212 protein-coding genes, 1 tRNA gene and 1 riboswitch (1 of these 214 only partly in view) are annotated in these 225,726 nt (G+C 59.6%); of the genes, 121 read left to right on the top strand and 92 right to left on the bottom strand.

Annotated elements, in window-relative coordinates:
• Positions 1-135: 135 nt before the first annotated feature.
• A complete protein-coding gene (locus ACQZ6F_RS07830) occupies positions 136-1,023 on the bottom strand; it encodes an SDR family oxidoreductase (protein WP_449092205.1) in 888 nt (295 codons plus the stop codon).
• Positions 1,024-1,160: 137 nt separating this feature from the next.
• Here ACQZ6F_RS07830 and ACQZ6F_RS07825 point away from each other — a divergent pair, with 137 nt between their 5' ends.
• Together ACQZ6F_RS07825 and ACQZ6F_RS07820 are read left to right on the top strand one after the other, a co-directional pair.
• Positions 1,161-1,577 carry a winged helix-turn-helix transcriptional regulator gene (locus ACQZ6F_RS07825; protein WP_077468933.1) on the top strand — a complete coding sequence of 139 codons (417 nt, stop codon included), beginning with the start codon at positions 1,161-1,163 and terminating at the stop codon, positions 1,575-1,577.
• A gap of 8 nt (positions 1,578-1,585) precedes the next feature.
• Complete coding sequence (locus ACQZ6F_RS07820; protein WP_449092206.1) at positions 1,586-2,833, top strand: FAD-dependent oxidoreductase; 1,248 nt, start codon at positions 1,586-1,588, stop codon at positions 2,831-2,833.
• Here ACQZ6F_RS07820 and ACQZ6F_RS07815 read toward each other — a convergent pair whose 3' ends face one another.
• From ACQZ6F_RS07815 to ACQZ6F_RS07795, 5 genes are all read right to left on the bottom strand, one after another.
• Positions 2,834-4,048: an MFS transporter gene (locus ACQZ6F_RS07815; RefSeq protein ID WP_449092207.1), complete on the bottom strand. Its 1,215-nt coding sequence runs from the start codon at positions 4,046-4,048 to the stop codon at positions 2,834-2,836.
• Between the two features lie 54 nt (positions 4,049-4,102).
• Positions 4,103-4,720, bottom strand: coding sequence for a TetR/AcrR family transcriptional regulator (locus ACQZ6F_RS07810; RefSeq protein WP_449092208.1), 618 nt, complete (start codon positions 4,718-4,720; stop codon positions 4,103-4,105).
• A gap of 113 nt (positions 4,721-4,833) precedes the next feature.
• Positions 4,834-5,340, bottom strand: a complete 507-nt coding sequence (locus ACQZ6F_RS07805) for an N-acetyltransferase family protein (RefSeq protein WP_449092209.1) — start codon at positions 5,338-5,340, stop codon at positions 4,834-4,836.
• Positions 5,341-5,424: 84 nt separating this feature from the next.
• Positions 5,425-6,354, bottom strand: coding sequence for a bifunctional helix-turn-helix transcriptional regulator/GNAT family N-acetyltransferase (locus ACQZ6F_RS07800; RefSeq protein ID WP_449092210.1), 930 nt, complete (start codon positions 6,352-6,354; stop codon positions 5,425-5,427).
• A 72-nt stretch (positions 6,355-6,426) separates the two neighbouring features.
• A complete protein-coding gene (locus ACQZ6F_RS07795) occupies positions 6,427-7,146 on the bottom strand; it encodes an aspartate/glutamate racemase family protein (protein ID WP_449092211.1) in 720 nt (239 codons plus the stop codon).
• 160 nt (positions 7,147-7,306) lie between these two features.
• Between ACQZ6F_RS07795 and ACQZ6F_RS07790 the strand changes: the two genes are divergently transcribed.
• Together ACQZ6F_RS07790 and ACQZ6F_RS07785 are read left to right on the top strand one after the other, a co-directional pair.
• A complete protein-coding gene (locus ACQZ6F_RS07790) occupies positions 7,307-7,771 on the top strand; it encodes an Lrp/AsnC family transcriptional regulator (RefSeq protein WP_449092212.1) in 465 nt (154 codons plus the stop codon).
• A gap of 106 nt (positions 7,772-7,877) precedes the next feature.
• Positions 7,878-9,140: an NAD(P)/FAD-dependent oxidoreductase gene (locus ACQZ6F_RS07785; protein ID WP_449092213.1), complete on the top strand. Its 1,263-nt coding sequence runs from the start codon at positions 7,878-7,880 to the stop codon at positions 9,138-9,140.
• Between the two features lie 54 nt (positions 9,141-9,194).
• On the opposite strand, the gene ACQZ6F_RS07780 is transcribed toward ACQZ6F_RS07785, so the two are convergent.
• Positions 9,195-10,238, bottom strand: coding sequence for an NAD(P)-dependent alcohol dehydrogenase (locus ACQZ6F_RS07780; protein ID WP_449092214.1), 1,044 nt, complete (start codon positions 10,236-10,238; stop codon positions 9,195-9,197).
• Between the two features lie 200 nt (positions 10,239-10,438).
• Between ACQZ6F_RS07780 and ACQZ6F_RS07775 the strand changes: the two genes are divergently transcribed.
• Positions 10,439-11,350 carry an AraC family transcriptional regulator gene (locus ACQZ6F_RS07775; RefSeq protein ID WP_077468918.1) on the top strand — a complete coding sequence of 304 codons (912 nt, stop codon included), beginning with the start codon at positions 10,439-10,441 and terminating at the stop codon, positions 11,348-11,350.
• A gap of 2 nt (positions 11,351-11,352) precedes the next feature.
• Here ACQZ6F_RS07775 and ACQZ6F_RS07770 read toward each other — a convergent pair whose 3' ends face one another.
• Positions 11,353-11,844: a hypothetical protein gene (locus ACQZ6F_RS07770; protein ID WP_449092215.1), complete on the bottom strand. Its 492-nt coding sequence runs from the start codon at positions 11,842-11,844 to the stop codon at positions 11,353-11,355.
• Positions 11,845-12,027: 183 nt separating this feature from the next.
• Between ACQZ6F_RS07770 and ACQZ6F_RS07765 the strand changes: the two genes are divergently transcribed.
• The 3 genes from ACQZ6F_RS07765 to ACQZ6F_RS07755 all read left to right on the top strand — a co-directional run bounded on the left by ACQZ6F_RS07765 (position 12,028) and on the right by ACQZ6F_RS07755 (position 14,615).
• Positions 12,028-12,678, top strand: a complete 651-nt coding sequence (locus ACQZ6F_RS07765) for a TetR/AcrR family transcriptional regulator C-terminal domain-containing protein (RefSeq protein ID WP_077469369.1) — start codon at positions 12,028-12,030, stop codon at positions 12,676-12,678.
• A gap of 43 nt (positions 12,679-12,721) precedes the next feature.
• Entirely contained in the window at positions 12,722-13,741 is a 1,020-nt protein-coding gene (gene ilvC, locus ACQZ6F_RS07760) for a ketol-acid reductoisomerase (RefSeq protein ID WP_068398665.1), read from the top strand.
• A 118-nt stretch (positions 13,742-13,859) separates the two neighbouring features.
• Positions 13,860-14,615 (top strand): hypothetical protein, encoded by a 756-nt coding sequence (locus ACQZ6F_RS07755; RefSeq protein ID WP_449092216.1) that lies wholly within the window; start codon positions 13,860-13,862, stop codon positions 14,613-14,615.
• A gap of 103 nt (positions 14,616-14,718) precedes the next feature.
• Here ACQZ6F_RS07755 and ACQZ6F_RS07750 read toward each other — a convergent pair whose 3' ends face one another.
• Positions 14,719-15,306 (bottom strand): class I SAM-dependent methyltransferase, encoded by a 588-nt coding sequence (locus ACQZ6F_RS07750; protein ID WP_449092217.1) that lies wholly within the window; start codon positions 15,304-15,306, stop codon positions 14,719-14,721.
• Between the two features lie 158 nt (positions 15,307-15,464).
• Between ACQZ6F_RS07750 and ACQZ6F_RS07745 the strand changes: the two genes are divergently transcribed.
• Positions 15,465-16,694 (top strand): aminotransferase-like domain-containing protein, encoded by a 1,230-nt coding sequence (locus ACQZ6F_RS07745; protein WP_449092218.1) that lies wholly within the window; start codon positions 15,465-15,467, stop codon positions 16,692-16,694.
• Between the two features lie 20 nt (positions 16,695-16,714).
• Here ACQZ6F_RS07745 and ACQZ6F_RS07740 read toward each other — a convergent pair whose 3' ends face one another.
• Positions 16,715-17,773: an aldo/keto reductase gene (locus ACQZ6F_RS07740; protein WP_449092219.1), complete on the bottom strand. Its 1,059-nt coding sequence runs from the start codon at positions 17,771-17,773 to the stop codon at positions 16,715-16,717.
• A 173-nt stretch (positions 17,774-17,946) separates the two neighbouring features.
• On the opposite strand from ACQZ6F_RS07740, the gene ACQZ6F_RS07735 reads away from it, so the two are divergent.
• The 10 genes from ACQZ6F_RS07735 to ACQZ6F_RS07690 all read left to right on the top strand — a co-directional run bounded on the left by ACQZ6F_RS07735 (position 17,947) and on the right by ACQZ6F_RS07690 (position 29,085).
• The gene (locus ACQZ6F_RS07735) at positions 17,947-18,927 is read left to right on the top strand and encodes an ABC transporter substrate-binding protein (RefSeq protein ID WP_068398683.1); all 981 of its coding nucleotides are present in this window, start codon (positions 17,947-17,949) and stop codon (positions 18,925-18,927) included.
• Positions 18,928-18,944: 17 nt separating this feature from the next.
• On the top strand, positions 18,945-20,639 hold the full coding sequence (locus ACQZ6F_RS07730) for an ABC transporter permease (protein WP_449092220.1): 1,695 nt from the start codon (positions 18,945-18,947) through the stop codon (positions 20,637-20,639).
• Positions 20,627-21,658, top strand: coding sequence for an ABC transporter ATP-binding protein (locus tag ACQZ6F_RS07725; protein ID WP_449092221.1), 1,032 nt, complete (start codon positions 20,627-20,629; stop codon positions 21,656-21,658). The genes ACQZ6F_RS07730 and ACQZ6F_RS07725 overlap by 13 nt, the downstream gene beginning before the upstream one ends.
• 76 nt (positions 21,659-21,734) lie before the next feature.
• Positions 21,735-22,730: an isopenicillin N synthase family dioxygenase gene (locus tag ACQZ6F_RS07720; RefSeq protein ID WP_449092222.1), complete on the top strand. Its 996-nt coding sequence runs from the start codon at positions 21,735-21,737 to the stop codon at positions 22,728-22,730.
• Positions 22,731-22,781: 51 nt separating this feature from the next.
• Positions 22,782-23,897: an endonuclease/exonuclease/phosphatase family protein gene (locus ACQZ6F_RS07715; RefSeq protein ID WP_449092223.1), complete on the top strand. Its 1,116-nt coding sequence runs from the start codon at positions 22,782-22,784 to the stop codon at positions 23,895-23,897.
• Positions 23,894-24,634 carry an NUDIX hydrolase gene (locus ACQZ6F_RS07710; RefSeq protein ID WP_449092224.1) on the top strand — a complete coding sequence of 247 codons (741 nt, stop codon included), beginning with the start codon at positions 23,894-23,896 and terminating at the stop codon, positions 24,632-24,634. The genes ACQZ6F_RS07715 and ACQZ6F_RS07710 overlap by 4 nt, the downstream gene beginning before the upstream one ends.
• A 68-nt stretch (positions 24,635-24,702) precedes the next feature.
• Positions 24,703-25,620: a PhzF family phenazine biosynthesis protein gene (locus ACQZ6F_RS07705; RefSeq protein WP_068398949.1), complete on the top strand. Its 918-nt coding sequence runs from the start codon at positions 24,703-24,705 to the stop codon at positions 25,618-25,620.
• Between the two features lie 124 nt (positions 25,621-25,744).
• Positions 25,745-25,820: transfer RNA gene (locus ACQZ6F_RS07700), tRNA-Lys, on the top strand.
• Between the two features lie 1,126 nt (positions 25,821-26,946).
• Entirely contained in the window at positions 26,947-28,407 is a 1,461-nt protein-coding gene (locus ACQZ6F_RS07695) for an FAD/NAD(P)-binding protein (RefSeq protein ID WP_449092225.1), read from the top strand.
• Positions 28,408-28,614: 207 nt separating this feature from the next.
• The gene (locus ACQZ6F_RS07690; protein ID WP_068398702.1) at positions 28,615-29,085 is read left to right on the top strand and encodes an RrF2 family transcriptional regulator; all 471 of its coding nucleotides are present in this window, start codon (positions 28,615-28,617) and stop codon (positions 29,083-29,085) included.
• A 17-nt stretch (positions 29,086-29,102) separates the two neighbouring features.
• Here ACQZ6F_RS07690 and ACQZ6F_RS07685 read toward each other — a convergent pair whose 3' ends face one another.
• Together ACQZ6F_RS07685 and ACQZ6F_RS07680 are read right to left on the bottom strand one after the other, a co-directional pair.
• The gene (locus ACQZ6F_RS07685; protein WP_449092226.1) at positions 29,103-30,320 is read right to left on the bottom strand and encodes an SfnB family sulfur acquisition oxidoreductase; all 1,218 of its coding nucleotides are present in this window, start codon (positions 30,318-30,320) and stop codon (positions 29,103-29,105) included.
• A gap of 288 nt (positions 30,321-30,608) precedes the next feature.
• Positions 30,609-30,893, bottom strand: a complete 285-nt coding sequence (locus ACQZ6F_RS07680) for a hypothetical protein (RefSeq protein WP_449092227.1) — start codon at positions 30,891-30,893, stop codon at positions 30,609-30,611.
• Positions 30,894-30,913: 20 nt separating this feature from the next.
• Between ACQZ6F_RS07680 and ACQZ6F_RS07675 the strand changes: the two genes are divergently transcribed.
• The 8 genes from ACQZ6F_RS07675 to ACQZ6F_RS07640 all read left to right on the top strand — a co-directional run bounded on the left by ACQZ6F_RS07675 (position 30,914) and on the right by ACQZ6F_RS07640 (position 41,474).
• Positions 30,914-32,329 carry an FAD/NAD(P)-binding protein gene (locus ACQZ6F_RS07675; RefSeq protein ID WP_449092228.1) on the top strand — a complete coding sequence of 472 codons (1,416 nt, stop codon included), beginning with the start codon at positions 30,914-30,916 and terminating at the stop codon, positions 32,327-32,329.
• A 169-nt stretch (positions 32,330-32,498) separates the two neighbouring features.
• Positions 32,499-32,715, top strand: a riboswitch (cobalamin riboswitch).
• Positions 32,716-32,823: 108 nt separating this feature from the next.
• Positions 32,824-33,237 carry a DUF1636 family protein gene (locus tag ACQZ6F_RS07670; RefSeq protein ID WP_449092229.1) on the top strand — a complete coding sequence of 138 codons (414 nt, stop codon included), beginning with the start codon at positions 32,824-32,826 and terminating at the stop codon, positions 33,235-33,237.
• Between the two features lie 9 nt (positions 33,238-33,246).
• Positions 33,247-34,029, top strand: a complete 783-nt coding sequence (locus ACQZ6F_RS07665) for an ABC transporter ATP-binding protein (RefSeq protein WP_449092230.1) — start codon at positions 33,247-33,249, stop codon at positions 34,027-34,029.
• A gap of 20 nt (positions 34,030-34,049) precedes the next feature.
• Positions 34,050-35,009: an ABC transporter substrate-binding protein gene (locus ACQZ6F_RS07660; RefSeq protein WP_449092231.1), complete on the top strand. Its 960-nt coding sequence runs from the start codon at positions 34,050-34,052 to the stop codon at positions 35,007-35,009.
• A 62-nt stretch (positions 35,010-35,071) separates the two neighbouring features.
• Positions 35,072-36,088: a FecCD family ABC transporter permease gene (locus ACQZ6F_RS07655; RefSeq protein ID WP_449092232.1), complete on the top strand. Its 1,017-nt coding sequence runs from the start codon at positions 35,072-35,074 to the stop codon at positions 36,086-36,088.
• A gap of 290 nt (positions 36,089-36,378) precedes the next feature.
• On the top strand, positions 36,379-38,964 hold the full coding sequence (locus tag ACQZ6F_RS07650; RefSeq protein WP_449092405.1) for a mechanosensitive ion channel domain-containing protein: 2,586 nt from the start codon (positions 36,379-36,381) through the stop codon (positions 38,962-38,964).
• A 160-nt stretch (positions 38,965-39,124) separates the two neighbouring features.
• Entirely contained in the window at positions 39,125-39,955 is an 831-nt protein-coding gene (locus tag ACQZ6F_RS07645; RefSeq protein ID WP_449092233.1) for a response regulator, read from the top strand.
• Between the two features lie 187 nt (positions 39,956-40,142).
• Complete coding sequence (locus tag ACQZ6F_RS07640; protein WP_449092234.1) at positions 40,143-41,474, top strand: diguanylate cyclase; 1,332 nt, start codon at positions 40,143-40,145, stop codon at positions 41,472-41,474.
• Positions 41,475-41,512: 38 nt separating this feature from the next.
• Here the strand turns inward: ACQZ6F_RS07640 and ACQZ6F_RS07635 are convergent, their stop codons facing one another.
• The 3 genes from ACQZ6F_RS07635 to ACQZ6F_RS07625 form a co-directional block, all read right to left on the bottom strand.
• On the bottom strand, positions 41,513-42,532 hold the full coding sequence (locus tag ACQZ6F_RS07635; RefSeq protein ID WP_348641761.1) for a GlxA family transcriptional regulator: 1,020 nt from the start codon (positions 42,530-42,532) through the stop codon (positions 41,513-41,515).
• A 302-nt stretch (positions 42,533-42,834) separates the two neighbouring features.
• Positions 42,835-43,038, bottom strand: coding sequence for a DUF1127 domain-containing protein (locus tag ACQZ6F_RS07630; RefSeq protein WP_077468888.1), 204 nt, complete (start codon positions 43,036-43,038; stop codon positions 42,835-42,837).
• Between the two features lie 68 nt (positions 43,039-43,106).
• On the bottom strand, positions 43,107-43,352 hold the full coding sequence (locus ACQZ6F_RS07625) for a hypothetical protein (RefSeq protein WP_449092235.1): 246 nt from the start codon (positions 43,350-43,352) through the stop codon (positions 43,107-43,109).
• A gap of 122 nt (positions 43,353-43,474) precedes the next feature.
• Here ACQZ6F_RS07625 and ACQZ6F_RS07620 point away from each other — a divergent pair, with 122 nt between their 5' ends.
• The gene (locus ACQZ6F_RS07620) at positions 43,475-44,374 is read left to right on the top strand and encodes a LysR family transcriptional regulator (protein ID WP_449092406.1); all 900 of its coding nucleotides are present in this window, start codon (positions 43,475-43,477) and stop codon (positions 44,372-44,374) included.
• A gap of 18 nt (positions 44,375-44,392) precedes the next feature.
• On the opposite strand, the gene ACQZ6F_RS07615 is transcribed toward ACQZ6F_RS07620, so the two are convergent.
• The 7 genes from ACQZ6F_RS07615 to ACQZ6F_RS07585 form a co-directional block, all read right to left on the bottom strand.
• Positions 44,393-46,393 (bottom strand): ASKHA domain-containing protein, encoded by a 2,001-nt coding sequence (locus ACQZ6F_RS07615; RefSeq protein WP_068398959.1) that lies wholly within the window; start codon positions 46,391-46,393, stop codon positions 44,393-44,395.
• A 46-nt stretch (positions 46,394-46,439) separates the two neighbouring features.
• Complete coding sequence (locus tag ACQZ6F_RS07610) at positions 46,440-46,793, bottom strand: hypothetical protein (protein WP_077468883.1); 354 nt, start codon at positions 46,791-46,793, stop codon at positions 46,440-46,442.
• A gap of 2 nt (positions 46,794-46,795) precedes the next feature.
• Positions 46,796-47,761 (bottom strand): methyltetrahydrofolate cobalamin methyltransferase, encoded by a 966-nt coding sequence (locus tag ACQZ6F_RS07605; RefSeq protein WP_077468882.1) that lies wholly within the window; start codon positions 47,759-47,761, stop codon positions 46,796-46,798.
• 96 nt (positions 47,762-47,857) lie between these two features.
• Entirely contained in the window at positions 47,858-48,964 is a 1,107-nt protein-coding gene (locus tag ACQZ6F_RS07600) for a methylenetetrahydrofolate reductase (protein ID WP_077468881.1), read from the bottom strand.
• Between the two features lie 3 nt (positions 48,965-48,967).
• Positions 48,968-49,546 (bottom strand): methylenetetrahydrofolate reductase C-terminal domain-containing protein, encoded by a 579-nt coding sequence (locus ACQZ6F_RS07595; RefSeq protein ID WP_068398747.1) that lies wholly within the window; start codon positions 49,544-49,546, stop codon positions 48,968-48,970.
• Positions 49,539-49,841 (bottom strand): virulence factor, encoded by a 303-nt coding sequence (locus ACQZ6F_RS07590; protein ID WP_077468878.1) that lies wholly within the window; start codon positions 49,839-49,841, stop codon positions 49,539-49,541. The genes ACQZ6F_RS07595 and ACQZ6F_RS07590 overlap by 8 nt, the downstream gene beginning before the upstream one ends.
• 237 nt (positions 49,842-50,078) lie before the next feature.
• Entirely contained in the window at positions 50,079-50,666 is a 588-nt protein-coding gene (locus ACQZ6F_RS07585; protein WP_449092236.1) for a DUF1638 domain-containing protein, read from the bottom strand.
• Between the two features lie 70 nt (positions 50,667-50,736).
• Here ACQZ6F_RS07585 and ACQZ6F_RS07580 point away from each other — a divergent pair, with 70 nt between their 5' ends.
• The gene (locus ACQZ6F_RS07580; protein WP_077468875.1) at positions 50,737-50,898 is read left to right on the top strand and encodes an entericidin domain-containing protein; all 162 of its coding nucleotides are present in this window, start codon (positions 50,737-50,739) and stop codon (positions 50,896-50,898) included.
• A 63-nt stretch (positions 50,899-50,961) separates the two neighbouring features.
• Here ACQZ6F_RS07580 and ACQZ6F_RS07575 read toward each other — a convergent pair whose 3' ends face one another.
• The gene (locus ACQZ6F_RS07575; protein ID WP_068398962.1) at positions 50,962-51,663 is read right to left on the bottom strand and encodes a corrinoid protein; all 702 of its coding nucleotides are present in this window, start codon (positions 51,661-51,663) and stop codon (positions 50,962-50,964) included.
• A gap of 258 nt (positions 51,664-51,921) precedes the next feature.
• On the opposite strand from ACQZ6F_RS07575, the gene ACQZ6F_RS07570 reads away from it, so the two are divergent.
• From ACQZ6F_RS07570 to ACQZ6F_RS07550, 5 genes are all read left to right on the top strand, one after another.
• Positions 51,922-53,502 carry a trimethylamine methyltransferase family protein gene (locus ACQZ6F_RS07570; RefSeq protein WP_449092237.1) on the top strand — a complete coding sequence of 527 codons (1,581 nt, stop codon included), beginning with the start codon at positions 51,922-51,924 and terminating at the stop codon, positions 53,500-53,502.
• 101 nt (positions 53,503-53,603) lie between these two features.
• Positions 53,604-54,296, top strand: coding sequence for a ferredoxin (locus ACQZ6F_RS07565; protein WP_449092238.1), 693 nt, complete (start codon positions 53,604-53,606; stop codon positions 54,294-54,296).
• A gap of 36 nt (positions 54,297-54,332) precedes the next feature.
• A complete protein-coding gene (locus ACQZ6F_RS07560) occupies positions 54,333-55,061 on the top strand; it encodes a phosphodiester glycosidase family protein (RefSeq protein WP_449092407.1) in 729 nt (242 codons plus the stop codon).
• A 106-nt stretch (positions 55,062-55,167) separates the two neighbouring features.
• A complete protein-coding gene (locus ACQZ6F_RS07555; protein WP_449092239.1) occupies positions 55,168-56,649 on the top strand; it encodes a glycosyltransferase family 2 protein in 1,482 nt (493 codons plus the stop codon).
• A gap of 75 nt (positions 56,650-56,724) precedes the next feature.
• Positions 56,725-59,247: a class I SAM-dependent methyltransferase gene (locus ACQZ6F_RS07550; RefSeq protein ID WP_449092240.1), complete on the top strand. Its 2,523-nt coding sequence runs from the start codon at positions 56,725-56,727 to the stop codon at positions 59,245-59,247.
• Between the two features lie 81 nt (positions 59,248-59,328).
• Here the strand turns inward: ACQZ6F_RS07550 and bmt are convergent, their stop codons facing one another.
• From bmt to ACQZ6F_RS07525, 5 genes are all read right to left on the bottom strand, one after another.
• Positions 59,329-60,342 carry a betaine--homocysteine S-methyltransferase gene (gene bmt, locus ACQZ6F_RS07545; protein ID WP_068398771.1) on the bottom strand — a complete coding sequence of 338 codons (1,014 nt, stop codon included), beginning with the start codon at positions 60,340-60,342 and terminating at the stop codon, positions 59,329-59,331.
• A gap of 155 nt (positions 60,343-60,497) precedes the next feature.
• Complete coding sequence (locus ACQZ6F_RS07540; protein WP_449092241.1) at positions 60,498-61,550, bottom strand: quaternary amine ABC transporter ATP-binding protein; 1,053 nt, start codon at positions 61,548-61,550, stop codon at positions 60,498-60,500.
• The gene (locus ACQZ6F_RS07535) at positions 61,543-62,454 is read right to left on the bottom strand and encodes an ABC transporter permease (RefSeq protein WP_077468863.1); all 912 of its coding nucleotides are present in this window, start codon (positions 62,452-62,454) and stop codon (positions 61,543-61,545) included. Before ACQZ6F_RS07535 ends, ACQZ6F_RS07540 begins: the two co-directional genes overlap by 8 nt.
• Before the next feature lie 243 nt (positions 62,455-62,697).
• Positions 62,698-63,696 (bottom strand): ABC transporter substrate-binding protein, encoded by a 999-nt coding sequence (locus ACQZ6F_RS07530; RefSeq protein WP_068398780.1) that lies wholly within the window; start codon positions 63,694-63,696, stop codon positions 62,698-62,700.
• A gap of 829 nt (positions 63,697-64,525) precedes the next feature.
• The gene (locus ACQZ6F_RS07525) at positions 64,526-64,669 is read right to left on the bottom strand and encodes a hypothetical protein (protein WP_168806842.1); all 144 of its coding nucleotides are present in this window, start codon (positions 64,667-64,669) and stop codon (positions 64,526-64,528) included.
• Positions 64,670-64,904: 235 nt separating this feature from the next.
• Here ACQZ6F_RS07525 and ACQZ6F_RS07520 point away from each other — a divergent pair, with 235 nt between their 5' ends.
• A complete protein-coding gene (locus ACQZ6F_RS07520; protein WP_449092242.1) occupies positions 64,905-66,359 on the top strand; it encodes a cobyric acid synthase in 1,455 nt (484 codons plus the stop codon).
• Here ACQZ6F_RS07520 and ACQZ6F_RS07515 read toward each other — a convergent pair.
• Positions 66,356-68,152: a chloride channel protein gene (locus tag ACQZ6F_RS07515; RefSeq protein ID WP_068398786.1), complete on the bottom strand. Its 1,797-nt coding sequence runs from the start codon at positions 68,150-68,152 to the stop codon at positions 66,356-66,358. The genes ACQZ6F_RS07520 and ACQZ6F_RS07515 overlap by 4 nt on opposite strands.
• 713 nt (positions 68,153-68,865) lie before the next feature.
• Between ACQZ6F_RS07515 and cobU the strand changes: the two genes are divergently transcribed.
• The 5 genes from cobU to cobO are packed head-to-tail and all read left to right on the top strand — an operon-like array spanning position 68,866 to position 75,678.
• On the top strand, positions 68,866-69,390 hold the full coding sequence (cobU, locus tag ACQZ6F_RS07510) for a bifunctional adenosylcobinamide kinase/adenosylcobinamide-phosphate guanylyltransferase (protein ID WP_449092243.1): 525 nt from the start codon (positions 68,866-68,868) through the stop codon (positions 69,388-69,390).
• 5 nt (positions 69,391-69,395) lie between these two features.
• Positions 69,396-70,445 (top strand): cobalamin biosynthesis protein CobW, encoded by a 1,050-nt coding sequence (gene cobW / locus ACQZ6F_RS07505; RefSeq protein ID WP_449092244.1) that lies wholly within the window; start codon positions 69,396-69,398, stop codon positions 70,443-70,445.
• Between the two features lie 9 nt (positions 70,446-70,454).
• Positions 70,455-74,441, top strand: coding sequence for a cobaltochelatase subunit CobN (gene cobN / locus ACQZ6F_RS07500; protein ID WP_449092245.1), 3,987 nt, complete (start codon positions 70,455-70,457; stop codon positions 74,439-74,441).
• Positions 74,438-75,037: a dimethylsulfonioproprionate lyase family protein gene (locus ACQZ6F_RS07495; RefSeq protein WP_449092246.1), complete on the top strand. Its 600-nt coding sequence runs from the start codon at positions 74,438-74,440 to the stop codon at positions 75,035-75,037. Before cobN ends, ACQZ6F_RS07495 begins: the two co-directional genes overlap by 4 nt.
• Positions 75,034-75,678 (top strand): cob(I)yrinic acid a,c-diamide adenosyltransferase, encoded by a 645-nt coding sequence (cobO, locus tag ACQZ6F_RS07490; protein WP_449092247.1) that lies wholly within the window; start codon positions 75,034-75,036, stop codon positions 75,676-75,678. Before ACQZ6F_RS07495 ends, cobO begins: the two co-directional genes overlap by 4 nt.
• 17 nt (positions 75,679-75,695) lie before the next feature.
• Here the strand turns inward: cobO and ACQZ6F_RS07485 are convergent, their stop codons facing one another.
• The 3 genes from ACQZ6F_RS07485 to ACQZ6F_RS07475 all read right to left on the bottom strand — a co-directional run bounded on the left by ACQZ6F_RS07485 (position 75,696) and on the right by ACQZ6F_RS07475 (position 77,748).
• Positions 75,696-76,499 (bottom strand): helix-turn-helix domain-containing protein, encoded by an 804-nt coding sequence (locus tag ACQZ6F_RS07485; RefSeq protein WP_449092248.1) that lies wholly within the window; start codon positions 76,497-76,499, stop codon positions 75,696-75,698.
• Positions 76,496-76,861, bottom strand: coding sequence for a nuclear transport factor 2 family protein (locus tag ACQZ6F_RS07480; protein WP_077468851.1), 366 nt, complete (start codon positions 76,859-76,861; stop codon positions 76,496-76,498). The genes ACQZ6F_RS07485 and ACQZ6F_RS07480 overlap by 4 nt, the downstream gene beginning before the upstream one ends.
• A 101-nt stretch (positions 76,862-76,962) precedes the next feature.
• Entirely contained in the window at positions 76,963-77,748 is a 786-nt protein-coding gene (locus tag ACQZ6F_RS07475; protein WP_449092249.1) for a TSUP family transporter, read from the bottom strand.
• Positions 77,749-77,896: 148 nt separating this feature from the next.
• Here ACQZ6F_RS07475 and ACQZ6F_RS07470 point away from each other — a divergent pair, with 148 nt between their 5' ends.
• From ACQZ6F_RS07470 to ACQZ6F_RS07405, 14 genes are all read left to right on the top strand, one after another.
• On the top strand, positions 77,897-78,301 hold the full coding sequence (locus tag ACQZ6F_RS07470) for a cobalamin biosynthesis protein (protein ID WP_449092250.1): 405 nt from the start codon (positions 77,897-77,899) through the stop codon (positions 78,299-78,301).
• Between the two features lie 162 nt (positions 78,302-78,463).
• A complete protein-coding gene (locus ACQZ6F_RS07465) occupies positions 78,464-79,423 on the top strand; it encodes a nucleoside hydrolase (protein ID WP_449092251.1) in 960 nt (319 codons plus the stop codon).
• Between the two features lie 299 nt (positions 79,424-79,722).
• A complete protein-coding gene (cobA, locus tag ACQZ6F_RS07460) occupies positions 79,723-80,571 on the top strand; it encodes a uroporphyrinogen-III C-methyltransferase (protein WP_449092252.1) in 849 nt (282 codons plus the stop codon).
• Entirely contained in the window at positions 80,568-81,875 is a 1,308-nt protein-coding gene (locus tag ACQZ6F_RS07455; protein ID WP_449092253.1) for a cobyrinate a,c-diamide synthase, read from the top strand. Before cobA ends, ACQZ6F_RS07455 begins: the two co-directional genes overlap by 4 nt.
• A complete protein-coding gene (cobD, locus tag ACQZ6F_RS07450; protein WP_449092254.1) occupies positions 81,872-82,891 on the top strand; it encodes a threonine-phosphate decarboxylase CobD in 1,020 nt (339 codons plus the stop codon). The genes ACQZ6F_RS07455 and cobD overlap by 4 nt, the downstream gene beginning before the upstream one ends.
• An 88-nt stretch (positions 82,892-82,979) precedes the next feature.
• A complete protein-coding gene (gene cbiB / locus ACQZ6F_RS07445; protein ID WP_449092255.1) occupies positions 82,980-83,960 on the top strand; it encodes an adenosylcobinamide-phosphate synthase CbiB in 981 nt (326 codons plus the stop codon).
• A 121-nt stretch (positions 83,961-84,081) separates the two neighbouring features.
• Positions 84,082-84,510 carry a L,D-transpeptidase gene (locus ACQZ6F_RS07440; RefSeq protein ID WP_449092256.1) on the top strand — a complete coding sequence of 143 codons (429 nt, stop codon included), beginning with the start codon at positions 84,082-84,084 and terminating at the stop codon, positions 84,508-84,510.
• A gap of 225 nt (positions 84,511-84,735) precedes the next feature.
• A complete protein-coding gene (locus ACQZ6F_RS07435; protein ID WP_034477251.1) occupies positions 84,736-85,014 on the top strand; it encodes an acyl carrier protein in 279 nt (92 codons plus the stop codon).
• 124 nt (positions 85,015-85,138) lie between these two features.
• Positions 85,139-85,612 carry a 3-hydroxyacyl-ACP dehydratase FabZ family protein gene (locus ACQZ6F_RS07430; RefSeq protein WP_077468840.1) on the top strand — a complete coding sequence of 158 codons (474 nt, stop codon included), beginning with the start codon at positions 85,139-85,141 and terminating at the stop codon, positions 85,610-85,612.
• 42 nt (positions 85,613-85,654) lie between these two features.
• Positions 85,655-86,860, top strand: a complete 1,206-nt coding sequence (locus ACQZ6F_RS07425; protein ID WP_449092257.1) for a beta-ketoacyl-ACP synthase — start codon at positions 85,655-85,657, stop codon at positions 86,858-86,860.
• Between the two features lie 14 nt (positions 86,861-86,874).
• On the top strand, positions 86,875-88,161 hold the full coding sequence (locus tag ACQZ6F_RS07420; RefSeq protein WP_077468837.1) for a beta-ketoacyl-ACP synthase: 1,287 nt from the start codon (positions 86,875-86,877) through the stop codon (positions 88,159-88,161).
• 53 nt (positions 88,162-88,214) lie between these two features.
• Complete coding sequence (locus ACQZ6F_RS07415; protein WP_077468835.1) at positions 88,215-89,243, top strand: zinc-binding dehydrogenase; 1,029 nt, start codon at positions 88,215-88,217, stop codon at positions 89,241-89,243.
• A gap of 5 nt (positions 89,244-89,248) precedes the next feature.
• Entirely contained in the window at positions 89,249-90,181 is a 933-nt protein-coding gene (locus tag ACQZ6F_RS07410) for a lipid A biosynthesis lauroyl acyltransferase (RefSeq protein ID WP_077469366.1), read from the top strand.
• 271 nt (positions 90,182-90,452) lie between these two features.
• Positions 90,453-91,175 (top strand): PAS domain-containing protein, encoded by a 723-nt coding sequence (locus tag ACQZ6F_RS07405; protein WP_077469365.1) that lies wholly within the window; start codon positions 90,453-90,455, stop codon positions 91,173-91,175.
• Between the two features lie 8 nt (positions 91,176-91,183).
• On the opposite strand, the gene ACQZ6F_RS07400 is transcribed toward ACQZ6F_RS07405, so the two are convergent.
• The 3 genes from ACQZ6F_RS07400 to znuA all read right to left on the bottom strand — a co-directional run bounded on the left by ACQZ6F_RS07400 (position 91,184) and on the right by znuA (position 93,633).
• Positions 91,184-91,366, bottom strand: a complete 183-nt coding sequence (locus tag ACQZ6F_RS07400) for a hypothetical protein (RefSeq protein WP_449092258.1) — start codon at positions 91,364-91,366, stop codon at positions 91,184-91,186.
• Positions 91,363-92,568, bottom strand: a complete 1,206-nt coding sequence (locus ACQZ6F_RS07395) for a GTP-binding protein (RefSeq protein WP_449092259.1) — start codon at positions 92,566-92,568, stop codon at positions 91,363-91,365. The genes ACQZ6F_RS07400 and ACQZ6F_RS07395 overlap by 4 nt, the downstream gene beginning before the upstream one ends.
• Positions 92,569-92,649: 81 nt before the next feature.
• Positions 92,650-93,633 carry a zinc ABC transporter substrate-binding protein ZnuA gene (gene znuA / locus ACQZ6F_RS07390; RefSeq protein WP_449092260.1) on the bottom strand — a complete coding sequence of 328 codons (984 nt, stop codon included), beginning with the start codon at positions 93,631-93,633 and terminating at the stop codon, positions 92,650-92,652.
• A 100-nt stretch (positions 93,634-93,733) separates the two neighbouring features.
• On the opposite strand from znuA, the gene ACQZ6F_RS07385 reads away from it, so the two are divergent.
• From ACQZ6F_RS07385 to ACQZ6F_RS07375, 3 genes are read left to right on the top strand one after another with little or no spacing between them, the layout of a single operon-like run.
• Positions 93,734-94,615 carry an ATP-binding cassette domain-containing protein gene (locus ACQZ6F_RS07385; RefSeq protein ID WP_449092261.1) on the top strand — a complete coding sequence of 294 codons (882 nt, stop codon included), beginning with the start codon at positions 93,734-93,736 and terminating at the stop codon, positions 94,613-94,615.
• Positions 94,608-95,435: a zinc ABC transporter permease subunit ZnuB gene (gene znuB / locus ACQZ6F_RS07380; RefSeq protein WP_449092408.1), complete on the top strand. Its 828-nt coding sequence runs from the start codon at positions 94,608-94,610 to the stop codon at positions 95,433-95,435. Before ACQZ6F_RS07385 ends, znuB begins: the two co-directional genes overlap by 8 nt.
• Positions 95,432-95,830, top strand: coding sequence for a Fur family transcriptional regulator (locus ACQZ6F_RS07375; protein ID WP_077468825.1), 399 nt, complete (start codon positions 95,432-95,434; stop codon positions 95,828-95,830). The genes znuB and ACQZ6F_RS07375 overlap by 4 nt, the downstream gene beginning before the upstream one ends.
• A gap of 43 nt (positions 95,831-95,873) precedes the next feature.
• On the opposite strand, the gene ACQZ6F_RS07370 is transcribed toward ACQZ6F_RS07375, so the two are convergent.
• Together ACQZ6F_RS07370 and ACQZ6F_RS07365 are read right to left on the bottom strand one after the other, a co-directional pair.
• The gene (locus ACQZ6F_RS07370) at positions 95,874-96,404 is read right to left on the bottom strand and encodes a gamma carbonic anhydrase family protein (protein ID WP_449092262.1); all 531 of its coding nucleotides are present in this window, start codon (positions 96,402-96,404) and stop codon (positions 95,874-95,876) included.
• 16 nt (positions 96,405-96,420) lie between these two features.
• Positions 96,421-97,116, bottom strand: coding sequence for a fumarylacetoacetate hydrolase family protein (locus tag ACQZ6F_RS07365; RefSeq protein ID WP_449092263.1), 696 nt, complete (start codon positions 97,114-97,116; stop codon positions 96,421-96,423).
• A gap of 143 nt (positions 97,117-97,259) precedes the next feature.
• Here ACQZ6F_RS07365 and dusA point away from each other — a divergent pair, with 143 nt between their 5' ends.
• Positions 97,260-98,273, top strand: coding sequence for a tRNA dihydrouridine(20/20a) synthase DusA (gene dusA / locus ACQZ6F_RS07360; protein WP_449092264.1), 1,014 nt, complete (start codon positions 97,260-97,262; stop codon positions 98,271-98,273).
• 276 nt (positions 98,274-98,549) lie between these two features.
• Here dusA and ACQZ6F_RS07355 read toward each other — a convergent pair whose 3' ends face one another.
• From ACQZ6F_RS07355 to uvrB, 6 genes are all read right to left on the bottom strand, one after another.
• A complete protein-coding gene (locus ACQZ6F_RS07355) occupies positions 98,550-98,762 on the bottom strand; it encodes a cold-shock protein (protein ID WP_004109325.1) in 213 nt (70 codons plus the stop codon).
• 422 nt (positions 98,763-99,184) lie between these two features.
• A complete protein-coding gene (locus tag ACQZ6F_RS07350; RefSeq protein ID WP_449092265.1) occupies positions 99,185-99,631 on the bottom strand; it encodes a hypothetical protein in 447 nt (148 codons plus the stop codon).
• 26 nt (positions 99,632-99,657) lie between these two features.
• Entirely contained in the window at positions 99,658-100,404 is a 747-nt protein-coding gene (locus tag ACQZ6F_RS07345; RefSeq protein WP_449092266.1) for a hypothetical protein, read from the bottom strand.
• Between the two features lie 185 nt (positions 100,405-100,589).
• Positions 100,590-101,648: an adenylate/guanylate cyclase domain-containing protein gene (locus ACQZ6F_RS07340; RefSeq protein ID WP_449092267.1), complete on the bottom strand. Its 1,059-nt coding sequence runs from the start codon at positions 101,646-101,648 to the stop codon at positions 100,590-100,592.
• A 142-nt stretch (positions 101,649-101,790) separates the two neighbouring features.
• Positions 101,791-102,264: an SRPBCC family protein gene (locus tag ACQZ6F_RS07335; protein WP_449092268.1), complete on the bottom strand. Its 474-nt coding sequence runs from the start codon at positions 102,262-102,264 to the stop codon at positions 101,791-101,793.
• A gap of 197 nt (positions 102,265-102,461) precedes the next feature.
• On the bottom strand, positions 102,462-105,275 hold the full coding sequence (uvrB, locus tag ACQZ6F_RS07330; protein ID WP_449092269.1) for an excinuclease ABC subunit UvrB: 2,814 nt from the start codon (positions 105,273-105,275) through the stop codon (positions 102,462-102,464).
• 285 nt (positions 105,276-105,560) lie between these two features.
• On the opposite strand from uvrB, the gene ACQZ6F_RS07325 reads away from it, so the two are divergent.
• Positions 105,561-106,811 (top strand): MFS transporter, encoded by a 1,251-nt coding sequence (locus ACQZ6F_RS07325; RefSeq protein ID WP_068388044.1) that lies wholly within the window; start codon positions 105,561-105,563, stop codon positions 106,809-106,811.
• A 51-nt stretch (positions 106,812-106,862) separates the two neighbouring features.
• Here ACQZ6F_RS07325 and ACQZ6F_RS07320 read toward each other — a convergent pair whose 3' ends face one another.
• The 6 genes from ACQZ6F_RS07320 to ACQZ6F_RS07295 all read right to left on the bottom strand — a co-directional run bounded on the left by ACQZ6F_RS07320 (position 106,863) and on the right by ACQZ6F_RS07295 (position 112,406).
• Positions 106,863-107,378 carry a hypothetical protein gene (locus ACQZ6F_RS07320; protein ID WP_136687124.1) on the bottom strand — a complete coding sequence of 172 codons (516 nt, stop codon included), beginning with the start codon at positions 107,376-107,378 and terminating at the stop codon, positions 106,863-106,865.
• 113 nt (positions 107,379-107,491) lie between these two features.
• A complete protein-coding gene (locus tag ACQZ6F_RS07315) occupies positions 107,492-108,328 on the bottom strand; it encodes an RDD family protein (RefSeq protein ID WP_449092270.1) in 837 nt (278 codons plus the stop codon).
• Positions 108,329-108,585: 257 nt separating this feature from the next.
• Positions 108,586-109,656 carry an SEL1-like repeat protein gene (locus ACQZ6F_RS07310; RefSeq protein WP_449092271.1) on the bottom strand — a complete coding sequence of 357 codons (1,071 nt, stop codon included), beginning with the start codon at positions 109,654-109,656 and terminating at the stop codon, positions 108,586-108,588.
• A 54-nt stretch (positions 109,657-109,710) separates the two neighbouring features.
• Complete coding sequence (locus tag ACQZ6F_RS07305) at positions 109,711-111,303, bottom strand: SEL1-like repeat protein (RefSeq protein ID WP_449092272.1); 1,593 nt, start codon at positions 111,301-111,303, stop codon at positions 109,711-109,713.
• A gap of 118 nt (positions 111,304-111,421) precedes the next feature.
• Positions 111,422-112,015 carry a hypothetical protein gene (locus ACQZ6F_RS07300; RefSeq protein WP_068387531.1) on the bottom strand — a complete coding sequence of 198 codons (594 nt, stop codon included), beginning with the start codon at positions 112,013-112,015 and terminating at the stop codon, positions 111,422-111,424.
• A 1-nt stretch (position 112,016) separates the two neighbouring features.
• Positions 112,017-112,406, bottom strand: a complete 390-nt coding sequence (locus ACQZ6F_RS07295) for an acyl-CoA thioesterase (RefSeq protein ID WP_077468814.1) — start codon at positions 112,404-112,406, stop codon at positions 112,017-112,019.
• 228 nt (positions 112,407-112,634) lie between these two features.
• Here ACQZ6F_RS07295 and ACQZ6F_RS07290 point away from each other — a divergent pair, with 228 nt between their 5' ends.
• From ACQZ6F_RS07290 to ACQZ6F_RS07275, 4 genes are all read left to right on the top strand, one after another.
• Positions 112,635-113,828: an extensin-like domain-containing protein gene (locus ACQZ6F_RS07290; RefSeq protein ID WP_449092273.1), complete on the top strand. Its 1,194-nt coding sequence runs from the start codon at positions 112,635-112,637 to the stop codon at positions 113,826-113,828.
• A gap of 106 nt (positions 113,829-113,934) precedes the next feature.
• Positions 113,935-114,189, top strand: coding sequence for a hypothetical protein (locus ACQZ6F_RS07285; RefSeq protein WP_068387524.1), 255 nt, complete (start codon positions 113,935-113,937; stop codon positions 114,187-114,189).
• 386 nt (positions 114,190-114,575) lie between these two features.
• Entirely contained in the window at positions 114,576-115,502 is a 927-nt protein-coding gene (locus tag ACQZ6F_RS07280; RefSeq protein WP_449092274.1) for an ABC transporter ATP-binding protein, read from the top strand.
• Positions 115,499-116,260 carry an ABC transporter permease gene (locus tag ACQZ6F_RS07275; protein ID WP_449092275.1) on the top strand — a complete coding sequence of 254 codons (762 nt, stop codon included), beginning with the start codon at positions 115,499-115,501 and terminating at the stop codon, positions 116,258-116,260. Before ACQZ6F_RS07280 ends, ACQZ6F_RS07275 begins: the two co-directional genes overlap by 4 nt.
• Before the next feature lie 68 nt (positions 116,261-116,328).
• Here the strand turns inward: ACQZ6F_RS07275 and ACQZ6F_RS07270 are convergent, their stop codons facing one another.
• Positions 116,329-116,679 (bottom strand): winged helix-turn-helix transcriptional regulator, encoded by a 351-nt coding sequence (locus ACQZ6F_RS07270; RefSeq protein ID WP_449092276.1) that lies wholly within the window; start codon positions 116,677-116,679, stop codon positions 116,329-116,331.
• A gap of 184 nt (positions 116,680-116,863) precedes the next feature.
• On the opposite strand from ACQZ6F_RS07270, the gene ACQZ6F_RS07265 reads away from it, so the two are divergent.
• From ACQZ6F_RS07265 to ACQZ6F_RS07255, 3 genes are all read left to right on the top strand, one after another.
• A complete protein-coding gene (locus tag ACQZ6F_RS07265; RefSeq protein WP_449092277.1) occupies positions 116,864-117,853 on the top strand; it encodes a zinc-dependent alcohol dehydrogenase family protein in 990 nt (329 codons plus the stop codon).
• Positions 117,854-118,100: 247 nt separating this feature from the next.
• Positions 118,101-119,432: a bifunctional folylpolyglutamate synthase/dihydrofolate synthase gene (locus ACQZ6F_RS07260; RefSeq protein ID WP_449092278.1), complete on the top strand. Its 1,332-nt coding sequence runs from the start codon at positions 118,101-118,103 to the stop codon at positions 119,430-119,432.
• Positions 119,429-119,959, top strand: coding sequence for an N-acetyltransferase family protein (locus ACQZ6F_RS07255; protein ID WP_449092279.1), 531 nt, complete (start codon positions 119,429-119,431; stop codon positions 119,957-119,959). Before ACQZ6F_RS07260 ends, ACQZ6F_RS07255 begins: the two co-directional genes overlap by 4 nt.
• A 26-nt stretch (positions 119,960-119,985) precedes the next feature.
• On the opposite strand, the gene ACQZ6F_RS07250 is transcribed toward ACQZ6F_RS07255, so the two are convergent.
• From ACQZ6F_RS07250 to ACQZ6F_RS07235, 4 genes are all read right to left on the bottom strand, one after another.
• Positions 119,986-120,891, bottom strand: a complete 906-nt coding sequence (locus ACQZ6F_RS07250) for a DMT family transporter (RefSeq protein ID WP_449092280.1) — start codon at positions 120,889-120,891, stop codon at positions 119,986-119,988.
• A gap of 106 nt (positions 120,892-120,997) precedes the next feature.
• Positions 120,998-121,699, bottom strand: a complete 702-nt coding sequence (locus tag ACQZ6F_RS07245) for a TIGR02281 family clan AA aspartic protease (RefSeq protein ID WP_449092281.1) — start codon at positions 121,697-121,699, stop codon at positions 120,998-121,000.
• On the bottom strand, positions 121,696-121,917 hold the full coding sequence (locus ACQZ6F_RS07240; protein WP_077468804.1) for a DUF1289 domain-containing protein: 222 nt from the start codon (positions 121,915-121,917) through the stop codon (positions 121,696-121,698). Before ACQZ6F_RS07240 ends, ACQZ6F_RS07245 begins: the two co-directional genes overlap by 4 nt.
• A gap of 19 nt (positions 121,918-121,936) precedes the next feature.
• Positions 121,937-122,713 carry an adenosylcobinamide-GDP ribazoletransferase gene (locus ACQZ6F_RS07235; RefSeq protein ID WP_449092282.1) on the bottom strand — a complete coding sequence of 259 codons (777 nt, stop codon included), beginning with the start codon at positions 122,711-122,713 and terminating at the stop codon, positions 121,937-121,939.
• 128 nt (positions 122,714-122,841) lie between these two features.
• Between ACQZ6F_RS07235 and cobT the strand changes: the two genes are divergently transcribed.
• Together cobT and ACQZ6F_RS07225 are read left to right on the top strand one after the other, a co-directional pair.
• Complete coding sequence (gene cobT / locus ACQZ6F_RS07230) at positions 122,842-123,858, top strand: nicotinate-nucleotide--dimethylbenzimidazole phosphoribosyltransferase (RefSeq protein ID WP_068387503.1); 1,017 nt, start codon at positions 122,842-122,844, stop codon at positions 123,856-123,858.
• 185 nt (positions 123,859-124,043) lie between these two features.
• Positions 124,044-124,436 carry a diacylglycerol kinase gene (locus ACQZ6F_RS07225; protein WP_077468802.1) on the top strand — a complete coding sequence of 131 codons (393 nt, stop codon included), beginning with the start codon at positions 124,044-124,046 and terminating at the stop codon, positions 124,434-124,436.
• 17 nt (positions 124,437-124,453) lie between these two features.
• Here the strand turns inward: ACQZ6F_RS07225 and ACQZ6F_RS07220 are convergent, their stop codons facing one another.
• Positions 124,454-125,983, bottom strand: coding sequence for a sensor histidine kinase (locus ACQZ6F_RS07220; RefSeq protein ID WP_077468801.1), 1,530 nt, complete (start codon positions 125,981-125,983; stop codon positions 124,454-124,456).
• A 126-nt stretch (positions 125,984-126,109) separates the two neighbouring features.
• Between ACQZ6F_RS07220 and ACQZ6F_RS07215 the strand changes: the two genes are divergently transcribed.
• The 3 genes from ACQZ6F_RS07215 (at position 126,110) to ACQZ6F_RS07205 (ending at position 127,866) form a co-directional block, all read left to right on the top strand.
• On the top strand, positions 126,110-126,682 hold the full coding sequence (locus ACQZ6F_RS07215) for a thermonuclease family protein (protein WP_449092409.1): 573 nt from the start codon (positions 126,110-126,112) through the stop codon (positions 126,680-126,682).
• Positions 126,679-127,311 (top strand): uracil-DNA glycosylase family protein, encoded by a 633-nt coding sequence (locus ACQZ6F_RS07210; RefSeq protein WP_449092283.1) that lies wholly within the window; start codon positions 126,679-126,681, stop codon positions 127,309-127,311. The genes ACQZ6F_RS07215 and ACQZ6F_RS07210 overlap by 4 nt, the downstream gene beginning before the upstream one ends.
• Before the next feature lie 66 nt (positions 127,312-127,377).
• Entirely contained in the window at positions 127,378-127,866 is a 489-nt protein-coding gene (locus tag ACQZ6F_RS07205; protein ID WP_068388031.1) for an Lrp/AsnC family transcriptional regulator, read from the top strand.
• A gap of 54 nt (positions 127,867-127,920) precedes the next feature.
• On the opposite strand, the gene ACQZ6F_RS07200 is transcribed toward ACQZ6F_RS07205, so the two are convergent.
• Positions 127,921-128,793 (bottom strand): NAD(P)-dependent oxidoreductase, encoded by an 873-nt coding sequence (locus ACQZ6F_RS07200; protein ID WP_449092284.1) that lies wholly within the window; start codon positions 128,791-128,793, stop codon positions 127,921-127,923.
• A 269-nt stretch (positions 128,794-129,062) separates the two neighbouring features.
• On the opposite strand from ACQZ6F_RS07200, the gene ACQZ6F_RS07195 reads away from it, so the two are divergent.
• The 4 genes from ACQZ6F_RS07195 to ACQZ6F_RS07180 all read left to right on the top strand — a co-directional run bounded on the left by ACQZ6F_RS07195 (position 129,063) and on the right by ACQZ6F_RS07180 (position 133,082).
• Entirely contained in the window at positions 129,063-130,031 is a 969-nt protein-coding gene (locus ACQZ6F_RS07195) for an aliphatic sulfonate ABC transporter substrate-binding protein (RefSeq protein WP_449092285.1), read from the top strand.
• A gap of 204 nt (positions 130,032-130,235) precedes the next feature.
• A complete protein-coding gene (gene ssuD, locus ACQZ6F_RS07190) occupies positions 130,236-131,411 on the top strand; it encodes an FMNH2-dependent alkanesulfonate monooxygenase (RefSeq protein WP_449092286.1) in 1,176 nt (391 codons plus the stop codon).
• Positions 131,412-131,434: 23 nt separating this feature from the next.
• Positions 131,435-132,271 carry an aliphatic sulfonate ABC transporter permease SsuC gene (ssuC, locus tag ACQZ6F_RS07185; RefSeq protein WP_449092287.1) on the top strand — a complete coding sequence of 279 codons (837 nt, stop codon included), beginning with the start codon at positions 131,435-131,437 and terminating at the stop codon, positions 132,269-132,271.
• Positions 132,272-132,281: 10 nt separating this feature from the next.
• Positions 132,282-133,082, top strand: a complete 801-nt coding sequence (locus ACQZ6F_RS07180; protein WP_449092288.1) for an ABC transporter ATP-binding protein — start codon at positions 132,282-132,284, stop codon at positions 133,080-133,082.
• 17 nt (positions 133,083-133,099) lie between these two features.
• On the opposite strand, the gene ACQZ6F_RS07175 is transcribed toward ACQZ6F_RS07180, so the two are convergent.
• The 8 genes from ACQZ6F_RS07175 to ACQZ6F_RS07140 form a co-directional block, all read right to left on the bottom strand.
• On the bottom strand, positions 133,100-133,576 hold the full coding sequence (locus tag ACQZ6F_RS07175; RefSeq protein ID WP_449092289.1) for an SRPBCC family protein: 477 nt from the start codon (positions 133,574-133,576) through the stop codon (positions 133,100-133,102).
• Positions 133,573-133,917, bottom strand: coding sequence for an ArsR/SmtB family transcription factor (locus tag ACQZ6F_RS07170; RefSeq protein ID WP_068387482.1), 345 nt, complete (start codon positions 133,915-133,917; stop codon positions 133,573-133,575). The genes ACQZ6F_RS07175 and ACQZ6F_RS07170 overlap by 4 nt, the downstream gene beginning before the upstream one ends.
• Positions 133,910-134,602, bottom strand: coding sequence for a glutathione S-transferase family protein (locus ACQZ6F_RS07165; RefSeq protein WP_449092290.1), 693 nt, complete (start codon positions 134,600-134,602; stop codon positions 133,910-133,912). Before ACQZ6F_RS07165 ends, ACQZ6F_RS07170 begins: the two co-directional genes overlap by 8 nt.
• A gap of 128 nt (positions 134,603-134,730) precedes the next feature.
• Positions 134,731-135,555: a methyltransferase domain-containing protein gene (locus ACQZ6F_RS07160; RefSeq protein ID WP_449092291.1), complete on the bottom strand. Its 825-nt coding sequence runs from the start codon at positions 135,553-135,555 to the stop codon at positions 134,731-134,733.
• Positions 135,556-135,705: 150 nt separating this feature from the next.
• The gene (locus tag ACQZ6F_RS07155) at positions 135,706-135,972 is read right to left on the bottom strand and encodes an usg protein (RefSeq protein ID WP_068387476.1); all 267 of its coding nucleotides are present in this window, start codon (positions 135,970-135,972) and stop codon (positions 135,706-135,708) included.
• 185 nt (positions 135,973-136,157) lie between these two features.
• Complete coding sequence (locus ACQZ6F_RS07150) at positions 136,158-136,988, bottom strand: ABC transporter permease (RefSeq protein WP_449092292.1); 831 nt, start codon at positions 136,986-136,988, stop codon at positions 136,158-136,160.
• Positions 136,985-137,788 carry an ABC transporter permease gene (locus tag ACQZ6F_RS07145; RefSeq protein WP_449092293.1) on the bottom strand — a complete coding sequence of 268 codons (804 nt, stop codon included), beginning with the start codon at positions 137,786-137,788 and terminating at the stop codon, positions 136,985-136,987. Before ACQZ6F_RS07145 ends, ACQZ6F_RS07150 begins: the two co-directional genes overlap by 4 nt.
• A gap of 118 nt (positions 137,789-137,906) precedes the next feature.
• Positions 137,907-138,689 carry a transporter substrate-binding domain-containing protein gene (locus ACQZ6F_RS07140; RefSeq protein ID WP_449092294.1) on the bottom strand — a complete coding sequence of 261 codons (783 nt, stop codon included), beginning with the start codon at positions 138,687-138,689 and terminating at the stop codon, positions 137,907-137,909.
• Between the two features lie 369 nt (positions 138,690-139,058).
• Between ACQZ6F_RS07140 and ACQZ6F_RS07135 the strand changes: the two genes are divergently transcribed.
• Complete coding sequence (locus ACQZ6F_RS07135) at positions 139,059-141,518, top strand: OmpA family protein (RefSeq protein WP_449092295.1); 2,460 nt, start codon at positions 139,059-139,061, stop codon at positions 141,516-141,518.
• Positions 141,519-141,566: 48 nt separating this feature from the next.
• On the opposite strand, the gene mobB is transcribed toward ACQZ6F_RS07135, so the two are convergent.
• The 3 genes from mobB to ACQZ6F_RS07120 are packed head-to-tail and all read right to left on the bottom strand — an operon-like array spanning position 141,567 to position 143,666.
• Complete coding sequence (mobB, locus tag ACQZ6F_RS07130; RefSeq protein WP_449092296.1) at positions 141,567-142,097, bottom strand: molybdopterin-guanine dinucleotide biosynthesis protein B; 531 nt, start codon at positions 142,095-142,097, stop codon at positions 141,567-141,569.
• Complete coding sequence (gene mobA / locus ACQZ6F_RS07125) at positions 142,094-142,744, bottom strand: molybdenum cofactor guanylyltransferase MobA (RefSeq protein ID WP_449092297.1); 651 nt, start codon at positions 142,742-142,744, stop codon at positions 142,094-142,096. The genes mobB and mobA overlap by 4 nt, the downstream gene beginning before the upstream one ends.
• A gap of 10 nt (positions 142,745-142,754) precedes the next feature.
• Positions 142,755-143,666, bottom strand: a complete 912-nt coding sequence (locus ACQZ6F_RS07120) for a DMT family transporter (RefSeq protein ID WP_449092298.1) — start codon at positions 143,664-143,666, stop codon at positions 142,755-142,757.
• A 332-nt stretch (positions 143,667-143,998) separates the two neighbouring features.
• Here ACQZ6F_RS07120 and ACQZ6F_RS07115 point away from each other — a divergent pair, with 332 nt between their 5' ends.
• Positions 143,999-146,548 (top strand): methyl-accepting chemotaxis protein, encoded by a 2,550-nt coding sequence (locus ACQZ6F_RS07115; RefSeq protein ID WP_077468784.1) that lies wholly within the window; start codon positions 143,999-144,001, stop codon positions 146,546-146,548.
• A 123-nt stretch (positions 146,549-146,671) separates the two neighbouring features.
• Here ACQZ6F_RS07115 and ACQZ6F_RS07110 read toward each other — a convergent pair whose 3' ends face one another.
• Positions 146,672-147,379, bottom strand: coding sequence for a helix-turn-helix transcriptional regulator (locus tag ACQZ6F_RS07110; protein WP_449092299.1), 708 nt, complete (start codon positions 147,377-147,379; stop codon positions 146,672-146,674).
• Between the two features lie 101 nt (positions 147,380-147,480).
• Here ACQZ6F_RS07110 and ACQZ6F_RS07105 point away from each other — a divergent pair, with 101 nt between their 5' ends.
• Positions 147,481-147,879, top strand: a complete 399-nt coding sequence (locus ACQZ6F_RS07105) for a VOC family protein (protein ID WP_449092300.1) — start codon at positions 147,481-147,483, stop codon at positions 147,877-147,879.
• A gap of 127 nt (positions 147,880-148,006) precedes the next feature.
• On the opposite strand, the gene ACQZ6F_RS07100 is transcribed toward ACQZ6F_RS07105, so the two are convergent.
• Positions 148,007-148,759, bottom strand: coding sequence for an MBL fold metallo-hydrolase (locus ACQZ6F_RS07100; protein ID WP_449092301.1), 753 nt, complete (start codon positions 148,757-148,759; stop codon positions 148,007-148,009).
• 19 nt (positions 148,760-148,778) lie between these two features.
• Complete coding sequence (moaA, locus tag ACQZ6F_RS07095; RefSeq protein WP_449092302.1) at positions 148,779-149,828, bottom strand: GTP 3',8-cyclase MoaA; 1,050 nt, start codon at positions 149,826-149,828, stop codon at positions 148,779-148,781.
• A 134-nt stretch (positions 149,829-149,962) separates the two neighbouring features.
• Here moaA and ACQZ6F_RS07090 point away from each other — a divergent pair, with 134 nt between their 5' ends.
• Together ACQZ6F_RS07090 and ACQZ6F_RS07085 are read left to right on the top strand one after the other, a co-directional pair.
• On the top strand, positions 149,963-150,337 hold the full coding sequence (locus tag ACQZ6F_RS07090) for a gamma-butyrobetaine hydroxylase family protein (RefSeq protein ID WP_068388023.1): 375 nt from the start codon (positions 149,963-149,965) through the stop codon (positions 150,335-150,337).
• A 34-nt stretch (positions 150,338-150,371) separates the two neighbouring features.
• On the top strand, positions 150,372-151,571 hold the full coding sequence (locus tag ACQZ6F_RS07085) for a low temperature requirement protein A (protein ID WP_449092303.1): 1,200 nt from the start codon (positions 150,372-150,374) through the stop codon (positions 151,569-151,571).
• On the opposite strand, the gene ACQZ6F_RS07080 is transcribed toward ACQZ6F_RS07085, so the two are convergent.
• Positions 151,565-152,050, bottom strand: coding sequence for a MarR family winged helix-turn-helix transcriptional regulator (locus tag ACQZ6F_RS07080; protein WP_068387442.1), 486 nt, complete (start codon positions 152,048-152,050; stop codon positions 151,565-151,567). The two genes, ACQZ6F_RS07085 and ACQZ6F_RS07080, sit on opposite strands and share 7 nt — an antisense overlap.
• A gap of 45 nt (positions 152,051-152,095) precedes the next feature.
• Here ACQZ6F_RS07080 and ACQZ6F_RS07075 point away from each other — a divergent pair, with 45 nt between their 5' ends.
• Complete coding sequence (locus tag ACQZ6F_RS07075; RefSeq protein WP_449092304.1) at positions 152,096-153,061, top strand: alpha/beta fold hydrolase; 966 nt, start codon at positions 152,096-152,098, stop codon at positions 153,059-153,061.
• A 58-nt stretch (positions 153,062-153,119) separates the two neighbouring features.
• Positions 153,120-153,728: a pyridoxamine 5'-phosphate oxidase family protein gene (locus ACQZ6F_RS07070; RefSeq protein ID WP_449092305.1), complete on the top strand. Its 609-nt coding sequence runs from the start codon at positions 153,120-153,122 to the stop codon at positions 153,726-153,728.
• Between the two features lie 71 nt (positions 153,729-153,799).
• On the opposite strand, the gene ACQZ6F_RS07065 is transcribed toward ACQZ6F_RS07070, so the two are convergent.
• Both ACQZ6F_RS07065 and ACQZ6F_RS07060 read right to left on the bottom strand, forming a co-directional pair.
• Positions 153,800-154,867: a GGDEF domain-containing protein gene (locus ACQZ6F_RS07065; protein WP_449092306.1), complete on the bottom strand. Its 1,068-nt coding sequence runs from the start codon at positions 154,865-154,867 to the stop codon at positions 153,800-153,802.
• 193 nt (positions 154,868-155,060) lie between these two features.
• Positions 155,061-156,668 (bottom strand): fumarate hydratase, encoded by a 1,608-nt coding sequence (locus ACQZ6F_RS07060; protein WP_449092307.1) that lies wholly within the window; start codon positions 156,666-156,668, stop codon positions 155,061-155,063.
• 239 nt (positions 156,669-156,907) lie between these two features.
• Here ACQZ6F_RS07060 and ACQZ6F_RS07055 point away from each other — a divergent pair, with 239 nt between their 5' ends.
• Positions 156,908-157,150 carry a hypothetical protein gene (locus ACQZ6F_RS07055; RefSeq protein WP_449092308.1) on the top strand — a complete coding sequence of 81 codons (243 nt, stop codon included), beginning with the start codon at positions 156,908-156,910 and terminating at the stop codon, positions 157,148-157,150.
• A 63-nt stretch (positions 157,151-157,213) separates the two neighbouring features.
• Here ACQZ6F_RS07055 and fumC read toward each other — a convergent pair whose 3' ends face one another.
• Positions 157,214-158,605, bottom strand: a complete 1,392-nt coding sequence (gene fumC, locus ACQZ6F_RS07050) for a class II fumarate hydratase (protein WP_449092309.1) — start codon at positions 158,603-158,605, stop codon at positions 157,214-157,216.
• On the opposite strand from fumC, the gene ACQZ6F_RS07045 reads away from it, so the two are divergent.
• Both ACQZ6F_RS07045 and ACQZ6F_RS07040 read left to right on the top strand, forming a co-directional pair.
• Positions 158,604-158,783 (top strand): hypothetical protein, encoded by a 180-nt coding sequence (locus tag ACQZ6F_RS07045; protein WP_449092310.1) that lies wholly within the window; start codon positions 158,604-158,606, stop codon positions 158,781-158,783. The two genes, fumC and ACQZ6F_RS07045, sit on opposite strands and share 2 nt — an antisense overlap.
• Positions 158,784-159,010: 227 nt before the next feature.
• Positions 159,011-160,909: a L,D-transpeptidase family protein gene (locus ACQZ6F_RS07040; RefSeq protein WP_449092311.1), complete on the top strand. Its 1,899-nt coding sequence runs from the start codon at positions 159,011-159,013 to the stop codon at positions 160,907-160,909.
• Between the two features lie 90 nt (positions 160,910-160,999).
• Here ACQZ6F_RS07040 and ACQZ6F_RS07035 read toward each other — a convergent pair whose 3' ends face one another.
• Positions 161,000-162,169: a TIGR02281 family clan AA aspartic protease gene (locus ACQZ6F_RS07035; RefSeq protein WP_449092312.1), complete on the bottom strand. Its 1,170-nt coding sequence runs from the start codon at positions 162,167-162,169 to the stop codon at positions 161,000-161,002.
• Positions 162,170-162,344: 175 nt separating this feature from the next.
• Entirely contained in the window at positions 162,345-163,019 is a 675-nt protein-coding gene (locus tag ACQZ6F_RS07030; RefSeq protein WP_449092313.1) for an HAD family hydrolase, read from the bottom strand.
• 197 nt (positions 163,020-163,216) lie between these two features.
• Here ACQZ6F_RS07030 and rpiA point away from each other — a divergent pair, with 197 nt between their 5' ends.
• From rpiA to ACQZ6F_RS07005, 5 genes are all read left to right on the top strand, one after another.
• Positions 163,217-163,918, top strand: a complete 702-nt coding sequence (rpiA, locus tag ACQZ6F_RS07025; RefSeq protein ID WP_449092314.1) for a ribose-5-phosphate isomerase RpiA — start codon at positions 163,217-163,219, stop codon at positions 163,916-163,918.
• 13 nt (positions 163,919-163,931) lie between these two features.
• On the top strand, positions 163,932-164,486 hold the full coding sequence (locus ACQZ6F_RS07020) for a DUF2059 domain-containing protein (RefSeq protein ID WP_449092315.1): 555 nt from the start codon (positions 163,932-163,934) through the stop codon (positions 164,484-164,486).
• Positions 164,487-164,667: 181 nt separating this feature from the next.
• Positions 164,668-166,053, top strand: a complete 1,386-nt coding sequence (gene gor / locus ACQZ6F_RS07015; RefSeq protein ID WP_449092316.1) for a glutathione-disulfide reductase — start codon at positions 164,668-164,670, stop codon at positions 166,051-166,053.
• A gap of 153 nt (positions 166,054-166,206) precedes the next feature.
• Positions 166,207-167,580: a class II 3-deoxy-7-phosphoheptulonate synthase gene (locus ACQZ6F_RS07010; protein ID WP_449092317.1), complete on the top strand. Its 1,374-nt coding sequence runs from the start codon at positions 166,207-166,209 to the stop codon at positions 167,578-167,580.
• A gap of 157 nt (positions 167,581-167,737) precedes the next feature.
• Positions 167,738-168,163 (top strand): GFA family protein, encoded by a 426-nt coding sequence (locus ACQZ6F_RS07005; protein ID WP_449092318.1) that lies wholly within the window; start codon positions 167,738-167,740, stop codon positions 168,161-168,163.
• Positions 168,164-168,166: 3 nt separating this feature from the next.
• Here ACQZ6F_RS07005 and ACQZ6F_RS07000 read toward each other — a convergent pair whose 3' ends face one another.
• Positions 168,167-168,703 (bottom strand): DUF1003 domain-containing protein, encoded by a 537-nt coding sequence (locus tag ACQZ6F_RS07000; protein ID WP_077468766.1) that lies wholly within the window; start codon positions 168,701-168,703, stop codon positions 168,167-168,169.
• 300 nt (positions 168,704-169,003) lie between these two features.
• On the opposite strand from ACQZ6F_RS07000, the gene ACQZ6F_RS06995 reads away from it, so the two are divergent.
• Complete coding sequence (locus ACQZ6F_RS06995; protein ID WP_077468765.1) at positions 169,004-169,699, top strand: alpha/beta hydrolase; 696 nt, start codon at positions 169,004-169,006, stop codon at positions 169,697-169,699.
• A 93-nt stretch (positions 169,700-169,792) separates the two neighbouring features.
• Here ACQZ6F_RS06995 and ACQZ6F_RS06990 read toward each other — a convergent pair whose 3' ends face one another.
• A complete protein-coding gene (locus ACQZ6F_RS06990; protein ID WP_449092410.1) occupies positions 169,793-171,664 on the bottom strand; it encodes an LTA synthase family protein in 1,872 nt (623 codons plus the stop codon).
• Between the two features lie 244 nt (positions 171,665-171,908).
• On the opposite strand from ACQZ6F_RS06990, the gene ACQZ6F_RS06985 reads away from it, so the two are divergent.
• The 3 genes from ACQZ6F_RS06985 to ACQZ6F_RS06975 all read left to right on the top strand — a co-directional run bounded on the left by ACQZ6F_RS06985 (position 171,909) and on the right by ACQZ6F_RS06975 (position 176,357).
• A complete protein-coding gene (locus ACQZ6F_RS06985; RefSeq protein WP_449092319.1) occupies positions 171,909-173,588 on the top strand; it encodes an NAD+ synthase in 1,680 nt (559 codons plus the stop codon).
• 30 nt (positions 173,589-173,618) lie between these two features.
• The gene (locus ACQZ6F_RS06980; RefSeq protein WP_449092320.1) at positions 173,619-174,446 is read left to right on the top strand and encodes a TolB family protein; all 828 of its coding nucleotides are present in this window, start codon (positions 173,619-173,621) and stop codon (positions 174,444-174,446) included.
• Positions 174,447-174,611: 165 nt separating this feature from the next.
• Positions 174,612-176,357, top strand: a complete 1,746-nt coding sequence (locus ACQZ6F_RS06975) for an ankyrin repeat domain-containing protein (protein ID WP_449092321.1) — start codon at positions 174,612-174,614, stop codon at positions 176,355-176,357.
• Here ACQZ6F_RS06975 and ACQZ6F_RS06970 read toward each other — a convergent pair.
• Together ACQZ6F_RS06970 and ACQZ6F_RS06965 are read right to left on the bottom strand one after the other, a co-directional pair.
• Positions 176,347-177,099, bottom strand: a complete 753-nt coding sequence (locus tag ACQZ6F_RS06970; protein WP_077468761.1) for a hypothetical protein — start codon at positions 177,097-177,099, stop codon at positions 176,347-176,349. The two genes, ACQZ6F_RS06975 and ACQZ6F_RS06970, sit on opposite strands and share 11 nt — an antisense overlap.
• Positions 177,100-177,248: 149 nt before the next feature.
• The gene (locus tag ACQZ6F_RS06965) at positions 177,249-179,561 is read right to left on the bottom strand and encodes an NADP-dependent malic enzyme (protein WP_174071480.1); all 2,313 of its coding nucleotides are present in this window, start codon (positions 179,559-179,561) and stop codon (positions 177,249-177,251) included.
• A 226-nt stretch (positions 179,562-179,787) separates the two neighbouring features.
• On the opposite strand from ACQZ6F_RS06965, the gene ACQZ6F_RS06960 reads away from it, so the two are divergent.
• The 7 genes from ACQZ6F_RS06960 to ACQZ6F_RS06930 all read left to right on the top strand — a co-directional run bounded on the left by ACQZ6F_RS06960 (position 179,788) and on the right by ACQZ6F_RS06930 (position 187,071).
• Positions 179,788-180,543, top strand: a complete 756-nt coding sequence (locus ACQZ6F_RS06960) for a glycerophosphodiester phosphodiesterase (RefSeq protein WP_449092322.1) — start codon at positions 179,788-179,790, stop codon at positions 180,541-180,543.
• A 112-nt stretch (positions 180,544-180,655) separates the two neighbouring features.
• Positions 180,656-181,462, top strand: coding sequence for a UDP-2,3-diacylglucosamine diphosphatase (locus ACQZ6F_RS06955; protein ID WP_068387377.1), 807 nt, complete (start codon positions 180,656-180,658; stop codon positions 181,460-181,462).
• Positions 181,463-181,629: 167 nt separating this feature from the next.
• A complete protein-coding gene (locus ACQZ6F_RS06950) occupies positions 181,630-182,847 on the top strand; it encodes an MFS transporter (RefSeq protein WP_449092323.1) in 1,218 nt (405 codons plus the stop codon).
• Positions 182,848-183,008: 161 nt separating this feature from the next.
• Positions 183,009-184,163, top strand: a complete 1,155-nt coding sequence (locus ACQZ6F_RS06945) for an ABC transporter permease (RefSeq protein WP_449092324.1) — start codon at positions 183,009-183,011, stop codon at positions 184,161-184,163.
• 11 nt (positions 184,164-184,174) lie between these two features.
• A complete protein-coding gene (locus ACQZ6F_RS06940; protein WP_077468758.1) occupies positions 184,175-185,038 on the top strand; it encodes an ABC transporter ATP-binding protein in 864 nt (287 codons plus the stop codon).
• Positions 185,039-185,047: 9 nt separating this feature from the next.
• On the top strand, positions 185,048-186,418 hold the full coding sequence (locus ACQZ6F_RS06935) for an MlaD family protein (RefSeq protein ID WP_449092325.1): 1,371 nt from the start codon (positions 185,048-185,050) through the stop codon (positions 186,416-186,418).
• A gap of 38 nt (positions 186,419-186,456) precedes the next feature.
• Positions 186,457-187,071, top strand: coding sequence for an ABC-type transport auxiliary lipoprotein family protein (locus ACQZ6F_RS06930; protein ID WP_077468756.1), 615 nt, complete (start codon positions 186,457-186,459; stop codon positions 187,069-187,071).
• Positions 187,072-187,075: 4 nt separating this feature from the next.
• On the opposite strand, the gene ACQZ6F_RS06925 is transcribed toward ACQZ6F_RS06930, so the two are convergent.
• Positions 187,076-187,474: an SRPBCC family protein gene (locus tag ACQZ6F_RS06925; protein WP_449092326.1), complete on the bottom strand. Its 399-nt coding sequence runs from the start codon at positions 187,472-187,474 to the stop codon at positions 187,076-187,078.
• Between the two features lie 263 nt (positions 187,475-187,737).
• Between ACQZ6F_RS06925 and gndA the strand changes: the two genes are divergently transcribed.
• Positions 187,738-189,165 (top strand): NADP-dependent phosphogluconate dehydrogenase, encoded by a 1,428-nt coding sequence (gndA, locus tag ACQZ6F_RS06920; protein WP_449092327.1) that lies wholly within the window; start codon positions 187,738-187,740, stop codon positions 189,163-189,165.
• A gap of 65 nt (positions 189,166-189,230) precedes the next feature.
• Here the strand turns inward: gndA and ACQZ6F_RS06915 are convergent, their stop codons facing one another.
• Together ACQZ6F_RS06915 and ACQZ6F_RS06910 are read right to left on the bottom strand one after the other, a co-directional pair.
• Positions 189,231-190,262 carry a LacI family transcriptional regulator gene (locus ACQZ6F_RS06915; RefSeq protein WP_449092328.1) on the bottom strand — a complete coding sequence of 344 codons (1,032 nt, stop codon included), beginning with the start codon at positions 190,260-190,262 and terminating at the stop codon, positions 189,231-189,233.
• A 185-nt stretch (positions 190,263-190,447) separates the two neighbouring features.
• A complete protein-coding gene (locus tag ACQZ6F_RS06910) occupies positions 190,448-190,726 on the bottom strand; it encodes a hypothetical protein (RefSeq protein WP_449092329.1) in 279 nt (92 codons plus the stop codon).
• On the opposite strand from ACQZ6F_RS06910, the gene ACQZ6F_RS06905 reads away from it, so the two are divergent.
• The 9 genes from ACQZ6F_RS06905 (at position 190,725) to ACQZ6F_RS06865 (ending at position 201,212) form a co-directional block, all read left to right on the top strand.
• The gene (locus tag ACQZ6F_RS06905) at positions 190,725-191,963 is read left to right on the top strand and encodes an ABC transporter substrate-binding protein (protein ID WP_174071471.1); all 1,239 of its coding nucleotides are present in this window, start codon (positions 190,725-190,727) and stop codon (positions 191,961-191,963) included. The two genes, ACQZ6F_RS06910 and ACQZ6F_RS06905, sit on opposite strands and share 2 nt — an antisense overlap.
• A gap of 90 nt (positions 191,964-192,053) precedes the next feature.
• Entirely contained in the window at positions 192,054-192,944 is an 891-nt protein-coding gene (locus ACQZ6F_RS06900) for a carbohydrate ABC transporter permease (RefSeq protein ID WP_199149320.1), read from the top strand.
• A gap of 12 nt (positions 192,945-192,956) precedes the next feature.
• Positions 192,957-193,853 (top strand): carbohydrate ABC transporter permease, encoded by an 897-nt coding sequence (locus ACQZ6F_RS06895; protein WP_449092330.1) that lies wholly within the window; start codon positions 192,957-192,959, stop codon positions 193,851-193,853.
• Between the two features lie 3 nt (positions 193,854-193,856).
• Positions 193,857-194,948 carry an ABC transporter ATP-binding protein gene (locus tag ACQZ6F_RS06890; protein ID WP_449092331.1) on the top strand — a complete coding sequence of 364 codons (1,092 nt, stop codon included), beginning with the start codon at positions 193,857-193,859 and terminating at the stop codon, positions 194,946-194,948.
• Positions 194,949-195,006: 58 nt separating this feature from the next.
• Entirely contained in the window at positions 195,007-197,469 is a 2,463-nt protein-coding gene (locus ACQZ6F_RS06885) for a beta-mannosidase (protein ID WP_449092332.1), read from the top strand.
• Between the two features lie 78 nt (positions 197,470-197,547).
• Positions 197,548-198,309, top strand: a complete 762-nt coding sequence (locus ACQZ6F_RS06880; RefSeq protein ID WP_449092333.1) for a sugar phosphate isomerase/epimerase family protein — start codon at positions 197,548-197,550, stop codon at positions 198,307-198,309.
• A gap of 11 nt (positions 198,310-198,320) precedes the next feature.
• The gene (locus tag ACQZ6F_RS06875; RefSeq protein ID WP_449092334.1) at positions 198,321-199,454 is read left to right on the top strand and encodes a Gfo/Idh/MocA family protein; all 1,134 of its coding nucleotides are present in this window, start codon (positions 198,321-198,323) and stop codon (positions 199,452-199,454) included.
• Positions 199,455-199,524: 70 nt separating this feature from the next.
• Positions 199,525-200,556 (top strand): L-glyceraldehyde 3-phosphate reductase, encoded by a 1,032-nt coding sequence (mgrA, locus tag ACQZ6F_RS06870; RefSeq protein ID WP_449092335.1) that lies wholly within the window; start codon positions 199,525-199,527, stop codon positions 200,554-200,556.
• 326 nt (positions 200,557-200,882) lie between these two features.
• On the top strand, positions 200,883-201,212 hold the full coding sequence (locus tag ACQZ6F_RS06865) for an RcnB family protein (protein WP_068387336.1): 330 nt from the start codon (positions 200,883-200,885) through the stop codon (positions 201,210-201,212).
• A 129-nt stretch (positions 201,213-201,341) separates the two neighbouring features.
• Here the strand turns inward: ACQZ6F_RS06865 and ACQZ6F_RS06860 are convergent, their stop codons facing one another.
• Positions 201,342-208,037 carry an apolipoprotein A-IV repeat region-like domain-containing protein gene (locus ACQZ6F_RS06860; protein ID WP_449092336.1) on the bottom strand — a complete coding sequence of 2,232 codons (6,696 nt, stop codon included), beginning with the start codon at positions 208,035-208,037 and terminating at the stop codon, positions 201,342-201,344.
• Between the two features lie 493 nt (positions 208,038-208,530).
• On the opposite strand from ACQZ6F_RS06860, the gene ACQZ6F_RS06855 reads away from it, so the two are divergent.
• Positions 208,531-208,899 carry an Hpt domain-containing protein gene (locus ACQZ6F_RS06855; protein ID WP_068387331.1) on the top strand — a complete coding sequence of 123 codons (369 nt, stop codon included), beginning with the start codon at positions 208,531-208,533 and terminating at the stop codon, positions 208,897-208,899.
• Between the two features lie 147 nt (positions 208,900-209,046).
• Positions 209,047-209,367, top strand: coding sequence for a 2Fe-2S iron-sulfur cluster-binding protein (locus ACQZ6F_RS06850; RefSeq protein ID WP_068388012.1), 321 nt, complete (start codon positions 209,047-209,049; stop codon positions 209,365-209,367).
• Positions 209,368-209,820: 453 nt separating this feature from the next.
• On the opposite strand, the gene ACQZ6F_RS06845 is transcribed toward ACQZ6F_RS06850, so the two are convergent.
• Positions 209,821-210,444, bottom strand: coding sequence for a DUF922 domain-containing protein (locus ACQZ6F_RS06845; protein WP_077472734.1), 624 nt, complete (start codon positions 210,442-210,444; stop codon positions 209,821-209,823).
• 92 nt (positions 210,445-210,536) lie between these two features.
• On the opposite strand from ACQZ6F_RS06845, the gene folP reads away from it, so the two are divergent.
• The 3 genes from folP to folK all read left to right on the top strand — a co-directional run bounded on the left by folP (position 210,537) and on the right by folK (position 212,350).
• Entirely contained in the window at positions 210,537-211,406 is an 870-nt protein-coding gene (gene folP, locus ACQZ6F_RS06840; RefSeq protein WP_449092337.1) for a dihydropteroate synthase, read from the top strand.
• Between the two features lie 61 nt (positions 211,407-211,467).
• Positions 211,468-211,839 (top strand): dihydroneopterin aldolase, encoded by a 372-nt coding sequence (folB, locus tag ACQZ6F_RS06835; protein WP_068387327.1) that lies wholly within the window; start codon positions 211,468-211,470, stop codon positions 211,837-211,839.
• Positions 211,832-212,350, top strand: a complete 519-nt coding sequence (gene folK / locus ACQZ6F_RS06830) for a 2-amino-4-hydroxy-6-hydroxymethyldihydropteridine diphosphokinase (protein WP_449092411.1) — start codon at positions 211,832-211,834, stop codon at positions 212,348-212,350. The genes folB and folK overlap by 8 nt, the downstream gene beginning before the upstream one ends.
• 61 nt (positions 212,351-212,411) lie before the next feature.
• Here folK and ACQZ6F_RS06825 read toward each other — a convergent pair whose 3' ends face one another.
• The 4 genes from ACQZ6F_RS06825 to ACQZ6F_RS06810 form a co-directional block, all read right to left on the bottom strand.
• Entirely contained in the window at positions 212,412-212,963 is a 552-nt protein-coding gene (locus ACQZ6F_RS06825) for a hypothetical protein (RefSeq protein ID WP_077472686.1), read from the bottom strand.
• Positions 212,964-213,067: 104 nt separating this feature from the next.
• Positions 213,068-214,150 (bottom strand): YcjF family protein, encoded by a 1,083-nt coding sequence (locus tag ACQZ6F_RS06820; RefSeq protein ID WP_449092338.1) that lies wholly within the window; start codon positions 214,148-214,150, stop codon positions 213,068-213,070.
• Positions 214,147-215,622: a YcjX family protein gene (locus ACQZ6F_RS06815; RefSeq protein ID WP_449092339.1), complete on the bottom strand. Its 1,476-nt coding sequence runs from the start codon at positions 215,620-215,622 to the stop codon at positions 214,147-214,149. The genes ACQZ6F_RS06820 and ACQZ6F_RS06815 overlap by 4 nt, the downstream gene beginning before the upstream one ends.
• Positions 215,623-215,748: 126 nt before the next feature.
• Entirely contained in the window at positions 215,749-216,240 is a 492-nt protein-coding gene (locus ACQZ6F_RS06810; protein ID WP_449092340.1) for a SixA phosphatase family protein, read from the bottom strand.
• 280 nt (positions 216,241-216,520) lie between these two features.
• Between ACQZ6F_RS06810 and dksA the strand changes: the two genes are divergently transcribed.
• The gene (dksA, locus tag ACQZ6F_RS06805; protein WP_034477403.1) at positions 216,521-216,940 is read left to right on the top strand and encodes an RNA polymerase-binding protein DksA; all 420 of its coding nucleotides are present in this window, start codon (positions 216,521-216,523) and stop codon (positions 216,938-216,940) included.
• A gap of 88 nt (positions 216,941-217,028) precedes the next feature.
• On the opposite strand, the gene ACQZ6F_RS06800 is transcribed toward dksA, so the two are convergent.
• Positions 217,029-217,943, bottom strand: a complete 915-nt coding sequence (locus ACQZ6F_RS06800) for a flagellar biosynthetic protein FliO (RefSeq protein WP_449092341.1) — start codon at positions 217,941-217,943, stop codon at positions 217,029-217,031.
• Positions 217,944-218,233: 290 nt separating this feature from the next.
• On the opposite strand from ACQZ6F_RS06800, the gene cckA reads away from it, so the two are divergent.
• Positions 218,234-220,849, top strand: a complete 2,616-nt coding sequence (gene cckA / locus ACQZ6F_RS06795) for a cell cycle histidine kinase CckA (protein ID WP_077472690.1) — start codon at positions 218,234-218,236, stop codon at positions 220,847-220,849.
• 215 nt (positions 220,850-221,064) lie between these two features.
• Entirely contained in the window at positions 221,065-222,084 is a 1,020-nt protein-coding gene (gene trpS, locus ACQZ6F_RS06790; protein ID WP_449092342.1) for a tryptophan--tRNA ligase, read from the top strand.
• A gap of 17 nt (positions 222,085-222,101) precedes the next feature.
• Here trpS and ACQZ6F_RS06785 read toward each other — a convergent pair whose 3' ends face one another.
• Complete coding sequence (locus ACQZ6F_RS06785; protein WP_449092343.1) at positions 222,102-223,028, bottom strand: pseudouridine-5'-phosphate glycosidase; 927 nt, start codon at positions 223,026-223,028, stop codon at positions 222,102-222,104.
• 46 nt (positions 223,029-223,074) lie between these two features.
• On the bottom strand, positions 223,075-224,019 hold the full coding sequence (locus ACQZ6F_RS06780; RefSeq protein ID WP_449092344.1) for a carbohydrate kinase family protein: 945 nt from the start codon (positions 224,017-224,019) through the stop codon (positions 223,075-223,077).
• 239 nt (positions 224,020-224,258) lie between these two features.
• Between ACQZ6F_RS06780 and recA the strand changes: the two genes are divergently transcribed.
• On the top strand, positions 224,259-225,344 hold the full coding sequence (recA, locus tag ACQZ6F_RS06775) for a recombinase RecA (RefSeq protein ID WP_077472692.1): 1,086 nt from the start codon (positions 224,259-224,261) through the stop codon (positions 225,342-225,344).
• Between the two features lie 172 nt (positions 225,345-225,516).
• Positions 225,517-225,726: the start of an alanine--tRNA ligase gene (gene alaS, locus ACQZ6F_RS06770; RefSeq protein WP_449092345.1), read on the top strand. It continues 2,451 nt past the right edge of the window; the window shows 210 of its 2,661 coding nt (coding positions 1-210); it begins with the start codon at positions 225,517-225,519; its stop codon lies beyond the right edge, outside the window.

Genomic DNA, 225,726 nt, shown 5'->3' with positions numbered 1-225,726 from the left:
TTTGTCGATGCGGTGCGTTTGGAAGTTGTGTACAAAGCGTGAAACTTCCCCCGCCCCGCATGGCGGGGAGAGGGTTGGGGCGAGGGCCAGGCAAAGGCTTGCAGCAATGTCAGACCAGCCTGACGAGCCGAACAATCAGCCGAGCAAAGCGGCTTTGTGTTCTTCGACGAAGCTGCGCAGCGTCTGCGGCTCCTTGCCGGTCAGCTTGTTGAAATCATTTGTCAGGATGTCGAATTTGCCGGCGCGGGTGTTGGCGTCGGCGGAGACGAGCATGTCGACCACGAATTTCGGCAAGCCGGCGCCAGTCAGGCCGCCAGCAAACTGCTCGTCATTGACCGCAACGACTTCCAGCGGGCGGCCGGTGATCTTGCTGACAACGGATGCTACGTCTTCGATCGTCAACGATGTGGAGCCGGTCAGAGTGTAGGTCGCATTTTCGGTGGTGTCGGAAGCGAGTGCCGCTGCAATGGCGAGTGCGCAATCTTCGCGGCTGATATTGCTGGTACGGCCGCCGGCAGTGGCGGTGTACCACTTGCCGACTTCAAGGCTATGCGGCAGGCCCAAGAGATAATTGTCGAAATACCAGGCATCGCGCAGGATCGTATAGCCGATGCCGCTGGCCTTGATGGCGTTTTCCGTGCCGAGATGGTCGGGTGCGAAGGTGACGAGCGAACCTTCCGGCGCCGGCATGGAGGTGTAGAGGATGTGCTTCACGCCGGCCTTCTTCGCAGCTTCGACGGCAGCCGTGTGCTGTTTCAGGCGCAGGCCGGGAACGGCAAGCGCGTCGGTGCTGATGATCAGCAGCCGATCGACGCCGGCAAAGGCGGTGGCAAGCGTGGCAGCATCGTCGAAATCGGCCTTGCGGGTGACGACGCCCTTGGCGGCGAGATCGGCAAGCTTCTCCGGGCTGCGGGTGGCGGCAATGATACGACCGGGTGCTACCTTGTATGTCTCCAGTAGGTGATGAATGACACGCTGGCCGAGCTGGCCGGCGGCACCGGTGACGAGAAGAGTGCTGCTCATGACTTTATCCTTGTTTGACCGCCGCGGACTTGCAGAGGTTGGTTGCTCTCAAAAAGAGACTAGCACTACATTGGTGTTTGACTTCGACCTGTAAAGGAGGCAGTTTTTTAGCTCAACGTTACCAAAAGGGAACCGGCATGAGCGCCAGCACCGTCGTCAATTTGCGCAGCATAGATCCGCCGCTGCGCGACGTCGACCTTAGCAATCTCGATTTCTCCAATTGTCCGGTGCGAGACCTGATCTCGCAGATCGGCGGCAAATGGTCGGTGCTGCTTCTCGAAACATTGGCGAAGCGGCCTTACCGCTTCGGCGAGTTGCGCCGCCTCGTGCCTGATATTTCCCAGCGCATGCTGACACAGACATTGCGTGACCTGCAGCGCGATGGCTATGTCGACCGCGAGGTTTTCCCAACCAAGCCGCCAAGCGTCGAATACAGCATGACCAATCTCGGCCGTTCGCTGTACGAGCCGCTGGCCATGCTCTTGAACTGGGCGGAGGCCAATCATGAGGCCGTGCGTGCAGCACGCGTCCGTTTCGATCAATCGCCGGACTGAGCCTTGCCGTGAAGCCTTTGAAGATCGCCATCGTCGGTGCCGGACCTGCCGGTCTCGCCGCCTCTCTCTTTCTCACGCGCGCCGGTCATACGACCGATATCATAGAACGTTTCGACAGCCCTGCGGCGGTCGGCTCGGCGCTGATGCTGCAGCCGACGGGATTGACCGTGCTCGAGACGCTCGGGCTTGGTCCGGCTATCCACGCGGCAGGCAATCGTATCGATCGCTTGTTCGGCACGGAAACCACCCGTGGCCGCACCGTTCTCGACGTGCGCTACAACGCGCTGCCGGGCGGCCGTTATGGGCTTGGCGTCCATCGCGCGGCGCTCTTCGATACGCTCTATGATGAAGTCTCCGCCCGAAGACATCCGATCTTCACCGGGCAGAAAGTTGCCGCCGTGATCGAAGAAGGCGATCACAGCTATATTTGCGTCGAAGGCGGTGAGCGGCTTGGCCCCTATGATCTTGTGATCGATGCCAGTGGTGCGCGATCCGAACTGGTAGCGGCTTCGCCCGCGGCACCACGTGTGCGAAATCTCACCTATGGCGCCTTCTGGGCGACGCTCGACTGTCCGGATGGTCTGGTGGATCAGGCGGCATTGACGCAACGCTACGACAAGGCGAGCGTCATGATCGGTGTTTTGCCAGTCGGCAACCGAAAGCCTGATCTGCCGAAACAGGCCGCCTTGTTCTGGAGCCTGAAGGTCGCTGATGCCGATGAGGTCCGCAGGCGCGGGCTTGACGGCTGGAAGCAAACCCTCCGTGGTTACTGGCCGGAGTGCGAGCCATTGCTCGCGCAGATCACGGATTGGGATCAGCTGACGCTGGCGCGCTATGCCCATCGAACTGTGAAGCTACCCTATAGCGGGCGAACGGTTTTTGTCGGCGATGCGGCGCATTCTACAAGCCCGCAGCTCGGGCAGGGTGCAAATATGGCACTGCTTGATGTCGCTGCGCTGGCGCATGCGCTTGCGAGCCACGAGACTGTTGAAGCGGCATTCTCCGCCTATGCGAGAGCGCGGCGAATGCATGTGCGGCTGTTCCAGCTGCTGTCGCTGGCGTTCACGCCATTCTATCAGTCGGATTCGGCTGCCTTGGCCTGGATCCGCGACCGGCTGGTCGCGACTATCGCCAAGGTGCCGCCGGCACCGCAGATCCTGGCAGCAATCGTTTCAGGCACGCTGGTCGATCCATTCGCGGCTGCCGGCCTCAGTGAATGTGACTGGCTGCGGAGTGTTGCTCCGCAGCCGTCCTGATCAGTTCTTGCGCTCGGTCAGGAAAGCCAGCAGCGCAATCACCGGGAAGGCGATGCCGAACCAGGAGGCGAGGTTCCAGCCGCCCGATGCATAGGCCCAGCCGCCGAGTGCCGAACCGATGGCGCCGCCGCCAAAGAAGGTTGCCATATAGAGGCCGTTCAGGCGGCTGCGATGCTCGGCGCTGAGCGCGAAGATGGCGCGCTGGCCGAGCACGAGATTGGTCTGCACGCCGAAATCGAGCATGATGCCGGAGAGCGTCAGCGTGATCAGCGCCAGCAGCGAACCGCCGCCCGAGACATGGCCGATAAAGAAGGCGACGATGGCGAGCACCATGGCGAAGGCGGTGGCGAGTTTCGTCCAGCCGCGATCGGCAACCCGGCCCGCGATAGGTGAGGCGACTGCGCCGGCGGCACCTGCCAATGCAAAGAGCGCGATGCCGTTCTGGGTCAAGCCGAAGGCGGGGCTTGCCAGCAGGAGCGGCGTCGTCGTCCAGAACAGGCTGAAGGCGGCGAACATGCAGGCCTGATAGAGTGCGCGCCGCTGCAGCACTGGCGTATTCAGGGCGAGATGGCCCATGGAAGACAGCAGCTGGCCGTAATGCAGCTTGGTGTGCGGCACACGTGTTGGCAGCACGACGCGCAGGAGGATGGCGAGGCCGATCATGATGGCGGCGGAGATGATGTAGACCGCGTGCCATGAAAGAAGCTCGGAGAGGAAGCTTGCTGCCGGGCGGGCCAGCATGATGCCGCAGAGAAGGCCGCTCATGACATTGCCGACGACGGCGCCGCGGCTGGCGTCGGGCGCCATGTGGGCCGCGAAGGGCACCAGGACCTGGACGGAGACGGATGCCAGGCCGATGCAGAGCGATGCCAGCAGGAACAGCGACGGGGACGAGGCGAAGGCGGCGGCGATAAGGGCGAGGGCGGCAAGCGCCACCAGCATCAGCACCAGCTTCCGGTTCTCGAGCAGGTCGCCAAGCGGCACGATCAGGAGCAGACCGAGGCCGTAGCCGATCTGTGTCAGGGTCACGATCAGGCCGGTCGCGGCTGGGGAGAAGCCAAGCGATTGGCTGATGGGGCCAGCGAGTGGTTGACCATAGTAGATATTGGCAGCCACCAGCCCGCAGGCGGCGGCGAACATGAAGGTCATTAGTGGCGAAATAGTCTTCTCCGGGAGCGGCATGCTCTCCCGTCTGGCGGCAGCAGTTGCAGGCATGTCTTGTCCTCGATGGGGGCTTGGGAGCATGCTCCCGGATATTTCAATGAAAAATCAGTTCAGTAGTTTCATGGCCGCTTCGGCGGCGGCAAACATGTGTTCTTGTGTGCGGCCGGTCTTTCCGACCACCCGCATGCCCTTCGTGAGGGAGAGGATCGCGCAAGCCGTGCTCTCGGCGTCGACATGCTTCGGGATGGAGCCATCCTCCTGTCCGAGGCGGATCAGATCGAGAATACGCCGTTCGTCAAAATCGAAGGCCACGCCGATGCGCTTGGCGACGTCATCGTCAAAAAGGGCAAGCTCGGTGGCGCTGCCAACGGCAAGGCAACCCCGGCGGCCAATGTCGCCCCATGATGATCCGGCGAAGAATGTCATCAGCGCGCGCAGCTTTTCGTAGCCGTTGGGTGCTGCGGCAATGCAGTCGTCGAGCAGGTGCTGGCGCACATGGCGGTAGCGATCGAAGGCGGCGAGGAAGACGCCGCGCTTGTCACCGAAGGCCTTGTAGACGCTGCCTGCGGTCAGGCCCATGGCCTCGGTCAATTCGCTGATCGAGGCGGCGTAATAGCCGCGCTCGGAAAAGACCCGCAGTGCCTCGTCAAGCGCTGCGTCCATGTCGAATTCCCTAGGGCGGCCGCGCAGTTTGGGCGCGATATCGATGGTGTCCGTCGTCATGCGACTCTTTTAGGAAATGATCGTTTCCAAATCAAGCGAATTTTGCACTGCAACAGAACTATTACCGGCCGCCACTATCAGGTGTCGGTGTTAAGTTGATTGTTTTATTGCCGTTATTGGAAAATGATGGCCATGTGGATCGCGTCCTTGTAACGCCCATCTATGCGCACGGATCTACGCGCGAGACCCTCCCGGACAAAGCCGACCTTCTCATAAAGCGCTATCGCTCTGATATTGTCGGCATGAACGCTGAGTTCCACGCGCTCCATGCCGGCGTTGCGTGCGGCTTGCAGCGTCGTCTCGATCAGCCTGCGGCTCAGGCCCTTGCCGCGATAGGCAGGGATGATACCCATTCCAAGGTGACCTGCGTGAGCATGGGAAGGGAAGGTGTGGCGGCTGATATCGCACCAGCCGACAACATCGCTGCCTGCCAAAGCAACGAATTGCGGATTGCCTTTCGCGATCATGCCGAACACGAAAGCGCGCGTGTCCTCCAGCGGGAATGCTTCAAGCATCGTCAGATATTCACGCTCGCGCGCGACAATATCGAGCGCCTTGTGGAAGCCTTCGATATGCTCGCTGGCGATGGGCAGGATAGTGATACCGGCGCTGGCGGTCATGGGGCAATATCTCGATGCAAATCAGGGATGTATTGAGGATAGGGATCAACCCTCGCCCTGTCTATCGCCGCATACAACCGTCGCTCACAGATCGAGTTCCCATGTCTGGCCGTTCAATTCCGGGCCGAACATGCGGTGTTTTTCTTCCGCAACGAGCCTGAAGCCGGCCTTGATGTAGATGGCCCGCGCCGCGTCTAGAATGTCGTTGGTCCAGAGCGAAAGCTTGGTATAGCCGGCGTCGCGCGAGAAGCGGATGCATTCGTCGACCAGCAGCTTGCCGAGGCCGAGGCCGCGTGCCGTCTTGTCGACATAGAGCAACCGGAGTTTCGCGACACCATCGCCGCCGTCTGCGATCATGGCGGAACCGACGTTCAGGCCGTTCCGCTCGGCGATCCAGCATCGTTCCTTGTCCGGATTGAAGCTGGACAGGAACTTGCCGGCGACTTCGGCGACAAGTGCCTCGAAGCGATGATCCCAGCCGAACTCCTCGGTATAGAAACGCGCCTGGCTCTGCACGATCCAGCCGATATCACCGGGCCGGGGAGAGCGGATGATTGCGGGAGAAGTGGCACTTCGGTCCGCACCGAGTGTGTCTTGTATCGTCCGCATTGCTTCGACGATGCGCTCGGGCTCGCCAATGGCCAGCCGGTCGAAATATCCGGCAATCTGGGCGCGGGAGCGGCGGACAAATTCCTGGAATTGCGCCTGTCCCTTGTCGGTGACTTTTATGACCTGGCTGCGCGCATCTTCGGGGTCGGGCGTCGTCTCTATCAGGCCGTCCGCGCGGAAGCGCTTGACGATGCGGCTGAGATAGGCGGGGTCGAGATGCAGATCGCGGGTCAATGCCGAGGCGGCAACGCCGCCGCGAAACCCGACTTCGAACAGCACGCGCACATCCGTCAACGTATAGGGGCTGTCGAGATAGGCCTTGTTCAGGACGCCGAGAAAATTGGTGTAGAAGCGATTGAAGTTACGGACGGCATCAATGGTCGTGAATTCGTCGGCAATGGTCATGGACATCGTCTCCTCGGTATAAGAGACGATGTCCATTATTTATTGGACTGAGTCAAGTAACTTGGTCTTGATTTATGCGGCGCAACTGCTGCGGACACCTTCATCGGCGAGAGCAAAATCGACGGCTGCCTGGGCATGGATGGTCGTCGTGTCGAAGCCGGGGAGAATCAATGCATTCGGATCGAGAATGAGGCAGATTTCGGTGCAGCCAAGAATGACGCTATCGGCGCCATCAGCCTTGGCACGCTCGATGATGGCATTCAGCTTCCGACGCGACTCGTCCTTGATGATGCCGGCGCAGAGTTCGTTGAAGATGATGTCGTGCGTCACGGTCCGGTCTTCGGGACCGGGCACCATGACGGAGACACCGCTCTCAGCCATGCGTTCGGCATAAAAGCCGTGTTCCATGGTGTAGCGCGTGGCGAGCAGCAGCGGCTTTACGCTTCCGGCGGCCTTCAACGCCGCGGCAGTTTCGTCGATGATGTGGATGAGCGGCACGGAGATGCGGGCGGCAACTTCCGGCGCGATCAGGTGCATGGTGTTGGTGCAGATGAGCACGCATTCGGCGCCGGCTACCTGCAGGCGGTGTGCCGCATCGCCGAGGCGGGCGGCGGCGTCATCCCAACGACCGGCCTTCTGCAAGGCGACGATCTCGGCGAAATTGACGGAGTACATCAGCACTTCGGCGGACGAGAGGCCACCCAGCTGGTCGCGAACCATTTCGTTGATCTGGCGATAATAGACCGCCGAACTTTCGAAACTCATACCGCCGATCAGGCCAATGGTGCGCATAATGGTGTTCTCCGCTCTTGAATGTGAATGCAGGAATAGTGCTGCGATTCACGCGCCGTGTGTTTGCAATCTTTGTGATTTTGACAATTCAATCCGCAACGATTTGCGTATTTCCGGAATTTTGTGCAAAATTACGGCGCTCTTATGGGGATTGTTGCACATGCTGGACGAACGTGACCGAAAGATTCTCGAATTTTTGCAGGCCGATGCCGGCATTTCGGTGACTGAGCTTGCCGATCGCGTCGCCCTGTCGGTCTCCGCATGCTCGCGCCGCATCCAGCGGCTGGAGGAGAGCGGCCATATTGCCAGGCGCATCGTCGTGCTTGACCGGGAGAAGATGGGGGTGCCGACCACGGTCTACGCGCTGATCAAGACGGCGCACCATGCCGACGAGTGGATCGAGGCCTTCCGCAAGGCGATCGGTGACATCCCAGAAATCGTCGAGGCGCATCGGCTCACCGGAAATCACGACTATATTCTGAAGATCGTCTTGCCCCGCGTCGAACACTATGACGTCATCTACAAGCAGCTCGTGCGCCGGGTCGAATTGTTCGACGTATCGGCGTCGATCTCGATGGAGGAGCTGAAAAGCGGTGCATCCATTCCTGTCGGCTACGCGCGGTAGGCATTTGAGAGCGTGGCAGCCGCAGGGGTGCCATGCATAAAAGACGATTGCCGCCCATCCTCCGCAACTCTACGTTTTGCGGTAACCGTAGATATGAGGTGTCGCCATGCAGGATCATCATGTTGTCGTTGTCGGAGGCGGTTTTGGCGGGTTGCAGCTCGCCAATGATCTGAAGGGCGCACCTGTCCGCATCACGCTGATCGACCGGCGCAATCACCATCTTTTCCAGCCGCTTCTCTATCAGGTCGCGACCACTCTGCTTGCCACATCCGAAATCGCCTGGCCGATCCGCAGCTTCTTCAGGGATCGGCCCGAAGTCACGACCCTGCTGGCCGAGGTCGTTGGCGTCGACAGCGAGGCGCATCAGGTGCTTCTGAAGGATGGCCAGAAGATCGGCTACGATACACTGGTGCTGGCGACGGGCGCGACACACGCCTATTTCGGCCATGACGAATGGGAGCCCGTAGCACCTGGCCTGAAGACGCTGGAAGATGCCACGACCATTCGCCGGCGCGTCCTTCTGGCCTTCGAACAGGCGGAGCTGGAAACCGACCCGGCTGTCCGTGAAGCGCTACTGACTTTCGTAATCGTCGGCGCGGGTCCTACGGGGGTGGAGCTTGCCGGTATCATCTCGGAACTGGCAAGGACGACGCTGCCGAAGGAATTCCGCAATATAGACACACGCAAGGCCAGGATCATTCTCGTTGAGGCCGGGCCGCGGGTGCTGGCTGCTTTCGCCGAGGAACTGTCCGACTATGCGCGCAAGGAGCTGGAGGTCCTCGGCGTCGAGCTCCATTTCGGCAAGCCGGTCACTTCATGCAGCGCGGAGGGGGTCGTGATCGGCGATAGCTTCGTGCCATGCCGCACCATCGTCTGGGCGGCGGGTGTGGAGGCATCGCCGGCGGCGAAATGGCTTGACATACCCGCCGATCGCGCTGGTCGCGCCGTTGTCGACAAGGAACTGCGGGCGCCGGGCAAGGACGATATTTTTATCATCGGCGACACGGCATTGGTTCTGCGCGAGGATGGCAGTCCGGTGCCGGGGATCGCTCCGGCCGCCAAGCAGCAGGGAGATTATGTCGCCAGGGTGATCAGGGCGAAGCTGGCCGGCAAGCCGGCGCCGGCGCCGTTTCGCTACAAGCATCAGGGCAGCCTCGCGACCATCGGCAAGAGTGCCGCGATCATCGATTTCGGCTGGATCAAATTAAAGGGCTGGCTTGCCTGGTGGGTCTGGGGTCTCGCCCACATCTATTTCCTGATCGGCACCCGCTGGCGCATCGCCGTCGCCTGGAGCTGGCTGTGGATCTATATCAGCCGGCAGCACAGCGCCCGGCTGATCACGCAAAGGGAAACCATGCGCGAGGATTGAAAAAGGGCAGCCATTATGGCTGCCCTTTCCTTATGAGTCACAATGCGGTGATGCTTACGCCAGCGATGCGATGTCGATGACGAAGCGGTAACGAACGTCGCTCTTCAGTACACGCTCATAGGCTTCGTTGACCTGATCGATATTGATCACCTCGATCTCCGAGGCAATGTTGTGCTTGCCGCAGAAATCCAGCATTTCCTGGGTTTCCTTGATCGAGCCGATCATCGAGCCCGAGAGGCTGCGACGGCCGGGGATCAGCGAGAAGGCATGGACCGGGACCGGATGCTCAGGCGCACCGACCACGACCATGCTGCCGTCGACCTTCAAGAGGCCAAGATAGGCATTCCAGTCGAGCGCAATGCCGACCGTCATGATGAGCAGGTCGAAGGTGCCGGCGAGCGTCGTGAAGGTCTCGGCGTCGCTGGTGGCATAATAGTGGTCAGCGCCGAGACGCAGACCGTCTTCCTTCTTGGAAAGCGACTGGCTGAGAACGGTGACTTCGGCACCCATCGCATGAGCGATCTTGACGCCCATATGGCCGAGGCCGCCCATGCCGACGATCGCGACCTTCTTGCCTGGACCGGCCTTCCAGTGGTGCAGCGGCGAGTAGAGCGTAATGCCGGCGCAGAGCAGCGGAGCCGCAGCGTCGAGCGGAATATTTTCGGGGATCGAGAGGACGTAGCCTTCCTTGACGACGATCGAATCCGAGTAGCCGCCATAGGTTGGCGTCGCGCCATCGGCTTCGAAGTCGTTGTAGGTCTGGACGACGCCCGGCATGTAGTGTTCCAGGTCGAGGTCGCGGGTGGCGCAGGTCGTGCAGGAATTGACGAAGCAGCCGACGCCGACGCGGTCGCCGACCTTGAACTTGCTCACCTTCGAGCCGACGGCGCTGACGATGCCGGCGATCTCATGACCCGGTACCATGGGATATTTTGCATTGCCCCATTCGTTGCGGGCCTGGTGAATGTCGGAATGGCAGATGCCGGAGAACTTGATCTCGATGACGACGTCGTCCTCATTCGGCTCGCGGCGTTCGAAGGTGAACGGCGTGAGCGGCTTGGACGCGTCGGTGGCGGCATAACCCTTTGCGATAGGCATGGGAGACTTCCTTGTTTTTCGGAGGAGGTGGGAGTGGAATTGGGATGGCCGACTATGCATCGGGAAGGGGCCGCAGCGTTAGAGCGATCCTGCAAGCTTTATGTACGATCCTGCGAATCTAAATGCGCGGCCGCTCTTTCACAGCGGACTTCCGTTACCTAGATAGGCCTTGATATCTACTCGAAAACAGTTGGTTGCGAATGACACTGCCTTTCAATCCAAATCAGGAACTCGCATCCATCATTGCCCGTTTCGCCACAGGAGAGGGGGAACATCGTACGCCGATCGATGGTCTCAACCTGTATCGGCAATCGGCTGCGACGGTTTGGCAGCACGGGGCTTATCGGCCCTGCTACGCGATTGTCGTTCAGGGGCGGAAGACCCTGACTGTTGGCACCGATACCTACCACTATGGTGTCGGCGAGTATATTTTGACTGCCCTCGATCTGCCCGTATCGACTCAGGTGACCAATGTCGGCAGTGACACGCCGTATCTCTGTTTCGGCATGGCGCTGGACAGCGAGCGCCTGAAGGAACTTCTGTCACGCGTCAACATTCCAAGCCAGGCGGTGACGGCCGAGCCTTTGCGTGGCCTCGCGATCAATACGGCTTCGCCGGAATTGCTCGATGCGTCGTTGCGGCTTCTCAGATTGCTCGATCGGCCCGAGGATATTCCGGCCATGGCGCCACTGATCGAGCAGGAAATCCTTTATCGCCTGTTGACCGGCCCGAACGGTCCGCGGCTGCTGCAGGTCGCCATGGCGGAAAGCCAGAGCAACCGGGTGGCGCGCGCCATTGCCTGGCTTCGCGGCAATTTCGAACAGCCTCTGCGCATCGACGAACTGGCCGAGCGCATCGGCATGAGCGTTTCCTCCCTGCATCATCATTTCAAGGCCGTCACGGCCATGTCGCCAATGCAGTATCAGAAGCAGCTCCGGCTGCATGAGGCGCGGCGCCTGATGATCGTCGAGCAGCTCGATGTGGGTTCGGCCGGCCATCGTGTCGGCTATCAGAGCCCTTCGCAATTCAGCCGTGAATATAGCCGCCTCTACGGACTGCCGCCGCTCAGGGATGTCGAGGCGATGCGCAACAATGCTGTCGCTGCCGAATAGACTTAACTGATGGGCGCGTGGCAATCGCCGCCGTTCCAGGTGAAGCTCGGAACGGCGTCTTGCGGCCCCCACAGGCCTTCGAAACGATCATATTCGGCATCGAACCTTATCGTCAGCGAGCCCATCCCATATTTGTCGAACCAGCGCAGGGTTCGCTTCCTGCCGTGCGCCGTTCCGATTTCGGAGAGAGCGCCGATCGTCGTATTGCCATCGTCTTGGAAACGATAGGTGCCGGCGATATGGCCCTGCGTGTCAACCTGCAATGATGTTTCGACATCCACGAGCGATCCGGCGGAGAGGAGCTTGCCGCAATAGTGCCCAGCCGGACCGGCAGCAGGTTTTGCCGCCGAGGCCTCTGCCGTTGGCAGCGCAAGCGCGGTCGTCGCGAACCATATGCCTATGACACGGGCAAGCATTCCTCGTTTGCCCTTGCCGAGATGAACCGGTGCGGGGGCAAGAGGTATGGTGGAAATGTGCGTCAATGCTGCGTTCATCACCCAAGTCCTGATGAAGAGATATCTATGCCGGCAAGCTCTAGCCGTCGTGTGCCTGCCATGACAAGCGCGCTCCGATTTTTTGGCGCAGTGCAGCAACGAATTTCGCTTGACGCCTGCTTCGGGGTGCTGCATAACGCGCCACGAACCGTACCGTACGGTACGCATTTGGGAGTGGCCATCGTGCTGAGCGAAGTAGGACAGTCGAGCGAGTTTTCGCCGCGCCAGAACGCCGTCCTGGAGCAGGCGTTGCGTCTGCTCGTCGACGGCGGCGAAAAGGCGCTGACGACCTCGGGCGTCGCGCGCGCTGCCAATTGCTCCAAGGAAAGCCTCTATAAGTGGTTCGGCGATCGCGACGGTCTGCTGTCGGCAATGATCGCCTATCAGGCCAGCAAGGTTCGCACCTTCGAGCGTAATGGCGAGCGCCTGAATACGGCCAGCTTACACGACCATCTCGTTATTTTCGCTCGCGACCTGCTGGAAGTTTTGGCGGGCGATGTTTCGCTCGCGCTGAACCGTCTGGCAATCGGCCAGTCGAACCGCGATGGCTCGAAGCTCGGCAAGCTTTTGCTGGAGCGCGGCCGCCGGCAGATCGACCGGCGCGCCAGCGGCCTGATCGATGCCGGCAAGCGGGCAGGGCTGCTGCGCTTTGCGGATGCCGACGAGGCATATCACACGCTTTACGGGCTCATCGTCTCCGATCTGCATGTCCGCATGCTGCTCGGCGAGCCCGGTTTGAAGGATTCCAGCCGTCAGGCTGAGAAGGCTGTTACGGCCTTCCTCAGGCTTTACGGTACGGAAAAGGTTTTGGCGGAAGCAGCGGCGACCGTCTGAGACATCTAACTTATACCCAGACAAGCAAAGGGAAGGACAAACAATGCGCGTCTATTACGATCGTGATGCCGATCTCAACCTCATCAAGTCGAAGAAGGTCGCCGTCATCGGCTACGGTTCTCAGGGCCGTGCTCACGCGCTGAACCTGAAGGACAGCGGCGCACAGAACGTTGCGATCGCGCTCAAGGCCGGTTCGCCGACCGTGAAGAAGGCCGAAGCCGATGGCTTCAAGGTCATGACGGTTGCTGAAGCAGCTGCCTGGGCCGACCTGATGATGATGGCGACCCCGGACGAACTCCAGGCCGACATCTACAAGGCCGATATCGCTCCGAACATCCGCGACGGCGCTGCTATCGCCTTTGCTCACGGCCTCAACGTTCACTTCGGCCTCATCGAGCCGAAGGCTTCGGTCGACGTCGTCATGATCGCTCCGAAGGGCCCGGGCCACACGGTTCGCGGCGAATACCAGAAGGGCGGCGGCGTTCCCTGCCTCGTTGCCGTTCACCAGAACGCTTCGGGCAACGCCCTTGAACTCGCTCTCTCCTACGCTTGCGGCGTTGGTGGCGGCCGTTCGGGCATCATCGAAACCAACTTCCGCGAAGAGTGCGAAACCGACCTCTTCGGCGAACAGGTCGTTCTGTGCGGCGGTCTCGTCGAGCTGATCCGCGCTGGTTTCGAAACGCTGGTCGAAGCCGGTTACGCACCGGAAATGGCCTATTTCGAGTGCCTGCACGAAGTAAAGCTCATCGTCGACCTGATCTATGAAGGCGGCATCGCCAACATGAACTACTCGATCTCCAACACCGCTGAATGGGGCGAATACGTCTCCGGCCCGCGCATCATCACTGCCGAAACCAAGGCTGAAATGAAGCGAGTCCTCAAGGACATTCAGACCGGCAAGTTCACCTCGGACTGGATGCAGGAATACCGTTCGGGCGCTGCCCGCTTCAAGGGTATCCGCCGCCTGAACGACAGCCACCAGATCGAAGAAGTCGGCGCCAAGCTGCGCGGCATGATGCCCTGGATCGGCAAGAACAAGCTGGTCGACAAGGCTGTCAACTAAGCTTTCTATACGGTGAACTATTGAGTACGGGCCGAGGAGGGAAACTTCCTCGGCCTTTGAATTTCTGCTGCCTAATCCGAGCTGGCGAGCTATTCGTGAATTCGCTATAGAGTTGTATATGAGAGCGGATGAAACTAATTTGGCCGGGGCGGCGACCAGGCTGCAGGGGTGCTGGCAGGTAGCCTATGCAGCGTTTGCTGGATATCCATCCCCTGAAAATCTGGATGCATCGCCACTAGGTGATGCAGAGAAGATCTTTCGCGACTTGCGTTCGGCACCGCTGGCGAACTTGAGTGGGAAAGCGCTCGGCGGCTATGCCATGAGTGCAATGACCACCGTTGGGGGTGCCGACGACTACAGGCATTATCTGCCGCGCATTTTGCAGCACGCTCTTGCGACACCAGGTGAACCCGGTTTTGATCCGCTGATGATCCTCCCGAAGCTGGAATATGCTGACTGGCGCCAATGGCCGGCAGCAGAGCGCCTCGCAATCGGGAACGTTTTTCACGCGTCGTGGGTTTATGCGCGGTTGCAACATCCCGATGAACTCGACGCGATGAATTGGTTCATATCCGCAATTCGCCTCGAAGAGGATGTCAGATCCGTTCTGGACGCGTGGCTGTCCAATCTGACGCCGAATTCCGCCCTACAACTCGCCGATGTCATCGGTCGGTCGGGCGATCTGCCTTATGGCCGCACTTTCTGGGAAGATCTTGATTTGGCGACCAGGCGCACGATTGTCGACTGGCTTTGCGGTGATGCATTGCAAGCTGCCATGATGGCCGTGGTCGGCGAGGTAGCCGAGAGAGATATGTGGCGCATCGATTCCATCAAGGCTGCCCTGGTCTTTTTGCGCAGCACGCCCTGCCGCTAATTCGGGTTTGGAGCGGCTGGCAGGGTAAGTTTCGCCTGGGCCAGCGGAGCCGGCTCCAGGCGACTTTGGGTGATGAGAGCAACAATTAAGGTCGCGCCACCCTCTATTTTTGTGCGGAGACATAGAGCCATTTCGTCGGCTTGCCGTCGAAGCCGCCGCCATCTGCTTCGGTCATCACTATGTCTCGCCAGCCGCCTTTGCTGAGGAGAGCCGTCAGCCATTCGGCCGAGGGATAGTTGTAGTAGCGGCCGAGCGTGTCGTGCCCTTCTGCATCGCCGGCCTTGAAACTGCTGTGGAAGATGCCGCCGTCCTTCAGGGCACGTAGAATCCGGTCGATGATGTTTGCGAGATCGGATCGCGGTACGTGAAGGAGACTGGCCTCCGCCCATATGCCGTCAAAGGCAGCACGGGCGTCGAGCGTCTCGAACCGCATGATCCGCACTGGCCTGCCGATCAGCTTCTCGGCTTCACTGGCAAGCTCCGCCGAACCGTCTGTCGGGGTGATGTCGAAGCCACGCGACAGCATGTAGGCCGCATCCTGACCGGCTCCGCAGCCCAGTTCCAGGATGGATGCGCCAGCGGGCAGGGCGGCAAGAAAGGCATCGAGCCGGCTTGTCGGGAGGTTGCGTTCGCGTGCCGCATAGATGCTGGCATTGTCGGCGTAGAACGATGACGTCGGGTCGGTGCTCATAATTTCTTTATGTCTCGGCTACTGGGTTCAGAGGCCCATTCCTATCAGGAAAAATTGCGATTCTCAGAGGCAATGAAAACAAATTAGGTCAGCATTGTTGACTTATCTTTTATTGCGTGATCTTGTGCTGGAAAGACCAAAAATTACGAGGAAGCCCCATGTTGAATTGGGAAAATATCTTTGCGACGCGTTCGAGCCGTATGCGCGCCTCCGAAATCCGCGAGTTGCTGAAGCTGCTGGAGCGGCCGGATATCATCTCTTTTGCCGGTGGCATTCCCGACCCTGCATTGTTTCCGGATGCGGAGTTCAAGCAGGCCTATGCCGATATCTTTTCCGGCCCGACCGTCAACGCGGCGCTGCAATATTCGGTCAGCGAAGGCTACAAGCCGCTGCGCGAATGGCTCGTTGGACAGATGGCGGCGCTTGGCGTCCCCTGCGAACTTGAGAACGTCTTTATCGTCTCCGGCTCGCAGCAGGGTCTCGATTATCTCGGCAAGCTCTTCCTGTCGCCGAACGATACGGCGCTGGTGACGGCGCCGACCTATCTCGGCGCGCTGCAGGCATTCAACGCCTATGAGCCGAGCTATGACCAGCTGACGCCGAACGGCAACCGGACGCCGGACTCCTACAGCGCCGCCGCGACCAAGGCCGGCGGCAGGGTCAAGTTTGCCTATCTCTCAGCCGATTTTGCCAATCCGACGGGTGAAACGGTCGATCTGGCTGCCCGCGAGAAACTCATCGATCTCGGCGACGAACTCGACATCGCCATCATCGAGGATGCCGCCTATCAATCGCTGCGTTATGACGGCGAGGCGATCCCACCGATCCTGGCGCTGGAAATCGCCCGCAAGGGCAATATCAACGATACGCGCACGATCTATTGCGGCAGCTTTTCCAAGACCTTGGCGCCGGGCCTTCGCGTCGGCTTCGTCGTCGCCAATGCGCCTGTTATCCGCAAGCTTGTGCTGATGAAGCAGGCCGCCGACCTGCATTCCTCGACCATCAACCAGATCGCCATCCATCAGGTTGCCGAACGTGGTTTCGATGCGCAGGTTGCCAAGGTCCGCAAGACCTATAGCCACCGTCGCGACTGTATGCTGGCGGCGCTCGCCAAATACATGCCGGACGGGGTCAGCTGGACGAAACCGCAGGGCGGCATGTTCGTATGGATCACCCTGCCGAAGGGCATGGACGGCGCGAAGCTGCTGGCAAGATCGCTTGAGACTGCCAAGGTTGCCTTCGTTCCCGGTCAAGCCTTCTTCGCCGATGGCACCGGCGCCAATACATTCCGCGTCAGCTTCTCCTGTGCCAATGATGAGATGATCGAAGAGGGCATCTCACGGCTCGGCAAACTGATTGCCGGAGAAATCGGGGCGTTGGCGGCCTGAGCCGCCGCGCCGTTTTCGATCTACTTCACCAGATGCGGGCCGATCAGCGACAAGTCGGCCTCATTTAGCCGATCGCTGGCGGTGTTGCGCTGGTGCCAATAGGGATACATCAGCGGCGGCAGGCTGACATCGTCAAGACGCTTGCGTTCCTCGTCGGTCAGCTTCAGCTCGGCGCTGGCGAGATTATCCTTGAACTGGGCTTTGGTGCGCCCGCCGATGATGACCGAGGTCACGCCCTTGCGGCCGATCAGCCAGGCAAGCGCGACTTGCGCTGCCGAGACGCCGCGGCCATCGGCAATTTCCACCAAAGTGTCGACGATGTTCCAGAGACGGTTCTCGTCGCGGATCGGCGGTTCCGTCCAGCCGGCGAACTGGCGCGTGCCTTCCGGCGTCGCCTGGTTGCGGCGGTGCTTGCCTGACAGCAGGCCGCCGGCGATCGGGCTCCAGACAAGGATGCCGAGGCCCTGGTCGATGCTGATTGGCACCAGCTCGTTTTCCGCGTCGCGGGCTTCCAAAGTGTAGTGGATTTGCTGGCTGACGAAGCGTTCGCGCTTGTCGTGCTCGCTGACGCCGAGCGCCTTCATGATGTGCCAGCCGGAAAAATTCGAGCAACCGATGTAGCGAACCTTGCCCTGGCGGACCAGCGTATCGAGCGCTTCCATCGTCTCTTCCAAGGGAGTCTGGCCGTCCCATTCATGTAGCTGGTAAAGGTCGATGACATCGGTCTTCAGGCGCTTCAGGCTTGCCTCGCAAGCCTGGATCAGATGCTGGCGGGAGGAGCCCGCATCGTTGACGCCGGGACCCATCGGGAAGCGGGCCTTGGTGGCGATAAGCACACCGTTCTTGCGCGGGCCGCCGATGATCTCGCCGAGGATTTCTTCGGAGGCGCCCTGAGAGTAGACGTCTGCCGTGTCGAGCAGGTTGACGCCGGCATCGACGCACATGTCGAGAAGCTTCTTGGCGTCCTTGACGCCGAGATCGCCGACAGTCTTGGCCCAGCCAACGCCGCCGAAGGTCATGGTGCCCATGGTGATGGTGGAAACTTTGAGGCCGGAGCGGCCAAGCAGGCGATATTCCATTGATTTCTCCTCCTGGATCCCATCTTGAAATTCGGGTGTCAGGAAATAGCGCTGGGGACGGACGGTCAAGGTCTAATCATCATACCAACGATATCTTCTTCAAATTCAACTGTCACAATCATGTTAAGCCGCGCGTCTAGACAACCCTCCTACAACCCAGCCGAGGACATTTCATGAAGACCTTTGTTTCCGCCTTTACCGGCCTTCTGGCCGTTGCGCTTTTCTCCGGTGCTGCCAACGCCGCCGATCTCGTCCTCTACACCAGCCAGCCAAATGCCGATGCGCAGGCCACCGTCGATGGCTTCATGGCCGCCAATCCCGGTATCAAGGTCGATTGGGTTCGTGACGGCACGCCGCAGATCATCGCCAAGCTGCAAGCGGAAATGCAGGCCGGCGCTCCCGCTGCCGACGTTCTCTTGATCGCCGACACGGTAACGCTGGAGCGCCTGAAGGAAGCCGGCAAGCTCTTGGCCTACAAGTCGCCGGAAGCCGCCAACTACGACGCCTCGCTCTATGATGCCGATGGCTATTACTATTCCACCAAGCTGATCACGACCGGCATCGTCTACAACACCGCCGCATCGCTGAAGCCGGCAAGCTGGCAGGATCTGGTCAAGCCGGAAGCCAAGGGCCTCGTCGCCATGCCGAGCCCGCTTGCCTCGGGTGCTGCTCTCATTCACGCGCAGACGCTTGCCGGCGTCAGCAGCCTGGGCTGGGACTACTACAAGAACCTCGCCGACAACGGCGCTATCGCCTCTGGCGGCAACGGCGCTGTGCTCAAGGCCGTCGCCTCCGGCGAGAAGGCCTATGGCATGATCGTCGACTACATGCCGATCCGCGAAAAGGCCAAGGGCGCACCGCTGGAATTCGTCTTCCCGACCGAAGGCGTTTCGGCCGTGACGGAACCGGTTGGCATTCTCGCCAGCACGCAACATGCCGACGCCGCCAAGAAGTTCGTCGATTACGTCCTGTCCGAAAAGGGCCAAGAAGGCTTCCTGAAGCTCGGCTACATCCCGGCCCGCAACGGTACGCCGCTGCCGGAAGGTTTTCCGGCGCGTGACAGCATCAAGCTTTTGCCGTTGAATGCCGCCGCTGCTCTCAAGAATACGGATCAGGACCTGAAGACCTTCTCCACCTACTTCAAGTCGAAGTAATCCGGCCCGGAATTTAAATGTACGGATATGTGCGTAAGGGAAACAGCCAGCCGGCCTGGCTGTTTCCTTTTGTTGTTGCCGTCGTGCTGCTGCTCAGCGTCCTGCCGCTGGCGCGGCTGGCGATGGTTGGTATCGAGGCGCTGCTGCGAGGCGGCACCTATGAACTCATCACCGATCCCGCCCTTTGGCGCTCGACCTGGTACACGATCGAAACGGCCGTGCTGGGCACGATCATTTCCGTGGCTCTCGGTTGCCTCTTCGCATTTCTGCTGACCTTGACGGACATGCCGGGCAGGGGGCCGCTCGGCTTTCTCTTCATGCTGCCGATGATGATCCCGCCGCAGGTGACGGCGCTTGCCTGGGTGCAGATGTCCGGCCCATCGAGCCCGCTTTTGAAGGCGCTGCACATCGCGCCGCCGCTTGGCTCGCCGCAGCCGCTCTACTCCATCGGCGGCATCGCGCTTCTTTATGGCGTGCAGCATGCGCCGCTGGTCTATCTGGCGCTTCGGGCCGGATTGATGGCCTTGCCGCGCGATGGCGTCGAGGCGGCAAGGTTGTCCGGTGCTTCGGGCCTGCGCGTCTTTCGAGACATCATCCTGCCTTTGTCGCTGCCCGGCGTCATTGCCGGTGCGGCCATCGCCTTCGTTTCCTCGATCGGCAATTTCGGCATTCCGGCAATCCTCGGCATTCCCGCCTCGATCTATACGCTCTCGACCCTGATCTTCACGAAATTCTCCAATTTCGGCCCGCGGACCTTCGGCGATATCGCCGTGCTCTCGACCATGATCGCCGTCATCGCTGTTGCCGGCCTCGCGGTGCAGGCAAGAGCGCTCAAAGGGCGGGACTATCGCGTCATCGGCCTTTCCGGTGCGTCAGCCGCCTTTTCGCTCGGCCGGTGGCGCTATCTTGCCGTTCCGGGGCTTTGCCTGATCCTGTTCTTCATGCTGGTCGCACCCTTCCTGGCGCTGGTCGCCGGCGCGCTGGTGCCGACCTATGGCGTGCCGCTTACCTTCAAGACCGCATCGCTGAACGCATTTACGGAGATCCTGTTTCGGCAGACGGTGACGCGCACTGCCTTTTCCAATTCGCTGTTCCTGGCGGGCATGACAGCGCTTGGTCTCTTATTGGTGACAGTTCTGACCGCCTATGCGCTGACGCGGCGCAAGGATACGCTGAGCCGTATCGTCGGCGGCCTGATCGAGATACCCTATGCGCTCCCCGGCATCATCATCGCCGTCTGCTTCATCCTGGTGTTTGCCGCACCCCTGCCGATCCTCAACGTCACGCTTTACGGCACGATCTGGATCATTCTGCTGGCCTATTTCTCCGCCTACTTCGCCGTCAGCCTGAAGCCGGTCATGAGTGCCTTCCTGCAGCTCGATCCGGCGCTGGAGGAAGCGGCGCGTCTTTCCGGCGCCAGTTTCTTTCGCCGGCTTGCCGATATCATCGTGCCGCTGATTGCGCCGGCGGCGGGTGCATCGGTGATCCTCGTCTTCCTCATCGCCTGCAACGAGCTGACGGTTTCGGCGCTGCTCTGGTCGGCCGGCACGCAGACACTCGGCGTCGTCATCTACAATCTCGACGATGGCGGCAGCGCCGATCTTGCCTCCGCCATGTCCGTTATCGTCATTGCGATGGTCGTTACCATGATGCTGCTGCTCGAAATCATGGCCAAGCGCCTGCCGAAGGGAGTGGTGCCATGGCGAAGCTGATCCTCAACCACCTCTGCAAGGATTTCGGCACGGGCGGTCGCGCCGCCGTCAATGCGCTGTCGCTCGACGTGAGCGAGGGCGGCTTCCTGGCGCTGCTCGGGCCATCCGGTTGCGGCAAGACGACGGTTCTCAGGATGATAGCCGGCTTCGAACAGCCGACGGATGGGTCCATCCATCTCGGCGAGCGGTTACTGGCCGATGCCGCGAACATGCTGCCGCCGGAGCGGCGCAACATGGCGATGGTGTTCCAGTCCTATGCGCTCTGGCCGCACATGAACGTCGCAGACAATGTCGGCTATCCGCTGAAGGTGCGCGGCATCTCCGGTGAGCGCTATCGCGAAAAGGTGCGCGACGCCTTGGCGACGGTGCGTTTGGCTGATTACGCCGAGCGGCGGCCCGCCGATCTCTCCGGCGGCCAGCGCCAGCGGGTGGCGCTTGCTCGCTGCCTGGTGACATCGCCTGATGTCGTGCTGCTCGACGAGCCGCTTGCCAATCTCGACCGCCATCTCAAGAAGGAGATGGAGGAGACTTTCCGCGAATTCCATCAGCGCTCGGGCGCCACGATGATCTACGTGACGCACGACCAGAGCGAGGCCATGGCGCTCGCGACCGACGTTGCCGTCATGTCCGAGGGGCGGCTGTTGCAGGTGGCGCCGCCGGCCGAGATCTATGCGCGGCCCGAGGGCCGCATGGTCGGCGGCCTGGTGGGGCAGGGTGCCATCCTGTCGCTTACCCTTCCGAATGGCCGGCCGCGCCTCCTCGATTGGTCCTTGTTCAAGAAGCTGTGGTGTGAACCGACCGAAGGCTCGGCGCATGCGGATATCCTCGTGCGACCGGAGAATGTGATCGGCGACGCCGAGGGCATTTCCTGCCGGGTCGATTCCGTTCTCTACGAGGGCGAGCGTTATGCGATACGCCTGTCGCTGCCGGACGGGCAGGTGCTCAGGGCCTATAGCCGCGAGGCTGTGAAGGCGGGCGATCTCTATCCCGTCGCCATCCGCTCGGCCTGGCGACTTTGATTGATCGAGGGATAGACGGTTGTTCGCAGCCGCCTCCTATGCTTGATTTGCTCGACGTCACGAATGGGAGTCGCGTATGTCCGATCAAAGCTTCCCGATTTTCGATCTCGGAGCCTTCGAGGCCGCCGATTCTGCCGAGAAGACGCGGCTTGGCGCGGAGGTGGATCGGATATGCCGCTTGACCGGCTTTCTGGCGATAGCCAATCACGGCGTTGCTGACGGAGTCATTGGCGACGTCTGGAAAAATACGCGGGCATTCTTCGATCTGCCTGCCGAGGTGAAGCAGCGCGCCAAGACGCTCTATCCCGGCTATCCCTATGGTTACCTTGGGCCCGGCACGGAAGCCCTGGCGAAATCCCGCAACGTCGACACGCCGCCCGATCTCAAGGAGAGTTTCAATGGCGGTCCGCTCGCCGTGCCTGCCGATATGAGCGATCCCGACGCGCTCGGCTTCTGCTACGCCGCTACGATCTGGCCGGAGGGGCCTGAAGGCTTCGTAGAGGCATGGAAGGCCTATTACGGGGCGATGGAGGATCTGGCGGCGCGGATCATGCGCGTGTTTGCGACGGCGCTCGGTCTCGACGAGCATTTCTTCGATTCCTATGTGGACGCGCCGATCAGTGCTTTGCGGGCCTTGAATTACCCCGAGCAGCATGTGCCTCCGCAGCCGGGGCAGCTTCGCGCCGGAGCGCACACCGATTACGGGAGCCTGACCATCTTGTTGCCGCAACCGGGCTCGAAAGGGCTTGAGATTATCGCGCCTGATGGCAACTGGACGCCGGTGCCGCCGGTTGAGGGCGCCTTCGTCATCAACATTGGCGACCTGATGGCGCTTTGGACCAATGATCGCTGGGTTTCCACCGTGCATCGCGTCGTCAATCCGCCACCGGAAGAAGGCGGCATGCAGCGGCGGCAGTCGCTCGCCTTCTTCCATCAGCCAAACTGGTTTGCCGAGATCGCCTGCCTGCCTTCCTGTGTAGAGCCGGGAGAGCAACCGAAATATGCGCCTGTTCTTTCCGGCCCCTATCTCATGGGTAAATTCAAATCGACGGTCACTGCCAAGGCCGGATAATGCGAGCGGGATAGGCCCGCTTACAGTCTTCTTCGTAAATTGGAATGCTTCATGTCCCTGCGCCTTGCGACCTTCAACGTCGAAAACCTGCTGACCCGCTTCGATTACACCGGTTTTCGCAACCAACTGCGCCAGGATCGCGTGCTGCAGCTCTTCGATGTCCGCAACGAGAATGTCTATCAGCAGCTGGAAGCGGCCCGTGTGGTTGCTGCCGCCGACGACACAAGGCAGATGACGGCGCTTGCCATCGCCGATGCTGATGCAGACATCATCTGCCTGCAGGAGGTCGACAACATGGCGGCGTTGCAGGCGTTCGAATACGGCTATCTCTACCGCATGGTCGGCAACGGCTATCGGCAGAAGTTTCTGATTGAGGGCAATGACAGCCGTGGCATCGATGTCGCCGTAATGATGCGCGAGGAAACACGTGACGGGCAGCCGATCGTCCTTGATGATATCAAGAGTCACGCCATGGTGACTTATGGCGATTTCGGTCTTTTCAACGACGAGCTGGCAGCGCTCGGCCATCACGCGGAAGACAAGATCTTTAAGCGCGATTGCCTGGAACTGCATCTCCATATCGGCGGCGTGCCGTTCTCGCTCTATGTCGTGCATCTGAAATCGATGGGACCGGCGCGCGAGGGTGTCGATGGCCGCCAGGCGACCATGCCGGTGCGTCGCGCCGAGACGATGGCCGTTCGCCGCATCATCGAAGACCGCTTCGGCGCCGGCCATACGGCAACGAAGAACTTCGCCATCTGCGGCGATATGAACGACTATCAGGAGTGGATCGATGTCATCGGCACGCGCCACACCGGCTATCGTTTCGAGCCGCGGGTGGAGGAAAATGAGAGCGCGCTCGATGTCTTCAGCCAGGACGGCTTCGCCGAAAACATCATGCATCGCCGGGACGAGCTCGACCGCTGGACGCTTTACCATGCGCGCGGGCCGCAGGAGCAGCGGCTCTGCCAGCTCGACTACATCTGGCTGTCTCCGGCTCTGGCCCGCGCTAATGCGACACGCATTCCCGATATCGTCCGCTCCGGCCAACCTTTCCGAACCATATTTCCGCCGGGGCAGGAGGTGGAGCGCTATCCGCGCGTCGGCTGGGACAGGCCGAAAGCCTCCGACCATTGCCCCGTTGTCATGACATTGGATTTGAAATGAGTATTTCAGAATTGCAGAATGATATGGCCGGCTGGCCGCCGGAAAATAGCGTATTTCCCGTCTCTCATATCGATCTTGCCGTGCTGCCCGGCGAGCACCCGTTTCATCTCAGTGAATTGGATGCCGCGCGTGAGAACTGGGCAAGGGAGATCGCCGCCAACCCCGCACTCTTCGACGGCCGCATGATCTTCCAGCACCGGCTTTCGCTTGCCGATGGTGTGGTGAAGGGCGAAGCCTATGTGACGCCGTTTTCTACCTTCCTCTGGTGGCGCAAGCAGAGAGAACCGGGCGGCTTTCACCTGTTTGCCTTTGCGGTGACGGTTTCGTCCGACGGCGCGATCATCGCGATCCGCATGGCACCGCATACGGCCAATCCTGGCCAGATCTATTGCGCTGCCGGGTCGATGGATGAGCACGATATTGTCGATGGGCACTGCGATGTCGAGGGCAATATGCGGCGCGAGGTGCTGGAGGAAACCGGCCTCGATCTCAACGATGCGGTCGCCGACCCTGCCTATTATGGTACGCATATGAACCGTTCGGTCACCGTTTTCCGCGTTTTCCGCTTTCCCTGGACGGCTGAGGATATGCTGAGCCGGATCGAGGCGCATATGCTGGTTTCGGAAGAGGACGAGGTCGATGGAGTTGTCGCCATTCGATCGGCCGATCCGACAGCGCATCACTATAGCGTGGCGATGCTGCCCATTCTCGCCTGGTTCTTCGGCACGGGAAAATAGCTTGGGCTTGCGCTGGAGTCGCTTGCCGTTATGAATAATTAGGTCTGGAAGCATAGATGGAGGCCGGATTGGCGCGCAGTTACAGTGTCTATGATGTGTTCACCGACAGCAAACTGGCGGGCAATCCGCTCGCAATCATCTTCGATGCCGAGGGTTTGAGCGACGAGGCGATGCAGGCGATCGCCAGGGAAATGAACCTTTCCGAGACAGTGTTCGTGCTGCCGCCGCAGAACCCGGCGCATACCGCCAATCTTAGAATATTCACGCCCGGCCGCGAGTTGCCTTTCGCGGGCCATCCCACCGTCGGAACGGCGATCGCGCTTGCAGAGAAGACCCATGCCAGCCATGGCGGCGATCTCGATCTTGTTTCCGTGCTGGATGAACGCGTCGGACCGGTGCGCTGTGCGATCAGACTGCGCCAGAACAGGGCGAGCTTCGCCGAATTCGATCTGCCGAAGAAATCGCAGCAGATCCTCTTGCCGCTCGACAGGGCAGGTATCGCCAACGCGCTCAGCCTGAAGATCACCGAGATCGGCTTTGAGAATCACGTGCCGTCGATCTGGACCGCCGGCGTGCCCTTCCTCCTGGTGCCTGTGCATGATGTCGGGGCCGCCGAACGGCTGGAATTCGATCTTCAGCTCTGGGAGAAAACGGTTCCCTTTGTCGACGGCGCGCTTGCCTCGGCCTTCGTCTATTGTCGTGGTGGGGTCAATCACGCCGCCAAGTTTCATGCGCGTATGTTCCCTGTCGGAATGGGCATTGTCGAGGACCCGGCGACGGGTGCGGCTGTGGCGGCGCTATCCGGCGCGATCAATCAGTTCGACGGATTGCCCGACGGGCATCATCCCATGATCATCGAGCAGGGCATAGAGATGGGGCGGCCCTCGATGATTCACCTTCACCTTGATGTCGATGGCGGCCAGATCGCAAATGCCAGGATCGGTGGACAAGCGGTGCGTATCGCGTCAGGAATTCTTGAGCTTTGATTTTGCAGGGTTTTCGGCGCTCTGTGAAATTTTTTTGAGAAATAATCAAAGAAAATTCGCTTGGCCGCTGGACAATCAAAGCGATCCTATTTATATGCCCGATCACGCCGCCAGCAAGCGGTACGGGTGATTAGCTCAGTTGGTAGAGCAGCTGACTCTTAATCAGCGGGTCGTAGGTTCGAGCCCTACATCACCCACCAAATTCAACTACTTAGCGCTGATTTGTAAGCCGTCATTTTAAGAGAGTGGCGGCTTTTGAATTTCAGATTTCCTTCTCGGAAGCGGACAAGCTCGGCTGCTTCCTGCCCGGCTAGGTAGTGCTCGGGGATGATCGACCTCACGTCGTCTCATGCATGAACGGCCATGAACGGCGAGGCGTGCCTCAGGTCGGCACGCGTTATTCAACGAGAAATAATTTGGAACGGAGCAGCGTTGTCTATCCGTGCCGATGTCAGTGAAAGAACCCTACGACGATAAGGGTGAGCGCAATCGCGCCGCTGCATGCTGTCAAAACAGTCAAGACCGAAGTTCTCATCAATTCGCTCCCAAAAAGACATGCCTTCAGAGTGGCTGGGAGCCATGTAGAGTAGAGCAAGCTAATTGTCGCGTGACACGCGGCGTGACACGGGTTTCGGCGGCCGGGGGGAGTGGCGGTGTGCGACCGGTGCTCATCATGAGCTCGCACCTCCACAATATGCCGCAAGCCTGGATACGGTTCGCGCTATGATGGGTTGAAGAAATGCGGGGAAGCTGGACCAGCCGCCAGCGGACGATTTAGCGATCAACTGCTTACCGTGATGTCGCCACTCTATGTTCTGTGTGCCAACAGCCGGCTTGTCTATCTCGCCAACCAATTGAACGCAGCTATTTATGAGGCCGTTAATCCCCGGCAGGCCTGGCCTTCAGCGGCACAAGTTCAATGCTTTTTGTGCCCACCTTCCATCAGACTGAATACAAAGATAACCACCAAAAGCAGCATCAGCGTATAATCGAAGGCGGTGAGTAGACGAAGCAGTTCCATGATGTTTCTCCTCCCGAGAGAAAACGGATCAGAACAATTATTAGTATGTTCTTTTGTTCGTTGTATGCCAAGTTTTTTACATCCTGCGGTGCAAAAACAATGTTGTGCGGGGCACAATTAAATACTTGTTTGCAAAGCCTTATCGCCGCCGCCCGGTGAGGTCTGGTTGCAAGGCAAGCGCTTGTTCGCCCCTGGATCTTATTGTCAATAAAATTTATAGAGTATATTTCTTGCGGCTATGGAAATTGCTGTTGTTCGGCGGGCGATAAGCTCATAATGCCGATCAATTTGGAAGGAGTTGGCGATTGACTATTGGCTCTGACCATGAGGCCCGGGAACTGCCTGTTATCGCCATCGTCGGCGGTGGAGTATCCGGCGCGGCAGTCGCCTTCCATCTGCTGCAGCACCGGTCTTTACAGCCTGGCCAGTTGTTCATATTCGAGCCGCGGGAGCGTCTGGGGACCGGGCTTGCCTACGACACGCAAGATCCCGCCCATCGCATCAACGTGCCGGCGGCCAAGATGAGTCTTCTGCCTGACGACCTTGAGCATTTTCAACGCTGGCTCTTGGAGCGGGACGCATTGGCAGGTGACGAAGTGGCGGTCGCAGCCAATGGCGGGCTCTTTCCGCGCCGCGCTCTTTTCGGCAATTATATCAATAGCATGATACGCCCTTTCGTCGAGGATGGGCGCCTGGTCCATGTCCAGCAGGGTGTCGAGCGCATCCGCCGGTGGGGTCATCGCTGGGTGGTTACCGGCGATGCAGGGCAGGAGGTGGACGCGGATATTCTCGTCATTGCCACCAGCCATCCATCGCCCCTGCCACCGCGCTTGCTGCAGGATGCGCTTGCCGATCATCCGCGTTTCGTCGCGGACCCAACTAAGCGGGATGTGCTTGCGGCCATCCGCGCCGATGATCGCGTGCTGGTGGTCGGCAACGGATTGACGTCGGCCGATGTCATCGCCTCTCTTGAATTGCGGGGCCACAAAGGCCCCATCACAGCCATATCCCGCAGGGGCTTGCGTTCGCGCGGCCATGCGCCTGTAAAGCAGGAGCTGTTCGGCGATTTCGCCAGTCATCCTTCGCGAACGGCAGTCTCGCTTCTAAGATGCGTGCGTGCTGCCATCCGGGAAGCGGAAGGCGAGGGGCGCAGCTGGCATGGTGTTATCGATCACGTGCGCGGGCAGGGGCGGCATTTGTGGAATGCCTTGCCGATCGAAGAGCGACGCCGCGTCGTCAGGCACTTGCGGCCTTTCTGGGATGTACATCGTTTTCGCGTGGCACCGCAGGTGGAGGCAGTCAGCGAGCGGGCGATCGGTACCGGCCGGCTGGAGGTACTGGCCGCCTCGGTGGCTTCCGTTAAGGCGGCTGAAGGCATCATCGATTGCAGGCTTCGCCTCAGTCGCTCCGACCGGACTATCGAGAGGCAATTCGATGCCGTTGTCGTCACCACCGGCCCCGGTCATCGCGGAATTCTGCAATCGCAGGGTTGGATCGGCGAGTTGGCGGGAGACGGTTGTCTTGCCATGGATCAAGCCGGCTTGGGGCTCGCCTGCGATATGCAATCGCGGGCGCTCGATGCGGATGGCGAGATCGTGCCGTCCTTGTTCATCTCGGGACCCCTGGCGCGCGGAACCTTCGGCGAGCTGATGGGGCTGCCAGAGGTGATCGAGCATGCAGTTCTCGTTGCCGAACAGCTGGCGGGCGCAATTGACGAACACGCGGATAAGCCACACAAGGCATATTTGGACAGTAGCGCCGCCTAAATCCAAGAAAAGCCGCAAAATCGTTGCTTGGGCGATACATTTGCCTAAATTTACTCATATAAACTATACAATTTGTGAGTTATTGTCTTGTTCGTCGGAGATGGCAGGGTTACTTCGGCAATCCATGATGACAAGATCGGCTGGGTGAGTCTCACTTGAACCCAGGCCGGGTTTCCAACAATTGACTTTGCAGTAAAGCGGATAGCGATGCTTACGAAAAAAGGAAAATACGGATTGAAGGCGCTGGTGGATCTGGCTCGCCTCGCGCCGGGCGAAACCGCGTTCATCAATGATATTGCCCAGCGCAATAACATTCCGAAGAAATTCCTCGATACCATCCTGCTCGAGTTGCGCAATGCCGGCGTGCTTCGCTCCAAGAAGGGGCCAGGCGGTGGCTATTCCCTGTCCCGCCCCTCGTCGGACATCCGCATCGGTCATGTCATTCGCACGCTGGACGGCCCATTGGCGCCGATCCGCTGCGCCAGCCGCACGGCCTATGAAGCCTGCGACGACTGTTCGGATCCGGAGCGCTGTCAGGTGCGGCGCTCCATGACGGAGGTCCGCGATGCCATTGCCGAGATTCTCGACAACATGACGCTGGAACAGTTCGTTGCCGGTGGCGGCTCCGGGATCGAGATCGAAGAGCGGGAAGACTACCGCGCCTCAAACATCGGCTGACCTACCCCGACGATCGTTCAGGGCGATGAACTCTTCGATGGCTTTATGCCGTTGAGATGATAATTGCCGACGACGCTGTATTTCCGACGCGCTGGGTCGTGCAGCGTGTGAATTCGGGCGTTGCGCCAATGGCGGTCGAGATTGAGGCCGATGCGGGCCGCCGATGTGCCGGCCAGATCAAACAGCGTGTTGGCCGTTTCCATGGCGATCTCCGCCGTCATCGTCTGGGCCGCCGCGACGCAAAGCACGGCGTCGATCACATGATCCTCGGTGAGATTGATCTGGGCGGCATCGATCTTGCTGCCGGCGCGCTCCACGATCGCTGTCGCCACTTCGATACGGACGGCGATTTCTCCTATCCTGGTGATGATGAGGGGATCGTCCGCGGCGCGCTTGCTCTCGCCGTCGGCCCATGCATGCGGATGCGTGCGGACAAAGTCGATGGTCGCCGCAAGCGCGGATCGGGCTATGCCGAGATTGATGCCTGCATGGGTGAGCTGGCTCACCGACTCGGTGACTGTGGGATGCCCGGGCTTCTCGCGCTGTGACAGAACGGAATCGGCACCAAGATAGACGTTGTGAAGGATGGTCGTACCGTTTCCGGAGGTGCGTTGGCCAAAGCCATCCCAGTCATCGATGATCTGGGTGCCCTCGGTGTTCCGCGGAATGATGGCAACGGTGACCTCGCCACTTTCTTCGGTTACGAAAACGGCAATCCAGTCGGAAAACAACACGCTGGCGGAACGCAGGCTCCGGCCACTGAGGCGATAGCCCGGGCCGTCCGATGTGAGATGCAGATCGTCCTGACCCGTTGCGCCCGCATCGTTTTCCGGGAATACGCCGCCAAAACGGTCGCCAATGATGGCTCTCGCGAAGAGCGAAGCCTTCTGCTCCTCGCTGCCGCCGACGCGCACCGCTTCCAGCACATGGAAATGCGTTTGCGGAATCTGCGCGATAGAAGGGTCGGCCTCGGCGAGAATGGCGACGACTTCAGTCAGCACCGAATTGGAAATGTCGATGCCGCCATGTTCCGAGGGCACGGATATTCCGAGCAGGCCGGATTGGGATAGAGCCTCGATTTCGTCATAGGGCAGAACGCGGTTGACGTCGCGATCGCTCGCCTGCTGGGCGAAGTTTGCGGCCAGGGACCGCGCGATATCGAGCGCTTCCTCTTCGCTTTGAATGCGATGCGCGGGCGGCCTGACGCATTCGTGCAACTGCGAAACAGTCCCCATTCGTCACTCCATCGGCCGATGCTTCTGGCAAGGCAAATCGGTGCCATCTTAATTTCCATGGGTGTCGTGTACAACGGATTTTCTGCGCTTACGCGCACCGCGCCGTTGGCCATGATAGGCATTGAACGAACAAATTGTGAGCACTCGGCGGGATATTGCGCAGTGGTCGGCAAGAGATCCATAGCCACTGGGTGTTTGGCATCATGGCGTGGCCATCTGAGCGGCTGCTATCGTCCGGCTGAAAAGAAAGCACTTGCTAGCGGCGCGTTTTCGCGCTTTCATATACGACTAAATAAGTAGACTATAGCAATAATCCTGTTGCCCTTTTTTACAGGCGTCATGTGGGCAGCCGATTGCGGGCATCTGGTTTCGGACCAGAGTTGGACCCGCGTTAGCATCCTTCAGCAGCGGAATAGAAACCCGATTGAAGAGGATGCGCCGAATTTTGAGAACCGCTGTGGCTTCCGTGCGTTTCATGAACCGCAGCTTGGTGGCTGTCAGGTGCTGAACATCGGAGTTCAGGGTTTCGCAGGCAGTGCAGTGAAAAAGCCCAAGAAAGGCATGATCGACCACCTCTCGCTCCAGGAGTTGATATGACGGTTCAGGGATTATTTTCCGCGAAGGCGGATGCGGCAGGCAGGGGCTATGCGATGCCCCGCATTGCCGTTGTCGGGCGTGGTTTCTCCGGAATGATGATGGCGATCGCGCTGATGAAGACGGTGCGCTTTCCCTTTCATCTGCAGCTGTTCGATCCTAATTCCAGCGTTAGCGGCGGTCAGGCGCTGGCGTCCGGCCATAGTAGCGAAATCCTGAACAGCCGCGTGCGCGATCTTTCCGTCTCAGCCGGCGATCCCGACGACTTCAATCAATGGCTCAGTGCCAATGCGCCCTTCCGCAGCGCGGTTCCGGCCGCAATACCGGGCTTTCTGCAGATCTTCGTTCCGAAGAGCATTTTCAGCGATTATGTCTATCAGCGCTTTTCTGAGGCCTTCTCATCGCGACGGGATGTCACGGTGCAGGTCAGCAGCGAGATGGTCTTCGGGGTTCGCCGTATTCGCGGCAATCGTTTCGTGGTGGACAGCGACGGGGCCGCGAATGCGCCGTTCGACATGGTCGTACTCGCTACCGGCTACGGCATGATCGACCAGCAATCACCGGCCAGCGACCTGGCGAACATTCCGACGACAGTGCGGGCGCGCCGCCTGGTGTCGCGGCCGCACACGATCCTGCTCGGCAGCGGCCTGCGCGTCGTCGACCGGCTTCTGCAGATGCGCGACAATGGCTATACCGGCCAGATCTCCATCGTTTCGCGACGCGGTTTCCTGCCGCAGAGCCATACGCGCAACAATGCCGATCCGGTCTTTCCCGCCGACGAGATGCCCAATCAGCTGAGCGAGATCGTCCGTTTCATTCGCAAGGCTTGCGATGGTGCGGAGGCTAACGGTCAGAGCTGGCAATCGATCATGAACGGTCTGCGCAAGCATGCGCGCTCGCTCTGGCGCTCGCTGCCCGCAGGCCAGAAGCGGCAGTTCAATCGCCATCTTCGCGCGCTCTACGACAGCCATCGCAATAGGCTGCCCGAGGCGCTGCATGTTCGCCTGCAACAGGAGCTGGCCGAAGGCAACACCTTGCTCAGGCGTGGCCACCTGATCCGCCGCACGCCGACCGGCTTGGTGCTGAGGCCGGCAGGACGACAGGACACCGAGCAGCTCTATGCCGATGACGTGATCGACTGTCGCTGCCAGTCAGCCGATCTGAGCGTTCCGCTATTGCGGAACCTGATCGAGGCCGGTCTTGCCGTGCCGGACGAACTCGGGCTCGGTCTTGCCGTCGAGGCGACGGGTGCGCTTGAGGTGGACGGCCGCACGACGGAAGGGCTTTTTGCCATCGGTCCGCTCGGGCTCGGCAGTCTTCCGGATATCGACCTAGTGCCGGAGATCGTGACGCAGGCCTATGCGGCCGCCGAAAGCATGGCGGAGCGTTTTCATCCGCAATGCAAGGCGGTGTAGCTGTTTCTTGAATGTTCAGATGAGGTCTCGTCATTTCCAAAAGAGATGACGTTTCGGAAGAAAGCGACTTGCGATAAGTTATGTAATAACGTAACAAGAATGCTATTACTGTCGCCCAGGACAAACGAAGATACATATGACATCGCCGTTGCCCGCTTCCGCTTTCTATGAGATGAATGCCGCAGATGGTGCTGCCGCCGGAGCAATCCGGCTGGTGGCTGAAAAGGGAACACGGTGCGGATTACCCATCAGGGGCCAAAACCGTGGCTGCCCCCGCAACTGTAAGCGGAGAGCGCGTTCGCAGCATGCCACTGGCGTCAAGCCGGGAAGGCGCGAACGAGCTATGACCCGCGAGCCAGGAGACCTGCCATCGACGATATCAACCGCAACGGACGGGGTGTTCCGATGGAAATTCAGTGGTTGGGCGAGGACGTTTTTGCGTCCGCTGGCCCTATATTGACTTTGCCTCCGGCGAGATCTCCGGGAGGCACTCCATGGACAATACAAGAGAAACGACGCACCGGATCACCGTGTGCACCAGCTGCCGTCATGTCGGCAAGCCGTGCCGGCCGGGTCTCGATCTTTTAAAACATCTGCAGGCGGCCATGGCCCAGGCGGGCGCCGCTCTTTCCGATGATTTCAGTCTCGAGGGCAGCATCTGCATGGCTGGCTGTGAACGGCCCTGCACAGTGTCCTTTCAGGCAACGGCGAAAGCAACGTACCTCTTCGGTGACATCGAGGACGGTGCGGATATCGGTGCGCTCGTCTCCTTCGCGCAGCTCTATCGCGACCGGCCCGACGGGCTGACGCGTGAGAGCGAACGTCCGAGGACGCTTGGGGGCAAGACTTTGGCGCGCATTCCCGCCGCCATCGTCTCGGCCGAGCGTCAGTCGGTATCGCTGCAGTAGGAGGTGACCATGCCGGAAGGAAGCGCAAGACTCGACGCTGAGGGCGTCACCTGGGGTGTCCAAAAAGGCATGCCCATCATCAGCGGTATCACTTTGTCCGTCGAAGCCGGCGGTCGATTGGCCATCATCGGGCCAAACGGTGCAGGCAAGTCGACGCTGCTGCGTTGCCTTTATCGTGGTCTCAAACCGCATCGCGGCACGGTTCGCCTTGATGGCATCGATCTCTGGTCCCTCGGTCCGCGACAGGCGGCACAGCGCATCGCCGTCGTGCCGCAGGAGACGCCGAGCGATTTTCCCTTCAGCGTGCGGGACGTGGTGCTGATGGGCCGCATTCCGCACCGCAAGGGCATGGCGCGCTGGAGCGAGCGAGATCATGAAGTGACAACGGATGCGCTGGCGCGGCTGGAGCTCGAGCCGTTGGCGCTAAGACAGTTCGTTTCGCTTTCCGGCGGTGAAAAGCAGCGGGCGCTGATCGCCCGCGCTCTCGCACAGGAGCCGGACCTGATCATTCTCGACGAGCCGACCAACCATCTCGATATCCGCCACCAGCTGGAGATACTCGAGCTGCTGAAAGGCCTTGGCCGGACGATCATCACCACGCTTCACGATATCAATCTGGCCGCTGATTTCGCCACGCATGTCGCAGTGCTCGATTGCGGGCGGCTTACGGGGCATGGCCAGCCTGACGATGTCCTCACCGTGGAACATATTTCTTCCGCGTTCCGTGTCGGTGCCAGCCTGCATCAGGCTGATCGCGGCGACAGCAGGCGCTTCTCCTTTTCCCTCAGATAGTTCGATCATTGGAGTCATTGATGTTTTCTCGCTTTTCCCTATCCGCCGCCGCCTTGCTGGTGGGCACATTTGTCGCGGGCGCAGCAATGGCCGAACCGGTCACCGTGCGCAGCTGCAATCGCGATGTCACCTTCGACAAGGCCCCGGAGCGGGCGGTTTCGAATGACGTCAACCTGACGGAAATGATGCTGGCCCTGAAGCTTCAGGACCGCATGGTCGGCTATACCGGCATTTCCGGCTGGAAGACCCTGGATGAGAAGCTGCGCGACGGCGTCAAGGAACTCCCTGAATTGTCGCCGAAATATCCGAGCAAGGAAGTGCTGCTCGGCGCCAATGCGGACTTCTATTTCGCCGGCTGGAACTACGGCATGAAGGTCGGTGGCGAGGTCACGCCGGAAACGCTGGCGCCCTTCGGCATCAAGGTCTACGAGCTGACGGAATCCTGCATCTTCGTCATGCAGAAGAACAAGCCGACCATGGACGACATGTTCGTGGATCTGCTCAATCTCGGCAAGATCTTTCGTGTCGAGGATAGGGCGGAAGCACTGGTGGCGGGCTATCGCAAGCAGCTCGCCGAGATCCAGGCAAAGATCGGCCATGTCGACAAGCCGACCCGCGTTTTCGTCTATGACTCCGGCGAGGAAAAGCCGTTCACCTCGGGTCGCTACGGAATTCCGACCGCGCTGATCGAAGCCGCAGGCGGGATCAACGTCATGGAGGACGTCGAGAAGAGCTGGACGGAGGTTTCCTGGGAGCCCGTCATCGAGAAGAACCCGGAGGCCATCGTCATCGTCGATTATGGTCAGGTGACTGCGGCGCAGAAGATCGCGTTCCTCAAGGGTAATCCGGCTTTCAAGAATATCGATGCCGTCAAGAACGACCGCTTCGTCGTGTTGCCCTATGTCGAGGCGACGCCGGGGCCGCGCAATATCGAGGCCATTGCGACCCTGGCAAAGGCGTTTCATCCGAACGCGATGTGATTGTCGCCAATGCAGGTCCGTCCAGTCCATCAGTGGGCGGATCTCTTTTTACAGATTTGAATATGCGCCTCAGCCTCTCCATTCTCATTCCATTGCTCGCTATCGGCCTTGTCCTGTCGATCACCGCCGGGGTCTCGCTCGGGGCCGCGCCCATTCCATTTTCGACCGTGTGGTCGATCGTCGGCAATAAACTGCATGCAGGCATGTTTATTGTCGGATGGTCGGAGGGCCAGGAGAGTATCGTCTGGGATGTGCGCTTTCCGCGCGTCATACTGGCGGCGCTGGTCGGGGCGGGGCTTGCCGTCACCGGCGCCGTGCTTCAGGCCCTGACGCGCAATCCGCTGGCGGACCCGCATCTTCTCGGCGTTTCCTCAGGGGCAGCATTCGGTGCCATTCTGGCATTGCTGCATACCGGGCTGATCCTCGGCCTGTTGACGGTGCCGTTGTTTTCTTTCGCGGGCGCGCTGCTCGCGACTGGGGCAGTCGGCCTCACCACGCATCTGACGCGATCCCAATCGGCAGACAGGTTGGTCCTTTCAGGGGTGGCTGTCGCTTTCGTCTTTACCGCGCTCGGCAATCTGCTGATTTTCCTGGGCGATCCGCGGGCGACTAACACTGTGGTCTTCTGGATGCTCGGCGGATTGGGGTTGGCGCAATGGCAGCACCTCGTCTATCCGGCCGGCATATTGTTCTTCTGCCTCGTGTTGCTTATTCCAAAGGCGAGGGAGCTGAATGCGCTCGCCATGGGCGATGAGACGGCAACGACGCTGGGCATAGCAGTCAAGCAGTTCCGGCTGCTATTGTTTGTGACCACGGCCTTGCTGACGGGCGTAATGGTCGCGTTTTCCGGCGCTATCGGTTTCATCGGGCTCATGGTGCCGCATTTCGTGCGTCTGATTGCTGGTGGCGACAATGTTCGTGTTGTGCCGCTGAGTGCTATGTTCGGTGCGTTGATCTTGATCTGGGCGGATATCGTCGCGCGCTTGATCATGGCGCCGGAAGACATGCCGATCGGCATTGTCACCGGGTTGGTCGGCGGCATGGCCTTCATCCTGATCCTGCGAAAGGGGCAGAGCTAAGGGAGGCCATTGCCAAGATCCTTCGCCGGCCTATTTCCGGCAGGCGATGCACGGTGCAATACGGCGTCGGCGAGGTGAAATGGACGATGTACGGCCTTGGACGGGGCGATAGAGCCTGATAAGGCGGGAAATGCCTTTGTGTCGCCTTTCTTTGTCTTACAAGGCGTACGCGTAAAGACTATGAAGTTCGCAATCACAATCAGGACGACTCGGGTCTTCATTCTGCGTGGCGGTTCTGGTCATCCATTGCTCATGATTTTATGTGCGACGAGGAGCTTTGCTTGCGCCTGTTGAATTTCCGCCTCCTTCTCTTGCCCGTGTTTCTGTTGGGACTGAGCGCCATCATGGCCGCCGTTCCGCTGGCGGGCCAGGATGCCTTCGCGCAAGATCAGCAGACGGCGCAACCGCCACAGCAGACAGAGCAACAGCCCCAGCCGCTTGCCAATGGATTGCTGGAAGCCGCGGTCACCGACCTCAACAAGGCGAAGAAGGAATATGCATCCCTTCAGGACAGCGCAAAGCAACCGGGTGGCGACGATGAGACGCTCGTCGCGCTCTCGGGTCGGGCAGACGATCTCAATCGCTCCGTTGCAGCAATTTCGACGCGGCTGAAGCCCCGTAACACGGAGATCGATGCGCGCCTGACTCAGCTCGGGGCTGCCCCCAAGGAAGGGCAGCCGCCGGAAGCCGCGATCGTCACGCAGGAGCGCGAGCGCCTGAATGCCGAGCGTTCGCAGATCAGCGCCCTGATACTCGATGCCGACAATCTGACTGCGGAAGCCAATCGGCTTTCGATCCAGCTGACGGAGAAGCGCCGCAAGCTCTTCACCGAGACATTGCTGAAGCGCACGGAAATTTCCTCGGGGACATTCGAGGATGCCGGATCGGCGCTGGTCGACGAGAGCATATCGTTCAGGGATGCGGTGACCAGCTGGATCGGCTTCGTGCTGAAAGCCAAGCTCGGCTCGCTGCTTGCCGCCGTCTTCCTGTCCATCGCCGCTGCCCTGATCATCTTTTCCGGCGGCTATCGGTTGTTCCATCGCTACTACGTTCAGGACGAAGCCGTCGAGAACCCGCCCTACATCAGCCGGCTTTCGGTTGCGTTCTGGTCGACCTTGATCCGCACGTTGTCGCTCGCGGCATTTCTGGTCACGTCCTTTTTCTTCCTTTCGAATTTCAACGTGCTCAGGCCGGATATTGCGCCGATCCTGGCGGCACTCTTCGGTTTCATCGGTCTCGTCTATTTCGTCGGCCGTCTCAGCAATGCCGTCTTCGCGCCGTTCCGGCCGCATTGGCGTCTGGTCAAATTGTCGAACAAGGGCGCGCATTCGCTGACCTGGTGCCTGCAGGCCATGGCAGTGGTCAATGGGCTGGACTACGTGTTCGATCGTATCAGCGAGTCTATGGGATCGCCTGTCGTCGTCACGGTTGCCAAAAGCTTCCTTGCTGCCCTGCTGATCGGCCTGATCCTGATTGCGGCCTCGTTCGGTTCACCGATGTTGGCCAAGAACGGCGATCCCGATGCTCCAGGTCGCCGCTGGCCGCATGGCATGGCGCTCATCCTTCGTATTCTCGGCGCATTGGTCATCTTTATCTCGTTCATCGGCTATGTCGGCCTTGCCCGCTTCATGGCAACGCAGATGATCGTGACGAGTGCCGTCATCGCGACCATGTATCTTGGCTTTCAGCTCGGCAAGGCGGTCTCGAAGCAGGGTGTCTTTGCCGAGACGATCATCGGGCGCTTTCTGGAAAACCGTCTCAAGCTCGGTGACGTCGCGCTTGACCAGGGCGGGCTCATTGCCGGGCTTGCGACTTATGCCGTGGCGCTGCTCACCGGCATTCCCTTGATCCTGCTGTCCTGGGGCTTCCACATCCAGGACCTCGAACTCATCGCCTACCGGCTATTCACAGAGATCCGCATCGGCAACATATCGATCTCTCTGCTCGGCATTTGCGCCGGCATCCTGTTGTTCGCCGGAGGCTATCTGGTGACGCGCTGGTTCCAGCGCTGGCTCGACAGCAACGTCATGGCGCGCGGCCAGGTGGATCTGGGTGTCCGCAATTCGGTAAAGACAGGTATCGGCTATCTCGGCATCGCAGTCGCGGCGATCATTTCCATTTCGGCCGCGGGCATAGACCTCTCCAGCCTGGCGCTCGTCGCCAGCGCCCTTTCCGTCGGTATCGGTTTCGGCCTGCAGAATATCGTGTCTAACTTCGTGTCAGGTCTGATCCTTCTGGTCGAGAGGCCGTTCAAGGTCGGCGACTGGATCGTGTCGGGCACATCGGAAGGCATCGTCAAGCGCATCTCGGTGCGCGCCACCGAGATCGAGACCTTCCGCAAGCAATCGATCATCGTGCCGAATTCCGAGCTCATCAACGCCTCGGTCGGCAACTGGACCCATCGCAACAGGTTGGCGCGCTCGGAGATCCCGGTATCCGTCAGTTTCGAATCCGATCCGCAGAAGGTCATGGAGATCCTGCTGGAACTGGTGCGCGGCGTCCCGAAGGTGTTGAGAAATCCGGAGCCGCATGTCGAGTTCCTGCGCTTCGGCCCTTCATCGCTCGATTTCGAGATGCGTTTCTACCTCTCAGATCTTTCCGACGGTATGGAAATCCGCAACAATCTGCGCATCCAGATCCTCAAGCGCTTCCGCGAGGAGGGAATATCCATTCCCTATCCGCATCAGGAACTGCACATTGTTCGCGACGGCAGGCGCGGCCAGCGTATGGATGCCGCGGGCAGCAAGCTGACGGATTCGGCCGATGGTCCCGAGACAGAGGACATCATGGCTGAAAGCATCGCGTCCCCGGCCGAAAACAATGCGCCGGACACAAAGAGCGCAGGCCGCCGCCGCGGAAGAACGGCAGCCGAATAAGACGACGATACCGAAGAAGCTGCAGCCGGGCGTGCTTGCCAACAAGCGCGCCGTAGCCGGCTATTTTCTTCATCTTCGGGAAACCAGTCGATTTAACAAATACTCAAAGGCTTTGTTCTAGAAAAACTATAGAGGGGTAATTTCAAAACAGGTTTTTATTATGCCATTTCTAGGTGTTTCTGGAATGCAGTATTCCGGCGCGTCGCTTGCCGGCTCGCGCATTCTTCTGGTGGAAGATTCCAATCTCTTTACCTCGATGATCCGTTCCAAGCTCAAGGAGCTTCTGGATATCGACGTCGAAACCTGCCGCAATTTCGAGGAGCTGCAGCTCGCCTACGACAAGTCGTCTGAGCCGATCAAGCTGGCAATTTCGAACATGAACCTGCCAGGAGCCGAAAAAGGCGAGGCACTGACATATCTGGTTGATCTCAGCATTCCGACGATCGCCTTCACCGGCACCTTTCTCGAAGGAATGCGCGATGAGCTGATCGCCAAGGATGTCGTCGATTACATTCTCAAGGACAATATATTCGCTGTGGACATGCTGGCGGAATCGATCTGCCGCTTTCTCACCAACCACCGCCATCACGTCCTCATCGTCGATGACAGCCCAACGGCGCGGGCTTTGCTCTCCAGCCGGCTGAAGCGTTACAACTTCCGTGTCAGTGTCGCGGAAAGTGGTGCCAAGGCGCTCGAGCTCTTGAAGGCCAATCCGGATATCGGCCTCATGGTCACCGACTATAACATGCCCGACATGGATGGTTTCGACCTGACGCGGCGTATCCGCGCGACGACCGGCTCGCATGAGCTGCGCATCATCGGTGTATCGTCATCCACCAACCGGCTTCTTTCCGCGCGTTTCCTCAAGGCCGGTGGCAATGATTTCATCCTGCGGCCGTTCATCGACGAAGAGTTCTACTGCCGCGTGAATCAAAACCTCGACACGCTGCTGCAGATCCAGTCGGCGCGAAAGGTCAGCGAAATCGCGTAGAACAGTGCCGCCAGTAAAGGGCAGTGCTTGCAAAATGTGAGGATGAGTCATTTTTTAAGTAAATACCTGCAATCTGCGGTTCCAATTTTTCACGAATCCTGTTCAGGATAATGGGAAAGACGGTTTGGAAGAGCTGCGATTGACTGAATGTTCATATGCCGGAAGGCATGGGGGGAATTGAAGGGAAATGGTACTGCATGTGGGATCCCTCAGCGATAGCGGCAGCTATCGCAACAGCAGCCAGAAGATACTTCTGGTCGAGGATTCACGCATGTTTTCCGCCGTGCTGTCGCACCGATTTGAGACCGAACTCGGCTTTTCCGTCACGCATTGCTCCTCGCTGAAAATGCTGAACGAAGCATTGGCGGATGCGAGCCATAGCTTCACCATGGCGGTGATCGATCTCAATCTGCCGGATGCCGCGCATGGGGAGGCACTTGATGTTGCGGTCGCGCATCGTATCCCGACGATCGTTTTCACGGCGTCCTTCGACATGGCGACGCGCAATCGCATCATGGAACGCAATGTCGTCGATTATGTGCTGAAAGACAGTGAGTTCGCGCTGGATAACCTCGTCTCGGCGGTGCGACGTGCCATTGCCAATCGTTCGACGCGGGTGCTGGTCGTGGATGATGTGCCGTCGGCACGCAAGATGCTGACGGATCTCCTGGAAGCTCAGCAGTTCAAGGTCACCGAAGCCGGTACCGGCATCGAGGCGCTGGCTGCGCTTGAGGAGTTCGAGGATATCGAAATCGTCGTCACCGACTACAACATGCCTGACATGAACGGCCATGAACTGACCCGCCGCATACGCCATCGCTACGGATCGGATTGGATGCGGATCATCGGCATCTCGTCTTCGACCGACCGGCTGTTGTCAGCGACCTTTCTGAAGGCCGGCGCGAGCGACTTCATCTATCGGCCCTTCGTTCCAGAGGAGTTGCAATGCCGCATTGCGCTGAATGTCGAGACGCTGACACAGCTGAAGAAGTTGCGCGCGGCGGCGGCGAGCGACTATCTGACCGGCCTCTATAACCGACGCTATTTCTATGATCACGGGCCGAGGCTTGTGAATGAGTGTCTGCGCCGGCAGCGGCCGAGCTCGGTCGCTATCCTCGATATCGATCATTTCAAGAAATTGAACGACACCTATGGTCACGAGATTGGCGATCAGGTGCTGAAGGCCGTTGCCGGCCGGCTTCACTCCCTCTTCGAGGGCAGCGACAACCTGTTGTCACGGCTCGGCGGCGAAGAGTTCGCAATCCTCTTCACGGAGATGAATTCGCGGGCTGCGACCGCATTGTGTGACGAGGTTCGGCTCAGCCTTGCGAACCTGAAGGTCCATGCCGATGACGAGGAACTGTCGGTGACGGTGTCCATCGGCGTGGCCGAGATTGTCGGCTACGAATCCTTTGAGAACTATCTCAACGCCGCCGATCAATTTCTCTATATGGCCAAGCATAATGGCCGTAATCAAGTCTATTCCGACTTCAGGATGACGGAAGAGGCGGCCGAGTAGGCCGCCCATATTGTTCCATTAATTTGGCTCAGGGCCTATCAGACGACGATGCCTGTGCGGTTCGTCGACATGGTCAGCTTGCGCTCGGCGCGCTCCTGCTGCGGCGAGCGGTTGTAGAGTTCGCGATAACACTTGGAAAAGTGCGAGGCGGAGACGAAGCCGCAGGCGACGGCCACTTCCACGACAGGCATGGAGGACTGCACGAGCAGGTGCCGGGCGCGATCCAGACGTATTTCCAGATAGTAGCGAGCCGGCGAACGGCCCATTTCCTGGCGGAACAGGCGCTCGATCTGACGGCGCGACAGGCCCGCGTCATCGGCGATTTCCAGCAGCGACAGGGGTTCTGCGAGGTTGCTTTCCATCAGCTCGATGATCGACAGCACCTTGGCGTTCTGCACGCCGAGGCGCGCGCGCAGCGGCAGGCGCTGGCGGTCGTGCGGGCTGCGGACGCGATCGGTGAGCTGCTGTTCGCAAACGCGGTTGACGAGGTTTTCGCCGAAATCCTGGCCGATCAGGTTCAGCATCATGTCGAGCGAAGCCGTGCCGCCGGCGCAGGTATAGAGATTGCTGTCGACCTCGTAGAGATCGGCATAGACTTCCGCCTGTGGGAAGGTCTCGGAGAAACCGGGAAGATTTTCCCAGTGGATCGCACAGCGCTTGCCATTGAGCAGACCCGCTTGGGCAAGCACATGCGCGCCCGTACAGAGGCTGCCGACGGCGACGCCGCGATTATAGGTCTCACGCAGCCAGGCATTGACAGACTTGTTGTTGAACTCCTCGACGTAAATGCCGGAGCAGACCAGTACCATGTTCGGCCGGTTTTCGCCGCCGAGATAACGACGCTCGTCGGCCAGCGCCGAATTGACCTCGAGGCCGATGCCGCTGGAGGAATAGACCTTCTGGCCGTCGGTGGAGGCAAGCCGCCACGTATAAGCGGGATAGCCCAGCATGCGATTGGCGATACGCAACGTCTCCACCGCGGCGGAAAACGGCAGCATGGTGAAGTGCGGAACGAGGAAGAAAACCAGGGAACGCGTCTTAATCGGAGTCTTGCTCATATCGTGAAAATCCATGCTCCAGGACCATTACGTATTCCTTGCGTCAAATACGTCGGCTCGATGGTCTAATAGCGACATTGGCATGGATAATCGCGGCCGCAAAGGGATATTTGCGTATACTATGAAAAATGCTGTGCTGATAAGGGAGGCAGAGGGAAGGCAGGCAATCTGCCTGAATAGCCAAATATATATGCGGGTAATTCTCAGGTTTAATCCGGCATGCGTATTCAGAGGCACAAATGTTCAAAAGGCGACACCCGCTGAGGTTGAGCGTCGCCTTTAGTTTCTACGTTTCCGTCCGATCATCGCGTGGCCTTCGGATTTTTGGTTTCAATCGCCGCCGGCCAACCCATGTCCTTGCGAACGTCGTCGGACAGGGACTCAAGCTCGCGGAGCGAACGCCACTGCTGCCAGCGATTGGCGATGCGAGAGAGGAAGGGCGTGTAGCCGCCAGACGGAAACGAGTTCCGTGAACCGCTGGCCTGTCTATAAGTTATCGTGGTCATTTCCAGGCTCCTTTCAGCCTCAAACAGTCACCCGACCGTCGAATGGTAATATGGATGCAGCATACTCATCAATCAAACGAATAGATTTTATAGCTGACATCAGTATTCTTGAACGAACGCGCTTTGGCGGACTTTCGTTCGAGAGCGGATAGCGTCCGATCCGGCGGCAGCCCGCGTGCGTTGACGTCGTCGATCAAGTGGGCGGGAAAGCGTGCTGCGATCTCGTCCAGCGTATGCTGTGCCGTCCGCTGAATTTTCCGGACATTGAAGAGTGTAAGAAGGCGAGAGGTGTCGCCGAATACCGTGCCAGCCATGGTGTTTTCTCCTTTGCGGCTGTCTGCGTTAATTTCCATTACATCTAATATGGTGCTTCGTTGACAATCAGACAAATGAAATGATATGGTGCTAAGGATCAGAAAAATTGAAAGTCACCGATATGACCGTACCGTTTCGCCGGCCTATACCGTTGCTTGATAATGAAGTTCTGCGCACCTTTGTCGCCATCGCCGAAACCGGGAATTTCTCGACCGCTGCCGATGCGGTCTTTCGCACGCCGTCCGCTGTGTCGATGCAGATCAAGAAGCTGGAAGAGCAGCTCGGCGTCACGCTGTTCCTGCGCGATGCGCGCTCGGTGAGCCTGACGCAGCATGGAGAGATGCTGCTTTCCTATGCGCGGAACATTCTGGCGCTTTCCAACGAAGCGGTATCGCGCTTCATCATGCCCGAACTCAGCGGCGTGGTGCGGCTTGGCGCTCCCGATGATATCGGCGAGCGCTTGCTGCCGACCATTCTGAAGAGTTTTTCGGAGAGTTATCCGGGCATCATGGTCGATGTTACCGTCGACATGAGTATTCAGCTAAAGAAACGCCTCGAGGAGCAGCGGCTGGATCTGGCGTTGATCAACTGCGCGACGCGGCCATTTCCGACCGAAGGCGAGGTCATCTACACCGAACGCCTCGTCTGGGCGGGCGCAAAATGCGGCACTGCCTATCGCCGCGATCCGTTGCCGATTTCGATCTGGGAGGAGGGCTGCATTTGGCGTTCTGAAGCCATGGCGCAGCTGGAGCAGCAGAAGAGAGCCTATCGCGTCTCCTATCTCAGCGCTCATACGATGGCGCAGCGCGCCGCCATTGTCTCCGATCTTGCGGTCGCGCCGTTCCCACGCTCCTATATTACGGAGGATATGGAGATCCTTGGTCCGAATGAGGGGCTGCCGGAACTCACCTCCTTCGACATTCGTCTGCTGACGGCATCGCAGATGACCGGGCCGATGAAGGCCGTGGCGGATAGCATCCGCCAGGCATTTGTCGAGATCGGCCGGAAAATGGCGGCTTAAGCCACGGCCGAATGCGCCTTACTCGCGGCTGCGGCGACGTCTGCGGCCGCCGCCATCTCCGCCATCGTCGGAAATCTGCTTGCGTTCAGGCAGGGTCACGACCTTGGACAGTTCCGGGAAGGCATCGACCTTGTTCGGCAATGCCATGGCGTAGACGAAATGCTCTTGAAACTTTGATTCAAGCGCCGTCTCTATCTTCTCGATCTTGCTGACAGTTTCCTCGATCTCACGGCGGTAGCCGCGATTGAGCAATGACATGCGCGCGCCGGTGCCGGCGGCATTGCCGACGGCCTTGACCTTGTCGAGTGTGCAATCCGGTATCAGCCCAAGCACCATCGCATATTTCGGGTCGATGAAGGTGCCAAAAGCGCCTGCCAGACCGATGCGATCGACGTGAGCAATGCCCTGCTTGTCCATCAATAGTTTGACGCCGGCATAGAGTGCCGCCTTGGCGAGCTGGATGGCGCGGATATCGTTCTGCGTGACTGTGATCCGCTGCTCGCCATCGCGCAGCAGGTAGGAATAGGTGCGGCCGTTCTGCAAAATGCGCGGCGAACGCGCCATCATGCCGCCGTCGACGACGCCGTCCTCCGAGATGATGCCGCTCAGGAACATCTCCGCGACCACCTCGATGATGGCCGATCCGCAGATACCCGTCACACCGACAGCTGCGGCGCCTTCGTCAAAACCGGGCTCGTCCGACCAGGGTTCGATGCCGATGACGCGATAGCGCGGCTCCAGCGTGACAGGGTCGATGCGGACGCGTTCGATCGCGCCCGGCGCCGCGCGCTGGCCGCTGGAGATTTCAGCGCCTTCGAAAGCGGGGCCGGTCGGCGAGGAGGCTGCAACGACGCGATGGCGGTTGCCGAGCACGATTTCGGCATTCGTGCCGATATCGACGAGCAGCATCATCTCGTCCTGACGATGTGGTCCCTCTGCCAGCGTGGCAGCAGCAGCATCGGCGCCGACGTGACCGGCAATGCAAGGCAGCATGTAGACGCGGGTGCCGGCATTCATCGGCAAGCCGATCTCGGCCGATTTCAGATGCACGGCACCGGACACGGCAAGCGCGAACGGCGCGCCGCCAAGTTCTGTCGGGTCGATGCCGAGGAAGAGGTGATGCATGATCGGGTTGCCGACGAAGACGGCATCGAGAATGTCCTGACGCGATACGCCGCCATCGGCGCAGACCTTGTCGATCAACCCATTCAGCGCTTCGCGGACGGCGTTCGTCATCGCCTCGCGGCCATCCGGATTCATCATGACGTAGGAGACGCGGCTCATCAGATCCTCGCCGAAGCGGATCTGCGGGTTTGATGTGCCCGCAGACGCCACCGTGCGGCCCGACAGCAGCGAGGAAAGGTGCATGGCGATCGTGGTGGAGCCGATATCGCAGGCGATGCCATAGGCTTCGTTCTTGAGGCCAGGATAAAGGGCGATCAGCCGAGGGGGATCGCTTTCGTGATCCCTGTGGATCGCTGCGGTGACCTTCCATTCGCCCTTGCGGAGGATCGACTGCACCTGTGGGATGATGTGGAAGTCGACTTCGAGATTGTCGTATTTCCAATCGGCCGCGAGTGCAGCCTTCAACCGGTCGAGATCGCCTGAGGGCTTGTGCATGTCCGGCTCTTCGACCTCGACATAGCACATGTGTACGGCCGTATCGCGGATGATCACCCGCTCGTCGGCTGCCTTTCGGACCACCTGCGCATTGATCACCGTGTCTTGTGGCACGTCGATGACCAGATCTCCCTGGATCAGCGCAGAACAGGAGAGGCGGCGGCCTTCGGGAAGATCGCGGACCTCTGCGTAACGCCGCTCCTTCGGGCCGATCGGTGACAGATGGTCGTTGGCAGAGACTATCTTGTGCTTGGCGAAGTTGCCTTCCTGCACCGAAACCTGGCAACGGCCGCATGTCGCACGGCCACCGCAGACGCTTTCGACATAGACGCCGAGCTGTCGTGCGGCTTCGAGCACCGGTGTGCCCACCGCAAAGTGGCCACGCTTGCCGGAAGGCATGAAAAGGACAAGGGGATTCGCGCTGTCGCCGGCTTGGGCCACGGATTTAGTCTTTCTGTTTGCTAAGGCGGCGCACGTTCGAGCGGACGCGCTTGGTATATGGCTTGATCGCTGCCTCGGCGATCGCATTTGCCGCCTTGTGCGACGAGGCGTTGCGCCCCATCGCGATTGCTGTCATTGCCGCGATATTCTGTTCAGCCATCGCCGTGTTGGCGGCGATGACGCTTTCTCCGGCCGCAGCCATCTTCTCGTTGATCATCCGGTTGAATTCGACCGTATCGACGCGACCGCCCATCATGGCCGTCATCCACATTTGCGAGAGGCGCATCCCGATCACCATGGGGGCCTGGATCCACAAGGTGGCAAGGTCGTCGGAAAGCTTGCGGCTGGGATAGGTCATCGCTATTCCCTCGCAGCTCCCGCGCCGGTTCGCGCTGCGCGTCCACCACGCCGGCCGCCGCCAGCTGATGGAGCCGCAGAGGCCGGGGCACTCGCTCCACCTTCCGCCGGCTTGTAATCGCGATAGGTCATAATCCAATTGGTGCAATTGGCGTCGGTGCCGTTCAGCACGTTGGCCGCGCGCACGGCTTCCATTTCCTGCGGGCGGCAGGGATTCATGATCGCCGAGGTCATGCCAGCGCCGATGACCATCGGGATGAACCCGGCATTGATGCCGTGGCGGTGCGGCAGGCCAAAGGAAATATTCGAAAGGCCGCAGGTGGTGTTGACCTTCAGCTCGTTGCGCAGGCGGTGCAGTAGCGCGAAGACCTGGCGGCCGGCATCGCCCAGCGCGCCGATTGGCATGACGAGCGGGTCTACGACGATGTCATGCGGCTTGATGCCATGATCCATCGCGCGTTCGACGATCTTCTTGGCGACGGCGAAACGGACGTCCGGATCCATGGAGATGCCGGTCTCATCGTTGGAAATCGCGACCACGGGCACATCATATTTCTTGATGAGCGGCAGGATGGCCTCGAGCTTTTCCTCCTCGCCGGTTACGGAATTGACCAGCGGTCGGCCCTTGGCGACCTTGAGAGCGGCTTCAATAGCTGCTGTCACCGAGCTGTCGATCGAGAGCGGTACGTCGACGAGGCCCTGGACGATTTCAAGCGTCTGCACCAGCAGGCCCGGTTCCGTCTCGTTCGGGTTTACCGAGGTGACGCCGGCATTGACGTCGAGCATGGTCGCGCCGGCGGCTACCTGTTCAAGCGCGTCCTTGATGACGGTATCGAAATTGCCCTCGATCATCTCGGCGGCAAGCTTCTTGCGCCCCGTCGGATTGATGCGTTCGCCGATCACGCAAAAGGGCTGGTCGAAGCCGATGATGATTTCGCGAGTGGCGGAGGCAACGATGGTGCGCGTCATGTTTGATCCTCTGGTCGGTCTGCCCGATAGAGCTGGTCTATCGTGCCGGGATGGGGGTTACAAGCGGGGCCGGGCTCCTCCGCCCGCCACTCGATCTCAATGCGTCTTGTGTAAGGGATGATGAGCGGCGGCCTCGGCCATTTCCTGCTGATTTTCCTCTTTGCCGCCACGGATGTGCTCCAGCCGTTCGGCGACGAGAGCGTCCGTTTGGTTGGCTTCATGCTTCCAAGGCTGGCGGCCCTTCAGTACGCCGGATTCATGCACCATCTCTGCGACATATTCTTCCTGGCGATAGGCCATGACATGAACGCCGGAAACGCCTGCGATCTCCTTCACCTCGTTGATGATGTCGATGCAGAGCTGCTTGCCTTCTTTCTTCTGATCCTGCGCGCCTTCGAGGCGCTTGATGATGGCATCGGGAATATGCACGCCCGGCACGTTGGAGCGCATCCAGCGGGCGGTTTTCGCAGAGGCGAGGGGCCCGACGCCGACCAGAATGAAGCATTTCTCGTCCAGGCCGAGATCGCGCACCTTGTTCATGTAATCGCGGAACATCGGCACGTCATAGCAGTATTGGCTCTGCACGAACTGCGCGCCGGCCTCGATCTTCTTCGCCAGCCGATAGGGCCGGAAGTCATGCGGTGGCGCAAAGGGGTTGATGGCGGCGCCGAGAAAGACTTTTGGCGGCGATGTCAGCTTGCGCCCCGAGAGGAATTTGGCGTTGTCGCGCATGATGCGCACGGTTTCGAGCAGCGACATGCAGTCGAGGTCGAAAACCGGCTTGGCGCCTGGCTGGTCGCCTGCCTGTACGCCGTCGCCGGTCAGGCACATGATGTTGCACACACCCATGGCGGCGGCACCCAGCACGTCGCCCTGGATGGCGATGCGGTTCTTGTCGCGGCAGGCGATCTGCATGATCGGCGCATAGCCCATGCGCGTCAGCAGCGCGCAGATGCCAACCGACGACATGTGGCAGTTGGCGCCCGAGGCGTCGACGGCGTTGATGCCGTCGACCCAGCCCGAGAAGATCGCGGCGCGCTCATAGACATCTTCGGGATTGGCGCTGTCAGGTGGGTTCAATTCGGCTGTCACGGCGAATTCGCCGCGACGGAGGACGCGCTCAAGGCGCCCGAGCGACGAATGGCCCGGCAGCGGGTCCAGCGGCAGATGCACACCGAGCGGATTTTCGTCGATATGTGCCATCTATCACGCTTCCCTTTTTGCAGCTTCGCGGGCAGCTGCGGCTTCCGCCGTGACCCGCAGCCAGGAAGACGTTTCACGCAACGATTGGTTCACCGGCTTCTGCACATTGAGGATCAAATCGCCATGGGTCATATTCCGCGACCCGTTCCACGCCTGTACCCAGACGCAGGGCATATCGGGTTCGACCTCGCAGTTGCCGTTGGCGCGCACGCCGCCGCAAGGGCCGTTGCGCAGCTGCTTCGGACAGTTCATCGAACAGGACATGCCGGTCGATGACAGCGCGCACTGGCCGCACATGCGGCAGTCGAACAGAAAACCCTTTACATTGCGCTCGATGAAGGTGATCGGCCGCTCCACGCGTTCGTAGCCGATCGATTTCCAGAGGGGATGCAGCAGAAGAAAGACGTCGGCGAAGCGATGGTAAAACCATTCCAAGAAGCGGGAATGACGGACCGCCCAGAGCCGCACGGTATATTTGCGCCGGGCGCGGCGATTGGGCGAGACACCGGCCGGCGTATAGGCGCCGCTGGCGGCTTTTGCCGCGGGTGCGGCGTTGCCAGGCTTCTGGATGGCATCAGCCATTGTCGCGACCTCCGGCCTTCACCAGCGCCACCAGCCGTTCGCGATCATAGGCGGCTTCCAGCTCGCCGGCCGCTTTATCCGCTTCCGCCTCGAGGTCATCAGAAACGGGCGTGGGATCAGCCTTGCGCCATTCGGCGAGATAGTCGTCTGTTTCGGCGGCGCCGGTGCGCATGGCGCACATATCGATCGCCTCGGTAAAACGCAGCGAAAGCTCCCGTTTTGCCGTCTGTCTGCCCTTCTTGATGATGACCTGGGCTGGAATATCCCGCCAGTAGACGACAATACGATCGGCCATGCGTAAAAATCTCCTCTTCACTCCAGAATGCACGGCGACCGACCTTGGGACTGCGCTCGCCACGACGCGATATATGTCAAAAAACGACGCGGTGAGGAAAGCGTATCAGCAAGCGGCGGAAAAGCGCATTTGTCCTCTCAAATTGCCGAGTTTAAAATGTTTTTCAATATCTACGCTCTCGCCGATATGTCGGTACTGGCAAAGCCGCGCAAGCAGGAAGCGACGAATATGTCGCAATCAGACGGCCAGCAGTTCGCGGCCAAGATCGCCATAGCCGGTAAAGCGATATTCGTAGTCGAGTCCGAGATAGGCCGCGGCATCCCTGGCCTTTGCCTGCAGCACCGGGTCTTCCTCCTGCGAGAGATAGACCACCTTGCGGTAGTTGCCGAAATACATGTCGCGCAGTTGCGGATGGCGGTCCAGGCCAAGCGGGACGATGACGAAGGCTTCGAACTGGCGGGCCAGAAAATCGGTGAGGAAAAACGACGTGATGTCATCGTCCCCAGCGGCGAAAGCCTCGTTGCCGGTGAAAAAGGAATAACAGTGTGGTCCGGAGAGGCGTTCGATGCCCTCGCGCTCGCAAATGCGGTCGATCAGACCGCCGGTGCCGCAATCGGCATAGCCGATGAAGATCTTCTCGAAGCCGCGCGATCGCGCATCGACAATCGCCTCTTCCAGCGCCGGCGCGATTTTTTGCGGGTACGAATGATAGATCGCCGGAAGACAGTGCAGGTCGATATGGTCGAGCCCGTTTATTCGGGTGACCGCCAATATCTCGCGCGCGATTGCCCCGCACGCGATCACATGAACCTTTTGCGTGTTCATGCGTTCATTCTGCGGAGAATTTGTCTCCGCTTGTTTTTGATCGATATCCACTCAGAGGGGGTTCCCAATCATGACCGCACCTTCACTCACCAAAATTGCCGCCGCATGCGCAGTCCTTATGGTACTCGCTTCATGCGCCAATACAATTCGTGGCGTTGGCAGGGATACGGCCAATGCCGTTAACGCCACTGAAGACGCTGGTCATACCGTCAAGAGAGCTGCCAACAATTAATTTGGGGTATCGATAGGCCGGCGGCAACCCCGAGGGTTGTCGCCGGCTCCGCGTTCTTTATGGTCAGGCTCTCGCCGCCAGGCTATTGTGCTTGCGCTTCATGAAATCCTTGGCGGTCTCGACCGCGACAGCAGCGTCGCGGCAATAGGCGTCAGCGCCGACGGCCTTGCCGAACTCCTCGTTCAGCGGTGCGCCGCCGACCAGCACGACGTAGTCGTCGCGCATGCCTTTTTCCTTCAGAGTGTCGATGACGACCTTCATGTAGGGCATGGTGGTCGTCAGCAGAGCCGACATGCCGAGAATGTCGGGCTGTTCGCGCTCGATGGCGTCGAGATAGTTTTCGACGGGATTGTTGATCCCGAGGTCGACGACGTCGAAGCCCGCGCCTTCCATCATCATGCCGACAAGGTTCTTGCCGATGTCGTGAATGTCACCCTTGACGGTGCCGATCACCAGTTTGCCGAGCTTTGGTGCACCGGTCTGCGCCAAAAGCGGACGCAGGATGGCCATGCCGGCCTTCATCGCATTGGCCGAAAGCAGAACTTCGGGTACGAAAAGGATGCCGTCGCGGAAGTCGATGCCGACGATGCGCATGCCTTCGACGAGCGCCTGCGTCAGCACGTCATACGGCGTCCAGCCGCGTTCGAGGAGGATATTGGTCGCTTCCTCGATTTCCTCCTTCAAGCCGTCATAGAGGTCGTCATGCATCTGCTGCACGAGTTCTTCGTCCGAAAGTTCCGAGAGAATGATTTCGTCGTCAGCCATGCGCTCCATCCCGTTTCGTGCAATGCATCAAGGGCCCGTATAAAATACTGCCTGAATAAGCGATAAACCTCAACGATGACAAAACTCTTTTCGAAAGCGACGTCGCACGGATAATTCGCGACGGATATAGATCAGGCGATATCGCAGCCGCCATGTCTGTCCTATGCTAGTCGCTGGCGCATTAAGAAACGTCCGGTTGGCGGAATCGGGTAGCATAGGGTCAGATAGACGCATTATGCGCAGGAGTGAGGAAGCATCATGGACGATATGATCGAGCAGCCGGTTGCGGGTAGCGATGGCGGTGGGCGGCGTTCGCGCGGTGAGGGAAGAGGCGCGGCGGCAAGGCGAGCGTCGCGCAGTGGCGGCGGTCCGGGCCCGTCGCTTCCCTATATCGTCCGAAAGATCGGCGTCTACGAAGTGCTTGACGAAGAAGGCCTGCAGCTCATCGAGCGCAATGCCGATACGGTTCTTGAGGAAATCGGCATCGAGTTTCGCGACGATGCCGAAGCTCTGGCACTCTGGAAGGAAGCCGGCGCCGATGTGCGTGGGCAGCGCGTGCATTTCCCGAAGGGGCTTTGCCGCGAACTCCTGAAGACTGCGCCGAAGGAATTCACCTGGCACGCGCGCAACAGCGAGCGCAACGCCCATGTCGGCGGCAAGGCAACGATCTTCGCGCCGGTCTATGGTCCGCCCTTCGTACGTGATCTCGAAGGCAACCGCCGTTATGCGACGATCGAGGATTTCCGTAATTTCGTGAAGCTCGCCTATATGGCGCCGTCGATGCATTCGTCGGGCGGCACGGTCTGCGAGCCGGTGGACATCCCGGTCAACAAGCGCCATCTCGATATGGTCTACAGCCATATCAAATATTCCGACAAGCCGTTCATGGGCTCGGTGACGGCGCCGGAGCGTGCCGAGGATACTGTCGCCATGGCAAAGATCGTTTTCGGCGATGAATTCGTCGAGAACAATTGCGTCACGTTGAACCTCATCAATGCCAATTCGCCGATGGTCTTCGACGAGACCATGCTCGGCGCATTGAAGGTCTATGCGCGGCATAACCAGGCTTCGGTTGTTTCTCCGTTCATCCTGTCGGGCGCCATGAGCCCGGTGACGGTGGCGGGTACGCTGACGCAGATCCTGGCGGAAGTGCTGGCCGGCGCCTCGTTCACGCAGTTGATCCGCAAGGGCTCGCCGGTGCTTTACGGCACTTTCGCTGCCTCGATCTCCATGCAATCCGGTGCTCCGACTTTCGGCACGCCGGAGCCTTCGCTGGTCTCTTACGGCTCCGCGCAGCTCGCGCGCCGTCTCGGACTGCCGTTCCGTACCGGCGGTTCGCTCTGCGCATCGAAGGTTCCGGATGCGCAGGCCGCGCATGAATCGGCCAGCACCTTGAACATGACGCTGCTGGCCGGCACCAACTTCGTGCTGCATGCGGCCGGCTGGCTGGAAGGTGGTCTCGTTTCGTCCTACGAGAAATTCATGATCGACCAGGACCAGCTCGGCATGATGCAGAAGATGGCCGAGGGCGTCGATCTCTCGGAGAATGGACAGGCGCTGGACGCCATCCGCGAAGTCGGCCCCGGCAGCCACTATCTCGGTTGCGCTCATACGCAGGCCAACTTCCAGTCCGCCTTCTATCGCTCCGCGCTCGCCGACAACAACTCCTTCGAACAGTGGGAGATCGAGGGCCAGAAGCGTATCGAGGATCGCGCCAACGCGCTTTGCCGGTCGTGGCTCGACCACTATGAAGCGCCGCCGCTCGACCCGGCGATTGATGAGGCTCTGCTGGCCTATATCAAGATGCGCAAGGATTCGATGCCTGACGCTTTCACTTGAAGAGAGCCCGAAGCCGCCAGGGAGCAAGGCGGAGCGATACGCGTTGCCGATCTCATCCAGAAGGAGGTCTGGCGGCCGCACTATCAGTATAAGGGGCCACGGTGAACGGCGGCCCTGCCATCTTCGAACAGCTCCGTGCGGCGCTCGGCGTCCACGGAGTTTTCGTTCGCGGTAGCCTGTCCTTCGATCGGGGCGAGGGGCCACTATTGGCAGACGGCACAGCTGCCGGCAGTGTCATCCTGCTCGGCAATATCGGCGGTTCGATCTGGCCGCCCTTCTCGCATTGGCGACAATCGCCGGACAACGTTCTGCGCCAGGATCCGCTCGACGACTGGTCGAAGGTGATCATTCGGCCGATTGCGGCCGAGTTGGGCGCAACGGCCTATTTTCCCTCGGACCCGCCGTGGCAGCCGTTTCAGCAATGGGCCATGCGGGCGGAAGGGCTGAAGGCTTCGCCGCTCGGTATCTTGATTCATCCGGAATATGGTATCTGGCACGGCTATCGCGGCGCCCTGGGTTTTGCCGATAATCTGATGGACGATGCCGCGCCGGCGAAGGGCGAGCATCCTTGCGATCATTGTGCGGCCAAGCCTTGCCTCAATGCCTGTCCCGCCGGCGCTGTGGCGCCCGCCCGCTTCGACGTTCCGCGCTGCCGATCGCATCTGCGGACGAGGGAAGGGCAGGCGGGCTGCATGGTTGCCGGTTGTCTTGCGCGCAATGCCTGTCCCGTTGGGGCGAGCTATCGTTATCCCGCGGCGCAGCTTGCCTTTCACATGGCGGCGCTTCAGTTGTGATGGATAGGCATTTGGAGTCATGCGTTGATTCGATTGATGATCATCCTCACCATTCTTGCTTTTGCTGCGACGGCGTCGGCTGGCGAAGCCTGCCGCAAGGTCCAGCATCTCGGTGACGGCTATACGGTCTGCATCTTCGACCCGACCGCCGACGATATCCAGCTTTTCCAGAATGATCGCAGCGGCAAGCCCTATGGTTCGTTCCGAGCACTGGAGAACGATCTGCGCTTAGATCGCACCTATGTGCGCTTTGCCATGAACGGCGGCATGTATCTGGACGATCAGTCCCCTGTCGGTCTGTTCATCCAGAACGGTCGGGAGCTGAAAGCAATCAATACCAACAAGGGCTGGGGCAATTTTCATTTGTTGCCGAATGGCGTGTTCTATCTTCTGCCGGGCCGGGCCGGCGTGATGGAAAGCAGGGCTTTCGTTGCCTCCGGTATCAAGCCTTTCTATGCGACCCAATCCGGTCCCATGCTCGTCATTGACGGCACGCTCCATCCGTCATTTCTGGCCGACAGCAACAGCTTGAAGTCGCGAAATGGTGTCGGCGTTACCGGTGACGGCAAGGTCGTGTTCGCGGTTTCGGACAGCCCGGTGCGTTTCCATGACTTCGCGACGCTTTTCCGTGACGATCTTGGCTGCGCCAACGCGCTGTTTCTCGATGGCAGTATTTCCAGCCTCGACATTCCGGAATGGCAAAGACGCGATGGCCTGTTTCCGCTCGGTCCGATCATCGCCGTGACCGAGCTATTGCCGGGCTAGGCATCGCGATGCGCAAGGTTGGAGCCAGCCACATTCGCTAATCGACGTAGCAGGGGATTTTACGTCCTCTGCACGGACATTGTCGGATTGAGGCTTCGAGACATCGATGACAGAGATTGCAAATGGGGCAAAGGCGCTGATTTTCATGACGGCGCGCGATTGCGAAATGTATGTCCGGCAATCGCTGGCAAGCCTTTCGCGGCAGACGCTTGACGATCTGCACGTTCTTTTTGTGGACGATTGCTCGAAGGATGACACAGGCATCATCGCCGCAGCGCTTCTGAGCGATCTCTTTCCCGGCCGGCACACTTTCATCCGCAACGAGGTGCAGCTCGGAAAGTCGCGCAACGTCTGGGAGCATTTGCGGCCGCGCACCGGCATGGCGGAGTTCATCGCCATTCTTGACGGTGACGACCAGCTGATCATCCCCACCATCCTTGAGCGGATGTCCGGAAGCTATGCAAGCGGGCAGGACGTTGTCTGGACCAACTTCGTCACCGATGGTGGCGGGGTCGGAGGCAATGCTGCGCTTGATCCCAATCTTTCTCCGCGACAGCAGGGTTGGAAGACCAGCCATCTCTTCAGCTTCCGCTCATCCTTGCTGGACAATATTCCAGAGGGCTACTTCCAGGATAATGCCGGACACTGGTTTATGGCTGCCTGCGACATTGCGCTTGCGCTGCCGATCCTCGATCAGACACGGCGCTATGAATTCATGCCGGTCAATGCCCATCGCTATACGGCGACCAATCCATATTCGCATCACAATCTCGACCCCAATTCGAACGGCTTGAATTCCACCGCGCAGCAGCGCTCCGCGCAGGATGCCTTCAACAAGCCGCCCCTGCCGTTGACCAGGCCGGCAAAGACCGTCGCTCCAAAAGCTGCCGCACCGGCCGTTGTGGCAAGCTATCTGTCTGATCTTCCTGCTGCCACTAGCGTGGCACCCGTTGCCGCCTCAGATGCCTGGCAGACGACGGCGAGCGAAATCCTCGTTGCGGGTTATCCGACCCTGCTCGATGCCCAATCCGCCGCCGGCCGCAACCCACTGACGCCGATGCAGATCTGGGCGCTTCGACGCGCCGCGCTTGGAAGAAGCGATGCGCCGAATATTCTGCATATCGGTGCGCCGCGCTCTGGCCTGGTGCTGGCCTCGCTTTTGGCGGGCAGCAATGCCGGGCTGAACTGCCTGTGCGTGACGCCGGAGCAAGCTGGAGATCTCGAAGCGCGTTTCATCGCAAGCGGCCTGACGGAAGGTGTCTCCATCATCGAGGCTGAAGCTGCGACAATCGGCTTCGAGGACATTTCGGCCTATTTCCCTGACACGCGGCGCATTGCCGAGGATGTCAAATTCGATCTGGTCGTCGTCGATCTACAGAATACGTCCTATCCGGTGGAGAGTGCCCTGGTTGCCCTTCCAGCACTGGCAAATAATCTATCGCCTGCCGGCTTCAACCTTTGCCTTTTCGCCAAGGACCGAGCGACCGAAGTGCTGGCCGCCAAGCGCTGGGCCAGCGTCAGCGCCGGTTTGAAATTCAGCCTCGATGCCATAGGCGGCAGCGGATTGATGGTCGTCGGCGGTCGCTGACGATGCTTTCGGCCGCGCCGACATACTCCCGATAGCCTTTGCCCCACAAACCTTTGCCTGTTGGAAAGAACTGCGATGACGCTTCAAGCCACGATCGCCTGCGAAGTGAACAGCTACCGGACTTCGGTCCGGTTCCACCTTCCCAATCCGAACGACCACATCCAGAGGATCATTCTGCAGAACAACGCCTTCTATGAGCGGGCGATGCTGGAAGATGTCGGTTCGTCCCTGCCGGAAGATGCGCTCGCGGTCGATGTCGGCGCCTATATCGGCAATCACACGCTCTTCTTCAGCTCCGTCCTCGGGGTCAGGACGATTGCCTTCGAACCCAATCCGCTCGCTTTCGTCGCTCTGCAGACCAATGTCGAACTCAACGGCATCAACGGGCTGGTCGAGCTTCATCCGCTGGCACTTGGCGCCGGTCCGACAACGGGCGAAATTGGCAACGTGGATGCCGCCAATCTCGGCGATGCGCAATTCCAGCCGACCGGCGAGGGCAGCATCCAGATGGTGAGGCTCGATGATGTCATCGGCGAGCGGCGGGTGCATCTCATCAAGATCGATGTGAGCGGTGCGGAAGCCGACGTGCTCCGGGGCGCGCATGAAACCATTGCCCGCTCACGGCCGAAGCTTCTGGTCAGCGCCAGGAGCCGCGAAGTCCTGACCGAGGTCGAGGCCATTCTCCGGCCGCTGGGTTACCGCAAGATACAGTTCTACAATGACACCCCGACCTATCTCTTTGAACCGGCATATTCCGAGGCTGCCGCGCCGACAAGGGCGATAGATCTGGTCGATCCGCGTCATCTCGCCATGCTGCCGCCAACCCGGCAGATCGTTGCGGGAATGGCGACGGTCGCAGGAAACGAGATTGCGCTTCGCGCAACTGTCATGTCTCTGCTGCCGCAGATCGATTGCCTCTTTGTCTATCTCAACGGGTTTACGCAGGCGCCGCGCTTCATAGCCGAGCATCCGAAGATCCGGCACTTTATCGATACCGACGGCAGCCGCTACGGCGATGCCGGCAAGTTCTGGGGGCTGGAACAGGTCGAGGACGCGATCTACATCACCTGCGACGACGACATCATCTATCCCGACGATTTTGTCGCACGCACGGTCGGCGAACTCGCGCAGTTGGGTGGGCAGGCTGTCGTGGGCGTGCATGGGGCGATCATCCTGCAGCCGAGCCTCGGCTACTATAAGGATCGCGGACGGGCGGTTCTTCATTTCGAACGCGCTTTCATGCGCCGCCGTCGCGTCCACGTGGTGGCAACCAATGCCTGTGCCTTCCACTCGAGCACAGTGAAGATGACGCTTGCCGATTTCCGCCATCGCAACATGGCCGATACCTGGCTTGCGCAATATCTTCATCGCGAGGGTATTCCGTCCTACATCGTGCCTCGCAAGGAAGGCTGGCTGCTGCCGATAGAGGTGCAACGCCCGACGATCTACGAACAGTCGTCTGCCGGTACCGGAACGGCCTATGACAGTTCGAAGAAGCAAGACGAAATCCTGTCATCCATGTACCCGATCTCGTTGTTGCGATCGGATGCCGCAGATGCCTCGTCGATCATTTACCTGGTCGATGCAGACCGCGCCGACGGGCTGGTGGAGTTCATCCTGGCGGTGGCCGCGCGCGAGCGCGATCCGATCGTCTTCGTCACTTGCGATCATGAAACCCAGGAGATGCGCGATACGGTGCTGCATCCCGATTTCCTCTGCGAAGTTCACCTTGTCGCGCGCAGCGGCGGGCATGCTTCCGGCTATAAGGACCTGTTGTCGACATATGCGGGACGTGTCAGGGCGTGGACCCTTCGCAACGGCAACGAGCTGAAGCTGGTTGGCGGCGATGACTGGAAAAAATGGTTCGAGCCGATTGCGCCACTCGCCAATGTCCTGCCGGTCGCACCAGCGCCGACAAGATCCTTCGCGGACGAACAGCCGGGCTTCGATTCGTCGAAATACTGGGAGCAGCGTTATATGTCCGGCGGCAATTCCGGCGCCGGTTCATACAATAAATCAGCCGAGTACAAGGCCCTCATCCTCAACTCTTTCGCAGCGGAAAAGCAGCTGAGGCATGTGGGCGAACTTGGCAGCGGCGACGGCAACCAGCTTCGTTATCTGGGCTTCGAGCACTATACCGGTTTCGATGTTTCTCAGACGGCGATCCATCTTTGCCGTGACATGCACAGAGACCGCCCTGGTAGCGACTTCGTCTGGCTTGGCGAACCGCAACTGGACATGAGCCAATATGACGGTGCATTCGAGCTGACCTTGTCGCTCGACGTCATCTTCCATCTGATCGAGCAAGACGTCTATCGCACCTACATGGAGCGGCTGTTTGCCATGTCGAAGCGCTATGTGATCGTTTATGCCTCGAACCATGACGGCCCTGATCGTCATGGCGCCGTGCATGTGAGAAATCGACGCTTCACCGATGACGTGGCGCGTTGGCTACCGGAATGGACGTTGCTTAAGCACGTCGACAATCCCTACAAGCATCCATTGATTTCGGAAGCGGATTTCTTTGTCTTCGGCAAGAATGGCGCCGAGGATCTGTCTTTCCTGGATGCGATCAATCGGACGCCGCTTCGACAGTAGCGGCGCGATTTGGCGCTGGAATAGAGAGTTAAACGCAAGCCGGCGGCAATGTTCTTGCCGCCGGCTTTAATTTTGCTGATATCAGCCGCGGCGGCGGCGTTCGCGGGTCGGCGCCGTGCCGCCTTCATTGGCGGTCTTGTTGCGCAATGGCCCGATCCGCTCGATGATCACTTCCAGTGTCGGGCGAGGGCCGGGCACGTAGCTGTCCAGCGCCTGCCGCATGGCAGCTAGGTGATCGCAAGAGGTGCCGCAGCAGCCGCCGATGATCTTGGCGCCGGCATCGCGTGCAAGGCGCGCATAATCGGCCATGAGTGGCGGCGTGCCGGAATAATGGATCTCGGCGCCGCGATATTCGGGAATGCCGCAATTGCCCTTGACGACGACGATGGCGTCAGGATCTGCCTCCGTCATGTCGAGAAGGCTCGAGAGGATATCCGATGCGCCGACGCCGCAATTGGCACCCACGGCAAGCGGCCCTTCGCCGATATCGACGGCAACGCCGTGAATGTTTTTCGGATGCAGGCCCATCATGGTCTTTCCCGCCGTATCGAACGAGCCCGTATAAGTGTAGGGCATGCCGACCTTGACGGCGGCTTCGGCTGCAGCACGGATCTCTTCGGGCGACGACATGGTCTCGATCCAGGCGACATCGGCGCCGCCGGCCTGCAGACCTTCGATCTGCTCAACGAATGCGGAAACGGCATCTTCGTAGGTCATTGCGCCGAGCGGCACCAACAGCTCTCCCGTCGGGCCAACCGAGCCGGCGACGATCACCTTGCGGTCAGTATTATCGGCCACTTTGCGAGCAATCTCGGCTGCTACCTTGTTCAGGCTATGCACCCGATCCTGTGCGTGGTGAAGCTTCAGGCGATGGCGCGTGCCGCCGAACGTGTTGGTCAGGATGATGTCGGCACCGGCATCGACGAAATCCTGATGCAGCTTTGTGATCCGTTCGGGATGCTGCTCGTTCCAGAGTTCCGGCGCTTCACCGGCCTCCAGGCCCATGGCGAAGAGATTGGTGCCTGTCGCGCCATCGGCGAGCAGGACGCCCTTTTCAGCAAGAAGATCGGTCAGGGGATTGGATGCGACTGTCATGGCGTCTCCTTGAGTATTCGCTATTATATGTAGATATAAACATTTCTTTATGTGCGCACAACGGCAATGTCGCCTACCATATATTGATCGGGCGCCCGCGGAAGAAAAAAGCGCCCCTTGCAGGGCGCTCCTTCATAAATCCAATGGCGATGTTGCTAAGCCGCTGCCATTTGCGTTGTCTCGTGGCTTGTCGGCGTGACCATCGCTGCGATGATGCTTTGCAGGTCGATGGCACCGACGGGCTTGCCGCCGGCATCGGTAACGATGGCGCCCGTCTGGCCCGCTTCCGTTATCTGCTTTGCGGCAATTTCAAGCGTCATCTCGGCAGGCACGCGCGTGCCGCCGGGCTCTCCGGAAAGCGGCTTCATGATAGTCTGTGCCTGGATGATACGACCACGGTTCACCTCCTTGACGAAAGCGGTAATGTAGTCGTCTGCGGGCCGCAGCACGATCTCTTGACCTGTTCCCTGCTGCACGACCTTGCCGTCGCGCAGGATCGCGATCTTGTCGCCAAGGCGAAGCGCCTCGTCGAGATCATGGGTGATGAAGACGACGGTCTTCTTCAATTCCTTTTGCAGATCGAGCAGTACGCTCTGCATGTCGACGCGGATCAGCGGATCGAGTGCCGAATAGGCTTCGTCCATCAGCAGGATGTCGGCGTCATTGGTCAGAGCGCGGGCAAGGCCAACGCGCTGCTGCATGCCGCCGGAGAGCTGGTTGGGAAAGTGCCTTTCAAAGCCTTTGAGGCCGACGCGTTCGATCCAGTACTGACCTTTCTTCTCGCCCTCGGCGCGCGGCACGCCCTGAATGTCCAGACCGTAAATGGTGTTCTCAAGGACTGTGCGATGCGGCAGCAAGGCGAATTTCTGGAACACCATCGCCGTCTTGTGGCGGCGGAATTCGCGAAGGGCATTTTCATTCATCTTGCAGACGTCGACACCGTCATAGAGCACTTCGCCGACGGTCGGCTCGATCAGCCTGTTGATGTGGCGGATCAGCGTCGATTTGCCGGAGCCGGAAAGGCCCATCACGACGGTGATCGCACCGGCCGGCATGTCGATGCTGATGTCCTGTAGGCCGAGCACATGGCCGTGTGCCTCGTTGAGCTCCGCCTTGCCCATGCCGTTCTTCACTCGATCCACGTAGTCATGTCCGCGACGGCCGAAAATCTTGTACAGGTTTTTGATCTGGATCGCGTGACTAGCCATGAATGACCTCCGAGTGCTTCTGGAGCCGTCTGCCATAGGCCTGGCTCGTACGGTCGAAAATGATGGCGATCGCCACCAGCGCAAAGCCGTTGAGGAAGCCGACGGTGAAGAACTGGTTGTTGATTGCCTGCAGCGTGTTCTTGCCGAGGCCGCCGACACCGACCATGGAAGCGACCACGACCATGGCAAGCGACATCATGATGGTCTGATTGATACCGGCCATGATGGTGGGCAGCGCCAGCGGGATCTGCACGTTGAACAGTTTCTGCCGGTTGGACGAGCCGAAGGCATCGGCCGCTTCGAGCACTTCCCGATCAACGAGGCGGATACCGAGATTGGTCAGTCGGATCATCGGTGGGACGGCGTAGATGACGACGGCGATCAGGCCCGGAACCTTGCCGATGCCGAAGATGACGACGACGGGAATGAGATAGACGAAGCTCGGCATCGTCTGCATCACGTCGAGGATCGGATTGACGATCGATTGCAGTCGGTCGGAGCGAGCCATCAATATGCCGATCGGCAGGCCGATGACGATCGCGATGAGCGTACAGACCGTCACCATCGCAAGCGTGATCATGGTGTCGCCCCAAAGGCCGCAGACGCCGATGAGAGTCATGGATATCGCCGTGCCGATGACGATCTTGAGATTGCGGCTGGCGGCATAGACGACGAGCATCATGACGATGAGCACGATGAACCACGGCGTGTTGGTGAACAGCCATTCCAGATAGTTCAGGAACCATTGGAGCGGCTGGACGATGGAATCGATGAGGTTGCCGTAGGCTCGCACGGATGCCCTGAACCCATCATCAATATTCTTGCGCGCGGCGCGTATGATCGACTCGTCTATTGCCGGAAAATTGCAAAGCACGTCCGGCAGGATCGTACACTGGATAGCCATGTATTTCCCCTTCTTGATCCGGTTCTATCCCTGTCCGCGCATGTGGCCTTCATGCACGAAAGGTATTGCAGCGCTGCGACCGGTTCTTCAGGCTGCTTTTCAATTCTTACTACATTTGCCGGCTTCAATCTGCACTCGTTGCGACCTGCAGCCATGTCGCTGTGTCGATATGAGTGTCGGCCTCGTCCAGAAAATATCAGAACGGCGACAGGCATATGCCTGTCGCCGATTCTTTCATGCAGATCAGAGCGACGCCTTGATCTTGGTGGCGACGTCGGCCGAAACCCACTTCGTCCACATATCGGGGTAGGTCTTGAGGAAGTACTTGGCGCCGTCCTCGTTGGTACCCTGATTGTCGGTCATCCAGGCCAGAACCTTGCCGACGGTGGCGTTATCCCACTTGCGGGTCTTGACGTAGTCCATGGCAACGCCGGCCTTCGCGGCAAAACCCTTGGTCACGACGGTATAGACGTCGGAAACCGGATAGGAGTTCACCTTCGGGTTGGCGCAATCCTGGATCGCCGTGCAAGCGTCCCATTCCTTCTTGTCGTGCGGGACGTTGAAGCTCAGGCGCACCATGTCGTACTTGCCGAGGATGGCGGTCGGAGCCCAGTAGTAGCCGAGCCAGCCGCTCTTCTTTTCGAAAGCGTTGGCAATCGAGCCGTCGAGGCCAGCTGCCGAACCGGTGTCTACAAGCGTAAATCCGAGCTTGTCGGCGCCGAGTGCCTTGTAGAGGTTGGTGGTCGAGATCTGGCAGTTCCAGCCTGCCGGGCAGTCATAAACTGCACCCTTGGACGGATCTTCCGGGGCAGGGAAAAGTTCTGGATGCTTCAATGCGTCCTGAACGGTCTTGATATCCGGATGCGCGTCGGCAAGGAACTTCGGAATCCACCATCCCTCGACGCCGCCATCGCTCAGCAGCGGTGCTGCTTCTATCAGGCGGCCTTCCGACACGGCCTTGTCGAGTGCGGTGCGCACGGCATTGACCCAAAGCTCCGGTGCGACGTCCGGTTGGCCCTTTTCGTCCATCGAGGTAAAGGTCGGCTGCGTGTCGCCGGTTACCAGCGTCACGTTACAGCCATAGCCGTTCTGCAGGATGATCTTGTCGACCTGAGCGGCAACGCCGGCGGAGGCCCAGTTCATTTCGGCGATCGATACGTCGCCACATTCCGCAGCATGCGCCGAGCCAGCCAAAGCATAGGCGCCGAATGCAAAAATAGCGGAAGCGAGAAGCTTCTTCATTTGATGATGTCTCCCAATTTTTCGTTGCGTTGCGGAAATCGACTTCACGCACGTACGATGTCTGTCGATCCCCTGTCAGCGTGGTTCAACCACAACCGTTCATACGCCGCTGACGACGCCCGCACGGTCCCCTTTGCTGCCGTCGTGCATCTGGTCTTTTTGCGACCGCGGAACCCTGTCGCGGTCGGGCATTCTTTGCATCGACGACCGGCAGCCTAAGGATTTGAGGGAAGAAATCAACAGCCTGCCAGCCAAATGGACTTATCGCGCCTCTTGGAGAAGACGATATAAGCGTCTGAATTAGCCTATTTTCTACTATTCACGGCTGCAAAATGGGCATCAGGACGGTCCGGCGAGGCATTCCAGCGCCGGTGGAGATAAGTATGATTAAAATATCGCGCCCCTGAAAGACGTTTTTTATTCCATTTGCGTCGTTTGCGATTTCGCAGCGCGAATGAGAAAATTTTCAAAAAAGTTTTCGAATTCATTCTTAGTTAAGCACTTAATAACCCTCCAGTAACGATGTCGGGTTATCAATCAATGCGTGGCGGGGGACACCGCTGCTTCTCCGGATCAGGTAATGCGTACCGGGGAAAGCGAACCTTGCGGCGTATGTGCAGGGAAGCCGGCGTTTTTTGGCAAACCGCGTCGATCTCCGGATCGCGCGGTTTTCGCGTTTCTGGTGCCTGCATTTTCCATGGGTCCAGGCCGGCCTGTCCGAGAGCCGATGTTCATCCGTCATGGAGAGCAAAAGTAAAGCCGCCGATGCGGTCGCATGGCGGCTTGTCGTGCGTGGTTTGTCGCGCAGGGCTTGCGGCTTGACTGGATATCAGCCGACGCTGTAGGTGCGGATGAAGCCGACCGTACCAAAACGCGTGTCGAGCTGCTGCAGGCGGCTTTCAGGGCGACGGACCGGCAGCTTGCCATTCCAGGCGATCTGGATGGAATTCTGTCTGTTGAAGATGAAGAGCATTGGGGTATCCTCTAAGCCGGATCGGCCGGTTCCGTTGTTTGTTTTCGCGGTGGAGATAATCCTCTTCCTCATAACTAACAATGGATGAAATCGTCATCCGGTGTCGCAAACAGAGCATGATTGAGAATGATGCATTTTTGTATCGTACCGGCGGCTTCCAGCCGTTAGAGATCGCGGCAAAATCAAGGCGAAATGCCGGATTTTCAAGGGCTACACCATCTTGGAGCGACGAGGAATGACAAAGGCGATCATGCTGCAGGGGACCGGCTCCGATGTCGGAAAAACGGTATTGGTCGCCGGACTATGCCGCCTGTTCGCCAACAGGGGCGTCAGGGTCCGTCCGTTCAAGCCTCAGAACATGTCCAACAATGCGGCCGTTGCCGAGGACGGTGGCGAGATCGGCCGTGCCCAGTGGCTGCAGTCGCTGGCGGCACGCGTTCCTTCATCCGTACACATGAACCCGGTGCTGCTGAAGCCGCAGTCGGATGTCGGCAGCCAGATCATCGTGCAGGGAAAGGTGTGGGGCCACGCCAAGGGCAGGGATTATCAGGCGCTCAAGCCGCAATTGCTCGGAGCGGTATTGGAAAGCTTTGCCGCGATCCGCGCGGGGACCGACCTCGTCATCGTCGAGGGGGCGGGTTCACCGGCCGAGATCAACTTGCGACGAGGCGACATTGCCAATATGGGCTTTGCGACACGCGCCAACGTTCCGGTCGTGCTGGTCGGCGATATCGACCGCGGCGGTGTGATCGCGTCGCTGGTTGGCACCTATCATATCTTGCCGGAAGAAGACCGGCGGATGATCCGTGGCTACATCATCAACAAGTTTCGCGGCGACGTCTCGCTGTTTGCAGAGGGCATAGACGTGATCGGCGGCTTTACTGGCTGGCAGTGCCATGGCGTCGTGCCATGGCTGAAGGCAGCCGCCCGGCTCCCGGCCGAGGATTCCGTCGTGCTGGAACGGCTGGCGCGCGGTTCGTCCGGCGCCTTGAAGATTGCCGTGCCGATGCTCTCGCGTATCGCCAATTTCGATGACCTTGATCCGCTGCGGGCCGAGCCCGACGTCGATCTCGTTTTCGTCCGTCCCGGTGAACGTCTGCCTGTCGATGCGGGGCTCGTGGTTCTGCCGGGATCGAAGTCAACCATCGGTGACCTTCTTGATCTGCGCGAGCGGGGATGGGATCGCGACATCACCGCGCATGTGCGTCGTGGCGGCCGCGTCATCGGCATCTGCGGCGGCTATCAGATGCTTGGCCGCATGGTCTACGATCCGCATGGTATCGAAGGCTCTGTGACCGAAACGCCTGGTCTGGGCCTGCTCGATATCGAGACGGAAATGGCGCCGGAGAAAACTGTCCGCAACAGCCTAGCCCTCTCCAGGGAATACGACGTGCCTCTATCCGGTTATGAGATCCATCTGGGCGTGACCAGCGGCGCGGACTGCGAGCGGCCCTCGACCGTCATCGATGGGCGGCCGGATGGTGCGCTGTCACCAGATGGGCGCATCATGGGGACTTACCTGCACGGGCTCTTCGGCAGCGATGCGTATCGTGCAAAGTTGCTCGAAAGCTTCGGTCTCAGCGGCGAGCGGACCGACTATCGCGCCGGCGTCGACGCAGCACTCGACGAGATCGCGATCGAGCTCGAGAGCGTGCTTGATCCCGCCTGGCTCGATAGTCTCGTCAATTAAAGCTCGCCGGAGACTTCGCGGCGCCGCCGGTCGAGTTCTTCGCTGTAGCGGCGCAACGTATAGCTTTCGGTCAGCAATCCCACGACCTTGCGTTCGATCAGATCGTTGACGACCACGAGCGCTTCGCTCTTGGTTTGCTCAAACATGGCGGCGGCCTGCTTGGCGTTCATCTGCGGCTGCAGGAATTCGGCGCGCAGGCGGATGAAGTCTGAAAGGCCATGTTCCTCGTCATCCTTCTCGACCGGGCTCGCATAGACGTCCGGCACCAGCACCATGCCGGAGTATTTCTCCTTCTCGTCGATCAGGATGACGCGCTGCGCCGAGCCGATCGGGAAGGTCTTCCGGAACTCCTCGATACTCATACCGACGTCAGCCGTATGCACATCGGGGCGCATCATGCGGGCCACGGTGAGGTTGCGGATCCAGCCGACGTCGTGGGCGCTGCGGATGCTTTCGCCGCGCAGATGGAAGCGCCATGTGGCGAAAGAGTAGCCGAAGGTCGTGCGCACCACGAGAGAAGAGGTGATGACGGCAGCCAGCACCAGCGCGGTGATCGGGAAGTCGCCGGTTATTTCCAGCGCCAGGAAGGTCATCGTCAAGGGGCCGCCGATGATCGAGACGGCAAGCGCACTCATGCCGACCACGGCATAGACGACCGGCGTCAGCGTGGCGTGATCGAAATAGGGGGCGCAATAGGCAAAGATTTTGCCCAGCAGCGCGCCCATGAACAGCGACGCGAAGAACAGACCACCTCTGAAGCCGGAACCGATCGACACTGCCGAGGCGAGGGATTTCAAGACGAAAAGACTGACCAGCGCCCAGAGGGTGACGTCGCTGGAGAGATTGAGATGCAAGGCGCCATGGCCGGCTGACAGAACCTGAGGCGATATCAAGGCGAGCAAGCCGACGAACAGGCCGCCAAGCGCCGGGCGGAAGGGCGGCGCGATGGAACTCTTGCGCGCCAGTTCCTCGACCCAGGCAACGCCCTGCATGATCAGGATGCCGATGCCGGCGCAGAAGGCGCCGAGTAAGACAGCAGGCAGGTAATCCGCCGGCACGATTGCGCCGAAATGGCCGATATCGATGGCAAAATCGTCGCCGGCGAGCAGCCTTGCGATCATCGTCGATATCAGGGCGGAGACAACGACAGGCGTCAGGGTCAGGATGGAATAGGTGCCGATGATCAGCTCGAAGGCATAGAAGGCGCCGGTCAAGGGCGCGTTGAAGGCGGCGGCGATGGCGCCGGCCGCACCGCAGCCAACAAGCATGCGCAGGTCCGCACGGCGCATCTGCATCTTGTAGCCGAACTTCGAGGCGATGCCGGCGGCAAGCTGCGTATAGCCGGCCTCAAGCCCGACGGAGGCGCCGAAGCCATTCGAGATGAGGTTCTGCACGGCGACAATGATGCTATCGGTGAGCGACATGCGCCCGCCATGCAGCGCATTGGCTTCGATCGGGTCGACCATCGGTTTTTTGCGGGTGCGGGACAGAATATAGAGCAGGATGCCGAGAATGATGCCGCCTGCCACCGGTGCTATCAGCAACACCGACTTGTCGGGAATGGCCACTGCCGCCGAGCTTAGGCGTTCATAATCCGTAATCCCGTAGATGAGGCTGTGCAGCTTGCGGGAGACGAAGCTCATGGCCGTCACGGCGCAGCCGGATACGACGCCTACGAGCGCGCCAGCGAAAACGAGTCCTAACTCACCACGACGCAGTAATGCTCTAAATCGACCAAGATCGAATAGGGCCGAGAACACGCCGAGGCGACGGGGTTGGAATTTCTGCAACATTGGGAGCGGACGACACGTTTCTTCTAGAAGATGAGGGCTTAACCTCTATAAACTCCTAACATCAAAGAAATGCGGCAAAAAGACCGGCGTTTTCAGTGATTATGCGGCAAGTTCGCGGCTGGAACATGCAATGTCGCATCCATGTCGTTGATTGACTTGAACTAAGTGAAAGCCTAATCATTGCCGGCATAACGAATGGTTCCTGAGCGGCGATCTGCCGCATGGGATGAAAAGGGAATGTGACGGGACGGACCCAAGCCGGGCGTTCTCATCACAGCCGACCCCGCGACTGTAGAGCGGTCAGGGTCTTTCGTCCGGTTTGATGGCCATCCCGCCGATGGTTCGCATGGTGCGAACAGGCGGAGCAACGTCAAGCCGGAAAAGCCACTGGTGTGGCATCATGATCTACCGAGGTTGGACGCCTCTATTGTCTACGAATCGTCCGCCTTTTCATGATGTCTTGCCGGGAAGGCGAGAAAGATCCGCTGGTGTACGATCGGGGGCGACCGGTTTCGGTCTGCCCCCGTCGCGCCACTATCCGCGAGCCAGGAGACCTGCCATACGTGCCGGGCGCAGAGCCTTTCCAGGGACATTGGTTCCGCTGCCAGCACGGAGGTTGTCATGGCGAGAAACGAGTTTTGGGCGTGCAGTCGCCCCTTTTTCGGATTTGGCCGGATTCCGCCTTTGCCCGCTGCTGCGAGCGAGAACAACCCATGTCCGCTTTGAGTTCCCAAGCCATGTTCGTCCTCGGCGGCGCGCGCTCCGGCAAATCGCGATTCGCTGAAGCGCTGGTTTCGGACACCGGGTTAGAGCGCCACTATGTGGCGACAGGGCAGGCTTGGGATGACGAGATGCGCGATCGGATCGCGCAACACCGTGCCGACCGCGGCGATCTCTGGCAGACGCATGAGGAGCCGATTAATCTCGTCGCGCGGCTGGCCGCGATCGACGCCGACGGTCGCGCCGTGCTGGTGGATTGCCTGACGCTCTGGGTCACCAATTTGATGATGGCCGAGCGGGATATGGCAACCGAGTTTGCCGCTCTTACCGAATTTTTGCCGAAGGCACGATCGCGGCTCGTTCTCGTCTCCAACGAGGTCGGGCTCGGAATCGTGCCCGAAAATCGCATGGCGCGCGAATTTCGCGATCATGCCGGCCGACTGCACCAGATGGTCGCGGCGGCGAGTGCCGAAGTTTATTTTATCGCAGCGGGATTGCCGCTGAAAATGAAGGGTTGATGCATATGAACCAGGAAAAGATTCCCGCAACCGTCATCACCGGCTTTCTGGGAGCCGGCAAGACGACGATGATCCGCAATCTCTTGCAGAATGCAGGCGGCAAGAAGATCGCCCTCATCATCAACGAATTCGGCGATCTCGGCGTCGATGGCGATGTGCTCAAGGGCTGCGGCGCGGAGAACTGTACGGAAGACGATATTATCGAGCTGACCAATGGCTGCATCTGCTGCACCGTCGCCGACGATTTCATCCCGACCATGACGAAGCTGCTCGAGCGCGAATCCCGCCCAGACCATATCGTCATCGAGACGTCGGGTCTGGCACTGCCGCAGCCGCTGGTCGCCGCTTTCAACTGGCCTGATATCCGCACCCACGTCACCGTCGATGGCGTCATCACCGTGGTCGATAGCGCCGCCGTTGCAGCCGGCCGTTTTGCCGATGATCACGATGCTGTCGAGGCCCGCCGCGTCGAAGACGATTCGCTCGATCACGAAAGCCCGATCGAGGAACTGTTCGAGGATCAGCTGACCTGCGCCGATCTGATCGTTCTCAACAAGACCGACCTGATCGATGTCGCCGGCCTCGGCCGCGTTCGCGCCGAAGTCGCGTCACGCACGGTGCGCAAGCCGACGATCATCGAGGCGAAGAATGGCGATGTGCCAGCTGCAATCCTGCTCGGCCTTGGCATCGGCACCGAAGGCGATATTGCCAACCGCAAATCGCACCATGAGCTGGAGCATGAAGACGGAACGCCGCACGATCACGACGAGTTCGACAGCTTCGTCGTCGAGCTCGGTCCCATTGCTGATCCGGCCGCTTTCACCGAAGCGCTGAAGGGCGTGATCTCGGAACATGACGTACTGCGTCTAAAGGGCTTCGTTGACGTGCCCGGCAAGCCGATGCGCCTGCAGTTACAGGCCGTCGGCAGCCGCATCGATACCTATTTCGATCGTGCCTGGGCGCCCGGCGAGGCTCGCGCCACGCGCCTAGTCGTCATCGGCCTGCATGAGATGGACGAGCGGATCGTGCGCAAGGCGATCGAAGCGCTGGTCTAAGGCAGAGCCATGCATCTCCTGCTAGCCCAGAAGGGAACGATCAGCGACGGCGAAGAGGCGATCGATCTTGGCCAAACGCCAGGTGATATCCTTTTCCTGTCGGCCGCCGATACCGAGCTCGCGGCGATCGCCGCGGCGCACGGGCAGGGTGGCCGTTCCCTGAGGCTTGCGAGCCTGATGAGCCTCAAGCATCCAATGTCGGTCGATACCTATGTCGACCGGACAGCGCGGCATGCGAAGCTGATCATCGTGCGGGCTTTGGGAGGTGCAAGCTATTTCCATTATGCGCTGGAGGCACTGCATGCCTGCGCCGCGCGCTACGGCGCGGCGATTGCCGTGCTGCCGGGCGATTCAAAGCCCGATCCGGGGCTGACGCCATTTTCCAATGTCGCGCTCGATGATCTCAATGCGCTCTGGTCCTATCTGATCGAGGGTGGGGAGGCGAACTCCAGGGCGTTTCTGGCCTATGCCGAGGCGATGCTCTCGGGCGCCGAGAAGCCGATGCCCGCAGCCCCCTTGATGAAGGCTGGCATCTGGTGGCCGGGCAGAGGCGCGATCGGGATCGACGAGTGGAAGAGCCTTTCCAAGGTGGGGATGGTTGTCCCTGCAGAATTCGAACCTCCGACCGTTGCTATTTCTTTCTATCGTGCGCTGGTCCAGAGCGGTGAAACCAGGCCCGTCGAAGCGATGATCGAAGCGCTTATCGGCGAAGGTATGCGGCCGTTGCCTGTGTTCGCCTATAGCCTGAAGGATGCGGTTTCAGTCGGCATTCTGGAGAGCGTTTTTGCCGAGTTGAAGCCGGATGTTGTCGTCAATACGACGGGCTTTGCGGTGTCCGCACCGGGAGCGGATCGCCAACCGACAGTCTTGGAGTCGGGCGAGGCGATCGTCCTGCAGGCAATCTTCTCCGCTTCGTCAAAAGAGGCCTGGGAGGCATCGTCGCAGGGACTTTCCGCGCGCGATCTCGGCATGAATGTCGCGCTGCCAGAGGTCGATGGGCGCGTGCTTGCCCGTGCCGTATCGTTCAAGGCGGCGGCGCGTTACGACGAGCGGGTCGAGGCAAACATCGTTGCCAGCGAACCGCTTGATGATCGCATGCGCTATACGGCGCGGCTGGCCGCAAACTGGGCTCGATTGCGCAATGCGCAGCCGCGAGATCGTCGTGTCGCGCTTGTCATGGCGAACTATCCGAACCGGGACGGGCGACTAGGTAACGGCGTCGGGCTCGATACCCCCGCCGGCACGATCGAAGTTCTGAAGGCGATGCAGGCGGCAGGCTATCCTGTAACCGACGTGCCGGAAGATGGTGACGCGCTGATGCGGCATTTGGCGGATGGCCCTACAAATTCAGGGCATGACGGCCGTGTCGTTCGCGAAAGGCTTTGCTTCAGCGAATACAGGGGTTTCTTCTCATCGCTTCCGAAGCAGATTCAAGAGGAAATTACGGATCGTTGGGGCGATCTTGAGGCAGACCCTTATGCCTTGGATGGTTCCTTTGCCCTGCCATTTACTCGCTTCGGCAATGTGCTCGTCGGCATTCAGCCGGCGCGCGGCTACAATATCGATCCAAAGGAGAGTTACCATTCTCCGGATCTGGTTCCGCCGCACGGCTATCTCGCATTCTATGCTTTTCTGCGCCGATCCTTCGATGCCCATGCCGTTATCCACATGGGCAAGCATGGCAATCTCGAATGGCTGCCGGGCAAGGCGCTGGCGCTCTCCGAAACCTGCTATCCCGAGGCGATCCTCGGGCCGCTGCCCAATCTTTACCCGTTCATCGTCAATGACCCCGGCGAGGGCACGCAGGCCAAGCGTCGCACCAGCGCTGTGATCATCGACCATTTGACGCCGCCGTTGACGCGTGCCGAAAGCTATGGCCCGCTGAAGGATCTGGAGGCACTGGTCGACGAATATTACGAGGCGTCCGGTGGCGATCCACGCCGCATTCGTCTGCTGCGCAAGCAGATTTTGCACCTCGTCGCCGATATCGGTCTCGATCAGGATGCCGGCATTGCCAAGGACGAAGGCGAGGATGAGGCGTTGAAGAAACTCGACGCCTATCTCTGCGACCTCAAGGAAATGCAGATCCGCGACGGCCTGCACATTTTCGGTGTTTCGCCATCCGGGCGGTTGCTGACGGATTTGACGGTGGCTTTGGCGCGCGTGCCGCGTGGCTTGGGCGAGGGCGGCGACCAGAGCCTGCAGCGTGCGATTGCGCGGGATGCGTTGGGGTATGGAAGTGCGGAGGGCGCGGTACCCCCCTCTGTCGCGGTCGCGACATCTCCCCCACAAGGGGGGAGATCGTTAGCTCGCGGTGCTTCCTCGGACCAAACTGAGGTCGAGGCTGCTGATACTATTGGTGATAGATCAGGAGAGTGGAGCGGCATACTCCCTCTGATCTCCCCCCTTGTGGGGGAGATGTCAGCAAAGCTGACAGAGGGGGGTATCCCTCCACGAACACCATTCGATCCATTGGATTGCGATATGGCGGCGGACTGGACTGGCCAGCGTCCAGATATCCTCGCCAATATTTCCGACGCCCCCTGGCGTACCCAGGGCGATACTGTCGAGCGTGTCGAACTTCTGGCTGCTCAATTCGTGTCAGGCGAAATCGCCTGCCCGGTGAACTGGCCCCACGCAAGCGCTGTTCTCGCCGAGATCGAAACCCGCCTGAAGCCATCCATCCTTGCCTGCGGTGAAGCGGAGATCGCCGCGCTGATGAAGGGCCTTGACGGCCGTTTCGTCCCCCCCGGCCCGTCAGGCGCACCGACGCGAGGCAGGCCGGATGTGTTGCCGACCGGGCGGAATTTCTATTCGGTGGACAGTCGCGCCGTTCCGACGCCGGCGGCCTATGAGCTCGGCAAGAAATCCGCCGAACTGCTGATACGCCGCTATGTTCAGGACCATGGCGAGTGGCCCGTTTCGTTTGGCCTCACCGCCTGGGGCACATCGAACATGCGCACGGGCGGCGACGATATCGCGCAGGCGCTGGCGCTGATCGGTGTCAAGCCGGTCTGGGACATGAGCTCGCGGCGCGTCACCGGCTACGAGATCATCCCGCCGGCAATGCTTAGGCGGCCGCGCGTCGACGTCACGCTGCGCATCTCCGGCTTCTTTCGCGATGCCTTTCCCGAACAGATCGCTTTGTTCGACAAGGCGATCCGGGCTGTCGGGGCGCTCGAGGAGGGTGCGACTGATAATCCGATCGCAGCGCGCATGCGCGGCGAGATCGCGAGGCTGGAAGCGGCGGGTCTAGATGTGGTCTCCGCCAGTCGTCGCGCCGGCTACCGCATCTTCGGGTCCAAGCCCGGCGCTTACGGCGCTGGCCTGCAGGCGTTGATCGACGAGAAGGGCTGGGAGCGGCGCGCGGATCTGGCCGAAGCCTATCTGGTCTGGGGCAGCTATGCCTATGGCGCCGGCGAGGAAGGAAGGGCGGAGCGCGGGGTGTTCGAGGAGCGATTGCGCTCGATCCAGGCTGTCGTGCAGAACCAGGATAATCGCGAGCACGACCTGCTCGACAGCGACGACTATTATCAATTCGAGGGCGGTATGGCCGCCGCTGCCGAACAGCTGGCAGGCACGCGACCGTCGATCTATCACAATGACCATTCACGCCCGGAAAAGCCTGTCATTCGCTCGCTGGAAGAGGAGATCGGCCGGGTGGTGCGCGGACGCGTCGTCAATCCGAAATGGATCGATGGCGTCATGCGGCATGGCTATAAGGGCGCGTTCGAGATTGCGGCGACTGTGGACTATCTGTTCGCTTTCGCTGCGACGACAGGAGCGGTTCGCAACCATCATTTCGAGGCAGTCTATCAGGCCTTCGTCGTCGATCAGCGGGTGCGCGATTTCATGGCGGAGAAAAATCCGGCGGCGCTGCGCGACTTGAAGGAACGTCTGCTGGAGGCAATCGATCGCAATCTCTGGACGCCGAGAAGCAACTCGGCGCATTTTGATCTGGAGAGCCTGAAACCGGGCAAGGAGGTTGCGGCTTGAGCGCGGTCAACGACCTTTTGACTGTATTCCGCGACTATCTCCTGTTGCGCAGCGATCCGATGCTCGGGCATTTCATCGAAGGCTTTCAATGGTCGATGGAGGAGCGGCCTATTGTGCCGCGCGATCTGCCTGTTGTCAGTTATCTTCGCGAGCCTCATCGGCCGAGCAAGGAGCCGGAGTCAACTTTGTTTGCCAGGCTTCGCAACACCGCCAGCAGTTTGCATTGGGCCCAGACCTACAGCATCACCGATTTCGGTGGCGACTTTCTGCAGAAATATGGCTGGGTCGAGCTCTTCGGCACGCGCGGGCATTTCGCGAGCGATGACATGGCCGGCGGCTTTCTGCTGCTTGGGCCTGATGTGCATTATCCGGATCACCATCATCAGGCCGAGGAAATCTATATCCCGCTGACGGATGGTTCGCAGTGGAGCAAGGATGGGCAGCCTTTCCTGCCGCGCTGGTCTGGCGAGGTGATCCATCATCCCTCGAACATCCCCCATGCCATGCAGACGGAAGCGACACCGCTGGTGGCACTCTACCTCTGGCGTGGCGGGCCGCTGGCACAAAAATCTATTATATCAGGGAGAACGCAATGAGTGACGAATTGGCCGAAACCGGCACTGAGGCACCCAAGAACGACGACGCTCGCCATGCCGACAAGATGGCCAAGAAGAAGGCCGCGCGCGACAAGATCATGGCGTCGAAGACGGACGAGAAGGGTCTGATCATCGTCCATACGGGCAAGGGCAAGGGTAAATCTTCCGCCGCCTTCGGCATGATCTTCCGGCATATCGCCCATGGCAAACCCTGCGCCGTCGTACAGTTCATCAAGGGCGCCATGTGGACCGGTGAGCGCGACCTGATCGAGAAGCATTTCTCCGATGTCTGCCAATTCCATACGATGGGCGAGGGCTTCACCTGGGAGACGCAGGATCGCGCCCGCGACGTGGCGGCGGCAGGAGCCGCCTGGGAGAAGGCCAAGGAACTGATCCGGGACGAGCGCAACTCCATGGTGCTGCTGGATGAGATCAACATCGCGCTTCGCTACGATTATCTCGACCTCAACGAGGTGATCGAATTCCTGAAGGCCGAAAAGCCTTACATGACGCATGTGGTATTGACGGGCCGTAATGCCAAGGAAGAGCTGTTCGAGATCGCCGATCTCGTCACCGAGATGGAGCTGATCAAGCATCCGTTCCGCTCCGGCATCAAGGGGCAGCCGGGCGTCGAATTCTGATTGACTGCGAGGCTCCCCTAGCTGCCAGGGATCATCGTCTTCAGCAGTTCGGCGGTCTCAGTGTCCGCAGGGTAGAAGGACTCGATCGCCAGCTCCGATAGTGTCACATCGACCGGTGTCCCGAAGATGGTGGTTGTCGAGATGAAGGAGAGGCGGCCCGCTTCTGTGAGGAGTTCGAGCGGCACCGCGATACCGGCGAAATCCCGGTCGATGGAGCCTGTTTTCTGCATGGGTGGTGCTGGATAGGCGGAAAGCTCTTTCAGCAACGTCACTAGCACGGGGTCGCCCGTCGCTGATATCTGCTGGCGCAGGCGCTCCAGCAGATGGTTGCGCCATTCCGCCAGATTGATGATCTGGGGCGCCAACCCATCCGGATGCAGGCTGAGCCGCAGGACATTTATCGGCGCGGTGGTCAGCGAGATATCGGCGACACCGGCAAGCAGCGGCGCAACTGCTGCATTGGCGGCAACCAACGTCCAGTGCCGATCGATTGCCAGAGCCGGGAAGGGTTCATGGCCCTTCAGGACCATATCAATGGCGCGGCGTGCCGGCGCAAGGGCAGGATCATCCAGCTTACGTTCGGGAAAGACCGGAGCAAATCCTGCCGCCAGAAGCATGGGATTGCGCTCGCGCAAGGGAACGCCGAGCCGCTCTGCGAGATGCATCAGCATCTCGCGGCTGGGAAGCGAGCGCCCGCTCTCGATGAAGCTGAGATGTCGTTGCGATATATCGGCTTCAAGGGCGAATTCCAGCTGGCTCAAACGACGGCGTTGCCGCCATTCGCGCAGATGGTCGCCGAGAGAGCGGGCTGTCGCCATCATGCAGCTACCGGCAGCTGGTCGATGAAGCCGTGTACGGACTTCAGGCGATCTCCCTCGAGAATGGCGAAATCCGTACCCTTGATCAGCGGCTCGGCATCAACAGGGCCAAATCCCCAGGAAAAGCGCAGGTTGTCGCCATGCCGGTCGCCCTCGGTGATCAGCGTGAAGCGGAAGCCGGGGAAGCGTTCATGCGCTGCCGTGACCAGGGCATGGATCTGCTCGCGATCGTCGGCCCGCATCATCGGATCGATATAGCTGCAGTTTTCGGTCCATGCTTCGGCGATGAGGGCGCGTCGGCGGTCCGTGTCCGCCTCGTTCCAGATGGCGATATAGCGGTCGGCAATGGTGGTGGCATCGGTCATCGGTCAACTCCTTTGGCTCGCCTGAACCGTTCAGGCAGGGCGATCATCGGCGCGTACCGAAGCACTATCAATTACGTCGGAGGTAATCAAAGGCTCTGATCTTACAGTCCGAGCCAGATCCTGACGGGATGCGATGGGTCGGCTAGCAGCTTCACGGCGAAGGCGATGCAGACGACGACCAGCAACGGTTTGATCAATTTCGCGCCGATGCGCATGGCGAGCCGCGAGCCGAGCTGGGCACCGAGGAACTGGCCGAGCCCCATCGTCAGCCCGACTTTCCAAAGAATGGCGCCGGAGAAGATGAAGACGATAAGGCTGCCCAGATTCGAGCCGAAATTGAGCAGCTTCGTATGTGCCGTCGCTTTCAGCAGGCCGAAGCCGGCGAGCGTGACGAAGGCCAGCATGAGGAACGAACCGGTGCCTGGTCCGAAGGCACCGTCGTAAAAGCCGATCAGCGGCACGAGGGTCACGCCGAAAAGCCCCGCACTCATGCGCCGATGCTTTTCGATATCGCCGAGATTGGGCTTGATGGCGAAGTAGAGCGCAATGGCGATCAGCAGGAAAGGCAGGATGACGCGCAGAACATAGCTCGGCATGATCGTTGCCAGCATCGCGCCAAGCATGCCGCCGATCACGGCCATCAGCGCCATCGGCAGTTGTTCGCGGAGCTGCACATGCCCCTGCCGGGCATAGGCGATAGTTGCAGAGGCGGCGCCGCAGATCGACTGCACCTTGTTGGTGCCGAGCGTCTGCAGCGGCGGAATGCCAGCCAACAGCATGGCAGGCACCGTGACCAGCCCGCCGCCACCTGCGATGGAATCGACAAAACCGGCAAAGAAGGCAGCGGCAAAGAGCAGGAGCAGGATCTGGAGGGTAATGTCTTGCAAGGCGGGAACTCTAAGGCGGGAGATTAGCGCGCCTTCTTGCACTTCGATGGCTTAAAGGCAATTGCCTGTAGGACACATCGGGCGAAATTGACGGCTCGGGAAAGGGTGGCTACACCTGCGATATCGGTTGTCGCAGCTGGGAGCGAACATGACCACATATGCCAATTCCGCCCGCCGCTATATCCTTGGCCTTGGTTGCGAAAGCGGCACGGACTGGAACCATGTGCGCCTGTTGGCGGAGCGAGCCATGCAGGAGGTCGGAATCGGGCGCGAGGAGCTGCTAGCCGTCGTGTCCATCGATACACGCATGGACGAGCCTGCCATCCTGGAGGTCGCGACGCATTTTCGCCTGCCGGTGCGCTTTTTCAAGGCAGCCGCGCTGGAGCGGGAGACGCCACGCCTGAGGAACCCGTCCGATGTCGTCTTCACCCATGTCGGCTGCCATGGCGTCGCTGAAGCCGCCGCATTGGCGGCTGCCGGTGCCGATGCGGAGCTTGTCCTGCCCAAGATAAAATCGGATTTCGCCACCGCCGCGATCGCCAGGATCGGGTGACGACTGAAATCACTGTTGCCATCACACAAATGGCTCATGCGACATCGTGGCGGCATTTCGCCGGCCGTGGTTCTCGTGTATTCCGGTAGTTCGAGCATGATCAGAAACGGGAGGAGATTTCCGGAAGATCAAGCTTAATCAGTATATTGGTAAGGAAAAATCATGCATAAGGTCATTTACGATACGGATCCGGGCGTTGACGACGCCATGGCGCTTCTCTTTCTTCATCGCCACCCGGATATCGACCTTCTCGGTGTAACGACGGTTTTCGGCAACGCCTCGGTGGATACGACGACCCGCAACGCGCTATTCCTCAAGCGCGAGTGGAATATTCCGTGTCCGGTCGCCCGCGGTGCCAGCGTCACCTTCGATCCCTCGCGGCACGAACGGGCATGGCCGACGATGGTTCATGGCCACAACGGTCTCGGTGACATCGAGGTGCCTGACACGATCGATCTGCCGGCCGATCCGCGACCTGCCTATCAGTTCATTATCGATACTGTCCGCGCCAACCCAGGTGAGGTGACGCTGGTCGCCGTTGGTCGCATGACCAATCTTGCCTTGGCCCTGAAGCACGATCCCGAAATCGCCTCGCTTGTAAAAGATGTCGTCATCATGGGCGGCAACTTCTATGTGCCGGGCAATGTCAGCCCAGTGGCCGAGGCGAATATCCATGGCGATCCGGAAGCTGCCGATTTCGTCATGACGGCACCGTGGAAGGTGGTCGTTGTCGGTCTCGACGTCACGTCGATCACGACCATGAGCCGCAGCTATCTGGCCGATATGGCAAAGGCCGGTGGCCCGTCCGTGCAATTGCTGTCGGATCTGTCGCAATCCTACATCGATTTCTACAAGCATGCGGTCGAAGACGGCATGATGGTTCACGACAGCTGCGCCTGCGTCTATGTCGTGGCGCCGGAGTTGTTCGACACGATCAACGGTTCGATCCGTGTCGTCTGCGGCGGTATCGCCGATGGTCAGACGATCATCAAGCAGGACGGCCGCCACTTTCCGCCGGGTGATTGGGACAATCTGCCGAGCCAGATCGCCTGCACGGGCATCCGCTCGCAGCAGGTCATCGACCTTATCCGTGATGTGATTCTGGGCAAGGTAAAGCACTAAGGCAGATAAGGAGGGGGCGATCGCGTCCCCTCCGCCATCCCTGGCTCCATTGAACAGCCATTCCGGCGAGTTATCATATGGTTATTTGAGTTTTCGGACATATTGAGTCCGCAAAGCCGCTCGCTTGATTGGCATAGGTTTCCATGTCCTGTCGCCGTTGGAAAAGCCCATAGCGTGCTATCGCTCATGCCGAAGGTTTCTATTGCGTAGTGTTGGCGAGGGAACGGATGCCAGGTTCGCGTCGTCTTATCCCGTTCTCAACGTTGCAATTTCAGCCATGCGGGCATAGGACAAATGAGATGAATGACACTGCATTTTCCAATCTGCCGGTGCTTGAGCCGGGCTCCGTCTGGCTGGTCGGTGCCGGGCCTGGAGATGCAGGCCTGTTGACTCTGCTGGCGGCCAAGGGACTGGCCGAGGCGGATATCATCGTACACGACGCATTGGTGAACGAGGATTGCCTCAAGCTCGCGCGGCCGGGCGCCGTGCTGGAATATGCGGGCAAACGCGGCGGCAAGCCTTCAGCCAAGCAGCGGGATATTTCGCTGCGGCTGGTGGAGCTGGCGCGCGCCGGCAAACGCGTTCTGCGCCTGAAGGGAGGAGACCCCTTTGTTTTCGGGCGGGGCGGCGAGGAAGCGCTGATGCTCGTGGAGCACGGTATTCCCTTCCGTATCGTACCCGGCATCACGGCCGGCATCGGCGGGCTTGCCTATGCCGGCATTCCGGTCACCCATCGCGACGTCAATCATGCTGTTACGTTCCTGACTGGCCATGATTCGTCCGGCGTCGTGCCTGACGCCATCGACTGGGAGGCGATCGGCAAGGGATCGCCTGTCATCGTCATGTATATGGCGATGAAACATATCGCCCAGATCACCGCCAATCTCATTGCTGCTGGCCGTTCTGCGGATGAGCCTGTCGCTTTCGTCTGCAATGCCGCCACCTCTTCGCAGCAGGTGCTGGAAACGACGCTTGGGCGCGCAACGGCTGATATCGAGGCCTCCGGCCTGGAGCCGCCTGCCATCGTGGTCGTCGGTGACGTCGTAAAGCTGCGCCCGTCGCTCGATTGGCTCGGCGCTCTTTCCGGGCGCAAGCTTCTGCCGGCAACGGAGGGGCGGGCTGGAGCCGGGCGCAAGGAGTCGGCATGAGTGGCCTCTTGATTGCCGCACCGGCATCGGGCTCCGGCAAGACAACGTTTACGCTTGGCCTCTTGAGGGCGTTGCGGCAGAGGGGCATTGCCGTTGCATCCGGTAAGGCCGGTCCCGATTATATCGATCCGGCCTTTCACGCGGCAGCGGCGGGCTCGCCCTGTCTCAATTTCGATCCCTGGGCCATGCGTCCCGAACTTATATCCGCCAACTCGGCGCTTCATCGCGCCGGTGGCCGGATGCTTGTCATCGAGGGCATGATGGGCCTGTTCGATGGCGCCGCTGACGGTTCCGGCACGCCGGCCGATCTTGCGGCCTTACTGAGCCTTCCCGTCGTGCTGGTTATCGATGTCTCGCGCATGTCACATTCGGTGGCGGCTGTCGTCAGCGGTTTTGCCAACTTCCGCGCCGATATTCGTATCGCCGGCGTCGTGCTCAATCGGGTCGCAAGTGAGCGGCACGAGGCAATGCTGCGCCGTGCGCTCGACGCCGTGCGAATGCCCATTTTCGCCGTCATGGGCAGTGACAAGAACCTGACGCTGCCTGAAAGGCATCTCGGGCTTGTGCAGGCCGGAGAGCACGCCGCGCTGGAGCAATTTATCGAGTCCGCGGCCGGCATCGTGTCGAAGGCATGCAATTTCGAGCTGTTGCTGCGGGCGGCCCAGCAGAATGTCGTGCACCCGTCGGCCGCCAATATCGCGCGGCTGATGCCACTCGGGCAGCGTATCGCGGTGGCGCGCGATATCGCATTCGCGTTTTGCTACGAGCATATGCTGCTCGGCTGGCGGCGGCGCGGCGCGGAGATTTCCTTCTTTTCCCCTTTGGCAGACGAAGCGCCGGCAGCAGATGCGGATGCCGTCTATCTGCCTGGCGGTTATCCCGAACTGCATGCAGGCAAACTTGCGAGCGCCCATAATTTTCTTGCGGGAGTGAGAGACGCGGCAGCGCGCGGGGCGCGCATCTATGGCGAATGCGGCGGCTATATGGTGCTTGGCGACGGCTTGGTGGATGCCGCAGGCGCACGCCACGCGATGCTCGGTCTCCTGCCAGTTGTGACGAGCTACGAGAAGCGGCAGCGCCATCTGGGCTACCGGCGCTTGACGCCTCTTGTGGGCTCGTTCTTCGACCAACCAATGACGGCGCATGAGTTTCACTATTCGACGATCGTTTCGGAAGGCGAGGCGGACCGCCTGTTTGCGGTCAAGGATGCACTCGGTGCGGATCTCGGCGCTGCAGGCCTGCAGCGCGCCAATGTCGCGGGTTCCTATATGCATCTGATCGATCTTGCCGGGGAGCCTGCATGACCAACAGGATCGTCCACGGCGGCGGCATCACCGCGGCGGCGCGTCAATATGGTGGGCGGCCGGAAGATTGGCTGGATTTGTCGACCGGCATCAATCCCAATCCCGTTTCCTTGCCGGAGGTGCCTGTCTCGGCCTGGCATCGGCTGCCAGACCAGCATCTGCAGGAGCGGGCGCGCGAGGCGGCGAGGGGATATTACCGCAGCGGTGACATCCTGCCCTTGCCGGTTCCGGGCACGCAATCGGTCATCCAATTGCTTCCAAGGCTAGTTCCTGGCGGAAGCATCGCCGTTCTATCGCCGACCTATGGTGAATATGCCCGGGCTTTCACACTCGCGGGCCTTAAGGTGCGTCAGGTTTCCGGAATTGCCGATCTGACCGCGGATGATGGGCTTGTGGTCGTCGTCAATCCCAACAATCCGGACGGGCGGATGTTGTCGCTCGATCAATTGCGGGATCTGCATGACAGGCAACACAGGCAAGGCGGCATTCTGCTTGTTGATGAGGCCTTCGGCGATGTCGAGCCGGCGGCGAGCATCGCACCTTATGCCGGCTCCATGCCGGGCCTCATCGTCTTCCGCTCCTTCGGCAAGTTCTTCGGTCTGGCCGGCCTGCGGCTCGGCTTTGTGATTGCTGAACCCTCTATCATGGCTCGTTTCGAGGACTGGCTCGGCCCCTGGGCGGTGTCAGGCCCGGCGCTGTCGATCGCGGCATCGCTGATGGAGCGTGACACCAGCGGCATCCGCGACCGCATTCTGCAACGACATCGCGGGCTGGAGACGGTTCTCCGTCAATCACATCTGCATGTTGCCGGAGGCACGGCTTTGTTCACGCTTGTTGCGGACGACCGTGCCGAGAGGATATATACGCATCTCTGCCGCCACCATATTCTGGTCCGCAAGCTCGATTATGCGCCTCATTGGCTGCGCTTCGGTCTTGCTCCGGATGAACAGGCGGATCGCAGACTCGCCGGGGCACTGGAGTCGGATGATTTTAGGTCTGTTCGACCTAAAATCTGAATCCGCTCCAGAAACAAATAAGTAGAGCATGATGTCGTCCGAAAACTGCTCACACTTTTCGGCATCATGCTCTTGAGGATTATTCGACATGAGCGCCGACGAACATTTGCTTATTCTTGTCCTAGCCCTGCTGCTGGATCGCATCGTCGGCGATCCCGACTGGCTGTGGCAGCGCTTCCCGCATCCCGTGGTGCTGTTCGGCAAGGCGATTTCTTCCTTCGATCGACGGTTCAACGGAAAGGACCTGTCCGGCGTGCTTCGCCGTCGCAACGGTATCATGTCGATCGTTGCCTTGCTGATGGGAGCTGTTATTGCCGGCTGGGCGGTGCATGGGCTGCTCGCCTTTTTCGGCTGGCTTGGTATTTTGGTCGAAGCGGCGCTTGTCGCGGTGTTCCTGGCGCAGAAGAGCCTGGCCGATCACGTCGGCGAGGTGTCGCAGGCATTGCGGACCAATGGCCTGGAAGGTGGCCGTCTTGCCGTGTCGCGCATCGTCGGTCGCGATCCCGAAACCCTGGATGAACCTGGCGTCTGCCGCGCGGCGATCGAAAGTCTTGCCGAAAACTTTTCCGATGGAGTCGTGGCGCCGGCGCTCTGGTACGGCATTTTCGGCCTTCCGGGCCTGTTTTTCTACAAGATGCTCAATACGGCTGATTCGATGATCGGCCATAAATCCGAAACCTATATCGACTTCGGGCGCGCTGCCGCCCGGCTGGACGATCTCGCAAACTGGCCGGCCGCGCGGCTGTCGATCCTGCTGATCGCCGTCGGTGCGCTCGCCAAGCGCGGGATTTCGGCGCTTGGAAATGCCATCCGCGTCGCGGTGAGGGATGGCGGGCTGCATCGGTCCCCGAATTCCGGCCGACCGGAAGCGGCGATGGCGGGTGCGCTGGACATCCAGCTCGCGGGGCCGCGGATCTATGGCGGCGAACTCGTGCGCGAACCGATGATCAATGGCGCTGGTCGCGACACCGCCACCGTCAGCGATATAGAGGCGGGGATTTCGATCTTCTATTCGGCATGCTCGATGCTGACGTTTCTCGCCTTTTTGGGCTTTCTGCTGATGCTATGAGCGGCTGCCACCATTAACAGATTTATCACTATATGTATTAATGTGGTATAATTCACATTGTGATAAGGTCTCCCATCGTCTGAATTGCTTCAAGAAGAAGCAAACGGTCGGAGGGGATAAGATGAAATATGTAATGATGGCTGCCATTGCATGTCTGCCTACACTATTGCACGCTGGATCGGCTAGCGGAGGAACGGTTCTTGCGACTGTCGATCTTCGCTCGCAAACAATGACAGTCTCGGAAGACGGTGTTTTCAAGTATCGTTGGAAAGTGTCGACGGCGCGCAGAGGTTATGTGACGCCGGTCGGCGCTTACACGGCCAAATGGCTTTCGAAGGATCATCGTTCGAAGAAATACGACGATGCGCCCATGCCCTATGCGGTATTCTTCAATGGCGGCTACGCAGTCCACGGCACTTACGAGGTCAGGCAGCTGGGCAGGCCTGCATCACATGGCTGTGTACGGCTTGAGACACGCAATGCCGCGACCTTTTTCTCGATGGCATCGGATGTGGGACTTCACAATACGCGCATTGTCATAAGCGAGTAACGGGCTAGATCGGGCAAGTTTCGCAGCAAATGCCGGCATGCCACAATGCCGCCGCAGCTTGCACGCATGTCGGCTGCGATCTCCTTAATTGTGATGTGAGCGCGGTTTTGCTGTTTGCGCAACAGTCACCTGCCAAATTGCCGGGGTTTCTGGTGGAAACCATTGGCTTTTGGAATGGATTTCCCTATGAGGGGGATTGAATTATTATTTCAAGAGGTATGGGCAGTGACTGCTACATTTGACAAAGTTGCCGACATCATCGCTGAGACCAGCGAAATCGACCGGGCTACGATCACTCCGGAAAGCCACACGATTGACGATCTCGGCATCGACAGCCTCGACTTCCTGGACATCGTGTTCGCCATCGACAAGGAATTCGGCATCAAGATCCCGCTCGAGCAGTGGACGCAGGAAGTCAACGAAGGCAAGGTTTCGACCGAAGAGTACTTCGTGCTGAAGAATCTCTGCGCCAAGATCGATGAATTGCGCGCCGCCAAGGGCTGAGCAACATCCTTGCATTTTTTTTGTCGCCCAGCCGCCCCTGAATATGGCGGCCGGGCGGTTTCATTCTTAAATAGCGTATCCCGCCCGTAGCATTGTGCGCCGTCGGGTCGGAGCGGAGGCGTTGATGCTGCTGGAATATTTCCAGATGATCGACAAGGTCGAGTCGGTCGATCTGTCCAAGGGTCTGTTGAAGGCGCATTCCGTCGTTCCGGCGAAAAGCCCGGTTTTCGAAGGCCATTTTCCCGGCATGCCACTGGTTCCCGGTGTTCTCCTCATCGAAACCATGGCGCAGGCCTCGGGCATGCTGGTGCTTGCCGCCACGAAGTTTACCTATATGCCGTTCCTGATGTCGGTCGATGGCGCCAAGATGCGGACATTCGTCGAGCCGGAGGCGGAGCTGGATATCGAAGCCGAGCTGGAGCACGATGGTTCCGGTTTCGCGGTGACCAAGGCGCGTATCACCATTGCCGGAAAGAAGATCTGCGATGCGCAGTTGAAGCTGCGCACCATGCCGTTTAATGAGGTGCCGCTCGCCGATATCGTGCGCAAGCGGGCGAGTGAGGTCGGGCTTCTCGACGCCATCGCCGCCAACGGTTGACGCTACCGGCTTGCGGGTGCCGCATTCGAAGAGGATTGATGAATGAGCAAGGCTCAGAATGATGTGGTGATCACAGGTGTCGGCATCGTCACCTGCCAGGGTGTCGGCAAGGATGCGCATGTCGCACTGCTGACCGCGGACAAGGCGCCACCGACCATCGTCGAGACCGAAAAGTTCAAGCCATATCCGGTCCACCCGCTGCCTGAGATCGACTGGTCGCAGCAAATCCCCAAGCGTGGCGACCAGCGCCAGATGGAAAACTGGCAGCGCATCGGCGTCTTCACCGCCGGCCTGGCGCTCGATGATGCCGGTTTCAAGGATGATCTGGAAGCCTGCGGCAGCATGGACATGATTGTCGCGGCCGGCGGCGGTGAGCGTGATACGAATGTCGACACGTTGATCGTCAACGAAGGGTTGAAGCGCAACGATCGCGAATTGCTGCTGAACGAGAAGCTGACGACCGAGCTGCGGCCGACGCTGTTTCTGGCGCAGCTTTCGAACCTTTTGGCCGGCAATATCTCGATCGTCCACAAGGTCACGGGTTCGTCACGCACTTTCATGGGTGAGGAAGCCTCCGGCGTTTCCGCCATCGAGACGGCCTTCCACCGCATCAAGTCGGGTGAATCGACCCATGCGCTGGTCGGCGGCGCGTTTTCGGCCGAACGTCTGGACATGATCCTCTTGATCGAGTCGATCAATGCGCACGCCATCGGCGACTGGCATCCGCTCTGGTCGCGCAAGCCGGAAGACGGCGGCGGCATAATCATGGGCTCGCTGAGCGCTTTCATCGTGCTTGAATCGCGCGCCCATGCGGAAGGCCGCGGAGCACGGATCTATGCGACCATCGATTCGGTCGAAGGTGATCGCGGCCGGCGCGACGATGGTAAACTCGAAGCGCGGCTCGAGCGCATGCTTGCACCCGCCAAGCAGGTTCCGGACGCAACGACCGTCGTCTTTTCCGGCACGACGGCAATCCATGATCTTGCAGAACGCGAAAAGGCGGTGCTGGAAGCCCAGCTTCCAGCCGCGGCTATTCGTGCCTATTCCGGCATTTCCGGCCACGGGCTGGAAAGCCAGTTTCCGCTCGGGATCGCTTTTGCAGCACTTGCCCTGGCCAATGGGGCCAAGGTGCCCCCCTTCGATGCCTCCTATGAAAAGCCGATGGCCGCAGGCGCGCGTAATGCCGTCGTAACGACTGTCGGCCATGTGCGCGGCGAAGGCATCGCCGTACTTTCCGCTGAAGCGTAGTAGGGATTAGGATCATGACCGCATCCGCCTATAAGGATCACCTTGGACGCCCGATCGTTGCCGTCACCGGCATGGGTATAATCACCTCGCTCGGCCAGGGCTTGCAGGACAATTGGAACGCGCTTTCATCCGGCACGTCCGGCATCCACAATATCACGCGCTTTCCGACTGATGGGCTTTCCACACGCATCGCCGGCACAGTGGATTTCATCGATATTCCCTCACCGAATGCCGTCGAACGCTCTTTTGCTTTCGCACGCGAGACAACCATAGAGGCCTTGGCTCAGGCTGGCATCTCGGGTGATTTCGATGCGCCGCTGTTTCTTGCCGCGCCGCCGATCGAGCCGGAGTGGAATGCCCGCTTCGAGCTTGCCGATCGTTCGCCGCCGGCGGATCATGAGGGCGATGCCTATGAGCGTTTCCTGGCCGCCATGCGCCAGCGTCCGGACCCCGTTTTCCATGAGGCGGCGCTGTTCGGGGCTATTTCGGAGCGGCTTGCCGATCGTTTCGGCACGCGCGGCCTGCCTGTGACTTTGTCGACCGCCTGTGCATCGGGCGTGACAGCCATCCAGCTCGGCATCGAAGCCATCCGCCAGGGCCGTACGGCGCGGGCGCTGGTGGTGGCGACCGATGGTTCGCTCAGCGCCGAGGCGCTGATCCGCTTCTCGCTGCTGTCGGCGCTCTCGACCCAGAATGACCCGCCGACCAAGGCCTCCAAGCCGTTCAGCAAGGACCGCGACGGCTTCGTCATCGCCGAAGGGGCGGCTACGCTGGTGCTGGAATCGCTGGAGGCGGCGATCGCACGCGGCGCCAAGATCCTCGGCATCATGAAGGGCGCCGGCGACAAGGCCGATTCCTTCCATCGCACCCGTTCTTCGCCCGATGGTGGCCCGGCGATCGCCACCATTCGTGCAGCGCTGGCGGATGCCGGTATGGATGAAAGTGATATCGGCTACATCAACGCTCACGGCACGTCGACGCCTGAGAATGACAAGATGGAATATGGCGCCATGTCCGCCGTCTTCGGCGAGCGGCTTCCGACCATCCCGGTCTCGTCGAACAAGTCGATGATCGGCCATACGCTGACGGCGGCAGGCGCGGTCGAGGCTGTGTTCTCGCTGCAGACGATGCTGACCGGTACGTTGCCGCCGACGATCAACTACAACAACCCCGATCCGTCGATCGTTCTTGACGTGGTGCCGAACAAGAAGCGTGAAAAGCAGGTGAATGCCGTTCTTTCGAACTCCTTCGGGTTCGGCGGTCAGAACGCCAGCCTTGTCATGGCGCTTGAACCGGCTTAATCGGACGTTCGAAGAATAAATAATAATGCGCCCGAGAGGCGAAGGACTTTGCCATGCGTGCTTTGCAACTGATCGACGACCGCAAACTTGAGATCACCGATCTGCCGGAGCCTGAAGCGCCTGGCGCGGGTGAGGTGACGCTGCGCGTCAAGGCCGTCGCGCTCAACCATATCGATGTCTGGGGCTGGCGCGGCATGGCCTTTGCCAAGCGCAAGATGCCGCTGGTTATCGGCGCGGAGGCCTCTGGCGTAGTCGAAGCGATCGGACCGGGTGTTGCCAACGTCCTGCCGGGGCAGCTGGTGTCGATCTATGGCGCGCAGACCTGCGGCCTTTGCCGCCATTGCCGCGAGGGTCGCGACAATCTCTGTGAACATGTCAGCGGTGTGCATGGCTTCCATCTCGATGGCTTTGCGCAGGAGAAGGTCAATCTGCCGGCTCGCTTGCTCGTTCCGGCGCCTCCCGGCGTCGATGCGATCGGTGCAGCGCTTGCGCCTGTCACCTTCGGTACCGTCGAGCACATGTTGTTCGACAACGCCAAGCTTGAGCCCGGCGAAACGATCCTCGTTCATGCCGGCGGCTCGGGCATCGGCACGGCGGCCATCCAGCTCGCCAAGAAAATCGGCTGTACGGTCATCACCACGGTCGGCTCGGACGACAAGATCGAGAAGGCCAAGGCTCTCGGCGCCGATCATGTCATCAATTATCGCACCGACCGCTTTGAAGGCGTTGTGCGTAAGCTGACGAAGAAAAAGGGCGTCGATGTCGTCTTCGAACATGTCGGCAAGGATACCTGGGCCGGTTCGATGCTCTGCATGAAGCGCGGCGGCCGTCTGGTCACCTGCGGTTCGACATCGGGCGTCTCGACCGAAATGAACCTGATGATGCTGTTCCAGCAGCAGCTGAAGCTGTTCGGTTCCTTCGGCTGCCGCATGGAGAACATGGCGAATGCCATGCAGAAGATGGCACGTGGCCTCGTTCATCCTGTGATCGACACGGAAGTGAGCTTCGGCGATATCGACCGGGCACTGGAGCGCATGGAATCGCGCCAGATCTTCGGCAAGATCATCCTGAAGATGGATTGAGCCGCGTGAAGCTCTTCATCACCCGGATCGTTCTTGGGCTTAGGAATTTCCGGCAGTGGCTGGTGGCGCAGGTCATCTTCGGCTTTCTCAACTTTCTGAAATTGTTTCCCGCTGATGGCGGCATCAATTTTGCCGACTGGCTGACCCGCAGGATCGGTCCGCGCATGCGGCGGCACCAGCTGATGCTGACCAATCTGCGCAACGCCTTTCCCGAGAAGAGCGAGGACGAGATCGAGGAGATCGCGCTTGCAAGCTGGGGAAATATGGGGCGGCTGGCGGCGGAGTACGTCTTTCTCGACCGGCTCTTCGATTTCGATCCCCATAGCGACAAGCCCGGTCGCGTCGAGGTTTCGGGCATTCCGATCTTTCTCGATCTGAGAGACAACCCGCGGCCGTTCATCGTCTTTACCGGCCATACCGGCAATTTCGAGCTGCTGCCTGTGGCGGGCGCGGCCTTCGGTCTGACGGTGACGGTGCTCTTTCGCCCGCCGAACAATCCCTATGTTGCCAAGAAGGTTTTCGATTTCCGCGCAAAGCGCATGGGCAATCTCGTGCCGTCGCATGCGGGGTCGTCTTTCGCGCTGGCCAGAGAGCTCGAGGCAGGTCGTGGCGTCGGCGTACTGGTCGACCAGAAGTTCCGCAAGGGATTGAAAACCCTGTTCTTCGGTCGGGAGGTCAAGACCAATCCGCTCCTGCCGAAGCTCGTGCGCCAGTTTAACTGCGAGGTCTATCCGGCTCGTTGCATTCGCTTGCCCGGCAATCGCTACAGGCTCGAGATCGAACCGAAGCTGGAAATGCCCCGCAACGAGCTGGGCGGTCTGGATTTGACCGCGACCGCCCAAATGTTGAACGACAAGGTCGAAAGCTGGGTCAGAGAGCATCCCGAGCAGTGGCTCTGGTATCATGATCGCTGGAATATCAAGAAGACCGTTTTCTAGGTCTTGCTACCAATCGGCGATTTGAGGGTAGGAAAACCTCCTTCGATCCGGTCTCCATGCAGTCATTGTTGCCGGTAAGCCTTTCATTTCAGAAAGTTCTCCTTTCCAGGGAACTTCCACTCAACCGGATTGAAACAGGTTATAAGTCATGTTAATTCACATGATAGAAAGTCTGGTGAGAATGCGGACACCAGACTGATTATCCTTGGGCATGGTAACGCCGGGAATCGAGGCCTCGGTGTTTGACTATGGTCAGGGACAGGAGGGCAATTTGCTGGCACTCTTTCATGCCTTCTCCATGAAATGTAATCAGATTCAGCGTGCGATAAAACTTGGTGACGACGAGCTTGTAGCTTCACTCGACAGCGAATTAGAGCCACTTATCGCGGCTATTTTGGCTTATAAGGCCATGAGTCTGCTTGAAATTTACATGCAGCTACAATTCCTGAACAATCTCATCCGGGAAGAATCGGATGACCGTTCGCGCGTCATGCGCAATTCGGCATCGCTGTCGGTGCTGATCGATCGCTATTTCGGCGGCGCGAGCGAGTCGGCGACCGATGTTCTGGTGGCATTTTCGGCCAATAGAGAAGACCGTGACGATCTTTTCGGCTTCGACGAGGGCAGCGTCTTGAACGACGTCATCCTCAACAGTCTGCCGGATCGGGTCGCCGTTGTTACGCGCGATTATCGTTATCTCTACAGCAATGCGGCGAATTCGGAGTTTCTGAAATCGAAGCCGATAGAGCTGGTTGGACGACATATATCGGAATTTGTGGGTTCCGAACAATTCGAAGACAGTGTGAAGAAGAAGCTTGATGCCTGCTTTGCCGGCGAAAAGGTCGAATGCCTCTATCCGTCCTATCGTCAGGTCGAGCCCGGCAAGGTCTTCCATTGCAGCATGACGCCGCTACGCGCCAAGGCAGAAATCATCGGCGCATTGCTAGTCGTGCATGAGGTTAGCGTCGTTCCAGCCAATATGCTGGTGGCCTGAACTCGCGTTCAGGCCCCAAACAGCACTTTTTCGATCGAATCCGCCGTTAAGTGCGGATTCGTTTGCTCTTTGTCGATTTGGTCTCGATCAGGCTCCACAACGTTAGCTTGCGGAGCACGCTCCATTGCCGAGCCGTCGTCGCTGCATTCGATGCAATAGCAGCGAAATCTGATCACTTTCGGCGTTTTCATGCCGTTGGCCCGTTCCAGCTCACGAAGGGATCCGGCAGATTGCGCCAACGTTCGGGTGTAAAACGATCCGCCTTGACGAGGCAGGCGTCTAGTTCCGCGACGATCTGCTGCTCGTTCATTGGATCGGCACCGATAAATACCAATTCCTGACGTCGATCACCCCAGATCGAATCGAGATACGGCGCGAGCGCGCGCTTGAATGAGGGATCACGCGGCCATTGGTCCTGCGGCACGGCAGCCCACCACAGGCCCATCTTGCCCGTGCGAACAAGCGCGCCCGCCTGGCTCATTTCGCCGACATGATAAGGACGCGTGGCGAGCCAGAAGAAACCCTTGGCGCGAACGACACCCGGCCAGGGGCGATTGAGAAAGGCTTGAAATTTCGTAGGATCGAACGGTTTCTTCGCGCGATAGACGAAGGAGCGTATGCCATATTCTTCGGTTTCGGGAACGTGATCCTTGAAGCCGTGCAATTCCTTGTACCAGAGCGGATGCGTTTCGGCGCGATCGATATCGAAACGGCCCGTGCCGAGAAGCTCGACCGGCTCCACCGCACCGAAATCGGCTTCGAGCAGACGTGCATCTGGATTGAGGCCGACAATGATCTTGCGAGCGGCATCTCGCTGTTCGGCGGTGGCGGAGCCGATCTTGTTGAGGATGACGACATCGGCGAATTCGATCTGCTCGACCAGAAGGTCGACGATGGTCCTGTTGTCTCCATCGCCGGCGGTTTCGCCACGGTCGGCGAGGAAATCGGTCGAGCCATAGTCCGCCAGAAGGTTGGCGGCGTCGACCACGGTGACCATGGTGTCGAGCCGGGCAATATCGGAGAGACTGCTTCCATCCTCGTCGCGGAACTCGAAGGTTGTGGCGACGGGCAGGGGCTCGGCGATCCCAGTCGATTCGATCAGCAGATAATCGAAGCGATCCTGCTCGGCGAGTTGGCGCACCTCTTTCAACAGGTCGTCACGCAGCGTGCAACAGATGCAGCCATTGGTCATCTCGACGAGCTGTTCTTCGGTGCGCGAGAGATTGGCGCCGCCATCGCGCACCAGGGCGGCGTCAATATTCACCTCGCTCATGTCGTTGACAATGACGGCAACGCGCAGGCCCTGGCGATTGTTGAGGATGTGATTGAGCAGCGTCGTCTTGCCGGCGCCGAGGAAACCGGAGAGGACGGTGACCGGGAGCTTCTTGTTCATGGCAACCTCATTGTAATGTAATATCATTACATCTAGTGTTTTGAAAAAAGCGAGCATCTGGCTCGCTTCTTCCGGCGATAATCAGCCCTGCGCAGAGAGGCAGGACTTCAAGGAGCTTGCGATGCCGCGCATCAGATCGAAATAGAGATCCGGCCCTTGCGGCAGTGTCGCGGCCTCGGGATCGAGAACGCCCGATTTCGCGGATGTACCTTCCAGCACCACATTGACGAGCTTCGGCTCGAATTGCGGCTCGGCGAAAACGCAGGTGGCGCCGAGATCGGCAACCTTGTTGTGAATTTCCGATACGCGCTGCGCGCCGGGAATGCTTTCCGGGCTTACCGTGATGGAGCCTGAAACACGCACGCCATAGCGATGCTCGAAATACTGATAGGCATCGTGGAAGACGATAAAGGGCTTGTCCTTCACCGGCGCGACCGTCGAGGCGATTTCCGCGTCCAGCGCATCCAGCCTGTCGTTCAGCGACTTCTGGTTTGATTCATAGGTCAACGCATTGGCGGGATCGGCGGCGACCAGCGACGTAGTAATCTCGGCCACCATCGCTTTGGCATTGCGCGGATCGAGCCAGAGATGGGTGTCGAATTCACCATGATCGTGGTCGTGATCACCATGGGCGTGCGCGTGATTTTCACCGCCGGCCGGCTCGTCGCCGTCGTCATGCGGCTCGAAGGCGCCGCCTTCGCGGAACTTGAGCTTGGTGATGCCGGGCGCCTGATCGAGTTCAACGACGTCGGCATTGGAGCTAAGAGAGGCGAGTGGCTTCTGCAGAAAGGCTTCCATGCCCGGACCGACCCAAAAGATCACCTGCGCCTGCTGGAGGCTGCGGGCATTGGAAGGCTTTAGCGCATAGGTATGCGGCGAGGCAGCACCGTCGACAATCAGATCCGGTGTGCCAACGCCTTGCATGATGGCGGCGACAAGCGAGTGGATCGGCTTGATGGAAACGACAACCCTTGGTGCATCCGCTGCGGTCGCGGCGGTGCAGGCAAGCAGGCCGGAAAACAGTGCGGAGACAGCCAGAGGGAGGAAAGCTTTTGCTGCGTTCATGCGAGAAATGCCCTTGAATGGGTCTGTTATGTTATTACATCAATTGCGTTATGCTATAACGTGTGCGATAGCAGGGCGCAATAGCGCAGTTGGAAATTTCATGCTCTCTTCCATCGATAGCAAGAGCCGGCCGTTGGTGTCGCTCCACGATGTCGGCGTCCGCCGCGCTGGTCGCTGGCTGGTGCGCGGCGTCGATTTTTCCGTCAGTCGCGGCGAAATCGTCACGCTCATCGGGCCGAACGGTTCCGGCAAATCCACGAGTGCCAAGGCGGCGATCGGCGTGCTGAAGCCGGACGAAGGCCGGGTTGATCGGATCGCCGGCTTGAAGGTCGGTTATGTCCCGCAGAAGCTTGCCATCGATTGGACCTTGCCGCTCAGCGTGCAGCGCCTGATGACGTTGACGGGACCATTGCCCGACAGCGAGTTGCGCGCGGCACTGGAGGCAGTGGGCATTGCGCATCTGGCCAAGGCCGAGGTGCAGCATCTGTCCGGCGGTGAATTCCAGCGGGCTCTCCTGGCACGCGCCATCGCCCGCAAGCCCGATCTTCTCGTCCTCGATGAACCGGTGCAGGGGGTCGATTTCAATGGCGAGATCGCGCTGTACGACCTTATCAAGTCAATCCGCAATTCCGAGGGGTGCGGCATCCTGCTGATTTCGCATGACCTGCATGTCGTCATGGCCGAGACAGACACCGTCGTCTGCCTCAATGGCCATGTTTGCTGCCGCGGCACGCCGCAGGCGGTCAGCCAGAGCCCGGAATATGTCAAGCTGTTCGGCACAAGGGCAGCTCAATCGCTGGCGATCTACAGCCACCATCACGACCATACGCATTTGCCCGACGGTCGCGTGCAGCACGCCGATGGCTCGATCACCGATCATTGCCATGCCGGCGACGGCCATCATCACGATGATCACGGCGACCATCACCATGACCACGGTGATCATCATCATGATCATACCGGGGGAGAACGCCATGTTTGACGATTTCTTCCTGCGTGCCATTCTCGCCGGCGTCGGGCTGGCTTTGACCACCGGGCCACTCGGCTGCTTCATCATCTGGCGGCGCATGGCCTATTTCGGCGATACGATCTCGCATTCGGCGCTGCTCGGCGTGGCGCTGTCGCTGCTTTTACAGCTCAATCTCACGCTGTCCGTCTTTGCAGTCGCAGCGCTCGTTTCGATCCTGCTGCTGTTCCTGCAGCGGCGGCAGGCATTGTCGGCGGATGCGCTGCTCGGCATCCTCTCGCATGCGACCCTGGCGATCGGCCTCGTTATCGTTGCCTTCATGAGCTGGGTTAGGATCGATCTTATCGCTTTCCTGTTCGGCGATATTCTCGCTGTCAGCCAGTCCGATATTCTGGTGATCTGGGGCGGCGGCATCTTCGTGCTTGCGGCAATCGCCTGGCTGTGGCGGCCGCTGCTGGCTTCGACCGTCAATCCGGAGCTGGCCGAGGCCGAGGGATTGCGGCCGGAGCGCGCAAAGCTGATCTTCATGCTGCTGATGGCCGTCGTCATCGCCATCGCCATGAAGATTGTTGGCATCCTGCTCATCACGGCGCTGCTCATCATCCCGGCGGCCACCGCGCGCCGCTTCGCTTCGACGCCGGAAATGATGGCGATTTTCGCTTCGTTGCTTGGCGCCATCGCCGTTGTCGGCGGCCTCTTCGGCTCGCTGCGCTACGACACGCCGTCCGGTCCGTCGATCGTGGTTGCGGCGCTCATTCTGTTTATCTTCAGTTTACTGCCCCTGGTTCGCAGGGGCGTTGCGCCGGCGGCACAACAGAGAGGACAGTCATCATGACCACTCCGATGCTTACCAAGAACCAGTCGCTCGTCTTCGATGTTCTGACCAAGGCGGAAGCGCCGCTCAGCGCCTATACCATTCTTGACAAGCTGCGCGATCAGGGGTTTCGCGCGCCGCTGCAGGTCTATCGCGCGCTGGACAAGCTGCTGGAATACGGCGTTGTGCACCGTCTTGAGAGCATCAACTCCTTCGTCGCCTGCGCCCATCCGCATGAGGATTGCCATAGCCACGGCCTCGTCGCCTTCGCCATCTGCGAGAGCTGCGGCCAGGTAATGGAATTCCACGACCATGAGGTGGATCATCGCCTGATGGACTGGCTGAAGTCGCAGAAATTTAAAGCGGAGAAGTCAACCATCGAAATTCGCGGTCATTGCGCGAAGTGCGCGGCCTGAACTTGTGGCGGCGGCCGGTTCGTCAGCTCTTTATAAGATTTTCCTAATCCAATCTCTTAAGGTCGCGAGCAAAGCGCTGCCAGTTGGCGACGTAGTTGCGGGCGGAACGGCGCAGGCCCTCGATCGCCGCCTCGTCCAGCGTGCGGATCGCTCTCGCCGGCGCGCCGACGATCAATGATCCGTCTGGAAATTCCTTGCCTTCGGTGACAAGCGCATTGGCGCCGACGAGGCAATTATTGCCGATCTTCGCGCCGTTCAGGATCGTCGCACCCATACCAACAAGCGAATTGTTGCCGATGGTGCAGCCATGGATGATGGCGTGGTGGCCGATGGTGCAGCCTTCGCCGATGATCGTCGGGAAGGCAGGGTCGGTGTGCACCATCGTGCCTTCCTGGATATTCGTCTCCCTGCCGACGACGATCGGCTCGTTGTCGCCGCGCAGCACTGCGCCGAACCAGATGCCGACATCTTCGCCGATCTCGACCTTGCCGATCACGCTTGCATCCGGCGCGATCCAGTATAGGCCCGGACCGGGTGTTATCGGCGCATGGCCTGCAAGAGCGTAGAGTGGCATGGTCGATCCTCCTCGATCAGACGACGTTCAGTACCAGCGTCGCGACGCCATCGACGGCGCAGCTGATCTTGTCGCCGCGCGCAACGGGACCGACGCCGGCGGGCGTTCCGGTCATGATGACATCGCCCGGCGCCAGCGTGAACAGCTTGGACAGTTCGGCGATGATTTCCGGCACCTTCCAGATCATCTGCGAGAGATCGCCTCTCTGGGCCGTTTCGCCATTGCGCATCAGCCAGATGCCGCCCTTGTCGGGATGGCCGACGCGGGTGGCCGGTACCAGTGCAGAAACGGGTGCGGAATGTTCGAAAGCCTTGCCGATCTCCCAGGGGCGGCCGAGCTTCTTGGCTTCGCCCTGCAGGTCGCGGCGAGTGAAATCGATGCCGACGCCGTAGCCATAGACGCAGTCGAGCGCCTGCTCGACCGGGATATCGGAGCCGCCGTTGCGCAGCGCGACCACAAGCTCCACCTCGTGATGCACGTCCGACGACAGCGAGGGGTAGGGGAAGTCGCCCGATGTATCGAGATTGTCCGGGTTCTTCTGGAAGAAGAAGGGCGGTTCGCGGCTGGGGTCATGCCCCATTTCGATGGCGTGGTCGGCATAGTTGCGGCCGACGCAATAGACACGGCGGACCGGAAAGAGGCTAGTTTCACCCTCGATCGGCAGCAGGACAGGGGCAGGTACTGGAATGACTGTGGTGAGCGGGGCGTTCATGGCGGCTTTTCGAAACTCTCAATCTATCTCGGAAAGGCGTACTGCCTCCCGACTCCGTTAGCGAACCTAGCATCATTGTCGCTGCCGGGAAAACTGGCCTTTCGAAAGGTTTTGGTGTAGAGCGCGGGGCAGAAAGGTATCCCATGTATAGTGACGCGCAGAAAAACGGCCGCAAGATCTTTGCGGTAGCCCCGATGATCGATTGGACTGATCGCCATTGCAGATATCTGCATCGGCAGATCAGCCGGCATGCGCTGCTCTATACGGAAATGGTGGTGGCCGATGCGATCATCCATGGTCCGCGCGACAGGCTGCTGGGGCATGATGTGAGCGAGCATCCCGTCGCGCTGCAGCTCGGCGGTTCCGATCCGGCGAAGCTTTCCGAGGCGCTGCGGATCGCCGACGCCTATCATTATGATGAAATCAACCTCAATGTCGGCTGCCCGTCGGACCGCGTACAGTCGGGCACGTTTGGCGCTTGCCTGATGCTGACGCCGGAGACGGTGGCATCCTGCATTGCGGCCATGAAGGCGATATCGAAGGCACCGGTCACGGTGAAATGCCGTATCGGCGTCGACGAGCAGGAGCCGGAAGAGGTATTGCCGCAATTGATCACACGCGTGCTCGATGCCGGCGCCGATGCGATCTGGGTTCATGCGCGCAAGGCCTGGCTGAAGGGCCTGTCGCCGAAGGAAAACCGCGAGATCCCGCCGCTGGATTATGAGATCGTCTACCGCATGAAGCAGCGTTGGCCTGATGTGTTTATCGGCATCAATGGCGGCATTCAGACGCTGGACCAGGCCGAAGCCCATCTTGCCCATGTCGACGGTGTCATGCTCGGCCGCGCTGCCTATCAGAATGCTGCGGTTCTCGCCGACGTCGACCACCGCTTCTACGGCGATCCCGCCATTGTGGCCGACTGGAACGATTTGCGCGACCGGATGATGGCTTATGCCGAGCGTCACATCGCCAATGGCGGCCGCCTGCACCATGTCGCTCGCCATATGGTCGGCCTGTTCACCGGCCTGGCCGGCGCGCGCCGCTACCGGCAGATCCTGTCCACCGACGCCAACAAGCCGGGGGCAGGTCCGGAGGTGATCGCGGCTGCATTTGCTGCGGTGGATTTTGCCGGCGAGGGCGAACGCGTAAGTGCGTGAGGGGAGTGATCCCAAGCCGCCCTCGTGGTTCGAGACGGCCTTTTAGGCCTCCTCACCATGAGGACTGATCGATCTCGACCGGGTTTGACCAGAAAGTGACCTTTAACAGCGGGGCAAGGTTGACTCCAACCTCACCCTGAGGTGCGGAGGCTGGAAGCCGGAGCCTCGAAGGGCGAGGGTGGCCCCGAAGCTGCTGCAGGCCTGGTTTCGGTAAACGAAAAACGGCGCGGTTTGCACCGCGCCGTCGAAAACCTTGATCAGGCAATCACCAGAGGCTTAGTTAGCCTGGATGTTGACAGCCTTCGGGCCCTTGCCCATACGATCCGGCTCGGTGTCGAAGGTGACCTGCTGGCCTTCGCGCAGCGACTGGATGCCAGAAGCCTGAAGAGCGGAGATGTGGACGAAAACGTCCTTCGCGCCGCCGTCAGGAGTGATGAAACCAAAACCCTTGTCCTGGTTGAAGAATTTTACGGTGCCCTTGGTGGCCATGGGGGATAGTCCTTTACCCATCAGTCTTAGTTTATCCGGTAACCCGGACGGCTTTGCTCCCGCGACATGCGAAAGCCAGTCGAGAAGTCACGTACGGGGAAAGAACGTCTGCGCGGGCCAGAGACCCAACCGCTGCCTGCCGCAAGCGGATCACCAAATCAGTCCAGTCACCGGCATGTAAATGCCCGAGCATGCACATGGTTGACAGGATTTTGTGAAAAAGGCAAGGGGCAATATTAGGGTAGGGTGGGAGATGGGTGGGAAACGGGTGGGGATTTCAAGGGGTTGAAAAAACCGCTGCTTCGGCTGGCTGAGTGGCACAATGGCAAGCCGCCGATACACTTTCCGAGAAAATGATGGTTATCAATCAGCTCTTTCGGTCGAAAGCACGATACTTTTCGTCGGGTGGAGCGCTTGAGCCCTTATAGCCCTAAGGCTGCAATCATATCATTTTCTTCCAGATTTTCGATGCACTCGTTAATTTGGAGTAGCTTCCGCGATATATCTTTAAGAGTTTGTTTGGCTAGCCATTCATTACAGAGAGACTCAGAAACATAGATAACTATAATGACAGCACAAAGATATGTACCTAGTACCTCGTCATCGTCGGCCTCCGCGGAAAGTCGTCGTAAGTCGGAGTTTGAAAATGACCTCATAATAGCTTCAGAGGCATCGCGATGCACAAAATTGGAGAGGAATTTGTAAATATAATCATAAATGAATATATCTTCATCCTGTCCGGTGTTCTTTGCTAATTCACTATATGAGTATCCTATATTTACAGAATTTCCAGATTCATCAATTGCTTTCTTGAAATCTATCTTGCCATTCTGACGTTTTGCATAAGGAACAGCTCCGGCTGAAGCCATAATCCCATAGAATATCGATTTTATATCTATTTTTTTATTCTTATATTTTTTATTTTAAGATAATGTTCGATTAAAGCTCTTGCGACGATTAAACATTCATCATTGTATTCGTCGTTTATTGTTCGTGCAATGAATTCCATGGAGCGAGAAACAGATTTAAAGCTTGCGATTATGTATATTTTTTCATCTAAGTGTGAGTTTATTTTTATTCTATTTAATGTATACTCAAGCGATATGTCGCAAACAATCGCAAGCTCTTTTATCAATATTCTAAGCCTTTTGAAGCTTTCGTACTCTGTCGCTGATAAATATGTGAATTGATAGAACGGATCAACGCCCTCCTCTGAGAGTTTGAGGAATTCTTCTGCTGCATCACTAAATTCTTGCTTCTCAATATTGGAATAGACGCCTGCCTTTTCCATCACCATCTGACCGGTCTTCTGATAAGCAAATATAAGCTCTTCCGGAATTCCAGATTCACGCATACTTTTTGCCATTAAGCGAACAGTGTTATGCTCGTTGAGATAAATTCTTTCCCAAAAAACTGGATCTTTGCTTGTCGGTGATCGACCAAATACATCTTTGAAGCGCCGCCTACTGTCTTCAATACTGTCGACTAGTTCCTTTGGCATGGGAACCTTCCAGATGATGTCCCCACCACCCGCCCTGAAGAACCGTTTCTTTGTCTTTTTGTGACAGTCTTTGTAAAGTAAACCGGATCCGCATCCACACAGATCACGGGGTTTTAATTCGATTTCTTCGTCACTGCGCATATAGTCTCACTGCGATAAATTGCGTTAATATCTGTTTTGCGGGTTGGATCTGAGTCTTAAGCTCCGGGTCGACGACGGAATCCCTTGTAGGAGGTTACGCGCGGCTACTTGTTGAGGCTGCATTTACCTTCCCGAGTGTGCTCTTACATCAGCGACATTCCCTCCGTTTAGTACACCTGCAGATCTCATCGTTCCACCAAAGTAAACACCGCGCAAGGCTCCACAATTCCCCGCAATTGATGCTCTCCCAAAGGAATCAGCGCCACACTCGTCTCCGCCGCAACCGCGCCCGAGATGAGCACGCTGCGGCCAAGCAGTTTGCACAGGCCTTCGAGCCGGCTGACGAGATTGACGGTGGGGCCGATGGCGGTGAAGTCCAGGCGGTCGGCGGCGCCGATATTGCCCCAGAGCATATCGCCGAAATGCAGGGCAGCGCCGAAGGGGAGCGGTGGCAGGCCCTGCGTCAGGCGGGTTGCGTCGAGATGGGCCATGCCGGCGCGAATGGCGGTGGCGGCGCGCAAGGCCGCATCGCAGGCCTCTATCGGGGTGCCGGTGACCGGGAAGATTGCCAGTACGCCGTCGCCCATGAATTTCAGCACTTCGCCGCCGAACGCGTGCACGGCGCCGGCGACGCGGTCGAACCAGGCGTCGAGGGCAGCGATCATCACGGCCGGTTCCGTTGCCTCGGAAAGGGCGGTGAAATCCCTGAGGTCGGCGCAGAGCAGGGCGGCGCGGATGGTTTCGCCCGTGCCTCGACGCAGCGCGCCGGCCTGTACGCGGGCGGCACTCCTCCGTCCGAGATAGGCCTCGAGCAAGGCCGAGAGCGTCGCGCGGGCGGCAAGGCTTGCAAGGGGAGCGGCCGCAAAACGTGCGACCTGGTGTAGGCTGTCTGTCACCGAGGGATCGAAAGCTCCCGTCCCCGCCCAGCCGAGCATGGGACTGTCGGACGCAAGGCCAATCGCCTCTTCCCAGGTCGGGCCAAGCTCGGCCAGCCAATCACGCCCGGCCTGGCCAAGCGAAGCGCCGGCAAAGCCTAGGGCCTCGATGACGATGCCTGTCTCGGCTCGCCACAGCCAGGTGCGTTCCGTGATGATCGGATGCGGCACGGCCAGTGTCAGCGCGCCGCCGGCAAGCGGCAGCCCGGCGGTCAGCAATTGGCGACCGAGATCGGCCAGAAAGCGTTCGGGGCTGGGCGAGGAGCCGGCTTCATCGATCAGCCAGGCAAGGGGGGCGGGCAAATCCATATTGTGATCATGCCATGGCGGTTGCAGGCTGTCATCTGGTGCCTCTAAACCGGGATCGCTTTGTGAGGGTGCGATATGCGAGCGACAATGGTTCGAAGATCAGACCTCAACCCTCATCGGCTTGTCCGATAGTTTCCGCACCTTATTTCGCCGGCTGCCCGCGCTGTCCGTCTTCCCCGTGCCAGTGGTCCGGGCCGGGGTCCCGTCCGGCCGCGACTGCGGCAAGGCGATCGATGTAATGCGCCCAACCCCTGGCGTGGCCTTCACATTGCTCGACCGAGGGCAGGCCGGTATGGGTGAGGCGCAGCAGCGTTCCGTTCGGCGGCTCCTCGAGCAGATCGATCTCGACCAGGCTGGATTCGGGCGGAACCACTTCGCTGCCATCCCAGCCGAAACTATAGGCAAGGCGATGAACGGGTACGACTTCGCGAAACGAGCCGCGCGCGAAGCGGGCACCGGTGACGTTGACGAGATAGAGGCCGCCGGGCTTCGGCTCGACCTGCGCTTCCGTGCCCATCCAGCGGAGAATCTTTTCCGGGTCGGTCAGCAGTGCGAATACGGCAGCGGGCGGCGCCGAGACATGGGTCTCACGGCGGACGACGAAAGGCTCTGACATCGGTCTCTCCCCTGGTTGCTGTGACTTGCCCAAAGAGAGGCGATGCGGCAGCGCGCCTGTCATCCTCTCGTTGGTACCTCCTCAGATAACGGCATGTAGAAGCGAAATTAGCGTCCGCAAGGCATGGACGGATACTTCGGCCTCTTGTCACCTCCCATGAGACGGCAACGGAGCCAGGGGCTTCCGCTGGAGCTGGCTTATCGTCCTGGCCGTCCGGTCTTGCCCTTCGTGCGTCCCTTGCGTTGCTTCTCGTCCACCGGATCTTCATAGGAACCAACGCCGGGTTTCGCACGGATGACCGGCTTGTCCGGCACCTTGCCGATGACCGGCTTTTCGGTGCGGCCAACGGTCATCTCGTCGAGCGTGTTCTTTCGGAAGAGTGGAGTGCCGGCATCACTGCCTGGCCCCATTTCATCAAGGCTCGGCTTGGCGAAATAGCTGCTCGAGGCTGAGCCTTCATCCTGAGATGCGCCGTTTGAGGCGCTGGCTTTCGAAGGCTTGGGGCGGCCACTCTTGCCACCCTCGATGCTCTTCGCCTCTTCTCGCGCCATCGGATCGTCCATGACGGCCAGTTCCGCGGCCTTGAGGCGCTTGATCTCGTCGCGCAGACGCGCGGCCTTTTCGAAGTCCAGGTCTGCCGCGGCATCGCGCATGGCTTTTTCCAGCGCGTTGAGATGGGCCTGCAGATTGTTGCCGACGAGATGGCCACCATCCGCAAAGCCCTTGCCCGAGACGCCGCCGATATCGGCGCGCACATGATCCCGCTCGTAGACGCTGTCGAGAATGTCGGAAATCTTCGCCTTCACCGATTCCGGCGTAATGCCGTGTTCAAGATTGTAGGCCATCTGCTTCTCGCGGCGGCGGCTAGTCTCGTCCATCGCGCGCTGCATCGAGCCGGTGATGGTGTCGGCATAGAGGATGACCTTGCCGTCGACGTTACGAGCGGCACGGCCGATGGTTTGGACGAGCGAGGTTTCCGAACGCAGGAAGCCTTCCTTGTCGGCATCGAGAATGGCGACGAAGGCGCATTCGGGAATGTCGAGACCTTCGCGCAGCAGGTTGATACCGACGAGCACGTCGAAGGCGCCGAGGCGCAGGTCGCGGATGATCTCAATACGCTCCAGCGTGTCGATGTCGGAGTGCATGTAGCGCACGCGCACGCCCTGTTCGTGCAGATATTCCGTCAGGTCCTCGGCCATGCGCTTGGTCAGCACGGTGCAAAGGGTGCGGTAGCCCTTGGCGGCGGTCTCGCGAATCTCGCCGAGCACGTCGTCGACCTGGCTGCGGGCCGAGCGGACCTCGACCGGCGGGTCGATCAAGCCCGTGGGGCGAATGACCTGTTCGGCGAAAACGCCGCCGGATTGCTCCATTTCCCAGCTGCCTGGCGTTGCCGAAACCGCGATCGTGTCCGGGCGCATGGCGTCCCATTCCTCGAAGCGCAGCGGCCGGTTGTCCATGCAGGAGGGCAGGCGGAAGCCGTATTCGGCCAGCGTTGCCTTGCGCCTGAAGTCGCCACGATACATGCCGCCGATCTGGCTGACGGAAACGTGGCTTTCGTCGATGAAGAGCAGGGCGTTGTCGGGAATATATTCGAACAGGGTCGGCGGTGGTTCGCCGGGATTGCGGCCGGTGAGGTAACGCGAATAGTTCTCGATGCCGGCGCAGGAGCCGGTAGCCTCGAGCATTTCGACGTCATAGCGCGTACGTTGCTCAAGCCGTTGTGCCTCAAGCAGGCGTCCAGCCTTCTCCAGCTCCGCGAGCCGGATTCGCAGCTCTTCCTTGATCGCCTTGATGGCGCCGTTCAGCGTCGGGCGCGGCGTGACATAGTGCGAGTTGGCGTAGATCTTCACCGATTTCAGGTCGCCGGTCTTCTGGCCGGTCAGCGGATCGAATTCGGTGATGGCGTCGATCTCGTCGCCGAACATGGAGATGCGCCAGGCGGCATCTTCCAGGTGGGCCGGGAAGATTTCGATCGTGTCGCCACGGACGCGGAAGGAGCCACGGATGAAATCCATGTCGCGGCGCTTGTATTGCTGCGCCACGAGGTCGGCGAGGAGTTGGCGCTGGTCCAGCCGGTCGCCGACATTCATCTGGAAAGTCATCGCCGTGTAGGTTTCGACCGAGCCGATACCGTAGATGCAGGAGACCGAGGCGACGATGATGCAGTCGTCACGTTCCAGCAGCGAGCGCGTCGCCGAATGGCGCATGCGGTCGATCTGCTCGTTGATCGAGCTTTCCTTCTCGATGAAGGTGTCCGAGCGCGGCACATAGGCTTCCGGTTGGTAGTAGTCGTAATAGGAGACGAAATACTCGACCGCGTTATCCGGGAAGAAGTTCTTGAACTCGGAATAGAGCTGGGCTGCCAAGGTCTTGTTCGGGGCGAGGATGACGGCGGGGCGTTGTGTCGCCTCGATCACCTTCGCCATGGTGAAAGTCTTGCCGGAGCCGGTGACGCCGAGCAGCACCTGGCTGCGGTCACCATTGTCCAGACCTTCGACGAGATCACGGATGGCGGTCGGCTGGTCGCCGGCGGGCTCATAGTCCGAGGCCATGCGAATCTGGATGCCGCCTTCGGATTTTGCCGGGCGGGCGGGGCGGTGCGGCGTCCAGAGCTTACCGTCCTTGAAGAGCGGATTGCCGCTTTCGATCAGTGCCGACAGCGCCTCGACCGTCGCCGTCACGGCCGTGCCGGCATTGGCGGCGTTTTCCAGCGATGTGTCCATGCCGGACACCGGGTTGAGGCCGGCGGCGGCGCGGGTTTTCGGGTCGGTCGATCCGCCCATCGAGGTGCCGCGCCCTGATTTGGAGGCGGCGATTTCCACTTTCTTGCGGTGCTTGCCGGCCTTCGAGGCAATCTCGCGCTGCGTCTCGATGCCAGACATTTCGGCATCGGCCTCGAGCTGCTTTACCCAATCAGCAACGCCGCCGCTCAGCGGCGCGCCTTCAAACGGAGCCTGTGGCGCCTCTTCGAAACCGGACGAGGCGGGGGATTTTTTCGGTGCTTTAGCCATGGGGCGAATATGGCGAGAGAATGCGCGGATGTGAAGAGGCAAAGGGTACAAAAGGGAAACAAACTAAAGGAATTTTCCATTATTCGAAGATGTCAAATGTGTTACAACTCAAAGGCGGCTGGTGCGTTATCGCTGACCCCAAAATCCGCGCAGCGCAATCCTCACTGGCGCCAAAGGAGGAACCAAACCGCAACGTCGACATGCCCGGCCAGTGCCGGGTTCCCCCAGCTTCGACGGCATCCGGAATTACCCGCCTCGCCGCCGCCATCCGGTCGGAGGATCATGATGACCGCATTGGATAGCTTACGTTCCTTGTCCCCCCAGCAACGAAACACCGTCATCGCGGCCTATCTGGGCTGGACGCTGGATGCTTTCGATTTCTTCATATTGGTTTTCGTTCTCAAGCATATAGCCGAGGAGTTTCATACGGATGTCCCGGCGGTTGCCGTCGCCATCTTCCTCACGCTGGCCATGCGGCCGCTCGGTGCATTGATCTTCGGCCTTGCAGCGGATCGCTACGGCAGGCGCACCACGCTCATGGTGGATGTGCTGCTCTACTCGGTGTTCGAATTCCTGACCGGGTTTTCGACCGGGTTGACGATGTTCCTCGTCCTGCGTGCTCTCTTCGGCATCGCCATGGGCGGCGAATGGGGGGTCGGCGCATCGCTGGTCATGGAGACCATACCGGAGGACTCGCGCGGTCTCGTTTCGGGTATCCTGCAGGCGGGCTATCCCTCCGGCTACCTGATTGCCTCCATCGTCTTCTTCCTGCTGTTCCCGGTCATTGGCTGGCGCGGCATGTTCATCGTCGGTGCGGTGCCGGCGCTGCTGGTGCTCTACATCAGGCGGAACGTTCAGGAATCGCCGGCCTTCGTGGAGCGGCAGTCGAAACCGCAGCGAGCATTCCTCACCGTGTTGCGAGAGAATATTCCTCTCTTCATATGGGCGGTGCTTCTCATGACTGCGTTCAATTTCTTCAGTCACGGAACGCAGGATCTCTATCCGACTTTCCTGGAAACCCAGAAGCAATATGATTCCTATACGGTTGGCGCCATCGCCATCGTCTACAATATCGGTGCGATCGTCGGCGGTTTGACTTTTGGCGTGTTGTCGCAGCGTTGGGGCAGGCGGCGAACCATCGTCATCGCCGCGCTTCTGGCCATTCCTGTCGCACCGCTCTGGGTTTACGGACAGGGACCTGTGATGCTGGCGATCGGCGCTTTCCTGATGCAGCTCTTCGTTCAGGGCGCATGGGGTATCGTGCCAGTGCATCTCAACGAATTGTCGCCGGACGAGGTGCGCGGCACATTCCCCGGCTTCGCTTACCAGCTCGGCAATCTCCTGGCTTCGGGCAATGCCTCGATCCAGGCCGGGTTGGCAAAGCAATGGAACGGCGATTACGCCACTGCGCTGCTGATCGTCGCCTGCATCGTTGCCGTCGTCGTGGCTCTATTCGCCGGCTTCGGTTTCGAGAAGAAGGGGGTCCGTTTCGGCAGCAAGAGTGCCGGTGAGGCCGATGCTGCCGTGCGAAGCTGAGCCGGCTCGGCATCCAATTTAAGTGGGGCCGGCGTTTTGCCGGCCCCGGCTCTACTTGCCGCAGATCTCGGAAATCTTAGCCTGCGCAAAACCGCGGGCAAGGTCCTGCAATCCCCCGACAGAGGATATCAGCTCGCCGATCGGCCCGTTGATGCCGAGACGCAGATCGGTGATGTGGCAGGCGCCGACATCGACCGTCATGGACGCGTCGAGTTGACCCTTGAGCGTCGTCTTCAGCAGGCCATGCGACTTGCATTCCATTTCGGCATGCGCGTTGATCTGCACGTTGCCAGTCGGGCCATCGCAGACATCGAGCGACTTGACCTCGAATTTTTCCTTGTGATCGATACCCGGAAGCTTCTTGCAGGGATCGGCTTCATTCACCGATTTCTCGATCTGCGGACCGAATTTGCTCTGCAGCAGCGACCAGCAGGTACCCGGCGCAGCTACGGCCGGCGTCGCGGTCATCGGCAGTGGGCATAGTGGCAAGACGATAGCTCCGGCCAGCAATACCGTGCGAATGGACGGTAGAAGCGAGGCGGAATGTAAGGCATGTCTCAGTTTCACGGCGATCTAACCTCTCGACAGAAGAAGAAGCAAAGCAGGTCCCGGCCGGCCGCAGTCTTTCATGTCTTCCGCCGGCATGGCAACCCCGTCTGCTCGCGAGCCAGCCGTGATCGCTAGTCCTTGACGACCTTGGTGTCGCAGAAGCGGTCGTAGAAGGTCTGGCCGCGCCAGATGAGCAACGGAAAGAGCCACCAGATGAGCGTGAACACAAGCAGCATCGGCGCCAAGGCGCCCGTCAGGGCGAGGAAACCGTCGGCGGTGAGGATACTGGCGTCACGGGCCTGCTGGATCAACTGGTCGATCGGAGGCTGGAACGGCCGCAAGATAAACAGGCTGACCAGATTGAAGACCGCAACCAGCACAAAGGGCAGAAACTTGAATATTTCCCGCTTTGCCGCCAATCCCAGGGTCATCGGGCCGTCTTCAATCGTCGTCACGCGCAGGGACAGCAATCGCTTGCCCGGTGTTCGTCTTGCGCGGGCTGAGCAATAGGCGAAAGCAAGGGGCAGGATGAGCAGGACGACGCTGGATGTCGGCCTCGCCGTTACGTTTGGATCAACCGGATTTCCATTGTTGTCGACCGGCGTGGAGAAGGCACGTATGGAGGTCGTCGCGCCCTGTTCCAAAACGACTTTCGAAACGAAGACGACGTACCCCTTGCTGCCGAGCCAGGATATGCGGCACAGCTGGTTGCTTCTCACTTCACCCTTCTGCAGCGGCCATTCGGCCTCTATCTTCGGAACAAGCGGCCCCGTTGTTGTTTCGCTGCACTGCTGATTCTGGAGAAACGGCAGCGTCAGATCCCAGGGCGTCACCATCGACAAAGCGAGGAACAGCAGCGTGAACACGATCTGGAAAAGGATGATATCGATCGCATAGGCGGCAAGCCGACGCCAGAAGTGGCGCGGCGGCAGTGAGGCCAGTTGGTAATCCGAGGCAGCAAAACTCATATTTCCCCCACTTTCAGCGCCCATTGCCGCCCCCAGGCGCAGCACAATATACTTGAAGTTGCATCAGATAGCATGGTTCGCTGTGATTCGCCGAAGAGCTGACAATAAGCTAGAGCGGTTCAGCTTTTCACGGAATCTCTGAACCGCTCCATCTCTTTGTTTCTACGCAATTCCGGCTGGAAAGCCGCTGCGCACTTTTCCTGGAATTGCTTTGGTGACAAAACGACAGTGCCTATTGATCGATCCGCATGGCCATCTCAGATCGGGATGCTTTTGGCATCCGACGGCTCGTCCTGTCCGTCATCGGTATCGCCCTGATAGCCCAGGCTCTTCGCTTTGCGAAACCATTCAAGCGCCTTGGTCGAATTGGCCGGAACGCCGTCGCCATCACGATACATGATGCCGAGATTATAGGCGGCGTCGGCATAGCTGTGCCCGGCCGCCCGCTCGAACCAATAAACGGCCTGAACGGCATTCTTGGCGACACCTTCTCCATCGCGGAACATGACGCCGAGATTGTACTCGGCTTCGACGTCATTCTGCCCGGCGGCTTTCAGGAACCAGATGATCGCCTCTGCATCGTCCTGCTTTATTCCGTCGCCATCGGCATACATGGCACCGATATTGTATTCGGCATCCGCATCCCCCTGATCGGCCGCCTTGCGGAACCAGGAGAGGGCCTGTGGGCCATCCTTGCCGACACCTTCGCCATCGCGATACATGATGCCGAGATTGTATTGTGCCTCGACCTTGCCCTGGCCGGCAGCCTTCAAATACCAGATGACGGCCTGGCTCTTGTCCTTGCCGGTGCCGTCGCCCTGGTCGAACATGACACCGACATTGTATTGGGCGTCCGCATCGCCCTGTTCGGCGGCCTTGCGGTACCAGATGAAGGCCTGTGCCTTGTCCGAGGCAACGCCTTCGCCTGTGTCATACATCACGCCGAGATTGTATTGTGCGTTTGCGTGCCCCTGCGCTGCGGCCTTCTTGTACCATTGGATGGCCGCGCCCTTGTCGATGGCGATGCCTTCGCCCTGGTCGTACATGGTGCCGAGGTTAAACTGTGCTTCTGCGCTGCCTTGCTCGGCGGCTTTCCGATACCAGCGGAGTGCCTGCTCGAGGTTCTTCTCGACACCGTCACCCTGCTCGTACATCTGGCCGAGCTTCAGCTGCGCCTCGACATCACCCTTGTTTGCCAAGGGGCGCAAATAGTCGGGTGCCGATTTGAAATCTCCGCGATCATAGCTGTTGCGTCCGACATCGGCGTGTGCCGCGCCTGCGGATGCCAGCGCGAAGAGCAATCCCACGGCCCCCTTCTTCCAATTCACGATCTACCCCTCAGTCGGTGTCCGTTAGGTTATCAATATATAATTTCGCAGTCGTCACGGCAGAAGCGCCATCAGTAGACGAAGGGCGATCCAGCCCGGCGTCGAGCCGGTGTCCTTGCCAGCGGCACGTCCTTCGCCCAAAGGCCCGAGATCCCTGATCGGACCGTCCCCATTGGCTTCCATATAGCTGAGGCCGTGTTGGGCCTCCGGCAGTCCCTTTGCTGCAGCCTTGTTGAACCAGTCGGCTGCGATTGCTGCGTCCTTGGGCACTCCGTAGCCGTTATAATACAGATATCCAAGACTATATTCGGCGCGGGCATCACCTTGTTCCGCCGCCTTGCGAAACAGATCGGCCGCCTGGCCATAATCTTTGGCGACGCCATCGCCGTGATAGTAGAGCGAAGCGAGCGCGTATTGCCCCTGCGAGTTGTCCTGGTCGGCGGCCTTGCGATACCAGCTGGCGGCGGCAGCCTTGTCCGGCGCGGTGCCCTGGCCATTTTCATAGACATAGCCAAGGGCGTATTGTGCATCCGCGTGGCCTTGCGCTGCCGATTTCTCATAGAATTCGAAGGCCTTGCGGTAATCCCTCGCGACGCCGCGGCCGCTGGCATACATGTAGGCGAGGGCGTATTCGCCTTGCGCATCGCCCTGATCGGCCGACTTGCGATACCATTTCACGGCGCTGGGCTCATCGACCTTGACGCCCTGGCCGTTGGCATAGAGATAGCCGAGCGCATATTGCGCATCAGATCGTCCCTGGTCGGCTGATTTGCGATACCATTCCAACGCCTGCCGGTAATCCCTTGCGACGCCTAGTCCGTTCGCAAGGCTGTAGCCAATGGCATATTGCGCGTCGGGGCGGCCCTTTTCGGCAGCTTTCCGATACCAGGAATAGGCCTCAGCCTCGCTCCTTTCGACGCCCCTGCCATTGGCATAGGCGTAGCCCAGCGCATATTGGCCCTGCGCGTATCCCTGAGCGGCGGCTTTTCTGTACCAGTCAACAGCAGCGGCCTGATCTTCCGCCACGCCCTGGCCGGTATCGTACATATAGCCGAGCGCATATTGAGCATCAGTGCGGCCCTGGTCGGCTGATTTGCGATACCAACCAAGGGCGATGGCGTAATCCTGACGAACGCCGATACCGTTGGCATACATGTAGCCGAGGGCATATTCCGCCTGTGCGTGGCCCTGGGCTGCAGCTTTCTGATACCAATTGACGGCCTGTATTTTGTCGAAATCCATGCCGCGGCCATTCGCGAGGGAGTAGCCCAGGGCATATTGGGCATCGGCGTTGCCGTGTTGCGCGGCTTTCAGATACCAGTCGTTGGCCTGTTTCTGGTCGGGGTCTATGCCGCGGCCGTTCGAATACATGTAGGCGAGGGCGTATTGGGCCTGAGCATTGCCCTGGGCGGCTGCCTTCTCATACCATTCCACCGCCTGAGCATCGTCGCGCTCCACGCCCTGGCCGTTGGCGTAGCGATAGCCGAGACCGTATTGCGCCGCGGCGTTACCCTGATTTGCGAATTCCACCCAGTATTTCAGATCAATGGTGGTGTTGGCCGGACCCGGTGTCGGATCTTCCGCATGAGCGAGCCAAGGCAATGAAAGAGCAAGCGCCAATCCCAATGCATAGCTCTTTAATTTCAAGGCTGCGTCTCCCCTGCGTCTCCGACGGCAATCGATCTGAACAATATGGCGATGTCTTGGTCAAGGATTGTAGAGTATCGAAATGGCAGCCGTTTTAAGGTCGGACAGTATTTGATCATTATCCGGGAAGTACATCGTAAAGGCGGAAGATCCACGTGATCTGGTAGATCAGCCCGACGATGACGAATGCCGCCTGGAACCGTCGGTTGGCTGTGATCGCGGCGATGATGCAGAGGATGATGTAGACGACGTTGCGCGTCGGATATTCCCAGCCGAGAGAATAGAAATATGCCTCGCCTTTCAGCCAGGTGTCCATCAGATCGACGGCATAAGTGACGGCCAGGAGACCGAAGAACCAGCCGCGGCGAGAAATGAAATACTCCTCGAAGCCGCCATAGTCCTCGACGGATGGCGGATTTAGCAGAACGCAGAGGAAATAGAAAAGACAGCAGAAGCAGATCAGGAAAAGGTAGACGCCGAAATTGATCTGCGCGACGGACTGCAGCCGATACTCCCACCACCAGAAATGGATGATGAACAGGAACATCGACAGCACCCAGCCGATGTGGACGAAGTAGATCTTGTTCTTGCCAGGGGCCTGCACGAAGCCGGCGAGCCGCGTCAGGAGCTGGGCGAGCGAAAGGCCGATCACCATGCTCATGACCGTCCTGATATAGACGTAGACCTCCGGTGCGTGCGCCGCGCCCAACATCTCAGCTCTCCGCCGGCACCGCCTTGGGTGCGCCATTCTCGTCAAGGGCGACCATGATGAAGGTCGCGGCCGTGACTTTTTCCAGCGTGTTGAAGCGCGCGCGGTGTGCCCATGCCTCGACATTCAGGGTGATCGAGGTGCGGCCGACACGTTCGATATCGGTGAAGACGCTCAGCGTATCGCCGATCTTGACCGGCAGTTCGAACGCCATTTCCTTGACGGCTGCTGTGACGACACGGCCGCGGGCTCGCTCCGCGGCGCGAATGCCGCTTGCCAAGTCCATCTGTGCCATGACCCAGCCGCCGAAGATGTCACCGGCGGGATTGGCATCAGCAGGCATAGCCAGCGTGCGCAATGTCAGCTCGCCTCTCGGTTTGACGCTGCCATTCATTCCTTCGCTCCTATCGCCGGGCACCGATTCATCTTGCCAACCTATGCAATCCCACTGCGATGGGAAAGACCGTGTCGGCGTTTACCACCAGGGGTTTTGAAGGTGTCCGCGCGCTTCCTAAGCGTGGCAACGGAACAGCCCGGTTCGTGGCGGTAAGTATTCATTCACCGTTCCCGTTTAGGATTTGTCATCGTTACCGACCCGTGGCTGGGGCAACGGATCAGGATTATGGCCTATTTACCCATTCTACGGCGGGCTCTGCTGCCACTGCTGCTGTCGTCGGCGCTGGTCGCCTGTACGGCAGATAGTCTCGTGCCGCCCTCGAGTGTCGACAGCAACACGCGCGTCGGCTCGATCAAGCCACATCGCAGCGTGCAGCAAAGGCAATTCGCCTATCCTGGCACGCAGGATCCCGTCGTTTCAGCCTCTAGCAACTACAACGGCAATGGTTACAAGCGTACGACCGGAATGGGCGAGGCTGTGACCACCACGGATGTCCAGACGGGCCTGGCTCAACAGGCCGATGTTCCCTCCCAGGGTGTCAATATGGATGCGGAGCTGGGGGTCGGCCCGGCCGAGGAGGCGCGATCCGGATCAGTGGTCGGATTGGCGCAGGAAGAAGATCAGAATATTGCCGAGGGCGAAACCGACCAGCCCGTCGTAGATGGCATTGGTTCGGACGCGCCGGTGCAAACCAACCGTTCGACCCTTCAGCGGTCGGCCGCACAGGCCGAACTCAATCAATCGCCGATACCGCGACAACAGGCGGGCACACAAGTCGCGATGCTGCCGCGCGTAGGTAATCCGATGCCACGCATCGGCCAGCAGTTCGAAGCGCCGCAATCGACGCCGGGCATGATGCCGCCTTCGGAAGTCGCCTGCCGCCAGGAACTGCAGCGCATGGGCGTCGTCTATACCGACAAGCCGGCAATTTCGAATGGTCCCGCATGCCAGGTTCCCTATCCGGTTTCTTTGAGCGGTCTGTCAGGCAATATCGCGGTCAGGCCGGCGGTCACTTTGAATTGCCAGGTGACACTTGCCTTTGCGAAATGGGTCAAGAACGAATTGGCGCCAGCGGCACGCACACGTTACTGGTCCGGTATCGGCACGATCGTTCCGCTTGGCGGATATTCCTGCCGGCGGATGAACAATAGCCGGCAACGTTATAATCCGATGTCGGAACACGCCCATGGCAATGCCATCGATGTCGGCACCTTCGTGCTGAAGAATGGCCATGTGATCGACGTTCGCAAGAAGGGCCTATTCTCCTTCCGCGAGGGAGGATTGCTCAAGGCCGTTCGTACCGATAGCTGCCGGTATTTCGATACCGTTCTCGGGCCGGGAAGCAATGCAGAGCATTGGAATCATTTCCATTTCGACCTCAGGGATCGCAAGGGCGGCCGGCGCTATTGCAGCCTTTGATTAGTGCTTGGACGCAGATGCATCCATGCTTGCCGAAAGCGAAAGCTGATTTACCTATTTGGGGAATTGCGGTTAAGTGTGGCCACGGAAGGCAAGCGAGGGTTCGATGGAGCAGGTGCCGAGACGACAAAGAAGCCTGGGAAGAGCGCTCATTGCCGCGTTGATTGCCATCATTGTCGTGATCGGCGGGCGCTGGTACGCCTATGTCGCCTACGCCGACGATCCTTTCGATGAAGTCGGCATCGGCCTCAATTCGATGATGCCAGGGCCCATTCGCGACAAGGGCTGCGAAATGTTGAAGGCACGCTTCGAACATAAGACCCTGCCACCGGCCGGCTGCGGCCTGAACGGCAGTTGGTAGACGTCATCCCACTGATCGTAAGCTGGCGAAAAAGAAAAAAGCCGGCGATGGCCGGCTTGAACGGAGCATGACAACGACGGGGGATCCTTGCCTGCTCCAGAAAAAAACTTCATGTGGCAATGAGGCACGCAGTATCAATGCGAGGGCAATAAATCGTCGAGTAAAACAGGCGCTAACGCTGTCACCAAGAGGCGTTGGGCGGAGTTGCGACAAACGTTGCTCACCTAAGGATGTATATGCCCGACGAAGGTCACGATTTGATGACACGTTATTTGGCTTAAGCGAACGCTGTGTTTCAACTCGGTGGGGTGGTAAAAGCACAATTCGGGCTATATAGCGGGCAACCGCTGCAAAATTAATCAGATAGCCCGGACTTTACCCGCATCATGGCTCCGATCATTTCCATCCGCAGTCTTACCAAAACATACGGTAATGGCTTCCAGGCGCTGAAAGGTGTCGATCTCGATATCCAGCAAGGGGAAATCCTTGCCTTGCTGGGGCCGAATGGCGCGGGCAAGACCACATTGATCTCGATCGTCTGCGGAATCGCCAATCCGAGCAGCGGCTCGGTGACGGTTGGTGGACATGATGTCGTGCGCGATTTTCGCGCCACGCGCAGCATGATCGGCCTCGTGCCGCAGGAACTGACCACGGATCAGTTCGAAACCGTCTGGAATACCGTCAGCTTTTCCCGTGGCCTGCATGGCAAGAAGGCGAACCCTGCGCACATAGAAAAGGTGCTGCGCGATCTGTCGCTGTGGGACAAGAAGGACAATATGCTTCGCCAGCTTTCAGGCGGCATGAAGCGGCGCGTTCTGATTGCCAAGGCACTCTCGCACGAGCCGGAGATCCTGTTTCTCGACGAGCCGACGGCAGGCGTGGATGTCACGCTGCGCAAGGACATGTGGCATGTGGTCGAGCGCCTGCGTGCCTCCGGCGTCACCATCATCCTGACGACACATTATATAGAAGAAGCCGAAGAAATCGCCGATCGCGTCGGCGTCATCAATGGCGGGCAATTGCTGCTTGTCGAGGAAAAGAAGGTCCTGATGGCCAAGCTCGGCCGCAAGCAGCTGATCCTCGATCTGAACGAGCCATTGGACGCCGTACCGGCGCGTCTCGACGGCAACGGACTTTCACTCGGTCCGAATGGCCTGACATTGATCTACGATTTCGATGCCCAGAATGAACAGTCGAGCATCGCGGTTCTCCTGTCGCGTCTGGCGGCCGAGGGGATCCATTTCAAAGACCTTTCGACGCGTCAGAGTTCGCTCGAGGACATTTTCGTATCGCTGGTAGGGGAAGCCAAATGAACTTCGAAGCGATCAAATCCATCTATGGCTTTGAAATGGCCCGCACGCGCCGCACCTTGCTGCAGAGCGTGGTCTCGCCTGTTATTTCCACCTCGCTCTATTTCATCGTTTTCGGCGCCGCGATCGGATCGCGCATCAATCTCGTCGAAGGTGTGTCCTACGGGGCGTTTATCACGCCGGGCCTGATCATGCTGACCCTGCTTGGGCAATGCATCAGCAACGGCTCCTTCGGCATCTACTTCCCGAAGTTCACGGGTACGATCTACGAGGTGCTGTCGGCACCCGTTGCCATGAGCGAGATCGTCCTCGGTTATGTCGGCGCGGCGGCGACCAAAGGCATGCTGATCGGGCTGATCATCCTGATGACGGCGAGCTTCTTCGTCGATATCAGGATCGAGCATCCGTTCATGATGATCCTGTTCTTCGTGCTGACGGCTGTAACGTTCAGCCTGTTCGGCTTCATGATCGGCATATGGGCTGGAAATTTCGAGCAGCTGAACCTCATTCCGATGCTGGTCGTGCCGCCGCTGACCTTCCTCGGCGGCAGCTTCTATTCGATCAACATGCTGCCGCCCTTCTGGCAGGCCGTCAGCCATCTTAATCCGGTTCTTTATCTCGTCAGCGGTTTCCGCTGGAGCTTCTATGGCATCGCCGACGTCAATCCGGTGCTGAGCCTTGCGATGATCACTCTCTTTCTGTTCATCTGTCTTGCCGTTCTTGGATGGATCTTCAAGACGGGCTATCGGCTGAGAAACTGACGGCGTCGTTCACGGCAAGGTGGCGCTGCGGGCGGATATTTGCCGTAGCGGTCAACCCGGAACACCAGTCACGCGGCAGATGAAACTTCAGCCTGCGCCGCCGATGGAGGATCGTCGCGGGCAACAAGGTTGCGGCGGGTCAGCCATCCATGTCCCCAATCTCTGAGGCTCAGCAGTATTGGTGTCAGCGTCCTGCCTTCCTCGGTGAGTGAATACTCCACCTTTGGCGGGATGACGGCGAACACCTTGCGTTCGATAAGGCCGTCTTCTTCCAGCTCCCTGAGCTGCTTGATCAGAAGTCGCTGGGAACAATCCCCCAGCTCTCTCTTGAGGGCATTGAAGCGAAGAGTGCCGTTGAGCAAGCGGTAGAGGATCATGCCTTTCCATTTGCCGCTGATGAGGTTGAGCGTCGCATACATCGTGCAGCCTGGCACTTCGTAATAGTCCCTATCCTTATTCATCCTGCGGCCTCGTAACGGTATACTTTTGAGCACTATATGCTTTTTATTACCGTATTTTCATTTCGATAGCTACGAGCCAATTGCATGCGGTCTGTCGCGCCGGCTGTCAGCGCGTGACGAAAACATGCAAGGAGAATGACGCATGGCCAGAGTTGTACGTTTTCACGAATATGGTGAGCCCGAGGTGCTGCAGATCGATGATATCGAGGTCGCGGCGCCAGCGGCCGAGGAGGTGCAGATCGTGGTGCGGGCTATCGGCCTCAACCGCGCCGAAGTCATGTTCAGGCGACACGCCTATCTTCAGGAAGCCGAATTTCCTTCAAGGCTTGGCTATGAAGCGGCCGGCACCATCAAGGCTCTTGGCAGCGGCGTGAACGGATTGGCGACGGGCGATGCGGTCAGCGTCATCCCGACGCTGGATATGGCCCGCTGGGGCACCTATGGTGAAGTCGTGAACGTGCCCGCCCGCCACGTCGTCAAGCACCCGGCGAACCTTTCCTTCGAACGGGCGGCGGCTTCGTGGATGCAGTATATTACAGCCTGGGGCGCGTTGATCGAGCAGGCGAAGCTTTCAAGCAATGACTTCGTCATCGTCTCAGCAGCGTCGAGCAGCGTTGGCATTGCCGCGTTTCAGGTCGCACGCAGCGTTGGCGCGACCGTGATTGCCACCACGCGCACCGGTGCCAAGGTCGAAGCCTTGCGCAAAGCCGGCGCACACCATGTTATCGCCACGGCGGAAGAAGACGTCACTGCGCGGGTGAGGGATATCACCGATGGCAAAGGTGCGCGTGTCGTATTCGACCCGATTGGCGGACCAGCCGTCGCACAGCTGGCGGAGTGCATGGCGGTCGGCGGCATTCTTCTGGAATATGGCGCGCTAAGCCCGGACGAGGGGTCTTTCCCGCAGTTTGCCGTTCTGGGGAAAAGCCTGACGCTGAAGGGCTATCTCTATACGGAAATCGTGTCCGACGAGGCCATTCTCGAGCGGGCAAAGACATTCATCAATAAGGGCCTGGAGTCGGGGGTACTCGATCCGTTCATTTCCCGGACCTTTGCTTTCGATCAAATTCAGGAGGCGACACGCTTCCTTGAAAGCAATGAGCAGATCGGAAAGATTGTCGTTGTCGTCTAAATAGTGCCTGGCCCTCGCCAATCTTTGCTTGGAGAGGGCCTTCCGGCTTGATTGGGATAAGCCTGAGGCGGCTCTCGGGGATATTGGCCGGATGGGAGGGACCGCAAATTTAGGGTCTTGCGGCGTTCGCTGTGGCATGGAACTCATTGGTTTGAAGTTGTCGTGCGAGGTCGTCGGGCATGCGAAGTCATGATAGACCGTCCTGCCAATTAACAGCTTCAATCCGAAATCCTGCCGAAGGTATATCATGCCGCAATCCCATCCCAGCCGGGCGCTATCCGACGCCCTCAGCCGCCTCGACCAACTGACCAATTGGGAGCGCAAGCCGCGTGGGGAGATGCGTGTCGGCCTCGAGCCGATGCTGGACCTCATGCAGCGCCTGGGTAACCCATATCAGAGTTTTCGCGCCATCCACGTCGCCGGCACCAAGGGCAAGGGGTCCGTTTGCGCGCTCGTCGAGGCCAGCCTGCTGCAAGCAGGGTGGCGCGTGGGTCGCTATGCCTCACCGCATGTCGACCGCGTGAACGAACGGGTCAGCATCCTCGGTCAGGCGGTTGAGGATGACAAGCTCGCGCGGGCCGTGATGCAGGTGCTGGATTGCTACGAGGTGGCAAAGCGAGAAGCAACGGCAGGTGAAGACGCCACCTGGTTCGATGTGATAACGGCTGCCGCTTTCGTCGCCTTCAGGGATGCGGGTTTGAATTGGGCTGTGGTCGAGGTTGGGCTCGGAGGACGGTTGGATTCCACCAACGTCGTCTTCGGCGAGATCGCCGTCGTCACCAATATCGAGCTCGAGCACACGGAAATTCTCGGGAATACGCGCGAAGCGATTGCGGGCGAGAAGGTCGGCATTTTGAAGCCCGGTGCAACGCTCGCCACTACACTTCCTGCCGCAGACGCGGCGGGGCGGGTTCTTCAGCAACGGGCCGATGAACTTGGCTGCCGTGTCTTGCGCACGGATGTCCCGGATGATGCGACGATAGCGGAAAAGAACGCCGCGCTGGTCAGTCTGGTGCTCGATGAACTAGGGCGGCAGGGCGAACGCGCAACCGCGGTTGCTCAGGTAGGCAGGCCGATCGGTGCGTGGCTGCTTGACGAGACCGTCAGGGACAGAGCGCGTTTGCTGGGCCGGATGGAGCGGTTCAACGTCAAGCTTTCGGCCAATTCCCAGGCCACGCAGCGGCGGGTGACTGTCGTGATGGATGGCGCGCATGTGCCGTTCAATATTGAAGCGGTCTTGCGGGATATCGCGCGTTCTTCCGACACCAGCGGCGAATGCGTGGCGATTGTTGCGCTGGCGTCGGACAAGGATGCTCAAGGCTTTCTCACGGTTCTGTCGCGCCATGTAGCCTATGCAGTCTTCACTGAAGCGTCCGGATCCGGACGCGCTCATCCTGCTAGCGAGTTGGAGATGCTGGCAAAATCCATGGGAATGGATTGTGAGTCCGAACCGGACGCGCAAAAGGCATTCGATCGGGCTGCTGCCAGAGTTTTGCAAGGTGAAAGCTGGATGCTTGTTACCGGTTCGCTCTATCTGGTTGGCGCGCTGCGCGGTGCGCTAATGGAGGGCGCGGGTTGACGGCCGAGATCAGAATTCGGCCAGCTGTTGTCGATGATGCGGCTGCTATCGCCCGGCTGCATCGTGCGGTCTGGTGCGATACTTATCGCGATCTTGCGCCGGCCGAGGTCTATCGTTTGCTCGATGAAGATTTCCGCCTGATGCGGTGGAACGAGATGCTCGCCAATCCGCGTCAGCATCAATGCGTGCTGTTGGCGGAGCAGGACAACCGGCTCGTCGGCATTGGCGCCATTGGTGCGCCATCGGAAGCAGCCTTTGATGGGCGAGGGGAAATACGCTCGCTTTACATCGATCCCACGGTCAAGCGACAGGGACTTGGGCGCCGCCTGATGCGTGAGTTGGCATTGCAGCTTGCAGCCATGGGCTATGCCGGCGCTGGGCTTGGCGTTGTCGTCGGCAATCATCCGGCGATCGCATTCTACCGCTCGCTCGGAGGCCGTATGATCGGGCGATACACTGATCCTGGGCCGATCTGGCGTTCGGACAACCTGATTTTCGTCTGGGACGATCTGTCAGCTCTACGCTGATTTTTCGAGCCGTCTTCCTACGAATGTCACCCAGCGGCGACTTTCTTGCGCGGGGTGATCGTCATGGCCATGACCCCAGCGACGACGCAGACAAGACCGATCGCCGCCGTCGAGGATAGAGGCTCGCCGAGGAAGATCACGCCGATGCCGACGCCAATGGGAACGCGCAGATAGGCCTGCGCCGTGGTGCTGACGGAACCCAATGTCTGGATAAGCCGGAAATAGATGCTGAAGGCGAGGGCGGTGGAGACGATCGACAGGCCGAGAAGGCAGAGGATCGAGGCGGAGGATGGAGCGAGTTGCCAGGGGTGATCAACGACCAGGCTGGCGGGAATAAGGAGAGCTGCGCCGCATAACAGCGAGCCGGCTGCCGGCATCATCGGGTCCAGCCCCTTGAAGTTGCGCCCAAACAGCGCGGCGCTCGCATAGCAGATGGATGCCACGATGACGGCGAGCTGTGCGGGCAATTGCTGACCAACGCCATTCAGAGCATCGACACCGATGATCAGGCAGATCCCCGCCATGCCAGCGAGCACGCCGAAGAGCTTGCGCCCGGTCAGCCGCTCGCTGCGAAATAGTCCTGCCGCAAGTAGGAAGGCAAAAATTGGCGTGGTCGAATTCAGGATCGTGGCCAGGCCGGCGTCGAGGGTTTGCTCAGCCCAGGCGATGAGGGTGAAGGGGATCGCGCTGTTGAGGCAGGATTGGATGAGAAAGCGCCGCCATGTCGCAGCATCTCTTGGTAGGCTCAAGCCGCGCCAGCGAATGATGACAAGCAGAACGAGACCGGCGATCAAGGTGCGGGCGGCGATCAGCGTGATCGGCGGAATGGTCTCGACGCCAACACGGATAAAGCTGTAGGAGGCCCCCCAGCAGGTCGCCAGGAGGATGAGAAGCAGCAGCTCTGTCGTTACGGTAGTTTTTGCGGGCGCCATGGGTGTTTCACTTTTCAAGCGGTTCGGTTCTGCCGCTATCTAAGATGACTACACCGCCAAATGCTTCGATCGCAACCGAACTATCGATATCTGTCTTTGGCTTGGCTCAGTCCCGCAGCCGTAGCTCATCGGTCTGCATCTGCATCGACCCCAAAGTCTCGAGGAAGCTCATGCCGAGCAGGCTCTGGTCGAGCTTGCCCGCTTCGGCGACGCTCGCCTTGACGTCTCGACGTTTGATCGGGCCGATTGCCACCGAGCCGAGTTCGACGGGAGCGGCGCTGGCACGACCGTTCGCGGTCAGCACCGTCATGGAATAGGTTAGGTTTTCGGGGATGATGCCGACGCGTTCGGCGTCTTCCTGTGAAAGTGCGATCGTGCTGGCACCGGTGTCGATGAGCATATCTATCGGCTGCCCGTTGATGATCACCCGCGCCTCGAAATGCCCGTTCGAGCGCTTGTGGAGGATCACTTCCTGGCCGCCCTCGCTTGTGGTGACGACGACGGCATGGCCGGGCACCAGGCCGGCGAACAGGCGATTGCCGACCTGCTCGGCATCGCCGCGATAGATATAGGCTGTTGCCAGCGCCATGATGATGACGAACCAGATGAGAAGGTTGCGTATCGACTGGCTGACGGTGTGTCGGCTTGCCCAGACAGCGGCGCTCATCATCAAGGCGATCGGCAAGAGGTAGATGACCCGGGCAAAGTCATCATTGTGCATGCCGAAGGTCGTGCCGGTGTTGTTGTTGAAGATGAGCAGTGCGAGGCCGATGCCGAGAATGGCGAGAACGATGTTCAGGCGGTTCATACGGCGTTGCGCTCCTTTGCCAGTCGCTGTCGACGGGTTTCCCTGCGCGGCTTGCGCTCGACCTTCGTCAGGCGTTCAGGGAGGATCTCCATGAGCTGGCGGCGTTCATCATCGCTATAGTTCATCCACGCGCCGATTTCGGTCGCGGTGCGACCGCAACCGAAGCAATAGCCGGTAATGTCGTCGATCGAGCAGATAAGGATGCATGGTGTTAGCATAGGATCATATATCGAGGCTTCAAATGCACATGGCAAGGGTACAGAGCGACGCGATCTCGCAAATCTGCTGCGTCGCGCCAATGGTGTCGCCAGTATGGCCGGATAGCCTTCGGCGCACATGTCGGGTTACGAAAAATGTGGCGATGGCCACGACGAGAAGGCAAGAGACAAGCGCCGAGATACCCAGGCTCGGCCAGATGAACAAGGTTGCCAAGGCAAGAGCCGTGATCAGCGCCAGTTGCATGGCGTTGCCATCCGGCTGGCCGGCGGAAGCCGCAACCCCATCCGGTTTGGCGGGGGGGAGCACATGCCAGTGCCAGACCATCGCACCGCGGCTAAGCGCGGCCGTCGCGAGAAGCGCCAGCGCAGCGTCAAACGGCATGAGGTGGCGGGCGATCGCAGCGAGTGCCGCGGCACGCAATCCGAACGACAGGATCAAAGCGGCCGCGCCATAGGTGCCGATGCGGCTGTCTTTCATGATGGCGAGAGCACGCTCGCGATCCTTGCCGCCACCCAACCCATCGGCGGTGTCGCTGAGACCGTCTTCGTGCAGGGCGCCCGTTGCAACCGTTAGGACGGTGAGAGCCAAGAGCGCAGCCATCAGCGGATCGGCATGCAGGGCAAGCAGTAAACCGAAGACAATGGAGCCAGGCAGGGCGATCAGCAGGCCGGCAAAGGGGAAGGCACGGGAAACCGGCGCCAGCTTGCCATCATAGCCTGCAAAGAAGGATGTCGGCACGGGAATACGACTTAAAAAGGCGACAGCGCGCGCGGTGTCGCGCATGTATTCCCGCATTTCTTTCTCTCCCCGCTATCCGCGCGACGGCATCGGGCGCTTTTGGAGTTGTTCGCGCCGATTCCGAAGACTAATAGAGTCGCACGCAAAGAACCTGATTTGAGACCAAAAAACAAGGAACGGCATTCATGAGCGTAACCGGCTTGCCATTCGATGATTTCCGCACGCTGCTGCGCGACCTTCCGGGCCCGGATGCCCGAGCACTGGTAGCGGCACGAGAGCGCGACGCGCAGCTCACCAAACCACCGGGCGCGCTTGGCCGTCTTGAGGAGATCGCTTTCTGGCTGGCCGCATGGACCGGCCGAGCACCGGCCGTCACCCGGCCGCTGGTTGCGATTTTCGCCGGCAATCATGGTGTCACGAAGCAGGGCATCACCCCGTTCCCGCCTTCCGTCACGCAGCAGATGGTGGAGAATTTCGCCGCTGGCGGTGCAGCCATCAACCAGATCTGCGTCGCCTATGATCTCGGCCTCAAGGTCTTCGATCTGGCGCTCGATTTCCCCACCGCCGACATTACCGAGGAGCCGGCGCTCAGCGAGCGCGACTGTGCCGCGACCATGGCTTTCGGCATGGAGGCGATTGCGGGCGGCACGGACCTGCTCTGCATCGGTGAAATGGGTATCGGCAACACCACGATTGCGGCCGCCATCCACTACGCGCTTTACGGCGGCAAGGCAGAGGATTGGGTCGGCCCCGGCACCGGTTCCGAAGGCGAGATGCTGAGACGCAAGATCGCTGCCGTCGAGAAGGCGGTGGCATTGCATCGTGATCACCTGTCCGATCCGCTGGAAATACTGCGCCGTCTCGGCGGTCGCGAGATTGCTGCCATGGCTGGCGCTATTCTTGCGGCGCGCATGGAGCGCATTCCCGTGATCATCGACGGTTACGTCGCGACGGCTGCAGCCTCCATCCTCAAGGCGGCCAATCCGTCGGCGCTGGATCATTGCCTGATCGGCCATGTCTCGGCGGAGCCCGGGCACCTGAGATCGATCGAGAAGCTTGGTAAGACGCCGCTTCTGGCGCTCGGCATGCGGCTCGGCGAAGGCACCGGAGCTGCGCTTGCGGCCGGGATCGTCAAGGCGGCGGCTGCCTGCCATTCGGGCATGGCGACCTTCGAAAGCGCTGGTGTCACCAACAAGCATTGATGGACCAATGCAACGGGATGCTGGACAGCATCCCGTTGCCGATTTTTCTGTGGAACTGTTGGTTCGCGTCATAAATCTGCAATGAATTCCTGAAGCGGTCGAAACTGTCAGCTTGCGTCATGGGGAGCAAGGCGGTATTCGCAAAGCGTCTAAATTGCAGTTGGGGCGTTACGGGCGGAACGAGAATGACCGAATTTTCGAAATCAGCAGTCACCAAGGAAACGGGGATCCGGCATTTCTTTGCCGCTGCCGGTTATTCGTGGGGTGGTTTTCAACGACTGCTTCAGGAGGCTGCATTCCGCCAGGAACTGCTCTTCGCGGCGGTTTCGCTGATCCTGCTGATTGTCGTCGGCGCGAGCTTCGGTGAAATCGTCATAGGCATGGTGATTTTCCTCGGCGTCTTTGCTGTGGAGGCAATGAACACGGCCGTTGAAGAGGTCATCGACCGGATTTCGCCGGAGATTTCCAATGTCGGCAAATATGCCAAGGATCTCGGCTCATTTGCAGTGTTTTGCATGCTGGTCGCGGCTGGCCTCTATATGCTCTACATCATCGGCAGCCATCTGTTTTTCCGGTAACTGTCGGAAGCTGAGCCTCAGGCGAAGCTCTTCTTGCGCCGTCCGATGAGCGGGGCATCTTCGACAGCCGGCAGGCTTTGCAGCACACGCTTGGCCGGCAGTATGGCGATGACCTCTGTACCCTCGCGCAATTTGGATTTCAGCACGAACTGACCATCATGCTTGGCAAGGATGGCTTGAACGATCGGCAGGCCGAGGCCAGTGCCTTGCTCTGCGCTCTTGATGGCGATCGAGCCCTGGCCGAAGGCCGAGAGCACCACCGGAATCTCCTCCTCGGGAATACCGGGTCCATTGTCCTTGATCGCCACATACTCGCCGCCTCCGGCCGTCCAGCCGACCTTGACGGTGATTTCGCCATTCTGCGGCGTGAATTTCACGGCGTTCGACAGGAGATTCAGGATCACCTGACGCAGCGATTTTTCATCGGCCCAGACGGAGGGAAGCTGCGGTTCGATTTGCGATGAAATGGAAATGTTCTTGCCGCGCGCGCGCAACTGCACCATGCCGATGCAGTCTTCGGCAATGTCGAGCAGCGAGATGGCTTCCTCGTTCAATTCGTATTTGCCGGCCTCGATGCGCGACAGATCGAGGATTTCGTTGATCAGGTTGAGCAGGTGCTGTCCGGAGCGATGGATATCGGTGGTGTATTCCCGGTAGGTGGCGTTGTTCAACGGCCCCATGACCTCGGCGGACATGACTTCCGAGAAACCGAGAATGGCGTTCAGCGGCGTTCTGAGCTCATGCGACATCGAGGCGAGGAAGCGCGATTTGGCGAGGTTCGCCTCTTCAGCGCGCCTGCGCGCCTCGTCGGACATGGATTTCGCGACTTCCAATTCCGCGATCAGATCATCCTTTTCCGATTGGAAGGAGAGGATCTTCAGATTGGACTGGAACATGCGATTGGTGATGAAGGTAAAGAAGATCACCGCGACAGAGACGACCGCTGTCAAGGCGATATCCGAGGGCCTGCGGGTCAATATCGCCGTGACGACCAGCGCCACCGTTGCCGGCGCAAAGCAGAAGGGCACGGCACGCGGCAGCATGAAGCTGGACATTGCCGTGATACAGATCGCCACCAGCAGGACGGCGCCCTTGTAGAGGCTGAAACTGTCGCCGCCGCAGGTCGAGCAGCTCTGCATCGCGAAGACTGCCCAGCAGAGCCCGGTCAGCAATTGCCCCAGCAACAGGATCTGCCGCCATCTCCTGGCGCTTTCGACACTCATCTCCTGCTTTTTCGCCCGCCTGCCGAGGATCATATTGATGGCATGCGCAGTCAGGATCGGAATAGCCCAGAAGAAAATCAGCGCGTCGCGGGTCAGATAGACCCCGATCGATGCCACGACGATTGCGAAGATCGGCACGACGGCAGCACCCTGCAGCATCGTATCAATGTGCATGAGCATGAGCTCGCGGTCGAAATTGCTGCTGTGGCCAATTTGCAAGCGTTCGCGGGTCTGCCGCACGGCCTTCGACACAGCCCGGTTTCGGTGACTGCGCGATCGGTCGACGATGTTTTTATCTGTCGATGTGCTGACGCCGATTTTCATGGTTTCGTTGAAAATTAGTCTTCCTGAGGTTACAGACTAGCGGCCAAACATTAAGAAGATACTGCGGCGAAATGGTTTGTTTGCCATCTTCGCCAAGGATTTGTTGTGAAAGGAGGCAAGAAAGTGATGCGGTCAAGCCGCCTGTTTCGCGACGGCGCGGTCACATTTGCCCTGCTCGCCATTCTTGCTTTTCTCGCGTTGAAGTTGAACAATCGGCCAGAACTTGTTCAAACGGGACGATTTTACGCGATCGACGGCGATACGCTTTCTGCCAATGGCGAGCGTTTGAGGCTGAAGGGCATCGATGCGCCGGAATATCGGCAGCGGTGCCGGCGTGATGGCACGGACTGGGCATGCGGAGAAGAGGCGCGCAAGGCGCTTGTCACAATCATTAAGATCGGTGCGCTGGAATGCCGCGGAAGAGACAGGGATCGCTATGGTCGCCTGCTGGTGACTTGTGGGGTTGGCGACCTCGATATCAACGCCGCAATGGTGCGCAATGGCATGGCATTATCCTATGGAGGTTATGCCGCTGAGGAACGAATGGCGCGGCAGGCGAAAGCTGGAGTTTGGGCCGGCGATTTCGAACGGCCGAGCGATTACCGGCGGGAAGAGCGTCTGGAGCATTCGTCGGGAGGCGATCCGATGACGGGCCTGATTGAATATCTGCGAGGGATTGTCGGATGGAGCGCGCAATGATTGGAGCGGGCGAGTTGCAGGCTCTGCATTCGGCCATCGCCGCCTGCCGTCTCTGTCGTGACGCCCCGGCGAAGGGCGAGGCGGATCGGCTGCCGCATGAGCCGCGGCCGGTCGCCACGCTTTCCTCGACAGCACGCATCCTGATTGCGGGGCAGGCGCCTGGCCTGCGCGTTCATGAAAGCGGCCTGCCGTTCAACGATGCTTCCGGTGACCGTCTGCGGCAGTGGCTGAATGTCGATCGCGATAGTTTCTACAACCCCGACCATTTTGCCATGCTGCCGATGGGCTTTTGTTTTCCCGGTTACGATGCCGCTGGCAGCGATCTGCCGCCACGTAGGGAATGCGCGCCTCTGTGGCGTCAGAAGGCGATGGATGCGATGCCGCAGGTAGAGCTGATCCTGACAATCGGGCAATATGCCCAGGCATGGCATCTCGGCAAGGAACGCATGGCGTCGATGACTGAGACGGTCGCCGAATGGCGGCGTTATCTCCTGACCAATCACTCGCCGGCCATCTTGCCGTTGCCGCATCCGAGCTGGCGCAACAGCGGCTGGCTGAAACGTCATCCCTGGTTCGAGGCGGAGTTGCTTCCGGTATTGCAAGAACGTGTGAGAATCCTAGTTTCTTGAAAAATGGTTCTTTTCTCGTCCTGAAAATAGGCTATAGAGAGAATATAATTCGAAGGGATGCTGAAAATGGACCGTCTTGACCGCAAAATCCTGCGCCTCCTCCAGGAGGATTCCACTCTGGCCGTGGCCGATCTTGCCAAGAAGGTTGGATTGTCGACGACACCGTGCTGGCGCCGTATCCAGAAGATGGAAGAAGACGGCGTCATTCGCCGCCGCGTCGCGCTGCTCGATCCGGAAAAGGTCAACACGAAGGTTACCGTTTTCGTGTCCATCCGCACCAATAGCCACTCCATCGAATGGCTGAAGCGTTTTTCCGAAGTGATTGCCGATTTCCCGGAAGTGGTGGAATTCTACCGCATGAGCGGCGATGTCGACTATCTGTTGCGCGTCGTCGTTCCGGATATCGCTGCTTATGACGCCTTCTACAAGCGTATGATCGCCAAGATCGAAATCCGTGACGTCTCCTCGGCTTTTGCGATGGAGCAGATCAAGTATTCGACGGAACTGCCGCTGGATTACATGCTGATCGAGAATGCAAAGTCGAACGAAGACTAAGCGCAATTCTGGCAGAGGCGCTCAGCCGAAACTATTCCGGCTGAGCGCCTTTTATTATTTCTTGTCCAGCCGTGCGAGCAGGGACGACGTGTCCCAACGGTTGCCGCCCATAGCCTGAACATCACCGTAGAATTGGTCGACGAGCGCCGTTAGCGGCAGCTTGGCCTGGTTCTGACGCGCTTCGGCAAGCACGATGCCGAGATCCTTGCGCATCCAGTCGACGGCAAAGCCGAAATCATATTTGCCGGCATTCATGGTCTTGTGGCGGTTTTCCATCTGCCATGAGCCGGCAGCGCCCTTGGAAATGACCTCCACCACCTTTTCGATATCGAGTCCGGCCTGTTTGCCGAAGTGGATACCTTCGGCAAGGCCCTGAACGATGCCGGCGATGCAGATCTGGTTGATCATCTTGGTCAACTGACCGGCGCCGACAGAACCCATCAGGCCGACCATGCGGGCGTAGGCGTCGATGACGGGACGTGCCTTTTCGAATACGGCTTCGTCACCGCCGCACATGACGGTCAATACGCCGTTTTCAGCGCCGGCCTGGCCGCCGGAGACGGGGGCGTCGATAAAGTCCGCGCCTTTTTCCTTAGCGGCAGCGTAGAGCTCGCGCGCCACTTCGGCGCTGGCGGTCGTATTGTCGATCAGTATGGCGCCCGCCTTCATGGTCGAAAGAACGCCATTCTCGCCCGTGGTCACCGAGCGCAGGTCGTCATCATTGCCGACGCAGGTGAAAACGAAGTCCGCGTCTTTTGCCGCTGCCGCCGGAGTGGGGGCGAACTTGCCGTCGAACTGCTTGGCCCATGCCTCCGCCTTGGCAACGGTGCGGTTATAGACGGTGACGTCGTGCCCACCCTTGACCTTGAGATGCCCTGCCATGGGATAGCCCATGACGCCCATGCCGATGAACGCGACCTTTGCCATTTTTCTTGCTCCATGATCGATTTTGACTCGAAGGCTTAGCGGAAAGGCCAGAGGGACGGAAGGCCGATTTATCGACCAACTTGTCACCATGTCACTTGGCTTGGAATTTCATTTCTGGAATTAGGCATTTGTCGAAATCAAATTTCGACGTTCGCAGAAAACTTCATAATATCCTTTGTCGATATAATCTGTGGATTTGCGATCCTTAGCTACCGACAATGAGCCGGCGTTCACGGGAAGCGCCAGGACGACAGGGAAAAGGATCTTCGATGATTTCGCGCAGACAGACACTCGGCCTCCTCGGCGCCACGGCAGCTGCCTTCGCGTTGCCTTGCATCCGGCCGGCCGGCGCCGCTGCTGCGACCACTCTTCGCATCGGCTGGCAGAAGAACGGCGTGCTGGCGCTTGCCAAGCGCAAGGGAGCGCTGGAGAAGCGGCTTTCCGATCGCGGGATTTCTGTCGAGTGGTCGGAGTTCACCTCTGGACCGCCGCTCCTTGAAGCGCTCGGGGCAGGTGCACTCGATTTCGGTGCCACCGGCGACGTACCGCCACTCTTTGCGCAGGCAGCCAATGGCAATCTGCTCTATGTCGGCCTTTACACGGGCAGCCCGGAAAGCTCCGCCATTCTCGTTCGCAAGGATTCGCCCATCCAGACGCTTGCCGATCTCAAGGGAAAGAAAGTCGCCTTCAAGCGTGGCTCCAGCGCCCATAACGTCACCGTCAAGGCCTTGCGCAAGGGCGGACTGACGGTCAACGACGTCCAGGCGCTCGATCTCGCTCCGCCGGATGCTTCGGCCGCTTTCAAGACCGGTGCCATCGATGCCTGGTCGATCTGGGATCCTTACCTGGCCATTGCCGAAGCTGATCCGGATACGCGTATCCTTGCGACGGCGCGGGGGATCGTCGACTCCTTCAGCTATTTCCTGGCAAACGGCGATTTCACCAAGGATAATCCGCAAGTCATCACCGATGTCATCGACGAGCTCGCCAAGGTCGGTGCAGCGGCGCAGTCCAATCTCGACGACACCGTTGCGGCCCTTGCCGAGATCACCGGTGTACCGGCCGACGTGACGCGGGTGACATTGACCCGCCCCGGCTCGAACCTCGGCGGCGTTTCCACAATCACGGATGCCGCGATCGCTTATCAGCAGGGACTAGCCGATGAATTCTACAATCTCGGCATCGTTCCGAAGAAGCTGACCGTTACCGATATCGTCTGGCGACCGAAGGCGAGCTGAGCACAGTTGGCCTGTCGAGAACTCCCCATGCCTCCAACGTCTGAAAAGATCTTGGATGGGGTCGCATGCGGAAAAATATTCCGCCAGACCTCAGGCAATAGAAAATCTGCATTGTCGATATAATCCATAGTCTATGCCACTATCCCGTTCGAGGCATCGGGAAGTGGCTCCCGACCACGCGCATCCAGAAGGCAGGAACACCTCATGACCGCGACCGCAAAACCCATCGATTTCCTGTGGTTCATTCCGACCTCCGGCGACGGTACCTATCTCGGTTCGACCGATCTCAATCGTGGGCCGGATATCGGTTATCTCCAGCAGATCGCGCAGGCGGTCGATAGGCTCGGCTATACCGGCGTACTCTTGCCGACGGGCGTCTCCTGCGAAGAATCCTTCGTCACTGCCGCCGCGCTTTCGGCCCATACGCAGAAGCTGAAGTTCCTGGTCGCCATCCGTCCCGGCACGGCATCACCAGCCTACTATGCCCGTCTTGCCTCAACGCTCGATCGCGTATCGAACGGCCGCGTGCTGCTCAACATCGTCGTTGGTGGCAGCCCGGCGGAATTGGCGGGCGACGGCATTCATCTGGAGCATGACGAACGTTATGCCCACGCCGATGAATTCTTCCATGTCTGGGAAGAGTTGCTGGAGAAGGGGTCCTCGACATTCGAAGGCAAGTATATCAAGGCCACCAAAGCAAGGCTCGGCCTGCCGCCGGTGCAGGCACCACGTCCGCCGCTTTATTTCGGCGGCTCCTCGGATGCCGGCATCGAATTCTCGGTCGGCCGCGTCGACAAGTACCTGACCTGGGGCGAGCCTCCGGCACAGGTGGCTGAAAAGGTCGAGAAGGTCCGGGCGGCAGCCGCCAAGCGCGGCCGCGAAGTCAGCTTCGGCATCCGCCTGCATTTCATCGTCCGTGAGACGGATGAGGAAGCATGGGCCGCCGCCGATCACCTGATTTCCAAGCTTGATGACGAGACAATCCGCGAAGCGCAGGAGCAGTTCGTCAATCAGTCCGACTCGGTTGGGCAGAAGCGCATGGCCGCGCTCCACGGTGGCCGTCGCGACAAGCTCGAAGTATCGCCGAACCTCTGGGCCGGCGTCGGCCTGGTGCGCGCCGGTGCCGGTACAGCGCTTGTGGGGTCGCCAAAGACGGTGGCGGCAAGACTGCGCGAATATCAGGACATCGGCATCGAAACGGTGATCGGTTCGGGCTATCCGCATCTGGAAGAGGCCTACCGTGTCGCGGAACTTCTGTTCCCCGAACTTGGACTGGACCGCAAAGAGCAGCGCGCCGGCTTCCGCAATGAGTTCGGCGCCAAGCAGATTTTTGCCGGCGGCAGCCATGGCGGCAATCTGAAAGTCGTTTCCGGCTCGTGAGCCATCCTACCAAGGAGATCCCCATGTCGGCATTCGATACATCCTTCATCCGCATCGGCGCCGAAAGCCGGGCTCGCCCGGCCAAGGCTGCAAGGCAGGGGATCTCCTTCGAACGGTTTCTGCCCTTCCTGCTGCCCATCGTCGTCATAGCGGCGTGGCAGCTCGGCTCGTCGGTCGGATGGATCTCCACGCGCATCATGCCGTCACCCGCGGCCGTCGTGGTCGCCTTCTGGCAGACCACGATATCAGGCCAGCTGCCGAACAATATCCTCGTCAGCGCCGGCCGCGCTTTTGCCGGCTTGTTGGTGGGCGGCTCGATCGGCTTTCTGCTCGGCATCGCCAACGGCGTCTCACGGCTCTCGGAACAGCTGACCGACACGACGCTGCAGATGTTGCGCACCATTCCGCATCTGGCCATGGTGCCGCTCGTCATCCTCTGGTTCGGGATCGGCGAGGAATCAAAGCTGTTCCTGACGGCACTCGGCGTGCTTTTCCCGATCTATCTCAACACCTATCACGGCGTTCGCAATGTCGATCGCGGGCTGATCGAGATGGGCAGGGTCTATGGCATGAGCAACTGGACGCTGTTCCGGAAGGTGATCTTTCCAGGCGCGCTTCCATCCATACTCGTCGGGCTGCGCTTTGCGCTCGGCATCATGTGGCTGACGCTCATCGTTGCTGAATCGATCGCAGCATCGTCCGGTATCGGCTACATGGCCAACAATGCCCGCGAGTTCGGCATGACAGATGTCGTGGTGCTGACGCTGGTGATCTACGCCATTCTCGGCAAGCTCGCCGATGTCGTTGCGCGGGCCATTGAGCGCCGGGCGCTCCGCTGGAACCCGGCCTATCAGAATTGAGGAGCATGCCATGAGCGTGATCGCACCGGATCGCCTTCGCCATCAAGCCGCAAGCACAGCTCTGTCATCCACGGGTGCGGCTGCAATCCATATCAGAGGCCTGGAAAAGAGCTTCGGCAACAATCGGGTCCTGCGCGGCATCGATCTCGATATCCCGGCCGGACAGTTCGTCGCCGTGATCGGCAAGAGCGGCTGCGGCAAGAGCACGCTGCTGCGCATCTTGATGGGCCTAGACGAGCCGAATGCGGGACACCTGCGCTTCGAGGCTGCGGATGGTAGCGAAACGGAACCGAATACCCGCATCGTCTTTCAGGAGCCGCGCCTGTTGCCCTGGCTTTCGGTCGCCGATAATGTAGCCGTCGGGCTGGGCGAGGGCGAGCCCCGGGATGTCTCCCGAAGCGCAACGGCTTCGGTTCTCTCCGAAGTGCAGCTTGCCGAGAAATATGGCGAATGGCCGTCCAGTCTTTCCGGCGGCCAAAAGCAGCGTGTGGCGCTTGCCCGTGCGCTTGTCAGCAAGCCCGGCGTGCTTGCTCTCGACGAGCCGCTTGGTGCGCTGGATGCATTGACCCGTATCAGCATGCAGGAATTGCTGAACCGCGTCTGGCGCGAGCTTCGCTTTACCGCAGTGCTCGTCACGCATGATGTCAGCGAAGCCGTCCATCTGGCGGATCGGGTCGTCGTACTGGACGAAGGGCGGATCGTGCTCGATCTCGCCGTTCCTTATCCGCATCCGCGTCGTCACGGCAATCCGGCGCTGGCGGAACTCGAAGGGAAGCTGCTGGCCGCAATTCTTGGCGAGGCGCGCGGCTAGGTCGCTCGCCAAATGGTCTAGTTCGGCCTGCTTTCGTCTCCCTCGACATAGAGCCGGAGATTATCGAAGCCGATCTCCGTGCCCATCAGTCGCGAGCCGTTGTCGCCATAGCCGTCGAGAAACACGACCTGCTCGACGAAGGTCATCTTCGTGCCGCTGGGCTCCTGAGCAAAGCTGACGGTTGCCAGCGACACGGAAATTCTGACGTCGTCCAGCATCATGTCGAAGGCATAGATGAAGCGATCGTTCGGGACGACGTCGATATAGCGCGCCTGATAGGCATGCACGACACCGTCCGTCGAGGCGACGCGGTTGCTTTCGCTGCCGCCGGTGCGGAAATCCAACTGGAAATCCAAAGGCGTCCAATCGCCATGGCAGGCAAACCATTGCCGCTTCTGCTCAGGAATCGCCCAGGCGCTGAAAACGCGCGGCAGAGGCGCCTTGAAATGGCGCTCTATGGTGATGGTCGTATGTTCGGTCGATCGTTCGCTCATTCGCCTGCGGTCTCCGTCGGTGTCTCTGCGAGGAAGAGGTCGAGCCGGTCGAATGCTCTGTTCCACGAGGCCTTGCGTTCGGCGATCCAGCGTTCGACCGACGCCAGTGCCTCCTTGCGAAGGTGGTAGGTCCGCACCCTGCCGGCTTTTTCCGAGAGAACCAGCCCACTGGTCTCAAGCACCTGCAGGTGTTTCATCACGGTCGGCAGCGCCATATCCAGGGGCTGCGCCAGTTCGGTAACCGAGGCGGGGCCGCGTCCGAGCCGGTCGATCATGCCGCGCCGGCTCTGATCTGACAAAGCTTGAAACATCCGGTCGAGCGACTGGGCTTCTTCAAGCATGAGGCTGCTCCGGACGGAATTGGGCTGGCAGGTTCTCTTGATAGGGATAGAAATGGAAATAGGGCATGGCTTCCTTGAGAACGCGGGCAAAGGACGGCCGGTCGAGGAGGCGTTGGTAGTATGCCTTCAGCCGTGGTTGGCTTCCATCGAAGGGAACGAGCGTTTCGGCGTAGAACAAAGCGGGTGCCGCGGCGCAATCGGCCATCGTCAGGTTTTCGCCGGTGATCCAGGTCTTCTCGCCGAGCTGCTTTTCGATCATTCCATAGGCGGTGCGCAACAGCGCCTGTGCTTCAGCGACGCTTTGCGGGTCGTGAGCATCCTCAGGCCGGCGTCTGTCCGCGACGATCTTCTGCATCGGTTCCTGCACATAGAGATCGAAGAAACGATCCCATAGCCGGACGTCCAGGGCATCTGTGGGATCTGCTGGTAAAAGCGCTGTGGCTCCAGGGTAATGCCGATCGAGATATTCGATGATGATGCTGGTTTCGGGAACTGTGCTGTCGAGCGTTTCGTCGCGCAGCACCGGAAACTTGGCGAGAGGCCAGAGACGCGCCAAGGAGGCCCGCGATTCCTCGTTGCCGAGATCGATAACCCGATTTTCGAACGGCGTGCCATTCTCATAAAGCGCCATCAGCACCTTGTGGCAGAAGGAGGCAAGGGGATGGTTGTAGAGAATAAGGGACATGCGACGACCTCTCTTATAAAGGTTTCAACTGTTACTTATCTAAACGGCTAAGTAACAGTTCGCGCGCAGCGAGGCAAGGAAATAGTTATCCATTAGGATAACTATTTCTGCCGTTCTTATCGGTCGTATCAGTCGGCAAGCAGGCGCGCGATGACCAGATGGCCCGGCGTCGGCTGGCCTTCCTGCATTCGGACATTGATATCGGTGATCTCGACCAGCTCGAAGCCGGTCGCAGTCAGCCGCTCGCGCACATAGGCGTCCGCATGGGCAAAGCGCTGGTGCGGACCGACCATATAGGGACGGTCGGCCAAGGTCGCCTCCGGCAGGGTCTCTGAAGAGAAGATGAAAAGGCCACCGGGCGTCATGTTCTCCGCGGCGCCGAAGAACAACGGTTCCAGCGCGCCAAGATAGGGCAGGACATCGGTGGCGGTAATCAGGTCGAAGGATTCTTCGTCATTGTCCTCGAGGAAGTCTTCGACCTCGGCCACGAAGAGAGTTTCGTAAACATCCTTCTCGTGGGCGATTTCGACCATGTTTTCGGAAATGTCGATACCGGTGATTTCCTCGACGATGTCGCGCAAGGTGCTGCCAGTCAGCCCCGTGCCGCAGCCGAGGTCGAGCATGCGCTTGAAGGGGCCGAGGCCGAGCGCCTGCAGTCGCTGGCGCACGAGGACCGGCACATGATAGCCGAGTTGCTCGACCAGAACGTCTTCGAAAACTTCGGCATGCTGGTCGAACAAGGTCTCGACGTAGGCATCCGGCGCCTTTGCCGGCGTTTCGCCACGTCCCATCGAAGCGATACGGACGGCAGCGCCGCCGTGATCTTCCGGATCGAGAGCGAGAACCTCTTCATAGGCCTTGACGGCGGCATCGATATCGCCGGATTTTTCCAGTGCCAAGGCACGGTTGTAAGCTTCCGCCAGCGCGTCTTCGTCGATCTTCTTCTTTGCCATGATCAGCAGCCCTTCTTTTGTCCCGCTGGCATTAAGGCGCTTGACCGGCTTTTGCAATGCTTGCGTCGAGATCAGGGCTTCTGAGGGCGGATATAGCCGTTATCCGCCCGATTGGTGGTTCGTTCAGGAGGCAGCGTCCCCGAGACAAAACTAATGCAGGATGAACTCGCCCTTCAATGCTCGCCATTCGGTCGCCGATATAAGCTTGCGATGGACATAGCGCACCGAATGCAGCGGGCCGTCGAGCGTTTCCTCCCAGAATTTCAGGAAGCCGCGCATTTCGGGGAAATTCGGGGCGAGATCATAATCCTGCCAGATGTAGGTCTGCAGAAACTGAGGGTGATCGGGCAGCCGGTACAGGATCTGCGCCGTCGTCAACCCATAGCCTTGCAACTGCTTTTGCATGTCGTCGTGCATGAGCTTTCTCTTTCCGTTCCCATTCTTGGTCGTGACTCACCGTCACACACATATGGAAACAGCTCATGGTAAACCCAAGCTTTACAAAAGTGTCGCAAAAGAAATTTTCTTCACAAAAATCAATGTGTTAGCAGCGTCAACAGATGAGTGCTGCCAGCAAGGGAGGCATGCGCCCGTCCTTGCCGTCAGCGCTTGAGGTGGCGTGTCAGCTGACCTTCCATCCGCGCCCAGCCGTTTCGCATGAGTTCGACGATGATAAGGTAGAAGATCGCTGCCCACAAATAGATCTGATAGTCATAGGTTCGCGAAAATGCGTAGCGCGTCTCGCCCATGAGATCATAGACCGTGATAATCGACACAGTCGCCGAACTCTTGATCAGCAGGATGATCTCGTTGCCGTAAGGGCGCAGGGCTACGATGAGCGCCTGAGGGATGATGATCTTGCGGAAGGTGATCCATGTATGGATGCCGAGAGAGCTGGCGGCCTCGCTTTGACCTCTCGGCACGCTTTGGATGGCACCACGGACGATTTCCGTCTGATAGGCGGCCGTATTCAAGGTCATGGCGAAGACGCCGCAATAGAATGGATCCTTGAAGAACCACCACATGCCGATATCCTCGAAGAACCAACGGAAGCTCGGGAAACCGTAGTAGACCATGAATATCTGCGCCAGCAGCGGCGTGCCGCGGAACAGATAGACATAGCAGTAGGTCAGCGTGCTCAGGATCTTGTTGCTCGACATGCGGGTGTAGGCGAGCGGCAGCGACAGGATCGCACCAAGAATAAAGGACACAGCGACCAGTTTGACGGTGATCCAGAGACCATGAACGAGTCTCGGCCCGTAGGTCTGAAGCTTATCGACATCCCAACCGGTCACGATCATCGCCAATAGCGCGATGCCGAGAACGGACCAGAGGGTCAGAAAGAAATAGCCGGCGATGCGGGACTTGGAGATTTTCCTGGCTGTCTTGGGCGGCGCCGGTTGCGCCGCAATCAGGACTTCGGCATGGCTCATCGACGAACCTCCGCGCGTTTGGCCCATCGATCGAGATAGAAGAGGCCGATCGAGGAGATGACGGCCAATGTCAGATAGAAGAGGCAAGCGATTGAGTAAAAGGTGAAGGGCAACTTTGTGGAACGCACGGCGATACCCGTCTGTCTGATGATATCGGCGAGGCCGATGATCGAGACGTAGGATGTATCCTTCAAGAGGTTCATCCAGAGATTTCCGAGGTTCGGCAGGGAGATGCGAACAAGCTGGGGCAGGATGATCAGTCGCATCGTGCGCACGCGGTGGAAGCCGAGCGCGTCGCCTGCTTCGTACTGGCCCTTTGGAATTGCCTTGAAGGCGGACAGCAGCACTTCCGAGCAGTAGGCCGAGAAGACGATCGCCAAGGCGACCATGCCGGCGGCAAAGGCGTTGATCTCGATCGGACCATCGTAGCCGAATTTGGCAAGAAAGGATTGCAGCAGGATCTGCAGGCCGTAGTAAATGATAAAGAGCGTCAGCAGCTCGGGCAGGCCGCGGAAAATGGTGGTGAAGACACCGGCGGCGAGCCGCAGCGACTTTTCTTCCGATTGCTGCGCGAGGGCGACAAAGAAGCCGATGATCAAACCGAGCGGTAGCGTCAGCACTGCGACGGCGATTGTGACCTTCAGGCCGCCGGCCAGTTCATCGCCCCAGCCCGCATCGCCACAGGCGAGCACCGTATTCTGGCCGAACACTGTGAACAATCCGGCCGGACCACACAACGGGTCGAAAATTGTACTCAACCAGGTCCACAAGGAACCAAGGGCGGAAAACAGTCCGCTCATGCTGTATTTCCCCTAGCGGCTTTTGCCGCGTTTCTGCTTATATTCTTTTCGTTGTCAAACAAAAACGGCGGAAGAGCAAGCTTCCGCCGTCGTCTTTTCCCAAGGAATCGACGGGCGATCAGTCGCCGTAAACGTCGAAATCGAAGTATTTGTCCTGGATCTTCTTGTAGGTGCCGTCGGCACGGATCGCTGCGATTGCGGCGTTCAGCTTGTCTTTGAGCGCTGCATCGCCCTTGCGGATAGCGATACCTGCGCCGGCGCCGTTGACGACCGGGTCGATTTTCAGCGTGCCGAGCATCTTGCAGCAGCTGCCGGCGTCAGACTTCACCCATTCCGACAACACGACAACGTCGTCGATCGCAGCATCGATGCGGCCATTGCCGAGGTCGAGCTTGTATTCGTCAGCCGACGGATAGAGCTTCAGTTCGGCGTCCTTCAGGTGGACAGTCGCATAGTTGGCGTGCGTCGTGGAGGACTGGGCGCCGATGGACTTGCCCTTCAGGGCTTCGTCGGTGGCTTCCTTAATGGTGGAGTCCTTCGGAACGGCGATTGCCGGCGGCGTGTTGTAGATCTTGTTGGTGAAGTCGACGATCTTCTCGCGTTCCGGCGTGATCGACATGGAGGAGATGACCGCGTCGAACTTCTTGGCCTGCAGGGCCGGAATGATGCCGTCGAAATCCTGATTCACGAAGCTGCACTTGACCTTCATATTGTCGCAAAGCGCATTGGCTATATCGATATCGAAGCCAACGAATTTGCCGCCCGCTTCAAGTGATTCGAAGGGCGGATAGGTCGCGTCCGTGCCGAACACGATCGTGTCGCCATCGGCAAGAGCCGCGCCGGCGAGGAGCGACATCGCGGCGAAGGATGCAGCGGCAAAAAGACGAGTGGAGATGCGCATATTGATCCTCTCTGTTGGTGGCCGGCAGCTCATTATTGTTGATTGGCGTCCGGCTCGAGTGGAGCGGGTCGGTGACCCGCCTTGCGGCGATATTCGTACTTTTTTTTCGCAAATTGCAACTGGAATTACGAAGGCTATCGTTGCCCCGCGATCGGGCAGCAACCCGAACGGGTGGCGGGGGAATCTGAACGGAAGCAGTCCGGTGTATTCAGCCAGGGTTAATTGCAGCTGCCTAATAGTTTGGGAACATATAGCGGCCTGCCGCGATTCAGCCTCACGAGAACCGAAAAATGGCCCGGATCGTGAGGCATCGCCTTGACCGCTGAGATTCGCAATTCGGCAGACAAAGATCATAAGAGGAGACCCCATATGGGTAAGCGATCCAGACTATTTGCCAGCGCCGCATTTCCGCTGCTTTCATTTTCGCTCGTATTCGAGCCGGCGGCTGCTGCGGCACTGCGCGAGCAGCCCATCGCGCCGCTGAACAACGGAATCACCGGAGCGACGGCTGCCACCGCAAGTTTCGAAGTGGCCCAGCAGGAAGCTCCGGCGGCCCAACCGGAAGAAGAGCAACTCAAGCACAAGAAGCCTGGCGAGGGCGAGCAGGGCCAGAAGCCCGAAGGTCAGAAGCCCGAAGAGCCGAAGCATCAGATGAAGCAGGCCGAGCCTGAAGGCGAGCAGCAGCAGAAGCCGCCAAAGGAACAGCCGGAAGCTCAGCCTCCGAAGGCGCAGCGAGAGCAGCCTGCCCAGGAGCAGCCGAAGCCGCAAGCCAAGGAGCCGGCTGCCGAAGCGCCCGCGCCTAAGAAGCAACAGCAGCCGGCGGAAGAACAGCAGCCGAAGGCCCAGCCCGAAGCAAAGCCGCAGCCAAAGGCGACGGCTCCCGAGGCAGAGCCCGAAGCACCGCAGCCGAAGCAGAAGGGCAAGCAGCCCGAGGCAAAGCAGCCCGCCGAGGCGCCGCAGCCGAAGGTAGAGCAGCAGCCTGCCGCTGAGGCGCAACCGGAAGCAAAGCCTGAGCCAAAGGCCAAGCCGGCACCGAAGGCTCAGCAGCCCGCGCCCGCTCAGAAGGAAGCCCCTGCTACCGCCGAACCGCAAACTCAGCAGGAACCGGCAAAGCAGGCTCAGCCTGAACAGAATGCTCATCCGAAGAAGCAGGGCCAGCCCGAGACGCCGGCGCAGCAGCCGGCCGAACAGCCGCAGACGCCTGCCGGCCAGCCATCGAAGGGCCAAAAGGCCCAGCCGGAAACGCAGGCTCAGCCGGAAACCCAGCCGGGTACCCCGGCAACGCCCGGCACGGAGCAGGGGCAGAAGCCGGGCGACAAGACGCATGGCAAGCAGCCGCAGAATCAGCAGCAGGGCGAACAGCCTTCAGCCAATCCGCAGCAGCCGGCCACAAAGGGCGAGCCGCAGGGTCAGCCGGCTCAACCTGAAAATCAGGCAACGCCGCAACCCGGCAAGCAGCAGCCAACCAACGGCGCCGAGACCGCCGCTCCGGGTACGGTAACACCGGCACCGGCAAATGGTACCGGCCAGCACGCAGGCGAGATTCAGGTGCCGCCGGCCGAGCAGGTTTCGCCACAGGAACTGGAACGGCGCAAGAAGATCGCCGAGAATCCGGGTTCTGCCAGCGGCCCGGTCATCCTTCCCGTCGAAAACGGCAGCGCCGTTCTGGACAGCCAGAAGGATGCGGTTCGTCGCGGAGAGCATCTGAACGGCGGACAGAATCCGGCCGCTCCTGGTGCCCAGGGTGACCATGGGAAGGCAGGTCAGGGCCAGAATGGCCAGGCGCAGAACAACCCGGCTCAGCAACCGCCGCCCGCCTATACGAAGCCGCCGACCTCCGACGCGGACGCGCAGCGCGTACCAGCCGGTGGCCAGCCGCAACCGCCCGTCAAAATTGAGGCGGTAACGAGCGAGCAGGGCCGCCGGATCGATCGTCGGCCGGATTTCGTGCCACCGCAGGGAAACACGATCCAGACCATCATCAATCAGGACAATCGTACCGTCATCAACGTCGACAACACCTATGTCGTGCGCCACGATGACAGTGATCGCTTCGTTCGCGATGGTGAGCGTCCGAGCTACGAGCAACTGCCGCGGGATCGCTATCGCGAAACGATCGATCGGCCCGACGGCGATCGCATTGTCACCATTCGCAACCGCTATGGCGACATCATCCAGCGCTCGCGCATCGATGCCCGTGGCCGCGAATATGTGCTCTTCTACTCTCCGGAACTGGAAGATCAGCCGGATCATGACGACTATTTCCGCGATCCGGGCGACCGCCTGCCGCCGATGCGCCTGCTCATTCCTCTGAGCCAGTACATCATCGACACGGCATCCAACCGTAACACTGATTATTACGACTTCCTGCGCGAGCCGCCCGTCGAACCGGTCGAGCGGATCTACTCGGTCAACGAAGTCCGTTACTCGGCTCGTATCCGTGACAAGATCCGTCGTATCGACCTTGATACGATCACCTTTGCGACGGGCAGCGCCGATATTCCGATGTCGCAGGCCAGCACTTTGCGTGGTGTTGCCGACGGCATATCGAAAATCGTCAAGCGTGATCCGACCGAAACCTTCCTCATCGAAGGTCACACGGATGCCGTGGGCTCAGCCCAGAGCAACCTGATCCTGTCGGACCAGCGTGCGGAATCGGTCGCCAATGTCCTTAGCGATGTCTATGGTATCCCGGCTGAAAACCTGGTCACCCAGGGCTATGGCGAGCAATATCTGAAGGTGAATACGACTGGTCCGTCGCAGGAAAACCGCCGTGTCACCATCCGGCGCATCACGCCGCTGGTGCGCCCGGTTGCCTCCAACCGGTAAGCATTCGCCGACACAGGAATGGAGGCCGCCGGGAAGCCGGCGGCCTTTTTATTTTGCCGGCTTATGAAGACCGACAGTAGCCGCAATGAAATCCGCGATCGCCAGCGTGTCGTTGAGATCGAAGACGGGAAGCGAGCCGGCATCTTCCACGGCGTGATCGGCAGCGATGGCAACGATATGCTGGTCTTGCGGGGCAAGTGGCTCGCGTTTGGCGGCTTCTAGTCGCCGCGCCTCGACCTTGGGGATCGGTTCCCGCTTGTAGCCCTCGATCAGCACGAGGTCGCAGGGGGCGAGGCGCGCCAGTATTTCCTCAAAACTAGGCTCCGGCGCACCGCGCAATTCGTGCATGATGGCGTAACGTGTGCCCGAGACGATGGTGACCTCGTGTGCTCCGGCTTCGCGATGACGGAAGCTGTCGGCACCGACCTTGTCGATGTCGAAATCATGGTGTGCGTGCTTGATCGTGGAGATCCGGTAGCCGCGCCGGGTAAATTCGGTGACCAGGCGGACAGCAAGACCGGTCTTGCCGGAGTTCTTCCAGCCAGCAATACCGAAGATTTTCGGGCGGGATTTTGTCATGCCTTGGTTTCCAGCGCTGCCAGCCATTTTTCCGCGTCGGCCAGATCATCAGGCGTATTGACGTTGAAAAACGGATCAAGAGGACCGATTGACGTTTCAATCGCGGTAAAATTCACTCGGCGGACCTCGTAGCGGGCGAGAAAATCGCTGACCCGCCGTTTCCTGTCGGTCACGATCCAGCTTTCAAGATCGGTGGCGGCCGATACGGGCCAAAGACTGAAAACGGGGTGATCGCGGCCGAGCGATGTGGCGACTGCAATTTCATCGCGGTCTTGGATGGCATCCGCCAGCCGCTCGATCAGATCGAGCGGGAAGAAAGGGCTGTCTATCGGCACGGTCGCGACGTGCGAGGGCTCCGGATAGTGCAGAACCGTATCCTGCATGGCCGCGAGCACACCTGCGAGAGGACCGAGTTTTCCAGGAATTCTGTCGGGAACCAGCCTCAAGCCCAAAGCGTCAGGCCAATCGGCATCCGCATTGAGTGCGACAGGATGATTCCCTTGCTCAGAGAACCGTCCGGCGACACGTGACAGAAGGCTTGCGCCGCCGAGCGAAGCAAAAGCCTTGTTCGAGCCCATGCGGCTCGATCTGCCCCCGGCGAGCAGGACAACGGGTACAATTTCGGTATTGGCAATGAAGCCGGACATGGCAACGACCTCAAGCGGGAATGCGCGGTTCTGCTTCCTGCGCAACGCGCTCGGCAGCTCGCCGTTTGTTTTCCCGGTAGAATGTATAGATGCCGGAAGCAATGACAATTGCGGCGCCGATGATGGCCCAGCTATCTGGCATCTCGCCGAAGACGATCAAGCCGAGCAGGGAGGACCAGATAAGGCTCAGATAGCGAAACGGCGCGACGAAGGAAATCTCGCCGGTGCGCATGGCGAGGATAACAGCCTGATAGCCGATGAGCACGAGAACGGATGCCAGCAAGATCTGCAGGAGCGACGTCATGCCTACTGGCTGCCAGCCGCCGAGTGGAACGATGCACAGCGCACCAAAGACGGAAATCGAAATCGCGGTGCACACCGTCACCATCAGCGAGGGGACATTCTTGTCGATGCAGCGTGTCGCCAGATCGCGGGCGGCGGTGGCAAACATGCAGGCCGTCACCAGCAGTGCAGCTAGGGTAAAGCCGTCTGGTCCAGGGCGGATGATGATCAGCACGCCGATGAAGCCAACCAAAATCGCCGACCAACGCCGCCAGCCCACAGGTTCCTTCAGAAATATCATTGCCCCGAGTGTCACTGCCAGCGGCACGGCCTGCTGAATGGCGGAAGCATTGGCGATCGGCATCATGCCAAGAGCAGTTATGTACGTGGCGGCCGCTATTGCCTCGCACGCGATGCGCAAGGCGATCATCGGTTGCAGTATGACCTTCCAGGATCGCAGCGCTCCCATCCTGCGCGCCAGCAGATAGACAATGAATGCTGTGAACAGGCCGCGGATGAAGATGATCTGCCCGGCATTCATGGAAGCGACGATCGCTTTCGACAGCGCATCGCTGCAGGAGAAGCCGGCCATGGATGCGGCCATCAAAAGCGCACCCTGCGTGTTCTTGGTCAATTGCATTGATATAGATGAGTCCCCGGATATACAGTTCTGGAGTAGCGCCGTTTCAAGCAAATTGGAATCGCTTGTCATCCGCCGTCGAGCGAATTCGATTGTGCAACGCAGCAGAGTTGTTGCGGGTGAGCATTTTTCGCGTTTTGGTGGTGATATAAAGCACCGGTTGTAGATTTTTGCCTGTCCGGCCGGCTTTTGCTGCCCCGATTAATGCTTATTCAATCTTATTTCTGGAGGGTCGCGGAGGTTTTGCATGAGGCAGAAGCATCTACGGTAGCGCAGCAGGAATGACCGTCCCGCCATCGCCGGATACTTATTAGATCCATTTGGGGCGCCGCATGTTTTTCATTGATCGTCTTTTGCAAAGCCGCCGGATTGTCACCAAGGTTCTCATCTTTGTGGTGCCCTTGGTGGTTCTTATCGCCGGTGTCGGCCTGGTCGGCTATCACACGGCCAATATTTTGAACGGTCACATGACCGTGACGCGCGCGACGATCGAAAACATCAGCGATTTTGAAAATCTGCAGGCTGCCCTTCAGGAATTCACAGCTGGGCCGTCGGAGGAAACGCGCCAGGCGCTCGCAGACAAGATCGATGCGCAGGAGCAGGGCGTACACCGCCTGAGCGGGCTGCTGAGCGATGACCAGCGCGACAAGATCACTACCGTCGCCGAACTCGCCGCCAAGATGCGCACGCAAGAAGCGACGCTATGGTCCATCCGGCAGAAGCAGGACAGCGACGTCGAGACAATCCGCAAGGCTGTGCAGAACATCGAAGCCACGGGCAAGGCCGCCGGCAAGCAGATCGATATCATCCGCAAGGATTTCAGCGACAAGGAAACCTTCGCCAAGGAGCTGCTCTACGACGCAGCGGCCTATAAGGGCCTGTCGGAAAAGATGAGCAATCTGCGCATCCAGGTGCAGATGGCAGCCGACTCGACTGAAGAGATTTCCGATGCGCGGACCTATGCCGACGCTATCTTGAAGCAGGTGACGGTATCGAAGGCTCTGGTCTCCAAGCGCGGCGCGGCGCTCGTCAGCAATGCCTCCGATGCCGCCGACAAGCTCGATGCCGTCCTGAAAAGCTCCGGTACGCCCGACCAGAAGGTCGAGGCGATGGGGCCGATCCTGCAGAGCTTCGTGAAGATCGAAGGCGAGATGACGCTGCAATCGGCCAAGAACAGCGATACTGCCGCCGATCGTTTCGTCAGCCTGGATAAGATCATCGACGGTCAGAAAGAGCTTCTCGACCATGTCGACGAGGCTCTGGGCATCGTTGATCGCCTGACACTGCATGCCTCGCGCATGGAGAATGTTCGTGATGCTGCTTCGCGCGAACCCGTGATGGCTGATCTCAAGGATCTGCAGGTCGCAGCCGCGAAGATCTCCGCGCTCGGGCAAACCAATGCCACCATGCGTGATTTTGCCGCTCATGTGCAGCCGCTGATCGATGGCCTTACCAACGGTTCGGCCGACTTGTTGCAGACGGCAGCCGATTGGAAAACGACGCGCGTCCAGTCCAACGCCCTGCTGGCCGATGCTATGACGTCGCTTCGCAGCTTTGTCGCCCAGGCACAGGAAATCGGCAAGGAAGACAGCGAGCGCTCGGCCAATGTCTCCGTGATCGCGATGATCCTCGGCACGCTGCTCGCCATCGTCGGCGGCCTGATGCTGGTGGAAACCCTGCGCGGACCGCTGAAGCGGGTGTCAGAGGTCATGACGCGGCTTGCGAGCGGCGATCTGGACGTGGCGATCGATGGACGCAATCGCGGCGACGAGATCGGCGACATGGTGCGCTCAGTCAGCGTCTTCCGCGATGCTGCGCTGGAAAACGTTCGGCTGGAACGCGAAGCGGAGAGCGCCCGTGCTCTGTCAGCGGAAGAGGCCTCGCGCCGCGCCGCCGAGCGTGCCCGTATCGAGGCCGAGCAGAAGCAGGCCCTGAATGCGCTGGCCGATGTTCTCTCGAAGCTTGCCGACGGCAATCTGGAAGAAAGCATGCGGGAAGACCTTTCGGCCGACTTCGTTGAAATGGCCTTCACCTACAATCACGCCATCGAGGCGCTGCGCGAGACGCTGACGGATGTTCGCTATACCGCTGAGGAGATCAAGGGCGGCACCGGCAACCTCGCCATGTCGGCTGATGATCTGGCGCGGCGCACGGAGCAACAGGCGGCCGCTCTCGAGGAAAGCTCGCGGGCGCTGCATCGTCTGAGCGACGTTGTCCGCTCGACGGCAGACCGCGCACGGCAGACGGCGACTTCGGTCAACGAGACGCAGGCCTATGCGACCCAGTCCGGCGAAGTGGTTGCCAAGGCTGTCGGTGCCATGAGCGAGATCAATCGCTCGTCCGAAAAGATCGCCACCATTATCGGCGTCATCGACGAGATCGCTTTCCAGACCAATCTTCTTGCATTGAACGCAGGCGTCGAGGCGGCGCGTGCCGGCGAGGCGGGTCGCGGCTTTGCCGTCGTGGCACAGGAAGTGCGCGAGCTGGCGCAGCGCTGTGCCAATGCGGCAAAGGAAATCAAGGGGTTGATCTCGGCAAGCTCCACCCAGGTGCAGAACGGTGTCCGACTGGTAGAGCAGACCGGCGCCGCGCTGGCGGAGATCATCAGCCACGTTACCGGCGTTCAGAGGCTCGTCTCGGACATTTCTTCTGCGACATCGGAACAGTCGACCGGCATCGAGGAAGTGACCCGTGCCGTCGCCGAAGTGGAATTGATTACACAGCGAAACGCAGCAATGGTCGAGGAGAACAACGCCGAGATCCATGGTCTGCGTCAGCGCGTCGATACGCTTTCCGAGAAGATTGATCGGTTCCGCACAGGCGAGGGCGATGTGGGGTACGAAGATTACAATGCCACCGAGGCTCGCTATCGCGCCGCCTAAAGCAAAATATTAGGAAATAAGCATAAATGTTTGAAAGCGCCGGGCCATTGGTCCGGCGCTTTTCATTTCTGGTTGTCATTTAATGGATTGAGCTATGGCGCGGCACGTGCCTTCAGGCTGAGGTCATAGCAATCCCGGGGATTTCCGAACCTGCTCTTCGCGCCAACGCTGCCAGCGGCGACGCAATTCACCCGAGCGCAAGCCGATGGGTTCTTCGAGTATCTCGGCCCCAATGATCCGGTCGGTGCGGAAATGCCGGAAACCCTGTCGCAGTTCACACCAGGCGACCAAGAGGCTGCTCGTCTCGGCATAGCCGAGGATCACAGGCCACACGGTTCGCTCGGTCTCGTCGCTCGCCTCGGAGCTGTAGCGGAGCCGCAGTTTCACACCGTTGCGGATTGCCGATCTGAGCAGCGAGGCATCGACACGCTCTTCCGGCTTGCCGAAAGTCGGTCTTGCGCCGACGGTCGGCTCGAGGATGAAGAGACGCAGGCGCTCGGGGACGACGGCGGCGATCTTCGCGACCACATCGCGCGCCGCATTGGCAAGCGCCTTGTCGGAATGGCCCGCGACCCACTGCGCGCCCAGCACCACCGCCTCCAGTTCGTCGGGCGCCAACATCAGCGGCGGCATGTCGTAGCTGGTGGCGAGCACGTAGCCGAGCCCTGCTTCGCCTTCGATGGGAACCCGCTGGCCGATCAGGTCGGCGACGTCGCGATAAACAGTGCGCTTCGAAACTTCCAGTTCCGCTGCCAGCGCCTTGGCCGTCACAGGCCGGGTTGATCGGCGCAGAATCTGGATGATCTGAAACAGTCGGTCGGCACGGCGCATCGCATACTTACTCCTGCTGACAGTATGGTGGCAGCAGGGCTGTGCGACAAGAAGGTCTTCGAAGCCGCAGAAGGCTTTGCCCTCCATCGAAAGGACCCGCTATGAAGCTCGCCTCCATCCGTCTCATTGCCGCTGATATCAATACCATGGTTGCCTTTTATGAAATGGTGACCGGGTTCCAGGCCAAATGGCTCGCCCCGGTCTTTGCCGAGATCGAGACGTCGGGGGCGACATTGGCGATCGGCGCTGTCGAAACCGTGGCGCTTTGGAAAGAGGGCAGCGCCGAACCTGGCGCCAATCGCACCGCCTTTATCGAATTCCAGGTCGAGGATATCGATGCCGAATACGAACGACTGAAGGACAAGGTTTCGCTTGTTCAGGGGCTGAAGACGATGCCCTGGGGCAACAAGACCTTCCAGTTCCGCGATCCCGAGGGAACCGCGGTTTCGCTGTATATGCCGGCAACGGAAGAGGCTAAGAAGCGCTTTGCGGCTCGCTAGAGCCCTTTCGCTTTTCTTCGAATCGCGAAAGCGCTCTATCTCTTTGTTTTTACGCATTTCCGGACGGAAAACCGCTGTGCACTTTTCCTGGAAATGCTCTAGTGGCGCTTGCCTTGGGCCGGGCAGATCATCGGCTCAAGTGGAGCGTTTCGCCATCGGCGGGGATCAGCAGGCGTGAGGGATCGATACCCGCCGCGTCTGCTGCCTGGCGAAGATCCTGCCGCGTGATCGTCGCGTGGTCGAGCGCTTCCATATGGGTCGCGACGACGATTGCTTGCGGGGCAAGGCGGCTGACCGCGACCGTCTGCTCGGCATCCATGACGATCAGATCGCCGTCCCAGCGCGCGCCGCAGGAATGGGTGATGATGATGTCGGGCGAGACCTGCCCGATCGTGTCGGCGACCGGCGGGTAAAGCACGGTATCGCCGGCCCAATAGACAGTGGGTTCGCCGGCGGCCTCCAGCGTGAAGCCGATGACATGTCCCATTTTCTCGACGACCGGGCCGAGGCCATGGCTGCCTTGCCGCGGCGTGATCGTTATTCCCTGCCAGACCGTGGCCTCGAGCAGAGGCGTGACATCAGTGAATTCGGATTCGCGGATGGAGCCTTCGTCGCCGGGTTGGCAGAGGAGCGGCAGGGTTTTTGATACACGCTCTTTCGCAACCGTATCGAAGTGATCGGTATGCAGATGCGACACGATCACCAGTTCGACTTCCTGGAGAATACCGTCGATGGAGCGAGGCAGTTCCGTCATCGGGTTGGGAGAGCGGCCGGTAAAGGATGGCAAGCTGTGGCGTGGCGCGAAATAGGGATCGATCAGCAGCACATGGCCGGCATAGTTGATCTTCAGCGTCGCATTGCGAATGAGCTCAAGCTGCATCTGATTTTCTCGATGTTGATCAGCCGCCGGTGACGCTCATGTGGCGCGCGACAGCCGGGCGATTGTGAGTGCGATCGATGATGAAGTCGTGGCCTTTCGGCTTGCGGGTGATGGCTTCGTCAATCGCGGCGTAAAGGAGAGCGTCATCTTCGGTCGCGCGCAGAGCCGTGCGCAGGTCAGCCGCGTCGTTCTGTCCGAGACACATGTAAAGCGTGCCGGTGCAGGTGAGGCGTACGCGATTGCAGCTCTCGCAGAAATTATGCGTCATTGGCGTGATGAAGCCGAGCCGGCCGCCGGTTTCAGCTACCGTGACGTAGCGGGCCGGGCCGCCGGTCTTGTAGGGAATATCGCTTAGCGTGAACTGGCGCTCGAGATCGCTGCGCAGCTTGGAGAGCGGCAGATACTGATCCGTGCGGTCCTCTTCGATCTCGCCCATCGGCATCGTTTCGATAACGGTAAGGTCCATGCCTTTGCCGTGAGCAAAGCGCATCAGCTCGGGGATTTCCGTTTCGTTGAAATCCTTGAGGGCGACGGCGTTGAGCTTGATTTTCAGGCCGGCCCTTTGTGCGGCGTCGATGCCTTCCATCACCTTGGCGAAATCACCCCAGCGTGTAATGGCCCGGAATTTGTCGGGGTCGAGCGTATCAAGCGAGACGTTGATACGCCGCACGCCGCAATCATAGAGCTCATCGGCATGGCGGGCGAGCTGCGAACCGTTCGTCGTCAGCGTCAATTCGTCGAGCGCGCCGTCCTGCACGCGCTTGCCGAGTTCGCGGACCAGAAACATGATATTCTTGCGCACCAGAGGTTCGCCACCGGTAAGCCTGATCTTGCGAACGCCCTTGGCGATGAAGGCGGAACAGAGCCGGTTGAGCTCTTCGAGTGTCAACAGATCCTTCTTCGGCAGGAAGGTCATGTGTTCCGCCATGCAATAGGTGCAGCGGAAATCGCAGCGATCGGTGACCGAAACACGCAGGTAGCTGACGGCTCTCCCGAAGGGGTCGATCATGGGGGACGCATCCGCCTGCAGCGCTGATGCGTTGCCTATGGTACCGACTATGCTGTTCACACGAACCTCCGTTGCACTGCTAATGTGTGCATAGGCGATTGTTGCGTCAAGGCAAATGCATTTTGATTGCACTTGCGCGTGAACGAATGGCAGCATAATCCTCGAAACGAGCATTGAACGACATGGAAAAGCCGATGAGCGACGTCTGGCCGACAGAATTGAAGGTATCAAAGGACCGCCGCCATCTGGTGGTGAGCTTTGACGACGGCACGAGTTTCGATTTGCCGGCCGAGATGCTGCGGGTCTTGTCACCCTCCGCCGAAGTCCAGGGACACGGGCCGGGGCAGAAGGTCACCGTGCCGGGCAAGCGCAATGTCGGCATCATGTCGATGACGCCGACAGGCAATTATGCCGTGCGCATCGGCTTCGACGATATGCACGATACCGGCATTTTCACCTGGACCTATCTGCGCGAACTCGGCCAGAAGGGCCATGAACTTTTCGCGGCCTATGAAGCGGAATTGAAGGAAAAGGGTCTCACGCGCGACACGGCCGGAAGGTCTCACTGATATTGGCATCAACGACCTGAGAAGGGGCGCAGGCATGATCCTTGGGGGTAGGGAAAGCTGGCTTCGCGCCAAGGGCAGCAAGAACGAGAGCAAGGTCTCCTTCGTCGAGCTGTTTTTCGATCTGGTATTCGTCTTTTCGATTTCACAGCTTGCCCACACCTTGGCGGAGCACTTCACGCTCTTGGGTGGCCTCGAAGCGATCATGCTGATCTTTGCCGTATGGTGGGTGTGGGTCTTTACCGCCTGGGTGACGAATTGGCTGGACCCGGATCGCATGCCGGTGCGCATCATGCTGTTCGTTCTGATGTTTGCCGGGCTTATTCTATCCGCCGCGATTCCCGAGGCTTTTGGCGAGAAGGCGATTTTCTTTGCCGGTGCCTATGTCTTCATGCAGGTTGGGCGCTCCCTGTTTATGGTCTATGCCCTTAGGGACGTCAGCCCGGCCAATCACCGCAACTTCCTTCGCATCACTAGCTGGCTCGTATTCTCAGGGATCTTCTGGATTGCCGGCGCGCTGATGGAAGGCGAGATGCGGATAGTGCTCTGGCTGGCGGCGCTCGTGATCGAATATGCCGCGCCTGCCCTTGGATTTCGTGTTCCCGGTCTTGGCAAGTCGACCACGGCGGATTGGGATGTATCGGGCGCGCATCTTGCCGAACGCTGCGCTTTGTTCATCATCATTTGCCTTGGCGAAGCCGTCCTGCAGGCAGGCAAGACCTTTGCGGAACAGCCGGTTACGCCCCTAATCATTGCGGTGTTCATCACGACTTTCGTCGGTACCGTTGCGCTGTGGTGGATCTACTTCCAGTTCGGGCACGAGCGGGCGGCTCATCGCATCGAGCATGACGATACGCCCGGCAGCCTGGCGCGGCAGGCCTTCACCTATGCGCATATCCCTATCCTCGCCGGCATCATCCTGAGTGTCGTCGGCGACGAATTTCTGTTTGCGCACCCGCATGACCGGGCCGATATCCATGCCGCTGCCGCCATTCTTGGCGGTCCGGCCGTGTTTTTGATCGGAAACCTCTGGTTCAAGGGCGCAACGACCGGGCGTCCGCCGCTGTCGCATGCGGTCGGTCTTATCGGACTGGCCTTGCTGCTTCTTACCTTGCCGATGGTGGTGGTCTACCAGCTTGGCATTCTCGCGGCGGCAGTGCTCGTCGTCGTGGCGATCTGGGAGTTTGCTTCTCTGACACGGGTTGTCCCGTCGGCGCGTTCGGCCGGGGATCACTGATCGCCGACCGTCTCCAGTGGTTCGCTCTCGTCCTGCATCAGCAGGCTGACGATTCGCTCCATATGCACGGTCATGAGTTCGCATTCCTCGACGGGCGCCTGTGACAGCATGCGATCGATAAGCGCCGTCTGGATGGTCATGGCTTCCTCGGTGACGCGGCGGCCTGCCTCGGTCAAATAGAGGCGAAGAACGCGCTTGTCCTGCTTGTCGCCACGGCGCTCGATCAAGCCGCGGCTCTCCATTTGCGGCAACAGCATGCTCATGTTGGAGCGGCCGACCAGCAGCTTGCGGGCAAGTTCCTGCTGGGAAATGCCTTCGAAACGAAAGAGATTGACGAGAATATCGAGATGCGGCGGCTTGATGTCGAGAGGCGCCAGGGCGCGTCCGAGCGATTGCTGCATCAGCTGGCAGGCGCGCGCCACGGCGATCCAGCTTCGAAAACGCGGATGGTCCCAGGGAAGGGATTGATTTTTGTTCATCGTTGTACTTTATTGTTCATAGTTGAACATTATTGGATTCCCACTATGCCATCCTTTGCGCTCAAGGTCACCCGGTCGAGCCTCTCCGGCCTCGGCAGGCTTTCGCCGAAGCTCGCCGGCAAGGCTGGCTTCAGGCTTTTCTGTCTCACTCCGTCGCGGCGGCCGCGTGGTGCCAAGGCCACGGCCGCCTATATGGAGGGCCGGGAACGTCTTGCGGTAGCAGAACAGTTCATGCTGCCCTTTCCCGGCGGACGCGCCATGGCCTATCGCTTCAACGGCGGCGCCAAGGGGCCGCGCAAGCGCTACCTCGTCGTCCATGGCTGGGGTTCCAGCAGCGAGTACATGTCCGAGCTGACGGCTTTTCTTGCCGGAACCGGGGCTGAGGTGATCTCGCTCGATCTTCCCGGACACGGCCGCTCCACCGGCCGCTTCCTCAATATACGCCTTGCGGTTACGGCTATAGCAGCCGCGTCAGAGCGCTTCGGTGTCCTTGATGCCGCGATCGGGCATTCCTTCGGCGGTGCTTCGCTGGCGCTTGCCTCTGCGGGCTTCCTGCCGGGCATCGATCCTATCGAGACGAAGAAGCTGGTGCTGATCGGAGCGCCCAGTGCCATGGGATGGCTGTTCAAGGATTTCGGCCGCTTGATGCACCTTCAGCCGCAGACGCAACATGCGCTGGAGGCCGAGGTCGGGCGTGTGACGGGCAGGGCGCTTACCGCCTATGACGAGCGGCACGCCATGCTCGATCCGGACCGGCCGGTTCTTGTCATCCATGCCGAGGACGACAAGGAAGTGAGTGCCGATCATGCCCGTGCCTATGCCGCGCAGGGAGAGCATGTTCGCCTCGTCTGGGCCAACGGCTTCGGCCATCGGCGCATCGTCAGTGCTGCGCCGGTATTCGAGGCGATCGATACCTTTCTTTCGGAAGCTGTCATTGCAGAAAAACCTCTCGAAACTGGCGATGGGACGGTGCTATCCTTTTATCGTCCCCTGGCTCGGCGGTCCTCGTAACGAGGCGTGTGCTGCGCCGGATTGTTGGCAAGGCGCCGCATAATGAACGCGAGGCAGCATGCGCATCGTTACTTCAGTCGAGGAATTGAGAGAACTTTACGGTCATGTCGGCGAGGCGTCGATCACCAAGGTGACGCAGGTGCTGACACCGCTATACCGACGAATGATCGAAGCTTCGCCGTTCATGGCATTGGCAACAGTGGGGCCTGAGGGGTTGGATTGTTCGCCGCGCGGTGACCTTGGCGGCGTCGTCCGTGTCGCCGATGAACGGACGCTGCATCTTCCGGATTGGCGGGGCAATAATCGTGTCGACTCGCTTGAGAACATCGTGCGGGATCCACGCGTGGCGCTGATGTTCCTGGTTCCCGGATCGAATACGACGATGCGGCTCAACGGTCGCGCGGTGGTCTCCATCGAGCCCGGCCTGCTTGATGGTTTTGAGATGGATGGAAAGCACCCGCGTTGCGTCGTGGTGATCACGATTGATGAGGTTTATTTCCAATGCGCGCGGGCGGTGATGCGGGCCGAGCTCTGGAATGCCGAGCGTTTCGTCGATCCGGTGAGCCTGCCGACGCCCGGCATGATGCTGAAAGCAGCGAAGGGTGATTTTGATCAGGAGGCCTATGATCGGGAGTGGCCTGCGCGGGCCGCCAAGACTCTCTGGTAGATAAGGCGCTTCGATAAACAGAACCGCCGGGCTGCCTGGGAAGCTGCGCCGGCGGTTGGTTGGCTGCACTTCTAGTTCTTGTAGATGAGCCAACTTTTGGTGAAGTCTTTCTGCATGCTTTCCTGATAGACATTCCAGCAGTTGCGACCGGCATTCTTGGCGCAATAAAGCGCGAGATCCGCCTTGTTATACAGTTCGCCGGAATCCGCGGTCTCCGATGCCATGCAGATGCCGAGCGAAATGGTAACGGGCCCGTAATCGACCCGTGTGCGCGAATTCTTGAACGGCGTCGTCTCCAGGGAGTGGCGGATGCGCTCGCAAACCGTCGTGACTTCCTCCGCCGTGACGCCTTCCAGGATCAGTGCGAATTCTTCGCCGCCGACACGGGCGACGAAGACCTCGCGCCGGACGTTGGCGCGGATAATCGAGGCAACGGTGGCAAGGATCTTGTCGCCGACGGGGTGGCCGTAGGTGTCGTTGATCCTCTTGAAATGATCGATATCGGCCAGCACGAGCGCCGTCGTCGGGCGGGTCAGTTGATTGTCGAAAATGGAGATCAAGCGATCCTCGAAGGCGCGGCGGTTGGAAAGCCGCGTCAGAGCATCCGTATTGGCGATACGCTTGTATTCATCCAGTTCCTTGCGGACCTGATCCATTTCCTGGCTGTGCTGCACCACGTTCTCGACGATCTTTTCGCCCTGTGCCATCGTATCGCCGGTCGCCGCAGTCAACATGTCGATCGCGTTGCGCAACAGGTCGGCGCTGTTATGGCTTCGGGAACTCATGCGCTCGCAGGTTTCGCCCAGAAGCCGATTGTAGCTCTCGAGCGTCGTCTGCTCCTGCTTCAATGCGCGCAGGACACCGTCCAGCTCAACGGTCAGCCGGGCGTGGGCATCGTCGAAAACACGGCCCGCATGCTGTGGAAAGTACTTGGCGCCGATGGTGTCCAATTCCTCCTGCGTCGCACTGTTGCCAAGGGCAGCCAGTTCGCGGGTCAGGGCAGGATTCGAACCGATATAGGCCTCATAGAAAAGCTCATAGTTGCGCGGAATAGGTGCGATCCCCATGGATCGCATGGCGTAGGTGATCTGCCCTGCCACGTCGGGAATTTGCGCCTTTGGCGCAATCGCCGTACTCATCGGTGAGCTCCGTAACATGTATTGGTTGAACCCATTTTTTAGTTACACCAAGATTCTTTGAAAAATCTTAAGAAGATGATTATGAATAGATATTGATCACTAAAGTTTTATTCAAAAGTTTTACAATTAAAGCATGTTTTACATACGAAGGCGCCGCCGGCGCCTTCTTCAAAGTCGGCTAAGGGAACTGTCATCACCCCAGGTTGAGCTCCTGGAAGAAGTCATTTCCCTTGTCGTCTATGACGATGAAGGCCGGGAAATCTTCCACCTCGATCTTCCAGACGGCCTCCATGCCGAGTTCGGGATATTCGAGTACCTCGACCTTCTTAATGCAGTCTTGCGCAAGGCGGGCAGCCGGGCCGCCGATCGAGCCGAGATAGAAGCCGCGATATGTCTTGCAGGCTTCGCGCACCGCGCGTGAGCGGTTGCCCTTGGCGAGCATGATCATCGAGCCGCCGAACGACTGAAACTGATCGACATAGCTGTCCATACGGCCCGCCGTCGTCGGCCCGAAGGAACCGGAAGCGTAGCCTGCCGGCGTCTTTGCCGGGCCTGCATAATAGACCGGATGGTTCTTCAGATAATCGGGCATGCCTTCGCCGTTTTCCAGGCGCTCACGGATTTTCGCATGCGCCAGGTCGCGAGCCACGATGATGGTACCAGTCAAGGATAGGCGCGTCTTGACCGGATGCTGTGACAGCTCGGCGAGGATTTCAGCCATCGGCCTGTTGAGGTCGATGCGAACCATCGATTCGGAAAGCTTGGCCTCGTCGATCTCGGGCATGTATTTCGACGGATCCGTTTCGAGCTGCTCGATAAAGATACCGTCGCGGGTTATCTTACCCTTGGCTTGACGGTCGGCGGAACAGGAAACGCCAAGTCCGATCGGCAGCGAGGCGCCGTGGCGGGGTAGGCGGATGACGCGGACGTCGTGGCAGAAATACTTGCCACCGAACTGCGCGCCGACGCCGAGGCTCTGCGTCAGCTTGTGGATTTCCTTTTCCATTTCGATATCCCGGAAGGCATGCCCGCTTTCGGAGCCCTCCGTGGGAAGACAGTCGAGATATCGTGTCGAGGCGAGCTTGACGGTTTTCAGGTTCATCTCCGCCGACGTGCCGCCGATGACGATCGCCAGATGGTAGGGCGGACAGGCCGCCGTGCCGAGCGTGAGGATCTTCTCCTTCAGGAAATCCAGCATGCGGTCATGCGTCAGAAGCGACGGGGTGCCCTGGTAGAGAAAGGTCTTGTTGGCCGAACCGCCGCCCTTGGCGACGAAGAGGAACTCGTAGGCGTCGGTGCCTTCCTCATAAATGTCAATCTGCGCCGGCAGGTTGTTCTTGGTGTTCTTTTCCTCGAACATCTTGATCGGCGCGAGCTGCGAATAGCGCAGATTCTTCTTCTCGTAGGCGTCTAGCACGCCCTTGGCCAGCGCACTGCTGTCGCCGCCTTCGGTCCAGACGCGGCGGCCCTTCTTGCCCATGATGATTGCCGTGCCGGTGTCCTGGCACATGGGGAGCACGCCGCCGGCGGCGATATTGGCATTCTTCAGCAGGTCATAGGCCACGAACCGATCGTTGTCGGTCGCCTCGGGATCATCGAGGATGGACGCCAATTGCTTCAGGTGGCCGGGCCGCAGCAGGTGATTGATATCGGCGAAAGCCGTCTCGGCGAGCAGGCGGATGCCTTCCGGATCGACAGTCAGGATGTCCTGACCCTTGAACGTGTCGACGGAAACATAATCGCCGGAAATCTTTCGATAGGGAGTGGCGTCTTCCCCGAGGGGAAATAGATCGTCAGCCATTTGGAAAACCTTTCAAGCCGGATGGCGGAGGAAGATATTTGGAAACGATCTAAATCCGGCTCGTCTCAAAAGCAATCGGCTGAAAAGCGCCTCCGGATTTCAAGCGGTGGATTGTCAACGCGACGTAGACAATCGGTGCTGAAAGTCCCGACTTCAAGAAACGATTGGAAGGGCGCACATTTGATCTAACGAGGGCAGGGCGAATGGGCCTGGAGAGCCCGGAACCAGGGATTGAGATCATGGATATCTCCCACAATCAGCATCACCACATTTCGCCGCTGGCAGTTGCGGCGCTTATCGCGGGCATTGGCATTTTCGGTGCTATCCACGGCGGTTACCTGAAGCATGCGTTTCACAAGGAAATTTTGGCGAGCATCGATCCGGCGACCGTGATCACGGCGAGCGACATGGTTTCGCCGAAGCAAGAGAGAAGGGCTATTGCCCCCGGGACGCATAAGCCGGCCACGGTAGACGCCCGTTAGAAGCGGCCGATCAGGCAGGCACCCCGCAAATATCGGGAGATGCCTGCCCCTGTTCATTCAATCCTACTTTGGGCCGATCATCGTTTCCGGCCGGACGATGGCGTCATATTCTTCTGAAGACACCAGCCCGCTTGCGAGAGCTTCTTCCTTCAGCGTCGTGCCATTCTTGTGGGCTGTCTTGGCGATCTTGGCGGCGCTATCGTAGCCGATCTTCGGCGCGAGCGCGGTCACCAGCATCAGCGAGCGTTCGAGGCCGGCCTTGATATTGTCTTCGCGGGCCTCGATGCCGACGACGCAATTGTCGGTGAAGGAGACGGCTGCGTCTCCGAGCAGCTGCACCGACTGCAGGAAATTGTAGGCCATCATTGGATTGTAGACGTTGAGTTCGAAGTGGCCCTGGCTGTCGGCGAAGGTCAGCGCGGCATTGTTGCCGAAGATATGGATGCAGACCTGCGTCATCGCCTCGCATTGGGTCGGGTTGACCTTGCCCGGCATGATCGACGAGCCCGGTTCGTTTTCCGGCAGGGCCAGTTCGCCAAGGCCGGAGCGCGGGCCCGAACCGAGCAGGCGGATGTCATTGGCGATCTTGAAGAGCGCTGCCGCCGCGGCATTGATCGCGCCATGGCTGAAGACCATCGAATCATGCGCGGCGAGCGCCTCGAACTTGTTCGGCGCGGTGACAAAGGGCAGGCCTGTAATCTTGGCAATCTCATCCGCGACCTTTTCGGCAAAACCGATCGGCGCGTTGAGGCCGGTGCCGACTGCGGTGCCGCCCTGGGCGAGTTCGCAAAGACCCGGCAGCGTCAGTTCGATGCGCTTGATCGAAGAGGCGACCTGCGCTGCATAGCCGGAAAACTCCTGGCCGAGCGTCAGCGGCGTTGCATCCTGCGTATGGGTGCGGCCGATCTTGATGATATGGGCGAAATCCGCGACCTTCTTTTCCAGGGCCGCGTGCAGATGCCGCAGCGACGGAAGCAGATGGTGGACGATCTGCTCGGCGCAGGCGATGTGCATGGCCGTCGGATAGGTGTCGTTCGACGACTGGCTCATGTTGACGTGATCATTCGGATGGACCGGCTTCTTTGAGCCCATGACGCCGCCGAGCATTTCGATCGCGCGGTTCGAGATCACTTCATTGGCATTCATGTTCGATTGCGTGCCGGAGCCAGTCTGCCACACGACAAGCGGAAAATGGTCGTTGAGCTTGCCGTCGATGACTTCCTGCGCCGCTGCCTCGATGGTCTTGCCGAGCGCCGGGTCCAGCTGCCCAAGCTCCGTGTTGGCGCGTGCGGCTGCCTGCTTGACGATACCGAGGGCGCGTATGACCGACAGCGGCTGCTTTTCCCAGCCGATCTTGAAATTGCCGAGCGAGCGTTGCGCCTGTGCGCCCCAATAGCGGTCGCTGGCAACTTCGATCGGGCCGAAGGTATCGGTTTCGGTGCGGGTGGAAGTCATGTTCCTGATCCTGCCTTCTATGGAAATAGATAGCAGCCATATAGGCCCGAATGGCGCCCATGAAAACAGCAAAGCGGAATTTCATGATTATAAAAATCATGTTTTTAATCCGCCCCAGGGCGTGCCCTTTTTGACACGCCGCTCATATATTCTCGAAGATGAATTTTCCGGCGCTTAAAAAGCTCGGGAAATTTCAATAAAAGATTAACCAATAATTTCATAATTTTGTGTGAATTGAATCACGGAGCACGTCTTCGCTTCGTAACGTGAAGTTGAGACACTGAACGAAAGGCGGGTCTCGCTGTTTTCATAGTAAAGGGTATACGATGTCTACGACATCGCGGCCCAGTTGAAACGGCGCCGTCTGGCTCGAAGTTATCGCACGATACAGGGACTGATTAGAGAATGAAACTTGCAGCCAAAGCCACAGCATCCGTCCTGGCTCTTTCCTGTTGCCTTTCCGCAGTCGGCGCGACGTCGGCGAGTGCCATGACCCTCATGGATTTTATCCGTGGTGGGCAGGGGCGTCAGCAGAGCACGCAGGTATCGGCTCCGGTTCCCGTCAATCCGGCGCAGACGCTGAACTCCGATCAGCCTCCGCAGGCCAAGCAGCCGCTGCCGAAGGTCGATGCGCCGAAATACTATACTTACAAGGCCGACTCGATGCGTCTTGTGTCGACCTCGCATTTTGCCGATCCGGTGGTAACCGGCGCCGTCGCGGATGCGTCGCCTACGCCAACTCCGGTCGATACCGAAGGTTCGCAGCGCCGCTATCTGTCGGATGCGCGGGTTATGGCGACCAATGACGTGGCCAAGGCCGTCGAGGCTTACTACGCGGATCAGAGCAAACCGCTTCTCTGGGTTGCCGATCATGCCGTTAGCGACAAGGCAAAGGCAGCCCTTGGTGTTCTTGCTGACGCCGGTTCTGTCGGTCTCAACCCAGCAGACTATGCCGTAACGCCTCCGGCGGCCGATGCGGCGGATGTCGATCCTGTGTTGCGCGACCGCGCGCTGATGCAGTTCGAACTGGCGCTTTCCACCAAGGTGCTGATGTTCGTCCAGGATACGGTCCGTGGCCGTCTCGACCCGAACAAGATCTCCGGCTACCACGATTTCAAGCGCAAGGATGTCAACCTGACAGCCATGCTCGACGTGCTACGCGCAAGCCCTGATGTTGCCGCCTATCTCAACAGCCGCAGCCCGTCCAACCAGCAGTTCACGCTGCTCAAGGCAGAGCTTGCCAAGCTGCGCGCCGAATCCGGTGCCGATGGCAGCGCTATCACCGTTTCCTTGACCGGCACCCTGAAGCCGGGCGGCAGCTCGCCGGAAATGGCCAATATCGTCAAGGCGATCCAGCATCGTGGATCTGATGCGCTGAAGACGGCGCATGCCGACGTTCTCGCTTCCTATCTCGGCACGCCCGATTACACGCCGGACCTCGTTTCTCTGGTCGAAGACTTCCAGAAAGAAAAGGGCCTGACGTCGGATGGCGTCATCGGTCCGTCTTCGGTTCGCGCCATGGTCGGCGAGAACAACGACACCAAGATCCAGAAGCTTGTTATCGCCATGGAGCAGCTGCGTTGGTTGCCGCCCGAACTTGGACCGCGCTACGTGCTGATCAACCAGCCGGCTTTCATGGTATATTACTACAATAACAACCAGGAACAGCTGTCGATGCGCGTCGTCGTCGGCGGCAAGCAGCATCAGACATTCTTCTTCGAAAACCAGATCCAGACCGTCGAGTTCAATCCGTTCTGGGGCGTTCCGCAGTCGATCATCATCAATGAGATGCTGCCGAAGCTGCGCGCCGATCCGAACTATCTCGATCGCATGGGTTATCAGGTCGAAGTCGGTGGTCAGGCCGTGGCATCGTCCAGCGTCGACTGGTACGGCTCGACCAAGAACATCGCCGTGCGCCAGCCGCCGAGCAGCGACAATGCTCTTGGCGAGTTGAAGATCCTCTTCCCGAACTCTCATGCGATCTACATGCATGACACGCCGCAGAAGAGCTTCTTCAAGAAGGATATGCGCGCCCTCAGCCACGGTTGCGTCCGTCTGGCCGATCCGCGCGCCATGGCCGCTGCTGTTCTGAACACCACGGTCGATGACGTCGCCAAGCAGATCGCCGCCGGCCAGAACAAGGCTGTCGCTGTGCCGCAGAAGTTCCCGATCTACATCGCTTACTTCACCGCCTGGCCGAACAAGGATGGCGTCATCCAGTACTTCAACGACGTCTACGACCGCGACGCGGCAACGCAGAAGGCGCTGGATACGACCACCAAGTCGCGTACGGCTCAGATCTAAGTTCGAGTTGGCAGAAAAACAAAGGGCGGCCGATTGGCCGCCCTTTTGCGTTTAAGCGTCTAGCCCTCGACGCGGTTTTCTTGCGTTACTTCAATCTTTCGCCTCAATACGCCATTCGCGACTACCAAAGGTTACGTCGAAGCGTGACAGGAACGAGCGTCCGAGCAGACCGTCGACCTCGTTGCCCAGGGCCGCGTCGTCTTCGAGCACAGCGGCTGTGATGTCGCTGGCTTCGACGTGACCGACCTTCACTGTTGCTGCGGTCGTATGTATGGCCTGGGAAACGCCGTTGGCAGTCTGCAGCGAGATTCCGTTGCCGCCATCGACTGGAATTTTCGCGCGTGCGGCGAAAGCTTTACTGACAGCCACGAAACTCGCGCCGGTGTCCACAATGAACGTACCTTCCGTGCCGTTGACCGAGACCCTGGCAAGGATAACGTTCTTTCCTTGAGTGGGAAATCGATCGCTGCCGGTGGCATAGGTCGAGGCGCACTTCCCTTTGGTTTGATATTCCTTGATAATTCCGCGCACGATCGCAGTATCGTTCCGATCGGGATTCGTGGATACCCAGAGCTGAAGCGGGCCGATTGCCTCGCAATACTCTCCAAGATCTCGATAGCCGTTCGAAAGGCCTTCGAAGACCATGCTGTTCAGCATTGCGATGTTGTCGGTCAAGCCAATGACCGAATAGTAGTCGTCGATGGCTTCGCGGTATTTCTTTGCATTCCCGCGTATTTGAGCGCGCTGGAAATAGAAATCCGGCATTCCCGGCGACATTATTATCAGGTCATTCGAGACCTTCAGCGCTTCATCAAAATCGCTGAGATTGTCGAGTATATTGGCAGCTGCGCTCAGGGCGACATTGGAGGGTTTGCATTTTTTGGAGAAGGCAATGAAGACCTTGGCTGCCTCTCGGCTGTAACCCTGTTTCTGCAACTCGTCTGCAAACTTGTAAACCGCATTCCAATCGCAATGCTCGCGCCGGAGCATGTCGAGATCGGCTGCCATGATTGCTCGTCCGGCAACGACATTCGGCAGGGGATCAATGTCGAAATGCTTGTACACCGCCATCAAGGCCGCATCAGGCGCCGCGTATGTTGCCTGCTCGACATAGCCGACAACGCGGTCGCCATAGACATAGAACCAAAGGCCGGCGCACAGAGCCGCGAAAATGATAAGTGTCCGGACAATCGGAGCAAGCCACCCTCTGCGGCTCGGTAATCTACCGCTGTTGCGGTCTTCTGGATCTGCTGCAAGCACGCGGCCACTCCAACGCCTGACTACCTCTTGTCTCGGCATCACGTCCGGATGGATATTTCCATTCGGTTATTTGTTGGGATGGTCGCGAGACGTCTAAAAGTTGTGGCGCAGTCGCGCGTATATCGCAAGGCCGTCTGCAACCTTGCTGGCTGAACTAACAAGGATTTTTCAAGGTTCAGGCGGCGAGCATTCCCTCGACGAGCTCGGGGGTAAGTTCGTCATAGTGGTAGATGATCCGGCTTGGCTCGAGTGTTTCAATGCCGACGTCGGAATAGCCGAAGGGGACGGCGATCGAGGGAACGCCGGCGTTTCTGGCAACGAGAATATCGTTGACGCTGTCTCCGACCATGATGGTGCGGGCGATGTCGCCTCCGGCGCGTTCGACGGTGCCGATCAGGTGCTCGGCATTTGGCTTGCGCACGGCGAACGTATCGCCGCCGGTGATGGCTTCGAAATAGTGCGTGAGGTCGAGCTTGTCGAGAAGCGTGCGGGCGAGGGATTCCATCTTGTTCGTGCAGACGGCGAGCTTGTAGCCCTTGCTCTTCAGCGTGCCGAGTGCGGCCACGAGCCCGGGATAGGGCTGTGTGACGCCAGGCATCGTCTCGGAATAATGGGTGATGAAGCGCTGCATGAGGGCCGGCACTTCCTCCGGCGTCAGCGTGTAGCCATGCAGCTTACAGGCCCGTTCGATCATGACTTGCGCGCCGTAGCCCACGAGGTGGGTGATGTCGTCGTAGGTGACCGGCGGCAGCTTGAGCGCCGCGATGGTGTGGTTCAGGCTAACGATGAGATCTGCGTGCGTGTCGAGCAGCGTGCCATCGAGATCGAATACGACAAGGGGAGATGTCACGAGGAGTAGGCCTTTGCATGGGAAGAAATAGAGCGTCTTTCGGAGTTAGAAGATCACACGCGCAATTGCAACCGAAGGCCCTGCAAGCTTCGGCAAAGAGGCGCGGGGATTTCTATCTTGTGCCGTTATTTTGGCTTTCGTTTGGCTGGAGAGCCGTGTAAACAGCAGACCAACGTAACAACGGGAGCAGGTGGCGCATGGACGCCCGCCAGATGAAGATTGAGGCTGCGAGGGCGGCCCTGACCTATGTCGAGAGCGGCATGCGGCTTGGGATCGGCACGGGCAGCACGGCGGAGGAGTTCGTTCGGCTGCTCGCCGAAAAAGTCGCATCCGGTCTCTCGATCGAAGGCGTTCCGACATCGGAGCGGACGGCAAAGCTCTGCAACGAGCTTGGCGTGCCGCTGAAGTCGCTGGACGAGCTTCCCGCACTCGACCTCACCATTGACGGTGCCGACGAACTGGACGGCGCGCTTACCCTGATCAAGGGCGGAGGCGGCGCATTGTTGCGCGAAAAGATCGTTGCGGCCTCTTCGGCCCAGATGATCGTGATTGCCGACGAAAGCAAGCTCGTTCAGACGCTTGGCGCGTTTCCACTGCCGATCGAGGTCAATCCCTTCGGCCTTGCTTCGACACGGATTCTCATCGAGAAGGCAGCGTCGCGTCTCAACCTGTCCGGCGCGCTCAATCTGCGTCTCGCGGGTGACAAGACCTTCGTCACCGATGGTGGACATTTTATCATTGATGCATCTTTCGGCCGCATTCCTGATGCAGAGGCGCTGTCGACTGAGCTGCATTCGATTCCCGGCGTTGTCGAACACGGGCTCTTCATCAATATGGCGACATTAGCGATCATTGCCGGCCCCGGCGGTGCGCGTACGTTGCGGGCGAACAATACATAGGAGCACTCATCTCATGATCAAATTTGCGGGTCTTGGCCGTTTTGCCGCTGCAACCATTCTTCTTTCCGGCATTGCATTCGGCTCTGTCAGCGCTCAGGAAGTTTCCGAGGATCAGATCAAGGCTGCACGTGCCGCCATCAACGCACTCGGCATCACCAATCAGTTCGACAATATTCTGCCGAATCTGGCCGAACAGCTGAAGAGCACGATGATCCAGGCCAACCCGAACTTCGGCGATGCGATCAACTCCACGGTTGACGCCACCGCGCTCGCTCTCGCGCCGCGCCGCGCCGACCTCGAGCGTGAAGCCGCCGTGACCTATGCCAAGGCCTTTTCGGCCGACGAGCTCAAGGCAATCGCCGATTTCTATAATTCGACAGCTGGCAAGAAGCTTCTGAAGGACGGCCCGTTGGCAACCCGCGAACTCTACAAGGCTGCTGACATCTGGAGCCAGGGCATTTCGCGCGATCTCGCCAACCAGAGCAACGATGCCTTGCAGAAGGTCGTCAAGCAGCCGGTCACCGCACCTGATGCAGGCGCGCCCGCACAGCCTGCAGCGAAGCCGTAAGCTGCCATTTTCGCAAGGTCGTTCTCGAGGCGGAATTTCACGTTTTCGAAATGATCGGCAAGCATTGCAGATTCAAAGCCCGGATACCATTCCGGGCTTTTCTTTTTGTGCCGCGACTTCCTATATGAATGCCACCCCTATTGGCGCTTCGTGCGCGTTTTGATGTTTACAGGAGCCATCCATGCCTTCGTTTGATTTCGACCTTTTCGTGATTGGCGGCGGCTCCGGCGGTGTGCGCAGCGCGCGCGTGGCCGCATCGCTTGGCAAAAAGGTCGGCATTGCCGAGGAATATCGCTATGGCGGCACCTGCGTCATTCGCGGCTGCGTGCCGAAGAAGCTGTTCGTCTATGCGTCGCAGTATAGCGAGCATTTCGAGGATGCGGCCGGCTACGGCTGGACAGTCGGCGAGAGCAGCTTCGATTGGAAGAAGCTGATTGCGGCAAAGGACAAGGAAATTGCTCGCCTAGAAGGCCTTTATCGCAAGGGGCTCGATAACGCCAAGGCCGAGATCTTCGACACCCGCGCCGAGCTGGTGGATGCTCATACGGTCAAGCTGCTGAAGACCGGCCAGACGGTGACGGCCGAAACCATCGTCATTGCCACCGGCGGTAGGCCGAACCTGCATACGGCGTTGCCCGGTCATGAGCTTTGCATCTCGTCGAACGAAGCTTTCCATCTTGAGGAATTGCCGAAGTCGATCCTGATTGCCGGCGGCGGCTATATCGCCGTCGAATTCGCCAATATCTTCCATGGCCTCGGCGTCGAGACGACGCTGATCTATCGCGGCGCCGAGATCCTCTCGCGGTTCGACCAGGACCTGCGCAAGGGCCTGCATGAGGCGATGGAGGAGAAAGGCATTCGCATTCTCTGCCACGACATCATCCAGAGCGTGGAGAAGGTGGAAAATAGGCTCCATGTCCGCACGAAGAACGACAAAAGCCTGACGGTCGATACTGTCATGCTGGCGCTCGGCCGTACGCCGAATACGGAAAGCCTCGGCCTGGAAGCTGCCGGTGTTGCGATCAACGAACAGGGCGCCGTCGTCGTTGACGAGTACTCGCGCACGTCAGTGCCGAACATCTATGCTCTGGGTGACGTCACCGATCGGGTGCAGCTGACGCCCGTGGCGATCCACGAGGCCATGTGCTTCATCGAGACCGTCTACAAGAACAATCCGACGCGGCCGGATCACGAACTGATCCCGACAGCCGTGTTCTCACAGCCGGAGATCGGTACGGTCGGCATTAGCGAAGAGGATGCGGCCAAGCGCTATCCGGAACTCGAAGTCTATCGCGCCCAGTTCCGGCCGATGAAGGCGACGCTTTCGGGACGTACCGAAAAGATGATCATGAAGCTGATCGTCAATGCTGCTGACCGCAAGGTGATCGGCGCTCATATTCTCGGCCACGATGCCGGCGAGATGGCGCAGCTGCTCGGCATTACGCTGAAGGCCGGCTGCACCAAGGATGATTTCGATCGCACCATGGCCGTTCATCCCACCGCGTCGGAAGAACTGGTGACGATGTATTCGCCGAGCTACCGCATCCGCAATGGCGAGCGCGTGTAACACCTCGCTTTGGTGCAGTTATCGCCCGCGCCACAAAAGATCAGCACAGTAGTTCGCCTGCCTTTGCAAGCGGGCGGCAAAGGTTTATAAGCGCGCGTTATTTACGACGACGGGACGCCCGGCAAAGACCGGGCGCGCAAGCAGGTGAGTGAGATGGCACAGAATTGGACACCCAGCAGTTGGCGGCAGAAACCAATCCAGCAGGTGCCGGATTTTCCGGATAAGGCAGCGCTAGCAGACACCGAAGCGCAGCTCGCAAGCTATCCGCCGCTGGTTTTTGCTGGCGAAGCGCGTCGTCTGAAGGCGCATCTGGCCAATGTTGCCGAAGGCAACGGTTTCCTGCTGCAGGGCGGCGATTGCGCTGAAAGCTTCGCCGAACACGGCGCGGACAACATTCGCGACTTCTTCCGTGCCTTCCTGCAGATGGCTGTCGTGCTGACGTTTGGTGCGCAGCTGCCGGTGGTGAAGGTTGGTCGTATCGCCGGCCAGTTCGCCAAGCCGCGGTCCTCGAACATCGAGACGCTGAATGGTGTGTCCCTGCCGAGCTACCGCGGCGACATCATCAACGGCATCGATTTCACCGAAGAGTCGCGCGTCCCCAATCCGGAACGTCAGATGATGGCTTACCGCCAGTCTGCCGCGACGCTCAACCTGCTGCGCGCTTTCGCGATGGGTGGCTATGCCAACCTCGAAAACGTCCAGAAGTGGATGCTGGGCTTCGTCAAGGACAGCCCGCAGGGCGAGCGCTACCGTAAGCTTGCCGATCGCATCGGCGAGACCATGGATTTCATGCGTGCGATCGGCATCACCGCCGAGAGCAATGCGAGCCTGCGCGAAACCGATTTCTTCACCAGCCACGAGGCGCTGCTTCTGGGCTATGAAGAAGCCTTCACCCGCGTCGACTCCACGACCGGCGACTGGTACGCGACATCGGGCCATATGCTCTGGATCGGCGACCGTACGCGCCAGGCCGATCATGCCCATGTTGAGTATTTCCGCGGGATCAAGAACCCGATCGGCTTGAAGTGCGGTCCTTCGCTGCAGGCCGACGATCTGCTTAACCTGATCGACATCCTCAACCCGCAGAACGAAGCTGGCCGTCTGACGCTGATCTGCCGCTTCGGCCACGACAAGGTTGCCGACAACCTGCCGCGCCTCATTCGCGCTGTCGAGAAGGAAGGCCGTAAGGTCGTCTGGTCTTGCGATCCAATGCATGGAAACACGATCACGCTCAACAACTACAAGACCCGTCCGTTCGAGCGAATCCTGTCGGAAGTGGAAAGCTTCTTCCAGATCCACCGCGCCGAAGGCACGCATCCAGGCGGCATCCACATCGAGATGACCGGCAAAGATGTGACCGAATGCACAGGCGGCGCCCGCGCCGTCGGTGCCGAGGACCTGCAGGATCGCTATCACACCCATTGCGACCCGCGCCTCAATGCCGACCAGGCACTCGAGCTCGCCTTCCTGCTCGCCGAGCGGATGAAGGGCGGCCGCGACGAGAAGCGTCTGCGCGCCCACGGCTGATTGAAATCAGCTTTGTGAATTATCAGACGGGCCGGCGATAAGCTGGCCCGTTTGCGTTTATGGCGGACGGATCAATCCGGCTGAAAGGCGCTTCATTTCTTTGAATTTGACCCAGATGTCATTCTCGGAAAAGCTCCCTCAAAAAAGGGGAGCGATCATGAGCGACGAACATTCCGGAGCCTGCCTTTGCGGCGGCGTACGTTTCAAGACACGCGGCGAACTGCGGGAGGTTGTGGCATGCCATTGTTCGCAATGCCGCAAGCAGACCGGGCTCTATTACGCAGCCACCAACGTGCCGATCGCCAACCTTGTCATCGAGGGAGAAGAGGCGATCACCTGGTATCGCGCCAGCACATTTGCTCGCCGCGGTTTCTGCAAGACCTGCGGCTCGGCATTGTTCTGGGCGGCTGACGGCGCCGAGGAAATCTCGATCATGGCCGGGCTCTTCGACCAGCCCACCGGCGTCGAGATCTCCTATCATATCTATTGTGCCGACAAGGGTGACTATTACGAGATCACCGACGGGTTGCCGCAGTACAGACAGGGACGACCGGGACTGCTGACGGCGGGACCCTCGGACTAATCACTAGGCTCCGTTTCTCTCCGCAACCAGCCTGCTCAGCTTGGCGATTTCCTCTTTGACCGCGGAAAGCTCTGCCAGCACCTGCATGTCGATCTTCTGGTGCAGCGACAGGACTTCGAGCTCGGCCTTGAGATTGACCTCATAGTCCTTGGCGGCTTCGAAGCGATCGCGTTCGGTCTGGCGGTTCTGCGACATCATGATGATCGGAGCCTGAATGGCGGCGACCATGGAGAGGACGAGGTTGAGGAAGATGAAGGGGTAGGGATCAAAGGCTCGGGTGAGGAGAATGACGGTATTGACGACGCACCAGAAGACCAGGAACAGCAAGAAGCCGACGATGAACGACCAGGAGCCACCGACGCGGGCGATGCTGTCGGCGAGGCGTTCGCCGTAGGATGCATTGGCAGAAAAGGCCGCGTTGATATCGGTCGAAACAATCTTGCGCTCATGCGCTTTCTTCAGCACGCGCTTTTCGGTCTCGCCGAGTTGGTCTGTCGTCTTGTCGAAATGCATATGGACGAAATTAGGCAGATTATACATCGGGACACTCCGGGGCTTGGTCGCTTTTCAATGCCAAGTATTCGACTGCCCAACCAAAAAGCAACGCGAAAAAGCCGGCATTGTGATGGTGTGAGCCAAGGCTTGCCTATGGTACCGGCGAGCCAGATAGAACCTACGGTTTATACGTCACAGCGCCGTCAACTACCGTCCCTAGGATGCCTGTGCTAAGGTCATTCGACAGGCAAGTTTAGCGAGTGCCTGCGGGAGCGTTCTTCGAAGCGCCTGCTTTCAGACCTTTGGTCCAACCACATCATCTAAAATAATTGGGAGATACGGATTATGCCGAATAAACCAACGATTATCTTAGTGCATGGTTTTTGGGGTGGCGCAGCTCACTGGAGCAAGGTCATCGTCGGGTTGGTGGCGAAGGGCTATCAATCCCTCCATGCGGTCGAAAATCCACTGACGTCGCTTGCCGACGATGCCGAGCGAACCCGCAAGATGATCGCGCAGCAAGATGGACCGGTATTGCTGGTCGGCCACTCCTATGGTGGCGCCGTGATCACCGAAGCCGGCGACCAGCCGAATGTGGTCGGGCTTGTCTACATTGCAGCCTTTGCTCCCGATGCTGGCGAGAGCCCCGGCGGCATAACCGCGAACCGTCCACCGGTGGCCGCGGCAAACCTTGCTCCCGACAGCGATGGTTATCTCTGGGTGAAACAGGATAAATTCCACGAGAGTTTTTGCCAGGATCTGACCGCGGATGAGGCGCTGGTGATGGCGGTGACGCAGAAGGCGCCGCTTGCCAGCACCTTTGGAAACAATATCACCGCGCCGGCATGGAAGAAGAAGCCATCCTGGTACCAGATCTCCAGCCAGGACAGGATGATTTCTCCCGAAAACGAGCGGTGGATGGCCGAGCGGCTGGGCGCCAGGAAGATTATCACGCTGGACGCCGGCCATGCGTCGCTTGCTTCCAAGCCGGTCGAAGTCGTGGCACTCATTGACGAGGCTGCTGTCGCGACCGCCGGCTAATGGTTTGAAGGACGTGTCTGGAGTTGCCGGCGCCGCCTGCGCTCCAGACATGCGTCATGTTGCATTGAGCCGCTGAAATTTAAGCTCGATCCGCTAGCTGCCCTGCGTAATCAATGAACTATGCGACGGGAAGAAGCGCTCCAGCCCATATTCGCGTCCGAACATCACGTCATGTTGCAGATAGCGGTAGTCCCGTATCATCGGATCGATAGACCCCTCATTGCGTGACCAGTCGGGGAATGTCTGGTCGTCGCGGGTTGCGAGCTGATAGCGATCGACGATGTCGTATTTCTTCTGCACGCGGCCGAGAAAGCCGGTATAGAACGGATGCTCGTATCCAGCTGTTTTCAGTACCTGATAGGGCAGCTGTGACGGGCTGATGGTGCCGATATCCTTGCGCACGCCCTTCTTGCTCGACCAGATGACCAGCGGTGTTTCATGCTCCTGCTTCATGATGTCGAGCGGAGCCTTGCGGGTCGCGACCTGCTGCGGCATGTAGCCGGTGTTCGGATAGATGCTGCCGAGCGGCGGCAGATGATCGCCCCAGAGGACAATGATGGTTTCGCGGTCGCGCTTTTCAGCCCAATCCATCAGCATTTTCAAACTGTCGTCGGCTTCGCGAACACCCTGTGCATAGGTGCCAAGCGTTTCCCGGTCGTCGTCATTCAGATTGCCGGCAATATTTACCGTGTTCCGGGCGTAGCGATTGGCTTCATAGGGGCCATGTCCCTGAAGGGTGACGGCGAAAAAGAAGAACGGCTTTTCGGCCCCATCGCCTTCGCGCATGATCTCCTTCAACAGGGAGTCATCGGAAGCGAACATGCCGCGCTTTTCCATTGCCGGCAGCGTTTCCTGGGTGTGGAATTCCTCGAAGCCGAAAGCTCTATAGACTTCGTTACGGTTCCAGAACCAGCCGCTGAACGGATGGAGCGCGCGGGCCGCGTAGCCTTCTGCTCGGAAGAAGGTCGCGAGCGAGGGCATGGGGCGGCGCACATATTGCTGATAGGGAATGCTGCCATAGGGCAGGAAGGCGTTGGAAAAGCCGGTCAGCGCCTCAAATTCCACATTGGCGGTCATGCCGCCGAATTCAGGCGAAAAGACATTGCCTGATTGCCGGGCACGGATCGTCGGCATCGGGTCGGGCGTGAAGCCGACATTGGAAAGTCGCGTCGGATCCCACAGGGATTCGCTCATTAGCATGATGACATCAGGCTTCTGGCGCGGGCCGGAAAGATAGCCATAGTTTCGTGCCGGTATCGCATCGATCGCGTCCGGCCCGTAACCCGCCGGAGATTTGACGTCGGCCATCGGCAGGTTCAGCGAGAAGGCGATGACGAAGCCGTTATAGGTGTAGTTTTCCTTCTGATCCCAGACGATCGGGATGATACGCAGCTTTTCGCGGATGAAGGAATATTGCGTCGGATCCATCTGCGAAACGAAGACCGCAGCTAGTGGCAGACAGATCGACAGCCTGGTCATGCGTGCCCTTTGCGACAGCGCGGCTGCGTGTCGCCAGGCGAAACGCCACAGAAAAGCAAGAGCGACCAATGCCGCGATGATACCGACGACGAGTGCCACCGAGGTCCACGGACGATCACGCACCATGACCGGCAGTAATTCCATGATCTGCCGCGCAAACAGGAAATCCGAAGGATAAAGCGGATCGGACAGATAGTTCTGTTTTTGGCTCGAGATGAAGGCGGGAACCAGTAGAAGGGGCGCGACGATCAGGACGGATAGATGGGCCCGGCCGAAGATCGCGTCCGCTACCAGCATGATCAACATGACTATGCCAATGGTGGTGAAGCCGGGGCGGGAAGGAGAAAACACATATGGCAGCACGGTCGCGAATTCGCCGCGTGCGATCCATTCGACGCCGAGGACCAGCAGTAGCGCCAGCAGCATGGTCAGACCAAGGCTCAGAAGCTGGCGCAGGACATTTGATTGTTGTCTTGCCGCGCCGATTTTCTGAAAAGAAGCGAGCTTGCCCGCCAAGGCGGAACCAATGACCAGATCGACCAAGGGTTTCTCCGAATGCTAAAATATTCATATAATTGTCATGCTTCTGTCATGAATGCCGGATGAACCGCAAGGCAGGCTTGATACTTTTCCGGGTAAAAATACCGCCTATGCGCGTAGTGCGATCTTTGATGCCCAGAGGCGAACGAAGGCGGTTGCGGAAGCAAGAGGCCATCGCTAAATGTATGGCATGACAGAGCAAAGCCCGATCACTCACACCATCCGCATCGCCGTCGCGCAGCTCAATCCGACGGTCGGCGACATCTCCGGCAATCTTGCCAAGGCACGCGAGGCGCGGGCCGAGGCGGCGCGCGAGGGTGCGCAGCTCCTGATGCTAACGGAACTGTTCATTTCCGGCTATCCGCCGGAGGATTTGGTCCTGAAGCCAGCCTTCATCCGTGCGTGCTGGAAAGCGGTCGAAAGCCTGGCCGCCGATACCGCCGACGGCGGGCCCGGTGTCATCGTCGGTGTCCCACGGCAGGATGATACCGGCCGTTACAATTCCGTGGCCGTGCTCGATGGTGGCAAGGTCATTTTCGTCAGAGACAAGGTCGACTTGCCGAACTATGGCGAATTCGACGAAAAGCGGGTTTTCGATGAAGGCACCATCTCAGGTCCGGTCAATTTCCGTGGCGTCCGCATCGGCATACCGATTTGCGAGGAGATCTGGAATGATCTCGGCATCTGTGAAACGCTGGCCGAAAGCGGTGCGGAAATCCTGCTGGTCCCCAATGGTTCGCCCTACTATCGTGGCAAGGTCGACGTCCGTCACCAGGTCGCGCTGCGTCAGGTAATCGAGTCAGGCTTGCCGCTCATTTTTGCTGCGCAGGTTGGCGGTCAGGACGAACTGGTTTTCGACGGTGCAAGCTTCGGCTTCAATGCGGACAAGACCCTGGCCTTCCAGATGAGCCAGTTCGAGACCGCGCTAGCGGTGACAACCTGGAAGAAGAACGGCGACGTCTGGCACTGCGCCGAAGGGCCGATGGCGCATATTCCGGAAGGCGAGGAGGCTGATTATCGTGCCTGCCTGCTGGGCTTCCGTGACTATGTCAACAAGAACGGCTTCAAGTCCGTCGTGCTCGGCCTGTCCGGCGGCATCGACTCGGCGATCTGTGCGGCGATTGCGGTCGATGCGCTCGGAGAGGAGCGTGTGCGCACCGTTATGCTGCCCTATCGCTATACCTCCGAGGACTCGCTGAAGGATGCGGCCGATTGCGCCAAGGCGCTCGGCTGCCGTTACGATATCGTGCCGATCGAGGAGCCCGTCGGCGGCTTTACCTCCGCCTTGTCCGATCTGTTCGAAGGCACCGAGAGTGGCATCACCGAAGAAAACCTGCAGAGCCGCGCCCGCGGGACCATTCTGATGGCGATCTCCAACAAGTTCGGCTCGATGGTGGTGACGACCGGCAACAAGTCGGAAATGTCGGTTGGATATGCCACGCTCTATGGCGACATGAATGGCGGCTTCAACCCGATCAAGGACCTCTACAAGATGCAGGTCTATGCGTTGTCACGCTGGCGCAACCTGCATGTGCCGCCGGGCGCGCTTGGCCCCTCGGGCGAGGTGATCCCTTACAATATCATCGACAAGGCGCCGTCGGCCGAACTCAGGCCGAACCAGACGGACCAGGATTCGCTTCCGCCCTATCCGGCGCTCGACGATATCCTGGAATGCCTGGTGGAAAAGGAAATGTCGGTCGAGGAGATCGTCGCACGCGGGCACGACGTCACGACGGTGCATCGTATCGAGCATCTGCTCTATCTCGCCGAATACAAGCGCCGCCAGTCGGCGCCGGGCGTGAAGATCACCAAGAAGAATTTCGGCCGTGACCGCCGCTATCCGATCACCAATCGGTTCCGCGATCGCTGATCGCGACACCCGGCGACAAGGGAACGAAGAATGCGCAGCTCGGTCGAGATCTACAATATTCGCACGGGAGCGAACCGGATTGTCTCGCAGACGGACCAGCTGATCGAGGCGCCGAACTATTCGCCTGACGGACGCTATTTGCTGTTGAACGGCGATGGGCTGCTTTACCGATTGCCGCTGGATGGTAACGGTGTGTTCGCTTGCGTCGATACCGGTTTTGCCCGAATGTGCAACAACGATCACGGGATTTCTCCGGATGGATCGTTGATCGCGATTTCCGACAAGACCGAGCACGGCAAATCCTGCATCTATGTCCTGCCGGCCGAAGGCGGCACGCCACGCCAGGTGACGAGCAACCTGCCATCCTATTGGCATGGTTGGTCGCCCGATGGGCAGCGTTTTTCCTATTGCGGCATTCGCAACGATGTCTTCGATATCTACACGATCGCGATCGATGGCGGCGAAGAGACACGGCTGACGCACGGCGAGGGCCGCAATGACGGGCCTGATTTTTCTTTCGACGGGCAGTGGATCTATTTCAATTCCAGCCGCACCGGCCTGATGCAGATCTGGCGTATCCATCCCGACGGCACCGGGCTGCAGCAGTTGACGGACGATAATTACGGCAACTGGTTCGCCCATCCATCTCCCAAGAATGACAAGGTCGTTTTGATCTCCTACGATCCCGATGTCTTCGACCATCCGCGCGATCTCAACGTTCGGATGCGGTTGATGGATATGGATGGCGGCAATCTCACGACGCTGTTCGAGCTCTTTGGCGGGCAGGGCAGCATCAATGTGCCGAATTGGTCACCGGATGGTGATGAGTTCGCCTACGTCCGTTACGAGCCCGTTTGACCCCACTGGACAGATCGCAACCGCCGCGATAGATGTGGCTCGTTCTCAGGGCGCATCCGATCCGCGGGAAGGGCAAGGCCCACCTGATACGTAGAATGTGAGACTGCCACACCTCTTTTCAGTCTGTGGGCGCGGATACCGGACGTAAATGGAAGGAGGTCTATCGTGACCACGCGCTCTTTGGCGAGCACCGCCACACTCGATTCCCTGAAAAAGCAGGCCAAGGCTTTCCTCAAGGCCGTTCAATCCGGAGACGCTTCGGCGCGAAGCCGCGTCGAGCCGTATTTCCCTGATAGTGCCGGCGTCGGGCTTCAGGACATACAGCTTGTGCTGGCCCGTGAGTTCGGCTTTTCCAGCTGGACGAAGCTCAAGGCCCATCTGGAGACCGGCGACCGCAAGCAGGTTCCGCAAGATCAGCTCGCCAACCGCTTCCTCTCGCTCGCAACGGTTTCCTATTTCGGCAGTATTGCTGCTGATCCGGCTCGGTTCGATGAGGCCTTGCAGCTGCTGGAGGCAAATCCGGAGATTGCCGGCGAGAATATCCATATTGCTGCCGTGCTCGGTGATGTCACCGGTGTGAGCCGCTGGCTCGATCGTCAACCGCAGCTTCTCGACCGCAAGGGCGGCCCTTACGACTGGTCGCCGCTGATGTATGCGGCCTATGCCCGCTTGCCAGGCCGCTCCAGCCTGCCGGCCGCCGAAGAGCTCATCAGGCGCGGCGCCGACGTGAATGCCTTCTTTCTCGATGGTGGCCAGTATCGTTTCACGGTCCTGACCGGCGTCTTCGGGGAGGGAGAAGCGGGAAAGGATCGCCAGCCACCGCATCCGGAATGCGAGGCCTTTGCACGGTTGTTGCTTGAGGCCGGCGCCGAAGCCAATGACAGCCAGGCGCTCTACAACCGGATGTTCGAGCCGGACAATACTTGCCTGAGCCTGCTGCTGGAATACGGTCTTTCGGCTGACGCCAAGAACAATTGGCTGGTGCGTGAAGACGGAAAATTCGTCGCAAATTCGCAGACCGTGTTCGACTATCAATTGGCCTGGGCGCTAGAGCACCGTATGGCCCCGCGCGTTCGGTTGCTGGTGGAGCATGGGGCTGATGTCAGCAGACCGGTTAACGGCAGAACGCCCTATGAATGGGCGCGGCTTGGTGGCGACAGCGAACTGGCCGCCTATCTTGTGCAGAAGGGCGCAATTGCGGTTCGCCTGAAGCCCGAGGATTGGGCTTACGTCCAGGTGAAGACCGGCGACATTGACGCGGAGCAAATCAGGAGAGTTTTCCAGCAGACGCCAGGTGGGAGTGATCTCGATATAGCGGCGGCGATGCAGAGGGCTCATCCAGCTATGCTGCACGACGCTGCCGGCGATAATGATCTGGAAGCCGTCAGCCGAATGCTGGAGCTCGGTCTCGACGTCAATGCGATGACCAGCCGTACTCCGCTGCATGAGGCTGCGCTTCATGGCCATATCGAAATGGCGAAATTGCTGATCGAGCATGGAGCAGAGACCACCATTCGCGATCCGCATTTCTATGCGCCGGCGATTGGCTGGGCCGAATATAATGGAAAATCAGAGACAGTCGAATTTCTGAAAGCCTATCCGCTCGATATTTTCGCGGCTGCGGCTTTTGGCCAATTGGAACAGCTGGGAGATCTTCTCGGCAGACATCCGGAACAGCTGGATATTCGCTTTGGCGATTTCCGCCCGAGTGGGCAGCCCAGTGTCGATCGTGACTGGATGACGCCTCTCGGCTTTGCGATTGCCAATCGGCGTACGGATGCGGTGCGCCTCTTGCTAGAGCATGGGGCGGACCGCTCGATCAGGGACGCGACCGGAAGATCCTATCGGGACCTTGCGCAGGATATGGGAGACGAACTTATCATCGCCGCGCTAAGGCTGCCTATTGCATAGGCTGTGGTCCGGCCTCTTTCGGATGTTTGAGGTCGATATCGCCGTGGTCGGTCGCAAGGAATTGCGGCCCTACCTGGCGCACCTTGTTGGCTGAGGGATCGTAGGGCCGATCCGGCGGGAATTTTTGCGGCTCGGCCTGCGTCACCACCGGTGCCTTCGGTGCAGGCGACTGCTTCTGCTGCAGGCTGGAATCTTTCTGCAGCCTCGGTGTCTCGATGACCGTGATCGAGCTATCGGGTTGCGCCAGGGACTGCTGTTCCGGCGCATAGGCGTCGAGCTTCGTCCGGGTGTCGATAACGACATCCGGCGTTGCCGAAGCCGGGAGGCTGCAGCCATTCCTCTGCATCGTATCCAGCAGTTGCCGGCGTTGAAGGCCGGCTGCATCGATGCGGCCAACACTGTCTTCGCGCTGGTTCATCAGCAGGCCGAGATCGTGCCGCATCCCGTCAAGCGAGCTTCTCATATCGTCACAAATGCCCGAATTATCCTCGCCGAAAATGACGATGCCGCTGTCTTCGACGCAGCCCTGATTACGCAGGTCGCTCATCACGCGGCGAATCATCATATTCTGCTGAACGATTGCGCGTGAAAGCTGGCGCGTTTCCTGGCTGGCGCCGATCACCTCGGTGGTGTCGGCATAACGGCCGCGCAATTCATCGCATAGATTGGCCTGGGCGTAGCTGGGCGTGGCCGTCAGCAGGGACAGCAGGGCGATTGAAATTAGGTTTGTGCCGCGATTCACGTATCTGTTCTCGAAAGCGGGTTGATTTCGTTGGAAGCTACACTTTGGAGCTTAACAACGTATCCATCAAGACGCATCGATTTCGAGTGAATTTTAGCTATTTTTGATTTGCGGCCGCCACGCGCGAGCGGCCGCAAAGAAGGGTTTCGTCAGGCCAGCTGCGATGCTTCGACGACGGCCAGGGCCGCCATGTTGACGACGCCGCGCGATGTGACCGAAGGCGAGAGAATGTGCGCCGGAAGCGCCGTGCCGAGCAGGATCGGCCCGACATGCAAGCCATCGGTCATGGTCTTGACGACGCCGAGTGTGATGTTGGCGGCATCGAGATTGGGGAAGACGAGCAGGTTGGCTTCGCCCGAGAGCGTGCTATCAGGCATGACGTGGCGGCGCAGGCTCTCCGAAATCGCGCTGTCGCCATGCATTTCGCCATCGACTTCGAGTTCGGGTGCTGCTTCGCGAACGAGTGCCAAGGCACTGCGCATCTTCGTAGCGCTTTCCGATTCCCGCGAGCCGAAGTTGGAATGTGAAACGAGCGCGGCGCGCGGCGTGATGCCGAAACGCTTGATTTCCTCTGCCGCCAGCACCGCCGACTCAGCGATTTCCTCAGCACTCGGATTAAACGTCACATAAGTGTCGGTGTAGAAGGTTGCGCCGCGCTGCGAGATGAGCAGGCTCAATGCCGAAAAATCCCGGACATCCGGCCGCTTGCCGATGATCTGGCGGACGATGCGCAGGTGGCGCTCATAGCGGCCTTCCAGACCGCAGATCATCGCATCGGCCTCACCGCGCTTGAGGGCAAGCGCGCCAATGACGGTGGTGTTGGTACGAACGATGGTCCGGGCTGCCTCGGGGATAACGCCGCTGCGGCCCACGAGCGAAAAGTAAAGCTCGACATATTCACGGAAGCGCGGATCGTCTTCCGGATTGATAACGGCGAAATCGGTGTGCGGACGGATCTTGAGGCCGTAGCGCTTCAGGCGGGTCTCGATGACGGAGGGGCGGCCGATCAGGATCGGGGCTGCCGTGCCTTCTTCAAGCAGCACCTGCGCGGCACGCAGCACGCGCTCGTCTTCACCTTCGGAGAAGACCACCCGCTTGCGCTCGGAAATCTTCGCGGCGGCGAAGATCGGCTTCATGACGAAGCCGGAGCGGAAGACGAAGCGGTTGAGCTCGTCCATATAGGCATCGAAATCGGTGATCGGGCGCAGTGCCACGCCGCTTTCGGCGGCGGCCTTGGCCACGGCCGGCGCGATGCGCAGGATCAGGCGGGGATCGAAGGGCGAGGGGATCAGATAGTTCGGCCCGAAGACCGGGGTTTCGCCTGTGTAGGCGCGGGCGGCTACATCCGAAGGTTCTTCGCGGGCAAGCGAGGCGATGGCGCGCACAGCGGCCATCTTCATTTCCTCATTGATCGTCTTGGCGCCGCAATCGAGCGCGCCGCGGAAGATATAGGGGAAGCAGAGAACGTTGTTCACCTGGTTCGGGAAATCCGAACGGCCCGTGCAGATCATGGCGTCGGGGCGGGCAGCGCGGGCGAGGTCGGGCATGATTTCCGGCGTCGGGTTGGCGAGCGCCATGATCAGCGGCTTTTCCGCCATCTGTTCCAGAAGCTCGGGCTTCAACACGCCTGCGGCCGAGAGGCCGAGGAAGACGTCGGCGCCTGGGATAGACTCGGCAAGCTCGCGCTTGTCGCTATCCTGAGCATAGACGGACTTCCATTCGTCCATCAGCACGTTCCGGTCCTTGTAGACCAGGCCCTCGATATCGTGGACCCAGATATTTTCGCGCTTGGCGCCAAGTATGACGAGCAGGTTGAGGCAGGCAAGTGCTGCGGCGCCGGCGCCGGACGCCACGATCTTGACGTCTTCGATCTTCTTGCCGGCCAGCTCCAATCCGTTGAGGATGGCGGCGGCGACGATGATGGCGGTGCCGTGCTGATCGTCGTGGAAAACGGGGATTTCCATCTTCTCGCGCAGGCGACGCTCGACGTCGAAGCATTCCGGCGCCTTGATATCCTCGAGATTGATGCCGCCGAAGGTCGGCTCCAGAGCCGAGATCGTGTTGACCATCTCGTCAACTGTGGGAGCCTCGACTTCGATGTCGAACACATCGATGCCGGCGAATTTCTTGAAGAGAACCGCCTTGCCTTCCATCACGGGCTTGGAGGCGAGCGGGCCGATATTGCCGAGGCCGAGCACTGCCGAACCATTGGAAATAACGGCAACGAGATTGGCTCGGGACGTGTAATAGGCTGCCGTTTCCGGATTGTCGCGGATGGCTAGGCAAGGTGCGGCAACGCCTGGAGAATAGGCAAGCGCGAGATCGCGCTGGTTGCCGAGCGGCTTGGTAGCCTGGATTTCAAGCTTGCCGGGGCGGGGATAGCGATGGAAATAGAGCGCCTGTTCGTCGAAATCGCCACTCGCCATGTTCTTGGCTGCCTTCGAAGTATCGTGCGTATCCATCTCGCGGTCTCCATTCCTGCCTGCGCTTGAGTCCCTCCATACAACAATCGTTTGGCGTTCACAGTATGCAATTGACGTCACAAAGCGTTTTTGCAGCGGCAAAGTCCTGATCGCCGGTTCCGACCGGTGTCGCAGCGTCGCCTTGTCGCAAGCCGGGCCGGTGGGCAGCAGCGTCATAAGGGGTTCACCGCACGGGATTATGAGATCCGCAGGCAGAGGATCTCCAATGACTTTGATTGTTTCTCATCGCGGCGGCGCGCATTTGTGGCCTGAAAACACCAGGTTTGCCTTTTCGAAAACAGCCAAGCTCGACGTCGATCTCGTCGAATTCGATGTTCATCAGACGCGCGACGGCAAGCTCGTCGTCCATCATGACGCTTTGATCGACAGGATGACGGACGGGAAGGGTGCGATAGCCGATCTCACCTACGAGGAATTGGCGCGCCACATTGTGATCGGGAGCGGCGGCGAGACCATACCCACCCTTACGGAAACGATCGACATTTTCGGTCCGTCCGCGATCGATCTTCGGCTGGAGATCAAGACCGGACTGGACGGCAAACCCTATGAAGGAATGGAAGGCCGCATCCTGGACGAGTTGATGGCGACGGGGATGCTGGCGCGGACGATGGTGACAAGCTTCGCGCTGCCGCGTCTTCAGGCATTCGTTGCTGCACTCGATGAGCGGGGCCTGAACGCCGGCGAATTGCTCGGCTTCACCTTTCTCTGCTCGCCGCAGACGGTAACCCAGCTTGGCTGGCATGGGATCGTTGCTGCTCTGCGTGCCTCAGGCGTGCGCGAGATCGCCGTTCGCGCCGACGCGCTGGATGCGGGGGTCGTGAACTTCTTTCGGGCGAACGACGTGACGGTGCATGGCTGGGCTGCGCATACGAGTGAGGCGGCGCGCATGATGTTTCGCCTTGGTGTCGCCAGTTTTACAACCGATCGACCGGATCTCGCCATCGTGGCCAAACGCGGCTGATCTGCCTCGATAAGCCGCCAGACACAGGGTTTGTCATCTTCCTGAAACACGAGTCTGGTTTTGGAATAGGTAAGGTAGGATAGGGCACGGACATAAGTTCGTGAATGAAAACATGGACACCCGGCGATTCCGAACACTGTTCATTTCTGACGTGCACCTTGGCTCGAAAGCCGCGAAGGTGGACTTTCTGCTCGACTTTTTACGCCACCACGAAGCCGATACGATCTTCCTTGTTGGAGACATCGTCGACGGCTGGCGCCTCAAGCGAAACTGGTACTGGCCGCAGGATTGCAATGATGTGGTCCAGAAGCTTCTGCGCAAGGCACGCAAGGGCACGCGCATCGTCTATATCCCCGGCAATCACGACGAATTCCTCCGTGATTTCCCCGGCATGCACTTCGGTGGCATCGAAGTGGCGCAACGCGCCATGCACGAGACTGCCGACGGCAAGAAGTATCTCGTGCTGCATGGCGACGAATTCGACGTTGTCGTCCGCAATGCCCGCCTGCTCGCCTATCTCGGCGACTGGGCCTACGATATGGCGATCCTGATCAATATCGGCCTCGCCGCGGTGCGCCGCCGTCTGAATATGCCTTACTGGTCGTTCTCGGCCTGGGCGAAGCTGCAGGTCAAGCATGCCGTCAACTTCATCGGCGAATTCCAGCGTGTCGTTGCCGAAGAAGCCAAGCGCAATGATGCTGACGGGGTGATCTGCGGCCACATCCATCATGCCGTCATCGAGGATCTCGACGGCATCCGTTACATCAATACCGGTGACTGGGTGGAGAGCTGCACGGCGATCGCCGAGCATGAGGACGGCACGTTCGAGCTCATCACCTGGCAGACAATTCTTGAGACGCAGGCCGCAGGCGCCTCGGTCGAAGAATTGCCCCAGCCGCTGGGAGCCCAGGCGGCCTGATTTAGAGGCCGCCTCACGAGCTTAATAATAGCCTGTCATAATTATTGATCAGCGGGAAAGCCCGGAAGCTTCGGATTTTTTCCGAAACGTTACGATTTGGCCATTTCTCGCCATAGTCGTACTCACGATAGAGTGATAGGGACAAATCAGTTCCCTTCAGGTCTGTCATGATTCCCGCCATAAAGTCCTCGCAGGGCGAGGGTGCGCCCCCGTATTTCCGTTTGCGCACTGCCTTGTCCTATTGTGCACCGTTGTTCGTCAACGGGATCGCCTTGCCGTTTTTCCCCGTCTGGCTGGCGGGGCTGAATTTCAGCGACCACGAGATCGGTCTCGTGATTGCCGTGCCCATGGTCGTGCGTGTTCTTGTAACGCCTATTATCGCCAGCCTCGCCGATCACATGAAGGAACGCGCCGATGTGCTGTTCTGGTCCGGCGGCCTGTCGCTGCTGACGGCGATCGCGCTTTACTGGACCAGCGATTTCTGGCCTGTTCTGCTCGTCTACGGCATCCAGGGCGCGACCTATGCACCCTATGTGCCGGTGGTCGAGTCCATTGCCATGTCGGGCGTGCGTCGCTGGGGCTTCGATTACGGCTCGATGCGCGTGTGGGGATCAATCACCTTCATCCTCTCGACCCTTCTTGGCGGACAGATGATCGGCATGTGGGGAGGCACGATGGTGCTCCCCGTCATGGTCGCCGGCTTCGTTCTTACCATGCTGATGGGTGTGTTTTCCCCACGTATCGGACCGACGCGCCGACATAACCAGCCGATCAACCTGCAGCCCCCGACCGGAAACCTGCGCTCTCCCAAGCTGCTCGTCACCATGATCGGCGTTTCTGTGCAGCAGTCCAGCCACGCGATGCTTTATACTTTCGCGTCGATTTACTGGCGCAAGCTTGGTTTCTCCGGAGCGGAAATCGCTGTTCTCTGGAGCATCGGCGTTGCGGCCGAAGTGATGGTCTTTTTCCTGTCGAAGAAGCTGAGCCGGCGTTTCAGCGCGTGGACGTTGATCTTTTTCGGCTCGAGCATGTGTGTCCTTCGCTGGATCCTTTTCCCGATGAATCTGGGTTTCCTCGGTTACTTCCTGCTGCAATGCTTCCATTCCTGCACCTATGCCTGCGTCCATACCGGCATCCAGCGGCGCATCGTCGCCTCGGTCCACGAAACGCAGGAGGCTTCGGCCCAGGGCGCCTATTATTTCTATAACGGGATGTTCCTTGGCCTGATGACGCTGGCATCCGGCTATCTCTATGCGTGGCTTGATATTGACAGCTATTACGTCATGGCCGGGGTGGCTGCTTTCGGCCTTGGCATGGTCATCTTTGCACGCGGTCTCCAGCCAGGAGGTTCGGCGGTGGGTGGAGGTGCGCGCGGCGTATCGTAACGCGGACGCGAACAAATTCATTTGGATATCAAAAAGCCGTGACATATGTTGGCCGCGGCGCAGCATAGCTATTTCCCGTGCAGTCGGTGTATTAAGCATCGGCGTCGGGTCGGGCTTCCCGAGTCGACGTTAGTGATGCCAGATCTGAGAGACGCATTAGTTTGAACGTAGCCGAACAGAAATCCGATGCACCGAGGATCGATGACGAAGCCGATGGCAGTGGGCATCGCTATCGGCTGGAAGGCAATTGGCGCAGCGCCAATGTGCACGGCGTACTGCGGAAGATCGAGCAGCTCTCGAAACGGAGTTCAGGCGGTGACGTCGTCATCGATCTTTCCGACCTGTCCGATGTGGATACGGCCGGCGCGCTGCTGATCCGGCGTCTGAAGATGAGCCAGGAGGCGCATGGCGCCACGGTGACGATTGACGGCTCCAATCCGCATATTGATGAGCTGCTGACCGCCTTCGACGAGGATCCAGATGCGGAAACCGGGCGGGCGAAGTCGAAGGGACCATGGACCGAGCGGCTGTTCGCTCCCATCGGCAAGACAGTCTACGAGCTATGGGGCAACCTGATTGCCGCCATGTACATACTGGGCTCGGCTGTTCGCGGCGCGCAGCTCAAATTCGGACGCGGTAGCGGCGTCTCGCCGGCTTCGATCATCAATCAGATCGATCACATGGCCGTCAGGGCTGTTCCCATCATTCTGCTGATGTCCTATCTGATTGGCGCGATCATTGCGCAGCAGGGGGCATTCCAGCTGCGCTATTTTGGCGCCGAGGTCTTTGTCGTCGATCTCGTCGGCATCCTGCAATTGCGCGAAATCGGCGTGCTTCTGACGGCGATCATGATCGCGGGCCGTTCCGGCAGCGCGATTACCGCCGAAATCGGCTCGATGAAGATGCGCGAGGAAGTGGATGCGTTGAAGGTCATGGGCCTCAACCCCATCGGCGTGCTGATCTTTCCGCGGCTGGTGGCGCTGACGGTCGCCCTGCCGTTGCTGACGATCCTTGCAAACTTCGCTTCGCTCTTCGGCGCGGCCACGGTGACCTGGGCCTATTCCGGCATCACCTTCGCCACCTTCGTTTCGCGTCTGCACGAGGCAATCAGCCTTTCCACTGTTATTTCCGGCATGATCAAGGCGCCGTTCATGGCGCTGGTCATCGGCATCGTGGCTGCGGTCGAGGGTTTGAAGGTCGGAGGCAGCGCCGAATCGCTGGGCCAGCACGTCACCTCATCGGTCGTGAAGTCGATCTTCGTTGTTATCCTCATGGATGGGCTTTTTGCCATATTCTATGCAGCGATCGATTTCTGAGGACATCAACGATGAGCGCACTTCACTCGGAAATCCCGTTGGAAAAAGATGAGCGTGGCAGGGACATCGTGCTGTCGGCAAAGGATGTCACCGTCGCTTTCGGCTCGAAAGTCGTGCTCGACAAATTGAACCTCAATATCTACCGCGGCGAGATCCTTGGTTTCGTCGGTGCTTCCGGTGCCGGCAAGTCCGTACTGCTGCGCACGGTATTGCGGCTTCTGCCGCGCCGCTCGGGCAAGATCGAGATCCTCGGCGAGGACTACGACAAGCTCGACGAACAGGACCGCAACAGGCTCGATATGCGCCTTGGCGTCCTCTTCCAGCAGGGCGCATTGTTCTCCTCGCTGACGGTGCGGGAAAACATCCAGGTGCCCATGCGGGAATATCTGGATCTGCCACAGGATATGATGGACGAGCTGGCGCTGATGAAGATCCGCATGGTGGGTCTGGCTGCCGATGCCGCCGACAAATACCCGTCCGAGCTTTCCGGCGGCATGATCAAGCGTGCGGCTCTTGCCAGAGCGCTCGCGCTCGATCCCGACCTAGTATTCCTCGACGAGCCAACCTCCGGGCTCGATCCGATCGGCGCTGCTGAGTTCGACGAATTGATCGCAAAGCTGCGCGACACGCTCGGCCTGACCGTTTATATGGTGACTCACGACCTAGACAGCCTGTTTTCCGTCTGCGACCGTATTGCTGTTCTCGGACAGAAACGGGTATTGGTGGAAGGCACGGTTGAGGACATGCTCGCTTGCGACGACCCGTGGGTGCAGGCCTATTTCAAGGGCAAGCGCGCACGTTCGATTGTGCCTCGGGACGACATCAGGGAGCACACAGACGATAACGGCGCAGGCGCCCACAGCCGCGAGAAGTGACTGGAAACTATGGAAACCAAAGCCAATTATACGATCGTCGGGTTCTTTACGCTGCTTGTTATCGCGGCCGCCTTCGGTTTCGTCTACTGGATGGCCGAATATGGCCGCGGCGGTCCGATGGTCGAACTCGTGGTTCGCATTCCCGGCTCCGCCAACGGTTTGAGCGTCGGTTCACCGGTTCGCTTCAACGGCATTCAGGTCGGCTCGGTGCAGGGCCTGTCGATCGATGCCGACGATCCGAACTATTCGCTCGCCTTCACCCAGGTGCGTGCTGACGCGCCGGTTTACACGTCAACCAAGGCCATTCTTGAAATTCAGGGCCTGACGGGCGCTGCTTATATCGAGCTTTCCGGCGGTCGCAATGGCGACGAGAATATTCTCAAACGCTCCGTAGATACCGGCAAGCGCGCCGTGCTGCTTGCGGATCAATCCAGCGTTACGAACCTTTTGACGACCGCGGACAAGATCCTGAACCGTGCCAATGACACGATCGGCGACATTCAGGGCTTTGTCTCGGATTCGCGCGGACCGTTGACCGACACGGTGCGCAATGCGCAGAAATTCTCCAAGGCCATCGCCGACAATTCCGACAATATCGACAAGTTCCTGGCTAGCGTCGGGCAACTGTCCGACACCTTCAAGACGGTTTCGGTTCGTGTCGACTCCACGCTGGATGCTATCGAGAAGCTGGTGCGTGCCGTCGATGCCCAGAAAGTCAACGACGTCATCGCCAATGCCGACAGGATCACCGCGAATGTTGCGGATGCCACGACCGATCTGAAGGCGACCATTGCAAGCTTCAAGCAGACCGCCGACACCTACAATAGCTTCGGCCAGAAAGCACAGCAGACGCTGGATCGTGTCGACGCGATCGTGGCGCAGATCGATCCTGCGAAGATCAAGGGATCGGTTGACGATATTGCCGATGTGACGAAGCAGGCGCGTACCGCCGTTGCTTCCATTCGCGACGTGGCCAATTCGGTTGCGGCTCATCAGCAGGATATCGATCAGACGATTGCCAATGCGCGGGACATTTCCAGCAAGCTGAACTCCGCATCCGGCAAGGTCGACGGCATTCTCACGAAGGTCGATTCCCTGCTCGGCAATGACAGCACGCAATCGTTGTTCGCCGAGGCCAAGGATACGCTCGAGTCCTTCAAGAAGATGGCTGACAATCTCAATAGCCGGATCGGGCCGATCGCCGACAATCTGCAGAAGTTTTCCAGCAGCGGCTTGCGTGATGCCCAGACCCTCATCAACGACATGCGGGGCACGGTTGACAATCTGAATACGACAATCACTAATTTCGACAAGAATCCGCAGCGATTGATCTTCGGCGGAGATACGGTCAAGACGTATGACGGCCGCGCGCGGCATTGATGAACAGCGATATCTGGTCTCCAGGGGATAAGCGAAATATGGTCGGTTGCGTGTCGAGTAAGCGTCATCAGGTGTGGAGCGCTGTGGTCGTGTTGCCGTTGCTCGCAGTCTTGCTGGGGGGCTGCGGCAGTTCCGGCAATAACGACACCTACGATCTTTCCGCTTCGGCAAAGGCGAGTGGCCCGTCGGTCAAGAACCGCCAGATCCTCATCCCGCCGCCGACGGCGCTGCAGGCGCTGGATAGCAACCAGATCGTCATCCGTGTCTCGTCCTCGGAAATCCAGTATCTCGGCAAGTCGCAATGGAGCGACAAGCTGAGCAAGATGGTGCAGTCGAAGCTGGTGGAAGCCTTCGAGAACACCGGCAAGCTCGGCGGCGTCGGCGTGCCGGGGCAGGGCCTTGCGATCGACTATCAGATCGTCACGGACATTCGCTCGTTCGAGATCAATGCGGCTGGTGGTCAGAAGAGCGCGGTCGTCGAAATCTCCGAAAAGATCCTGAACGACCGTTCGGGCACCGTGAAGGCGCAGAACATCTTCCGCAAGGTCGTTCCCGTCAGCGGCGGCAGCAATCCGGATTTCGTCCGTGCGCTGGATTCTGCATTTGCCGGCGTGACCAGCGAGCTCGTCGATTGGACGTTGCGCTCGCTGTAAGCGGTCACAGCTCCATAAGATCTTTCAGTGTCGTGAGATCGCGCAATACATGCGCGGCATCGGCTGCAAACTGCGCTTCTGTCATGCCGGGGAGCCGCAGCACCGTGAACATCACCTCGCAGCCATCTCCATTTGGCACGATCCTCAAGGCATTGTAGACCTTCAGGCCAGATTCCAAGGTCACCAGGTGATCGATGACACCAAAATCGTTGCTGGGCGCAAAGCGTACGCGGGCGGTGCCAAGAACGCCCTCTGCGATCCAGTCGTCTCCATCCTGCTTCAGTCCTGATGCAAGGCCCGAAGCCCAATGTGGCATGTTTTGCGGACGGCTGGCGAAATCGTAAACTTCCCTCCAGTCGCGTTCGATAGGGATATGGATGATCTTCGCGGTCATGGTCGACATGATGGTCTTCTCCCCTATATCACCCGGACGGATTGGCGGTTTGCTGTGGATCCCGCAACATTCTTGCACAGTCCTGCAAAGGGGACGATTCACGGCTCGCGGAGGCTTGCCGTTTTTCGTCCGGAGTGCAACAACAACCCCCAACGCAGGGATGCCGTCGGCCGCGTGGAGCGTCGGCGGTATTGCGTCACATCAAATGTTACTGCGCCTTCCGGATCTTCAGGGTGGGCCGGACGCAGTCAACGGCTCATTGGAGGATTGTCGTGGAAAAGGCAGAAATCGGGCTGATCGGTCTTGCTGTGATGGGATCGAATCTGGCGCTCAACATCGCCGAAAAAGGCAACAAGATCGCAGTGTTCAACCGTACGCCGCAGGTGACCGATGAATTCTATGCGAATGCAGGCGAGCTCAAGGACAAGATCATTCCTTGCAAGACGATCGAAGAGTTCGTCGAGGCTATCCGCCCGCCGCGGCCGATCATCATCATGATCAAGGCCGGCGAGCCGGTCGACCAGCAGATGGCGGCACTGCAGCCCTATCTCGATAAGGGCGACATCATGATCGATGCCGGCAACGCCAATTTCCGCGACACCATCGCGCGCTTCGATCGTCTGAAGGATACCGAGCTGACATTCATCGGCATGGGCGTCTCCGGCGGTGAGGAAGGAGCCCGTCACGGCCCGTCCATCATGGTCGGCGGCACCGAGGAATCCTACAAGCGCGTCGAAAAGGTGCTGACCTCGATCGCTGCGAAGTACAACGACGATCCCTGCGTTGCCTGGCTCGGCAATGGCGGCGCCGGTCATTTCGTCAAGACCATCCACAATGGCATCGAATATGCCGATATGCAGATGATTGCCGAAATCTACGGCATCCTGCGTGACGGTCTTGGCAAGAGCGCCGCCGAGATCAGCTCGATCTTCGGCGAGTGGAACAGGGGCCGCCTGAATTCCTACCTGATCGAGATCACCGAAAAAGTTCTGGCCGCCAAGGATCCGGCAACCGGCAATGCCGTTCCCGATATCATTCTCGACAAGGCCGGCCAGAAGGGCACCGGCAAGTGGTCTGTCATCGAAGCGCAGAACATGGGCATTCCGGCGACTGCCATCGAAGCTGCCGTTGCAGCCCGCAGCCTGTCGGCCATCAAGAGCCAGCGCGAGGCTGCCGAGAAGATCTTCGGCACGCCGGACTACAAGTTCCCGACCGCCTTTGGTCCTGAATTGCTGAAGGATCTCGAGCTTGCGCTGTTTGCCGCCAAGATCGGCGCCTACGCGCAGGGCTTCGCCGTCATGGCCGAGGCTTCGAAGGAGTTCAACTGGTCGCTGCCGATGCCTGTCATCGCCAAGATCTGGCGGGCCGGCTGCATTATCCGTTCGCAGTTCCTCGACGAGATCACCAGCGCCTTCACCAAGGCACCGGATGCGGCAAATCTCATCGTCACACCTGCCTTCGCAGAAATGGTCAAGGAATCGATCCCGTCGCTGCGGCGCATCGTTTCGGCCGCGACTGCGTCCGGCCTACCGGTTCCGGCACTTGCTTCGGCCTTGACCTATTTCGATGCCTATCGCCAGGCTCGCGGCACTGCCAATCTGATCCAGGCCCAACGCGACTTCTTCGGCGCGCACGGCTTCGACCGCGTCGACGGCAAGGATATTCACCACGGCCCATGGGGGAGCGGCGCTCAGGGCTGAGAAGGCCGATAGAGTGCAACATTAAAAAGCCCGCCGGAGCGATCCGGCGGGCTTTTTCATTTCCGTCAGCTCTTTGGCCAGACAGGTGAGCTGATGCTTTGCAGCAGCTCCGGCTCTATGCCGTCGATGCGGGCAATGACGGCCTTGGCCAACTCCCGGCCGCCATGGCGGACATCCTCGTAGATCGTGATGATCTCCGGGCGGATCCAGTTCAGTACGTCGGTCGACTGCTTGGCGACCATGTCGATATCGCGGCCAAGCCGGAAGCCGGCCGCTTCGATGCCGGCGTTGACGGCAATGGCGCCGCCGCCGCTGGAGCAGACGATGCCGTCAGGCGGATGCGGGGAGCGCATCAGCGCTTCCACGCTGTCCCTGATATCGGCCAGCGGCGCATCGGTCGTCACTCGCAGAGGTATCTCCTCGGCGCCATATTCGTGCAGGCCGATCTGGAAGCCGATTCGGGTGTGGGCGTAATAGCTGAGCTTGCTGGAAGGCTGCAGCAGCGCCAGGCGACGCCTGCCCTTGGCAACCAGCGCCCGAACGGCCTCTTGCGTGAAGGCCTCGTTATCGAAGTCGTGGAAGGGATGGACGATGCCCATATCCGTCCGCCCATGGGTGGCGAAGGGCAGGCCGCGTTCGTCCATCAACCGAACGCGCGGATCGTCCGGCTCTGTGCGTGATATGATAACGCCATCCGCCGAGCCGGTGTCGAGGATATAGCGCACGGGAACCAGGGGGTCCTTGCTGTGCGAATGCGGCGTGATGACAAGATGATATTGCGTGCCCGCGAGAACCTCGGAAATCCCGAAGACCATCTGGCTGGTGAAGCCCATGATTTCTTCGTCGATGCTCAGCACCAGCGCGATGACGTTGGTCTTGCCGGTTCTCAGGCGTACGCCGGCGCGGTTCGGCTGATAGCCCAATTGTCGGGCAACCATGCGTACCCGTTCCTTGGTCTCGGCACTGATATCGGGAGCATCCTTCAAGGCGCGCGAAACGGTGGTAATTCCAAGCCCCGTCATGAAGGCGATCGTCTTCAGAGTAGGCCGCTCCGGTGGAGATTGCGGACCGCTTCCTGAAATTTTCTTATTGTCCATTTCGTACAAGCTCGCCTCCCGGCCGCCTCCTGCGGCCAATCCGCTTATATTGCTCACGCCGATGCCGCAAGCATAGGTGCAATGCCATGGTTCCTCCGTCGACGAGCAAAACTGTAACGATACAGTATGAATGTCGAGCACTATTTTAGACCTGTCTACCGTTGACGTGCCTAATGGTTGTATTGCTATCCCCGGGTGAGCAGTTCTCCGCTTATGAAACGGCGCTCGGCAATCCGTTGATGGGTTTCTTTGCTTATTTGAAATAATATCAATTGTTTACTGAATATTTTTCGAAGGCTCTGGCCCCAATCATGAGCCAGGGTGCCCGTATCTTCCACAGGTAAAATATTACCTTTGGTTGTATAATTGGCGTTCAGCGAAAAAATAACTGGCTGGCGGTTGCGTACCGAAAATGATTCGACTACGTTTTTCCGGCAACGTTTCAGTGAGGGAGGAGAACTCATGAATATTCGTTTGATGGCTGCCGCTTTGCTCGCATCTGTCGCGATTCCAGCCTTTTCAGCCAATGCGACCGATCTTGAGGTAACGCATTGGTGGACATCGGGTGGTGAAGCGGCCGCGGTGAAGGTTCTGGCCGAGCAGTACAATGCTCTTGGCAAAGATCACTGGGTCGACGGCGCGATCGCCGGATCCGGCTCGACGGCAACGCCACTGATCGTCAGCCGCATCCTGGGCGGCAATCCAATGGGTGCCACGCAGCTCAACACGGGCCGCGACGCCGAAGAGCTGGTCAAGGCCGGCCTCATGACCGATCTGACCGATCTGGCTGAAAAGGAACACTGGAAAGATATTATTCGCCCGGCGAGCCTGCTGGCATCCTGCACCTATGAAGGCCGCGTCTATTGCGTGCCGCTCAATATTCACTCCTGGCAGTGGATGTGGGTCAACCGGCATGTCTTCGAAGACAATGGCATGAAGGTTCCGGCCAATTGGGATGAATTCGTCGCCGACGCGCCGAAGTTGCGCGAGAAGGGTATCGTTCCGCTTGCGACCGGCGCTCCATGGCAGGTCGACGGCATGCGCAGCGTCATGCAGATCGGCATTGGCGGCAAGGAAACCTATCTGGCGATCTACCAGAAGAAGGACGCAGACGCCGTGAAGAGCCCCGAAAACCGCAAGGTTTGGGATGCCTTCGCGCAGGCTCGCGATCTGGTTGACGAGAGCTATTCCGGCCGTGACTGGAACGTCGCCACCAACATGGTCATCACAGGCAAGGCTGCCGCGCAGATCATGGGCGACTGGGCACAAGGCGAGTTTGGCGTCGCCAAGCAGGTTGCCGGCAAGGACTACGATTGCCTGCCGGGTCTCGGCTTCAACGGTTTGCTCGATACCGGTGGCGACAGCTTCTATTTCCCGAAGAACAGCAATGCCGATATCACCAAAGCGCAGCTCGAGCTTGCCAGCATGCTCGTGTCCAAGGAAACCCAGGTGAAGTTCAACCTCGCCAAGGGTTCTCTGCCGGTGCGTGGCGATATCGATCTGAGTGCGGCCAGCAGCTGCATGAAGAAGGGTCTGGAAATCCTGAAGAATCCGGACAACGTCGTGCCGGGCGTGACCCAGCTGATCGACCCGGATACACGCGGCCAGATGACCGACCTCGGACTGCAGTTCTTCTCGTCGAAGATGACGGTGGACGAGGCCATTGAAAAGCAGGCCGCCATCTTCAAGCAGGCACAGTAAGCAGACGACCATCCTATCAATCGCGATGGCCGGCTTGGGGCGGGCGAGGGTTCTCGCCTGTCCCGATGCACGCCACCAACGGAGGTATTGATGGCTAACGCTGTCCGGCCATTTGGTCTGTTCCGCAACCTGAATGCAAAGATCGCCGCCATTCCGATGGTGTTGACGGTGATCGTTGTGTTCGTGGGCTGCACGCTCTGGACCGTCATCTATTCGTTCACAGATTCAAGACTGCTGCCCAGCTCGAACTTTGTCGGTCTGGCGCAATATCAGCGCCTGTGGGGCACCGATCGCTGGAACATCTCAATCGGCAATCTTGCCATTTACGGCGTTCTTAGCCTCGTTTTCGCTTTCGTCGTCGGCTTCGTCCTTGCCGTGCTGATGGACCAGAAGATCCGCTTCGAGAATACGTTTCGAACGATTTTCCTCTATCCCTTCGCCCTTTCCTTCATCGTCACCGGACTTGTCTGGCAATGGATCCTCGATCCGGCGCTGGGACTGCCGAAACTGGCGCAGGACATGGGGTTCACCTGGTTCAATTTCGCGCTGCTCGGCAATCAGAAAACGGTGCTCTATGCGCTCGTCATCGCCGGGCTCTGGCAGGGCACCGGTCTGGTGATGGTGCTGATGCTGGCAGGTCTGCGCGGGATTGACGGCGAGATCTGGAAGGCCTCGCGTGTCGACGGCATCCCGGCCTGGCGAACCTATATTTTCGTCGTCATCCCGATGATGCGCGGCGTCTTCGTCACCACGCTCGTCATCGTCGCTTCGGGCATCGTGCGCGTCTACGATCTGGTCGTTGCCATGACATCAGGCGGGCCGGGCTTCGCATCCGAAATGCCGGCCAAATATGTCTACGACTTCATGTTCCAGCGTTCGAACCTTGGGCAGGCGCTTGCCGCCTCCACAGTCATGCTGGTCACCGTGTTCATCTTCGTCGTGCCGTGGGCTCTCTACGAGTTCCGCCAGAAGCGCAGATAAGGGAGGCACCAAATGGCATTTGCCACCGCAATCGAGCCTTCGGGCGCAAAACCCAAGCGCCGCTTCGCGCCGCGCACCATCATGCTCTACGGCTTTCTCGGGCTTGCGGCACTCTACTACGTGCTGCCGCTCTATGTGATGATCGTCACCTCGCTCAAGGGCATGCCTGAGATACGCCTCGGCAACATTTTTGCGCCGCCGATGGAAATCACCTTTGAGCCATGGGTGAAAGCCTGGTCGCAGGCCTGCACCGGTCTTTATTGCCACGGCATCCAGGTCGGCTTCTGGAATTCTGTGAAAATCCTCGTTCCGAGCGTCATCGTCTCGATCGCCGTTGCTTCGGTCAACGGATATGCGCTGGCCAACTGGCGCTTTAAAGGATCGGAAGTCTTCTTCACCATCCTGCTATTCGGCGCTTTCATCCCCTACCAGGTCATGCTCTATCCGCTCGTCATGGTGCTGCGCGAACTCGGCCTGTTCGCAACGCTTGGCGGCATCGTCCTCGTGCATACGATCTTCGGTATGCCGATCAACACGTTGCTGTTCCGCAATTATTTCGCCTCGCTTCCGCCTGAGCTCTTCAAGGCGGCGCGTGTCGACGGCGCGGGCTTCTGGCAGATCTTCCTGCGCATCATGCTGCCCATGTCGCTGCCGATCTTCGTCGTCGGCATCATCATCCAGATCACCGGCATCTGGAATGACTTCCTGTTCGGCGTCATTTTTGCCGGCACGCAGAACTATCCGATGACCGTGCAGCTCAACAACGTCGTCAACGCCGTTCAGGGCGTCAAGGAATACAACGTCAATATGGCCGCAACGCTTCTTACCGGCGCGGTGCCGCTTATCGTCTATTTCGTGTCCGGACGGCTCTTCGTCCGTGGCATCGCCGCCGGCGCAGTGAAGGGTTGATCCATGAACAGCAGCGTTTCCATCAAAGACCTTTCGCTGAATTTCGGTGCGGTCAACGTCCTGAAAAATCTCAACCTCGAGATCAATGACGGCGAATTCCTCGTACTCCTCGGCTCATCCGGCTGCGGCAAGTCGACCTTGCTCAACTGCATCGCCGGCCTGCTTGATATCAGCGAGGGCCAGATCTTCATCAAAGGCAAGAACGTCACCTGGGAAGAGCCCAAGGACCGCGGCATCGGCATGGTGTTCCAGTCCTACGCGCTCTATCCGCAGATGTCGGTCGAGAAGAACCTCTCCTTCGGCCTACGCGTCGCCAAAGTGCCGAACGACGAGATCAAGAAGCGCATCGCGCGTGCGGCCGAGATTCTGCAGATCGAGCCGCTGCTGAAGCGCAAGCCGGCCGAACTTTCGGGCGGCCAGCGCCAGCGCGTGGCTATCGGCCGGGCACTGGTGCGCGATGTCGACGTCTTCCTCTTCGACGAGCCCTTGTCGAACCTCGATGCGAAGCTACGTTCTGAGCTGCGCGTGGAAATCAAGCGGCTGCACCAGTCGCTGAAAAATACGATGATCTACGTCACCCACGACCAGATCGAGGCTCTGACGCTCGCCGACCGTATCGCGATCATGAAGAACGGCGTCATCATGCAGCTCGATGATCCCACGACGATCTACAACGAGCCGCGCAATCTCTTCGTCGCCGGCTTCATCGGATCGCCGTCCATGAATTTCCTCAAGGGCGAACTGGTGAACCGGGAAGGCAAGGTGGCGTTTGCGACCAATGATGTGCTGTTCTCGCTTGATGGCTACAGGGCGGGCGAGGCGTTGCAGGCCGGCCGCAAGGTCGTGCTTGGCGTGCGTCCCGAGCACATAAAGGTCAACGAGGAGCTTGCGTCGGGCGCAGAGGTACACAACGCGACCGTCGATATCGAAGAGCCGATGGGCGCCGACAATCTGCTCTGGCTGAAGCATGCCGGCCACACTTTGTCGGTGCGCGTCAACGGTAGCAGGCGGTTTGGCCCCGGCACGGGCGTGAAGCTCGGCTTTGACATGTCTCTCGCATCGCTCTTTGATGCGCAGACAGAACTCAGAATATGATCCTATGCCCTGGAGGCGGCCTTGCCGCCTCCACCTTGCAGCGGTCCGAGGAGGTCCGATGTCGTCTTCGCTCAATGATAATTTCACCGTCGATCTGGCTGGCGCGTGGAGGCTCACATCTCCCGACAGCGATCATTCCCTCTCCATGTCTCTGCCCGGTGATGTCCATGCCGCACTGAATGCGGAAGGCCTCATTCCGGACCCATATTTCGGCCGGAACGAAGAGCTCGTGCAGTGGGTGGCCAAGCAGGATTGGCAGCTGACACGCAGCTTCACCCTCGATGACACCGGTGGCGACTGGTATCTCGATATCGACTATCTCGACACCGTCGCGAGCGTCTATGTCAATGAGGCGCTCGTGCTCGAAGCCGACAATTGCTTTCAGCGTTATCGCCCCGATGTCTCGAAGGCGTTGAAGACGGGCGAGAACAGCATTCGCATCGTCCTGCATTCGAGCATCAGGGAGGGAGCGGAGCGGCAGGCGAAGCAACCGTTCTATATCCCCTACAGCACAGGCAATTCACCGATCCCGAATGGTAACATGCTGCGCAAGCCGCAATGCCATTTCGGCTGGGACTGGAACATCGCGATCGCACCTCTCGGGCTCTACGGCACGATCGCGCTGAAGAAGCTCGAGATCGCCCGCATCGAGAATGTCGTCACCCAACAGATCCACAATGACGACGGTTCCGTGGATCTGAAGGTGACGGTGGCGCTGTTTGCCAAGGGTACTGGCGTTGCGCAGCTTTATTTCGAGCTGGATGAAGAGCGGGTGCGCCTCGATGTCGGCGTCAATGCCGGCGAGACCTCGATCACCCATGTCTTCCATGTCGACAAGCCCAGGCTCTGGTGGCCGGCCGGCAATGGCGAGCAAGCCCTCTACGCCCTGTCAGTGGAGACGAATTTCGAGACCGTTACGCGGCAGATCGGTCTGCGGACGGTCGAGCTGATCACTGACGAGGACGAGGCCGGCAGCCGCTTTGCCTTGAAGGTGAACGGCCGCGAGATCTTTGCCCGCGGCGCCAACTGGATTCCGGCCGACGCGCTGTTTTCGCGCTCCAAGCCGGAGCTGACCGAGGATCTGCTGCAATCGGCGGCGGCCGCCAACATGAACATCATCCGCGTCTGGGGTGGTGGCTTCTACGAGCACGACTGGTTCTACGACATCTGCGACCGCTTGGGGCTGATGGTGTGGCAGGACTTCATGTTCGCCTGCAACCTCTATCCTTCGACGGGCGATTTCCTGGAGAATGTCGAGGAAGAGGTTGGCTATCAGGTTCGCCGGCTGGCGACGCATCCGTCGATCGTGTTGTGGTGCGGCGATAATGAACTGGTCGGCGCGCTCACATGGTTTGAGGAATCCCGCAAGGATCGAGACCGCTACCTCGTCTCCTATGATCGTCTGAACAGGACGATCGAGCAGGCGATGAAGAAGGCTGCACCGGACGCGATCTGGTGGCCGTCAAGCCCGGCATCCGGCTATCTGAACTTCGGCGATGCCTGGCATGCCGATGGCTCGGGCGACATGCACTATTGGTCGGTCTGGCACGAGAACAAGTCCTTCGACAATTATCGCACCGTGCGCCCGCGCTTCTGCTCGGAATTCGGCTTCCAGTCCTACACCTCGCTACCGGTCATCAAGACCTATGCCGAGGCGAAGGATATGAACATCGCTTCTCCGGTCATGGAGCTGCACCAGAAGAATGCCGGCGGCAACGAGCGCATTGCCGGCACGATGTTCCGCTATTTCCGTTTCCCCAAGGATTTTCCAAACTTCGTCTATCTGAGCCAGGTCCAGCAGGGCCTCGCCATCAAGACGGCTGTGGAATATTGGCGGTCTTTGAAGCCGCATTGCATGGGCACCATCTACTGGCAGCTCAACGACACCTGGCCGGTGGCATCATGGTCGAGTCTCGATTACGGCGGCCGATGGAAGGTGATGCATTATCTGGTGCGGCGCTTCTTCCAGCCCATATCGGTCGCGGCGATCCCGTCGGAAGACAACAAGACCATCCGTTTCTCTTTGGTCAACGACACCAATGCCGACGTCACGGCCGATATTTCCGTCTCGCTGCTGAAGCTTGACGGCGAGCGGGTACCTTTGACCACGGCGCATGCGGTCTGCACGCCGGACGCTGCTGTTGTTGCATTGTCGATCGATGCGGATCAGGTGCCGGCGGGTTGCCTGCTGGCGTGGCGTTTCACCGCATCGAACGGCATGGGCGGCGAGGGGCATTATGTCCACGGCACCTACAAGGCTCTGGAGCTTCAGCCAGCGGGCCTGACGGTGTTGAGGGAGGAGAGGCAAGAAAACGGGACGGTGGAACTCACCGTCACCGCAAAGGGACTTGCGCTGTTCGTGATGATCGAGAGCGAGACCGAGGGGCGCTATTCCGACAATGCCTTCGATCTTGCCGCCGGCGAAAGCCGACGCATCGTCTTTACGCCGGCCAAGCCGCTGGCCGGCGGTGTCCCTGCATTCCGCATCTACGATCTGCAATCCAGCCAATCGGTGGATTGAGTTATCACGCCGTCACGGCGGCGTTTTCGGGGCGACAAGCCCAAGACAGACGGCCGGGAGGCCATTGGAGGACTATCGATGACGAAACTTGGATTTCAGCTTTATAGCGCCCGCAATTTTCAGCCCTATTCGGAGATCTTCGTCAAGCTCGGCAAGGCCGGCTACGCCGAGGTCGAAGGCTTTGGCGGCATTTATGCCGATCTGGACGAGGCGGGCCTGAAGAGCCTGCGCGCCGAGCTCGACAAGAATGGCCTGGTGATGGCGAGCGGCCACTTCAGCCCCGACTTCCTCGACGGGCAGGTAGAGAAGGCACTCACGATCGCCAGGACGCTCGGCATGGACTCGATCTACGCGCCGCATATCGGCGCCGACGAGCGCCCGAAGGATGCAGCCGGCTGGCTGGCATTCGGCAAGCGCCTGCAGGAAATGAGCAAGCCCTACAAGGACGCAGGCTTCGAATTCGGCTGGCACAATCACGATTTCGAATTCGTCAAGCAGGCCGACGGCTCGCTGCCGATCGAGCAGATCTTCGAAGGCGCTCCGGATATCTCCTGGGAAGCCGATATCGCCTGGGTCATCCGTGGCGGCGGCGATCCCTGGGGCGTGATCGAAGCGCTCGCTTCACGCATCACAGCCGTTCACGTCAAGGACATCGCACCGGCTGGCGAGAACAAGAATGAAGACGGCTGGTCCGACCTTGGATATGGTACGGTTCCCTGGGCAAAGCTCATCAAGGCGCTGGCCGGCACCAAGGCCAAGCACTACGTTATCGAGCATGACAATCCGAGCGACGTCGATCGTCTGATCACCCGCTCCATCGCATCCTTCAAGAGCTTTTGAGGCACTTCCACATGGCTAAGGAACTTGGCGTCGGCATCATCGGATGCGGCAACATCTCAACGACCTACTTCTCGCTTTCACCGCTCTTCAAGGGCCTGAAGGTGTTGGCATGCGCAGATATCAACATGGATGCGGCGCGTGCGCGCGCCGAGGAATACAAGGTCAAGGCCCAGACCATCGACGAACTGCTCGCCAATGACGAGCTGGACGTTATCGTCAACTTGACCATTCCGGACGCGCATTTCCCGGTTTCCAAGCGTATTCTCGAAGCCGGAAAACATGCTTACTCCGAAAAGCCGCTGGTACTCACCCTGGAGCAGGGCGAGGAACTGCGGCGGATCGCCAAGGAAAAGGGGCTGGCCGTCGGCTGCGCTCCCGATACCTTCCTCGGCGGCGCGCATCAGCTTGCGCGTAAGTTCATCGATGACGGCGGTATCGGTCGCATCACCTCGGGCTCCTGCCATGTCATGAGCCCGGGCATGGAAATGTGGCATCCGAACCCGGACTTCTTCTTCCTGCCCGGCGGCGGCCCGATCCTCGACCTCGGTCCCTATTACATCGCCAACCTGATCAACCTAATCGGGCCAGTGAAGCGTGTTGGTGCCATGACGTCCATGGCATCGGAAACCCGCACCATCACCAGCCAGCCGCGCAATGGCGAGACCATCCCGGTGAAGACGCCGACGACGATCCAGGCACTGCTGGAGTTCGTCAGCGGCGCTAACATCACGCTCACCGCGAGCTGGGATGTCTGGTCGCACCGCCATGCCAATATGGAGCTCTACGGCACCGAGGGTTCGCTCTATGTGCCAGACCCGAACTTCTTCGGCGGTACCGTCGAGGCCAGCGGCCGCGACAAGGACATCAAGCCGCTTGAGAACTGGGCGCATCCTTTCGGCATCGCCAACCAGGAAAGCCCGAGCGGCGCTCGCGCCAACTACCGCACAGCCGGTCTTGCCGACATGGCAGCGTCACTGATCGAAGGTCGCGATGCGCGTTGCTCGCTCGACCGCACGCTGCACGGTGTTGACGTCATGACGTCGATCCTGAGATCGGGTGCAGAAAACCGCTTCATCGATCTGACCACCACCTGCACGCAGCCGGCGGCACTCGGCATCGAAGAGGCGCAAGCGCTCTTGAAGTAAGCGCAGGAAAAGCTAGTTTGCGCGCGGGTGAACAACCCGCGCGTTTTTTCATCTCGAAGGAATAATCATCATGGCTTGGCAACCGGCAACCGACCGCTATGCGAAAATGAAATACAACAGGGTCGGCCGTTCCGGCCTGAAGCTGCCGGCGGTTTCGCTGGGGCTTTGGCACAATTTCGGCGGTGATACCCCGCATGACCGCAAGATCGACATGTGCCGCACGGCGTTCGATCTCGGCATTACCCATTTCGATCTTGCCAACAATTACGGCCCGCCTCCCGGCAGCGCCGAGACCGCTTTCGGCGAGATCCTGCGCACCGAATTCGCCGGCCTGCGCGATGAGCTGATCATTTCGTCCAAGGCCGGCTACGACATGTGGCCGGGTCCCTACGGCGAGTGGGGCAGCCGCAAGTATCTGATCGCTTCCTGCGACCAGAGCCTGAAGCGCATGGGCCTCGACTATGTCGACATCTTCTATTCCCACCGCTTCGACCCGGATACGCCGCTGGAGGAAACCTGTGGCGCGCTCGATCATATCGTCCGTTCGGGCAGGGCGCTCTATGTCGGCATCTCCTCCTACAACTCGCAGCGCACGCGCGAGGCGGCGGCCATCCTCAGGGATCTCGGCACGCCGTGCCTGATCCATCAGCCGAGCTATTCCATGCTCAATCGCTGGGTCGAGGATGACGGCCTGGTCGATACGCTGGAAGATCTCGGCGTCGGGTCGATCGTCTTCTCGCCGCTTGCACAGGGCATGCTGACGACGAAGTATCTCGGTGGCATTCCGCAGGATAGCCGTGCCGCCCAGAACCACTTCCTGAAGCGCGACTTCATTCGTCCGTCGATCATCGAGAACATCCAGAAGCTCAACGAGATCGCTGAGAAGCGCGGCCAGACATTGGCGCAGATGGCGATCGCCTGGGTTCTGCGCGGTGGCCGGATCACTTCGGCGCTGATCGGCGCAAGCCGTTCCTCGCAGATCGTCGATTGCGTCAAGGCGCTCGACAATCTCGAATTCACGGCCGAAGAGCTGAAGGAGATCGATGTCTACGCCCGCGAGGCCGACGTCAATCTCTGGGCCAAATCAGCCGAGCGGGATTGATCATCCTGAAACGCCCGGAACCTGGTTCCGGGCGTTTTTGTTTGTCTGTGCTGGGGCCGCGCCGGCGCGGGTGCGCCGCAGGCGTTTGCCTGACGAAAATATCCGGCTTGCGAAGGAAATGTGCCGAGGTTACCGTCGGCGCTTGCGGAAAGCGGAAGTATCCGGGCATGGCCGACGCTGGGCCTGGTAGCGCTACCTACAGCGATATTCGAGAATATCCACACAAGATCAGCGTTTTCATTACAGAATTGTAACCCAACCGTCAGATTCGCTTCATGTCCGTGAGGATAAGTTCGCGCGCAAATTCTGAATCGAGGAAACAACCAATGAAAAGACTCTTCACCGTCCTTCTGGCGGCGTCCATCCTGGCGATGCCGTTGGCTGCGGAAGCTCAAGTCAAGCAAGCGCCGCCTGCCAACAAGCCAGCCGCGGTTGAGAAGGATGTGGTGAAGAAGAGGGTGGTTGTCCGCAAGGGCGGCTGGGTCAAGGGTCGTCGTCTGTCGGCTTCCGATCGCCGCCGCGCCACCGAGATCGATTTTCGCGCCAACCATCTGACGGCGCCGCCGCGCGGCTATCATTGGGTTCGCATCAACGGCAGCATCCTTCTCGTGGGCATCACCAGCGGCCTGATTTCCAAGGTGCATGAGGCTCGCTAGCTTCGACATGATATCGGGATGAGAAATGGCGGCCCTCGAGGCCGCCTTTTTTATCGCGCTCATTGCTATCGGCTTGAATCAAAATCCCCGGCTTGAGACCGGGGATTGAGCATTCGTCTTTTGTCTATCTCAGCTCAGGCGGCCAGCCGCGTGGGCCAGCATGGTGTAGACCTTGCCGGTATCCGAGGTCAGATAGGATTGCGTGACGGTGCGGTCGCGATCGGTGCGGGCAACGTCGGCAAGCAGCTTTTCGAAATCGGCGATGTAGCGATCGACCGCGGTGCGGAATTCCGGCTCGCGATCATACTTGCGCTTGATCTCGTCGAATGTCTGTTGGCCCTTGAGCGTATAGAGGCGGCGGGTGAAGACATCGCGCTCGCCGCGCTGGTAGCGGCGCCACAGATCGACCGAGGCGTCGTGATCGATAGCGCGGGCGATATCGACCGAGAGCGAGTTCAGAGATTCCACGACATGGCGCGGATTGCGGGCGACGGGAGCGGGTGCCGCTTCCGTCTGTGCACGTGGCGCAGCCTGGCGAGCGGGCGGCAGGTCGGCATTCTCGTCACGCGAGGCGCCGCGCAGGAGGTCGCTGATCCAACCGCCGCCGGCCGTTTCCTGACGGGCCGGAGCAGGCGTCTCTAACGGGCGCTGCGGCTGCACGGCCGGGCGTTCGGCGGGAATGGAGCCGCGCAAGCCAAGGGATTCGATCGAAGGCTGCTGTGGCTGTGGTGCCGGCTGCTGCACGCTCTGCTGGGGAGCAGGAGCGGGCTGCTGAGGCGCAGGCTGTTGCGGCCTGGGAGCGGGAGCGGCGGCTACAGTCTGAGCAGGTGCCGCCGGCTGCGGGCGCTGGGCCGGCTGCGGATTTGCCAATGCACGGGCCGAGGGTTCGGAGATTTCCAGCTGCTGCGTCGAGCGGCCGACAATCTGCGAGATGTCCTGCAGGGCCTTGATCTGTTCGGCGACGGCGCGGCGCATGGCGGCGGCGCTTTCCTTGGCTTCTTCCGGAAGATCGAAGGCACCGCGCTTCAACTCGCTGCGGGTCATGTCGAGTTCCCTGCGGATATCCCCGGCCGAACGGCGGATCTCGTCGGTTGCCCCGGCAAAACGAACCACGGCATCGTCGACGGCGACGCGCAAGGTCTCGCGAAGCTGTTCGGCAGCGCCATCGGAGGTCTTTCCGGCTTCCGCGAACATCTGCTCGACTTCGGACAGCGAAGCCGTGAGGCCGCCGCGCAGACGGTTGGTCAGATCGTTGGAGCGACGCTCGGCGCTGGCAAAGGTGCTTTCCACGGCCTGGCTTGCTTCCTCGCCGGCCTTCTGAAGTGTGCCGCGCATGCCTTCCGCGGCATCCTCGGCGCGTTTCTCCACTTCGGAGAGAACACGACCGATATCCGCGAACGAAGACTGCACGCCCTGGCGCAGATTGCCGGTGACCTGGTTGGAGCGCTGTTCGGCGCGGTCGAAGGCGGTCTCGACCATGGTGCCGAGGGCGCGCATGGTGTTTTCGATTTCTTCCGAGCGTTGAACGAGGCCGACCGCCAGGTTCTGCAGGGCAGTTTCGCGCTCTTCCAGTGTCGACACCAGGTTCGACTGGGCAGCACCCAGAAGCGCGGAAGCCTGCGTCAGCACCTTGGAGTGATCGTCGAAGCGGCCGACGATGCTGCCGACCTGCGACAGGGTCTGGCCGGTGATTTCCGAGAGCTTGTCGACCTTGCCTTCGAGGAGGCGGCTGGAGGCCGAAACCATTTCGCCGGCCTTGGCGGCGGAGTCTGCAAAACGGACAGAGGTCGCGGTGAGACGATCATCGACGCTTGCATATTCGGCTGCAGCGTTGCTGAGCAGGCCGGTGATCGCCGAGTTGTTTTCGGCCAAGCGGGCGATGATGCCGTTGACGCTTGCCAGCAGGTTGTTTTCGAGCGCGCTGACGGTGGTGACCGCATGTTCGGTGCGCGATGCGATGGCATTGATCAGGGCGGCGTTTTCGGCGCGCAGGCGCTCCGTGCTTTCCTGGGCGGCGGCCGAGATGAGGGCTGCGGCTTCCTGACCCGTTGCAGCATAGCGGTCGACAATCGGGCGGGCCTTCTCGTCGATCAGGCGCGACAGTTCCGTCGAGCGTCCGGCCAGCATCGAGTTCAGTTCGCGGGTGCGCTCGTCGAGCGAGGTGCGGATCGATGCGCCGCGCGCTTCCAGTGCCTTGTCGACATCTGTCAGCGTGGCATCGATTTCGCGGGCACGGTCTTCCAGCGCGGCGCGGATGGCGGTGCCGCGCTCTTCAAGTGCCTTCTCAACCTGGGACATGGTGGAGGCGATTTGCTCGCTGCCACCGGCAAGCGTGTTGCGGATGGCGGCACCACGGGCTTCCAGCGATTGCTCGGCCGATGACAGGGCCTGCGAGATCGTGTTGACCTGGTTGCTGACGAGGCCTTCGGCTTCGGCAACCTTGTTGACGATTGCATTGCCTGCTTCAGAGAAGGTCTGGGCGACGGCTGCCGCCTGGCTCGCCAAGCGGCTCTGCGTTTCAGAGACGCGGCTGACGAGGTCGTCGGAACGCTCGGTCATGGCGCGTGTGAACGCATCGCTGTGGCTGCCGAGATTATCGGCGAACTGCTGGCCAGTGCTGGCAAGCAGGTCGGCCGTGCGCGTTGCCTCGCCGTCCATGCCCTGGGCGGCATCGGCAACGGCGGTGCGCAGCGTTGTCGCGAGATTGGCGGCCTTGCCTTCGATCGTGCGGTTGACGGCTTCGAGGCCGACATTGAGCGCGCGATCCATGGTTGACAGGCGTTCCTCGATGCGAGCAGCGGCTTCGCTGCCGCTATGATCGATCTGAGCAGCACCCGTTGCCAAGGTCTCGGACAGGCGATTGCCTGCCGCATCGACCTGGGCGGTAACGCCGGTCACACCTTCGTGGATGCGGCTCTCGAGAGCAGACAGGCTGGCTTCGACGCGCGAACCAGTGTCGGCGAAACGGCTGGTCATGCCGTCGATCGACTGGTTGAGGTTGGACGAGAAGCTTTCTGCCGAGCGTGCGATATCGCCTGCTGCCTGCTGAATGCGGCCGGCAACGTCGCCGGCACCGCTGCTGAGGCGTTCTTCCAATACTCTTGCGCTTGCGTCGATGGTCTGGCGCAGCGAAGCCTCACGGTCTTCGAGCGACATTTCGAGCATGCTGGCGCTAGTGGCAATCGACGTCCCGATGTTGGTCGTCTGCTCCATCAGCGTATTGTCGATCTGAGCGTGCGCATCACGCAGCGTCAGGCTGATGGCGTTGCTGCGGTCTTCCAGCGTCGAGCGCATGCGCTCGTAAGCAGAGGCCAGGTTCTGATCCATCTGAGACAGGCCCGTGCCGAGCGTATCTTCGAGTTGGCGTGTCGTGCTGCCAAGTGCATTCTCGACCCTGTCCGTGCCGCTGTTGAGCAATCCCGACAGAGATTCCGTATGGGCTGCAAGCGAGCGATCAAGGCGATCCTGATTTTCGGTGTAGGCGGCGCGAATGGCATCCGCCTTGTCGCCGAAGGCGCCAGCCACGCGGGATTCCGCGCCGGAGACGCTGTCGAGCAGGGCGTTGGCACGCGATTCCAGGGCGCCTTCAAAGCGGCTCTGGTTCTCGGCAAGTGAGATTGCAAAGGCCATGCTTTTGTCGTCGAGCGTGTTGGTCAGCGCGTCATGGCCGCTTGCCACGGTGTGAGCGATGGCCTGGGCGCTGTTCGTCAGGGTTTCCTCGAGCTTCGCCTGGTTCTCGGAGAGAGCGATTGCCAGTGCCATCGTTCTGTCGTCGAGGCTGTTGACGATCTTGTCATGAGTGCCGGCGACCGTATTGGAGAGTGCATCCAGGCGGCTGGAAAGAGCGTCTTCAAGGCGAGACTGGGTGTCGGAAAGCGAAATGGCCAGGGCCATGGCCTTGTCATCCAGCGCATCGCCAATGGCGGCGTGATTGCCGGCGAATGCGTTGGTGATGGCTTCCGCACGGTTGGCCAGCGTTGCTTCGAGACGAGATTGACCGTTCGTCAGAACGTCGGAAAGTGCTCTTGTCTTGCCTTCCAGCGTATCGGCGACGCGCTCGGCGTGACCGGAAACCGTGTCTTCCAGGCGGGACTGGCTTTCTGAGAGAGCTATGGCAAGCGCCATTGTCCGGTCGTCAAGCGCGTCAGCCAGAGCGGCATGATTGCCGGCAAAAGCCTTGATGATCTCTTCGGCGCGATTGGAGAGTGTTTCCTCAAGGCGGGTTTGTCCGCTGGTCAAGGCAGCCGCCAGTGCGCCGGTCTTGCCGTCAAGCGTATCTGCAACGCGCTCAGCATGACCTGCGACGGTTTCTTCCAGTCGCGCCTGGCTTTCGGAAAGGGCGATGGCAAGCGCCATGGTCCGGTCGTCGAGCGCATTAGTGACGGTTTCGGCGTGACCTGACACGGTGCTTTCCAGGCGTGCATGACCCTCGGCGAGGGCGCGGGCAAGTGCCTTGGTCTTTTCATCCATGGTGCCGGCGACCTGCTCGGCATGTCCGGAGACGGTATCTTCCAGTCGCGACTGGCTTTCGGAGAGAGCAATGGCAAGGGCCATCGTCTTGTCGTCGAGCGTATCGGCGAGTTTGCCATGCGTCTCGGCAATGGCGCCGGTGATGGCGTCGGCGCGGCTTGATAGCGTGTTTTCGAGACGAAGCTGGTTTTCCGCAAGCGAGATAGCCAGCATCGACGTGCGCTCGTCGAGCGCGGCAGTCAAATGCTCGTGCGAACCGCTGACGGCGCTGACGATGCGTTCCGAGCGTTCGGCCAGTGTCTGTTCGAAGCGCGACTGATTGTCGGCAAGAGCACCGAATAGGGCCGTGCTGCGAGACGCCATGACGGCGTCGATGCGCTCATGGGCGGAACCCAGGGCCTGAGTGATCTCGCTGGTACGAGACGAGAGCGTGTTGTTTATCTCGCTGGCGCGGCCGGTGAAAGCCGTGGTGAGTTCTTCCGTGCCGCTCTGCAGGGCAGCGGAGACATCCCGTGTCACGCCCTGGACTGCATTGGTAAAGGTGCTTGCGTGGGTGGTCAGCGCAGCGTTCAGTTCGCCCGTACCCGAGGTGAGGGCGGAAGAGATGCCGCTGGTGGCATTCTGCAGCGCAGAGGTGATCTCGCCAGCCCTGGAGCCGATGGCGCTTTCCAGTACTTCCTGGCCGGTGGCCAGAGTGGTCGCGAGTGCGAATGACTGGTCGGTGAGAGAAGACCCGAGACGTTCGATGCTGGAGGTCAGAATGCCTTCGATAGCTTCCGAGTTGCTGCCCAGGGATTGATTGATCCGCGCAAGGCTTTCCGAAAGCTTGCTGTCGAGCGTGCCGGCACGCTTGTCGAAGGCAGAGGTGAATTCCGAGACATGCTCGTCGAAGGTCGTCGAAAGCTGCGCGATCGTCGACTGGAAACGCTCCTCGAAGAAGCCGGAACGAAGGTCGATGTCCATCATGGTGTCATCGGCGGTCGATTGCAGGCTCTGTCGGAAGCTGGCACCCTTTTCGTCAAGAGACGTATTGAGCTTGGCCAGCACAGTATCCAGCGTGCCGGTGATCGAGCGTTCGCCGCCTGTGAGGCTCTCGCTGATTTCCCTGGTGCGGGCGACCAGCGTTTCGTTGAGCTGGCGGGCGCGCTCGTTGAGGGCGTTGTTCAGCTTTTCCGTATTCGCATCCAGCGTCGAGGCGCGGGTTTCAAATTGGCCGAGCAGTTCCTTGCCGCGTTCGCCAAGCGTCGACGAAAGGGCGTCCAGACGTGAATCGAACTCGTGGCTGAGGGCGAGGCCCGAAGCGTTGAGGTTCTGCAGCAGGCTGTCGGTCTTGGCTGCGAGCAGGGTTCCGAGCGCCTGAACGGCGGAATCGGATTTTTCCATCAGCGCTGCAGCGCGCGTATCGATCATCGAGGCAAAGGCTTCGCCCGATGTAGACAGGCGTACGGCGATCTCTTCAGTCGCCAGCGACAGATCTTCCTTGATCTGGTCGTGGACGCCGGAGATGGAGGAGCGAATCCGCTCGGCGTGATTGACGATCGCATCGCGCTCGGTGCCGAGTTCGTGGACGAGGCCGCGCACGCGCAATTCGTTGTCGGCATAGCTGCGCTCGAGCGCGTTGACTTCGGAATGGACGAGGGTTTCCAGCTCGGTGGCGCGCGCAATCGTGCGCTCGATGCCCTCATTCATGGCCGAGACTTCACGACGCACTGCCTGACCGACGGTCATGATGCGATCCGAGGCGACGGTTTCAGGCTCGACGAGGCGCAGCGCCACTTCCGCCATGGAGCGGGCGGCGTTGCGCATGTCGTGCGCCCGCGAGATCATCATGCCGAATGCGTAGAACATGAGGACGGGTATGACGATCCCGACAATGCAGGCGATGACGCCGGGAAGGGCGACAAGATCGGCTACGGATTGGATGTTTCGGATCTGCGCGCCATAAAGCAGGAAGGCGAGGCCGGCACCGCCGATGATCCAGAATAGCGAAAAGATCGTGGCATTGCGAACCGCATGGCTCTGAGAGCCGCTATCCAAAGCCTTCAGGAGGCTGGCGGGGCTCGCCCGGTTGCCGTCGTTTGCTGCGGCAAGGTTTGGGCTTTTCGGTGCCTCGGCGGGGCGGGGCGTTGCGGCAGGGGCGGCCGCGCTTCGTGCGCTGCCAGCCTGGCGGGCTGCATCGTCCTTGGTCTGCTTCATCGGCTGTTTCGGCGGTTCAGACACTTTTCGCTCCGGGACATCAGGCGTGGGACCGCTGCGAGACTCCAAGTTCTCGTCACTGAAATCGATCTGCAAAGCTTCGTCCAATGCCTGAAAGGCCTTGTCCTCGACCGACTCGATGTACTTTTTGTTCGCCATGCGGTTACGCCTCGTTACAACTCACTCGGGCTTGCCGTGTCGTTTCCGGAAATTCCGCCGTATCCAGAAAAGACGAACCCTGCCTCCCGTGGGGTCCTCCGTCTTCGATAAATATCGAGGCTGGATTTCCCATTACATTTCAGAGTGGATAACTGGTTTTTCAAACGGATGTTATGAAAACATTACCATCATCCACTTCCTGGGCAAAGGCATGCGCCATAAACCCAATCTAGCCGTATCGTAGTGACACATTCCCCCAGTCATGACAATTAATTCCACTGTAAAGTCAGTGGATCGTTAAGATGCGATTAACCTTCCTGGCGTGTTCAAGCGCATGAAAATCCAATATTCTGGGCATGTTTAACGCGCGTTAACCATGTCGTGAGTTTTACGCCCTCAATGTGCCAAAATTTAACTCGATGGCCATGCCAAGACCGCAACTATGCGGCAGGTCGCTAAAACAGTCACAGGTTAAGGACGGGAGCGTTGGCACATGGCAGCACTGAATATTGCATTTGAATCTCCGGATAATTCACGCGGGCCGACCCCATCAAGGGAGCGGGCGATCGATCTCGTCCATCTCGCAAAGCAGACCATGGGCGACAAGGCTCTCGAAGTCGAGGTGCTGCAGATGTTTGCCCGGCAGGCCCGGTCCTGTCTGCAGGAGATCGGCAGCGGCGATGCCAACCGCATCCATGCGGCATCCCACAAGCTGAAGGGCGCAGCAAGCGCAGTCGGCGCCTTTCGTGTCGCGGACGCGGCGGGCGCTCTGGAAAACGATGGTAGCGACGCGACCCATATGGCGGCCGTCACCACATGCGTCATCGAGGCAGAGAACTTCATTCTGAAGCTGTCGCGCTGAGCTGATCCTTTCGAAAGCCTGCAAATGCATCGTTGCGCCGCCAAGCGGGAAATCCGTTTCGGCGGCGCAAATGTTGACTGCCCCAGCGAATTGTTGGAAGTAAAATTCCGGATCGTCCTTTACTCACGAATTTCGGAATTCATCTAAATGACCCAATTGACCATCGTCGCCTTTGACGGCACCCGTTTTGACCTCAATGTCGACGACGGCTCCACCGTAATGGAAAACGCCGTACGCAACTCCGTTCCGGGCATTGAGGCGGAATGCGGCGGAGCATGCGCCTGTGCCACCTGTCATGTCTATGTCGACGACGAATGGACAGAGAGGGTCGGTAGTCCGCAGGCGATGGAAGAAGACATGCTGGACTTCGCGTTCGATGTCCGCCCCACGTCGCGGCTCTCCTGTCAGATCAAGATGACGAGCACTCTTGACGGGCTCGTTGTCCATGTTCCGGAACGTCAGGCTTAAAAACGCTCGGGTTCACGCGGCTTTGGCTGCGTAATCCGGGCTGTTAATTCTACCTGAAACTCTCCGTCCGCCCCAAAAAGATGCCCCGCTCAGCTAGTGCAGCGAGCGAGGCGAGGCGGGCGCATCACCGACAGGCAAGGGAGGAAACGCCTGCGGCTTCAAGACGCGCCAGGAGAACACTTAGCGCATGCTTTGGAAAACAAACCCCGACTGCGCCGAAGAGCGAACAAACCCGCCAGCGCAGGCACTCAAAATCGACCATTTCGAGATATCGTCCGGTATTTTCGAATCATCCGGTTCACTTATCTCTGTGATTAATAAGAAAAACCTATTTCAGATTCTCGTAAAGTTCAAAGAGCGACATGACCGGACGATTCACAGAAATAGTGGCTCTTTTCCCACAATTCGTGACATTTCGATGGTCTTTTGGGTGAATGAGCGCCCCGGGGCGCTCTACTGTCGGCTGTTTCCGCGGCTGCGATAGTACAGCAATCTCTGTATGCGGTTCTGGAAGTTGATGGCCTCGATGCGATCGAATCGCGCCTGATCGGCATCGTGGCGCTCGGTTTCGCGTGCCGTCACGTCATTCGCCTTGTCCTGAAGCGCGTCGCAATTGCTGGCCGAAGGCAAAGAGAGGATCAGCCGCTCCATCTGCCGGGCGTGCTGGCGGGCGATCTCGACGTGGCGATCCTCATGGCGGCGGATGTCGGCAGCCAGAGTATCCCATATCATGGAGAGCTGCTTGCTTGCACGGCGCCGGTCGCGCCAGCGAGGCAGGATGATTTCGGTGTCGACCGTGACCTTGGCGCCGGAAATATAGCAGCGGCCACTTGCTTCGCTGTAGGTCGCGTTGCCGCCGAAGCGAATTCGCGTCGCGCCCGGGTGATGGCTGCTGGAACCCATCGCAAGCGGTCCTTGATGGTTCAATGCGGCATCAAGCTCGTCGGCGCTGCTGCCCTTGATGTCGAAATAGGAAACGGTTTTGCGGGTGATCACCTCGGCATGGGCGATTTCAGTCATGCAGAGCGTGAGCAACAAGGCGCATGAAATACTGATCTTATGGGATGCAAGCGGCATTCGTGACGCAACCATGTTGAACTTCGGCGAACCTTGCGGCATAGGCACTGTGAGCGCAATATCGAGCGCAAGGTTTTTTCATTTTCAATGGGATGGGACGGTTCGTGACGGAGCTTCGCAGCCATAGCTGGCATGTCGCGCATGGCCGCAGCATCGAGGTCGGCAAACAGAGCGTCATCATGGCTATCGTCAACGTGACGCCGGATTCATTCTCGGATGGCGGCCACTACGAGGCTGTTGATGCCGCGGTTGAACATGCGCTTGCCTGTATCGCTGACGGTGCTGCCATTGTCGATATCGGTGGAGAATCGACGAAGCCGGGCGCCGATGCCGTCAGCGCCAGCCAGGAGCAGGGGCGGGTGCTGCCCGTCATCGAGGCATTGCGAAGCAGGACCGATGCGCTGATCTCGGTGGATACCTATCGGGCTGATACGGCGCGGCTGGCAATCGGAGCCGGCGCGCATATCGTCAACGATGTCTTCGGCCTGCAACGCGAGCCGGATATAGCTGGTGTGGCGGCGCAGACGGGAGCGGGGCTTTGCATCATGCATACCGGTCGCGACAGGCAGAAACTGCCCGATGTGATCGACGATCAGATCCTGTTCCTCAGCCGCTCGCTCGACATTGCCGCGGCGGCTGACGTCAGCAGGCAAAATGTCGTGCTCGATCCCGGTTTCGGCTTCGCCAAGGAGAATGCCGAAGAGAATCTGGAATTGATGGCGCGTTTCAATGCGCTGCTTCGGTTCGACTTGCCGCTGCTGGTGGGCACCTCGCGCAAGCGATTTGTCGGCACCATCACGGGGCGTGAAGCCGCCGATCGCGATGTCGGCACGGCTGCGACCAGCACAATCTTGCGTTTGCAGGGAGCAGCCCTATTCCGCGTACACAATGTCGCAATCAACAGGGATGCGTTGGCCGTTGCGGATGCTATTCTCAGGACGCGCGCGAGACTTAAAGCATGATCCCTGAACCAAGGGAGCGGTTTTCGAACGCCGTTGTGCCTGTTCGAAACGGAGGGACGCCATGAGCGCTGTGACATACACCATTACTCTGCAGAATTGCGCTTTCTTTGCCCGCCATGGCGTGCATGACGAGGAGGAGTTCCTCGGGCAGCGCTTCTTTGTCGATGCGGAGCTCGATGTGGAGGCCGGCGACGCGCTGGAGCGCGATTCGATCGGCGATACCGTCAATTACGGCATCGCATTCACCGTTATCGAGGAGATCGTCACCGGTCGCCGGCGATATCTGATCGAGGCGCTGGCACTCGATGTAGCCAAGGAATTGTGCAAGCGCTTTCCGGGTATCCGCCGCGCGAAGATCACGGTGCGCAAGCCGAATGCGCCGGTTCCGGGTGTTCTCGATTACGTACAGGTGAGTGTTGAGCATTTTGCCTGAAAACGGAGCCGTGCGGGCGACGCTTGGTCTTGGCGGCAACCTGGACAATCCCGTCCACGCAATGGCGCTTGCCTTGCGCACCCTCGACGGGCGGGATGATTGCCGGGTGGTTTCGGTTTCGCGGCTCTACCGCACACCGCCCTGGGGCAAGACGGATCAGTCTCTATTCTATAATTCCTGTGCCGCAGTCGACACGACGCTGGCGCCGGAGGCGTTGCTTGACGTCTGTCTTGATATAGAGCGTGACATGAAACGGATTCGGCTGGAACGTTGGGGACCGCGGACGATCGACATCGATATCCTGACCTATGGCGACCTGGACCAGGCGGAGCCACTGCTGACCATCCCGCATCCGCGGATGACCGAGCGCGGTTTCGTGCTGATGCCGCTTGATGATTTCGCGGGCGATCTTTTGGTGAAGGGCCGCACAATCAAGAACTGGCTGCGGGACGTCGATATCGAAGGGATTGAGGTTGCGGATCAGAGTCGGGATTGGTGGCGATCTGCCTGATATCAAATGAAAAAGGCCGGCAGAATGTGCCGGCCTGTAGCGATATGCTTAATGTCTGGAACTACTGGATCGATCCGACGGCCATCTGATCGATGTCGGCACGCTTCAGCGTCACACCGATGACAGGCACCATCTGCTCGCCGACCTTTACCGAAATCGTAACGTTCATCGACTTGTTGTCGGAAACGCGGGCGATCATGGCGCCATTCAACTTCTGGCGGATCAGGCCGAGAACGACGGTGCCGTCATTGACCGTGCCGGAGGTGATGTCCAGGCCCTTGCCGGCTGCGCCGTCCAGGAATTTTCCGCTATAGGAGCCGCCGCTCTGGGTGATCTCAGCCGACATCGGCTGCTGGAAGACGCCAACGCGGCAGGTGCCGTCGAGCTTGACACCCGCATTGTTGCCGTCGAGTGGCTTGCCGGTAAGGCTGCAGCTGAACTTCGTGCCCTTGTACTTGCCGGCGACAATCTCGCCTGGACCGCTCCATGAGCCGGCGACAGACTGGAAGAAGGCCTTGTCGCGGGGGGCCGCGTCGGCCGATTGCACCCAAGTACCGGTAGAGAGGGTCGCGGCGGCGAGGCCGCTTACAAGAAGAAATTGACGCGAAAACATGGACATTCCTTAGCGAGGCGGAACCGTAAAATTAGTTCCCACTTTTGCCCTAGAATGGTTAATGCTTGGTTTCGTTATGCCTGTAAAGCCGGATTTACAGGCGTTCACGTCGTTTGGCGACCGGTTACACCAGGCGTGAGGTCGCCGGCGAAGTCGGCAATGCCTGGCCGCTTCAGCGCCTTGAAGGATAGTGGCCGGCAGAGATCCATGGCCGCGATACCGATTCTCGCCGTCATCATGCCGTTGACAACGCCTTCGCCCAATCGTGCTGAAAGCTTGGAGGCGAGCCCGTGGCCGATCAATTGCTGCACGATGCTGTCGCCGACCGCGATGGAGCCCGTAACAGCCAGATGAGCCAGCACATCGCGCATCAGCCTGAGCATGCCGAGCGTGCCGGGCCTGCCGCCATAGAGCTCGGCCATGGCCCGCACCAGTTTCGCCGCCTCGTAGAGAACGTAGAGAATGTCGACGAGCGCGCGAGGGCTGACAGCGGTGACAACAGAGACCCGCTTCGATGCGCCGAGGATCAGTGCCCTGGCCCGACGGTCGAGCGGCCCAAGCAACTCGCGCTCTGCAAGGTCGATCAGCTGCGGCGCGTCGATGATGTCGTCTTCGGCTGCTTTCAAAGTGGCGCGGCCCCGTGCAGTCTCCGGATTGGCCTCCAGAATAGTGCAGAGATGCTTCACCAATGCCTTGGCTCGACGGGGGCGCGTTTCGACGATAGCAGCCTCCGCTTCCGCCTTGATGTTTTGCACGGCTGCCAGCCGCATCATGCCGGCAGTTTCCCTGACGACGATGGCGAGCACGGCGAGGATGCCGACAGCAACCACGGCAAGGGCGGTGTAGCCGAGCCAGTCGGCGCGGCTGAACAGGTCGCGGATGAGCTGGTCGGTCCAGAGCCCGAAAGCGAGCGATATCAGAATTCCGAGCGCACTCAGCGCTACCTTGCCGAACGAAAACCCGCGGCGGCGTGGTTTTGGGGCACTCCCGGCAAGTGTCGGGTCAACGGCAGGGTTGATGAAAGGATCGTCTTCATCCGCAGTCAGGACAATCTCGGTGTCGAAGCTTTGCGGCTTGCGGCGCGGCGTTTCCGCACTGGTCTTCGCTGCCATATCGCTCGGCTCCAGCGAAAAGGCCGCCGGACGCCGGGCTATATTGCTTGGCTCGTTTGGGGGCGGTTTCGTCATGCGAGACGGTCTCCGAACAGGAACTGCATGGCGCGGTCGAGGCGGATATGCGGCACCGAGAGCTTGATGCCGCTGCCGGTTTCATCCAGCTCCGGCGGTCGGAACCGAACGACATTCACCTCCGGCAAGTGGACCTTTGCCCCATCTGATTCAAGGGCTTCGAACAACCAGCGTGGATTCTCGGGAAGATCGCCGGGAAATACCGCGGTCTTGCGATCGCCGTCGAAGATTTCGCCGGCGATCGTTTCCTTGTCCATCGGGGTGCCGACGATGACGGGAAGGGTCTGTCCGTCGCGCGTCACCGTGGCCTCGCGGGTAGCACGCACGGAGGCAATGGCCATGACCTCGATGCCGGCGCCGGCCATCCCGATGCGCTCGACGGCGCGCTCCACGAGGCGGCGGGTCAGAGCTTCCAGCCGGTCATGGCTCTCGTGATGCAGATGATCGGCCTTGGTGGCTGCCACCAGCACGCGATCGATCCGGCGGCCAAGCAGCGAGGAAAAGAAGGAATTGTTGCCCGGACGAAAGCAGGCAAGCACATCCGTCAGCGCGCGCTCGAGATCCTGAACCGCTTCGGGACCGCGATTAATGGCCTGCAACGCGTCGACAAGGACTATCTGGCGGTCGAGCCGGGCGAAATGCTCGCGAAAGAAGGGTTTGACCACGACCGATTTATAGGCCTCGTAACGGCGTTCCATCATCGCCCAGAGCGAACCCTTCGGCGCGCTGCCCTCCGCGGGCAGTTTCAGCGGCGCAAAGGTGAGGGCGGGTGAGCCATCGAGATCACCGGGCAGCAGAAAACGCCCCGGCGGCAGCGTCGAGAGCGAGCGCTCGTCGGATTTGCAGGCCTTGAGATACCAGGCAAAGGCAGTCGCAAGCTCACGCGCCTTCATCTCGTCCGCTGGGGCGGCGATGTCGGCATTCTCGGTCATCGCCAGCCAATCCTGCGAGAGTTCCGCACGAATGCCGGTCGCAGCCAGCGCCAGTGTCTCGTCGCTGAAGGTGCGGAAATTCTTGCCGAGCAGCGGTAGGTCGAGCAGCCATTCGCCGGGATAATCGACGATGTCGATGGAAAGGCGGCCGGGCGAGAACAACCGGTTCCAACCGCTGGCGCTTTGATACTCCAGAGTGATGCGCAGCTCCGAGATCGCGCGTGTCGAATCCGGCCATATGCGCTCTTTGACCAGCGAACGGATATGATCCTCATACTGAAAGCGTGGTACGGCATCGTCCGGCTGAGGCTCCAGGCGGACAGAGGAAACGCGGCCTGACTGTACCGGTTCGAACAGTGGGAGTCGTCCGCCATTCAGCAGATTGTGCACCAGCGACGAGATGAAGACGGTTTTGCCGGAGCGGGAGAGACCGGTTACGCCCAGACGGATTGTCGGGCTGACGAGCCCGGTCGCACGATCAGCGAGATTGTCGAAAGCGATGAGAGCGTCGTCGGTAAAGGAGGTCAGGCTTGGGGGCAAGGCGGGATCCCTGGGTGACAGCGTGACCGTGAATATAGGAAACGAATCTTGCTCCGAACAGATGGGGCGATATTGGTAAGCCATCCCGCGCGGCGCGCAACTCGCCCTTGCCCGAGACTGATATCTCTATTCGGTGACAAAATCCGTCAGCGACCAACCGGAGGGTGTCGCGTCGATGACGGCGAGGCCGGCCGTCGGAAAGCCACGCGGAAGGGCGGCAGCCAGGGCCTCGTGACCAATCAAGGCTTCCAGCGTCTGCTCGATGATCGGATTATGTGCCACCAGCATGACCGACTCCTGATCCGTCTGCGAAGCGATCAAGGAGAGGTAGATATCCAGCGTTCCGTTATAAAGGGCATCGACGAAGCGGAATTCGGTGGAGGGGCTGACGACGCGACGCATGGCGTCCGCGGTCTGGCGACAGCGAAGTGCCGTCGATGAGATTATCAGGGCTGGCTTGTAGCCTTTGTCGGCCACTTCGTCCGCGACGATCTCCGCTGAGGCATAGCCGTTATCGCTCAAGGGACGGTCGAAATCCCTCTGTCCAGGCGCGGCCTGCCGGGCCTCGGCATGGCGCAGGAGATAGATCCGTGACGGCGGCGGCGAGAGGGTCGTCATGATGAAGTTCCGAAGCTCGATTCGATCGATGAGGTAGCGTCTGTTCGTATGGGCCGTCAACTGCGATGTAATCCGCCGAATCGAGAAATAAGGCGCATTCACGCGAAGGTTACGGAACTGCCAAATTTGGGCTGTTGCCAATATATGGTGAAAAAATAGACGCTTAGCCGAATTTTATGACAAATTTAAAAATCGGTTGACAGCATCAATTTGGCTTGAATCGACACTATCGGTTGGGATATACACCCCGCGATATGAGATGTTCTTCAGGAGAATCGCGTTGAGTGAGAAGATCGATCTTAGTAATTATGTGCCCTCGGAAGACGAGGAGTTCATGAACCTGAACCAGCGAGCTTATTTCCGAGCAAAGCTGATAGCCTGGAAAAACGACATCCTTAGAGAAGCGCGTGAGACGCTGGGTCACCTGGCGGAAGAAAGCGCAAATCATCCCGATCTTGCCGACCGAGCGTCTTCGGAAACAGACAGAGCCATCGAGCTTCGAGCTCGCGACCGCCAGCGGAAACTCATCTCTAAAATCGATGCTGCAATGCAGCGTATCGACGAGGGTACCTACGGTTACTGTGAAGAGACAGGTGAGCCGATCGGCCTCAAGCGTCTCGATGCACGCCCGATTGCGACCCTGTCGATCGAAGCGCAGGAACGTCACGAGCGCCGCGAGAAAGTCTATCGCGACGAATAAGCGTTCCATTTCGATCGGAACCTATAAACAAAAGGCACGACGCATATGCGTCGTGCCTTTTTGATTCGGCCGCGTTTTCCGCCGTGCATTATTTGTCGCGGCTGACGCTCATTTCACCGAAGATACGTGCAACTTCCTTCTGAAGCGCACTGTCAGCTCCGGTCATCGGGGCAAGTTCAGGGTCGACGCGCTGCGCCGGGCCGGGCTGGGATGCAACTGGCGTGACGGCCGGCTGCTGCTGGACCTGGCGCTGCGGTGCAACGTTTGGAATGATCCGTTCCGCCGTCAGGTTCTTCGACATTTCCGCTTCCAGAACGCGTTGGAAGTCGTTGCCGGTTTCCGCTGGACGCGGCGATTCGATGGTCGGCTCGACGGGAGCTGTGCGCGCCGGTTGCGCCGGCAGGACGACCTGGCGTGCGGCGTCCAATATGTCGGCGGCTTCCGCCTCGGTAATTGCGGGTGCGGGCGGCTGTACGCGCTGAGGCGGTGCAACTGCGGGCTGGGGGGCGCGTTCAGCTGGGCGCGCCATCGGTGCTGGCGTGGCCGCAACGGTCGGCTCTGCGCGCAGATAGGCTTCGACCTTGTCTTCGACGGTCTGCTGGCGTTGCGGAAGCGCGGCGAGAGGGCTGTCGAGTTCTTCGACCTTTTTCCGTGACTGCGGCCGGTCCTCGAGTGCCGTGGGGACTTCGAGCGGTGTCGATGCTCCTGCCCGCGCGGGATCGGAGATACCGGATTCGATGACGATATCCGTGGGGCCACCGATCATGATCAGGTGCTCGACGCCATCGCGCCGGACAAGCACAAGACGGCGACGTGCATCGACGGCTGCCGCATCCAGCACCTGCAGGCGCGGCTGGCGATTCTTGCCGCCGCGCACGAAGGGAGACGGCGCCCGATTGCGCATGACCCAAAGAATGCCGATCAGCACGAGGAGGGCGATGCCAACCCCGCCGGCTGCGAGAAAGAAACGGCTGCCATAGGCTCCGGCGATGTCGTCCAACATGTCGAGATACTCCGTATTTGTCCCCGATGTCGCGGCCTGCGCGCAACTACGCCGGGGTAGATGCTTTGACCTTGGCCTTCCTATGCGGCGATCATATGGACAGGATCATAGCGGATACAAGATGCGATTGTAGCCTGTTGCGCTGTCTTGCCTGTGAATTCAAGCCTTTCTGGCCCGGCAAAGCTTTTTGCTGATGATGCAAATTGCTAAAGAAGATTCGAAAGGTCCGACTCCGGCGATCCGTAACGTGTATCACATGTCGCGAGGAGAACGGCGGAGACGAGGGGTTTATGACGAAGCAGCGTCCGTCCGACGAGTATAGCGTGCCGCTGGTGGATCGCGGGGTTCGTTCCGGCACTGTGCTGCGCATCATGTTGCTTGCGCTGGTGCTTGTCGCCGCCGCCGCCGCCTTCGTCGTGTTCAAGAGCCAACTTGATAATGAAGCCGTGCTCGGTGGCCTGGGCATTCTCGCCATGGTCGGCATCTTCTTCCTGGTTTCCTCGATCATCGGCTTTGTCGAGGTCATGCCGCAGCCCCAATCCGACAGTCTGGCACGCTCGTTTCTGAACAGTCATCCGGATGGAACGCTGATTACCGACGAGAAGGGCCGCATCGTCTATGCCAATGCCGCCTATGGCAGGCTGACCGGCGCTACCAAGGCGACCGAAGTGCAGTCGCTGGAGACACTGTTGTCGCGCAACCGTGAATCCAACGAGGCCTTGTACCGCCTCGCCAACGGCTTGCGCGACGGCAAGGAAGGATCGGAGGAGTTCCGGCTGCTGAAGCCACTCGGTCCTTTCAATGGGATCGGGCAGACAGCCCATTGGTATCGATTGAAAGCGCGAGTATTGCAGCCGGAGCAGGGCGGCAGCACGGCGCTGCACATCTGGCAGATTACGGATATCACTTCAGAGCGTGACGATCAGGAGCGCTTCTTCAAGGAGCTTCAGAACGCGATTGACTATCTCGACCACGCGCCGGCCGGCTTTTTCTCCGCCGGCCGCAAGGGGGAAATCTTCTATCTCAATGCGACGCTGGCGGAATGGCTGGGCTTCGACCTGACCAAGTTCGTGTCGGGGTCGATGACCATCCGCGATCTCGTCGCCGGCGAAGGGCTGGCGCTGATCCAGTCCGTCCAGGCCGAGCCCGGATTGAAGAAGACGGTGACGCTCGATCTCGATCTCAGGCGCTCGAATGGCCAGAGCCTGCCGGTACAGATCGTCCACAGCGTCACGTCGATGCGCGATGGCGCCCCAGGCGAAAGCCGCACCATCGTCCTGACACGCCAGAACGGCGGCGACACCGAGCAATCGGCTTCTGCGGCTGCGATGCGCTTCAGCCGGTTCTTCAACAATACGCCGATGGCGATCGCTTCCGTCGATGGCGCCGGCCGCATTCTGCGGACCAATGCGCCGTTCCTGAAGCTTTTCTCGGATCTGGTGTCGCGCGACGATATCGAACGTGGCGCAGCGCTGGAGACTGTGGTCAATGACAGCGACCGCTCGCGCCTGCATCAGGCACTGGCGGCTGCCAAGGATCGGCAAGGCGATATTCCTCCGATCGATTCCCGTAATCCCAAGGATGACACCCGGCATTTCCGCTTCTATATCAACGCCGTGATCGACCAGACCGACGAAGCGCCGGAAGAGGCTGCGATCGTCTATGCCGTCGAAGTGACCGAGCAGAAGGCGCTCGAGACACAGATGGCGCAGACGCAAAAGCTCAATGCAGTGGGCACGCTTGCCGGTGGCATCGCGCATGACTTCAACAACGTACTGACGGCGATCCTGCTCTCTTCGGATCACTTGCTGCTGCAGGCACGGCCTTCCGACGCCAGCTTTGCGGATCTGATGGAAATCAAGCGCAACGCCAATCGTGCGGCTGTGCTGGTGCGGCAGTTGCTCGCCTTCTCGCGCAAGCAGACCATGCGGCCGTCGATCCTCAACCTGACCGACGTGATCGGCGATCTCCGCATGCTCGTGGACAGGCTGCTATCTGGCACCCATGTCAAGCTGGATGTCGACTATGGCCGCGACCTCTGGCCCGTCAAAACCGATCTTTCGCAGTTCGAGCAGGTTCTCATCAACCTTTGCGTCAATGCGCGCGACGCCATGCCGGGCGGCGGTACGCTGACGCTGCGCACACGCAATCTCTTGGCCGCGGATGTCAGCGCCTTCAACTATGCATATCTGCCGCATGAGGACATGGTTCTCGTCGAGGTCAACGATACCGGCACGGGTATCGCGCCTGAAATCATGGACAAGATCTTCGAGCCCTTCTTCACCACAAAGGAAGTGGGCAAGGGCACGGGCCTCGGCCTGGCGATGGTCTATGGCATCATCAAGCAGTCCGGCGGCTACATCAATCCGGAGTCGGAAGTCGGCAAGGGAACGACATTCCGCATCTTCCTGCCGCGCCATATGGTCGACCCGGCTGTCGCGGCCGAAGCGAAGGCAGCGGAAAGCCGTGGCGTCACGGCGATGGATCAGAGCGTCGCAACGGCGGCACCGGCTGAAGAGCCGGCGGATCTGACCGGCAAGTCTGCCGTCGTGCTGCTGGTCGAGGACGAGGAAGCCGTGCGTCGCGGCGGCAAGCGCATGCTCGAGACACGCGGCTATACCGTCTATGAGGCGGGCTCCGGTGTCGAGGCGTTGGAAATCATGGACGAGCTTGACGGTCAGGTCGACGTCGTTGTCTCCGACGTCGTCATGCCGGAAATGGACGGCCCGTCGCTATTGCGTGAGCTGCGCAAGAAATATCCGGATATGAAGTTCATCTTCGTCTCGGGCTATGCGGAAGATGCGTTTGCCCGCAATCTGCCGGCCGACGCACAGTTCGGCTTCCTGCCGAAGCCTTTCTCGCTGAAGCAGCTAGCGGTCGTTGTGCGGGAGACGCTGGACCGATAGGCGAATTTTCCCGGTCGATATTGCCGATGCCGTCGCATCGGTGATATCAACCGCGCATGATCGACCTTGCCAGGCCCATTTGCCAAATGTGGTGGCGCTCCTTCTAGGAGCGGCAGTCGTCATTTTACGAAATCGACCCTTGCCGCCGTGATCCGGCAGGCATGGTCATTTCCCTTTTCCTTCCCGATGGCGGCGGCTCCTTTTACGGAGCAAAAATGTCTTCCTCTATCGATACACGTCCCGTCATATTGACGGGCGACAGAACCACCGGTCCACTCCATCTCGGTCACTACGCAGGGTCGCTGAAGAGCCGCGTCGCACTTCAGCGCTCTCATCGACAATTTCTATTGCTGGCGGATACGCAGGCGTTGACCGACAATGCCCATGATCCGGAAAAAGTCCGCCGCAATGTTCTCGAAGTAGCCTTCGATTATCTCGCCGTCGGCATCGATCCGTTGGAGACGACGATCTGCCTGCAGTCTGCGCTGCCGGCACTGGCGGAACTGACGCTGCTCTATCTGAATTTCGTGACGGTCAGCCGTCTGGAGCGCAATCCGACGATCAAGATCGAAATCCAGCTGCGTGGCTTCGAGCGTGACGTACCTGCCGGCTTCCTTTGCTATCCGGTGGCCCAGGCGGCCGATATCACCGCCTTCAGGGCGACGGTCGTGCCTGTGGGCGAAGATCAGGCGCCGCTGATCGAGCAGACTAACGAGATCGTCCGCCGCCTCAACCGGCAGGTCGGTCGCGATATTCTTGTCGAAGCCGAGGCCATGATACCCGCCGTGGGCCGGCTGCCCGGCGTCGATGGCAAGGCGAAGATGAGCAAATCGCAGGGCAATGCCATTTCGCTTTCGGCCTCGCCGGACGAAATAACCGATGCCGTGCGGCGCATGTATACCGATCCCACGCACCTGCGTGCCAGCGATCCCGGCAAGATCGAGGGAAATGTGGTCTTTACCTATCTCGACGCCTTCTGCGACGATGGGCAGCTCTTGGAAGACTTGAAGGAACGATACCGGCGTGGTGGCCTGGGCGATATCACCGTCAAGAGATATCTGGAGGATATTCTGCAGGCGCTGCTTGCGCCGATCCGAGAGCGCCGCGCCCGATATGCCGCCGAGCCGGGCTATGTGCTGGACATATTGCGCGAGGGGAGCCTCAAGGCAAAGGAGAGGACGGAGGCAACCCTTGCCGAATTGCGGGCCGCCCTTGGCCTCTTCACATTGACCTAGGGCGGCTGCGGCTTTGTTTACTCCGCCAGAGCGACGGCGATTTCGGCACCGAGACGTGCATTGTTCTCGACGAGAGCGATGTTGGTCTTGAGGCTGCGGCCATCGGTGATGTCGAAGATGGTGCTGAGTAGATACGGGGTCACGGCTTTGCCGGCGATCTCGTCGCGCTCGGCACTGTCGAGGGCGCGCTGGATGTAGATTTCCATTTCCTCGCTCGGAATTTCATCGGCTTCCGGCACCGGATTGGCAATCAGCATGCCGCCATCGATGCCGAGTTGCTCGCGCGTGGTCTGGAAGTTGGCAATTGCAGCGGGGCTATTGAGCGTTAGCGGGCTCGGCAGGCCGGAGGAGCGCGACCAGAAGGCCGGGAATTCGGTGCTGTCATAGGTGACGACGGGCACGCCGCGGGTTTCCAGAACTTCCAGCGTCTTCGGAATGTCGAGGATCGCCTTGGCCCCGGCGCAGACGACGATGACGCCGGTGCGGGAGAGCTCTTCAAGGTCAGCCGAAATATCGAAGCTTTCTTCGGCACCGCGATGGACGCCACCGATACCGCCGGTGGCGAAAACCTTGATGCCGGCGCGGGCGGCGGCGATCATCGTAGCGGCAACCGTGGTTGCACCGGTGCGGCGCTCGGCGATCGCGAAGGCGAGATCGGCACGCGATACCTTCATCGCGCCCTCAGTCTTGGCAAGGGCTTCCAGCTCTTCGGGCTCGAGGCCGATATGCAGTGTGCCATGGATGACAGCGATGGTTGCAGGCACGGCGCCTTCCTGGCGAATGATCGCTTCGACGCTGCGGGCCATCTCGATATTGCCGGGGTAGGGCATGCCATGGGTGATGATGGTCGATTCCAGCGCGACGAGCGGCGCGCCGCGCATCTTGGCGGCGGCGACTTCCTTCGAATAGGCGATCGGAAGCAGTGGCGAGATAGGCTTGGTCATTGTCGTGTCCAATTGACTGAAACAGGATAGGCGAGTGAAGCGAGCTTCATGACAGAATAGCGGCCTCGGGAACAAGGGCCAACATCGACTTTAGAAGCTCGGGCGAGAGATTTTCGGCCGTTGCCAAGGGTGATTGCACGGTGATCGCGGCTGCGGCTACACCGTGGCGGACAGCTTCGGCAAGATCGTGTCCGGCAAGCAGCGCGGATAAAGCGCCGGCCGCAAGGGAATCTCCCGCACCGGTGACATCAGCGACGTCCTCGATGATAGGCGGGTGCAGGCTGACGACGGCATCACGCGAAAACGCGATCAACTCGCGCTTGCCACGGGTAATGACGCCGTTGCGCAGACCGAGCGCGCGCAATCCGCTGACCCATTCCAGAGGATCCTCCGGACGGCTCTCGGTGAGCGCCGCGGCCTCGGCTTCATTGAGAAAAAGATGATCGATGCCGGCAAGGCTCGATTTCAGCCTGATAACCTTGGCCGGTGAGATCGCGATGGCGGCGACGGGCTTGCGGCAGGCAGACGCCCTTGCGGCAATCGCAGCCAAGGTTTCGGCCGGCAGATTGGCGTCGCAAAGAACAAGGTCCGTTGCGGCGAATGCATCGCGAACGGCGCGAATCGCCAGCCGCCTGGGCACAAACAGCTGATAGAGTTCCATATCGGCAAGCGCGATCACCAGATTGCCGTCGCGTTCGAGGATCGCGGTGTAGCTCGGCGTCTTGCGGTCGAGGAAGACGAAGGGCGTATCCTCGATGCCGGCATGGCTGGCCGCCTCCGCAACCATCTCACCGGAGGGGTCGCCGCCTCGGGGAGAGATCAGACGGACATCGAAGCCGAGACGGGCAAGATTGCGCGCCGCATTGAAGCCGCCGCCGCCCGGCTCCTCGAACCATGCTCCCGGATTGCTGGCGCCCGGCGCCGTCTCGCCGAAGATGCGGCCACGACGGTCGACATGCGCGCCGCCAAGAACGAGAATCTTCTTCGCCATATGGTTTTCCTCAGCGATCAAAAAGGCGAATCGGGCCGGTCGTCAACATGCTGGAACCCATTGCCTCCGGCGGGTAAGTGTCTGGGAAGAAAGGAGAAAACAAAAGTAGAACGGAATTCATTTTATCTTTTTCTTTCAATCGCTTGTTGTGCTCTTGTGAAAAGAGAACAAATAGAGTACACAATTCTCATCGGCGGCGACATTGCTAGAGCGGCTTCAATAACCTAAAGGTGGATCGAATGTCTCAGAATTCTTTGCGGCTTGTAGAGGACAAATCGGTGGATAAAAGCAAGGCACTTGAAGCGGCACTCTCTCAAATTGAGCGGTCGTTCGGCAAGGGCTCAATCATGAAGCTCGGTTCCAACGAGAACGTGGTCGAAATCGAAACGGTTTCCACGGGCTCGCTGAGCCTCGATATTGCCCTTGGCATTGGCGGCTTGCCGAAGGGGCGCATCATCGAAATCTACGGGCCGGAAAGCTCGGGTAAGACGACGCTGGCGCTGCAGACCATTGCAGAGGCCCAGAAGAAGGGTGGCATTTGCGCCTTCGTCGACGCGGAACATGCGCTCGATCCGGTCTATGCCCGCAAGCTGGGCGTCGATTTGCAGAACCTTTTGATTTCGCAGCCGGATACCGGCGAGCAGGCGCTTGAAATCACCGACACGCTGGTGCGCTCCGGCGCCGTCGACGTTCTCGTCGTCGACTCGGTTGCGGCCTTGACGCCGCGCGCCGAAATCGAAGGTGAAATGGGCGACAGCCTGCCGGGCCTGCAGGCTCGTCTGATGAGCCAGGCGCTGCGCAAGCTTACGGCTTCGATCTCGAAGTCCAAGACCATGGTGATCTTCATCAACCAGATCCGCATGAAGATCGGCGTCATGTTCGGCTCGCCGGAAACGACGACCGGCGGTAACGCGCTGAAGTTCTATGCCTCGGTTCGCCTCGATATCCGCCGTATCGGCGCGGTCAAGGAGCGTGAAGAGGTCATCGGCAACCAGACGCGCGTCAAGGTCGTCAAGAACAAGATGGCGCCTCCCTTCAAGCAGGTCGAATTCGACATCATGTATGGCGAAGGCGTTTCCAAGACCGGCGAGTTGGTCGATCTCGGCGTCAAGGCCGGCATCGTCGAGAAATCCGGTGCCTGGTTCTCTTACAACAGCCAGCGCCTTGGCCAGGGCCGCGAAAATGCGAAGCTCTTCCTGCGCGACAATCCGGATCTCGCCCGCGAGATCGAACAGTCACTGCGCCAGAATGCCGGTCTCATCGCCGATCGCTTCCTGCAGAATGGCGGTCCGGACGCCGATGATGGCGATGCTGCCGCTGAATAGCGGTTTGGCGGGCCGATCCAGGCTTTGATTTAAGACCGAAAACCGAAACCGGCCGCATTGTCCAAGGGATGTGCGGCCGGTTTTGTTTGTGCGGCTGGACAGGGCCGGGAGCGAACGATAAAAGCCACTGACTTTGATGCAAGTTGCCGAGCGCAGTACTGAAGGGCCCCATATGAGCGGTGTGAATGAAATCCGGTCGACCTTCCTCGACTATTTTAAGAAAAACGGCCACGAGATCGTGCCGTCGAGCCCGCTCGTACCGCGCAACGATCCGACATTGATGTTTACCAATGCCGGCATGGTGCAGTTCAAAAACGTGTTCACCGGCCTGGAGCAGCGTCCCTACAAGACGGCTTCGACGGCGCAGAAATGCGTGCGCGCC

This window comes from Rhizobium sp. A22-96 (assembly GCF_053521805.1).
Note: the sequence above shows the minus strand (reverse complement) of the source record. Positions and strands in the feature narration are given on the sequence as shown.

Bases quoted from the DNA above. Each gene is read 5' to 3' on its own strand.
- ACQZ6F_RS07830 (WP_449092205.1), bottom strand. From the start codon at position 1,023: ATGAGCAGCACTCTTCTCGTCACCGGTGCCGCCGGCCAGCTCGGCCAG.
- ACQZ6F_RS07825 (WP_077468933.1), top strand. From the start codon at position 1,161: ATGAGCGCCAGCACCGTCGTCAATTTGCGCAGCATAGATCCGCCGCTG.
- ACQZ6F_RS07815 (WP_449092207.1), bottom strand. From the start codon at position 4,048: ATGCCTGCAACTGCTGCCGCCAGACGGGAGAGCATGCCGCTCCCGGAG.
- ACQZ6F_RS07810 (WP_449092208.1), bottom strand. From the start codon at position 4,720: ATGACGACGGACACCATCGATATCGCGCCCAAACTGCGCGGCCGCCCT.
- ACQZ6F_RS07805 (WP_449092209.1), bottom strand. From the start codon at position 5,340: ATGACCGCCAGCGCCGGTATCACTATCCTGCCCATCGCCAGCGAGCAT.
- ACQZ6F_RS07800 (WP_449092210.1), bottom strand. From the start codon at position 6,354: ATGACCATTGCCGACGAATTCACGACCATTGATGCCGTCCGTAACTTC.
- ACQZ6F_RS07795 (WP_449092211.1), bottom strand. From the start codon at position 7,146: ATGCGCACCATTGGCCTGATCGGCGGTATGAGTTTCGAAAGTTCGGCG.
- ACQZ6F_RS07790 (WP_449092212.1), top strand. From the start codon at position 7,307: ATGCTGGACGAACGTGACCGAAAGATTCTCGAATTTTTGCAGGCCGAT.
- ACQZ6F_RS07785 (WP_449092213.1), top strand. From the start codon at position 7,878: ATGCAGGATCATCATGTTGTCGTTGTCGGAGGCGGTTTTGGCGGGTTG.
- ACQZ6F_RS07780 (WP_449092214.1), bottom strand. From the start codon at position 10,238: ATGCCTATCGCAAAGGGTTATGCCGCCACCGACGCGTCCAAGCCGCTC.
- ACQZ6F_RS07775 (WP_077468918.1), top strand. From the start codon at position 10,439: ATGACACTGCCTTTCAATCCAAATCAGGAACTCGCATCCATCATTGCC.
- ACQZ6F_RS07770 (WP_449092215.1), bottom strand. From the start codon at position 11,844: ATGAACGCAGCATTGACGCACATTTCCACCATACCTCTTGCCCCCGCA.
- ilvC (WP_068398665.1), top strand. From the start codon at position 12,722: ATGCGCGTCTATTACGATCGTGATGCCGATCTCAACCTCATCAAGTCG.
- ACQZ6F_RS07755 (WP_449092216.1), top strand. From the start codon at position 13,860: ATGAGAGCGGATGAAACTAATTTGGCCGGGGCGGCGACCAGGCTGCAG.
- ACQZ6F_RS07750 (WP_449092217.1), bottom strand. From the start codon at position 15,306: ATGAGCACCGACCCGACGTCATCGTTCTACGCCGACAATGCCAGCATC.
- ACQZ6F_RS07745 (WP_449092218.1), top strand. From the start codon at position 15,465: ATGTTGAATTGGGAAAATATCTTTGCGACGCGTTCGAGCCGTATGCGC.
- ACQZ6F_RS07740 (WP_449092219.1), bottom strand. From the start codon at position 17,773: ATGGAATATCGCCTGCTTGGCCGCTCCGGCCTCAAAGTTTCCACCATC.
- ACQZ6F_RS07735 (WP_068398683.1), top strand. From the start codon at position 17,947: ATGAAGACCTTTGTTTCCGCCTTTACCGGCCTTCTGGCCGTTGCGCTT.
- ACQZ6F_RS07730 (WP_449092220.1), top strand. From the start codon at position 18,945: ATGTACGGATATGTGCGTAAGGGAAACAGCCAGCCGGCCTGGCTGTTT.
- ACQZ6F_RS07725 (WP_449092221.1), top strand. From the start codon at position 20,627: ATGGCGAAGCTGATCCTCAACCACCTCTGCAAGGATTTCGGCACGGGC.
- ACQZ6F_RS07720 (WP_449092222.1), top strand. From the start codon at position 21,735: ATGTCCGATCAAAGCTTCCCGATTTTCGATCTCGGAGCCTTCGAGGCC.
- ACQZ6F_RS07715 (WP_449092223.1), top strand. From the start codon at position 22,782: ATGTCCCTGCGCCTTGCGACCTTCAACGTCGAAAACCTGCTGACCCGC.
- ACQZ6F_RS07710 (WP_449092224.1), top strand. From the start codon at position 23,894: ATGAGTATTTCAGAATTGCAGAATGATATGGCCGGCTGGCCGCCGGAA.
- ACQZ6F_RS07690 (WP_068398702.1), top strand. From the start codon at position 28,615: ATGCTTACGAAAAAAGGAAAATACGGATTGAAGGCGCTGGTGGATCTG.
- ACQZ6F_RS07685 (WP_449092226.1), bottom strand. From the start codon at position 30,320: ATGGGGACTGTTTCGCAGTTGCACGAATGCGTCAGGCCGCCCGCGCAT.
- ACQZ6F_RS07675 (WP_449092228.1), top strand. From the start codon at position 30,914: ATGACGGTTCAGGGATTATTTTCCGCGAAGGCGGATGCGGCAGGCAGG.
- ACQZ6F_RS07670 (WP_449092229.1), top strand. From the start codon at position 32,824: ATGGACAATACAAGAGAAACGACGCACCGGATCACCGTGTGCACCAGC.
- ACQZ6F_RS07665 (WP_449092230.1), top strand. From the start codon at position 33,247: ATGCCGGAAGGAAGCGCAAGACTCGACGCTGAGGGCGTCACCTGGGGT.
- ACQZ6F_RS07660 (WP_449092231.1), top strand. From the start codon at position 34,050: ATGTTTTCTCGCTTTTCCCTATCCGCCGCCGCCTTGCTGGTGGGCACA.
- ACQZ6F_RS07655 (WP_449092232.1), top strand. From the start codon at position 35,072: ATGCGCCTCAGCCTCTCCATTCTCATTCCATTGCTCGCTATCGGCCTT.
- ACQZ6F_RS07645 (WP_449092233.1), top strand. From the start codon at position 39,125: ATGCCATTTCTAGGTGTTTCTGGAATGCAGTATTCCGGCGCGTCGCTT.
- ACQZ6F_RS07640 (WP_449092234.1), top strand. From the start codon at position 40,143: ATGGTACTGCATGTGGGATCCCTCAGCGATAGCGGCAGCTATCGCAAC.
- ACQZ6F_RS07635 (WP_348641761.1), bottom strand. From the start codon at position 42,532: ATGAGCAAGACTCCGATTAAGACGCGTTCCCTGGTTTTCTTCCTCGTT.
- ACQZ6F_RS07630 (WP_077468888.1), bottom strand. From the start codon at position 43,038: ATGACCACGATAACTTATAGACAGGCCAGCGGTTCACGGAACTCGTTT.
- ACQZ6F_RS07625 (WP_449092235.1), bottom strand. From the start codon at position 43,352: ATGGCTGGCACGGTATTCGGCGACACCTCTCGCCTTCTTACACTCTTC.
- ACQZ6F_RS07620 (WP_449092406.1), top strand. From the start codon at position 43,475: ATGACCGTACCGTTTCGCCGGCCTATACCGTTGCTTGATAATGAAGTT.
- ACQZ6F_RS07615 (WP_068398959.1), bottom strand. From the start codon at position 46,393: ATGCCTTCCGGCAAGCGTGGCCACTTTGCGGTGGGCACACCGGTGCTC.
- ACQZ6F_RS07610 (WP_077468883.1), bottom strand. From the start codon at position 46,793: ATGACCTATCCCAGCCGCAAGCTTTCCGACGACCTTGCCACCTTGTGG.
- ACQZ6F_RS07605 (WP_077468882.1), bottom strand. From the start codon at position 47,761: ATGACGCGCACCATCGTTGCCTCCGCCACTCGCGAAATCATCATCGGC.
- ACQZ6F_RS07600 (WP_077468881.1), bottom strand. From the start codon at position 48,964: ATGGCACATATCGACGAAAATCCGCTCGGTGTGCATCTGCCGCTGGAC.
- ACQZ6F_RS07595 (WP_068398747.1), bottom strand. From the start codon at position 49,546: ATGGCTGATGCCATCCAGAAGCCTGGCAACGCCGCACCCGCGGCAAAA.
- ACQZ6F_RS07590 (WP_077468878.1), bottom strand. From the start codon at position 49,841: ATGGCCGATCGTATTGTCGTCTACTGGCGGGATATTCCAGCCCAGGTC.
- ACQZ6F_RS07585 (WP_449092236.1), bottom strand. From the start codon at position 50,666: ATGAACACGCAAAAGGTTCATGTGATCGCGTGCGGGGCAATCGCGCGC.
- ACQZ6F_RS07580 (WP_077468875.1), top strand. From the start codon at position 50,737: ATGACCGCACCTTCACTCACCAAAATTGCCGCCGCATGCGCAGTCCTT.
- ACQZ6F_RS07575 (WP_068398962.1), bottom strand. From the start codon at position 51,663: ATGGCTGACGACGAAATCATTCTCTCGGAACTTTCGGACGAAGAACTC.
- ACQZ6F_RS07570 (WP_449092237.1), top strand. From the start codon at position 51,922: ATGGACGATATGATCGAGCAGCCGGTTGCGGGTAGCGATGGCGGTGGG.
- ACQZ6F_RS07560 (WP_449092407.1), top strand. From the start codon at position 54,333: ATGATCATCCTCACCATTCTTGCTTTTGCTGCGACGGCGTCGGCTGGC.
- ACQZ6F_RS07555 (WP_449092239.1), top strand. From the start codon at position 55,168: ATGACAGAGATTGCAAATGGGGCAAAGGCGCTGATTTTCATGACGGCG.
- ACQZ6F_RS07550 (WP_449092240.1), top strand. From the start codon at position 56,725: ATGACGCTTCAAGCCACGATCGCCTGCGAAGTGAACAGCTACCGGACT.
- bmt (WP_068398771.1), bottom strand. From the start codon at position 60,342: ATGACAGTCGCATCCAATCCCCTGACCGATCTTCTTGCTGAAAAGGGC.
- ACQZ6F_RS07540 (WP_449092241.1), bottom strand. From the start codon at position 61,550: ATGGCTAGTCACGCGATCCAGATCAAAAACCTGTACAAGATTTTCGGC.
- ACQZ6F_RS07535 (WP_077468863.1), bottom strand. From the start codon at position 62,454: ATGGCTATCCAGTGTACGATCCTGCCGGACGTGCTTTGCAATTTTCCG.
- ACQZ6F_RS07530 (WP_068398780.1), bottom strand. From the start codon at position 63,696: ATGAAGAAGCTTCTCGCTTCCGCTATTTTTGCATTCGGCGCCTATGCT.
- ACQZ6F_RS07525 (WP_168806842.1), bottom strand. From the start codon at position 64,669: ATGCTCTTCATCTTCAACAGACAGAATTCCATCCAGATCGCCTGGAAT.
- ACQZ6F_RS07520 (WP_449092242.1), top strand. From the start codon at position 64,905: ATGACAAAGGCGATCATGCTGCAGGGGACCGGCTCCGATGTCGGAAAA.
- ACQZ6F_RS07515 (WP_068398786.1), bottom strand. From the start codon at position 68,152: ATGTTGCAGAAATTCCAACCCCGTCGCCTCGGCGTGTTCTCGGCCCTA.
- cobU (WP_449092243.1), top strand. From the start codon at position 68,866: ATGTCCGCTTTGAGTTCCCAAGCCATGTTCGTCCTCGGCGGCGCGCGC.
- cobW (WP_449092244.1), top strand. From the start codon at position 69,396: ATGAACCAGGAAAAGATTCCCGCAACCGTCATCACCGGCTTTCTGGGA.
- cobN (WP_449092245.1), top strand. From the start codon at position 70,455: ATGCATCTCCTGCTAGCCCAGAAGGGAACGATCAGCGACGGCGAAGAG.
- cobO (WP_449092247.1), top strand. From the start codon at position 75,034: ATGAGTGACGAATTGGCCGAAACCGGCACTGAGGCACCCAAGAACGAC.
- ACQZ6F_RS07485 (WP_449092248.1), bottom strand. From the start codon at position 76,499: ATGATGGCGACAGCCCGCTCTCTCGGCGACCATCTGCGCGAATGGCGG.
- ACQZ6F_RS07480 (WP_077468851.1), bottom strand. From the start codon at position 76,861: ATGACCGATGCCACCACCATTGCCGACCGCTATATCGCCATCTGGAAC.
- ACQZ6F_RS07470 (WP_449092250.1), top strand. From the start codon at position 77,897: ATGACCACATATGCCAATTCCGCCCGCCGCTATATCCTTGGCCTTGGT.
- ACQZ6F_RS07465 (WP_449092251.1), top strand. From the start codon at position 78,464: ATGCATAAGGTCATTTACGATACGGATCCGGGCGTTGACGACGCCATG.
- cobA (WP_449092252.1), top strand. From the start codon at position 79,723: ATGAATGACACTGCATTTTCCAATCTGCCGGTGCTTGAGCCGGGCTCC.
- ACQZ6F_RS07455 (WP_449092253.1), top strand. From the start codon at position 80,568: ATGAGTGGCCTCTTGATTGCCGCACCGGCATCGGGCTCCGGCAAGACA.
- cobD (WP_449092254.1), top strand. From the start codon at position 81,872: ATGACCAACAGGATCGTCCACGGCGGCGGCATCACCGCGGCGGCGCGT.
- cbiB (WP_449092255.1), top strand. From the start codon at position 82,980: ATGAGCGCCGACGAACATTTGCTTATTCTTGTCCTAGCCCTGCTGCTG.
- ACQZ6F_RS07440 (WP_449092256.1), top strand. From the start codon at position 84,082: ATGAAATATGTAATGATGGCTGCCATTGCATGTCTGCCTACACTATTG.
- ACQZ6F_RS07430 (WP_077468840.1), top strand. From the start codon at position 85,139: ATGCTGCTGGAATATTTCCAGATGATCGACAAGGTCGAGTCGGTCGAT.
- ACQZ6F_RS07425 (WP_449092257.1), top strand. From the start codon at position 85,655: ATGAGCAAGGCTCAGAATGATGTGGTGATCACAGGTGTCGGCATCGTC.
- ACQZ6F_RS07420 (WP_077468837.1), top strand. From the start codon at position 86,875: ATGACCGCATCCGCCTATAAGGATCACCTTGGACGCCCGATCGTTGCC.
- ACQZ6F_RS07415 (WP_077468835.1), top strand. From the start codon at position 88,215: ATGCGTGCTTTGCAACTGATCGACGACCGCAAACTTGAGATCACCGAT.
- ACQZ6F_RS07400 (WP_449092258.1), bottom strand. From the start codon at position 91,366: ATGAAAACGCCGAAAGTGATCAGATTTCGCTGCTATTGCATCGAATGC.
- ACQZ6F_RS07395 (WP_449092259.1), bottom strand. From the start codon at position 92,568: ATGAACAAGAAGCTCCCGGTCACCGTCCTCTCCGGTTTCCTCGGCGCC.
- znuA (WP_449092260.1), bottom strand. From the start codon at position 93,633: ATGAACGCAGCAAAAGCTTTCCTCCCTCTGGCTGTCTCCGCACTGTTT.
- ACQZ6F_RS07385 (WP_449092261.1), top strand. From the start codon at position 93,734: ATGCTCTCTTCCATCGATAGCAAGAGCCGGCCGTTGGTGTCGCTCCAC.
- znuB (WP_449092408.1), top strand. From the start codon at position 94,608: ATGTTTGACGATTTCTTCCTGCGTGCCATTCTCGCCGGCGTCGGGCTG.
- ACQZ6F_RS07375 (WP_077468825.1), top strand. From the start codon at position 95,432: ATGACCACTCCGATGCTTACCAAGAACCAGTCGCTCGTCTTCGATGTT.
- ACQZ6F_RS07370 (WP_449092262.1), bottom strand. From the start codon at position 96,404: ATGCCACTCTACGCTCTTGCAGGCCATGCGCCGATAACACCCGGTCCG.
- ACQZ6F_RS07365 (WP_449092263.1), bottom strand. From the start codon at position 97,116: ATGAACGCCCCGCTCACCACAGTCATTCCAGTACCTGCCCCTGTCCTG.
- dusA (WP_449092264.1), top strand. From the start codon at position 97,260: ATGTATAGTGACGCGCAGAAAAACGGCCGCAAGATCTTTGCGGTAGCC.
- ACQZ6F_RS07355 (WP_004109325.1), bottom strand. From the start codon at position 98,762: ATGGCCACCAAGGGCACCGTAAAATTCTTCAACCAGGACAAGGGTTTT.
- ACQZ6F_RS07350 (WP_449092265.1), bottom strand. From the start codon at position 99,631: ATGGCTTCAGCCGGAGCTGTTCCTTATGCAAAACGTCAGAATGGCAAG.
- ACQZ6F_RS07345 (WP_449092266.1), bottom strand. From the start codon at position 100,404: ATGCGCAGTGACGAAGAAATCGAATTAAAACCCCGTGATCTGTGTGGA.
- ACQZ6F_RS07340 (WP_449092267.1), bottom strand. From the start codon at position 101,648: ATGGATTTGCCCGCCCCCCTTGCCTGGCTGATCGATGAAGCCGGCTCC.
- ACQZ6F_RS07335 (WP_449092268.1), bottom strand. From the start codon at position 102,264: ATGTCAGAGCCTTTCGTCGTCCGCCGTGAGACCCATGTCTCGGCGCCG.
- uvrB (WP_449092269.1), bottom strand. From the start codon at position 105,275: ATGGCTAAAGCACCGAAAAAATCCCCCGCCTCGTCCGGTTTCGAAGAG.
- ACQZ6F_RS07325 (WP_068388044.1), top strand. From the start codon at position 105,561: ATGACCGCATTGGATAGCTTACGTTCCTTGTCCCCCCAGCAACGAAAC.
- ACQZ6F_RS07315 (WP_449092270.1), bottom strand. From the start codon at position 108,328: ATGAGTTTTGCTGCCTCGGATTACCAACTGGCCTCACTGCCGCCGCGC.
- ACQZ6F_RS07300 (WP_068387531.1), bottom strand. From the start codon at position 112,015: ATGTTGGGCGCGGCGCACGCACCGGAGGTCTACGTCTATATCAGGACG.
- ACQZ6F_RS07295 (WP_077468814.1), bottom strand. From the start codon at position 112,406: ATGAATGGCAGCGTCAAACCGAGAGGCGAGCTGACATTGCGCACGCTG.
- ACQZ6F_RS07290 (WP_449092273.1), top strand. From the start codon at position 112,635: ATGGCCTATTTACCCATTCTACGGCGGGCTCTGCTGCCACTGCTGCTG.
- ACQZ6F_RS07285 (WP_068387524.1), top strand. From the start codon at position 113,935: ATGGAGCAGGTGCCGAGACGACAAAGAAGCCTGGGAAGAGCGCTCATT.
- ACQZ6F_RS07280 (WP_449092274.1), top strand. From the start codon at position 114,576: ATGGCTCCGATCATTTCCATCCGCAGTCTTACCAAAACATACGGTAAT.
- ACQZ6F_RS07275 (WP_449092275.1), top strand. From the start codon at position 115,499: ATGAACTTCGAAGCGATCAAATCCATCTATGGCTTTGAAATGGCCCGC.
- ACQZ6F_RS07270 (WP_449092276.1), bottom strand. From the start codon at position 116,679: ATGTATGCGACGCTCAACCTCATCAGCGGCAAATGGAAAGGCATGATC.
- ACQZ6F_RS07265 (WP_449092277.1), top strand. From the start codon at position 116,864: ATGGCCAGAGTTGTACGTTTTCACGAATATGGTGAGCCCGAGGTGCTG.
- ACQZ6F_RS07260 (WP_449092278.1), top strand. From the start codon at position 118,101: ATGCCGCAATCCCATCCCAGCCGGGCGCTATCCGACGCCCTCAGCCGC.
- ACQZ6F_RS07250 (WP_449092280.1), bottom strand. From the start codon at position 120,891: ATGGCGCCCGCAAAAACTACCGTAACGACAGAGCTGCTGCTTCTCATC.
- ACQZ6F_RS07245 (WP_449092281.1), bottom strand. From the start codon at position 121,699: ATGAACCGCCTGAACATCGTTCTCGCCATTCTCGGCATCGGCCTCGCA.
- ACQZ6F_RS07240 (WP_077468804.1), bottom strand. From the start codon at position 121,917: ATGCTAACACCATGCATCCTTATCTGCTCGATCGACGACATTACCGGC.
- ACQZ6F_RS07235 (WP_449092282.1), bottom strand. From the start codon at position 122,713: ATGCGGGAATACATGCGCGACACCGCGCGCGCTGTCGCCTTTTTAAGT.
- cobT (WP_068387503.1), top strand. From the start codon at position 122,842: ATGAGCGTAACCGGCTTGCCATTCGATGATTTCCGCACGCTGCTGCGC.
- ACQZ6F_RS07225 (WP_077468802.1), top strand. From the start codon at position 124,044: ATGACCGAATTTTCGAAATCAGCAGTCACCAAGGAAACGGGGATCCGG.
- ACQZ6F_RS07220 (WP_077468801.1), bottom strand. From the start codon at position 125,983: ATGAAAATCGGCGTCAGCACATCGACAGATAAAAACATCGTCGACCGA.
- ACQZ6F_RS07215 (WP_449092409.1), top strand. From the start codon at position 126,110: ATGCGGTCAAGCCGCCTGTTTCGCGACGGCGCGGTCACATTTGCCCTG.
- ACQZ6F_RS07210 (WP_449092283.1), top strand. From the start codon at position 126,679: ATGATTGGAGCGGGCGAGTTGCAGGCTCTGCATTCGGCCATCGCCGCC.
- ACQZ6F_RS07205 (WP_068388031.1), top strand. From the start codon at position 127,378: ATGGACCGTCTTGACCGCAAAATCCTGCGCCTCCTCCAGGAGGATTCC.
- ACQZ6F_RS07200 (WP_449092284.1), bottom strand. From the start codon at position 128,793: ATGGCAAAGGTCGCGTTCATCGGCATGGGCGTCATGGGCTATCCCATG.
- ACQZ6F_RS07195 (WP_449092285.1), top strand. From the start codon at position 129,063: ATGATTTCGCGCAGACAGACACTCGGCCTCCTCGGCGCCACGGCAGCT.
- ssuD (WP_449092286.1), top strand. From the start codon at position 130,236: ATGACCGCGACCGCAAAACCCATCGATTTCCTGTGGTTCATTCCGACC.
- ssuC (WP_449092287.1), top strand. From the start codon at position 131,435: ATGTCGGCATTCGATACATCCTTCATCCGCATCGGCGCCGAAAGCCGG.
- ACQZ6F_RS07180 (WP_449092288.1), top strand. From the start codon at position 132,282: ATGAGCGTGATCGCACCGGATCGCCTTCGCCATCAAGCCGCAAGCACA.
- ACQZ6F_RS07175 (WP_449092289.1), bottom strand. From the start codon at position 133,576: ATGAGCGAACGATCGACCGAACATACGACCATCACCATAGAGCGCCAT.
- ACQZ6F_RS07170 (WP_068387482.1), bottom strand. From the start codon at position 133,917: ATGCTTGAAGAAGCCCAGTCGCTCGACCGGATGTTTCAAGCTTTGTCA.
- ACQZ6F_RS07165 (WP_449092290.1), bottom strand. From the start codon at position 134,602: ATGTCCCTTATTCTCTACAACCATCCCCTTGCCTCCTTCTGCCACAAG.
- ACQZ6F_RS07160 (WP_449092291.1), bottom strand. From the start codon at position 135,555: ATGGCAAAGAAGAAGATCGACGAAGACGCGCTGGCGGAAGCTTACAAC.
- ACQZ6F_RS07155 (WP_068387476.1), bottom strand. From the start codon at position 135,972: ATGCACGACGACATGCAAAAGCAGTTGCAAGGCTATGGGTTGACGACG.
- ACQZ6F_RS07150 (WP_449092292.1), bottom strand. From the start codon at position 136,988: ATGAGCCATGCCGAAGTCCTGATTGCGGCGCAACCGGCGCCGCCCAAG.
- ACQZ6F_RS07145 (WP_449092293.1), bottom strand. From the start codon at position 137,788: ATGAGCGGACTGTTTTCCGCCCTTGGTTCCTTGTGGACCTGGTTGAGT.
- ACQZ6F_RS07140 (WP_449092294.1), bottom strand. From the start codon at position 138,689: ATGCGCATCTCCACTCGTCTTTTTGCCGCTGCATCCTTCGCCGCGATG.
- ACQZ6F_RS07135 (WP_449092295.1), top strand. From the start codon at position 139,059: ATGGGTAAGCGATCCAGACTATTTGCCAGCGCCGCATTTCCGCTGCTT.
- mobB (WP_449092296.1), bottom strand. From the start codon at position 142,097: ATGACAAAATCCCGCCCGAAAATCTTCGGTATTGCTGGCTGGAAGAAC.
- mobA (WP_449092297.1), bottom strand. From the start codon at position 142,744: ATGTCCGGCTTCATTGCCAATACCGAAATTGTACCCGTTGTCCTGCTC.
- ACQZ6F_RS07120 (WP_449092298.1), bottom strand. From the start codon at position 143,666: ATGCAATTGACCAAGAACACGCAGGGTGCGCTTTTGATGGCCGCATCC.
- ACQZ6F_RS07115 (WP_077468784.1), top strand. From the start codon at position 143,999: ATGTTTTTCATTGATCGTCTTTTGCAAAGCCGCCGGATTGTCACCAAG.
- ACQZ6F_RS07110 (WP_449092299.1), bottom strand. From the start codon at position 147,379: ATGCGCCGTGCCGACCGACTGTTTCAGATCATCCAGATTCTGCGCCGA.
- ACQZ6F_RS07105 (WP_449092300.1), top strand. From the start codon at position 147,481: ATGAAGCTCGCCTCCATCCGTCTCATTGCCGCTGATATCAATACCATG.
- ACQZ6F_RS07100 (WP_449092301.1), bottom strand. From the start codon at position 148,759: ATGCAGCTTGAGCTCATTCGCAATGCGACGCTGAAGATCAACTATGCC.
- ACQZ6F_RS07090 (WP_068388023.1), top strand. From the start codon at position 149,963: ATGAGCGACGTCTGGCCGACAGAATTGAAGGTATCAAAGGACCGCCGC.
- ACQZ6F_RS07085 (WP_449092303.1), top strand. From the start codon at position 150,372: ATGATCCTTGGGGGTAGGGAAAGCTGGCTTCGCGCCAAGGGCAGCAAG.
- ACQZ6F_RS07080 (WP_068387442.1), bottom strand. From the start codon at position 152,050: ATGAACAAAAATCAATCCCTTCCCTGGGACCATCCGCGTTTTCGAAGC.
- ACQZ6F_RS07075 (WP_449092304.1), top strand. From the start codon at position 152,096: ATGCCATCCTTTGCGCTCAAGGTCACCCGGTCGAGCCTCTCCGGCCTC.
- ACQZ6F_RS07070 (WP_449092305.1), top strand. From the start codon at position 153,120: ATGCGCATCGTTACTTCAGTCGAGGAATTGAGAGAACTTTACGGTCAT.
- ACQZ6F_RS07065 (WP_449092306.1), bottom strand. From the start codon at position 154,867: ATGAGTACGGCGATTGCGCCAAAGGCGCAAATTCCCGACGTGGCAGGG.
- ACQZ6F_RS07060 (WP_449092307.1), bottom strand. From the start codon at position 156,668: ATGGCTGACGATCTATTTCCCCTCGGGGAAGACGCCACTCCCTATCGA.
- ACQZ6F_RS07055 (WP_449092308.1), top strand. From the start codon at position 156,908: ATGGATATCTCCCACAATCAGCATCACCACATTTCGCCGCTGGCAGTT.
- ACQZ6F_RS07045 (WP_449092310.1), top strand. From the start codon at position 158,604: ATGTTCCTGATCCTGCCTTCTATGGAAATAGATAGCAGCCATATAGGC.
- fumC (WP_449092309.1), bottom strand. From the start codon at position 158,605: ATGACTTCCACCCGCACCGAAACCGATACCTTCGGCCCGATCGAAGTT.
- ACQZ6F_RS07040 (WP_449092311.1), top strand. From the start codon at position 159,011: ATGAAACTTGCAGCCAAAGCCACAGCATCCGTCCTGGCTCTTTCCTGT.
- rpiA (WP_449092314.1), top strand. From the start codon at position 163,217: ATGGACGCCCGCCAGATGAAGATTGAGGCTGCGAGGGCGGCCCTGACC.
- ACQZ6F_RS07020 (WP_449092315.1), top strand. From the start codon at position 163,932: ATGATCAAATTTGCGGGTCTTGGCCGTTTTGCCGCTGCAACCATTCTT.
- gor (WP_449092316.1), top strand. From the start codon at position 164,668: ATGCCTTCGTTTGATTTCGACCTTTTCGTGATTGGCGGCGGCTCCGGC.
- ACQZ6F_RS07010 (WP_449092317.1), top strand. From the start codon at position 166,207: ATGGCACAGAATTGGACACCCAGCAGTTGGCGGCAGAAACCAATCCAG.
- ACQZ6F_RS07005 (WP_449092318.1), top strand. From the start codon at position 167,738: ATGAGCGACGAACATTCCGGAGCCTGCCTTTGCGGCGGCGTACGTTTC.
- ACQZ6F_RS07000 (WP_077468766.1), bottom strand. From the start codon at position 168,703: ATGTATAATCTGCCTAATTTCGTCCATATGCATTTCGACAAGACGACA.
- ACQZ6F_RS06995 (WP_077468765.1), top strand. From the start codon at position 169,004: ATGCCGAATAAACCAACGATTATCTTAGTGCATGGTTTTTGGGGTGGC.
- ACQZ6F_RS06985 (WP_449092319.1), top strand. From the start codon at position 171,909: ATGACAGAGCAAAGCCCGATCACTCACACCATCCGCATCGCCGTCGCG.
- ACQZ6F_RS06980 (WP_449092320.1), top strand. From the start codon at position 173,619: ATGCGCAGCTCGGTCGAGATCTACAATATTCGCACGGGAGCGAACCGG.
- ACQZ6F_RS06965 (WP_174071480.1), bottom strand. From the start codon at position 179,561: ATGGATACGCACGATACTTCGAAGGCAGCCAAGAACATGGCGAGTGGC.
- ACQZ6F_RS06960 (WP_449092322.1), top strand. From the start codon at position 179,788: ATGACTTTGATTGTTTCTCATCGCGGCGGCGCGCATTTGTGGCCTGAA.
- ACQZ6F_RS06955 (WP_068387377.1), top strand. From the start codon at position 180,656: ATGGACACCCGGCGATTCCGAACACTGTTCATTTCTGACGTGCACCTT.
- ACQZ6F_RS06950 (WP_449092323.1), top strand. From the start codon at position 181,630: ATGATTCCCGCCATAAAGTCCTCGCAGGGCGAGGGTGCGCCCCCGTAT.
- ACQZ6F_RS06940 (WP_077468758.1), top strand. From the start codon at position 184,175: ATGAGCGCACTTCACTCGGAAATCCCGTTGGAAAAAGATGAGCGTGGC.
- ACQZ6F_RS06935 (WP_449092325.1), top strand. From the start codon at position 185,048: ATGGAAACCAAAGCCAATTATACGATCGTCGGGTTCTTTACGCTGCTT.
- ACQZ6F_RS06930 (WP_077468756.1), top strand. From the start codon at position 186,457: ATGGTCGGTTGCGTGTCGAGTAAGCGTCATCAGGTGTGGAGCGCTGTG.
- ACQZ6F_RS06925 (WP_449092326.1), bottom strand. From the start codon at position 187,474: ATGTCGACCATGACCGCGAAGATCATCCATATCCCTATCGAACGCGAC.
- ACQZ6F_RS06915 (WP_449092328.1), bottom strand. From the start codon at position 190,262: ATGGACAATAAGAAAATTTCAGGAAGCGGTCCGCAATCTCCACCGGAG.
- ACQZ6F_RS06905 (WP_174071471.1), top strand. From the start codon at position 190,725: ATGAATATTCGTTTGATGGCTGCCGCTTTGCTCGCATCTGTCGCGATT.
- ACQZ6F_RS06910 (WP_449092329.1), bottom strand. From the start codon at position 190,726: ATGAGTTCTCCTCCCTCACTGAAACGTTGCCGGAAAAACGTAGTCGAA.
- ACQZ6F_RS06900 (WP_199149320.1), top strand. From the start codon at position 192,054: ATGGCTAACGCTGTCCGGCCATTTGGTCTGTTCCGCAACCTGAATGCA.
- ACQZ6F_RS06895 (WP_449092330.1), top strand. From the start codon at position 192,957: ATGGCATTTGCCACCGCAATCGAGCCTTCGGGCGCAAAACCCAAGCGC.
- ACQZ6F_RS06890 (WP_449092331.1), top strand. From the start codon at position 193,857: ATGAACAGCAGCGTTTCCATCAAAGACCTTTCGCTGAATTTCGGTGCG.
- ACQZ6F_RS06885 (WP_449092332.1), top strand. From the start codon at position 195,007: ATGTCGTCTTCGCTCAATGATAATTTCACCGTCGATCTGGCTGGCGCG.
- ACQZ6F_RS06880 (WP_449092333.1), top strand. From the start codon at position 197,548: ATGACGAAACTTGGATTTCAGCTTTATAGCGCCCGCAATTTTCAGCCC.
- ACQZ6F_RS06875 (WP_449092334.1), top strand. From the start codon at position 198,321: ATGGCTAAGGAACTTGGCGTCGGCATCATCGGATGCGGCAACATCTCA.
- mgrA (WP_449092335.1), top strand. From the start codon at position 199,525: ATGGCTTGGCAACCGGCAACCGACCGCTATGCGAAAATGAAATACAAC.
- ACQZ6F_RS06865 (WP_068387336.1), top strand. From the start codon at position 200,883: ATGAAAAGACTCTTCACCGTCCTTCTGGCGGCGTCCATCCTGGCGATG.
- ACQZ6F_RS06860 (WP_449092336.1), bottom strand. From the start codon at position 208,037: ATGGCGAACAAAAAGTACATCGAGTCGGTCGAGGACAAGGCCTTTCAG.
- ACQZ6F_RS06855 (WP_068387331.1), top strand. From the start codon at position 208,531: ATGGCAGCACTGAATATTGCATTTGAATCTCCGGATAATTCACGCGGG.
- ACQZ6F_RS06850 (WP_068388012.1), top strand. From the start codon at position 209,047: ATGACCCAATTGACCATCGTCGCCTTTGACGGCACCCGTTTTGACCTC.
- ACQZ6F_RS06845 (WP_077472734.1), bottom strand. From the start codon at position 210,444: ATGCCGCTTGCATCCCATAAGATCAGTATTTCATGCGCCTTGTTGCTC.
- folP (WP_449092337.1), top strand. From the start codon at position 210,537: ATGGGACGGTTCGTGACGGAGCTTCGCAGCCATAGCTGGCATGTCGCG.
- folB (WP_068387327.1), top strand. From the start codon at position 211,468: ATGAGCGCTGTGACATACACCATTACTCTGCAGAATTGCGCTTTCTTT.
- ACQZ6F_RS06825 (WP_077472686.1), bottom strand. From the start codon at position 212,963: ATGTTTTCGCGTCAATTTCTTCTTGTAAGCGGCCTCGCCGCCGCGACC.
- ACQZ6F_RS06820 (WP_449092338.1), bottom strand. From the start codon at position 214,150: ATGACGAAACCGCCCCCAAACGAGCCAAGCAATATAGCCCGGCGTCCG.
- ACQZ6F_RS06810 (WP_449092340.1), bottom strand. From the start codon at position 216,240: ATGACGACCCTCTCGCCGCCGCCGTCACGGATCTATCTCCTGCGCCAT.
- ACQZ6F_RS06800 (WP_449092341.1), bottom strand. From the start codon at position 217,943: ATGTTGGACGACATCGCCGGAGCCTATGGCAGCCGTTTCTTTCTCGCA.
- cckA (WP_077472690.1), top strand. From the start codon at position 218,234: ATGACGAAGCAGCGTCCGTCCGACGAGTATAGCGTGCCGCTGGTGGAT.
- trpS (WP_449092342.1), top strand. From the start codon at position 221,065: ATGTCTTCCTCTATCGATACACGTCCCGTCATATTGACGGGCGACAGA.
- ACQZ6F_RS06785 (WP_449092343.1), bottom strand. From the start codon at position 223,028: ATGACCAAGCCTATCTCGCCACTGCTTCCGATCGCCTATTCGAAGGAA.
- ACQZ6F_RS06780 (WP_449092344.1), bottom strand. From the start codon at position 224,019: ATGGCGAAGAAGATTCTCGTTCTTGGCGGCGCGCATGTCGACCGTCGT.
- recA (WP_077472692.1), top strand. From the start codon at position 224,259: ATGTCTCAGAATTCTTTGCGGCTTGTAGAGGACAAATCGGTGGATAAA.